We start from the raw sequence: 221,850 nt of genomic DNA on the forward strand, positions 1-221,850 counted from the left end.
GAGCCCAGTCCTTGGCAATCACGAAAATCCTCGTCGCCAACCGGTCCGAAATCGCCATCCGCGTCTTTCGCGCGGCCAACGAACTAGGCCTCAAAACCGTGGCGATCTGGGCGGAAGAGGACAAATATTCGCTGCACCGCTTCAAGGCCGACGAAAGCTACCAGGTCGGGCGCGGTCCGCATCTCACCAAAGACATGGGTCCGATCGAAAGCTATCTGTCGATCGACGAGGTGATCCGCGTCGCGCGCCTCTCGGGTGCCGATGCGATCCACCCCGGCTACGGCCTGTTGTCGGAAAGCCCCGAATTCGCCGAGGCCTGTGCTGCCGCCGGCATCACCTTCATCGGGCCGAAGCCCGAGACGATGCGCCGGCTCGGCAACAAGGTGGCGGCGCGCAACCTGGCGATCGAGGTCGGCGTGCCGGTCGTGCCCGCCACCGATCCGCTGCCCGACGATATGGACGAGGTGAAAAAGCTCGCTGCGGAAATAGGCTATCCGGTGATGCTCAAGGCCTCGTGGGGTGGCGGCGGCCGCGGCATGCGCGCCATCCGCGCTGAAGCCGACCTCGCGCGCGAAGTCATGGAAGGCAAACGCGAGGCGAAGGCCGCCTTCGGCAAGGACGAGGTCTATCTCGAAAAGCTGATCGAGCGCGCCCGCCATGTCGAGGTGCAGGTGCTGGGCGATACCCAGGGCAATGCCGTGCATCTGTTCGAGCGCGACTGCTCGATCCAGCGCCGCAACCAGAAGGTCGTCGAACGTGCGCCGGCTCCCTACCTCGGCGAGAAACTGCGCGAGGAACTCTGCGGCTACGCGCTGAAGATCGCGCGCGAGACCAGCTACATCGGAGCCGGCACCGTCGAGTTCCTGCAGGACGCCGACACCGGCAAGTTCTATTTCATCGAGGTCAACCCGCGCATCCAGGTCGAGCATACCGTCACCGAGATGGTGACCGGCATCGATATCGTGAAGGCGCAAATCCACATCCTCGACGGCTTCGCCATCGGCACGCCGGAGTCCGGCGTGCCGGCGCAGAAGGACATCAAGCTCAACGGCCACGCCCTGCAGTGCCGCATTACCACCGAGGACCCGGAACACAATTTCATCCCCGATTACGGGCGCATCACCGCATATCGCGGCGCCACCGGCTTCGGCATCCGGCTCGACGGCGGCACCGCCTATTCGGGCGCGGTCATCACCCGGTTCTACGATCCGCTGCTCGAAAAGGTGACGGCCTGGGCGCCGACGCCGGCCGAGACGATCGCGCGCATGAACCGGGCATTGCGCGAGTTCCGCATCCGCGGCGTCGCCACCAATCTCACCTTCCTCGAAGCGATCATCAACCACCCGAGCTTCGCCGACAATTCCTACACCACCAAGTTCATCGACACGACGCCGGAGCTGTTCGAGCAGGTCAAGCGGCAGGACCGCGCCACCAAGCTGCTCAACTATCTCGCCGACGTCAGCGTCAACGGCCATCCCGAGACGCGCGGACGGCCGGTGCCGAAGGCGGATGCGGCGGCACCTGTGGTGCCCTATCTCAACGGCAAGGTGCCGGACGGCAGCAAGCAGCGGCTCGACGCGCTTGGGCCTCAGAAGTTCGCGGCATGGATGCGCGAGCAAGCCCAGGTGCTCGTTACCGACACGACGATGCGCGACGGACACCAGTCGCTGCTCGCCACCCGCATGCGCACCTGCGACATCGCTGGCATCGCCGGCACCTATGCGCGGGCGCTGCCGCAACTGCTCTCACTGGAATGCTGGGGCGGCGCCACCTTCGACGTCGCCATGCGCTTCCTCACCGAGGATCCATGGGAGCGTCTGAGCAGAGTGCGCGAGGCAGCCCCCAATCTTCTGCTGCAGATGCTTCTGCGCGGTGCTAACGGCGTCGGCTACACCAACTATCCCGACAATGTCGTGCAGCATTTCGTTAGACAGGCAGCCGCCGGCGGCGTCGACCTGTTCCGCGTCTTCGACTGCTTGAACTGGGTCGAGAACATGCGCGTCGCCATGGACGCGGTGGGCGCCGAGGGCAAGCTGATCGAAGCGGCGATGTGCTACACCGGCGACATACTCGATCCGGAGCGCGCCAAATACGACCTGAAATATTATGTCGGGCTGGCGAAGGAACTGGAAGCGGCCGGCGCGCATATCATCGCCGTCAAGGACATGGCGGGCCTGTTGAAGCCCTCGGCGGCGCGCGTGCTGTTCAAGGCGCTGCGCGAAGAGACCGACCTGCCGATCCATTTCCACACGCACGACACCTCCGGCCTGTCGGCGGCGACGGTTCTGGCGGCGGTCGAGACCGGCGTCGACGCCATCGACGCGGCGATGGATTCGTTCTCCGGCAACACCTCGCAGCCTTGTCTCGGCTCGATCGTCGAGGCGCTCAAGGGTACCGAGCGCGACCCCGGCCTCGACCCCCAGTGGATCCGCCACATCTCGTTCTACTGGGAAGCGGTTCGCAACCAATACGCCGCCTTTGAAAGCGACCTCAAGGGACCGGCCTCGGAAGTCTATCTGCACGAGATGCCGGGCGGCCAGTTCACCAATCTCAAGGAACAGGCGCGCTCGCTTGGGCTCGAAACGCGCTGGCACGAGGTGGCGCAGGCCTATCACGACGTCAACCTGATGTTCGGCGACATCGTCAAGGTGACGCCGTCGTCGAAAGTGGTCGGCGACATGGCGCTGATGATGGTGAGCCAGGACCTCACAGTCGCCGATGTCGAGAACCCGGCGAAGGACATCGCCTTCCCGGATTCGGTCGTCTCGATGCTGCGCGGCGATCTCGGCCAGTCGCCCGGCGGTTGGCCGCAAGCTCTGCAGAAGAAGGCGCTGAAGGGCGAAAAGCCGATCACCGTCCGGCCCGGCTCGCTGCTGAAGCCCGCGAACCTCAAGGCCAGCCGCAAGGAGATCGAGGAGAAGCTCGAGCGCAAGCTCACCGAGTTCGAATTCGCCTCCTGGCTGATGTATCCGAAAGTCTTCACCGACTTCGCCGCCGCTCAGGAGACCTATGGCCCGGTCAGCGTGCTGCCGACGCCGACCTATTTCTACGGCATGAAGTCGGAAGACGAGATCTTCGTCGACATCGAGAAGGGCAAGACCCTGGTGATACGCTGCCAGGCGTTCGGCGACGTCGACGAAAAAGGCATGGTCACCGTCTTCTTCGAGCTCAACGGCCAGCCGCGTCGCGTGAAGGTGCCGGACCGCGCGCATGGCGCTTCGGCCGCCAAGGCGCGGCGCAAGGCCGAGCCGGGCAACGAGGCGCATGTCGGAGCGCCGATGCCGGGCGTGGTGTCGGCTCTTGCCGTGTCGCCAGGCCAGGCGGTCAAGGCGGGCGACGTGCTGCTCTCGATCGAGGCGATGAAGATGGAGACCGCGTTGCACGCCGAGCGCGACGGCGTGGTGGCAGAGGTGCTGGTCAAGGCCGGCGACCAGATCGATGCGAAGGATTTGCTCATCGCCTTTGGCTGAATGTGCTGATCTTCAGGTGAGGCCGGCCTGCAAAACGCCGGCTTCCTGGGGTTCCGGCCTTCGCCGCCGAAGCACTCACCAGGCACGTCGCAGTTAAGGCTACGGCCAGCTTAGGCCCGTGCCCACGTACTCCAAGCATGCTGGGCTCCGGTTCTCGGAACAACCATTCTCGCCGCTTCGCGTCCGTCTTCGACTCCGGCTCGGCCTGACCAGAATCTCAGCACAGCCTGGGGTGCTCCAACCCTTCATGCCGCATCGATAATGTCTTGACCCGCCGCGCCTGCTCGGGCATCGAACCCGCTCCAATTTTGCCGGGCGGGAATCGCCTGGCGCAAAAAAACGCGGAGAGAAAAAATGGCCGACGAGATCACCGAGACCAGCCAGACTGTAGCCGCCGGCCAGCTGCGCGCCATCATCGAGCGCATCGAGCGGCTCGAGGAAGAAAAGAAGACGATTTCCGACGACATCAAGGACGTCTATGGCGAGGCCAAGGGCACCGGCTTCGACACCAAGGCGATCCGCACCATCGTCCGGCTGCGCAAGAAGGATCAGGCCGAGCGCCAGGAGGAGGAGTCGATCCTCGATCTGTACAAGGCCGCGCTCGGCATGGTCTAAGGCTCGCGGCTAGAGCAGTTCAGCGTTTGATGGAATCGCTGAACTGCTCCAACCATTTGCTTTTGCGCAATTCCGGACGGAAACCGTTACACTTCCTGAAATTGCCTCCAGGGACGGCCATGAGTGAGTTCGACTTCGGCGGCCATCGCGCTTCGGAGTTCCGGCATCGCGGGTTCTGGGCGCTGTTCGCCGAACGGCACCCGGAAGAAAGAGCGCGGCTGGCGCGACGCGGGCCATGGTTCTGGCGGCGCGGAATGCCGGAGTTCGCCCTGGTGCTGTCCATGTATGTCGCGCCAAGCGAGAACGTGGTCGGCGTCTTCTTCGGCCGCAACGAGAAGCTCGGCGCGACGGAGGTCTGGACGCGGCTTATGCCATTCCAACCGGCGATCGAGGCGCGGCTGAAGCTCAGGCCGGAGCAGAGCGCGCAGAATCTCGGCATAAATTCGCAGTGGCGGGTCAACTGCTTTGCCGAGGACAATTGGCCGGCCATGGCCGACTGGCTGGCGACGGAATGCTCGCGCTTCGAGCAAGCCGTCACCCAAGTGCTGAGGCAGGAGTAGAGCACAGATGGTTGCCGGCTTCTTCCGCTCGCGCTGGCAAGGCATTGTGCCGCTCGACCGGCTGTTCTGGCGCGACATGCTGCTCGCCGGCACGGCGATCAACATCGCTTCGTCCGGGCTGGCGCTTGTCCTGCTTGGGCTGAAGCTGCCGCTCTGGCTGGTGCTCACGGTGCATTTCCTTCCCGTCCCCTACAACATCTTTCTCGCCCTTGCCGTCTGGCGAACGGCGGAAACGGCCGGCGGGTTCAAGGCGCAGTTGATGATGCTGGGCTCGGCGCTCTGGCTGATCGCGACGGTCGTTGTCTGAATCGAAAAAGGGCGGCCGAAGCCGCCCTTACAGAGCTACCACGAACTGGCTGTCAGGCCGCCGGCTCGAAGCGCAGCGCCACGCCGTTGATGCAATAGCGCTGGCCGGTCGGCGGCGGACCGTCCTCGAAGACATGGCCGAGATGGCTGCCGCAACGCGAGCAGTGGCACTCGGTGCGGACCATGCCGTAGCTGCGGTCGACGGTGGTCTCGATCGAGCCCGGGACCGGATCGTTGAAGCTCGGCCAGCCGGTTCCGCTCTCGAACTTCAGCTTGGATTCGAACAGCGGCTGGTCGCAGCCGACGCAGAAGAAAGTGCCGGCGCGCTTCTCGTAGAGCAGGGCGCAGCTGCCGGGACGCTCGGTGCCGTGGTTGCGCATGACGGCATACTGCTCCGGCGTCAGCCGGGCGCGCCACTCGGCATCGGTGCGGGTGACGGGATAGGCGTGGGTGTCCATGAAATCTCCTCGGCCTTGGCGGCTCGTTGTTGGTTGGCATGTCATGTTCGCACGAAGATAGGTGTTTGTTACACCACTGACCAGCGCTGGGACTGACAACGCAATCGCCGCTGGTTTCCGCGAATTACTGTCACGCTCGATGCTTCCTCGATAGCTGCTTCGTTGCCGCTTCGAGCCCGGCAAGCGTCAGCGGGAACATGCGGCCGCCGAAGATGTCGCTGATCATCGCAATGGAATGGGTGTAGCGCCAGTTCTTCTCAGCCTCAGGGTTCAACCAGACCGCGTTCGGCCACTGCTGCAGCAGCCGACCGAGCCAGACGCCGCCGGCCTCCGGATTCCAGTGCTCGACCGAGCCGCCGGGATGCGCAATTTCGTAAGGGCTCATCGAGGCGTCGCCGACCACGATCACCTTATAGTCCGGCCCATATTTGTGGATGAGGTCGAAGGTGGGGATCGTCTCGGCCAGGCGGCGGCGATTGTCCTTCCAGACGCGCTCGTAAAGACAGTTGTGGAAGTAGTAATACTCGAGCTGGCGGAATTCGGCCCGCGCGGCGGAGAACAGCTCCTCGACGGTTTTGACGTGACCATCCATCGAGCCGCCGACGTCGAAGAACATCAGGAGCTTCACCGCGTTGCGCCGCTCCGGCCGGGTTCTCACGTCCAGATAGCCGTGCTCGGCGGTGGCGTGGATGGTGCCGGGCAGGTCGAACTCTTCCTCGGCGCCCTCGCGCACCCAGCGCCGCAGCCGCTTCAGCGCCACCTTGATGTTGCGGGTGCCGAGCTCGATCGCGTCGTCGAAGTTCTTGAACTCGCGCTTGTCCCAGACTTTCACTGCGCGACGGTGGCGGCTTTCGTGCTGGCCGATGCGCACGCCTTCCGGATTGTAGCCATAGGCGCCGAAGGGCGAGGTGCCGCCGGTGCCGATCCATTTCGAGCCGCCCTGGTGCCGGCCCTTCTGCTCCTCCAGGCGCTGCTTCAGCGTCTCCATCAGCTTGTCGAAGCCGCCCAGCGCCTCGACCAGCTTCTTCTCCTCGTCGCTCAGGTGCTTTTCGGCGAGCCGGCGCAGCCATTCCTCGGGGATGTTGGCGACGTCGACGGCGTCCGGACCGGCGAGCGCTTCGACGCCCTTGAAGACATGCGCGAACACCTGATCGAAACGGTCGATATGGCCCTCGTCCTTCACCAGGGCCGAGCGCGCGAGGTAGTAAAAACCCTCGACGTCGTAGTCGACCAACCCAGCTTCCAGGCCTTCCAGCAGCGTCAGATACTCCCGGAGCGAAACGGGAACCCGCGCGGCTTTCAGTTCAAGGAAGAAGGGGATGAACATCGCCAGACGGCTATCTCTGCCCCTCGATCTTTTCACGCGCGGCACTCGCAATGAAGGCAGAGCGCGTCAGGCCCCGGCGGCTGGCTTCAGTATCGATCGCCGCAAGCAGACCAGCGTCCAACGACAGGTTTGCCCGGACTGACCGACCGGAGTCGATCAGCAGCGGGATCATGACGGCAGACTCGCCTGCGGCGCTATCGATCTCACCTGATCGTAACAAGTCCGCCACCGTTCGTGCTTCGGGTAACGAGACGTGCTTTGCCAACCGAGTTTCAGCCCATTCGCGTATCGCCGATGTTGCATCGGCAATCGCCTCCTCGGGGCTGGCGCCGCCGCCATGGCAGCCCGGGAGGTCGGGGACCCGGATTCCCCAGACATTATCTGCGCCGTCCAGAACTCCGATATAATGCGTCATGCGATCAGGCCTCAAATCCATCTGGCGAGCTTGGCGATCGAGCGTGCAACGCCCGGAGATTGCTCGCGGTGCCGCGGCACGATGATGGTCACATCCGGTTTTCCCGGGTGCTCGTATTTGTCGTGCTTGCCGCCTCCGACGCTCGACCAGCCGTCGCGCAAAAGCCGCGCTATGATCTTGCGCGTGTTAGTCTCAATCAGCGGCACGGCGGCTTTCCAATGCGCAATATATTGCGCAGCTGGACCGGTTTCAACCGTTTCACAACAGATCGTACTCGATAAAGCCCGTGCGCCGCGCCACATGGTCGTACAGCCGGCGCGCGGTGGCGTTGGTCTCGTGCGTCATCCAGTAGACGTTCTTCACGCCGATCTTGCCCGCCTCGTCCTGCACCGCTTTGATCAACGCCGCGCCGATGCCCTTGCCGCGCACTTCGGGGTCGGCGAACAGATCCTGCAGATAGCAGGTGTTGACCTCAGACCAACAGGAGCGGTGGTAGAGATAGTGGGTCAGGCCGACGGCCTTGCCCTCAAGCGTGGCGATAAAGCCTTTCGGCTCGAACTCGCCCGCCGTGAACAGGCGTTTCCAGGTGACGTCGTAGACCTCGTCCGGCAGCTTGGTCTCGTAGAAGGTGAGGTAGGCGGTCCACAGCCGGCGCCAGTCGGAGCGGTCGGACTGGGCAAGCGGGCGAACGGTGATCTCGGACATGTTTTCCTCCAATGTCTTGGTCGGAAGCTGCGGCAAGCGCCGCCTGTCGGCAACGGTCCACAGACAGACAAAGCGCTATTGCTGCCAAGCCTATTGCTAGCGCCTGGCCATGAAGGCCAAGCGTTCGAAGAGGTGCACGTCCTGCTCGTTCTTGAGCAGCGCGCCATGCAGCTTCGGCAATATATTCTTCGGATCGGCGCGCAGATCCTCCGGCGCGATGTCGTCGGCGACCAGCAGTCGGATCCAGTCGAGCGCTTCGGAGGTAGATGGTTTCTTCTTCAGCCCGGGCACGTCACGGATCTCGTAGAACTGGGTAAGCGCGGCCCGCACGAGATTCTGCTTGATGCCGGGATAATGCACGTCGACGATCCGGTGCAGCGTCTCGATATCGGGGAAGCGGATGTAGTGGAAAAAGCAGCGGCGCAGAAAGGCGTCCGGCAACTCCTTCTCGTTGTTGGAGGTGATGATTACGATCGGCCGAAATTCGGCGCGGATGGTCTCGCCGGTCTCGTAGACGAAAAACTCCATCCGGTCGAGTTCCTGCAGAAGATCGTTGGGGAATTCGATGTCGGCCTTGTCGATCTCGTCGATCAGGAGAACGACCTTTTTCGGTGCCGCGAAGGCGTCCCACAGCTTGCCGCGTTTGATGTAGTTCTTGATGTCGCTGAACCGGTCGTCACCGAGCTGGCTGTCGCGCAGCCGCGAGACGGCGTCATACTCCTAGAGGCCCTGCTGCGCCTTGGTGGTCGATTTGACATTCCATTCGATGAAATCGAGGCCGAGCGCCGCCGCCACTTGACGGGCGAGTTCGGTCTTGCCGGTGCCCGGCTCGCCCTTGACCAGCAACGGTCGCTCCAGAGCGATCGCGGCGTTGACCGCCACCATCAAATCCTTGTCGGCGACGTAAGCCGCGGTGCCTTCGAAACGCATTTCTTCTCCTGATCGTTGGGCCGCGACCCTAAGGACGCTGGCCAGGCTGTGCAAGGCATGACAACGCTGCAAGGCCCATGACGCAGATTTGCGGCCGCTTGGAGCGGTGTCCTTCTGGCGCTCGGTCAACCATGGGCCTATATTGGTTTTGGCGGTCTGCGCTTCCCGGCAGGAGAAACTTATCCCCGGGGCCTTATCGATCCTTAGGGAGCTGTCCCTGGGAAGACCCGTGGGTTTTCTCACACGGCGCCCACCTACTTTGTAGGCACCCGGGATCGACCTCTCCACCGGTTGTGTGGATCGCCACTCTCCCGTTTTTGAATTTGATGCGGTAGAAAGCGTCGCTCCTGCAACTTCGTCCGGATACGACCTTTTCTAACGTCTGCGCATGACCTCATCAAAAGACCTGAAAAAACAGCTTCGCAAGGAAGCTCTGGCGCGGCGGGATGCGCTGGACGAATTCTGGCGGGTCGAGATCGCGCTCGAAATGGCTGAGACGGCGCGTGACCAGATCGCCGTCGAACCGGGCCAGATCGTCTCCGGCTTCTGGCCGATGCGCTCCGAGGTCGATGTGCGGCCGCTGATGTTCGCGCTGCGCGAGAAAGGCGCCAGGCTTTGCCTGCCGGCGATCCTCGACAAGACAACCATCGTCTTCCGCGACCTGGTGCGCGGCGCGCCAATGGTCGAGATGGGTTTCGGCACGGTCGGACCGCACGAGGAGGCCGAAGAGCTCGACCCCTCGCTCATGTTTGTTCCGCTCGCAGCATTCGACGCGCGCGGCCACCGCATCGGCTACGGCGCCGGCTATTACGACCGGGCGATCGCCAGGCTGGCCGACAAAGGGCTGGCGCCGCGGCTGATCGGCATTGCGTTCGACTGCCAGGAGGTGTCGCAAGTGCCGGATGAGAACCATGACGTGATCATCCCGGAAATACTCACCGAGAGCGGGTTACGCCGGTTTACCGCCTCTTAGAATATTCCGACCCGCTTCGCGCGATTCCAATCCCTATCCAACAGTATTCCTGCTATCCAACCAAGTTGAGGTTAGCAAGGGATTTTGTCTTCATGCGATTCATCCTGATGCCGTTTGCTCTGATCGCGGCAGCACTGTTTGCGATGGGATTGCATATCACCGGAACCACCCTGTACCACCAAGCCGCCCGGGGGCAGACGGTCGCTACCGTGACGGATGTCAGTCCTTTCACTGAAATGCACAAAAATGGCCTCGCCATAGAGCGCATCAATGTCGCCCTCGCCTATGTGGTTGACGACGTGCCGATGACCTGGTCCGGAAAGGGAAACCTTGTCGGTCTCCACGAGGCGTCGATCGGCGACAAGGTGAAATTCTACTACGACCCTGGCGATCCATCGACCCTCGATACCGCCGGAATGAAGGGCTGGCGCGGCATGCTGTTGATCCTTGCAGGTACCGGCGGCTTCACCGTCTTCTACGTTTGGTTTTTCTGGCTGCGCGGACGGAGCGCGCGTTAGGACGTCGCCTTCGGCTGCTAGGACGGGGCGGTGGTGCCGTATAAGACCATCATGTGATCATCGCGGAAATACTCACCGGGAGCGGGTTGCGCCGGTTCACGCCGCAATTGTAGAAAAGCGGTTGAGAAACGCATGATCTTTTGCGGAAAGTCATGCAGCTTTTGCTTGGCGGACTTTCGACGCGGGATCGTATGAGACTTCTCTTCCTCGGCGACATGGTCGGAAAAACTGGGCGCACGGCGGTGTGGGAACAGCTGCCGGGCTTGATATCCGACTTCAAGCTCGACTTCGTCATCGTCAATGGCGAGAACGCCGCCGGCGGCTTCGGCATCACCGAGGAGATATTTCGCGAGACGCTCGCGGCGGGCGCGGATGTCGTCACCACCGGCAACCATGTCTGGGACCAGCGCGACGCGCTGGTCTTCGCGCCGCGCGAGGAGCGCTTCCTGCGCCCCTCCAATTTTCCCAAGGGCACGCCGGGGCGTGGTTCCGGCGTCTATATCGCCAGGAACGGCGCGCGGGTGCTGGTCGCCAACATCATGGGGCGCGTCTTCATGCATCCCGAGCTCGACGATCCGTTCCAGGCCGGCGAGCGCGAGCTTGCCGCCTGTCCGCTTGGCGAACAGGCCGACGCGGCGGTGATTGATTTCCATGCCGAGGCGACCTCGGAAAAGATGTGCTTCGCGCATTTCGTCGACGGCCGCGCCAGCCTTGTGGTCGGCACCCACACGCACCAGCCGACCGCCGATCATCAGATACTCAACGGCGGCACCGCCTATATTTCGGACGCCGGCATGTGCGGCGACTATGATTCCTCGCTTGGCATGGACAAGGAAGAGCCGCTCAACCGCTTCCTGTCGAAAGTGCCGAAAGGTCGTTTCGAGGCCGCGAATGGACCGGCGACGCTGTGCGGCGTCGGCGTGGAAATCTCCGACCGCACCGGGCTCGCCGAGAAGATCGCGCCGTTTCGCCGCGGGCCGAAACTCGAGGAAACCGCGCCGTCCTTCTGGTCATGATATTGATATGAGCACCGGTCGTACCTAACTGGCGACGAAACCCGCGAAAACTGCTCTAGATCGTAGAGGGGACGACCTCCATGCAGCTTGTCGAGTTCCTGGCGCCGCACTTTGCCTTTGTCTCCGATCCCACAGCGTGGATCGCGCTGCTGACGCTGGTGGTGCTGGAGGTGGTGCTCGGCATCGACAACCTGATCTTCATCTCGATCCTGACCAATAAGCTGCCGGAAGCGCAGCGCGCCCGCGCCCGCAAACTCGGCATCTCGGCGGCACTGGGCATGCGGCTGGTGCTGCTCGCCACGATCTCGATCATCGTGCAATTGACGACACCGGTGTTCACGGCGTTCGGGCATGGCTTTTCCTGGCGCGACCTGATCCTGATCGCCGGCGGCCTGTTCCTTGTCTGGAAGGCGACCAAGGAAATCCACCACACGGTCGATCCGCAGGATCATCAGGACTCGATGATGGGCGGCACACTGCAGATGAGCCTGGCCGGCGCGATCTTCCAGATCCTGCTGCTTGACCTCGTCTTCTCGATCGATTCCATCATCACCGCCGTCGGGATGACCGACGAGATCGCCATCATGTACATCGCTGTCATCGTGGCGGTGAGCGTGATGATGCTGGCGGCGACGCCGCTCGCCAACTTTATCGCCAAGAACCCCACAATCGTGATGCTGGCGCTCGGCTTCCTGCTGATGATCGGCATGACGCTGATTGCCGACGGCATGGGCTATCACGTGCCCAAGGGCTACATCTACGCCGCCATGGGTTTTTCCGCGCTGGTCGAGGGCCTCAACATGCTGGCGAGGCGTCGAAAGAAGCAGCGGTCCGGCGGCGGGCATTAAACTAGGGCAGGTTGATCTGCCAGGAAACGCCGAAGCGGTCGTTGAGCCAAGCGAAACGGCGGCTGAAGCCGTAATCGTCGGTCGGCATCAGAAACGCGCCGTCCTTGGCCAGCACCCCGACAATGCGATCGAGCTCCTCCTCGGAGGAACAGTCGACGAAGAGCGAGAACGACGGCGTGAAGGAGAAGGCGTGATGCACGGGGCTGTTGAAGACCATGACCTCAGTGCCGCCGATCACGACACGGGCCAGCTTGAGCGCACGTTCGGGCCCGTCCTCACCGGCGCCATAGCGTGTGACGTCGACAACGCGGCTTTCTGGAACGGTGTCGCAATAGAGGGTCATGGCCTTCTCGGCCTGACCTTCGAACATCAGGAACGGCGTTACCTTCACGGCCGGGCCTCCTCGCTCAAAGGGAGTCAAATATTGGTCTCGTTGGCCGGCTCGCCTTTCATCTCGGCGCGATAATAGCCGTCGCGCAAATTGATGCCGTATTCGAGATACGCCTTCATGCAGGCGAGCATCTGCGACCAGCCCTCGCAATTGAGGTAGGATTTCTTCAGTCCGACCTCGCCTTCGTGCCAGCCGGCCTCGGCGATGGTAACGAAGGTGCCGCCGTCGTCCAACGGCTCGAAGTTCATCTCGATGCGTGTCTTGTAGGCCGGCTTGCCGTCAGTGTCGGCCGCGTCCCAGCGCAGCACGATACGCCTATCCTTGATCACCTCGTCGACCTCGACCGGCACCGTCTTCCACCAGGTGACGGTGGTGCCGGCGACCAGCGGAGCAGAGGCGCCGCCAATGGTGGTGAAATAGCCGCTGAGCTTCGTCGGGTTGACCACGGCGTCGAAGACTTCGGCGACCGGCTTGCCGATGCGTCCGGAAATCCTGAATCCAAGAGACATATCCACAGCTCCTTCCTTGCCTCGTGAAACAATATGTTATAAAAACATAACATGTCAAGCCCAACCTCGGACGATCGTGTTTTCAAGGCCTTGGCGCACTCGCGCCGGCGCGAGTTGCTCGACCGGCTCAAGGATCAGCCGCAGACCACCGGGGCGCTCTGCGAGGCTTTCCCGGACATGGATCGCTGCACGGTCATGATGCATCTGAAGGTGCTGGAAGAGGCCGATCTGGTCGTGGCGAGGCGCGAGGGGCGCGAGCGCTGGAACCATCTCAACGCGCTGCCGATCAGGCAGATCCACGACCGCTGGATCGGCCAATATGCGGGCCATGCGATCAGCATCCTCGACCGGCTGAAGTCGGATCTGGAGGGATGATGCCGCGCTGCAAGGGCAATCTCGGTCTGTCCGCCGTCAGGGTCGACGGTCCGGCTGGACGAATTGAGCCGATTTATCTATAAGCCGGCCATTCCGACAGAGAGCCCCGCGGGCCTTCGCAGGCACGCTTGCAGCGTTCTGAAATTTTGAATTCGAGCATTTGCCGGGTGATCGCGCCCGGCCGAGAAATGCTCTAGCCGAACACGACAGGGGTGCCATGGCTGGCCATTCGCAGTTCAAGAACATCATGCACCGGAAAGGCCGCCAGGATGCGGTGCGGTCGAAAATGTTTTCCAAGCTGGCACGCGAAATCACCGTCGCCGCCAAGACCGGCACGCCGGACCCGGCGATGAACCCGCGGCTGCGCCTTGCGGTGCAGAACGCCAAGGCGGTGTCGATGCCGAAGGACAACATCCAGCGCGCCATCAACAAGGCCTCCGCCGGAGATGCCGAGAACTACGAGGCCGTGCGCTATGAGGGCTATGGCCCCGGCGGCGTGGCGCTGATCGTCGAGGTGCTGACCGACAACCGCAACCGCTCGGCGTCCAATGTGCGCGCCGCCTTCACCAAGGCCGGCGGGGCGCTCGGCGAAACCGGCTCGGTGTCGTTCATGTGGAACCGCGTCGGCGAGATCTATTACCCGGCTTCGGCCGGCAGCGCGGACACGGTGATGGAAGCCGCGATCGAGGCCGGTGCTGACGACGTCGAGTCGGACGAGGAAGGCCACACCGTCTATTGCAGCTTCGAAAATCTCGGCGAGGTATCGAAGTCGCTCGAAGCCGCGCTCGGCGAAGCGGAGTCGGTGAAGCCGATCTGGCAGCCGCAGAACAATGTGCCGGTCGATGAAGAACGGGCGCAGTCGCTGATGAAGCTGGTCGCCACTCTCGAGGACGACGACGACGTGCAGAGCGTCTACGCCAATTTCGAGGTCGACGACGAAACAATGGCCAAGCTCAGCGCGGCCTGATCGGCTGATCTATGAGCGGAACTCGATCCGACATGAGCGAGAAGCCGCGGCCCGCCATCCGCATCACCTACTGCACGCAATGCCAGTGGCTGCTCAGAGCCGGCTGGATGGCACAGGAGCTGCTCTCGACCTTCGGTACCGATCTCGGCGAGGTGACGCTGGTGCCGGGCACCGGCGGCATCTTCACGATCTCCTGCAACGACCAGCTTATCTGGGAGCGTAAGCGCGACGGCGGTTTTCCGGAGGCGGCGAAGCTCAAGCAGCTGGTCCGCGATGTCATCGACCCGGAGCGCGATCTGGGACACGCCGACCGCAAGACGCACAAGAAGACGGACCCCGCCTGAGGCGGTGTTTTATCCGCTGGCCGCTCTCTTCAAATCAGCGCCAGGATGAAGCAGGCCATCGCCACGATCGCGGTGATGGTGCGGACGTGGTTCCACATTACCCATTGGCGCAGATGGTTCGCCCACACGGCGGCGCCGTTGCTGCTGGCCGGGTCGACGGCGGCCAGCGCGTCGTTGAGCGGCACGTTGAAGATCATGGTCACGATCGGGTTGCCGACGAGATAGATTACGGCGCCGGCAAGCAGCCAGTACGAGCCCGATTGGCTCCAACCCGCGATGGCGGCGGCAATCAGCACCAGACAAATGAGGCCGGTGCCGAAAAGCGCCGTCATGAAGGCGGGCGTAATTACGGTGATGTTGATCGAATTCATCGCTGCGATGCCGGCTGGGACGGGCAGCCTGGCAAGTGCTGCCATGACGAAATTGGAAAAGGCGAAGAAGACGCCGCCGACCACGCCAGAGCCGATCGCGGCAATGAAGGTGAGGGCGGGAAGAATTTTCATCATCTCAGTTACTCCAGACGCCGCTGGCTGCGGTTTCGGTTGCATAGGCGAAGAAGTCTTTCGGCCGGCGGCCGAGCGCGCGCTGCACGCCGTCGGTCAGCGATTCGTTGCGGCCGTCGAGCACCTCGGTGAAGAGCTCGTTGAGCAGCCAGGCGAATTCCGGCGGCAGGTTGTGCGCAGCCACCGTTTCGGTGAATTGGGCATGCGAGATCCGCCGATAGCGGATGTCGCGGCCAGTGGCTTTGCCGATTTCGGCGACGGCCTGAGCAAAGCTCAGCAGACGCGGGCCGGTGAGTTCGTAAAGCTGGCCGGCATGGCCCGGCTCCGTCAGCACGGCTTCGGCGACATCGGCGATATCGTCGACAGCGACGAAGGGTTCGCCGACAGCGCCGACCGGCAGGGTGACTTCGCCTTCGAGTATGGATTCGATGAGGAAGCCTTCGCTGAAATTCTGCGAGAACCATGAGCAGCGCAGGATCGTCCAATCGGCACCGGAGACCTTGACCATTTCCTCGGCGCGCTGAGCCTCCGTCTCGCCGCGACCGGAGAGCAGCACCAGCCGCTTGTTGCCGCGCTCGACGGCAAGTTTGGCCAACGCCTCGACAGTTTCGGCGGCGCCCGGCACCGCGATGTCAGGATAGTAGCTGATGTAGACGGCGCCGACGCCGTCGAGGGCCGCGCCCCAGGTGTTCTTGTCCGACCAGTCGAAGGGAGGCGTGCCTGCGCGGGAGCCGATCCGCACCGGGATCCTGCGGGCGATCAACCGTTCGGCCAGCCGCCGGCCGGTCTTGCCGGTGCCGCCCAGGATCAAAATCGGTTTCTGTGACGTGTCGGTCATCTCGATCTCCTCGTTTTCTGAATATGAGTAATCCTCATGTTTGTAAAACGTGATAAACCCTCGTATTTTGTGAGTCAAGCCAGTTTCTCGAGGATCTTTCGGAGGAAGCTCATGCAAGGCAGGGTAGCCGCGAAGCTCGACCAGGAAATCGCAATGCCCCGGCGAGCGCCGACGCAGCAGCGCAGCCGCGAGCGGGTCGAGCGGATGCTTGCCGCCGCCGCGGCGCTGATCGCCGAGCAAGGCAGCGATGCCATGCGCATGGGCGAGGTGGCGGAAAGAGCAGGGGTGTCGATCGGCTCGCTCTACCAGTTCTTTCCCGACAAGCGGGCGATCGTCTGGGCGCTGGCCGAGCGCTACACCGCCGAAAGCCAGGCCTGCATCTCGGCGGCGCTGAAGGACGTCAGCGACGCCGAAGGGCTGAAGCAGGCGTTTTCGGAGCTGGTCGACCTCTATTACGGAATGTTCCTGGCCGAACCGGTGATGCGCGACATCTGGTCGGGCACGCAGGCCGACAAGGCCTTGCGCGAACTCGAACTGGCCGACAGCCGGGCCAATGCCCGATTCCTCGTCGCGGTGCTGAAGCGGTTGCGTCCCGGCGCAGATACCGTGGCGATGGAGACGGCGGCGCTGCTAGTCTGGCAGATGGGCGAGGCGGTCATGCGGCTGGCGATCTCCGTCGACCGGGAGGAGGGCGACAGGCTGGTCGCGGCCTATAAGCGCATGGCGCTGCGGGAGCTGGTGGAAGGGTAGGTACAACCTGGTCGGGTTTCCCGCAGCGTCTGTGGCCAACAAAAAACCCGCCTCGGAGGCGGGTTCAGACTGCTGACGAACCCCGTCGATTTTCGGCGGGGTTTTGTTTTGCAGATTGATTGCGCTTGGGAAATTGGTGGCGGGAGCGGATGTCAGGAGGCCGCCGACGCAGATTTGGCCTCAGGCGAGGACCGGTTTGGGCTTTGGCCAGAGGCTGATTGCGATCTTTTTCATGTTCTGGGCGGCGGCTGCGATCAGGCACTGGCAGGCGACGCGGGTTCGCCCTCGGAAGCGGGCGTAGCGATGGCCGAACAGCTGCTTGGCATCGGCGAAGGATCGCTCGACCGTCTCCTTGCGACGCCGGTAGATGGCCTTGCCCCAAGCCGTGAGCCGGTTGGCATCGACGCGCTCGCGTTGATCCTGCCAGACATGGCGTGTGATGGTGCGCTCGGCCTTGGCGTTTGAGGTGCAGGAGGCCAGCAGCGGACAGTCGCGGCAGATGGCCGGATCGCTTCTGTAATGACGATACCCGCCGCGATCGGTGCTGGCGTAGGTGAGCAACTGGCCCTGCGGACAACGATAGCCGTCCCGATCCGGTTCATGGACGAAGGCGCTCTTCCTCATCTTGCCGGGCCTTGGCGGGGTCGGGTTGCGATAGCCGATGACGCCCCGGATGTTCCTGTCCTCCAGCCCCTTGGCGATGCCTGGCGTGGCATAGCCGGCATCCAGCCCCGCCGCCGCCACAACGAAGCCGAAGCGCTCCACCTGGCGGTCGAGCCGGCCAAGATAGACGATCGAGTCATGCATGTTGGCCGGCGTGGCGAAGGTATCGGTGATGATGCCGCAACGACCGTCCACCGTGCGGTGATCGAGATAGAAGAAGCCCTTCGGCTTGCCCTCGCGCACCATGTAGCCGGCCTCCGGATCGGCGCGCGAGACCTTGGTCTGCTTGACCGGCGGCTTGCGCTCTTTCTGCTTCAGCGGCTTCTGACCGTGCAGCGCCCGTTCCGTCTCGATGGCGCGGTCGAGCTCGCCCCAGTAGTCGGCACGCGACTTGGCGACCATGGCAAGGTCGTATTTGCCCTTGTTGGCGTTGGCCTTCAGGTGCGTGCTGTCGGTATACAGCACCGTCCCGTCCACCAGCCCCGCAAGGATCGCCTGCTCCACGATGCGGTCGAAGATCGCCTGCGCGATCGTCTCGTCCTGGTAGCGCCGACGACGGTTCTGCGACAGCGTCGAGGCGTCGAACACCTTGTCGGTCAGCTTCAGCCGCAGGAACCAGCGGTAGGCGACATTGACCTCGATCTCGCGCACCAATTGCCGCTCCGAGCGCACTCCGAACAGGTAGCCGATGAACAGCGCCTTGAACATCAAGGTCGGGTCCAGCGGCGGGCGGCCATTGTCGGCGCAGTACAATGGCGCCGTCAGACCGTGGATGAACGAGAAGTCGATCGATCGATCGATCTTGCGCAACAGATGATCGGCCGGAACCAGCTGATCCAACGTCACCATCTCAAGCGCGGTCTGTTCAGGGGCGGGTCGCTTCAACATGACCCAGTGAATCAAAAACCCCCGGCAAACGCCAGGGGTTTGTCAGCAGTCTGAGCCCGGCTCGGAGGTGGGTTTTGATCTGCGACACGTTTAGAAAGGCTTAGAGGCCGAAACCTTCGAAACGCTTCTTGAACTTCGACAGGCGGCCGCCGCGGTCGAGCAGGGTCTGCTGGCCGCCGGTCCAGGCCGGGTGCGTGGTCGGGTCGATGTCGAGGTTCATCGTGTCGCCTTCCTTGCCCCAGGTCGAGCGGGTCAGGTATTCGGTGCCGTCGGTCATGACGACCTTGATGGTGTGGTAGTCGGGATGGATATCGGCCTTCATTGTCGTGTTCCTGGCTTGCCGGCGCTGGTGACGGGCCGATGGCCTGCGTCGATGCGCCCCTTTTTAAAACTCGAAGCCGCAGCTAATGAAAAGCCACGGCTTCTAAAACGGTCGGCGAGCCTATACATCAGCCGGAATTGAATCACAAGGCCGCGGCAGGCGCATATTGAAGCGCATGACGAACACGCGGCCAGAGGAAACGCTCATGGCGGATATTGGTGTCAGTGGTGACGAGCGCAGGCGCTCGGTCCGGCCGCTCAGGAACCTTTTTCCGTACGTCACGCAGTACCGCAAACTGGCGGTCGGCGCGATCATATCGCTGATCGTTGCGGCAGGGACGACGCTGGCCCTGCCGATGGCCGTGCGGCGCATGATCGATCACGGCTTCCAGGCGGCGGGCACTACCTTCATTGCCGAGTATTTCGCCGCGCTGGTGCTGATGGCGGCCGTGCTGGCGGCGGCGTCCGCCAGCCGCTACTACTTCGTCATCACGCTCGGCGAGCGGGTCGTCGCCGACATCCGCCGCGATGTCTTCTCCCATGTCACGACGCTCTCGCCGGCCTTTTTCGATCGCTCGCAGTCGGGCGAGATCGTGTCGCGGCTTGCCGCGGATACCACGCAGGTGAAGTCGGCGGTCGGCGCCACGGCATCGGTCGCGCTGCGCAATCTCATCCTCGGCGTCGGTGCCGTGGCGATGATGGTCTTCACCAGCCCAAAACTGTCCGGCCTGGTACTGGCCGCCATCCCGCTGATCGTGCTGCCGCTCGTCGCCTTCGGCCGTTCGGTGCGGCGCAAGTCGCGGCTGGCGCAGGATACGCTGGCGGAAGCCACTGCCTATGCCAGCGAGCAGATCGGCGCCGTGCGCACGCTGCAGGCCTTCACCAACGAGAAGCTGGTGACGGGGCGCTTCTCGGCTGCCGTCGAGGCCGCCTTCGAGGCGGCGCGCACGTCGGTCTTCGCCCGCTCCTTTCTCACCTTCTTCGCCATCTTCATGATCTTTTCATCGGTGGTGGCGGTGCTCTGGTTCGGCTCGCGCGACGTGCTTGCCGGCACGATGTCGGCCGGCACGCTCGGCCAGTTCCTGCTCTATTCGGTGTTCGCCGCCGGCGCACTCGGCGCGCTGTCGGAAGTGTGGAGCGAGCTGTCGCAGGCGGCGGGCGCCGCCGAGCGTCTGACCGAGATCCTGACCGAGAAGCCCGCCATTCAGGCGCCCGCAGATCCTCAGCCGCTGCCGGCCAAGGCCAAGGGCGCGATCAGCTTTGACGATGTCTCCTTCTCCTATCCGGCGCGGCCGGACCGGGCCGCCGTGCATGGGCTGAGCTTCCAGGTGAAGCCTGGCGAGACGGTGGCGATCGTCGGTCCTTCGGGCGCGGGAAAAAGCACCGTCTTCTCGCTTATCCTGCGCTTCTACGATCCGGAGAGCGGCCGTGTCGTCATCGACGGCGTCGATCTGCGCCAGGCCGATCCGGCCGCAATCCGCCAGCGCATCGCCATCGTGGCGCAGGACGTCACCATCTTCGCGGCCAGTGCTGCCGACAATATTGGCTTCGGCCGGCCGGGCGCCAGCGATGCCGAGATCGAGGCGGCGGCAAAGGCGGCGCTTGCCGACGAATTCATCGGCAAGCTTGAAAAGGGCTATGACAGCCAGGTCGGCGAGCGCGGTGTGACGCTTTCGGGCGGCCAGCGCCAGCGCGTGGCGATCGCCCGCGCCATTCTGCGCGACGCACCGATCCTGCTGCTCGACGAGGCAACCTCGGCGCTCGACGCCGAAAGCGAAACGCTGGTGCAGACGGCGCTGGAGCGGCTGATGCGCGGCCGCACCACCATCGTGATCGCCCACCGGCTGGCGACGGTGCTCAAGGCCGACCGGATCCTAGTCATGGACGGCGGACGCATCGTCGAGGAAGGCACGCATCAGAGCCTTGTCGCCAAGGGCGGCACCTATGCGCGGCTCGCCAAGCTGCAGTTCGAGACCGGAGCGAGCGCCTTCAAGGGCGCGGCGGAGTAGCGCCCGCCTTCTCGGCAGGAACCGCCGTGCGGCTATCTGCGACGGAAGGCCATCAAAAGCGGCACGCCTATGAAGATCGAGACCAGCAGCACCCCGGTGATCACCTGTTGTTGCGATCTGTCAGGATCACTGCCTAGCGGATCCGCAGGCACATCCTGGTAGGTGAAGTCGTATGTCCAGTCGAGATTGTCGCCGACGTCCTTGACCGAGTTCAGATAATCGCTGATCGCCTTGGCCGGAACCTGCGTAGCCAGCGTCCGGAAATCCCACTGCACCTCGAAAGTGGTCGGCGTATTGCTCCAGGACGACGTCAGCGAAAGGTAAGGCGTGACGACACTCTTCATCCGTCCGCCGGAAAACCTCGCCTTCAGATTGCGCACCGTCACGCTGTGCCTGCGGTAAACGGGCGACCCAAGCGAGACGGGTCCGGCGCGATCCACCGTGGTCGGGGTCGGCAGGTCGGTGCCGAGGTCGGCCGCTTTGATCGAGAAGTTCTTGGCGAGATCGTTGGCGGCCAGCGCTTGAGCCGGCAGCCGATAGCTCTCCCGTATATTGATGATGTCGCCGTCACGATTGTCGAAGATTTCCAGCTTTGCGGCGCTTTCGATGCCGGGGTAGCGCTTGCTGTAATATTGCAGATAGGCGTCGGACAGTTCGCTGACCGACCGGCTGGCGAGCTTGCTGCGCATGTAGTCGGCGTCGGCGCCCTCATGGGTCGACAGCACTGACAGCGTCAGCTGGCCACCAGGCTTGTCGGGAAAGAAAAACTCTTCGGCAACCTTGATGGTCGGGCTTTTAGGCTCCGGACTGGGCATCTTCTCCAACTCGCCACTGCCAAAGACTGGCAGGGCGAAGCCGTAGTCCGGCTGCGGGAAATTGCTTGCGTCGCCGCCCTGCAGGTAATTGGTGGCGTCGAGCCAGTACGCCTTGGTCCCGATCGTCGCCTTGACGATGGCATGGTCGAAGTTGCGCAACGCCGGCAGGTGCTGGTCCAGCGCCCGCCCGTGGTCGAGATCGGCCAGCGCGACCTGGGCAGAAACGCCCAGCCGCGCGAGCGCCGACGTAAGCAGCAGCGCCTTGTCCTTGCAGTCGCCAAAGCCGCTCTGGACGACGGTCGCCGGATCGCGCGGAATATACGACCCGGAGCCCATCGAGAGACTGACATAGCGGATCTCATCCTGGACGAGGCGCATCGCCTGGATCATCCGATCCTCTGGCAAAGGGTGCCTCGCAGCGATCTCGTCGAGCTTGGCGGCAAAGGCCGGCGGGAAGGCGATGGCCGGCTTGTAGTAAGGCTGAACGGCGTCGATCACGCTTTGCCAACTGGCGGTGGACGAGATGTCGATCGATCCCCAGGCCGGGAATTCCGTCGGCACGTTCTCCTCCACCTTGACAGGCTTCGGATTGGCAATCTCCCAGAGATAGACGGAGTCCGTTCCCGACGCGGAGATGGTGGGCTTGATCTCGGTGCCTCGCGGCTTGATCGCGAGCGGCTGCGAGGCCGGCCAGGTGATGCTGGTGCGGATCAGCCCCACCGGGTCTTCCCACTCGGTGGAGAAGCTGTAGAAGAACAGGCCCTTGCCGACGTGCGGTGTGATCTCATAGGTCTCGCCATAGTCGACAATGTCGCCGACACGCACTTCGTCAATGTTGACATGAGCGGTTAGCCAGCCGTCATAGACGCCCTTTTCGGCCTCCTTCTCCTGCCGGAAAATGTCGAACTTAACGTCATCGAGCCGGTCCAGCACGACGCCGTCGCGGATGATGCGCAGATGGTTGAGCGTGACCTTGTGCTTGGACGGATCGAACTGCAGATCGATGCTGGCGCCCCGCTCAAGGCCGGGACGGTCGACTATTCTGTAGACCGTGCGCGAATAGTCGTCATAGCCGTAGTCGCGATGGATGATCTGCTCGTCCGCGAGCAGCCAGGAAATGCCATTCTTGATCTGGTCGGCCCGCGCCGGATCGGCCGCCGGGACATCGACCGACCTGATCCAGGCCGCCTCCGGCCCTTTGCGGACGACCTCATCAGCATCCGCCGGAAGGATCAGACCGGCCAGTACGGCCAAAAACAGAACGAGGCAACGGAACGACCCGACCTCACGAAAACTGCCACCCACCAATGTTCAAGCCCACTGAAGCAAGGAACACTCTTTGTCAGAGTCTTTCCCGCCAAAGTAAAGGCCGGCAATGCATCTTTTGCGCAGCTCGATCTGGTGGGCCAGCGAGGCCGCCTCAGTCGCCGTAGCGCTTGCGCAAATGTTCCGTGAAATAGGCGGCGTTGAGCTTCTCGCCGGTGGCGCGCTCGAGCAGGTCCGGCGTCGACCAGCGCGAGCCCTGCGACCAGATCTTGTCGCGTCGCCACTCATTGATGGCGCTGAAGTCGCCCTTGGCGAGATCCTCGTCCGCGCACGGGTGCTCCCTGGTCAGGGCCGCCCATTGCTGCGCCGCCATCATGGCGCCCAGGGTGTAGGACGGGAAATAGCCGAAGGCGGCGCCCGGCCAGTGCACGTCCTGCATCGGCCCGTCGGCCGGGTTGTCGATGGTCGACAGGCCGAGATAGTCGCGCATCTTGGCATCCCAGGCCTCGGGCAGGTCGGCGGCCTCCAGCCGTCCTGAGACGAGCTCTTGCTCGAGCTCGTAACGCAAGATGACATGCAGCGGATAGGTGACCTCGTCGGCGTCGACGCGGATAAAGCCGCGTTCCACATGATGGACATGCGGCAGGATGTCGTCGATCGACCAGGCTTCGCCGAGATGCTTCTCGACAACCGGCAGCGCCCAGCGCCAGAAGGCGGGGTTGCGGCCGATCTGCTTCTCCACGAACAGGCTCTGGCTCTCATGCACGGCCATGCCGCGCGCCTTGCCGAGCGGCCAGTGCGACCAGGCTTTCGGCAGATTCTGTTCGTAAAGCGCGTGGCCGGTCTCGTGCAGCACTCCCATCAGCGCCGACAGGAAATCGGAAGTCTTGTAGCGGGTGGTGATGCGCACATCGGTCGGCACGCCGCCGCAGAAGGGATGGTGCGACACCGCCAGCGAGCCATGGGTGAGGTCGAAGCCGACCGCCGCCATCATGGCAAGACCAAGCTCGCGCTGCTTCTCTACGGCGTAGCTGCCGGAGAGCGGCTTGAGCGCGTGCTTCGCCAGCCGCGTATCCTGCACGGCCAGCGCATGCGGCAGGAAATCCTTGAGGAAAGCCTTCAGCTCGACAAACACCGGCGTGATGTCGGCGGCGCGATTGCCGGGATCGTACTGCTCCATCAGCGCGTCATAGGGGGCGAGGCCGAGCGCCTCGGCGCGCAGCGCCGCTTCTTCTCGGACCAGCGCCACGACGCCTTCCAGTGCCGGCAGGAAGCCCGCCCAATCATTCTTGGCGCGCAGGTCGCGCCAGAGCTGCTCGGAGCGCATGCGCGCCGTCGTCTGGCGCTCGACAAATTCGACCGGCAGGCAGGTGAGGTTGGTATATTGCCGGCGCAGTTCCCTCACCGCAGCCTGCTGCTCGTCGTTCAGCGGTTCGGCTTCGGCGGCGGCGATCCAGTCGCCGATCTCCGGCGCGGTAGCCTGGGCGTGCAGCATGCCGGCCAAGGCCGACATCGCCTCGGCGCGCTTCTCGCCGCCGCCAACCGCCATGTGGGTCGCCTCATCGGCGCCGAGGATGGCCAGCGCATGTTCCAGCGCTTCGAGCCTATGGCCGAGTAGATCGAGTTTTTGGAAGGACATGGATGGTTTCCGGCTGCAAAGGGGTTGGCGCGAAAAGATACCAAGGCGCGCAGCTTGGCAACCCTGATCCGCCCGTTCCGGATCAGCCCATCTTGCCTTGCAACAGCGCTGCGTGATCAAAAGTTGGGGCCAACGAGCGGAGGGGACAATGATCGGCAATATCCTGACCGGGCTGGTGGCGCTGATCCACTGCTACATCGTCTATCTGGAGATGGTGCTGTGGGACACGCCGCGCGGCCACAAGGCGTTCAACCTCAAGCCGGACTTCGCCAGCGCCTCGAAAGTGCTCGCCGCCAACCAGGGGCTCTATAACGGCTTTCTTGCTACAGGCCTGATCTGGGGGCTCTATCTCGGCACCGGCGGGTTCCAGATCAAGATGTTCTTCCTGCTTTGCGTTGCCGTCGCCGGCCTCTATGGCGGGGCGACCGTCGGCCGCAAGATCCTGTTCGTCCAGACGCTGCCTGCGGTGCTTGCCATTATCGCGCTTTGGCTCGGCCGGTGACTGAAAAAAGGACGCCCTCGGGCCAGGTCCCTCGGGCGCCAGATCGTCCCTTCCTGGTCTCGAAACGGCAGTCGCGGCCCGAAACCGCTCAGCCGTTCGGATAGTGACCGCCGTCGGCGCCGTCGCCCATCAGGAAGCCGCTGCCGGTATCGGTTCTCAGCTTCTGGTCGACATTGTCGAGACGGCGCAGCAGATCGTGATATTGCGCAGCCGGAATCCTGCCGTGATCCGAAGCGGCTACGTGCTCGGCCACCTGGCTGATGTGCGCGGCGCGCATATGCAGTTGCTGCGCTTCCGAGGCCGAGATGTCGTTTGCTTGCCGCGCGTCGGCGATGCCCTGATCCACACCCTGGACCTGCTCGATCAGGCTGGTCACCCGCGGTCCGGTGAAGTCGGTTGGATCGGTTGCGTCGAGAGCGCCCTTGTGATGTCCGGCGGCGTAGGCGCCGGCGAGCGGAGCGGCGATCAGAACCGCGGCGAGAGTTGCAGTCTTGAGAGATGTCAAAGCGCGCATGACGGCGCGTCCTCCTGCTGGGGAAGGAGCGGCCATCCCGCTCTGCTTCCGAGCTAGTGGGCCGTCCGGTTCCGTCGCGTCGCGATGGGAGGCATCGCCGGCGGTTCCCGGCCCTGCGCAGCAAATTAGGGCCGCCAAGTCGCCGAGTGTAATTAAAAAAAGATAATGTTTTCAGGCCTTGCCAGCGGGCTTCTGCGCGCTAGAGTTGAGCCGGCGAACAAATTCGCGTGAGTTCGCGTGATGCCGGATCAACGTTCGGTGAGCTTCAGTTCAATTCGGCGGTTCTTGCTGCGCGCCTCATCCGTGTCGGCCGGATCGAGCGGCTGGAATTCGCCGAAGCCGGCGGCTACCAGCCGGTTCGCCGGCACGCCGTTCTCGATCAGGAACTTCACCACCGAGGTCGCACGAGCCGTCGACAGTTCCCAGTTGTCGCGATAGCGGCCGGTGCCGGACAAGGGCTTGTTGTCGGTGTGGCCGTCGACGCGCAGCACCCAGCTGATCTCGGGCGGGATTTCCCTCTGCAGCTCGATGACGGCATCGGCGAGCTTCTTCATCTCGACCTTGCCGGCATCGTTGATCTCGTCGGAGCCGGTCGGGAACAGCACTTCCGACTGGAAGACGAAGCGGTCGCCGACGATGCGGATGTTCTCGCGGTCGGCGAGGATCTCGCGCAGTCGGCCGAAGAAATCGGAACGGTAGCGGTTGAGCTCCTGGACGCGCTGCGCCAGCGCCACGTTCAGGCGGCGGCCGAGATCGGCAATCTTGGTATTGGACTCGCGGTCGCGCTGCTCGGACACGTTGAGCGCGTCCTCGAGCGCCGCGATCTGCTTGCGCAGTGCCGCGATCTGCTGGTTGAGGATCTCGACCTGGCTCAGCGCTTGCTGGCTGATCTGGCGCTGGTTGCTGAGTTCGCCGGACAGCGCGTCCGCCCGCTTGTTGGCCGCGTCGCCGGCGCCGGCACCCTGCTCCAGCAATTGCTGAAGGCGGCTCTTTTCCGCCTCCGCCGCCGACAGCGAGGCCTGCAGATTGGCGAGCGTATCTTCCTTGTCCTGGCTGTTCGAGCGCTCCAGCGCCAGCAACTGCGTCAGCTCGTTGATCTGCGAGTTGAGGCGGCTGAGCACGGTGTCCTTGCCGGAGATTTCGCGGCTGAGCAGGAATTGCGCCAGCACGAAGACCGTCAGCAGGAACATGATGGCGAGCAGAAGCGTCGACAGCGCGTCGACGAAGCCGGGCCAGTAGTCGATGCGGCGATCGGCGCGCCGCCTTGCCAGCGCCACGTCAGTGCACTCCGGTCTTCTTCAGGGCGTCAGCGATCTTTTCCAGCGTGTTGCGCATCGCCTTCTGTTCGTCCGACTGCGCCTCGACCCAGTCGCGCATGATCTGCTGTTCGGAGCGCATGTTCTTGACCAGTCCGGAAATGCCGTCCGCCAGGTTGGCCATGGCGGTGGCGACGCGCGGGTTGGAGCCGCCGCCATTTTCCTGCAGGCTGCGCAGCCGTTCCGACAGCAGGCGGATCTCCTCCGACGGCTCGGCGCGCGCCGGTTCCGACACGACGATATCGGACGAGAGATCGGTGACCGAGGACAGCCAGTTCTCGAGTTCGGTGTAGAAGCGGGTCTGGGCGCGGCCGGCCTGCAGGTCGAGAAAGCCGAGCACCAGCGAGCCGGACAGGCCGAACAGCGAGGACGAGAAGGCCGTGCCCATGCCGGCGAGCGGCGCCGAGAGGCCCTGCTTGAGCGCGTCGAGCACGGCGGCGGCATCGCCGCTGCCGGGGTCGAGCGCCTCGATCGTCTCGCGGATTGAGGCGATGGTGTTGAGCAGGCCCCAGAAGGTGCCGAGCAGGCCGAGAAACACCAGCAGTCCGACAAGATAGCGCGAGGTGTCGCGGCTTTCATCGAGGCGCGTGGCGATGGAATCGAGCATGGTGCGCATCGAAGAGGTCGAGAAGGCGATCGTCGACGAGCGGCCGATCATCGCCTTCATCGGCGCCAGGAGCACCGGCTCGGTGGTCTCGGAGCCGGCGCGGAAGGAGTTGACCCAGCGCACCTCTCTGAACAGCCGGCCGACCTGGGCGAAGGCGAGCAGGATGCCGACGGCGAGCACGCCGATGATCAGCCCGTTGAGGCCGGGATTGCTGGAGAAGGCGGAGGAGATCTGGCGGGTGAGGATGGCGGCGATGAAGGCGACGATGACCAGGAAGATCACCATCGTGAGCAGGAAGACCTGCGGGCTCGACAGTTTGTGCGGATCGTAGACCAGGACATCCGAGCGCCTGCCGAAGGATCTGAGAAAAGCCATCCGTGCCCCGTTTCCGATGCCACCCGCCGCAGAATTGCCGCGACTCTAAACGGAATTGTGACCAAATTGAATGGTGCTTGACAATATCGCCCCGAGCGGGTCGTTTCAAAAACGGCTGATGACCAGACAGTCGACCATGGCGGCCAGGTGCAGCCCGGCGCCGGTGACGACGAAGCCATGCCAGACGGCATTGTGGAAGCGCAGGCCTTTCCAGGCAAAGAAGATGACGCCCAATGAATAGACGATGCCGCCCGCGACCAGCAGCATGACGGAGGCAGGCGGCAGCGTCGCGGCCAGCGGTCCGGCGAGCACGACGCCGCTCCAGCCGATGGCGAGATAGAAGAGGATCGCCAGCCGGTCGTAGCGCCCGGGCAGGAACATCTTGATGGCGATGCCCATTGCCGCCGCGCTCCACACGATAGCGATCATCGGCATGGCAAGCGCGGACGTGTGGAGCTGGGCCAGGAAAGGCGTGTAGGTGGCGGCGATCAGCAGATAGATCGCGGCATGGTCGAAGCGGCGCAGGATCCACTTCGCCGGCCACGAAATCGGCCACAAATTATAGGCCAGCGATACCGACAGCACGGTGAGCAGCGACACAACGTAGAAGACGGCGGCGACATACTCACCCGGGCCGGAATGGAAGGCGGCTAAAGCCAGGAAGGCAGAGCCGGCGGCGATCGCCAGCACGATGCCCACAGCATGGACGATGCCATCGGCGATCATCTCGGCGCGCGAATAGTGCCAGCGGCCGACAAAGGGGATTTCGATCGTTGTATTTGCGCGAGCGTCGTTCATGAATGATCCTGCAACCATAATCTGGGCAGTCGCGGATCAGTATTTCAAGCTTCGGTTGCGGTTTTGCGACGAGCGCGCTGCGCGTCCTTTCGACGCGCAAAGGAGGCTGCAGCCCTTTGATTTGCGCTTATCCGTTCCGAACCGGAGGTCAGCGAAATCGATTCCCGATTTCGGGGTGATGCGATAGGGCGCTTCAGCGCGCAGCCAGCGGCTTCTTTACCGTCTTCAAGAGGGCGCGTTGGATAAGCTCGTTGCCGGCGACGATGGAGCCGGCCTCCAGCATGTCCTGCCCGCCATCCATATCCGAAACGAAGCCGCCCGCTTCACGGATGAGCAGGGCGCCGGCGGCGATGTCCCAGGCCGAAAGGCCGGTTTCCCAAAACCCGTCCATGCGGCCGGCCGCGACATAGGCGAGATCGAGCGAGGCTGAGCCAAGGCGGCGGACGCCGGAGACCTCGGCCATGACATTGCGCAACTCGATCAGGAAATTGCCGTGCTGGCCGCGCCCAAGATGCGGCACGCCGCAGCCGATCACGGCATCGGTGAGCTTGGCGCGTCCGGCGACGCGCAGCCGGCGGTCGTTCATGAAGGCGCCGCCGCCGCGCTCGGTGGTATAGAGCTCATCCATGGCCGGATTGTAGACGACACCGGCGACGATCTGGCCCTGGCGCTCGAGCGCGATCGAGACCGCGAAGAGCGGGATGCCGTGGAGGAAGTTGGTCGTGCCGTCGAGCGGGTCGACGATCCAGCGATGCTGGCCGTCCTCGCCGTCGACGGCGCCGCGCTCCTCCATCAGGAAGGCGTAGCCCGGCCGCGCCTTCGACAGTTCGGTAAAGACGATCTCTTCGGCCTTGCGGTCGGCCTGGCTGACATAGTCGCCAGGCCCCTTCATCGAGACCTGCAGGTTCTGCACCTCGCCGAAATCGCGCGACAGCGACCGGCCGGCCTTCATCGCGGCCTGGACCATGACATTGAGGAGAGCGGAACGCGCCATTCTTCTTCTTCCTGTGTTGGCCGTTTTATTCTGCGCGACGCACGTAAGTGATCTCGTTGGTGTCGACGATGATGCGCTCGCCGGCCGAGATGAAGGGCGGCACCAGGACGCGGACACCGTTTTCCAGCACTGCAGGCTTGTACGAGGACGCCGCCGTCTGGCCCTTCACCACGGGGTCGGCCTCGGTGATGGTCAGCGTCACCTGGTCGGGCAGCGAGATGCCGATCGGCCGCTCCTCGTAGAGCTGGACCGTGACCATCATGCCGTCCTGCAGGAAGGCGGCGCGCTCGCCGACGAAATCCTTGTTCAGTTCGAGCTGCTCGTAGCTTTCGGTGTCCATGAAAACCAGCGCGTCGCCCTGCTCGTAAAGGAAGGAGAAATCCTTCATCTCCAGCCGGATCTGCTCGACGGTCTCGGCCGAGCGGAAGCGCTCGTTGAGCTTGGTGCCGTTGATCAGGTTCTTCAGCTCGACCTGGTTGTAGGCGCCGCCCTTGCCGGGCTTCACGGTGTTGGTCTTGACCGCGACCCAGAGGCCGCCGTCATGCTCGATGACATAGCCGGGACGGATTTCGCTGCCACTGATCTTGGCCATGTTGAACTGATCCGGAATGAGATTTTTGGCGCGGAGCGCGCTTTGGCGCCTCCAAGACCACAAATCGCATTGAGTGGCAAGGGAGGGCGTCGCGAACGCTCATGGAGATGGCCGCTGCCGTGAGCCGTCTTTTTTCAGGGCAGCCGGTTCGCCCTCTGCAGCGCCTGCTTGGTCTGACCGTCATCGAGGCCCTGCAGGAAATCGTCCATCTGCGGGTCGATCAACCCGGCGCGCCGGGCGACGATATACCAGGCTCCGGCCAGGATCAGATCGGGGTCGGTACCGATGCCGCCCATATAGAGTTTGGCGAGGCGGTTCTGGGCGGCGACATTGCCGCCTTCGGCCGCGCGCCTCATCCAGGCAAAGCCCGATTTCAGGTCGCGATCGCCGCCGCGCCCCTCGATCATCCATGCGGCGAGGTCAAGTTGCGCGGTGTCGTAGTTCTGCCGGGCGGCCTGCGCCAGCAGTGTGCGTGCCTTGGCGTCGTCGCGCGGTTTTCCGCCGGCGCCGTTGGCGTAGATTTGCGCCATCGCGTACTCGGCGTCGGCAAGGCCGGTACTGGCGGCGCGCTCATAATACACAGCCGCCTTGGCGATGCCGGCATCGCCCGGATCCTGCTGGACGAGCAATTGGGCGAAGTTGAACTGGGCCAGGCGGTTGCCCGCCTCGGCGGCGGCCTGCATCAGCGCATAGGCTTCCTTGGCGTCCTTCTTCACATAGCGTCCGTCGAGCAGCATCAGCGCATATTGGAACTGCGCCTCCGGCACGCCCTGCTCGGCAGCGAGCCCATACCATTTCGCGGCCTCTGCCGCGTTGAGCGGCACGCCCAGCCCACGCGACAGGATCTCGGCGACCAGTGTCTGCGCCGCGGGGTCGCCGTTCTTGGCCCGCACCAAGGCAAGGTTGTAGGCGGTCTTATAGAGGCCGCGCTGGAAGGCGCCGTAGGCGGCGTCCGGGAGCTTGGCGCCGAAGCGATCGGGATTGATGGTATCGGCCGATGGCGGTTGAAGCGTTGCCGGCTGCGGCAGCGGTATTTCGATCGGCTTATCGGCATGGGCCGCGCCAGTATTCGGGGCGGCAGCATTCGGGGCGCCGGTATTTGGGGCGCTTAAATTCGGAATGCTTGTATTCGGGGCGCCGCTAGCAGGGGCGCTTGTATCCGGCGCGCTCGTGTCGGGTGTGGTCGTGTCCGGTCTGGGCTGCGGCACCGGCGGGGTCTCGGCGGCGGCCACGGCGGCGGCCGCCTGGATCGTCAAGGCCGCGGCCAACGCCGCGAAGGAAAGCCGGGACCAGCGCACGTCAGTCCTCGAAGCGCGGCGCGATTTGGTCGAGCAGCGCGTTGGCCGCGGCGACCGCCGCGTGCGGATCGAGTCCGTCGGCGAAGACGGCGCTGGAGAGCGCCACGAACTCGGCGCCGGTGGCTGCTACCGTTTCCACCGACGCAAGCTCGGAGCCGGCCATGACGATGCAAGGAATCTGGATCATCTGCGCCCACCATTCACCGAGAGCGAGATTGCGGTGGTGCGGCTCGGGCTTGTTGTCATAGCCGAAGCGGCCGAAGAACATGTAGTCGGGCCGCTCCTCGCCGAGCTCCAGCGCCTCATCGCGGGTCTTGGCGCCGCCCGCCCCGACCATCATCCTGTCGGCCAAGCGCTCGATCGTCTCGGCCAGTTCCTGGCGGTTTGCCTCGACATGGATGCCGTCGGCATGGACGCGGCCGGCGATGCGGCTGTCGCCGGCGACGATGACGGCGACGCCGGCGGCCTGCGCGATCGGCACGATCTTCTCGGCGAAGGCCTGGAAGGCGGCGTCATCCATGCCGTTTTCGGGCAGGATCAGCGAGGCGACGTCGCCGCCGTCGAAGGCGGTGCAGATGTGCTCGGGAGTCACAAGCGGCGGCGCGATCAGCACGATTCGGCAGCGATTGGGCGGGGTTGCTTCATTCATCGGTCTTCGATCCCGGTTTTCGCCTATGCCGGGCGAACATGGTGGCATTGCGGCATAGAGCAAAGCGTCCGGCTTGAACAGGAGGCGGGCGAAGATCGCCGCTGAAAAGCGTCGCGGCAGCAGCGGCTTGCGCCAATCTTCAAGGACTGACAGACGGCCTGTTGAAGCTGCTGATGGACGCTAACGAAGCGACCGCTAGGTTAGCAATTGAAAGCACGGGAAGAGCATGGCGCAAAATATCTACGACAAGGCCGATTTCTTCGAAGGCTACAGCCGTCTGCATCGTTCGGTGGAAGGGTTGGACGGCGCGCCCGAGTGGCCGGTTCTGCGCGCCATGCTGCCGAAGGTGGGTGGTCTAAGCATCGTCGATCTCGGTTGCGGCTTCGGCTGGTTCTGCCGCTGGGCAGGGGCGCACGGAGCCAAGCAGGTTCTGGGCCTCGACCTGTCGGAAAGGATGCTCGCCCGAGCACGCGCCGCCGGCTCCGACGAAGCCATAGCCTATGAGCGCGTCGACCTCGACGAGCTCAGTTTGCCGAAGGCGCGCTTCGACCTCGCCTATAGCTCGCTTGCCCTGCATTATGTCAGCGATGCCGCGCGGCTGTTCGCGACGGTACCAGGCCCTGGTCCCTGGCGGGTTCTTCGTCTTCTCGACGGAGCATCCGATCTTCATGGCTCCAAGCAATCCGGGCTGGTCCGTGGACGCCGCAGGAAGGAACGTCTGGCCCGTCGATCAGTATCTGGTGGAAGGGCCGCGCACGACCGACTGGTTCTCCGAGGGCGTGGTGAAGCACCACCGCACACTCGGCACCACGCTCAACAACCTGATCCAGGCCGGGTTCACCATCGGCCGCGTGGAGGAATTCTGTCCAACTGAAGGGCAGATCGCCGCCAGGCCTGAACTGGCCAAAGAGGTCGAGCGGCCGATGTTTCTTCTGGTTCAGGCGCGGCGATGAGAGGTCGGCGGCATCGCCGGCGCGGGTGCGTCAAAGATCCAGCTTGTAGCCGATGTGGCTCGCCTTGAAGCCGAGCCGTTCGTAGAAGCGGTGCGCGTCGAGCCGGCTCTTGTTGGTCGTCAGTTGCACCACCCTGCAGCCGCGCTCGCGGCATCTTTCGATCGCCCATTCCAGCAGGCTATGCCCGAGCCCCTCTCCGCGCCGGCTCGCCGCGACGCGCACCGCCTCGATCTGGCCGCGCCAAGCGCCCTGCAACGACAGGCCTGGGATAAAACTGATCTGCAAGGTGCCGATGACTTCGGCGCCGTCCGTCATCACCGCCAGGAAATGGTTCGGGTTGCCGTCTATGGCCGCGAAGGCGTCCTGATAGGCTTGCGCCAAAGGCACGCTTGCATTCTCGCGGGCGCGGCCAAGCGCGTCATCGGCAAGCATCGCGACGATCGCCGCAAGATCGGCTTTGTCCGCGCGGCGGATCAGGACTTCGCTCATCGTCAAACCTCATGCTGGGCGGGTGACCTTATGCATGGCCCGCCGCCAGCCGCAAACTCGGCAGGCCGGATTACGGACAGTTGATCGCGCCGACCGGCTGACGGGCGCGCTTGGGCTATCGCGGTCTTTCGCTTTGTGGTCTATTGCAAGTCTCCCGCCATCCTCCAGCCGTTTCTTATCCCCGTATCTCCATGGCAGGCCTGCTCAGCGATCCCTGGTTCTATGCCGCCGCCATTCCGGCGGTCATCCTTGTCGGCCTGTCGAAGGGCGGCTTCGGCGGCGCCGTGGGCTTCGTCGGCGTGCCGCTGATGGCGCTGGCCATCCCGCCGGTGCAAGCGGCGGCCATCCTGCTGCCGATCCTTTGCCTGATGGACATCGTTTCGGTGTGGACATGGTGGGGCGTTTATGACCGCAAGATGCTGGTCGACATGATGCCCGGCGCCGTCATCGGCATCGGCCTCGGCTGGCTGACGGCGGCCCTGGTGACGGAGGAAATGGTGCGGCTGATCGTCGGCGCGGTCGCGCTGGTCTTCGTCCTGCGCTGGATCTATCTGCAGTTTCGCCACGGCGCCGACCACGAGGTGGAGCCGAACCGCATCGCGGCGGCGTTCTGGGGCATCGTTGCGGGCTTCACCAGCTTCGTCGCCCACGTCGGCGGCCCGCCCTTCCAGGTCTACGCGCTGCCGATCCGGCTCGACCCGAAGGTGCTGTCAGGGACGGCGGCGATCTTCTTCGCCGCTACCAACGCGCTGAAGCTCATTCCCTATTTCGCGCTTGGCCAGTTCGACAGCGCCAATCTCACCGCATCGTTTGCGCTGATGCCGCTGGCGCCGCTTTCCACCATCGCCGGCGCCTGGCTGGTGCGCCGCATGCGGCCGGAGGTGTTTTATCCGTTCACATACGCGACGGTGGCGGTGGTGGCGCTCAAGCTGCTCTGGGACGGTATTGCGGGCCTGATGTGATGGGCAGGGCGGCGCACCGGCGCCGCCCGCTACAGAAGGATCAAGCGGCGCTCGGCACCAGCTGGCGGCCGCCGCCAAGCGCAAGCGCTGCGCCGGATGCGATCACCAGCACCATGCCGGCGAGAATGCCGATGTCGTGAAGCGTAGGCTTCAGCACCATGTCGGCGATGATCACCAGCATCACCGCGTAGTCGAAACGCGCCCAGCGCATCATGCGCTGGCCGATGGCGAGAACCGCCGGCGTCACGCCTTCGTTGGCGACCATGGCGCCCATCCGCTCGCCGGTCGGCTTGAAAACGAGCATGCCGATCGAGAAGGTCGTGGCGTAGCCGACAAGGCCGATGATGATCCACAGGTCGGAAAAGCCGACCCAGAAGCCGCACATGATCAGGCCGAAAATCAGGGTGAGCATCGACATCGGCGCGAAGAAGCGGCCGCCAAGCTCGCCGCTCGCCCGCATCGCTTGCAGCTTGTCCTGGATGTTGCCGGCGCGCTCGGCGAGCACGCCGAGCAGGAACAGGACGAAGCCGCCGCCGACCCACAGGATGGCCGAGACGACGTGAAGGAATTTGACGATCGAATACCAGTCCATGGTGTGCTCCTGCATTTCTTGATCGGTGACGGCGTCGACTGCGCCAGCCCAGAGGAGCGGGCGTTTAGCGCGGAGCGTGTTTCGAAACGATGTCGCGGCGGCGGGGCCGATGTTTCGGCGCCACCATATGCATCCAGGGCTTGATGGCGCGGGAGGAGTCGGGCCGTCCCGTTCCGGCACAGGAAAAGTCCGTTCGCTTGAAAATTCCGCGCGGCGTTAAGGCTTCATTAAGCTTTACAGGCGTTTACTAGGACCATCCAGTTTGTCTGGATTCTTACCGAGTGGTTGGAGCCACTTTGTTTGACGCCTCCCTGTTAAACTCCTGAGAGCCGCCTTATCCGCGGCTCTTTTTTTGCCCGTTGGCCGCCGGCGGGCAGCGCGCCTCGGCGTTAACCGTTTGTTAAACATGCGCTTGCCTTCATGGGCATCGAAGCGCATTTTCAAGCCTCAGTCGTTTAAGGGTGCAGGCCGTATCGGCAAGGATGCCGAATCGGCTTGCGGCAGTGCAGGGGCGTATCGATGAACGAGCCTTCGAAGGGCAGCGCGAAAACCATAAAGCTCGCGGAACGCCGGGTTTTCTCCCAATCCTTCAAGCCGCTTTACCAGGAGGGCATGGGCCTGGTCGAACAGGCGGCCGAATATCTTGACGGCAAGGGCAGGCTCGAAGCCAAGAAGCTGTCGCGCACGGCGGCGACGCTCTATGCGGCCGAATCGATGCGTCTTACCACGAGGCTGATGCAGGTCGCCTCCTGGCTGCTTTTGCAGCGCGCGGCCAATTCCGGCGAGATGACCCGCGACCAGGTCGCCTCGGAAAAATCCAAGGTGCGGCTCGATACCGCCTCCGCGCATGACGAGGCGCTGGGCTGGAGCGAATTGCCAAAGGACTTCCTGGACCTGGTGAGCCGGTCGCTGCGCCTGCAGGCGCTGGTGAAGCGCATGGACGAGGAGATCTACGGCGGCGCCATGAACGACACGCCGGCCGCCACCCGCCGCGCCAACCCGGTCTCCGATCAGATCAGCTTGCTGAACACGGCCTTCGCCCGCGGCTAACAGGCTGCTCCGCACGCTCTGATGGCCATCTGGCGCCGTTTTTTGCGCGTCCGGTCCTCGCGTACCAAAGCACGCTCCGCACCGGTTCTTGAAAACGCCGCCATATGACTCATCGGACCGAATTCTGAAGCACCCCGCCCTGCACAGGTTGTTTCTGGTTTGTTCACAATTCACTGGCATCGCCATGCGCCGCGGTTAGACTTGGCGCATGGGGGAAGCGATTCGCATCATCGGCATCGATCCGGGCCTGAGGCGCACCGGCTGGGGCATCGTCGAGAGCCTCGGCAATTCGCTGCGCTTCGTCGCCTCCGGCACCGTGCGTTCCGACGACAAGGCGCCTCTCGCAACGAGGCTCTGCCAATTGCATGATGGGCTCGCCGAAGTGCTGCACCAGGCCATGCCGCACGAGGCCGCGATCGAGCAGACCTTCGTCAACAAGGATGCCACAGCAACGCTGAAGCTCGGCCAGGCGCGCGGCATCGCCATGCTGGTGCCGGCGCGCGCCGGGCTGGCGGTAGCGGAATACGCGCCCAACGCGGTCAAGAAGGCGGTGATCGGCGTCGGCCACGGCGAGAAGAAGCAGATCCATATGATGGTGAAAGTGCTGATGCCGAAAGCGGTGTTCGAGACCGACGATGCCGCCGATGCCCTGGCCATCGCCATATGTCATGCGCATCACCGTCAAAGCGTCGCCTACCGAATGGCGGCGCTGGCCGGGTAGTGTTCTTGACTTGTTCTCATTTGCGCGGTAAGTAATACCTTCGGAGTATTACCATGCGTGTGACCACCAAAGGGCAAGTCACGATCCCCAAACAAATAAGGGACCACTTGGGCATAGGCCCGGGTTCGGAGGTCCAGTTCGTGGCTACGGACGAGGGCGCCCGGCTTGTCGCCGTCAACGAAAACTTTTCGGAGGAGGAAGCTGCCCGCAAATTCAAAGAGGTCCTCGGCAAGATGGAGGGGACGCTGGATTTGGGCGGCATGACGACGGACGAGTACATGGAGTGGTTGAGGGGACCACGTGAAAATCTCGACGTTGATTGACACAAACGTGCTCATTGACGTCTGGGGTCCGGCTGGGCCGCTGACGGAATGGTCTTCGTCCGCGATTATCTCCTGCCGACGCGATGGCGCGTTGGTCATCAACAGCATCGTCTGGTCCGAGCTTGCTCCCCTGGTTGCTTCCGAAGCAATGCTGAGGAAAGCAGCCGAGAGGCTTGAAATGGATCGCGAGTTTTTGCCCTGGGAAGCCGCATTCTTGGCTGGGGTGGCACATTCCCGTTATCGGCGGGCCGGCGGTGTTCGAGAGCGGACCTTGCCGGATTTTTTCATTGGTGCTCATGCGGCCGTTGCTGGTCACCGCCTATTGACGCGCGACGCTCCTCGCTATCGCAGCTATTTTCCCGACCTCGAAATCGTCTCTCCGGAAACGCATCCATGAAGGCCAGGACATGATCGGCAAGCTGAAGGGCACGCTGGATGAGATCGACGAGGATTCCTGCGTCGTGGACGTGCACGGCGTCGGCTATGTCGCCCATTGCTCGGCTCGCACGCTTGCCGCGCTGCCGTCCCCCGGCGAGGCGGTGGTGCTGTTCATCGAGACCTATGTGCGCGAGGACATGATCCGGCTATACGGCTTTCAGACCCCGCTCGAGCGCGAGTGGTTCCGCCTTTTGATGAACAATGTGCAGGGCGTCGGCGCCAAGGTGGCGCTGGCCGTGCTGTCGACGCTGGCGCCGCCCGACCTCGCCAATGCGATCGCGTTGCGCGACATCGCCATGGTGTCGCGCGCACCGGGCGTCGGCAAGAAGGTGGCCGAGCGCATCGTCACCGAATTGCGCACCAAGGCGCCGGCCTATGCGGGTGCCGCCACCGGCACGATCAGCCTCAAGCAGGAGCTTGGCGAAGGCGTGGCGGCAGCACCCATCACCGACGCAGTCTCGGCGCTGGTCAATCTCGGCTATTCGCGCGACATCGCCGCCAATGCGGTGGCCGCGGCCCTAAAGTCGGCCGGCGAAGGGGCGGATGCCTCGAAGCTGATCCGCTTCGGCCTGAAGGAACTGGCGCGGTGAGGCGGCGCTTGTCCCGGTCCTTGCCGTATGCAAGGAAGACCGCATGAGCCTTTCGCCCCGTCTCATTGCCCCCGACAAGCGCGGCGAGGATGCCGACCAGAGCTTGCGGCCGCAGTCGCTTGACGAGTTCGTCGGCCAGGCTGCGGCGCGTGCCAATCTCAAGGTCTTCGTCGATGCCGCCAAGAGCCGCGGCGAGGCGCTCGACCATGTGCTGTTCGTCGGCCCGCCGGGGCTCGGCAAGACGACGCTGGCGCAGATCATGGCGCGTGAGCTCGGCGTCAATTTCCGCTCGACGTCGGGGCCGGTCATCGCCAAGGCCGGCGACCTTGCGGCGCTGCTCACCAATCTCGAGGAGCGCGACGTGCTCTTCATCGACGAGATCCACCGGCTCAATCCGGCGGTGGAAGAAATCCTCTACCCGGCGATGGAGGATTTCCAGCTTGACCTCATCATCGGCGAGGGGCCGGCGGCGCGCTCGGTCAAGATCGATCTTGCCCGCTTCACGCTGGTTGCGGCGACAACCCGGCTCGGACTTTTGACGAATCCTCTGCGCGACCGTTTCGGCATCCCGGTCAGGCTCAATTTCTACACGGTCGAGGAGCTGGAGCAGATCGTGCGCCGCGGCGCCCGCATCCTCTCGATGCCGCTCGGTGACGACGGCGCGCTGGAGATCGCGCGCCGCGCTCGCGGCACGCCGCGCATTGCCGGACGTCTGTTGCGCCGGGTGCGAGACTTCGCCTCCGTCGCCGGAAACGGCCATGTCGATAAACGCATTGCCGACGAGGCGCTGACCAGGCTGGAAGTCGACGGGCTCGGCCTCGACGCGCTCGACCGCCGGTATCTCTCGATGATCGCCCGCAACTTCGGCGGCGGACCGGTCGGCATCGAGACGATCGCGGCTGGGCTGTCGGAACCGCGCGACGCCATCGAGGACATCATCGAACCCTATCTGATCCAGCAGGGCTTCATCCAGCGCACGCCGCGCGGCCGCGTGCTGACGGCCAATGCCTGGCGGCATCTCGGCCTTGAAGCACCGAAAGACCTCGCGCAGCAGCAGATCAGCCTGTTCCAGGAAGAGTAACGGACATTTGTTCGTCGGACGCGCCTTGAAGGGCTTCCTGCGCGAAATCTCCCCAGCTCCGCCAAGCTGAAGGCACAATTGCAGCCTCTAAGGCAGCTGACGCATTTGCAGGGGTCGGGGCTGACCGATGATCACCAGACGTGGCTTTCTGCGCCTCATCGGCGGATCGTTCCTGTCCATGGTGTCGTTGAGCGCCTATGCGGTCGGCATTGAGCCGATGCTGCTCGCCCATGTCAAACGCTATTCGCTGACGCCGCCGCACTGGCCCGCAGGCCTCAAGCTGCGCGTCGCAGCACTGGCCGACATTCATGCCTGTCATCCCTGGATGACCTCGGAGCGGATCGCCTCGCTCGTCGAAAGGACGAATGCCCTGCAGCCAGACCTGATCGTGCTGCTCGGCGACTATGTCGATGGAATGCGGCTGGTCACGGCCGAAGTGTCTGCACCGGAGTGGGCCGCCGCTTTGTCAGGGCTGAAGGCGCCGCTCGGCATGCTCTCGATCCTCGGCAATCACGACTGGTGGCACGATCATGCGGCGCAACTGGCCATGACCGGGCCAACGGCCGCGCGCAAGGCACTGGAGAGCGTCGGCATCCCGGTGCTGGAAAACGACGTGATGCGGCTGGAGAAGGACGGGCAGGGCTTCTGGATCGCTGGACTCGCGGACCAACTGGCAATCCGGCCGAGCAAAGCCCTGGGCCGCCACGGCTTCAAGGGCCTGGACGACCTCGGCGGGACGCTTGCCAAGGTGCAAGGCGACGAGCCGATCATCCTGCTAGCGCATGAGCCGGACATCTTTCCGAAAGTGCCTTGGCGAGTTTCGCTAACGCTTTCGGGCCACACCCATGGCGGGCAGGTGCGGCTGTTCGGCTATTCGCCGGTCGTGCCGTCCGACTTCGGCAACCGCTACGCCTATGGCCATGTCGTCGAGAACGATCGCAACCTGATCGTTTCCGGCGGGCTCGGCTTCAGCATCATGCCGGTCCGGTTCGGCATGCCACCAGAGATCCTGCAGATCGACCTCGGGTAGCTCCGGTATTTTCACGCGGACGGAAAACCGCGCAGGCGCCAAGCGCCAGAACCCCCGCCATCAAGGCTTGATCATCGCGCCCAACAGTGCCATCCGGTTCTCGCGCCAAACACCTGCCTGTTCGGGCCTGAATAAGGAAAGCGCGATGGACGATCATGGTGAATCCGCAGCGCTCAGCGCCGGGCTCTCGGGGGCGCTGACGCAATCCGGCCATCGCCTGATGGCCCGCGTCTACTATGCCGACACCGATTTCTCCGGCGTCGTCTACCATGCGCGCTATCTCGAATTCTTCGAACGCGGGCGCTCGGACTATCTCAGGCTCGCCGGCGTCCATCACACCGAGCTTGCCGATGGCAAGCATGGCGAGCGCATCGTCTGGGTGGTGCGGCGCATGGAGATCGACTTCCGTTCGCCGGCCCGCATGGACGACATCCTCACCATCGACACGCGCACCGAGGACATTTCGGGCGCCCGCATCTTCATGGCGCAGCAGTTGAAGCGTGGCGGCGAGGTGCTGGTCGAAGCGAAGGTCGAGGCGGCGATCATCGGCGAGAACGGCCGGCCGCGCAGATTTCCGAAGGAATGGATCGCGGCCTTTATGCCGAGGGCGAGCGACTGATCACCGCGAACCGGCTTCGGCCGAATCCCTGTCACGCAGGAGTTGCCCGTTCTGGGACAACGACATGCACCAAAACACCTAAAGCGCATCGCCTGGACCTGCTTCAGCGCGATGTGCACTGATCGGCCGCATCCAGCATGGCGCCGGCCCGGTGGGCGCGGCAATGCGCCACGCTTCATATCCTAACCCATCCTTAACCATAACGGTTCATGAAGGAATTGGTGAAGATTGGCGCAATTCGTGTGCCTTCCTTTCACCAAGATTTGCCCCGAAAACGCCGCGAAACGGTGCATTCGGGGCTTGTCCCGCGAGCTTCAGGCTTCGCGCGATCGGACCAAAGGGATGCCATGGGCCAGCCGCCAGCGATGCCCGGAAAAATCTTAAGGACGTAGTCATGGAAAACATCGCACTCGCCGACCCGGGCGCGCATTTGTCGATATGGGCCTTGTTCATGCAGGCCGGCTGGGTGGTCAAATTGGTCATGATCGGCTTGCTCTGCGCCTCGATCTGGACCTGGGCGATCATCATCGACAAGCTTGTCGCCTATAGCCGCATGCGGATGGCGCTCAACCGCTTCGAGCAGGTGTTTTGGTCGGGACAGTCGCTCGAGGAGCTCTACCGCACGCTCGCCGACCGCAAGACCACCGGCATGGGCGCGATCTTCGTCGCCGCCATGCGCGAATGGAAGAAGAGCTTCGAGAAGGGCGCCAAATCGGCGCTGGCATTGCAGACCCGCATTGACAAGGCGATGGATCTCGCGCTGACCCGCGAGATGGAAAGGCTGGAGGGTCGGCTCGGCTTCCTCGCCACCACGGGTTCGGCCGCGCCATTCATCGGCTTGTTCGGCACCGTCATCGGTATCATGACCTCCTTCCAGGCGATCGCCGCCTCGAAGAACACCAGCCTCTCGGTCGTGGCGCCCGGCATCGCAGAAGCGCTGCTGGCGACGGCCATCGGCCTGCTCGCGGCCATTCCGGCCGTCATCGCCTACAACAAGCTGTCGTCGGATGCGAACAAGCTCGCCGTGCGCATGGAAGGGTTTGCGGATGAGTTCTCCGCCATACTCTCGCGCCAAATCGATGAAAAAGTCGCGCAGAAGGCCTGAGGTACGATCATGGGTATGTCTGCTGCTAGCGCAGGTGGCATAGGGCGAGGCGGACGCGGCCACCGGCGGCGCGGTCGTCATCATGGCCTGATGTCGGAAATCAACGTCACGCCGATGGTCGACGTGATGCTGGTGCTGCTGATCATCTTCATGGTCGCGGCGCCGTTGCTCACCGTCGGCGTTCCGATCGACCTGCCCGACACGAAAGCCAAGGCGATGAATGTCGACACGCAGCCGATCACGGTGTCGATCAACGCGGCCGGCCAAATCTATCTGCAGGAAACCGAGATCCCGATCGATGAGCTGGTAGCGAAGCTGCAGGCAATCTCGAAGACCGGCTATGACGAGCGCATCTTCATTCGCGGCGACAAGTCGACGGATTATGGCACCGCCATGAAGGTCATGGCCCGCATTTCGGCGGCCGGCTACAAGAACATCGGCCTGGTTTCGCTGCAGGAACAGGATCAGTAAACGCCAAATGCGGACCGGCCTCACCTCATCGGTCATCTTGCATGCGGTGGCGCTGGCCTTCGGGCTGTTCACGCTGTCCTCGCCGCCCGCCATGCCGGCTTCCGACGTGGAGTCCGTCGCGGTCGACATCGTGCCGATGGAAGCGATCGCGCAGACGCTGCAGGGCGACAAGAAAGCGGTCATGCATGACAAGCCGGCGCCGTTGCCGACCAGGCGCCCGGATATCGTCCCCGACGCGCAGAAGGTCGGCGAGAACAGCGTCGACACCGACAAGCCGGTAACCGACGAGGCCAAGCCGAAGCCGGTCGAGAAGACATCCGCGCCGCCCCCGGCGCCGACGCCGACCGAGAAGCCGGCGGTCGAGGACGTGCCGAAGCCGCAGGAAAAGCCGAAGCCGACCCCGGCGACCGAAGTCGCGCCGACGCCGACACCTAAGGAAGAGGTCAAGCCCGAGCCGGTCAAGCAGGCGGAGCCGAAGCCGACACCCGCCAAGGAGCCGACGCCAGCGCCGCCGAAGGACACGACCGCCGCCATCCAGAAAGAAGAGGTCAAGCCGGACGCCGTCGCCGAGGCGATCGCCAAGGAGCAGCCGACCGAGGAGGCTAAGCTTCCGGACTCGGCACCCGCCCCTGCAGCGCGGCCAAAGCCGCAGCCCGCTCCCGCCGAGAGCGCCAAGGCGCCGGAACGCAAGGACGCGGAAAAGCCGGTCAAGGAAGCTTCCTCGAAGCCGAAGTCGGATGAAAAGCAGTTCAACGCCGACGAGATTTCAGCACTTCTGGACAAGCAGAAGCCGTCCGGTGGCGGCGCCAAGCGCTCCACCCAGCAGTCGTCGCTCGGCGGCGAGAAGGATCAGGGCCAGAAGCTGTCCAAATCCGAGCAAGGCGCGCTCGAAGCTCAGCTCGGCGGCTGCTGGACCTTGCCCGTTGGACTGGAAGGTTCGGAGAACTTCGTCGTCGTGGTCCGGTTCAATCTCGATACCAACGGCAAGCTCGACGGCCGCCCTTCGATCGAGCAGTCGAGCGGCAACCGGCAGTTCGACGAAAGCGCAGTGCGCGCGGTTCAAAAATGCGACGTGGCCGGCCTGCAGGTTCCAGCCGGCAAGCAGGATATTTGGAACGACATCCGGGTCACCTTCGACCCAAGGGAGATGCTTGGCCTATAGGCCTTGCGTCCGAACCACCAAAGAAGAGAAGCGAGAAGACATGAGATCTTTCCTCAAGCCGCTCCTGACGATTGCTGCCATGGCGCTGGGCATGACGACCGCCGCCACCTTGCCGGCCTGGGCGCTCGTCGAGCTCAACGTCAACAAGGGCAATGTCGAGCCGCTGCCGATCGCCATCACTGACTTCCAGTCCAATGGTGAGCTTGGCGCCCAGATCACGGAGATCGTCACGGCCGACCTCAAGCGCTCCGGCCTGTTCGCGCCGATCGACAAGAGCGCTTTCATCGAGAAGATCTCCGGCCCGGACGCCACGCCGCGGTTCGACGACTGGAAGGTGATCAATGCGCAGGCGCTGGTCACCGGCAGCGTCGGCAAGGAAGCCGACGGCCGCATCCGCGCCCAGTACCGGCTATGGGACACCTTTGCCGGCCAGCAGATGGCCGGGGAGCAGTTCTTCGCCAATGACGCCAATACCAGGCGCGTCGCCCATATCATCGCCGATGCGATCTACGAGCGGCTGACCGGCGAGAAGGGGTATTTCGATACGCGCGTCGTCTTCGTCGACGAATCCGGCGCCAAGAACGCGCGCAAGAAGCGTCTCGCCATCATGGACCAGGACGGCGCCAACGTCCGCTACCTGTCGGACGGCCGTTCGATCGTGCTCACGCCGCGCTTCTCGCCGAACCGGCAGGAAATCACCTACATGTCCTATGAGAGCGGACAGCCGAAGGTGTATCTGCTGCAGATCGAGACCGGGCAGCGCGAGCTGGTCGGCAATTTCCCCGGCATGACGTTCGCGCCGCGCTTTTCGCCCGATGGCCAGAAGGTGATCATGAGCCTGCTGCGCGATGACGGCAACTCCAACATCTTCGCCATGGATCTGAGAAGCCGTTCGACCACGCGGCTCACCGACTCGACCGCCATCGACACCTCGCCCTCCTATTCGCCCGACGGCTCGCAGATCGTCTTCACCTCCGACCGCGGCGGCGGCAGCGGCCGCTCGCAGATCTACGTCATGGGCGCGGACGGCTCCAACCCGCACCGCATCTCGTTCGGCGACGGCGTCTATTCCACGCCGGTGTGGTCGCCGCGCGGCGACCTCATCGCCTTCACCAAGCAGTCGGGCGGCGAGTTCCAGATCGGCGTCATGAAGACCGACGGTTCGGGCGAGCGCATCCTGTCCTCCGGTTTCCAGCAGGAGGGGCCGACCTGGGCGCCGAACGGTCGCGTGCTCATGTTTTTCCGCGACTCCGCCGGCGGGCCGAAGCTGGTCACGGTCGATCTTACCGGCCGCAACGAGCAGCAGATCCCGACCTCGAACTTCGCCTCGGATCCGGCCTGGTCGCCGCTGCTGGAATAGGCAGAGGAACGGAAGAATTTAAGAACGGGGAACTGAAGAACTGAGGAAAATGGAGGACCCGGGGCGCTGGTAAATTTCAGAGATAAGCTGGCCTAATTTCTTCCTTCAATTCCTCAGTTCTTCAGTTCCTCAATTCCCCCTTTTTTCATGTTTTGGCCGCATTTCCGCCTACGGTCGCCGCGCATTGTGAGCCTAGCTAAATCGGCCGAGGACGGCGGCTCGAAACGAAAAATTAACCGTGTTTCTTGAATGCCGGTTAACCCAAACGTGGTTACTGGGTGATCAACGAAATCACTCGAATGCGAAGGAGAGGCGGCATGGGCCGTATCGCAGCACTTACCAGAAATCCGGCGATGATCGCGCTGGTGGCGGCTCTGGCCATCACCGGCTGCGCCTCGAAGAAGACCCCGAACAGCGCCGCCGATCTCGGCCTCAACGGCGCCGGCTCTGCCACGCCCGGCTCGGCGCAGGACTTCACCGTCAACATCGGCGACCGCATCTTCTTCGACACCGACTCCTCGTCGATCCGCGCCGACGCGCAGACGACGCTGTCGCGCCAGGCGCAGTGGCTCAACCAGTACAGGCAGTATGCCATCGTCATCGAAGGCCATGCCGACGAGCGCGGCACGCGCGAGTACAATCTGGCGCTGGGCGCCCGCCGCGCCGCTGCCACCCGCGACTTCCTGGTTTCGAAGGGCGTCGCGGCCAACCGTCTGAAGACGATCTCCTACGGCAAGGAACGCCCGGTCGCCGTCTGCGACGACATCTCGTGCTGGTCGCAGAACCGCCGCGCCGTCACCACGCTCTCGGGCGCCGGTTCCTGACGCGCCGCGCCGGAAATCGATATCGATTTTCGGAAACGCTCATAAGCGCCACAGCGTCCTTGGCGCGTCTGACGACGCGCGGCGCTGTGGGCGGCAAAAATACAACATCGCTGAACGAAAGGCGGCCTCCGAGCCGCCTTTTTCATATGCGACAGCTTGAAACAAAATTTGGCCGAAGTCTCGCGTCCTGCTAAGAGCGCGAGGGCGCTTTATCCCCCTCCGATTTGGAAAGGCGCATCGGGCCAACAGATTTCACGGCGAGAGACATAATGCATTTCAGAACGGTCCTGAGCGGCACGCTTGCGCTGCTGCTCCTATCAAGCATCGCAGGCGTCGCCGCCCCGGCGGACAGCGGGCAATCCTCGGACAGCGGGTTTACTTTCCATCTGCCGACGTTGGGCATTTTCGGCGACAAAAAGAAGACCGAGCAGGCGCAAGTCGCCCAGCAGGACGGCGCCGGCATGACCGGTCTGGAGGATCAGATCCGGCAGATGAACGGCAAGCTTGAGGAACTCAATTTCCAGATCCTGCAAATGCAGGAGCAGATGCGCAAGCAGCAGGAGGACAACGAGTTCCGCTTCCAGCAACTCGAAGGCGGCTCGCAGGGCGCGAAGCCAACGGGCCAGAAGAAGTCGGAGACCGCGCCGCAGGACGGCAGCAGCGGCAACACGAATATGGGCGATGCTGGCGCCGGCGACAGCGGCACCGACACCAACGTCGCAACGGCTCCGGCGACGCAAGCTGCGCCCGGCACGGCTCCGCAGGACGGCGGCGGCAAGAGCGTCGGCGACGTCATCGTCGAGTCTCAGACCGGCGACCCGGGCAAGTTGATCACCGGCGCGCCGCCGAAGACCTTCGGCACCATTACCGTCGACAAGAACGGCAATGTCGTCAATGCCGACCCCGCCCCGCAGGCGGGCTCGCAGACGGAAGCTCCCGCGGCTACGGCAAACGCGCCTGCCGCCGAGACCGGCGGCAAGCCTGGCAAAGGCAAGTCCGGCGGCACGGTCATGGCCTCGCTGCCCTCGACCAACAATCCGGACGAGCTCTACCGCAACTCCTACCAATTCATCCTGTCGGGCGACTATCCCACCGCCGAGCAGGGTTTCCGCGACCATATCTCGCGCTTTCCCAAGGACGCCAAAGCGGCGGACGCGCATTACTGGCTGGGCGAATCCCTGCTTGGCCAGCAGAAATATCGCGACGCGGCGGAGGTTTTCCTGGCCGCCAGCAAGGATTATCCGAAGGCCAAGAAGGCGCCCGACATGCTGCTCAAGCTCGGCGTATCGCTGGTCGGCCTCAAGCAGAACGACGTGGCCTGCGCCACTTTCAACGAGATCGGCAAGCGCTACCCGGATGTTTCCGGCACGCTGAAGGAACGCATCAAGCAGGAAAAGGCGCTGGCCTCGTGCTAGCTTGCGTGTCGTTGTCCCAGAATCGGGACCGCTTTTGGACGACGCGCAGTGATGTTCGATACCGAGACTGACCTTTCGGATCGCCTTTTCCAAGACTTCGACTTCTCCCACGGCGCCGTTGCGGCCGTGTCCGGCGGCAGCGACTCGACCGCCCTTCTTCTTCTGCTCAAGCACCACCTCGACCGTACCCTGCCCGCGGCAAGGCTGCTTGCGGTGACGATCGATCATGGCCTCAGACCAAGCTCGGCAGCCGAAGCGCAAGCTGTCGCCCGGCTTTGCGCCGAGCACGGCATCGCGCATCGCACGCTCGTCTGGTCCGGCCGCAAGCCATCGACCGGCTTGCCGGCCGCCGCGCGCGAGGCGCGCTACCGGCTGCTGGCCGAGGCAGCCGAAGCGGCAGGCATCGGCGCGGTGGTGACCGGACATACCGCCGACGACCAGGCCGAGACCGTGCTGATGCGGCAAGTTCGTGAAGAGGAGGCCCGCGACGAGGATCCACGCGTCGGCCGCGGGCTCGCCGGCATGGCGCCCGCCACGCTCTACGATTGGCGGGTCTGGATCGCCCGCCCGCTGCTCGCCACGCGCCGCGCGGCATTGCGGGAGATGCTGAAGCGTCGCGGCATCGGCTGGACCGAGGATCCGACCAATGTCGACCGGCGCTTCGAGCGGCCGCGCCTGCGCATCTCGCTTGCAGGCAGAGACGGCGAGGCGCGTTTCAAGGAAGCAATCGCGAAGGCCGGACAGGCAGCCGCCGAGCGCGAGAACCTCGGCCAGCGTGCGGCGGCGCTGATCGGCGCCTTCGCTAGCCAGCCGGCTCCGGGGCTTATCCGCCTCGATCGCGATTTCGCAAGTGGTGAGGATAGCGAAGCCGCCGTCTATGCATTTCGCATCCTGCTCGCCGCGGTTGGCGGCGTCACGTTCCTTGTCGACGAGGCGCGTTGCCGGGCGCTGTTCGAGCATCTGCGGTCGGGGACGCTTTGCGCCACATTGTCGCGGACGGTGGTCGACGCGCGCCGCACCGGCGGCATCTTCCTCCACCGCGAGGCCCGCAATCTGCCCGCCGTTCCGGCTGCTGAGCAGGCCTTGTGGGACGGTCGGCGGAGGATCACATTGAGCGACAGGCCGAGCGGGTTGGTGATCGCGCCAGCAGGTCTCGGCGCCGCCAAGCGATTTACCCCGGAAGGCGACGTTCCGGCGAGCTTGCTGCGCAAGGCGCAGGCCGCCGAGCCCGCGCTGTGGCGCGGCGGCGAACGCCTTGATTTGGCTGGCGGCGATGCCGCGCCGCCGGCGATGGCGATCGTTCCTGCGGTGTCGCCCTTCACCCGCTTCCTGCCGTCCTTCGATCTCCGGCCCGCTGCCGCCGTCGCCGCGCTGATCGGCGCGCCGCCGCTGCCGCCGTCGCCTTTTCGCGGCCATGATCGCGGCGGAGCATGGGCGAAAGCTTAACCGAGGCATGCTGTTCTGCTTGGCAAGGGGAGACGCTCTCCCTATGTTAGGCCCAAGCCTCCAATCATCATCGTGGGTCCGCGCGCGGACGCCAACAGGACAATAGATGAATCCGAATTATCGCAACCTCGCGCTCTGGGCGATCATAGCGGTCCTGCTCATCGCCTTGTTCAATCTTTTCCAGACGCCGCAGACGCGCGGCGCTTCGAGCGAGATTGCCTATTCGCAGTTCCTGCAGGATGTCTCTTCCGGCCGGGTCAAGAGCGTGACGATCGCCGGCGCCCGTATCTCGGGCAACTACACGGACAACGCCAACGGCTTCCAGACCTATTCGCCGGGCGATCCGTCGCTGGTCTCCAGGCTGCAGGACAAGAACGTCACCATCAACGCGCGGCCTGAAAGCGACGGTTCGAACTCGCTGTTCGGCTATCTGATCTCGTGGCTGCCGATGATCCTGATCCTCGGCGTGTGGATATTCTTCATGCGCCAGATGCAGTCCGGCTCCGGCCGCGCCATGGGCTTCGGCAAGTCGAAGGCGAAGTTGCTCACCGAGGCGCATGGCCGCGTCACCTTCCAGGACGTCGCCGGCGTCGACGAGGCCAAGGAGGACCTGGAGGAGATCGTCGAGTTCCTGCGCGATCCGCAGAAGTTCCAGCGGCTCGGCGGCAAGATCCCGCGCGGCGTGCTGCTGGTCGGCCCTCCCGGAACCGGCAAGACGCTGCTCGCCCGCTCCGTCGCAGGCGAGGCCAACGTGCCGTTCTTCACCATCTCCGGCTCGGATTTCGTCGAGATGTTCGTCGGCGTCGGCGCAAGCCGGGTGCGCGACATGTTCGACCAGGCCAAGAAGAACGCCCCCTGCATCATCTTCATCGACGAAATCGACGCCGTCGGCCGCCATCGCGGCGCCGGCCTCGGCGGCGGCAATGACGAGCGCGAGCAGACGCTGAACCAGCTGCTGGTCGAGATGGACGGCTTCGAGTCCAACGAAAGCATCATCCTGATCGCCGCCACCAACCGGCCCGACGTGCTCGACCCGGCGCTGCTCAGGCCGGGCCGCTTCGACCGCCAGGTGGTCGTGCCGAACCCCGACATCGTCGGCCGCGAGAAGATCCTCAAGGTGCATGTGCGCAACGTGCCGCTGGCGCCCAATGTCGACCTCAAGGTCATCGCGCGCGGCACGCCCGGCTTCTCCGGCGCCGACCTGATGAACCTGGTCAACGAATCCGCGCTGATGGCGGCGCGTCGCAACAAGCGGCTCGTCACCATGGCCGAGTTCGAGGACGCCAAGGACAAGATCATGATGGGCGCCGAGCGCCGCTCGTCGGCGATGACGCAGGCCGAGAAGGAGCTGACCGCCTATCACGAGGCAGGCCACGCCATCCTGGCGCTCAACGTGCCGACGGCCGATCCGCTGCACAAGGCGACCATCATCCCGCGCGGCCGCGCGCTCGGCATGGTCATGCAGCTGCCGGAAGGCGACCGCTATTCGATGAGCTACAAATACATGATCTCGAGGCTGGCGATCATGATGGGCGGCCGCGTCGCCGAGGAGTTCAAGTTCGGCAAGGAGAACATCACCTCCGGCGCCTCCTCCGACATCGAGCAGGCGACCAAGCTGGCGCGCGCCATGGTCACGCGCTGGGGCTTCTCCGACAAGCTCGGCCATGTCGCCTATGGCGACAACCAGGAAGAGGTCTTCCTCGGCCATTCGGTGGCGCGCCAGCAGAACATCTCGGAAGAGACCGCGCAGATCATCGACGCCGAGGTGCGCCGGCTGATCGACGATGCCTATTCCACCGCCAAGACCGTGCTGACCAAGAAGAAGAAGGACTGGATCGCGCTGGCCGAAGGGCTGCTCGAATACGAGACCCTGACCGGCGAGGAGATCAAGCAGCTGATCGCTGGCCACAAGCCCGCCCGCGACCTTGGCGACGACACGCCGCCCAGCCGCGGCTCGGCTGTGCCGAAAGCCGGCACCGGCGGCCGTCGCAAGAAGGGCCCCGAGCCCGAAGGCGGCATGGAGCCGCAGCCGCAGGGCTAAGGCTCGATCGAAAACGAAACATAAAAAACGACGCCGCGGCTCAGACCGCGGCGTTGTTGTTTGGGAGGTCACAGACGATTGGCGAGTCGCTCGCGGACCGCACCTGCAAGATCGGCGTCCGGCGCAAGCGCCAATCTTCCTTCTGGCTCATCACGCTTCTGGCCTCGCATGGCACCCCGAACCTCCCGCGCAAAACGCACGAAACTGTTCGCGATGTCTTCGCACACCTGTTCGCGATGTCCTCAGTCCATATAGGGGGAGATTGGTAGCTTCGCCGGCGGGGGTTCTTTTGCGACGCCGATATGCCTCTTTAAGCGCGTCCAACGAAAAAGCCCGCGCATCTCGCGATGCGCGGGCCTTGGTCTTGGAGGTAAGCGCTGAGCGATCAGCTCTTCAGCTTGGCGTTGCAGAGGCTGTAGAAGCCGCCGCCCTTCTGGATCCACCGCAGGCCGTTCAGCGTGTTGGCGTCCTTGTTGGCATAGTACTGCTCGAGGCAAGTGTGCATGCGGGCCTTGGCCGGCGTCTCGTTGGCGAATTTCGGCGAGATGGCGGTCGGGAAGGTCACGCCCTTCGGCGCAGCGACGCTGGGCTTTGCCGGTTCCTTGGTGAAAGTCGCCTCGGTCGGAGCCGGCACGGTGTCGTCGTCGTCGCCGGCGCCGCATTCGGCCTTGCGGAAGTCGTTCCACTTCATGCCGTTGAGCTTGTTGGCGGTCTTGGCAGCCTGGTACTTGCTGCTGCATTCGGCCATGGTCAGGCCCTTGGCCGAACCACCGTCAGCGGCAGCGGTGGAAGTCTTGCTGGCGGCAGGTTTGGCGGTTGCCGCAGCAGTGGCGCCGGGGCCGCATTCAGCCCTGCGGAAATCGTTCCACTTCATGCCGTTCAGCGTGCCGGCCGCCTTAGCGGCCTGATACTTGGTGCTGCATTCCTTTGCGGTCAGGCCCTTGGCCGTGTCGTCCGAGGCAGCTGCCGTCTTTGCCTTCTTGGTGTCAGAAGCCTTGGTCTCGGTCGCAGCCTTGGTCTCAGTCGCCGCCTTGGTGTCGGTCGCCGCCTTGGTGTCGGTCGCGGCGGAAGCGTCGCTGCCGCACTGGGCCTTGCGGAACTGGTTCCAGGTCTGGCCATTGAGCGTTCCGGCGTCCTTGGCCGCGTTGTACTTGGTGCTGCACTCGGCCATGGTCAGCGCGTTGGCCGGCGCCGCCAGGAACAGGGTTGCGACGGCGATGCCCGTCAATGTTGCAAGTCTATGAATAAGCATGGCGTTTTTCTCCCTTGCTGCCGCCAAATGGTGCCTATACCAAATCAATAGCTCTCAACTTCGGGCTGCGCCAGATGCTTCCCGCGCGGATGCCCTCACAAAGTGTGTTCCTGCCGACAAGGTGCTAAATTGCTGGCGCTCGGTTCGAGCAAATAAGGTTTTTCCAACCATGTCGGGCGGAAAAGCTGTCTGGGCTTCTATATTCCCGCTACAACGAGAGGTCGTGGCAGGCTGCCGAATCACTTGACCGGTCCGCGACAATGATTTTCTAAGGAATGGTAATATATAATCACGAAACGTGATGATCGGATGCGGCCCAAATCTGGCAATACGGGCGGCTGAAACCGACGGGGACTTTGGCAGGTATGGCAGGGCAGTATTTCGGCACCGACGGCATTCGCGGACGCGCCAACAAGTTTCCCATGACGGCCGAGGTGGCCATGCGGGTGGGTATGGCCGCCGGCCTTTCTTTCCAGCGGGGCAACCATCGGCACCGCGTCGTGCTCGGCAAGGACACGCGGCTTTCCGGCTACATGATCGAGAACGCGATGGTGTCAGGCCTGTGCGCCGCCGGCATGGACGTGTTCCTGCTCGGGCCGATTCCGACACCGGCGGTCGCCATGCTGGTGCGCTCGCTGCGCGCCGACATCGGGGTGATGATCTCGGCCTCGCATAACCCCTATTACGACAACGGCATCAAGCTGTTCGGCCCCGACGGCTATAAGCTCTCCGACGAGATCGAGGAGCGAATCGAAGGCATGCTCGACAAGGACATCGAGTTGTCGCTTGCCGATTCCGACGGGCTGGGGCGTGCCAAGCGCGTCGACGGCGTCCACGACCGCTATATCGAATTCGCCAAGCGCACGCTGCCGCGCTCGATGTCGCTTTCCGGGCTTCGGATCGTCGTCGATTGCGCGAACGGCGCCTCCTACAAGGTGGCGCCGGAGGCGCTGTGGGAGCTCGGCGCCGAGGTGGTCGCCATCAATGTCGAGCCGAACGGCTTCAACATCAACAAGGAGTGCGGCTCGACCCATCCGGCCGGCCTGCAGAAGAAGGTGCACGAGGTGCGCGCCGATATCGGCATCGCGCTCGACGGCGACGCCGACCGTGTGGTCATCGTCGACGAGAACGGCGCCATCGTCGACGGCGACCAGATCATGGCGCTGATCGCCGAGTCCTGGCACCAGAGCGGACGGCTGGCCGGCGGCGGCGTCGTCTCGACGGTGATGTCCAATCTCGGTCTCGAGCGTTTCCTTGGCGACATGAAGCTGCAGCTGCACCGCACCAAGGTCGGCGACCGCTATGTCGTCGAGCACATGCGCGCGCACGGCCTCAATGTCGGCGGGGAGCAGTCCGGCCATATTGTGCTGTCCGATTTCTCGACCACCGGAGACGGCCTGGTTTCGGCGCTGCAGGTGCTGGCCTGCATCAAGCGGCAGAACCGGCCGGTCAGCGAGCTGTCGAAAAAGTTCGAGCCGGTGCCTCAGCTTCTGAAGAACGTCCGCATCTCCGGCGGCAAGCCGCTGGAGGAGGCGCCGGTCAAGGCAGCCATCGAGGAAGGGCGCAACCGCCTGGGCAAGGCCGGCCGCCTCGTTATCCGACCGTCCGGCACCGAGCCGCTCATCCGCGTCATGGCCGAAGGCGACGATCCGCAGCTGGTCGAGGCCGTCGTCAACGAGATCGTCGGCATCATCTCGGATACCCGCAGCGCCGCCTGATCGCCGCCGCAAAGCGGACGATCGCATCTGCAAGCCCGCCGCCAGGCGGGCTCAGACTGCTGACAAACCCCTGGCGTTTGCCGGGGGTTTTTGATTCACTGGGTCATGTTGAAGCGACCCGCCCCTGAACAGACCGCGCTTGAGATGGTGACGTTGGATCAGCTGGTTCCGGCCGATCATCTGTTGCGCAAGATCGATCGATCGATCGACTTCTCGTTCATCCACGGTCTGACGGCGCCATTGTACTGCGCCGACAATGGCCGCCCGCCGCTGGACCCGACCTTGATGTTCAAGGCGCTGTTCATCGGCTACCTGTTCGGAGTGCGCTCGGAGCGGCAATTGGTGCGCGAGATCGAGGTCAATGTCGCCTACCGCTGGTTCCTGCGGCTGAAGCTGACCGACAAGGTGTTCGACGCCTCGACGCTGTCGCAGAACCGTCGTCGGCGCTACCAGGACGAGACGATCGCGCAGGCGATCTTCGACCGCATCGTGGAGCAGGCGATCCTTGCGGGGCTGGTGGACGGGACGGTGCTGTATACCGACAGCACGCACCTGAAGGCCAACGCCAACAAGGGCAAATACGACCTTGCCATGGTCGCCAAGTCGCGTGCCGACTACTGGGGCGAGCTCGACCGCGCCATCGAGACGGAACGGGCGCTGCACGGTCAGAAGCCGCTGAAGCAGAAAGAGCGCAAGCCGCCGGTCAAGCAGACCAAGGTCTCGCGCGCCGATCCGGAGGCCGGCTACATGGTGCGCGAGGGCAAGCCGAAGGGCTTCTTCTATCTCGATCACCGCACGGTGGACGGTCGTTGCGGCATCATCACCGATACCTTCGCCACGCCGGCCAACATGCATGACTCGATCGTCTATCTTGGCCGGCTCGACCGCCAGGTGGAGCGCTTCGGCTTCGTTGTGGCGGCGGCGGGGCTGGATGCCGGCTATGCCACGCCAGGCATCGCCAAGGGGCTGGAGGACAGGAACATCCGGGGCGTCATCGGCTATCGCAACCCGACCCCGCCAAGGCCCGGCAAGATGAGGAAGAGCGCCTTCGTCCATGAACCGGATCGGGACGGCTATCGTTGTCCGCAGGGCCAGTTGCTCACCTACGCCAGCACCGATCGCGGCGGGTATCGTCATTACAGAAGCGATCCGGCCATCTGCCGCGACTGTCCGCTGCTGGCCTCCTGCACCTCAAACGCCAAGGCCGAGCGCACCATCACACGCCATGTCTGGCAGGATCAACGCGAGCGCGTCGATGCCAACCGGCTCACGGCTTGGGGCAAGGCCATCTACCGGCGTCGCAAGGAGACGGTCGAGCGATCCTTCGCCGATGCCAAGCAGCTGTTCGGCCATCGCTACGCCCGCTTCCGAGGGCGAACCCGCGTCGCCTGCCAGTGCCTGATCGCAGCCGCCGCCCAGAACATGAAAAAGATCGCAATCAGCCTCTGGCCAAAGCCCAAACCGGTCCTCGCCTGAGGCCAAATCTGCGTCGGCGGCCTCCTGACATCCGCTCCCGCCACCAATTTCCCAAGCGCAATCAATCTGCAAAACAAAACCCCGCCGAAAATCGACGGGGTTCGTCAGCAGTCTGAGCCCGCCGCCAGGCGGGCTTTTTCGCGCGCTCACAACACCCCGGACAACGGAATACCCTCTAAAATTGTAGGCATTCGTGGTTAATCGGTACGGTTAAACGGCTTTTAACCTTTGCAATTCATTATCCACGCCGAGGTTCATCTTCGGGCGATGTCGTCCCGAGGCTTCTTAGGGGTGACAGCATGTTCGATACCGCAAGAATGGCACTGTTTGCCGCGCTGTTGGCGGGAGTGGCCGGACCGGCCCTCGCCGCCGACCTCGGGGAACCACCGCCGGTGGAGGAAGCTCCGCCGCCGGTGGTCGAGGCTCAGCCGATCGACGTCGGCGGCTGGTATATTCGCGGCGACATCGACTACCACAAGTCGACCTTGCGCGGCATCGACTACATTACATACGGGCCACCGCCCGGCACCAACGATTTCGATTTCGGCAAGCTGAAGAGCGGCTTCTCGCTCGGCGGCGGCGTCGGCTACAAGATCAACGATTACTTCCGGACCGATCTGACGGCAGACTATTGGTTCAAGTCGGACTTCAACGGTCAGACCTCGGACCTCGTCACGACATCAACCGAGGTGTCGAGGATGAGCGCGCTGCTGCTGTTGGCCAATGCCTATGTCGATATCGGCACCTATCACGGCATCACGCCTTACGTCGGCGCCGGCATCGGCGGCGCCCACGTCAAGTGGGACACGGTCCACGATCCGAACACCACCGAAACCAACCCGGGTTCGTCCAACTGGCGCTTCGCCTATGCGCTCATGGCCGGCGCTTCCTACTGCCTGACCGACAGGGTGATCCTCGACGCTGGCTACCGCTTCACTCACATCCAGGGCGGGCGCATGTTCGAGTTCGATTCGACGAGTTCCGGGCCGGGGTTCGACCACGGCATCAACACGCATGAGGTGCGCGGCGGTCTGCGCTACCAGTTTGGCGGCAACAATGGGTGCGCTACACCGGTGGCCTACCAGCCTGAGCCGGAGCCGATCTACACCAAGTAGCCGCTTCGAGATCCTGAAATTCTGCCGATCGCCCGGCGCCAGCCGGGCGATTTTCTTTTGTGGGTGGCCGGTAAAACAGCATCGAAATCAATTCGGTAACTCCCTGTTATCCTTAACCGGCACTTAACCACTATGGTTAACAATGCTCCTGAAACGGCAGCTGTGCTCGCGTTCGCGACTGGTGCCAATCTCAGGAGCCGGGGACCATGACATCAAAATCGCGTATCGCACTGGCGCTCGCCGCAATCGTGCTGATGCCGGCGACACAGGCGGTGTCAGCCGACTACGATCCGCCGATCTATGTCGACCAGGCGCCGGACTATCAGCCGGTCGAGGTAGGCTCCGGCTGGTACCTCCGCGGCGACGTCGGCTACGCTTTCAGCCACCCGTTCAAGCATGAGGAAACCTCGTCGGGACCGCTCAACAGCTTCAGCGATGAGTCCAGCTTGTTCAGCGGCAGCATCGGCATGGGCTATCACGTCAACGACTACCTGCGGGTCGAGTTGAACGGTGGAATCCTGCCGACCGACAAGTTCGCCGCCCATGACAGACTGGGAGCCACCTGCGACGGGCACACGCTTGTGGACGACGGTTTCGGAACGATCAATTCCGTTGCGACCAGCCAGGCCTGCGACCTTTCCGACAACGCTTCCAACAAGGGCTACAGCATCATGGCCAATGGCTATGTAGACCTGGGCACCTATGTCGGGCTCACGCCCTATATCGGCGGCGGCATCGGGCTCGCCTACAACAAATACTACAGAAGCATCGGCGCGCGCGACTGCGTGGAGGTTCCTACGAACAGCGCCGGCACCGGCGGATTTTTCTGCGACGATCCGGCCGGCTATGAAGGGCAGACCGATACTGCGGCAAAGTTCAATCTGGCCTATTCCATCGGCGCAGGGCTCTCTTACCAGGTCACGAAGAACGTTTCGGTCGATCTCGGCTACGAATACTTGTCCGTCCCAGCGGCGAAATACGTCGCCTATGATGGTGGCGCTTTCAATATCCGCAAGGGCATTGACTATCAGACGGTCAAGCTCGGGCTGCGCTACGATCTTTGGTGAGCGAGAGAACTCGGAAATTGCCGCCGGCGGATCGAGCGGTCCGCCGTTCTTTTTCGTTTCCGGCGCGTGGTGCCGTGAAACAAATATCCCGACAGCGACAAAAACTTTGCTCTTGACGCCGAAAGCCTGAAAGCATATCGCCGTCCGTGGGCCACCCCTCCCCAACGAGGGGCCACTATCTGGAAGGATAGACCACGATGACGACGTTTACCAAGCCCGGACTCCGTCCGGCAAACCCCAATTTCTCCTCAGGTCCCTGTGCAAAACGCCCCGGCTGGTCGGTTGAGGCGCTGGAAGCTGCTGCGCTCGGACGCTCCCACCGCGCCAAGATCGGCAAGGGCAAGCTCGAACAGGCGATCGAGCTGACGCGCGAAATCCTCAAGGTCCCGGCCGGCTACCGGATCGGCATCGTGCCGGCATCCGATACCGGCGCGGTCGAGATGGCACTGTGGTCGCTGCTTGGCGAGCGCGGCGTCGACATGGTCGCCTGGGAAAGTTTCGGTTCCGGCTGGGTGACCGATGTCGTCAAGCAGCTCAAGCTCGCCGATGTGCGCAAGTTCGAGGCCGACTACGGCGTATTGCCGGATCTGACGCAGATCGATTTCGAGCGCGACGTGGTCTTCACCTGGAACGGCACGACCTCCGGCGTGCGCGTGCCGGACGGCGATTTCATTCCGACCGACCGCAAGGGTCTCACCATCTGCGACGCCACCTCGGCGGCGTTCGCGCAGCGGCTCGACTTCGATAAACTCGACGTCGTCACCTTCTCCTGGCAGAAGGTGCTGGGCGGCGAGGGCGCGCACGGCATGCTGATCCTCAGCCCGCGCGCCGTCGAGCGGCTGGAAACCTACAAGCCGGCCTGGCCGCTGCCGAAGATCTTCCGCCTGACTTCCGGCGGCAAGCTGATCGAGGGCATCTTTAAGGGCGAGACCATCAACACGCCGTCGATGCTGTGCGTCGAGGACTATCTCGATGCGCTTCAATGGGCGAAGTCGATCGGCGGCCTGGAAGCGCTGATCGCCCGCGCCGACGCCAACGCCGCGGTGCTGGACCGGTTCGTGGCCAGGTCGTCGTGGCTCGGCCATCTGGCCGTCGATCCGGCGACGCGCTCAAACACTTCCGTGTGCCTGTCCTTCACCGATCCGGACGTGGCGGCGCTCGATGCCGACGGTCAGGCGGCTTTCGCCAAAGGTATCGTCTCGACGCTCGACAAGGAAGATGTCGCCTACGACATCGGCTCCTACCGCGACGCGCCGCCCGGCCTTCGCATCTGGTGCGGCGCGACCGTCGAGACCTCCGATCTCGAAGCACTGCTGCCCTGGCTCGACTGGGCCTTCGCCATGCAGAAGGCGTCGCTGAAAGCGGCCGCCTGAGTCAATTCGCGGCGGCCTTCGGGCCGCCGATCCCAAACGGATCAATCCCATTCTTCAAGGAGGCCGCCATGGCGCCCCGCGTTCTCGTCTCGGATAAACTTTCAACCACCGCCGTGCAGATCTTCAAGGACCGCGGCATCGAGGTCGACTACCTGCCCGATCTCGGCAAGGACAAGGAAAAGCTTCTCGAAGTGATCGGCCAGTATGACGGCCTCGCCATCCGCTCGGCGACCAAGGTCACCGAGAAGCTGATCAATGCCGCCACCAGGCTCAAGGTCGTCGGCCGCGCCGGCATCGGCGTCGACAATGTCGACATTCCGGCGGCGAGCCGCAAGGGCATCATCGTGATGAACACGCCCTTCGGCAACTCGATCACCACGGCCGAGCATGCCGTTGCGATGATCTTCGCGCTGGCGCGCCAAATCCCGGAGGCCAACGCCTCGACCCATGCGGGAAAATGGGAGAAGAACCGCTTCATGGGCGTCGAGATCACCGGCAAGACGCTGGGCGTGATCGGCTGCGGCAATATCGGCTCGATCGTCGCGACGCGCGGCGTCGGCCTGAAGATGCATGTCGTGGCTTTCGATCCGTTCCTGTCGGACAGCCGCGCTGAAGAGCTCGGCGTCGAGAAGGTCGAGCTCGACGAGCTTTTCGCGCGCGCCGACTTCATAACCTTGCACACGCCGCTGACCGACAAGACGCGCAACATCATCGATGCGGCCGCGATCGCCAAGATGAAGGACGGCGTGCGCATCATCAATTGCGCGCGCGGCGGGCTGGTCGTCGAGGCCGACCTGGTCGCGGCACTGAAGAGCGGCAAGGTGGCCGGCGCCGGCGTCGATGTTTTCGAGGCCGAGCCGGCGGAGAACAATCCGCTGTTCGGCATGCAGAATGTCGTGGCAACCCCGCATCTCGGCGCCTCGACCACCGAGGCGCAGGAGAACGTTGCGCTGCAAGTGGCCGAGCAGATGGCCGATTACCTGATCAAGGGCGCCGTTTCCAACGCCATCAACATGCCCTCGATCACCGCCGAGGAAGCGCCCCGACTGAAACCCTTCGTCAAGCTGGCCGAGGTGCTCGGCGCCTTTGTCGGCCAGGTCACCGAAGATCCGATCAAGGAGGTGGAGATACTGTTCGACGGCTCGACCGCGACGATGAACACGCGCGCGCTGGTGAGCGCCACTCTTGCCGGCCTGATCCGGCCGCAGGTCTCCGACGTCAACATGGTGTCGGCGCCGATCATGGTGAAGGAGCGCGGCATTATCGTCGCCGAGGTCAAGCGCGACAAATCTGGCGTCTTCGACGGCTACATCAAGCTCACCGTCAAGACCGAGCATATGACGCGCTCGATCGCCGGGACCTGCTTCTCGGACGGCAAGCCGCGCTTCATCCAGATCAAGGGCATCAACCTCGATGCCGAGGTCGGCCAGCACATGCTCTACACGACCAATGCCGACGCGCCCGGCATCATCGGCCTGCTCGGCACCGTCTGCGGTGAGAACGGCGTCAACATCGCCAACTTCCAGCTCGGCCGCAACCGGCCGGGCGGCGATGCGATCGCGCTGCTCTATCTCGACGCACCCTTCCCGGAAAGGGTGCTCGATCAACTGCGGGCGCACCAATCGATCGATTCGGCCAAACCGCTGCACTTCGATGTCGGCGCCGCCTGAAAGATCATGCCCCGCATGCTTCGGCATGCGGGGCATTTCCCCTACAGAACGGCCCTGCTGCCACTGTATTCGGCCAGCGCGATGCCTCCGAGCACGAGCGCAAGCGCAAGACCCTGATAGAATTGGAACTGCTCGCCGACGATCAGCACCGAAAGCAGGGTGCCGAAGATTGGCACCAGATTGATGAACAGTCCGGCGCGATTGGCGCCGATCAGCTCGTTGCCCTTGATGTAGAAGATCTGCGAGACGACGGACGCGCCGAGCGCGGTGTAGAACGCGACCGCCCATCCTCGCGCGTCCGGGACGATGACGCGGCCCGCCGCCACTTCCCAGACAAAGAACGGCACCGAGGTCAAAAGCGCGGCGAGCGACAGAGCCAGCATGAAGCTTTGCCAGCGAACGGCCGGCTTCAGGCGCAGCCCCACCGAATAGAGGCTGTAGCAGAGGACCGCGACCAGCATGATGGCGTCGCCGAAATTGAGCTCGAGCTTCAGCAGCTGACCGAGGTCGCCATGGCTCGCGGTCAGGGCGACGCCGAGGATGGTGAGCGCGACGCCGACGATCTGCAGGCGCTGCACGTGCAGCCTAAACAGCACGAAGTTGGCGAGGATGATGACGATCGGTATGGCGGCCTGCTCGATCGAGACATTGATGGCGGTCGTATAGTTCAGCGCCGTGTAGAAGATGACGTTGAACACCGTGAAGCCGCAGGCGCCGAGGCCGGCGACCAGCAGCCAATGCCGGCGCAGTTCAGGCCAATCCTCGCGAAACGTCCGCCAGCCGACGGGCAGCATGATCAGCACCGCCAGCACCCAGCGCAGGAAAACCAACGTCATCGGCGACACATGGCCGACGGCAAGCTTGCCGGCCACGGAATTGCCGCCCCACAGCAGCATGGTGGAGAGCAGGAACAGATAGGCGGCTCGATGCATCGCTTAATCCTGGACCGGCAGGCGCGGTGGAAGAAGGATGCCGGCCTATTGCGATGGCGAGGCCAAGTAAATGATGCGAAAGCCGGAATTTGTTGTGCCTGGTTTGTTGTGCCCTGGGTGGTTTCGGGGACAAAGAAGGGGTCGCATCGGCCTGCACATGAGGCTATAGAGGCCTGTCGTTTCAAGCCGCCAAGGCGGCATCTCAAGGGAAAAGAACATGGCCAATGTGGTGGTCGTCGGCTCGCAGTGGGGCGACGAAGGCAAGGGCAAGATCGTCGACTGGCTGTCGGAGCGCGCCGACGTGGTCGTGCGCTTCCAGGGCGGCCACAATGCAGGTCATACCCTGGTCGTCGACGGCAAGGTCTACAAGCTTTCGCTCTTGCCGTCCGGCGTGGTCAGAGAGGGCAAGCTGTCGATCATCGGCAACGGGGTGGTCTTCGATCCGCACGCCTTCGTCGCGGAAACAAAGAAGCTCAAGGAGCAGGGCGTGGAGGTGACGCCCGAACGCCTGAAAATCGCCGAAAACACCGCGCTTATCCTGTCGCTGCACCGGGAGCTGGACGGGTTCCGCGAAGACGCCGCCTCGAATTCCGGAACCAAGATTGGCACGACCCGCCGCGGCATCGGCCCCGCATATGAGGACAAGGTGGGCCGGCGTGCGGTGCGGGTGATGGATCTGGCGGATTTGGAAACGCTTCCCCTGAAGGTCGACAGGCTGCTCACGCATCATAATGCGCTGCGCCGCGGGCTCGGCCATCCGGAAGCGACCCAGGAGGCGATCATGCAGGAGCTGACCTCGGTGGCCGGCGAGATCCTGCCTTACATGGACCGCGTCTGGAAGGTGCTCGACGACAAGCGCCGCGCGGGTGCGCGCATCCTGTTCGAGGGCGCGCAAGGCACGCTGCTCGATATCGACCACGGCACCTATCCCTTCGTCACCTCATCCAACACCGTGGCAGGGCAAGCGGCCGCCGGCTCCGGCACCGGCCCCAGCGCGATCGGCTATGTGCTCGGCATCACCAAGGCCTATACGACGCGCGTCGGCGAAGGGCCGTTCCCGACCGAGCAGAAGAATGAGGTCGGCGAGTTCCTCGGCACGCGCGGCCACGAATTCGGCGTCGTCACCGGCCGCAAGCGCCGCTGCGGCTGGTTCGACGCCGTGCTGGTGCGCCAGGCGGTGGCCGTCAACGGCATCAAGGGCATCGCGCTCACCAAACTCGACGTGCTCGACGGGCTGGACGAGATCAAGGTCTGCACCGGCTATCGCCTCGATGGCGAGTTGATCGACTATCTGCCGGCCAGCCAGGGCGCCCAGTCGCGCGTCGAGCCGGTCTATGAGACGCTCGAAGGCTGGAAGGGAACGACGGCCGGCGCCAGGAGCTGGAACGATCTGCCGGCGCAAGCCGTCAAATATGTCCGCCACATCGAGGAGCTGATCGGCGCCCCGGTTGCACTGCTTTCCACCAGCCCGGAGCGGGACGACACGATACTTGTGACCGATCCGTTTCAAGACTAGTTTCACAGCGCTTCCAGGCGCTACGGCTGATTTGCGGCCGGCCCGGGAAAGAATTGCAGGTCGACTGACGCATGGCAGATTTCGTTGGTGTTCTGAAAAAACAGCTTGCGAAGCACAGCGAGCCCTCGCCCGAGTTGCGCAAGCGGATTTACGAGAATGCTCGTGAGATGCTGGCGAAGAAACTCGCGAACTATTCTCCGCCGTTGTCGGCCGAGGTCATCAGCAAGCAGAAACGTTCGCTCGAAGATGCCGTCGCCAGCGTCGAGCGCGAGTATGCCAAGCCTGCTCCGGCGCCCAAGCCGGCTCCAGCGGAAGATCCCCTGGCGGAGCTGGAACATATTTTTTCCTCGATCGACCGCAACAAGAACCAGCCGAGCCACGTCCGGCAGCCGTCGGTGGCGAAGCCCGAACCTGCCAAGCCGGAGCCCTTCAAGCCGGAGCCCTTCAAGACGGCGCCCGCACCGGCGCCGGTGAAGGCGGAACCGAGCTGGCAAGGCGCAGCAAAGACGGAACCAAGCTGGCAAGGGGCAACGAAGACTGAGCCCGGCGGCTGGCACAAGGTGCCCGCGGCACCGCCGCCCATGCCCTCGCCGCGCGAGGACGATGTCGGCCTGCCCGGGATGAACGCCGCCGAACCGGACGAGGACAGCGATGTCTTTGCCAATGACGAGCAGCCGGCCGATACTTTCCAGCGGCTGCGGCCTGCGCCGCGCAAGCGCAGCTATGGCGGGTTGATTGCTGCCGTTGTCGCATTGCTGGTGCTGGCCGGCGGCGGGTTCGGCGTTTGGCTGAACAAAGATGCGTTCAGCTCCATGCTCGGCTTAAAGGGCGGCAGCAGCCAGACCGTCTCGACCGAGCCTCTGGTCAAGCCTGCCCCCCCGACAAAGCCGACCGCCGAGACGGCGGCCGCGCCGCCGGCTGCGGGCAATAACGCGGCTGCAGCCAATGAGCCGGCCGAAACGGCGAAATTCACCCAGCGGCTGACGCCCGAGGGCAAGGAAGTAGATCCTGGTCCGGCCGGCGGCCAGAGCACCATCGGCGAGGGCGAATCCGTCGCCGCGCTGACCACGCCGCCGCCAGCCGCGCCTGGGATGACGCCGGCGCCCGCCGCCGGCACGCCGCCCGCCGCGCCAACTCCGGCCGCGACCCCGCCCGCCGCCGACACTCCGCCGGCTGCGCAAACCCCGCCAGCGAGCCCGCCTGCCGGGACCACGCCGTCGGCGCCCGCCGGTGCCGCCGCCAATCCGCCCGCGCCGGCCGCCGGAACCACGCCTCCGGCCGCGGCGGCCACTCCGCCTGCCGCTGGCACGACTCCGCCACCCGCGTCCGGGACTGCGCCTGCGACGGCCCAAGCGACCGTGCCGGTCGGCCAGAAAGCGATCTTCTATGAGGAGCGCACCAGCACCCAGCAGGGAACCGCCGAGCCCGGCAGCATCGTCTGGTCGTTGGTGCAGGAATCGCCGGGCGGCGACCTGCCGCCGGAGCCGGCGATCCGCGCCGAGGCGACGATACCCGGCAAGGACATCCAGCTGCGCATGACCATCCGGCGCAATACCGACCAGACGCTGCCGGCCAGCCACATCATCGAGATGATCTTCCTGACGCCGGAAGGGTTTGACGGCGGCGGCGTCGACAACATCCTGCGCATCGCCATGAAGAGCTCGGAACAGGACGCCGGCAGCCCGCTGATCGGCATCCCGGCCAAGATCGCCGACGGCTTCTTCCTCGTCGCCCTCAACGACACCAAGGCCGACGAGGACGCCAACCTGACGCTGCTCAGGGGGCAGGCCTGGATCGACGTGCCGGTGGTCTACAAGACCGGACGCCGTGCCCTGCTCACCATGGAAAAGGGCATTCCGGGCGAGAAGGTTTTTGATGAGGCGCTGAAGGCCTGGGCGACGAAGACGTCCGGTTGAGGCCGAGCGGCTCAGAAGCCCTGAAACAGCATGTCGAGCGCTGCAACGATCTCGTCGTGATGCTTCGCGAGGTTGAAACGGTTTTCCCCGAGTTCCGTCGCAGCCCCCGTAGCGATCAGATGGGTGGCCATGACCAGCTTGCGTCCATTGATTTCGAAGACCGGATGCAGCTTCCGCATTGGCGGCGGCGCCGACGCGAGGGGCAAAAGCGGAACGACGACGCGCGTCTTGAAATTGTCGAGCAGGTCGGATTGAACCTCGAGGACGTAGCCGCCTTCGATGCCGCTGGCGGCAAAGGCGTCATAGCGCGCCATCAGAACGCCTATGCTCCTTGAGCGGAACGCCGTACGTGTCGACATACTCGTTCCAGGCATCCATGGTGGCGCGGTTTTCGAGCTTCCACAGCCGCGTTTTCTCGGCTGCCACGGCTTCTGCGATCCCGGCTTCGGCGGCACGAGATACATTCACGTTGAGCCCCTTGGCTTCCTTCATGAGCTGTGAATCGATCGATAGATTTGCCGGCTGGCGGACCGCATTTGCGGCAATCTTGCGCATGATAGCCTCCGCAACATGCGTATAGAATATGCGCATCACGCGAGTGCTGCAATGGATAGCTTGGACCAGCGCGACCTTCGCGACCGAACCGGCATGGCAAATTCGCCCTCAAATGCTATAGTCGCGCAAGCGGCAGGTCTGACCGGAGACGGCGATGACCAGTGCGAAGATCGACGTTCGTGAGCTGGGTGAAGCCGTTTTCCTGACCGATGGCGGCCTCGAGACCTCGCTTGTTTTTCTGGAAGGCCTCGATCTGCCCTCCTTCGCCGCCTTTCCGCTTCTTGGCGAGGAGGAGGGGCGGACGACGTTGGCCCGCTATTTCCGCCAGTATCTCGACATCGCCGACAAACACGGGGTCGGCTTCGTGCTCGATACTCCGACGTGGCGCGCCAATCCGGACTGGGGCGAAAAGCTCGGCTATTCGAAAGTCGCATTGTCGGGCATAGACATGCAGGCAGTGTCATGGGCGCGGGCGCTGGCTGCGCCCTATGTTGCGCGTGGCATGACCGTGCTGGTCAATGGGGTGGTCGGGCCCCGTGGCGACGGCTACCGCATTGACACAGTCATGACGCCCGCCGAGGCCGAGACCTATCACGGCGATCAGGTCAAGGCGTTCCGCGATGCCAGCGCCGATATGGTCAGCGCCATCACGATGACCTATGCGCAGGAGGCTGCCGGAATAGCCTGTGCCGCGATGGCGGTGGGGCTCCCGTCGGTGATTTCGTTTACCGTCGAGACGGACGGACGCCTGCCTTCGGGGGAGAGCTTGAGAGACGCCATCGAGACCGTTGACGACGAAACGGACGGCGCTCCCGCATATTTCATGATCAACTGCGCACATCCGAGCCATTTCGACGCCGTCCTTGCCGGCGACGGACGCTGGATCAGGCGCATTCGCGGCGTGCGGGCCAACGCCTCAGCCAAAAGCCATGCCGAGCTGGATGCGGCGACCGAACTCGATCCAGGCGATCCTGTCGACCTCGGCCGGCGCTACCGCGCCATGCGCGACCGCTTCGGCCAGATAGCCGTGCTTGGCGGCTGCTGCGGCACCGACAGACGCCATATCGCTGCGATCTGCGAGGCCTGCCTCTGAGCCTTGCCGATAGCGGCTAGCCTTCCATCTCCTCGCGTAGCATCTCCAACTCCAGCCACTCTTCCTCAAGTGAGGCCAGCGTGGTGCGCTCCTTGTCGAGCGCGGCGATGGTCTTCTGGAACGATGCGGGATCGCGCTCGTAGAAGGACGGGTCGGCGATACTGTTCTCCAGCCTTGAGATGGACGCGCTCACCGCCTCGATCTTCTTCGGCAGGGATTCCAGCGCGAACTTCTGCTTGAAGGAGAGCTTCTTGGCCGGGCTTTTAGCGCTGGTCTGTTCGGCCCTGGCCGTCGCTTCGTTCGCTTCAGCCTTCGGCCTTGCCTTGCGCTCCTCCAGCTTCGAGCCGCCGCGTTGCGCCAGCATGTCGGAATAGCCGCCGGCATATTCGATCCAGCGTCCGGCGCCGTTGGGCGCGATCACGCTGGTGACTGTGCGGTCAAGGAAATCGCGATCATGGCTGACCAGGACGACCGTTCCGGCAAAGCCGGCGACCAGTTCCTGCAGCAGCTCCAGCGTCTCCATGTCGAGGTCGTTGGTCGGCTCGTCGAGCACCAAAAGGTTCGCCGGCCGCGCCAGCACCCGGGCCAGCAGCAGTCGCGCCCGCTCGCCGCCTGAAAGCTCGCGCACCGGCGTGCGCGCCTGCTCCGGCTTGAAAAGAAAATCCTTCATATAGGAGACGACGTGGCGCTGCTCGCCATTGACCACAAGGTTCTCGCCGCGCCCGTCGGTCAGGTAATTCGCCAGCGTCTCCTGCGGGTCGACGGCCTCGCGCTTCTGGTCGAGTGTTGCGATTTCCAGATTGACGCCGAGCCGCACGGTGCCGGCATCCGGCGGCAGCTCGCCGGTCAGCATCTTGAGAAGCGTCGTCTTGCCGACGCCGTTCGGCCCGACAAGGCCGACGCGATCGCCGCGCTGAATACGGGTCGAAAAGCCCTTGACCACGGTGAGGTCGCCAAAACTCTTCTCGATGCCCTTGGCTTCGATCACCAGCTTGCCGGATTCAGCGGCGTCGCTTGCCACCATCGTCGCCGAACCCTCGGCGCCGCGATGGCTGCGAAAACGCTGGCGCATGGCCTGCAGCTCGCCGAGCCGGCGCATGTTGCGCTTGCGCCTGGCGGTCACGCCATAGCGCAGCCAATGCTCCTCGCGCACGATCTGGCGGCCGAGCTTGTGCTGTTCGCGCTCTTCCTCTTCAAGCACCTGGTCGCGCCATTCCTCAAAGTGCGCGAACCCCTTGTCCAGCCGGCGCGTCTGGCCGCGGTCGAGCCAGACGGTGGCGCGCGAGACGCGCTCGAGAAAGCGGCGGTCGTGCGAGATCAGGATCACGGCCGACGAGGTGCGGGCAAGCTCTTCTTCCAGCCATTCGATGACCGACAGGTCGAGATGATTGGTCGGCTCGTCGAGGAGCAGGATATCGGGCTCCGGCGCCATGACGCGGGCGAGTGCTGCGCGGCGCGCCTCGCCGCCGGAAAGGTCGTTCGGCCGCTCCTCGCCGGTCAGGCCGAGATGCTCCATCAGATAAGTGGCGCGATGCGGGTCGTCGGCCGGCCCGAGGCCGGCTTCGACATAGGCGCGCACGCTGGCGAAGCCATCCATATCGGGCATTTGCGGCAGGTAGCGCACCGTTGCCGAGGGCTGGCGGAATACTTCGCCGTCCTGCGGTTCGATCAGCCCCGCGACGATCTTGAGCAGCGTCGACTTGCCCGAACCGTTGCGGCCTACAAGCGCGATCTTCTCGCCGGCGGAGGCGCTCAGTGCCGCGCCGTCGAGCAGCGGCGTGCCGCCAAAAGTCAGTTTTATGCCATCCAGATTGAGAAGAGGCGGGGCCATGTCAGCTTTCGGGAAGAGGATAGGGGTGGGCGAGCAGCAGCGCCCGGCCACGCTCGAGCGCGATCTCGAGCCGATCCTTGATCTCATTTGATATGGTAAGCGATGAGCCGAACGCCACCTCGACACCGTCCAGCGGCCATTTGGCGCCTGAGACCGTCAGGCCGGCGAGGTCGGAGAAGCCGAGCACCGAGAACAGCGTGCCCTCGGCGTAGTCGAAGCCGGCTTTGCCCGGCAGGATGGGCACGCCCTCCTGGGCGCCGCTGGTCAGCAGCACGGTCGTGCCCGCCTCGGCCAGCCGCACGCTTAGAGCCAAATGCAGAAAGGCATGATCGGCGCGCTTGCCGCCGAAGGCGCCGGCCAGCACCAGGCTGGTGGCGCCGCGCGCCAGCGCCGCGGCAATGGCGAGCTCGCCGTCGGTCATATCCTTCTCGGTCGGGAAAATCTTGCGCGGCACGGCGGCCAGATTCTCCGGCAGGCTCGCCGGCACCGAGTCGAAATCTCCGACCCAGAGCTCCGGCAGCAGGCCAAGCATATCGGCATGGCCGATACCGGCATCGGCGGCGATGATGCGGGAGCCTTCGATCTGGCGATCGAGCCGAGGCGTGCGGACGAGATCGCCGCCAAGCAGGATGGTGAATGTGCCCATGGCCGTCGCCCTTACCAGCCCGGCCAACGAAACGGAAGCGGGCGCGTCCAAACGGAATCGCACTTCGCTACCGCGGTGAACCCTGATGGATGCCCAGGAAACTTCCGCTTGCGCGCCGCATCGGCCGGGCCTATGTCTCGAAATGCTCTAACGGGGTGCCGGACGCTGATTTTGCGAACCGGCTGAGAGGCACAAAGCCAACCCGCTGAACCTGATCCGGTTTGTACCGGCGGAGGGATTAGACGTTTCGGACCATCCGACGCCTCAATTCCTTTAACGCGAACGAAGGAGGCGCCGATGCGCTCGCTATTGTCCAACCTTGTTCTTGCAGTCGGCCTTGTTTCGCTTTTGGCAGGCGGACCTGCCGAGGCTAAAGACAAGCTTACCGTCTACACCTACGAAAGCTTCACCGCCGACTGGGGTCCCGGGCCCGCGGTGAGGAAGGAATTCGAGGCCGAATGCGGCTGCGATCTTGAATTCGTCTCGGTTGCCGACGGCGTGGCACTGCTCAACCGCGTCAAGCTGGAGGGCCCCGGCACCAAGGCTGATGTCGTGCTCGGCCTCGATACCAACCTGACCGCGGATGCCAAGGCGAGCGGCCTATTCGCGCGGCATGGCGCGGTGGCCGATTTGAATGTGCCCGGCGGCTGGAAAGACGACACTTTCGTGCCTTTCGACTACGGCTATTTCGCCGTCGTCTACGACACCGAAAAGCTGAAGACGCCGCCGAAGAGCTTGAAGGAACTGGTCGAGGGCGCCGGCCCCGACAAGATCATCATCCAGGATCCGCGCACTTCGACGCCGGGCCTCGGGCTGCTGCTGTGGGTCAAGTCGGTCTATGGCGACAAGGCGCCGGAAGCCTGGGCCAAGCTGAAGCCGAAGGTGCTGACCGTGACGCCGGGCTGGAGCGAGGCCTATGGTCTGTTCACCAAGGGCGAGGCGCCGATGGTTCTCTCCTATACCACCTCGCCGGCCTACCACATGGTGGCCGAGAACACCGAGCGCTATCAGGCGGCGTCCTTCGAGGAGGGCGAATATCTGCAGATCGAGGTCGCCGGCATCACCAAAACCGGCGCGAAGAACCCGCTGGCGGAAAAATTCATAGCCTTCATGACCGGGCCCAAGTTCCAGGACATCATCCCGGAGACCAACTGGATGTTCCCGGCCGGCAAGACCGACAAGCCGCTCAACCCGGCCTTCGAAAAGCTGGTGAAGCCGACCAAAACCCTGCTGTTCAGCCCGGACGAGGTGGCGGCCAACCGCAAGGCCTGGGTGGATGAATGGCTGGCGGCGATGAGCAAGTAGGACGCAGGATGGCGCTTGAGCACCCCCCTCTGTCCGGCCGGCCATCTCCCCCGCAAAGGGGGAAATTCGCGGTCATCGGTGATTTCGCTAGCCGCCGACGGTGTAGGAAGAGCGGCAAAGCTGCCAATCTCCCTCCTAGAGTGGGAGATGTCCGGCAGGACAGAGGGGGGTGCGACGGAACGTGGCGTTCGCTAGCTCGAGCCAACGTGGTGCAGCGTGCAATCCACGCCGCGCCCTGACCCTCGCATCACCGCCGGCATCATCGCCCTTGTCGCCATCACTTTGCTCATCGGCGGCGCCTTCGCCGGCCTGATCCTCGAAGGCGCGAGCGGTCCGTCCAGCGCTGCCGCGGCCTTCGACAGCTATCTGCTCCGCGTCGCCCGCTTCACGCTTTGGCAGGCGCTGCTGTCGACATTGCTTTCGGTCTTGCCGGCAGTGTTCGTCGGCCGCGCCCTGTCCAGGCAAACGAACTTTCCCGGACGTCGCCTGATCCTGCAGTTGTTCACGGTGCCGCTGGCGCTGCCGGCCATCGTCGCCGCGCTCGGCGTGTTGGCGCTCTACGGCCGTGCCGGTTATTTTGCCGGCATCCTCGGCACGTTCGGCGGTGGGGAATGGCCGGGCATTTACGGCCTTTCCGGCATCCTGGTCGCGCATGTCTTCTTCAACCTGCCATTGGCCACGCGGCTGTTCCTCGAGGCGCTCGGCACCGTGCCGGCCGACCAGTGGCGGCTGGCGAGCCAGCTCGGTATGGACGCTCGGTCGGCCTTCCGGCTGATCGAATGGCCGGCGCTGCGCACGGTGCTGCCGGGGGTCGCCGGGCTGGTCTTCATGCTGTGCATCACCTCCTTCACAATCGTACTGACGCTGGGTGGCGGGCCGGCGGCGACGACGCTAGAGGTCGCGATCTACCAGGCGCTGCGCTTCGATTTCGATCCCGCGCGGGCCGTGACACTAACGTTTCTGCAGATCGTGCTGACCTTCGTCGTGGTCGCCATGCTGACGCGACTCGGCGCCAACACGGTCGGCGATGCGAATCTGCCGGTAGCGCCACGCCGCTATCTTGCGACCAGCACCACCGAGGCGGTGTTGAATGCCGGCCTCATCGTGCTTGCGCTGCTGTTCGTCGCCGCACCGATGGCGGCGACCGTGCTCGCCGGGCTGGAGGCGGATCTCGGCCGGCTGGCCGGCGAGGACGCCGTGCGCCGCGCGACGCTCACCAGCGCCGGGCTCTCCTTTCTCTCGGCGCTGCTTTGCGTGATGCTGTCGCTGTCGCTGGTTGCCGCCCGACGCGCACTGGCCCTGCGGCGCCGCGCGGGCGGCGCCATGTCGCTGCTCGAACACGCCGCCGACACCGGCGCCGGTTTCGTGCTGGTCGTGCCGCCCATCGTGATCGGCGCCGGCTGGTTCCTGGCTCTGCGCAACATCACCGATGTGTTCGCCATCGCACCTGTCATGGTCGTCGCGGTCAATGCGGTGATGGCGATGCCATTTGCCATTCGCGCCGTCCGCCCTGCCTATGACGCGGCGAGCGAGCGCCACGAGCGACTCTGCCTGGCGCTCGGCATTTCCGGCTGGAACCGGCTGCGGCTGGTCGACTGGCCGTCGCTCCGGCGGCCCTTGGCCACCGGCTTTGCGTTCGCCATGGCGCTGTCGCTCGGCGATCTCGGCGTGATCGCGCTGTTCGGCAGCGATTCCGTCCAGACCTTGCCCTATCTTCTACTCGCGCGCATGGGCAGCTACCGGACCGCCGACGCCGCGGGGCTGGCCTTGCTGCTCGGCCTCGTCTGCCTGATGCTGGTTGTCGCCGCCGACTGGCTGGGGCGGGAGGCAAAGGCATGACGAGGGATAATAATGGCATCGCAGCCACGAAGGGCCTGGCCGTCACGTTGGACGGCGTATCCTTCAGCTATGGCGAGGCATCCTTCCGGTTCGATGTCGAATTCGCCGCCGGCAGGATCACCGCCATCATGGGGCCGAGCGGTTCAGGCAAGTCGACGCTGCTCAATCTGGTGGCCGGCTTCGAATCACCCAATGCTGGCAAGGTGCTGATCGGCGGGATCGATGTCGACAATGCGCCGCCCTCGGCGCGGCCGGTGTCGATGGTGTTGCAGGAAAACAACCTGTTCGCCCATCTTTCGGTCGAGGGCAACGTCGGGCTTGGCCGCTCGCCATCGCTCAAGCTCACGGCCGACGACCACCGCGCGGTCGCGGACGCGCTGGGGCGTGTCGGTCTCGCCGGCAAGGAAAAGCGGCTGCCGCGCGAGCTTTCCGGCGGCGAGCGGCAGCGCGTCGCGCTGGCGCGGGTGCTCATACGGGACCGTCCGGTGCTTCTGCTCGACGAGCCTTTCGCCTCGCTCGGCCCGGCGCTGCGCGAAGACATGCTCGATCTCGTGGCCGGCATCCACGCCGAGCGACAGATGACCGTGCTTTTCGTCACGCATCAGCCGCAGGACGCGCGCCGCATCGGCCAACGGATCGCGTTCGTCGACGAGGGCAGGGTCGCGGCAACAGGGTCGGCCGCCGATTTCTTCGACGGTGCTGGACCGGAGGCCTTCCGGCGCTATATCGGCGATCGAGGCGGCAGCGTTGCCGGATGACAACACATTGCCCGGAAGCGGACATAATTTACGGCCAAACCGGCTGCGGGTGATCAGGCGTTTGCTTGCCTTGTCCGGGGGAGTGTGGCTAGGTCCGGCCATGCTGGTCCGGGTGGGCCGTGATTTGCCGCAAGATTACGAAAGGAAGCCGATCTGACAGCCGGCATCGAGAGGGTATGGACTAAGCCGCTGGCGCGATTTTTCGCGATGGCCGGCTTTGCCGTGGCGCTGGCGAGCTGCCAGATGTTCACGCCGCCGGACGTGCAGGAGTCCGGCTTCCAGCCCTCCGACAAGCCGATCACCGTCGACAATGTCGTCGCCAATGCCAGGCTGGCCGAAATGGCCAAAGCGCAGCATCCGCGGATTCTCGCCACCTATGGCGGCGAATATTCCGATCCGAAGCTCGAGCGCATGGTGGCCAAGGTCGTCGGCAACCTGACGGTGGTCTCGGCCAATCCGACCCAGACCTATCGCATCACCATCCTCAACTCGCCCAACGTCAACGCCTTCGCGCTGCCGGGCGGCTATCTCTATGTCACGCGCGGGCTTTTGGCGCTGGCCAACGACTCCTCCGAGCTTGCGGCCGTCATCGCGCATGAGATGGGCCACGTCACCGCCAATCACGGGTTGCAGCGGCAGCAGCTCGAGGCCGAGGAAGGCTTGGCGACCAAGGTCGTCTCCGATGTGCTCGGCGACAGCCCGACCGCCAAGGCCGCTCTCATCCGCGGCAAGCTGAGGCTTGCGCAGTTTTCGCGCAACCAGGAACTGCAGGCCGACGCGATCGGCATCAAATCGATCGGCGAGGCGGGCTATGACCCCTATGCGGCCGGCCGCTTCCTGCAGTCGATGTCGGCCTATGCCGATTTCCGTTCGGTCAGCGGCGCCACGGATGCCAGCCTCGACTTCCTGGCCACGCATCCCAACACGCCGCAGCGCATTGAGCTGGCGCAGCGGCTCGCCCGCAACTTCGGACCGCCCGGCGTCGGCACGCGCGACCGCGATGCCTTCCTCGCCGGCATAGACGGGCTGCTCTACGGCGACACGCCGGAAGAGGGCTATGTGCGCGGCCAGACCTTCCTGCATCCCGGCCTTGGCGTGTCGTTCTCGGTGCCCGAGGGTTTCGTCATCGACAATTCGGCGGCCGCGGTGACCGCGACCGGTCCGGGCGACATCGCCATCCGCTTCGATGGCGTGGCGATCGACAAGTCTGTGTCGCTCACCGACTATATCCGCAGCGGCTGGGTCGCCGGACTGGACGATGCCAGCGTGCGCCAGGAAACGGTCAACGGCAACGAGGCGGCGATGGCGCATGCCAGCGCGCAAGGGTGGCAGTTCGATATCGCGGTCATCCGGGCCGGCGGACAGGTCTACCGGCTGCTGACTGCGGCACCCTCGGCCAGCACCGCGCTGGAGCCGGTCGCGCGCTCCGTCAGCAGCTCCTTCCGCACGTTGAGCGCGGCCGAGAAGGCGGCGCTGAAGCCGCTGCATATCCGGGTGGTCACTGTGCAGCCCGGCCAGAACATGGGCACGCTTGCCGCTCAGATGGTCGGCGTCGACCGAAAGCTCGACCTGTTCCGGGTGCTCAACGCAATGTCGCCGGGCGCGAGCGTGTCGGCCGGCGACAGGGTCAAGATCGTCACCGACAAGTAGGGTCGGCATCCGCGCAAGTGCTTCCGCAACGAATCAGCCGCGCGCTTCTATTCGGTCAAGCCGGGCGCGCGGCTGCCGCAGCAATCAGAGCCCGCCACTGCTGCCGCCTTCAGGGCTGGTCTGGCCGCCGGTGCTGCCTCCGCTGCCCTCACCACTTTGGCCGCCGCCGCCGGACCCTGAATGATCGCCGCTACTGCCGCGCCAGGGCGCCGGTCCGGTATCGGTCTGAGGTGGTTTGACCACTGTCGGGACTGTCACCGTCGGCGTCTTCGGCGCGGGTGTGCGGACAACCTTTACCTTGGTGACTATTTTCGTCACGACCTTCGGCTTGCACACTGCGACCGTTAAGGTGCTGCGCGCGGGAAGGCCGAGAATGCTCATGGAATATGCCTCTTGCCGCGCGATGCCGGCTTTGAGGAAAGCCAAGGCGCGGGCCTCGTCGGCGGGCACGCCGTTGCGGCCATCCTTGAAGATCACGGCGAGATCGTTCATCGCATTGACGTGCCCCATGGCCGCCGCCTTGAGCAGCAGGTCCAATCCCTTGCCGGTATTCTGCTCGACGTCGACACCATTGAACAAGGCTCGCCCCCAAGCGGCCATCGCATAGGGGTCTCCCTTGTCGGATGCTTCTGAATAGAAGCTGATCGCTTTCGCGGAATCCGCGGCCGCTCCTATTCCGGACGAAGCGATATGGCCGAGCTCGAACATGGCGCGGACGTGCCCCCTGTCGGCAGCTTCCTGGATAGCTTTCCTGGCCTCGTCGACCTTGCCGGACGCCAGCAGCGCCCGCCCAAGCTCGTAGCGAAACCGAGCGACGTCGGGGTAGGCCTTCACCGCCGCCCGGCAGGCCTCAGCGGCCTCGCCGGCGATCTCGTTCTGCAAACGGCCGGGCGCGACGCCCTGCAGGTCGAGCGGTGCGCCCGCCGCTTGGTCGCAGGGGTCGACGCTTGGCGACAGCTTCATCATCGCTGCCTTGGACGCGTTGCCGCCGCGGATTTGGAAGCCAATCTGGACCGGAGCAGCCGAGCCGATCTGCGGCTCGTAACGCAAATTATCGACTTCACCGGCCATCAGGCTGGAATCCGGAGACAGGGTCCGGTCCGGCAGCGACAGAGTTCCCGTTGCCGGATAGCTTGCAAGCTTCAGGCTGAGTGCGGGGTCGTTGCTGGGGAAATCGAGCTTCAGCGGAACCGGACCGACGCCAACCGGGATGCTGATATCGCGATTTTCGATCGCCTCGGCGGCGCCGGTGATCTGGCTGCCGCTCTCCGGATCCGGCTGCTTCTGCTTGGCCGTGACCTCCTGACCCTCGGCGTCATCGTGGCGCATCAGCACCACCTCGTCGACCAGCGAGGAATTCTCCCACGGAACCTGCTTGCCGTTGGTGGCTTTGACCACGTCGCGGCGAACCGCCGCCATCACCGTGCGGATTTCCTGGTTGGGCGCCAACGCGTGGCGCGAAAAGGCAGATGAGAACGGGCTGAGGGCACCGCGCCCGTCATAGGCGACCGCGCCTGGCTCGGTGGCGAAGGCAATCAGCGTGTTCAGTGAGCTCTTCACCTGCGCAAGGCCGGCGTCGCCCGCGACGATCAGCTGGTCCCTCAGCCAGTAATCCTGGCGGGGGAAAGGATTGTTCCGGCAGGCGTCGAGGATGATCACCTGGATCTTCGCTTTCGAGCGCAATTGCTCCAGCACGTCGTCAAGCTTGATCGCCTGGACCTCGATGTCGGCGGCATCCTTCAGCGACGCGTCGACGGGGATCAGGAAATTCTCGCCCCCGATCTGAAAACCGTGGCCGGAATAGTAGACGACGGCCAGATCCGCACCGTCCGCCGCGGCGAGATAGTTGCGGAACCGCTCCTCGAACTGAAGCTTGGTCAAGTCCTTTGCGACGAACACGTCGAAGCCGGCCAGCCGGAACGTGTTCGCGACGTCCTGAGCATCCTTGTCCGGGTTTTTGAGAGCCGGAATATTTCGGTATTCGGCATTGCCGATGACCAAGGCAACCCTTCGATCGGCGTGAGCCTCGAACGCGGTGAAGCACACGAGAACCAGGGCTGCAAGGAACGCGCAGCATCGCAGCATGGCAAACCCCCATCCGCTAAAGTTGGTGCAGTCAGGAAGACAGTTTACGCCGCGAGGGTCTGTTAAAGAATTCACAATCCATGGCTACGGATGCAGAAAGCCGCCGGGATGGCTGACTGATAGTCTCCTGGCGACTTCGAGTCGCTGCCTTGGCTTTCAGGCGGCTTCCGCCAGGAATTCGGGGTTCTGCTTCACCAGCGCCGCCCGCAGCTTTTCCATGGCGCGGGCTTCGATCTGGCGGACGCGTTCCTTGGAGATGCCGAGCGCCTCGCCAAGCGATTCCAGGGTGGCGCCGTCGTCGCTCAGGCGGCGCTCCTCGATGATGCGCAGCTCGCGCGCATTGAGCGCGCCGAGCGCGCTCTTCAGCCAGACCGCGCGGCGCTCGACGTCTATCGTTTCGCCGACGACCTCGTCGGGAAGGGGATCCTCCGAGACCAGGAAATCCATCCGCTCGGCGGCGCCGTTCTCATCGGCAAGCGGGGTGTTGAGGGAGCTGTCGGGGGCCGAAAGACGCGAATCCATCATCGCCACGTCGGCTTCCGGCACGCCGAGCGCGGCCGAAACCTCGCGGTAAAGCGAGGCATTGGAGAGCGGCTCGGCGCCGTTGGCAAGCCGCGCGCGCAGCCGCCTCAGATTGAAGAACAGCGCCTTCTGCGCGGAGCTGGTGCCGCCGCGCACGATCGACCAGTTGCGCAGGATATAATCCTGCATCGAGGCGCGGATCCACCAGGTGGCATAGGTCGAGAAACGCACTTCGCGGGCGGGCTCGAAGCGGGCAGCCGCTTCCAGCAGGCCGACATGGCCTTCCTGAATGAGGTCGCCGAGCGGCAAACCGTAGTGGCGGAATTTGGAAGCCATCGAAATCACCAGCCGCATATGGGCGACGGTGATCAGATGCAGCGCGTCCTGGTCCTTTTTTTCCCTCCAGCGTATGGCCAGGAGATGCTCCTCGTCGCGCTCGAGATAGGGAGCCTTCATTGCCGCCCGGACCAGTGTCCGTCCTGCCACATCCTCGATCATGCCGGCTCCTTTTGGCGGTCGTTGCACTGGATGACGGTTGAAATGACGTCGCAGCGCCCTACAACAGCCAGCAACGTGCCAGAAGCGCGAATGGTTCCGTAGTGCCGGCGGATGCATATGCCTGCCGAAAACGTTTCTGTTATCGATCCGTGAGGCTTGGCTTGGCGGATTTTTCGCTGGTTTTGAGAACTGGATTTCTGGAACGGTCGATTTTTGAAATCTGGTTCCTTATTTCTTGAGCTTCCATCTGCCAGTTTGCGGCTCTCACCATGCGCCGGCGCACCGGTCAAAACGGGATCACAGAAAAATGAAATGGCTCAAATCGCTTCTCGTCGCCGGAACGCTGCAGGTTCTGGCAGTCACAGCCGGTCATGCCGGCGCCAATCTCGACCAGATCAAGCAGGCGGGCGTGATCAAGGTCGGCACGGAGGGCACCTACGCGCCCTTCACCTATCATGACGAATCCGGCGCCCTGGTCGGCTTCGACGTGGAGATCGCCAAGGCGATCGCCGAGAAGCTCGGCGTCAAGGTGCAGTTTCTCGAGGGCAAGTGGGACGGCCTTATCGCGGGGCTCGACGCCAACCGCTACGACGCCGTCATCAACGAGGTCGGCATCACCGACGCGCGCAAGGCCAAGTATGATTTCTCAGATCCCTACATCGCCTCCAAGGCGGTGCTGATCGTGCGCGGCGACAACAGCGACATCAAGACATTCGCGGATCTCAAGGGCAAGAAGGCGGCGCAGTCGCTGACCTCGAATTTCGGCAAGCTCGCCGAGAAGAACGGCGCCGAATTGGTCGGCACCGACGGATTCGACCAGTCGATCCAGCTGCTGCTCACCGGTCGCGCCGACGCCACCATCAACGATAGCCTGTCCTTCCTCGATTTCAAGAAGCACAAGCCCGACGCCAATGTGAAGATCGCCGCGCAGGAAGAGAATGCCGATTATTCCGGTGTCATCGTGCGCAAGGGCGATCCGGAACTGGTGGCGGCGATCAACAAGGCGCTGGCCGACATCAAGGCCGACGGCACCTACAAGAAGATTGCCGACACATATTTCGGCCAGGACGTCTCGCAGTAAGCCCAATCATCCCTTTTGCTTGAGTTCCGGCGGGCCGTCAAAGACGGCCCGCCGATTTTTACCTGATAGTCGCTCGGCATGCGGCCAGAGGGTCGCAGCGTCCGGAAAGGAGAAGGGCTCCGTGCCGCACTGGTTGCAATTGATGCTGGAGTCGCTGCCGACGCTGCTATGGGCGGCACTGATCTTTACCGTGCCGCTGACGCTGCTGTCCTTCGCCTTGGGGCTTATGGCCGGGCTGGTGACGGCGCTGATCAGGCTGTTCGGCCCGAAACCGCTGGTCGCGCTTGTGCGCTTCTATGTCTGGATCTTTCGCGGCACGCCGCTTCTGGTGCAGCTCTTCCTGATCTTCTACGGCCTGCCGTCGGTGGGCATCCTGCTCGATGCCTTTCCCGCAGCGTTGATCGGCTTCACGCTCAATATCGGCGCCTACACGTCGGAGATCATCCGCGCCGTCATCGGCTCGGTGCCGAAAGGGCAGTGGGAGGCCTCCTATTCGATCGGCATGACCTGGAGCCAGGCGATGCGGCGGACGATCCTTCCGCAAGCGGGCCGCGTCGCGGTGCCGCCGCTCTCCAATACGTTCATATCGCTGGTCAAGGACACCTCGCTCGCGGCGGCAATAACGGTGCCCGAAATGTTCCAGGCTGCGCAGCGCATCGTCGCCACCACCTACGAGCCGCTGATCCTCTATGTCGAGGCGGCGGCGCTCTATCTGGCGATGAGCTCGGTGCTGTCGGCTCTGCAGGCGCGGCTGGAGGTGCGGCTCAACCGCTATGGCGGCTTCCTGGAGGCCAATGCATGATCGGCCTTACCAACATCGAGAAGCGCTTCGGCGACAATCTTGTCCTGAAAGGTGTCACCGTCAGCATCGACGAAGGCAGTGTCACGGCGCTGGTCGGGCCTTCGGGCGGCGGAAAAAGCACGCTCTTGCGCTGCATCAACCTCTTGGAAATTCCGACCTCGGGCACTTTGCGCATCGGCGACGAGACGCTGGAATTTCGGCCGGGCGCCAAGGTACCGGCGGCGGACATTCAGCGCGTGCGGCTGCAGACCGGCATGGTGTTTCAGAATTTTCAGCTCTTTCCGCATCGCACCGCGATCGAGAACGTCATGGAAGGGCTGGTGACGGTGCTGAAATGGCCGCAGGCGCGGGCGCGCGAGCGGGCGATGGCGCTGCTCGAGAAGGTCGGCATGGCGCATAAGGCCGATGCCTGGCCGGCGACTCTGTCAGGCGGCCAGCAGCAGCGCGTTGCGATCGCCCGGGCGCTGGCGCCGTCGCCGCGCGTGCTGCTTTGCGACGAGCCGACCTCGGCGCTCGATCCGGAGCTGGCGCAGGAAGTGGTCGACGTGCTGGGTCAACTGGCCCGCGAGGGCACCACCATGGTGATGGCCACGCATGATCTGAGACTCGCCTCCAAGATCGCGCAGGAGGTGGTGTTCCTCGATGCCGGCTCGATCGTCGAGAAGGGCCCGGCTTCGATCGTGTTCGACAACCCCGAGCGCGAGCGGACCAAGCGCTTCATCGCCTCGCTGCGGCAGGAGGAGGCGCGGAAGGAAGGCGGGGCGGGGGATCAGGTATGATTCCTTCATAAGTTGGCGCTGCCCCTCATTGCCCTGCCGGGCATTTCTCCCCGTATAGTGACGGGAGAAAGGACGCTTTCATCAGAGAGTTCGCCAATCGCCAACGTTTCAGAATGGGCGCCAACGACGCCGTCATCTCGCTTCTCCCCGTTCACTATACGGGAGAAGGTGCCGGCAGGCGGATGAGGGCAGCGCCGACCTTCCGATATTGCGCGCAACAAAAAACCCGGCGCCAGGCCGGGTTCTTCGTTGTTCGGCAGGCGAATGCTCAGGCAGCTTCTTCCTGCTCGGCTTCCTCGTTGTCGGCCTTGGCGCCGCGCTTCGGACCCTTGTTGAGGTTGACCTCGATGAGGCGAACCGCCTCGGTCTCCGACATGCGGTTGACGGCGGCGATCTCGCGAGCCATGCGGTCGAGCGCGGCTTCGTAAAGCTGGCGCTCGGAATAGGACTGCTCCGGCTGGTTGTCGGCGCGATAGAGGTCGCGCACCACTTCCGAGATCGAGATCAGGTCGCCGGAATTGATCTTGGCATCATATTCCTGCGCGCGACGCGACCACATCGTGCGCTTGATGCGGGCGCGGCCCTGCACGACCTTCAGCGCGCGATCGACATAATCCTCTTCCGAGAGCTTGCGCATGCCGATAGAGGTCGCCTTGGCGACCGGCACCTTAAGCCTCATCTTGTCCTTCTGGAAATCGATGACGAACAGCTCCAGCTTGTGACCCGCGACTTCCTGCTCGTCGATGGCCACGATCTGGCCGACGCCATGCGCCGGGTAAACGATAAACTCACCGGTCTTGAACCCGTGACGGGCCGCGGTGGACTTCTTCTGCGGGGTGATCGTTGCCATTACGCCCTGAACTCCTTAGTTGTAGCGCCGGCATGGCGGCGCCGGCTGAACTCAGACGATCGGCGGAAGCCGATCTTTAGCCGCACAACAAGTGAACTCACCGGAATAAGCCGGGGCCGACAAACCGCACGAATGCGATTGCCTGCCCCAGATCGCTCTGGTCCGGATTTGAAAAGTTCACCTTTCAGTGATTTGGGGCGTTAGCGCCATAAATCGACGTTGTGTCACCGGCATGTTTCGCGGATATAACACAAAAAGTCGGAAGAATCAAGGTTTTGCTGCATTCGCTAACGCCATGCGCCATCGCTGGCTGTCAAGACAGCAATTGTATCGGCTCGCTTACGTGGCGTCATGCCGGCTTGCCCGGTCCAGCCTTCAGTCGCCTTCGCCGGGCTCCGGCGAGAAATACTTCTCGAACTTCCCGGCCTCGCCGTCGAAGTTCTTGGCGTCGGCCGGCGGCTCTTTCTTGGCAGTGATGTTGGGCCATTTCTCCGCGTATTCGGAATTGACCTGCAACCATTTGTCGAGCCCGGACTCGGTGTCCGGCTTGATCGCGTCGGCCGGGCATTCCGGCTCGCACACGCCGCAGTCGATGCACTCGTCAGGATGGATGACGAGCATGTTCTCGCCTTCGTAGAAACAGTCGACCGGACAGACCTCGATGCAGTCCATGTATTTGCATTTTATGCAATTATCGGTCACGACATAGGTCATCGCAGGCTCCGGGACGTCCCGTATTTGCTGGGCTTTTTTGGTGAGGTAACGCCTTTGCCCGCCGCTTGCAAGGGCAGGACTTCCCGCCTGAGCCGGCATCGCGGAAAGGAATTCCGCGCGCCTGCCGCGACGAGGTTCCGTCGAATCTTCTAGTCCTCGCCGAGCAGCCGGTCCGTCTGCCGCCGCTGCCGCTTGGTCGGACGGCCGGTGCCGGCTTCGCGCAGCGCCGGAATGGCGTCAGGAACCGCCTCGCCCTTGGGCGTCGGCGGCGGCGACATATCCTCGTAAAGCAGCCGCGCCTCGTCGGCAGGACCACGCCGGGCGCCGGGCCCAAGCACCTTCCAGACAAGGATTCGGCGGTCGAGCGTGATGGTCAGCACATCGCCGGCCTTGACCAGATCGGAGGCCTGCGCTGCTTTGTCGCGATTGATGCGGACGCGCCCGGCAACGACGAGCTTCGCCGCCAGCGACCGGGATTTCACCGCACGCGAGAAGAACAGCCATTTGTCGATGCGCTGGCGGCCTTCTCCAACCATCGGGACCGGCCGAGGCTATTTCTTCAGCTGGTCGCGCAAGGCGGCGAGCTTGGCAAAGGGTGAATCCGGATCAAAGCGCTGCGGACGCTCCTCGCGCGGTTTGCCCTGGAAGGCCGGCTTGCTGCCGCCTGCGACATTGCCTTTGCCGTCCTGCCTGTTGCCTTTCCAGTCCGGCTGGCCCTCGCGGCGGCCCCCTCGTGGCGATCGGCACGCTCGCCCTGCGGCCTGCCTTCGCGCCGTTCGCCGCCTTCGCGTTCCGGTCTCGGCTTGAACTTCGAGCGGTCGAAGCGCGGCTTGCCGGCCCCGTCGCGCTGGTCGCGGCGGCCCTCACGGGCTGGCCGATCGCCGGCCTGGCCACCCGTGGCAGCCGCCTGGCCATCGCCTGCAGCCTGGCCGTTGCGCGGACGATTGTCGCGGCGATTGTCATAGCGGTGGCGCGGGCGCGAATGGTCGAAGCGCGCCTGCCGCCACAGCAGGATCGGCTTCGGCTCTTCCAGCTCGGCGGGGGGCTCTGCGCCTTCACCGCTTTCGCCCTCGTGGAGAGCGCCGGCGTCGGCGGTGTTGGTGCCGTCTGCATCGTCGGCGCCGTCAGCCCCACCCGCGTCGCTTCCCGCCGCGACCTCCCCCATCGAGGTGGAGGCGTCGCCGCTTTCAGCCGACCCAAACGCTGCTGCAGCGTCCACCGCTGCAGCGGTCTCCACAGGCGGAGTCTCTTCCGCGACCGCAGCCGAAGCTTCCGCCGGATCTTTCGCGTCAGGCTCCGTCGCGGCTTCCGCGATGGCGTCGGCAGGAACTTCAGCGGCAGCCGGCTCGGATCCCTCGATCGTTGCCTCTACAACCGTGTCTGTTGCCACGGCGTGCGCCTCTGCCGCCTGTGCAGCACGCGCAGCCTCTTCCGCCGCAAGCTTCGCAGCCGCGGCCTCGCGGGCGGCATTGTCCAGCGCGTCGAGCTTGGCCTTCACCTCCGCCGCCGGCTTCGGTTCGGCGCGATAGCCAAGGCCTTTGAGGATCTCTTCCATGTCGTCGGCGGTGGCGCCGAGGATCGACATCATGGGCGGCGTCACCATGAAGGCGTGGCCGTCATAGGCGCCGTCCGGTCGCTGGCCGAGGCCGGGCTTCCAGTTTGTCGCGGGGCGAATGAGATCGGCCAGCCGCTCTAGGATATCGACGCGTACGGCGCGGCGGCCGAGATTGCGATAGCCGGCGAGCTTGTAGAACGTCTTGTCGAAAGCAGGATCGATCACCACCGAGGTGCGGCCCGATGCCAGCGCATGCACCACGTCGCCGAAGCCTGGCTTGTCCTTGCCGTCGCTCTTAAGCGCCCAGAGCAGCGTCACCAGCCCGGCCGGCGCCGGCTTGATCAGCGCCGGCACGAAGACGTGGTAGGCACCGAAGCGCACGCCAAGGCGCCGCAGGGCCGCCCGGCCTTCCTGGTCGAGCGACTTCATTTCCTCGGCGATGTCGCGGCGGTTGATGAGACCGAAATGCTCGACGAGCTGGAAGGCGATGCCGCGCGCGATGCCGGTGAGCTGCTCGGCGTTCTTCAAATCGACCAGCGGCTTCAAGAGCGACTCGATCTGAAAATTGACGAAACGCTCGGCGCGCGCCGCGACCTTGTCGCGGGCAGGGCCGGTGAGCTGCTCGTCGGCAAGCAGCACAAGGCGCGGCTTCAAAGCCTCGTCGCCGGCAACCAGGGTGCCGATCGGCGCGCCGATCCAGCGCAGGACACCGTCCGAGCCCAATGCCAGATCGCCGTTGGCGCAGGCGGCGAAGCGCTCGGCGCGCGCCTCGAACTCAGCCGCGAGCGCCTTCTGGGCAGCCGTGCGCACCGCCTTGGCGTCCTCGCCGCCGGCGCTCTGGTCGGCGGTGAAGCGGAATCCCTGCAGCTCGCCGACGTGATGGCTTTCGACGAGCACGGTTCCGGTTGGGCTGATTTCAGCTTCAGGCATGGTATTTTCTCTAAGGCGCCGCATGAGGACGGAAGTCCTGCGGTCTACGAAGCGTTTCGTCAACCGCTCATGCAGCGCATCCGACAATCTGTCTTCGATTTCGCGCGTCTTTTCCTGCCAGTGTAGCTGATCGGCCAGCCAACCCGGTCGGTTGGAGACGAAGGTCCAGGTGCGGATCTGGGCGATCCGGTGCGACAGCGTGTCGATATCACCATCCGTGGTGTCGGCCCGCCGCACCTGCTCGGCCATGTAATTCTCATCGACATGGCCATGGCGTACAAGGTCCATATAGATCGAGGCGATGAGGTCGGCATGCTGGGCGGGCGCGATCTTGCGGTAGTCCGGCAGCGCGCAGGCCTCCCACAGCAGCGCCACGCGCTCCCTGCCGGTGGCTAGCGTCCTGATGTCGGCGTCGCGCGACAAATGTTCCAGCGCCTGGGCGTCGACCGCCGGCAATGCCCGGGTTAGCCCTTCGACCGGCGCGTTGGTCTCGATCGAGCGTTTCAGGGCATCGAGGCTGGCAAAATCGAAATCGGCGGTGCGCCACTGCAGCACCTTCACCGGGTCGAAATCGTGCCCCTCGATCTTCTTGACCAGATCCTCGTCGAACGGATCGACCTGGCCGGTGACGCCGAAGGTGCCGTCGCGCAGGTGTCGGCCGGCACGCCCCGCGATCTGGCCTAGCTCGGCGGCGGTCAGGTTGCGGTATTGGTAGCCGTCGAACTTGCGGTTCTGGGCGAAGGCGACGTGCTCGAGGTCGAGGTTCAGGCCCATGCCGATGGCATCGGTGGCGACCAGATAGTCGACGTCGCCCGACTGGAAGATCTCCACCTGGGCATTGCGGGTGCGGGGACTGAGCGCGCCGAGAACGACGGCAGCACCGCCCTGCTGGCGGCGGATCAATTCGGCGATGGCATAGACCTCGTCGGCGGAGAAGGCGACGATCGCCGTGCGCCGCGGCAGGCGGGTGAGCTTCTTCGAGCCGGCATAGGCAAGATGCGACAGCCGCGGCCGCGTCACCACCGAGACGCCCTTCAGCAGGCGTTGCAGGATGCCGTGCATGGTGGCGGCGCCCAGAAGCAGCGTCTCCTGGCGGCCGCGCAGATGCAAGATGCGGTCGGTGAAGATGTGGCCGCGTTCGAGGTCGCCGGCGAGCTGCACCTCGTCGATGGCGACGAAGGCGGCATCGGTCTCTCGCGGCATCGCCTCCACGGTGCAGACGGAATATCTCGCGCTCGCCGGCACGATCTTCTCTTCGCCGGTGATCAGCGCCACCTTGCTGGCGCCGACCTTCTCGCAGACGCGTGTATAGACCTCGCGGGCAAGGAGCCTCAGCGGCAGACCGATGATGCCGGTGTCGTGCGCCACCATGCGCTCGATGGCGAGATGGGTCTTGCCGGTGTTGGTGGGGCCGAGCACGGCCGTCACGTCGCGGCCGGAAAGGATCAGCGGCTGGGAGGGTTTCGGCTGGATATTCATCGGCTCGGAAATGAGGCTTTCTGCCGCTCGTTGTCGGGGACGCGGCGGTGCCGCCGCGTGTGACAGGGCACACATAGGGATTTCAGACGCGAAGCGAAAGCGGAATGTTCTCATCAACAGATGGCGCGACGACAGGCAAGGTCAAAATCCGCGGTCCATTAACCGTTGGAACGAGTCTGGAACGAATCGGCGACGAATCACTGACTCACTCTGATTCAGGTTTTGTTCACGGCTATATGTGGATTTTTTGGCCATGAGTCTCACCACATGCTGAATCTGTGAACTGGCCCGTTTCGTGCTTGGCTCGCGCTGGTTCCGGAGCGTCGTTAACCTTTGCGGGGGAGCGACCGCGACGGACTCGAGCGCGGCCGCGAACATTATGAAATGGTTGATCTTTCCTAATCGTCGTTAATCTTTTTCGCGCTGTTTCCGGCATGGCCCGTTAACCTTTTGGCCAAAGCCGGAACGAATCGGCGACGAATCAGCGATCTGCAAAAATTCCCGGTTTGTTCACCCCTAGATATGGTGTTGTCCAAAGCTTGTGCACCGAAAAATTCACAGCATGTGAACCGGGTTTCCACAGGGCGCGGGGAGGCCGTTAAGTATTGCGTGCCAAATTGAGGCATGCCCACCCGGTGCCGCCGGAGCGCAGACAAAAACAGGCGGCCCGTTTGCGGCGGGCCGCCTGCCATCGGTGTCAGAAGAGTTCAGCCGAATAAGATCTCAGGCGAAATACTGGCCGCCATTGGCGCTTATCGTCGAGCCGGTGATGAAGCCTGCGTCTTCCGAGGCGAGGAAGACGACGCAGCGCGCAATCTCCTCCGGCTCGCCGAGACGGCCGACCGGGATCTGAGCGATGATCGATTCCCGCACTTTTTCCGGCACGGCCATGACCATGTCGGTGGCGATGTAGCCGGGGCAAACAACGTTGACGGTGATGCCGGCGCGGGCGCCTTCCTGGGCAAGCGCCTTGGTGAAGCCGATGTCGCCGGCTTTCGAGGCCGAATAATTGACCTGGCCCATCTGGCCTTTCTGGCCGTTGATCGAGGAGATGGTGATGACGCGGCCGAACTTCCTATCGCGCATGCCGTTCCATAGCGGATGCGTCATGTTGAAGACGCCGGAAAGGTTGGTGTCGATGACCTCCTTCCACTGCTCGCGGGTCATCTTGTGGAACATGGTGTCGCGGGTGATGCCGGCATTGTTGACCAGCACCGAGACCGGACCGAGATCAGCCTCGACTTGGGCGATGCCGGCGGCGCAAGCGTCATAATCGGCGACCGACCATTTGTAGACGGGGATGCCGGTCTCGGCCTTGAATTTCTGGGCCGCCTCGTCATTGCCGGCATAGTTCGCGGCGACCGAATAGCCGGCATTCTTCAGGGCCACCGATATCGCCGCACCGATGCCGCGCGATCCGCCCGTGACGATTGCTACCTTGCTCATGCATTTCCTCCCTTTGGTCGGAAGAGCGAATAGGGAGTGGCGAACAGCGAGTAGGGATCCGATAGCCCGTCGTGCAAACGCCCCTATTCGCTACTCCCCATTCGCTATTCGCTCAGTTCGCCATTCGCTCAGTTCAAGGCTTCCACACACATCGCAACGCCCATGCCGCCGCCGATGCAAAGCGTCGCGAGGCCCTTCTTTGCGCCGCGGCGGCGCATCTCGTAGACCAGCGTGTTGAACACGCGGGCGCCCGAGGCGCCGATCGGATGGCCGATGGCGATGGCGCCGCCATTGACGTTGACGATCGAGGGATCCCAGCCCATGCCCTTGTTGACGGCGCAGGCCTGCGCGGCGAAGGCCTCGTTGGCCTCGACGAGATCGAGGTCCTTGGCCGACCAGCCGGCCTTCTCCAGCGCCCGCTTCGACGCCGGGATCGGGCCGGTACCCATGATCGCCGGATCGACGCCGGCGGTCGCCCAGGAGGCGATGCGGACCAGTGGGGTGATGCCGCGCCTGGCAGCCTCGGCCTCGCTCATCAGCAGCGCGCCGGCGGCTCCGTCATTGATGCCCGAAGCATTGGCGGCGGTGACGGTGCCGTCCTTGTCGAAGGCCGGCTTCAGCTTGGTCATGGCATCCAGCGTAGCGCCGTGGCGGATGTATTCGTCCTGGTCGACGATGGTGTCGCCCTTCTTGCCCTTGATGGTGACGGCGACGATCTCGTCCTTGAACTTACCGGCCTTCTGTGCCGCCTCGGCCTTGTTTTGCGAGGCCAGCGCGAACTCGTCCTGGACTTCGCGGGTGATCTGGAACTGACGAGCGACGTTCTCGGCGGTGTTGCCCATATGGTAGCCGTTGAAGGCATCCCATAGGCCGTCCTTGATCATGGTATCGATCATCTTGTAGTCGCCCATCTTGACGCCGGCGCGCAGGTGCTGGGCGTGCGGCGACAGCGACATCGATTCCTGGCCGCCGGCGACGATCACCTTGGCGTCGCCGGTGGCGATCTGCTGCATGCCGAGCGCAATGGCCCTCAAGCCCGAGCCGCAAACCTGGTTGAGGCCCCAAGCAGTCGTCTCCTTGGGCAGACCGGCATTGACGGAAGCCTGGCGGGCCGGGTTCTGGCCCTGAGCGGCGGTCAGCACCTGACCGAGGATGACTTCGTCCACCTCCGCCGGGTCGACCTTGGCACGCGCGAGCAATTCCTTGATGACGACCGCGCCGAGCTCGTGCGCGGGGGTGGTGGCGAAACTGCCGTTGAAGGAGCCGACTGCTGTGCGGGCTGCGCTGGCGACGACGATTGAATTGGAAGCGGACATTTTCTTCTCCAGGCTTCGAGGTGTCGTTAGGCTATCCTTGGAGACTTTCTTGCCCGTTCAAGCACCTGAGTCAAACCGGAAATCGGCATGGCCGCCATGCGCGGCAAGCAAGTCGAGCGCTTATCGTGACGGCGTAGCCATCGCGCTGCAGCACAATTTGGCCCGCCCTTTCGGCATTAATTGATGCCGCACTGCACAAACCGCTTGGAATTGTGACGCTTTTGCGCATATCCTCGACAAATGGCGCAATCGTTACCGGCCGCTTACTGTGAACGCGCCGGTATCCTGGGGAGGATACGGATGGCCGCAAAAGACGACCCGATCGTCATCAAGAAGTACGCCAACCGCCGGCTCTACAACACCGGCACCAGCACCTATGTGACGCTCGAAGATCTGGCCGAGATGGTCAAGAAGGGCGAAGAATTCACCGTGCAGGACGCCAAGACCGGCGACGACATCACGCATCCGGTGCTGACCCAGATCATCTTCGAGCTGGAGAACAAGGACGGGCAGAACATGCTGCCGATCCCGTTTCTGCGCCAGCTGATCTCCTTCTACGGCGACCAGATGCAGATGATCGTGCCGAGCTTCCTCGAACAGTCGATGATCGCCTTCTCCAAGGAGCAGGAGCGTTTCCGCGAGCAGCTGAAGGGCGCCTTCGGCAAGACGCCGATCGACATGATGAAGACGCCGATGAAGGCGCTGGAGGAACAGACGCGGCGCAACGTCGAGATGTTCCAGAACGCGATGCGCATGTTCACGCCGTTCCCGTCCGGCGGCCCCAATTCCGCTGCGCCCGCCGAGCCGCCGAAGAAGGACGAGAAATCCGACGACCTGCAGGAATTGAAGGCGCAGATCGCCGCCATGCAGCGCAAGCTCGACACCATGTCGTGACGGCTAGCCGTCAGGTGTTCCTGCAGGGCCGTCATAGCGGGCTCGCGGCCTGATCGGCCTGTTGCTCGTCACCTGCTCGATGGCATGCGCCGTCCAGCCGATGCTGCGACCGAGCGCGAACAGGCGAAAGGGCGCGTCGGCGGGGAGATTGAGGCTGCGCGTCAGCGCGGCCAGCGCGAAGTCGACATTCGGGCGCATGCCTGTCGCGGCAAGGACGGCGTCGCGCAGATGCAGCAGACCGTCAGCGATGTCGAGGTCGGGCAGCAGAGCCTCCGCGCGCGGATCGCCTTCGGGATAGAGCTGATGGCCGAAGCCGGGCAGTGGCCGGTCGTGGGCCAGCCAGCGCGCGATCGTCTCGTCCGGCCCGAGCCGCTCGGCATCCTCGACCAGCGCGATCGCCGCGGCGCCGGCGCCGCCATGACGCGGGCCGGTAAGGGCAGCGAGCCCGGCAAGCAGGCAGGCCACGATCGGCGCGCCGGTCGAAGCGGCGACGCGTGCGGCGAAGGTCGAGGCGTTGAGCTCGTGATCGGCCAAAAGCACCAGCGCCTTGCGGATGAGATCGGCACCGGCAGCGTCGACCGACCAGCCGCGCGCCAGCCTTTCATGCACCGGCTCCGCCCCCGGGCTTGCACCGAGTGACGTCGCGAGCACGCTGGTGGCGCTGGCGCCATCCTGCTGCAGCATGCCCGGCCTGCGGCCGAGCGAAGGCCGGCCAGCCGCGGCAAGCGCCGACAATCTTGCAAAGGCCGTCGGGGTGCCGCTCTCGCGAACGATCGAAGGCGTCAGCGATGCGAAGGATATCGCGGCGCCGGATGCCCAAAGCAGGCTTGCTGCCTCCTCCAGCGTCGCTGTCGCGGCAAGCGCAACGGCATCCTTGCCGCGATAAACGAGGCGGCCGTGCAGCACGGTCGAGATGGCAGTGGTGATCGCTGGCTCGCCCCAGGCGATGGCGCTTTCGGCGATCGCCTGGGGGCTGCGCCCGCGCGCCCGACGGGTGGCGAGCGCGGCTATGTCGTCGGCTCGATACTGGCTGCGGCGCGGATCGGCCCCGTCAGGCCGCATGCCGATGCGGCCGCGGCTGACATAGGCGTAAAGGGTCTGCGGCCGGACCTTGAGCCGCGCCAGCGCTTCCTCCCGCGTCAGCCATTCGGACAAGTTCGCACCGCCTCATATTGATTCAGTTGATCAAGATTGATGCGTTGATTGTAGAGCATTAACTGCAGTGCACAAAGGGTCAAGGAGACAGTCATGGCAAATGGGCTCGATGATGTTGTGGCGGCGGAGACGGTTCTTTCCGATGTCGACGGCGCGGGCGGCCATCTCACCATCCGAGGCCATTCGTTGACGGAACTCGCCGGGCACTGGCGCTACGGCCAGGTGGTCCGCCTCTTGTTCGACGGGTTCTTTGACGAGCTTCCCGGCGACGACGAGTTGGAGAAGGCGATCGGCAATGCGCGTGTCGAGGTTTGCGAACGGCTGCAGCCGATGCTCGCTGAACTTCCAGCGCTCGATGTCTACAGCGGCATGCGCACCGGCATCGCTCTTCTGCCCGACGGCGACTCGCTCGCCGACGCGCTCCGGCTGATCGCGGCGCCGGCGGTGCTAACGCCGGCCCTGCTGCGGCTCGGACGCGGCGAGAAGCCTGTTCCTCCGGACGCACGCGCCGATCATGCCAACGACATGCTGCGAATGCTCTCCGGTACGGCCTCGCCGGCGCTTGCCAAGGCGCTCGATACGTATCTGGTGACGGTCTGCGACCATGGGCTCAATGCCTCGACCTTCGCAACGCGGGTGGTGGCGTCGACGCAGGCGGGCTTGACCTCGGCGATCCTGGCCGGGCTCGGCGCGCTCAAAGGCCCGCTGCATGGCGGCGCGCCGGGGCCGGTGATCGAGATGCTCGACGCGATCGAGGCGAGCGGCGACGCGGCCGCCTGGCTGCGAAACGAGATCGCGCGCGGCGAGCGCATCATGGGCTTCGGCCATCGCATCTACCGCGTGCGCGACCCACGTGCCGACGTGCTGAAAGCCGTCGTGCGGCGGCTGGGCACACGTTATGAGACCGGCAGCCGGCTGGCCTTCGCCGAGACGGTGGAACAGGCGGCACTCGACGTGCTCAGGGTCGCCAAGCCGCAACGCTCGATCCAGACCAATGTCGAATTCTATACCGCGCTCCTGCTCGAAGCCGCGGGCTTCCCGAAGGAGGCGTTCTCCAACGTCTTTGCCGCCGGCCGCGTCGCCGGCTGGATTGCGCATGCGCGCGAGCAGCAGGCGACCGGACGCCTGATCCGGCCGCAGTCGCGCTATGTCGGGCCGGTGCCCGATCTCGTCGCCTGACGCCGCGAGCAAACCCTAATGCAATACTCCGCGTCCGGCAGCGGACAGTTTTTTCATGAGCGAAATTTCACCCGATCACGCTTGTGTGCTCGTGTTCTTGCCTTGGTCCGTCCTTATATGCTGCGCTGCAACATAGGCTGACGGCAGCGGTCCTGCTCCAATGACGCAGGGGCAGGCCGGCACATCGAGACAAGGAACGCCATGGCGAAGAACGGCAAGGCGGGGGACAAGAAGAAGATCAACATCGCGCTTCAGGGCGGCGGCTCGCACGGAGCCTTCTCCTGGGGCGTGCTCGATCGTCTGCTCGAAGACGGGCGGCTTGAGATCGCTGCCGTGTCAGGCACCAGCGCCGGCGCGATGAACGCGGTGGCGCTGGCCGACGGCTTCGTACGCGGCGGCGTCGAGGGCGCGCGCAAGAAGCTCGACGATTTCTGGCGTGCTGTGGCCTCGAAGGGGCGGTTCAGCCCGGTGCAACGCATGCCGTGGGACGTCGTCTGGGGGAACTGGTCGATCGAGAACACGCCCGGCTATTTCTTCTTCGACACCATGTCGCGGGTCTTCTCGCCTTACGTCGCCAATCCGCTCGGCCTCAACCCGCTGCGCGATGTGGTCAAGAAGGAGATCGACTTCGGCAATGTGCACGCCTGCAAGTCGATGGAGCTCTTCATTTCGGCGACCAATGTCGAGACCGGGCAGCTGCGCGTCTTCTCGGATGGCGAGATCGACCTCGACACGGTGATGGCGTCGGCCTGCCTGCCGCAATTGTTCCGTGCCGTCGAGATCAAGGGCGTGCCCTATTGGGATGGCGGCTATGGCGGCAATCCGGCGCTCTATCCCTTCTTCAAGACCGCGGCGACCGAGGACGTGCTGCTCGTGCAGATCAATCCGGTGGTGCGCGAAGGCACGCCGAAGAGTGCCAACGAGATCCAGAACCGCATCGACGAGATCACCTTCAATGCCGGGCTGCTGCGCGAATTCCGCTCGATCGCCTTCGTCAAGGAACTGATCGCGGCGGGACGCCTGCCGCATGGCGAATACCGCGACATCCGCATGCACCGCATCGATGCCGACGAGGCCTTCAAGGATCTGTCGGCCTCGTCCAAGGTCAACGCCGAATGGGCCTTCCTCGCCTATCTGCGGGACCTTGGCCGCAGTGCGGCCAGCGATTGGCTGGAGGAGAATTACGACGCGGTCGGCAGCCGAGCGACGCTCGACCTCTCGGGCGAGCTCGACGACGGCTTCAAGCCGATGCGCGGCCCGGCCCCGGGCCGGCGGGTCAAGGAATTCCTCGCCGCGCGCATCAAGCCAGAGTCAGCGCGCCGGCGAGCCTAGTTGCCCAACCCTGTCGCACGTTTCAGCAGGCGCCGAGGTTTCCCTTGCGGAACCGGCGATATGCTGGATTCACCTCCGTCGCGCGAGTAGTTTACCTCGACGTAAACGGGAGGTAGCGATGCTGCAGACCAGACAGAACTCTCTCGGGGTCAAGTTTGAGGCGCAGTGCAGGGCCTTCGAGAAGGACCCCTTTCCTGGCCTCGCAGTGCGCAAGGATCGGCTGAAGCGGCTGCTGGCGCTGACCGAAAAGCATGAAGCCGAGATCTGCACGGCGATCGACAGCGATTTCACTGGACGGGCGGCGCAGGAAACGCGGCTTGCGGAACTGTTCGTCGTTCGCGCCGGCATCAAGCACGCCATCCGGCATCTGCGCGGCTGGATGCGCGAGCGCCGCGTCGCCACCAGCCTGCCGTTCCTGCCGGGGCGCAACCGCCTTCTGCCGCAGCCGCTCGGGGTCGTCGGCATCGTCTCGCCCTGGAACTATCCGTTCCAGCTTGCCATCGCGCCGGCGACTGCCGCTCTAGCCGCCGGCAACCGGGTGCTGCTCAAGCCGTCCGAGCTGACGCCGAACTTTTCGGACCTGCTCGCCCGGTTGGTCGAAGAGCATTTTTCTTCCGACGAGATGAGCGTTGTGGTCGGCGATGCCGAAGTCGGCAAGACATTCGTGTCCATGCCTTTCGATCATCTCCTGTTCACCGGCTCCACCGCGGTCGGCCGGCAGGTGGCGCTAGCCGCGGCCGCCAATCTGACGCCGGTGACGCTCGAACTTGGCGGCAAGTCGCCGGCGATCTTCGATGCGTCGTGCGATCTCGACGCTGCGGTTGCGAGCGTCGCCTACGGCAAGCTCTTGAATGCCGGCCAGACCTGCATCGCACCAGACTATCTGATGGTCCCGCAAGGGCAAGGCGCGGCGATCGCCGCAAAACTTGCCGGCGCGATGGCGCGGCTCTATCCGCGCCTGGGCGACAATCCCGACTACACGGCCATCGTCAGCGAACGGCACCAGCGGCGGCTGAGCGACATGGTCGCCGAGGCGCGCGAAAGCGGTGCCGATGTCACCGAGGTCAACCCGGCAAATGAAAAGCTCGGCTGGTGCGACCGCAAGATGGCGCCTGTCCTGGTCAGGAACGCCGGCGAGAGTTTGCGGCTGATGCGCGAGGAAATCTTCGGGCCGGTGCTGCCGATCCTCGAATACGGCACGATCGATGAGGCGATCGGTCACGTGAACCGCGGCGAGCGTCCGCTCGCCCTCTATTGGTTCGGCAAGAACAGCGCCAATCGCCAAAGGATCATGCAAGAAACCGTTGCCGGCGGCGTGACGGTCAACGACTGCATGATGCATCTGGTGCAGGAACGGCAGCCATTCGGCGGCGCTGGCGAGAGCGGCATGGGCGCCTATCACGGCGAATGGGGTTTCCGCACCTTCAGCAAGGAAAAGCCGATCTTCGTCCAATCCAGGCTGAGTGCCGGGGCCCTGCTCAGGCCGCCTTATGGCCGCACATTCGAGCGGCTGTTCCGCTTGCTTAACCTGATCACCTGATCGGATATATTTTCGGATTGGGCGCGTCCTCTGACTGCCCCATGCCAATGCGACATGTCATTTCGCAAAAAAATTCTTCATCATACTGACGCCTGCTGCCATTGAGTGTCCGATCGGCTGAAAAGCCGGCCCCGATTGAGAAAAGCCAAGCAGTCCAGCATGTAAAACGCGGAAAAAACCAGCGCCTCAAGCTCGGCGGCGCAGTAATCCATCAAAGTTTCTGACTGTTTTGCGCAACGGCTTTGCGGTAGAAGCGCGCTTCGCCGATCACGGCAAATTGAAGATGGCTCTGCGCGCCCCCATATCGGCCGCGCGCCCGGGGATCGAAACCGTCGACCTCGCCCAAGCCTGCAACGGAAAAAATGACGATGCCGAAAATCAGGTTTCACAAGCTTGCAGCCATTGCTGTGCTCATCGGATTCGCTGCCTGGATGGCAACGGGCGAGTTCTCGTCCGTGGGCAGCGCCGCCGATCACCAGAAGGAGGGAGAAGCAGGCAAAGCCGCGCAGTCCGGCGCCGAAAAGCCGAAGACGGCGGAGGCCGAGCCGAAGGCAGCATTGCGCACCGTCGCGGTGGTGACGCCGCCGCGCAAAACCTTCGCGCGGGCGATACGGATCTCGGGCCTGACCGAAGCCGACAAGCGCGCTGTGCTTGCTGTGCGCGTCGCCGGTGTCATCGATAAGCTCCCGGTCAAGCAGGGCGATCACGTCAAGACCGGCGACCTCGTGCTGATGCTTGCCGCCGAGGAGAAGCTCTCGAATGTCGACAATGCCAGGCAGCTGCTGGCGCAGCGCAAGGCCGAGCTCGACGCAGCCGAGCGGCTGGCCAAGACCGGCAACCTGCCCAAGCTGCAGCTCGACACTGCCCGCTCGAACCTGACGGCGGCGCAGTCCATGCTGGAGACGGCGCAGGCCGAACTCGACCGCAACGAAGTGAAGGCGCCCTTCGACGGCGTCATCGACCGCGTGCCGGTCGAGCTCGGCAGCTCGGTGATGCAGGGCGGCGAGGTGGCCACCATCCTCAAGCTCGACCCGGTGATCGCGCGCGGCGAGATCAGCGAGCGCGACCTGCGCTACATCAAGATCGGCGACCATGCCAACGTGCGCCTTGTCAACGACCAGAAAGTCACCGGCACGGTGCGCTACATCAGCCGTGACGCCTCCTCGCAGACCCGCACCTTCCGTGTCGAGGTGGCCATCCGCAATGCCGACGGCTCCATCCCCGCCGGCATGACGGCCGAGATCACGCTCAGCGCCCAGCCGACCGATGCGGTCATGCTGCCGCGCTCGGTGGTGACGCTGGGCGACAAGGGCGACCTCGGCATCCGCGCCGTCGGCAAGGACGACAAGGTGGCGTTCTTCCCGATCGACCTCGTCGACGACACGCCGAAGGGCTTGGTGCTTGGCGGCATCCCGCAGGACGCGCGCATCATCGTCGCCGGCCAGGAACTGGTGAAGGAAGGCGATCTGGTGAAGCCGGTCGAGGCCGACCAGGCAACCATCAACAAGCTGATCAGCGAAGCCTCCGCCGGCACGCAATAGCGCGGCCGCCGTGCCGGCTCGACCGGCGCCGCTGGCCAATGTCGCGGCTTCCAGGGAAACAGCAGGCATAAGTCATGGACATCGTCAGACTCGCCATTCACAACGCCCGCCTCACAATATCGGCGCTGATGTTCCTGCTCGTCGCGGGCTGGGTCGCCTATCAGTCGACGCCGAAGGAAGCGGAGCCGGACGTTCCAATTCCGATGATGTATGTCAGCCTGATCTACCAGGGCATATCGCCGGAGGACTCCGAACGGCTGCTGCTCAGGCCGATGGAAAGCAAGCTCAAGAGCCTGAAGGGGCTCAAGGAGATGCGCTCGGCCGCCTTCCAGGGCGGCGGCTACGTGCTGGTCGAGTTCCAACCGCAGACCAACCTGGCCACCGCGCTGCAGGACACCCGCAGCAAGGTGCAGGACGCCAAGGCCGACCTGCCGCAGGCGGCGGAGGAGCCGACCGTCACTGAAGTCAACGTCTCGGAGTTCCCGGTTCTCGTCGTCACCCTTTCCGGCGACGTGCCGGAGCGCGTGCTGACGTCGGCGGCGCGCGAATTGCGCGACCGCATCGAGGAGGTGCCGGGCGTGCTCGAAGGCTCGCTGCAGGGCGCACGCGACGATCTGGTTGAAGTCGTCATCGATCCGGTGAAGCTCTCCTCCTACGGACTCCAGCTCGATCAAGTGATCCAGGGCGTCGGCGCCTCCAACAGCCTGGTCGCGGCCGGCAATCTCGAAGGCTCCGAGGGCAAATACGCGGTCAAGGTGCCGTCGCTGATCGAGACGCCCGAGGACGTCGCCAAACTGCCGGTCGTCGCCACGCCCAATGCCGTGGTGCAGGCCAAGGACGTCGCCACCATCCGCTCCACCTTCAAGGACGCCGAGACGGTGACCCGCCTCGACGGCAAGCCGGCGATCGCCATCGAGGTGAAGAAGCGCATCGGCGCCAACCTGATCGACACGCTGAACCATGTCCGGGAGGTGTCGGACACCTTCATCAAGACGATGCCGGAAGGCATGCACGTCACCTACACGCAGGACAAGTCGGTCTTCGTCAACCAGCTTTTGGGCGACCTGCAGAACCATGTGATGATCGCGGTCATCCTGGTGTTCATCGTCATCCTCTACGCGCTGTCGGGACGCGCCTCGCTGCTCATCGGCCTCGCCATTCCGTCATCCTTCCTGATCGGCATCCTGCTGCTTGCGATGATGGGCTACACGATCAACATGATCGTGCTGTTCAGCCTCATCCTGGCGGTCGGCATGCTGGTCGACGATGCCATCATCGTCACGGAATTCGCCGAGCGGCGCATGAGCGAGGGCATGCCGAAGGCCGATGCCTTCGCGCTAGCCGCCAAGCGCATGGCCGGCCCCGTCATCGCAGCGACGATGACGCGCATCGCCGCCTTCTCGCCGCTGCTCTTCTGGCCCGGCATCATCGGCGACTTCATGAAGTACATGCCGATCACGCTGATCGTGACGCTGTCGGCCTCGATGCTCTATGCGCTGGTCTTCGCGCCGACGCTCGGCGCCATCTTCGCCAAGGCGCCGGCGCATCACGAGGACAGCGATCGCGACGGCTGGTATATGGCTCTGGTCAAGCAGGCGGTGCGTTTCCCGATGACCGTCATCCTGCTCACCGTAGGCCTGCTGGTCGGCGTCGGTTTCGCCTATTCGAAATACGGCGCCGGCGTCGAGTTCTTCCCCAGCGTCGAGCCGGATTACGGCCTGCTCTATGTGCATGCCCGCGGCAACCTTTCGCTGGCCGAAATGGACGCCGCAACCAAGACGGCGGAAAGCCGCCTGCTCGGCTGGCCGGGCGTGAAATCGGTCTACACGCGCGTCGGCAAGACGCAAGGCGGCGGCCAGGACATCCCGGAAGACGTGGTCGGGGTGATCCAGTACGAATTCGTCGACTGGCGCGAGCGCAAATCCGCCAACCAAATCCTCGATGATTTGCGTGGCGTCATGGCCGGCATTCCCGGGGTCGATGTCGAAGTGCGCGTGCCCGAGGCCGGCCCGCCGACCGGCAAGCCGATCCAGATCAGGCTTTCGGCCGCCGACCCGGCCGGGCTCGACGACAAGGCGCGCGCCGTCGCCGCGCGCATCGCCAAGATCCCCAACGTGATCGATGTTTCCGACGGCCTGCCGCCGCCCGGCGTCGACTGGGCACTTGAGGTTGATCGCGCCAAGGCGGCGCAATACGGCATCAGCCCGACCTCGGTGGGCACTGTGGTGCAGCTGGTGACGAACGGTCTCAAGCTGTCGGAGTACCGGCCGGCCGGCGCCGACGACGCCGTCGACATTCGCCTGCGTCTGCCGGAAGACCGGCGCACGCTCTCGACGCTCGACGAGCTCAGGGTGCAGACCTCGCAAGGCTCGGTGCCGATCTCGAACTTCGTGGTCAGGAAGCCCGAGCCGACAGTCGGCGTCCTCAACCGCATCGATGGCGCGCGCACCGTGGTGGTGCAAGCCAATGTCAGCGCCGGCGCGCAAGTGGCAGCGGTGCAGGCGGAAGTCACCAAGGCCGTGGCCGACATGGATCTTGGCAGCGGCATACGCTGGAAGCTCGCTGGCTCCAACGAGGACAGCGCGGAAGCCAGCGCCTTCCTCAGCAAGGCTTTCGGCGCCGCGATCTTCCTGATCTTCCTGGTGCTGCTCGCGCAGTTCAACAAGTTCACCAGCGTGTGGCTTGTTCTCTCCTGCGTCGTCATGGCGACGATCGGCGTGTTCCTCGGGCTGCTTCTGACAGGGGAGGCCTTCGGCATCGTCATGTCGGGCATCGGCGTCATTGCGCTTGCCGGCGTGGTGGTGAACAACAACATCGTGCTCATCGACACCTATGACCGGCTGCGCGAGGAAGGCTGGGACAAGATGGATGCCGTGCTGCAGACCTGCCGCGAACGCGCCAGGCCCGTGGTGTTGACGGCGGTCTCGGCGATCCTCGGCGTGCTGCCGATCGCCTTCGGCCTCGGTCTCGAAATCTTCCATCACGAGACGACGATCAACGCGCCATCGACGCAATGGTGGATTTCGCTGTCGTCGGCGATCGTCTTCGGCCTGTCCTTCGCCACCTTGCTGACGCTGGTGGTGACGCCCTCGATGCTGATGGTGTTCACCCGCGCCAAGGTGAAGCCGGGCGCCCGGCGTGGCTGGTTCGGCCGCCTGTTCCGCCGCGGCAAGGGCGAGCTCTCGACAGGCGAGCCGGTAGCGGAAGCCAATGCCGAGCCGGCGGTCGCCTTCCCGAAAGCCGCCGAGTAGGGCGACTTCGCAACTCAGGTACATGGAAGCCGCTCGGGAACTACCGGGCGGCTTTTTGCATTGTTCCCTCGAAGTTCAACCAGACGGCGAGGGTTTTCAATGACGATCGGTACAATTCTCGTAATAATCCTGATCCTGATCCTAATCGGCGCCGTGCCGGCATGGCCGCACTCGCGGTCTTGGGGCTATGGGCCTTCGGGGATTGTGGGAGTCATTCTGGTAGTGTTGCTGATCCTGCTTTTGATGGGCAGGATCTGAACCGACGACCATTTGCGGCCGGGCCTTGAAGTCCGGCCGTTTTCATCTTGAGGTTGTTCTTTGCTCAGGCGGCCTGACGCATGGGCGCGACGGCTATGCCGATGTCTTGCATGGCTTCCGCCACTGCTCGGGCGAGCGGGGTGTGCGGGATTTCGCCGATGACCTCTTCCAGGCGCGCTGACGCCAGCCGGTGCGGCTCGAAGCGCAGGTAGGACATCGAGACGATCTCGCGCCACATGGTTACGAACGGGCTGCCGGCGCGCAGCACCCACCAGGGCATGAAGGTGAGTTTCAGCTTGCGGCCGAGCGCCTTTTCGGCGGCAGCCTTGATGTCGAGATCGGTGACGGCGTGGCCGGGGAAATTGATGGCCTCGTAAAAGCCGAGCTTATCGAGATTGCGCGCCAGTGCGACAAAAGCCACCGCGAAGTCGGGCAGATAGGCCCATTCGTGCACGAGCTTGGCCGGGCCGGCGGCGGTGTAGACCCCCTTTTCCATCTTGGCGGCGACGACGAGATCGAACCAGCCGCCGCTGCCGGTGCCGCCGAAGAAGTCGCCGGCCCTAAGCAGAATGGTGCGCACGCGGCCCGCATCGGCTTCGCGACGGAAAAGCTCCTCCATGGCGACGCGGATGCGGCCCTTGTCGGTGGTAGGATGGAAAGTCGTTTCCTCGGTGATCACCTGCGGCATCGGCGAGCCGTAATTATAGACAGTGCCCGGGAAAAGATGCAGCGCGCCGTTCGCCCGACAGGCTGCCATGACGTTCTCGGCCATCGGCAGGCATTTGCCCCAGTCGGTATAGATCGGGTTCAAGCCATTGAAGATGATGTCGACGCCTTGCGTGGCCCGGATCAGCGACTGGCGGTCCAAAGCGTCGCCAGCGACGGCAATAGCGCCCTTGAGCTCGGGCGGCACCTTGCCGGTGCGGGTGACAGCGCGGACGTCGAAACCGGCGTCGATGAAGGCCTTGGCAACCACGCGTCCGAGCCGGCCATTGGCGCCCAGAATTGCGATCTTGGTCATTGTTCGTCTCCGTTGTTTGCGCTTGCCCGCTTAATCTGACGTCTTCAAAGCCGAATGGAAATTGACTAAGGTCGGCACTCTGTTATTCAAAAACGAATGAATGAATTCGACTGGAATCTGATCAAGAGCTTCGTCGCGGTGGCCGAGACCGGCAGCCTTTCGGCCGCCGCGCGCAAGCTCGCATCAAGCCAGCCGACGCTCGGCCGCCACATCGCCGAGCTGGAGCAGGCGCTCGGCGTCACGCTGTTCCGGCGCGGGCGGCGCGGCTACGAACTCACGGAGGCAGGCAGCGCACTCTACGAGCGCGGAAAGGCAGTCAGCGAGCAGGCCAATGCGTTCTCATTGCTTGCGCTGGGCTCGGTCGAGGCGATCGAGGGCACGGTGCGCATCGCTGCCTCGGAGGTGGTTGCGGCCTGCGTGCTGCCGCAGATCACGGCGCGCCTTGGCGAGGAAGAGCCGGGCATCGAGGTCGAGATCGTCGCTTCCAACCAGGTCGAGAACCTGCTGCGGCGCGACGCCGACATCGCCATCCGCATGGTCAGGCCGGCGCAGAACGAGCTGATGGCGCGCAAGGTCACCGATATCGCGCTCTGCATATGTGCTGCGAAATCCTATCTCGACCGGCATGGACGCCCGCAGAAGCCGAGCGATCTCGCCAACCATCCTTTGGTCGGATTCGACCGCAGCGATGAGATCGTTCGCGGCCTCACCGCGTTTGGCATCCCGGTCAGCCGCAGCAACTTCCGCTTCAGGACCGACAACCAGATCGTGCTGTGGGAAGCGGTGCGGGCCGGCAATGGCATCGGCATCGGCCAGGAGCCGCTCGCTAGTCGCGACCCTCGACTGGAGAAGCTGTTGCCGGAGGTTCCCTTGCCCGTGCTGCCGGTGTGGCTTGCAATGCACCGTGACGTGCGCACCAGCATGCGCATCCGCCGCGTGGCGGATTTCCTGCATGAAGAGCTGAAGCGCTACTCCGCCGGCGCAGGCTCGGCGGCGAATTCGGCGCGGTGAGCCAGTTTGCCATCAACAGCACGATGACCAGCAGGCCGGAAAGCGCGACGAAGATCGGGCCGAAGCTCGAATGCTCGGCGACGAAGCCGATCGCCGACGGCGCCACCAGGATTCCTGAATACCCCATCGTGGTCACGACGCTCATGCCGGTGCCGGAAGACAAGCCTTCCTGGTTGCCGCCGGCCGAAAACAGGATCGGCACCATATTGGCGATGCCGAAACCGCAGAAGGCGAAAGCGGCAATGGCAAGATAAGGCGAGGGGGAGAGGCCGGCCACCAACATGCCGGCGGCAGCGACAAGCGCCGAGCCGCGCAGCGTCGCCACCGCGCCGAAGCGGTTGCGCACGCCGTCGCCGAGAAAGCGCATAAGCGCCGTGACGCCGGAGAAGGCAGCATAGGCGAGGCCGGCAATCGCAAGGTCGGCGCCGAGCTCCTGCTGGAGGTAGAGCGCGGCCCAGTCAAGTACGGCGCCCTCTGAGACCATGGTGAGCAGCGCCATCAACCCGACCAGATAGACAATTGTGTGCCGCGGCAGCGTAAATTTCTGATGCCCGGCGGCCTGCGGCCTGTCGTCGGCGATGAGGTAGCGAACAGCAAAGGCGATGACCAAAAAGGCGAGCGCCGTCACCGCAATCGCATGCGCGAGATAGCCGTAGTTCTGAATGGAATAGCCACCAAGCGCGCCGCCGGCGAAGCCGCCGAGGCTCCAGAAGCCATGCGAGGACGACATGATGGCGCGGGAGAGCCGTCGTTCGACGATCACCGCGTTGGAATTCATGGCGACGTCCATGCCGCCGATCGAGCCGCCGAAGACGAGCATCGCGAGGGCCGCGAGCGGCACGTTGGGCGCAAGTGCCACGACCAGCAGGCCGAAACTGCCGCAGATGCCGAACCAGCGCAGCACGGGGCGCGAGCCGTGCCTGGAAATGAGATGGCCGCACCAGGTCATCGCCATCACCGCGCCGACACCAAACAACAGGATCAGCAGGCCGAGGGTGAATTTCGAGATGTCCAGCCGGGTCAGAAACACCGGGATCTGCGGCGCCCAGCTGCCGGTGAGAAAGCCATTGGCCAGGAAAATGCCGGCAACGGCCCAGCGGCCGCGCGTCGCGGCTTGCCTTGTGGTTTGCACGCTCATGGTTTGAAGTCCGAATGGCTTTGCGCGGCAAATTAGATCGATTCAATTTGTAGTCAAGAAGCGCTATGGCAGAAGCGTTGGACCAAGAGGCGCGGACCTGTGAGGAATGGCCCTACTTTGGAGATTTGGCCGAAACGCCTCCTTTGACATCCATGGGCGAAGCAGGAGCGAAGCGACGCGCGCAGACCTTGGGATGACAAAGCAGCAGCGGCGAGCCAAATAGGACGGTTCAATGATCCTTCGGCCGCCTGGCCTCGAACTCAGCCTTCGTGGCCTCGGAGGCTTCGGTCTGGTTGAGCGCCTGCCATTCGGCATAGGGCATGCCGTAGATGATCTCGCGCGATTCGTCCTTTGTCAGGGCAATGCCGTCAGCCTCGGCCGCCTCGCGATACCAGTTCGACAGGCAGTTGCGGCAGAAGCCGGCCAGGTTCATCAGGTCGATGTTCTGGACGTCGCCGCGTGCGCGCAGATGCTCGACCAGCCGGCGGAAGGCGGCGGCCTCGAAATCGCGTTTCCGTTCTTCGCTGAGTTCGGTCATTTCGTGGTCCCCGGCCTCTCGGCCGTTTTTTAGGCCGGCCCGGTGCGCGAGCCGAACATCTTCACCTCGTGTATATCGGCACGGCGGTCGACGGCGTCAACGATCGGAGCCAATCGCTCCGCCCATTGAACAGCGCCAGCGCGGTCGGCGATCAGGTCCTGACGGATCTCGAGCAGGGCATGGGCATAGCCGTTGACAATGGCATGGCGGAACATGGTGTCGCCGCGCAGCGCGCCGTCATAGGGCTCGTTGTCGCCGACGATCAGCGCCTTGTCTTCGGCCAGCATGTCGATCAGCGGCCGCGCAACGCGGTCGTCGCGGTCCCACAAGATGCCGACATGCCAGGGGCGGATGAAGCCTTGCATGCGAGGGGTGAAGGAATGCACCGAGAAGATGAACGGCGCTTTGCCGGAGGCCTGCGCCACCGAGGAAATCATCGCCCCGACCGCGTCGTGATAGGGGCGGTAGAAGCGGTCGAGCCGTCTCTCCCGCTCCTCGGCGGCCATGGGATAGTTTCCCGGCACGACGGTACCGTCATAGAGCTGGCGGATCAGCGTCGGGTCGTCCTCGCCCCGGTTGGGGTCGATCAGAAGGCGGGAGAAGCCGGCCAGCACGGCCGGCGCATTGAGCGCCGCCGCCAACTCGCGCGTCACCGTCTCGACGCCGATGTCATAGGCGATGTGGCGCTCGAACTCGGCAGCCGGCAGGCCGAGGCTGCCATACTCTTCCGGCAGGTCGCGACGGGCGTGATCGGCCAGAAGCACGATGCCCTTCTTGCGGTCGCCCTCGACGATGTCGAAGGGCGCGAAAGCTGTGGATCGGGTCATCGGCTGAAAACGGTCTGTTCGCTGGCGTCCGGGCGGGGTGGTATCGTCATTCCACGAAGAGGACTGAGGCGCAATGCCGTTGTTTGGCCACGGTTTCTGCAAAGAATCCCGGATGGGACGCCAAATCGTTCACCGGACCCTTCTAAATCGATTGGAATTGAATAAAACGGCGCGTTGACATGCGCCCGGAGTTTGCTGAAAAGGTGCTTCGACGATGCAGATGTGGTTCGCCAAGGGTTTTGGATTGGGTTGCGCCGGCAGGCTGCGCAAGCGCCTGAGCCTGCCGCTCCTGATCTTTGGCGCGGGCCTGTGCGCGCTCGCCGCGACCTCGCCGGCGCGCGCCGACTTCCGCGTCTGCAACGCGACGCAGAACCTGGTCGGCGTCGGCATCGGCTATCGGGCGAAGGCCGGCTGGATCACAGAGGGCTGGTGGCACATCGAGGGGTCGACCTGCAAGACGCTGATCGAGGGGCCGCTGTCATCAAGGTTTTACTATCTTTATGCAGAAGACGCCGAGCGCGGCGGGCGTTGGGACGGCCCGATCAACATGTGCGTCGCCGAAAAAGAGTTCAAGATTGCCGGCGTGAATGATTGCGTCGCCCGGGGCTTTCAGCGCGCCGGATTTCAGGAATATGACACGGGCGAGCAGGCAAGCTGGATGGTCCAGCTGACTGACGAGCCCGCAACGGGCGGCGCGCCAGCGGCCCCCGCTCCGGGAACGAACAATCAATGAGACGTAACCGCAAGGTCAAGATCCTCGCCACCATCGGTCCGGCTTCCTCCTCCGAGGAGATGCTGCGAAAGCTCTTCGAGGCAGGCGCCGACGTCTTCCGCATCAATATGAGCCATACCGACCACGAGCTGATGCGCACGCTTGTCGGCCGCATCCGGGCCGTCGAGGCGGCGGTCGGGCGGCCGATCGGCATTCTCGCCGATCTTCAGGGGCCAAAGCTCAGGGTCGGCAAGTTCGCCAATGGCAAGGAAGCACTGACCGTCGGCCAGACCTTCACGCTTGATGACAGTCCGGAACCCGGCACGTCGAAGCGCGTCTACCTGCCGCATCCGGAAATCCTGAACTCGGTCGAGGCCGGTCACCGTCTTTTGATCGATGACGGCAAGCTGGAGCTCAAGGCGGTCAAGAGCGACGGCAAGTCGATCGCCTGCACGGTGGTCGCCGGCACCGGCATCTCCGACAAGAAGGGCGTCAGCCTGCCCGACACCGATCTGCCGGTCGGCGCGCTGACCGAGAAGGACCGCGCCGATCTCGACGCGGTGCTGGCGGCAAGCGTCGACTGGGTGGCGCTGTCGTTCGTGCAGCGGCCGGAGGATCTGGCCGAAGCGCGCAAGATCGCGCGCGGCCGGGCCCTCATCATGGCCAAGATCGAAAAGCCGCAGGCGGTGGCGCGCCTGGCCGAGATCATCGAACTCTCCGACGCGCTGATGGTCGCGCGCGGCGATCTCGGCGTCGAGATGCCGCTCGAGGCCGTGCCCGGCATCCAGAAGCAGATCACGCGCGCCGCCCGCCGCGCCGGCAAGCCGGTGGTGATCGCGACCCAGATGCTGGAATCGATGATCACCGCACCCGTGCCGACCCGCGCGGAGGTCTCGGATGTGTCGATCGCCGTCTTCGAAGGCGCGGACGCGATCATGCTTTCGGCCGAATCCGCCGCCGGCGCCTACCCGGTCGAGGCGGTCGCGATGATGAACCGCATCGCCACCAAGGTCGAAGCCGACCCGACTTATGCCGGCATCATCAACGCCCAGCGCTCGGAACCGGAAGCGACCGGGGCCGACGCCATTTCGCTCGCTGCGCGCGAGATCGCGGAGACGCTGAAACTGTCGGCGATCATTTCCTACACCGCCTCTGGAACAACTGGTCTGCGCGCCGCGCGCGAACGGCCGCAAGTGCCGATCGTGGCGCTGTCGCCGATCGTCAACACGGCGCGCCGGCTCTCGCTTCTGTGGGGTACGCATTGCGTGGTCTCGGAGGACGCTATCGACCTCGACGATATGGTCGACCGCGCCTGCCGCATTGCCCTCGAGGAAGGCTTCGGCAAGCCGGGCGACCGCGTCATCATCACGGCGGGCGTGCCGCTGAGGACGCCCGGCTCGACCAACATGCTGCGCATCGCCTATGTCGGCTCAGAGACGCACTAAGCTATTGCCCGTATTCAGGTGGGACCGGCCTGTGAAGCGCGCCTCCCTGCGCTTCCGGGGCTCATGTGGTTAAGTCGCTCCGCTCCGGTTCTCGGAATCCGCTCTGCTCGGCTCGGCCTAATCTGAATCTCGACAGCCTTCCGGTCCCGAGCTTAGCCCGGCGCCAGCTCGGCGTCCGGCACCTTCAGTTCCGGGTACCTGTCAGCGCCTTGCGCGTCGCCGGCGATGCGGCTTTCCACAACGCTCGCCATCGACTGCAGGTCGACCGGCGCGCCGGCCGCCCTTTCGATGGCGCCGACGACGAGGTCCGGGGCGATCCAGTCGGGCTTGTGGCCGAGATTCGCGACCCAGACCAGCTCGGCGCCGGGAATGTCGCGTTCGAGGCCGACGGAATGGACCGTGGCATAGACCACCTTGTCGCGATCGCCGGAGATGACCAAGGTCGGCGCCTTGATCTCACGGTAGCCAGGCGAGGCAGCGCGCACATAATCGTAAAGTTGGGCCACATCGCGGGCGCTGGCGCGGAAGGCAGGCGGCCTCAGAACAAGCGGAATGGAAGCCTTGCCGATATAGCCCTTCGGCACATTGTTCGGTGAAAACACGCAGGCCGTGGCATTGCCGATCCGCAGCATGCCCGCCGCGTAAGCAATGGTCTCGGAAAACAGCCAGCCGACCACCGGAACAGCCGTCAATTTGTAATACCAGGCGGTCGCGCCGCCCGGCCACGGATGGCTCACGGGCGCCAGGAAGACGAGGCCGAGCGTCTTTTGCGGATGCTGGCGCGCGAAGGCGGTTGTGACCGCGCCGCCGAAGGAATGGCCTATGATGATCGCCCTTGCGATGCCGAGCCGATCCATCAACGCGGCGACAGTGTCGGCCTGCGCCGCCAGCGTTTCGTTGTCGCCGCGCTCCGACCAGCCGAAGCCCGGTCGGTCGAGGAACAGCAGCTCGGCGCGGCCCTCGAGCAAAGGCCTCAGCGGCAGCATCTGGTCCTTGAGATTGGCACTGGCGCCATGGATGAAGACGACAGGCGGCAGATCGGCGCCGGCGGCGGGGACGTGGACATAATGGATGCGGGCACCATCGATGTCGGCGAATGCGCCGATCGGCGGATTGCGGCGCTCGATCAGCCAGACGCCGGCGCGGGTAATGCCGGCAAGGGCGATGAGGAAGGCAACGAGGGGGAGGAGCGCGAGGCAGATGAGGTCCATGCGGAAAGTACGGGCGAGTGGATCTAATTTAGGAGCGCGATGAGTTTGGCGAGCTGGCGGCCTGCTGCCAGGCCAAATTATTGCCCGCTTCGGTGGAGTATCGCAAACGTTCGGCTTGGCCGGGCTTGTCAAGGTCGTCGTCACCTTGCGCGAAGGCTGCAGCGGAGCAGAGTTCTGCACCACCGTCGCGGCGCGGAAAAGTCACGGCATGGGTCGTTGGCTCAAGCCCGAGGATGACGAAAAGCTGCCCCTCAAATGCCCTCGCCGGCCAGGTCTTCCGACAGCGTCGAGACCTGGCCCTGGGCGCTGCGCATCATCGGATAGATGGTGAGCACCTTCTGCCAGGCTTCCAGCGCCGACTGCTTGTGGCCGGTCTCGGCCATGATCTGCGCGAGACCCGACAGCGCGCCGAAATGGCGCGGTTCGAGCCGCAGCGTGTGGTCGATGTCCGACATCGACTTTCCATAGTTCTTCATCAGGAAATGCACGGTAGCGCGGCGGTTCCAGCCTTCGGCATAATCGGGCTGCAAGGTCACCACCTGATCGAGGAAATCGAGCGCGACGTCGAATTTCTGGTCTTCCGCCGCCCTTTGCGCCCATCGCATCATCAGGTCGATCGAGGCGCTGCCGGACTGGTTCCACTCATTCCAGATGCGGCCGGCGATGCGTTCGGCGGCCTTCTCGTTGCGCTCGCGTCTGAGATCGGCAAAGAGCTGGTCGAGCCGCCCCTGCCTCGTCGAGGCGACCGGCGGCGGCGTGATGGCGGCCGGCGGCGAAGCGGCGGGCGGCGTGGCCTCATGCTGCGCCGAAGCGGGCAAGGTCGTTCCGGAAAGGACCAGGGCAGTGAAGAACGCAAAAAGAATCCGCATGTCCGGAATCTAGTCCCGGACGGCGGATCGTCAAAATGATTTTAGCGTGAGAGGGCCGGCGAACCGGCAGTCGACATCAGCGGGCGCGGCGCTTAGCGCCGCGCGCAAGTCTCAGCCCTGGCGCGCCTTGTAGCGCGGAGCGGTCTTGTTGATGATGTAGATGCGTCCCTTGCGGCGAACCAGCCGGTTGTCGCGGTGACGCGCCTTGAGCGCCTTGAGCGAATTCTTGATCTTCATGGTCTTGCCTGTTCGGTCGGGGGCCCGGTCCCGGGCCGAATTTTAAAGGCGCGCCCGAAAAAAGCGCGCCTTGAACTTGCGTGGCTCATAAACGAGGAGCCTTGCCCGTGTCAACCGCAAGCGGGCGGCTCTTATGCCGCAAATGGTGCGCTGATCAAATATTCGCCATAGGGAACGCGCGGCATTGCGCGACTCAGAGGCGGCTGGAATGTTGCGGGCCACGCCAGAGCGGGACATAGGTCCCCTCCGGTTATGTCTATTTGTTTAGCCGCATTTCTGCGACGCCAAGCGATCCTCTAGGTTGCAGATGCTCTCAGCGAAACGGAGTCTTATCATGCGCCGTCTCTTTCTGCCCGCATGCCTTGTCCTCATCGCGACGGTTCCGGCTGCATGGGCCGAGGACTGCGATCGCAGCGACGACAGCCAGTGGATGATGAATATCTGCGCCAATGCCGATTATCAGGCGGCCGATGCCAAGCTCAACGCCGCCTACAAGGATATTGTCGGCCGCAATGACGAGAAGGCCAACAAGTTGCTGCAGACCGCACAGCGCGCCTGGATCACCTTCCGCGACGCCGAATGCGCCTATTCGACCGCCGACAGCGAGGGCGGTTCCATCCACCCGATGGAGGTTTCGCAATGCCTGACGGAACTGACCACCGAGCGCACCAAGCAACTCACCTCCGGCCCCAACTGCCAGGAAGGCGATCCGAGCTGCGCCAGCCCGGACGAGGACGAAGACGTGCAGTAGCCGGCGTTAGCGCCGACGCTCAATGCGCGTGAAATGGCCCATCTTGCGGCCGGGCCGCGACTCGGCCTTGCCGTAGAGATGCAGCATCAGGCCGGGCTCGGCGAGCAGCGCCGGAACCTTCAGCATGTCATCGCCGATCAGGTTTTCCATGACACAGTCGGAATGCCGTGCAGGCGAGCCCAGCGGCAGGCCGGCGACGGCGCGGATATGCTGTTCGAACTGCGAAACGATGCAGGCGGCCTCCGTCCAGTGGCCGGAATTGTGGACACGCGGCGCGAGCTCATTGGCTAAAAGCGAACCGTCGGCGAGGACGAAGAACTCGACGCCGATGACGCCGACATAGTCGAGCGCCGCAAGGATTTTTGCTGCCGCTTGCTTCGCCGCCGATGCGGTGTCCGGTGCGATGGCGGCCGGCAATGTCGACGTTCGCAATATGCCTTCGCGATGGATATTCTCGGCCGGATCGTAGGCTGCAACCGAGCCGTCCTGCCCGCGCGCGGCAATCACCGAAATCTCGCGCTCGAAAGCGACCAGCGATTCGAGGATCAGCGGCACATTGCCCATCGCCTCGCAGGTGCCGGCAAAGCCGCCGGTCTCCATGTTGCGGAAGACGCGCTGGCCTTTGCCGTCATAGCCCATGCGGCGCGTCTTCAGCACGCCGCTGCCGCTGAATTTCTTCAGCGCGGCCGTCAGCTGCTCGTCATTGTCCACTGGGCAGAATTCGGCTGTGGGAACGCCGATGCCGTTCAGGAAGCTTTTTTCGGTCACGCGATCCTGCGCGATTTCCAGCGCGCGGGCCGGCGGACAGACGGGAACGCGCGCCGCGAGTGTCTGCGCCGCTTGAACCGGGACGTTCTCGAATTCGTAAGTGACGACAGCGCTGGCGCCGGCCAGTTCGGCAAGGGCCGCCGGATCGTCATAGGCGGCGACGATCTGACGGTTAGCGACCTGCGCCGCCGGGCTGTCGGCCTGTGGCTCCAGGACGATGGTGCGATAGCCGAGGCGGGCGGCGGCCATCGCCAGCATGCGGCCGAGCTGGCCGCCGCCGATGATGCCGATGGTCGATCCCGGGGCTAGGCTCACGGGGTATCCGCCGGCTCGGTGGCGACCTTGGCGGTCTGTGCGGTGCGCCAGGCATCGAGGCGGGCGGCGAGTTTTTCATCGCTCAGCGCCAGGACGGCCGCGGCCAGAAGGGCGGCGTTGGCGGCACCGGCCTTGCCGATCGCTAACGTGCCGACCGGAATGCCGGCCGGCATCTGCACGATGGAGAGCAGCGAATCCTGGCCGGACAACGCCTTGGATTCCACCGGCACGCCGAAGACGGGCAGCGGCGTCATCGCCGCCGTCATGCCGGGCAGGTGCGCCGCGCCGCCGGCGCCGGCGATAATCACCTTGTAGCCGGCTGCCTTGGCGCCCTTGGCGAATTCATAGAGGCGGTCCGGCGTGCGGTGTGCCGAGACGATCAGTTTTTTGTGCGGGATGCCCAGCGCATCCAGCGTTTCCGCCGCCTGGCGCATCGTCGCCCAGTCGGACTGGCTGCCCATGATGATGGCGACTTCGGCACGCTGATCGGTCAAGGTTTTCGCTCCCGGCGGCAAAGGCGCGCCTTAGCGGAATTCGCCGGCAGCCGCAAGGATTGTCGCGGCTGTGGGCCGACGGTGGGGAGGTCTAGTCCGGCCAGCGCAGCGCCCCGGATGAATCCTTGCGCGCCGCTTTCATCGCATCCGCGGGACGCTCCTTCGCGGTCAGCACGGCGCGCAGCCGCTCGGCGACGATCTCGGCCTCGCCGGGATGCAGGTTGCACGGGTCGAGGAAGAAGTGTCCGCGCTCGACCTCATGGTTGCGCACGATGACGGGCGGTGAGCCGGCGGCCAAAGCCGAGGTTAGGCCCGCGGCGGTGAAGCGGCTCTCCGGACGGACGAAGACCTGCAGGCGGTCGAGCGGGTTGGCGGTTGGGTCGGGCACGATCTCAGCGCCAATGCCCGGAATGCCTTGCAGCGCATCCTTCCACAGATCGAGCGCCGCCTCTTCGCGCCGGCGGATGCCGGCATGGTCGCGCTTTTCCCAGGCGTCGAGCGCCGCCATGGTGCCGGCGATGCTTTCCTTGCCGACCTTCATGGCCCGGGCGACGCCGCGATTCTGCAGATAGGCGGCGCGCACCAGATCCTTGCGGCCGGTGACGATGCCGCTGGTCGGGCCACTCAGGAATTTGTGGCCGCTGTAGACGACGATGTCGGCGCCTTGCGCGAGAAATGTCCGCAGATCGTATTCCGAAGCGGCATCGACGATCACCGGCACATTCTTGGCGTGGCAGATCTCGCAGAACTCCTCCAGCGAAAGCATGCCGTACTGCACCGTGTGGTGGGCGACGACGTAAAGCGCGGCCGCCGTGCGCTCGTTGATCGCCTCGCGCACGTGGTAATCCTGCGTGACGCTGACGGTGCCCGCCGGAATGACCTTGGCGCCGGCCACGCGGATCGACTGATCGATCGGCGCGCCGTAATTGACGATATGGCCGAGCTGGATGACGACCTCCGATTTTAGCCCTTCGGTGTCGTCGGGCAGCCGTTCGATGGCCAGCAGGTTGGTGCCGGTCATCGCGCCGGCGATCGCCATGGTGATGCCTGAGACGCAGCAGGCGGTGATGAAGCCGGCCTCGCCGCCGGTGAGACGGGCGACGACTGCGCTCGCGGCGCGCTGCAAATCGTCCATCTCCACCCATTGCGAGGCGATCTCGGCCATGGCGCTGATCGCTTCCGGGACGATGATGGAAGCGCCGAGTGTCGTCATCGTGCCCGAGACGTTGATGATCGGACGCAGTCCCAGCCGCTCGCGGATCGTGGTGTTGGAGCCGGTCTCGGAATAGGTTTTCATGGCAGCAGATCCCAGTGTCAGGCGGCGATCTCGACGACCGCTTCGATTTCGACGGTGATGTTTCCAGGCAGCGAGCCGACGCCGATCGCCGAACGCGCGTGGCCGCCGATCTTGTCAAAGACATCGGCGAAGAGATCGGAGCAGCCGTTGACCACCTTCGGGTGATCGCTGAAGGTCGGCGTCGCATTGACGAAGCCGAGCAGCTTGACGACGCGCACGATGCGCCCGAGGTCGCCCGCCGCCGCGTGCATGACGGCAAGCAGGTTGAGGCCGGTGAGCCGGGCATGCTCATAGGCCTGTTCGACGGTGACGTCCTCGCCGACCTTGCCGGTGCAAAGCGTGCCATCGGCGCGCAGCGGCCCTGGCCCGAGAGGAAGATCAGCCGGCCGCTCTCGGCATGAGTGACGAAGTTGGCGATGGGCGTTGGCGGCTCGGGCAGCGTCAGGCCGAGTTCGGCGAGCCGGGTGTAAGGCGTCATGGAAGAATGCTCCTTGGATGGCATTTGCCATCCGATGTCAGAATTGCGAGGCGCGGAAGCGCGCCAAAAAAGTCCGCAGGCGCTCGTTCGTGGTCTCCGCGGCAAGCACCTCCTTCGGCGGCCCGACGGCACTGACGCCGCCGTCGGCCATGAAGACGATGCGGGTTGAGGCGTCGCGGGCGAAAGCCATCTCATGCGTCACCATCACCATGGTCATGCCGTCCTCGGCGAGGCTTTTCACCACGGCCAGAACCTCGCCGACGAGTTCCGGATCGAGGGCCGAGGTGATCTCGTCGAGCAGCAGGATCTTCGGCTCCATGGCGACGGCGCGGGCGATGCCGACACGCTGCTGCTGGCCGCCGGAAAGCTCGGCGGGCAGGCTGTCGGCCTTGTGGGCGAGACCGACACGACCCAACCAGTGCTCGGCGATCGAGCGCGCCTCGGCGCTGCTCTTGCCGCGTACCTTGGTGAGGCCGAGCATGATGTTGCCGGCCGCCGTCAGATGCGGGAACAGGTTGAAGCCCTGGAACACCATGCCGGTCTCGGCGCGCATGGCGGCCAAGTCGCGCTCGCTGCGGCGCTGGCGCGCGCCGCCGTCGCGAAAACCGACCTCCTTGCCGTCGATGCGGATCGAGCCGCTGTCGTAGCTTTCGAGGAAGTTGACGCAGCGCAGCAGCGTGGTCTTGCCGCTGCCGGACGGTCCGATGATGGCGACCACCTCGCCCTTCGCTACCTTGAGGCTGACCGAGCGCAGTACCTCGACCGAGCCAAAGGATTTCGAGACCTCGGCGATATCGAGAAGCGCAGGGCTGTTATCGGAAGTGGTGGCCATCGTGCTATTCCCGGATGAAGGCAAAGCGCTGCTCCAGCCGTCGGCTGGCAAGCGAAAGCGCGTAGTTGACGCCGAAATAGAGAAGGGCGCCGAGGATATAGAGCGGCATCGCCTCATAGGTGCGGCCAATGACCTGGTTGATGGCCTGCATCAGATCGGTGATGCCGAGCAGCGAGACCAGCGCGCTGCCCTTGACCGCGTCGGTGACGCCGTTGATCCAAGGCGGCAGGAAGCGGCGGAAGGCCTGCGGGAAAATCACGTAGGTAAGGCGCTGGCGAAAGGTCAGGCCAATCGCCATCGCCGCTTCCGACTGGCCTTTCGGGATCGAGGCGACGGCACCGCGCAGATATTCGACGACCTGCGCGGTCTTGAACAAGGTCAACGCCAGCACCGCCGCCCAGAAGGACTGGAGATGCACGCCGACGGCCGGCAGGCCGTAATAGACGAAGAAGATCAGCACCAGGATCGGGATGCCGCGGACGGTGTCGCTGAAGATCCGCACCGCCCAGCGTAAGGGTGCGGGCCCGTAGACGAGGCCAACGCCGAGGACAACGCCGGCGATCAGCGACAGCACCACGACGAGCAGCGATACCCAAAGCGTCAGCGCGAAGCCTTCGGCGAGGAACGGCAGGGCGTAAGCGATCTGGCCAAGCATCAGCGCGCCGTCCTATACCAGCGCTCGACCAGCCGGAGCGCGAAGAGCAGGGCGTAACCCGTCACCAGATACATCGCCGTCACCACCAGATAGACCTCGACGATGCGGAAGGTGTTGAAGTTGATCCACTGCGCGCCGTAGGTCAGTTCGGGCACGGAGATGACGGAAGCGACAGACGTGTCCTTGAACAGCGAGATGAACGTGTTCGAAAGCGCCGGCAGGGTGATGCGCATCATCGTCGGCAGCCGCACATGGACAAGCCGCTGCCATGGCGTAAGGCCGATTGCCTTGCCGGCATCGATCTGGCCGCGCGGCACGGCTTCGAGGCCGGATCGGAACACTTCGACGAGATAGGCGCCGCTGTATACGGCAAGCGTGGCGACGAAGGACGTCTGCGCGCTGTAGGCCAGGTCGATGACGGTCGGCAGACCGTAGAACACCAGATAGACCAGCAGGATCAGCGGCACGTTGCGGATGAATTCGACGTAAGAGGCGATAATGCCGCGCACGACACGCCCGGCCGAGACATACCAGACGGCCAGTACCAGTCCGATGACAATGCCGATGGCGATCGAGATCACGGCAAGCTCGAGGCTGAGCAGCAGTCCGCCCCAGAGCTTGTCGAAATGGCGCCAGATCAGGTTGAAATTGAGCGTATAGCCCATGCGTCCGTCTCAATGGCCTGTTGTGACGATGAAGAATTCGTCACTGCAGGAGCCCGTGTCGAGGAGAACAGGCGGAAGGGCGCTTGTTGCCTCCCTCCGCCGGCTAAAGTCAGAAGGCTTCGTCAGATGACCGGGAAGCCCGGGTGGCGCGGCGGCGGCTCCTGGCCGAAATATTCCTTGAAGGCAGCGTCGTAGAGCGCCGTCTCGTGGCCGAACATGGCGATGGTGAAGGTCTGGTTGACGTAGGTCAGCCAGTCGAGGTCGCCCTGCCTGATGGCCGCGCCGTAAAGCATCGAATACCAGCTCTTGCCGGCGTCGAAGTATTTGTCCGGGTTGCGCGAGGCGAGCCAGCGCACGGTGGAGAGGTCGACCGCGGCGGCGTCGACACGCTTGGATTCCAGCGCCTGCAGCACGTTGGCCTGGGTGTCGATCTGCATGACCTGCGCCTGGGGCAGGGCAAAGTGCACCGAGTTTTCGGCATCGACATTCTGCAGGATCGAGATGCGCGTGGCGGAGCCGTTCGCCAGCAGCTTGTCGAAAGTCTTGTTCTCGGACCCCGGCAGCGTCAGCAGCGCGACGCCTTCGACATAGTAGGGGCGCGAGAAGTGGATCAGCTGCGAGCGCTGCCCCGTCATGGTCATGAACTGGATGGTGATATCGACCTTATTGGTGGTCACGTTCGGAATGCGCTGCGCCGGATCCTGCATGACGAATTCGACCTTGGTAGGGTCATCGAAAAGGCCCTTGGCGAGGATGCGCCCCATGGTGATGTCCATGCCGACCAGCTCGCCGGCATCGTTCTCGAAATGCCACGGCGCGTTGGTGCTGCCGGTGCCGACGATCAGCTTGCCACGATCGAGCGCGGTCCGCAGTACGCTGTCGGACGCGGCTTGCGCGGCGGCCTTCTCGGCGCTGACCGCGGTGAGCGCGCCGGCGGTGGCAAGTCCGGCCATTCCCAATTTTAGAAAATCACGTCTTCCGGATGTGTCGTTCACGGCGACCTCCTTTGGTGGTGTGTTCCCCATGAATACACGCGTCAGCAATCGATATACGATTGTCTCTTACAAGAGACGTATGTATCCTGTACAAGACAGATACTAACACCGGGAATCGACAATGCAAGATGGCGAAACACTGACCGAGTGGCAGGCCGGAAGTTCGGACGAAGAGAGGCCCGCGAACTCTCGCGAAAAGGGTCTCAACCGCGCGCTGCACATTCTGGAGTTCCTGCATGCCACGCAGCGCGCGATCGGCATCGGCGAACTGGCCAAGGGGCTCAACGCCCCCCGCTCGACGACCTACACGCTGGTTCGCGAGTTGGTCGGCGCCGGTCTGCTGGAGATGGCCGGCGACGGCAACCGCGTCTATTTCGGCAAGAAGCTTTACCTCTACGGAATGGCCTATATGCGTGGCAACGACCTGCTCAGACGCGGGCGGCAGGAGGTCGACACGCTGTCGCGCGAGACGGGCGAGACCTCGGAGCTGTGCATGCTGCAGAGCGGCCGCTACACGATCGTCCATTCGAGCCCGGGCACCAGGCCGTTCCGCATCAGCTCGGCGACCGGTCTGCAGATCCCGCTGCCTTGGACCGCGTCGGGCCGGCTGCTGCTCGCCGGCCTGGAACGCAGCCGGATCGAGGCGATGATCTCGCGGGACGACCTCGTGCTGCCGGATGGCCGCAAGATCGAGCTCGACGACTTCATCGACGACATCGCAAAAGCCCGCGTCACCGGCTACTGCGTGACGTCGGGCCTTGTCGACGCCTATACCAAATGCTTGGCGGCGCCGGTCTTTTCAGCGCCCGGGAAGATCGAGGCGACGATGTGCCTGGTGGTTCCGATCGACACGTCGGAAGATCGGACAGGCGAGCTGGTCGCGCTGCTGCGTGACCGCGCCGCGCGGCTTTCGATCTCTTAGCCGTCGAGCGTAAGAAGCTGCCGGTCAGGCGATGATGTCGGGGATGATGCGGTCTTCCAGCGCCATCAGCCGGTCCTTCAGCATCAGCTTCTTCTTCTTCATGCGCTGGATCTGCAGCGGGTCGCAACCCATGGCGATCATCGCATTGATGGCGGCGTCGAAATCGGCGTGTTCCTGTTTGAGCCGGGAATATTCGAGGCGTATCTCAGCCTGTTCCTGTTCGGACATTATCTACCGTCTGCGTATGCGTCGCCCAGGGATGGGCCTTTGGGCGGGGCCGGTGGGTTTGTGACCGGCGCGCCGCTGATATCACATTTCACATTGTCGTGGAATGCTACCACGCGGCATTCGACATCGAGATTGGTTGGTGGCAAACTGTCATCGTGCCGTCACAGTTGCGACCTGCGGTGGACGTGCCTGAGACGGCTGCAATCGAGGAATCCATGAAAGGGAGAACCAATCATGTCTCTTGCATCCCATCTTGATGAGCTGCAGCGGAAGCACGGCGACATCGAGCGCGAGCTTATCGACGCGATGAATCATCCTTCGGTAGACGACCTCGAGATCGCCACTCTCAAGCGGCGCAAGCTGGCAATCAAGGACGAGATTGAAAAGCTGAAGGCGAAACCGACGGCACACTGAAACTCCTCTAGGCAACATAACCGCACCCGTCGGGTGCAACCCAACCGGTGGCAAGAATGCCGCCGGTCTGGCGAGTTTACGCTGAATTTCCTGACTCTTCCTTGGAATGCAACCGCAGCCCGATGTGGGCTGCTGAACCGCACGGCCGCCAACCAAGCGCAGCCGATTTGCGGACCGTGGCTGTCACCGGCCATTGACAAGCCATCTTTGCTCCGCCACCTCATGCCCGGAACTTCCAGATGAAGGCGGCCGGCATGACCGGATATTTTTCTTCTCCTTTCCCGCGGCGCGCATCGGTCGGCGTCGATGTCGGCGGCGTGATGGTCGGCGGCGGCGCGCCGGTCGTCGTGCAGTCGATGACCAACACCGATACCGCCGACATCGATCAAACCGTTGCCCAGGTGGCGGCGCTGCATCGCGCCGGCTCGGAGATCGTGCGCATCACTGTCGACCGCGACGAGAGCGCCGCCGCCGTGCCGCGCATCCGTGATCGGCTGGCATGGCTCGGCGTCAACGTGCCGCTGGTCGGCGACTTCCACTATATCGGTCACAAACTGCTCGCCGATCACCCGGCCTGCGCCGAGGCGCTGGCGAAATACCGCATCAACCCCGGCAATGTCGGCTTCAAGGAAAAGAAGGACCGCCAGTTCGCCGCGATCGTCGAGATGGCGATCAGATACGACAAGCCGGTGCGCATCGGCGTCAACTGGGGCTCGCTCGACCAGGAGCTCTTGACCCGGCTGATGGATGACAACCAGGGCCGGGGCTCGCCGCTCACCGCCCAGGAAGTCACCCGCGAGGCGATCGTGCAGTCGGCGATCCTGTCGGCGGAGATGGCGGAAGAGATCGGGCTCGGCCGCGACAAGATCATCCTGTCGGCCAAGGTGAGCGGCGTCCAGGATCTGATCGCCGTCTATACCGAGCTTGCGACCCGCTCCAACCATGCGCTGCATCTCGGGCTGACCGAGGCTGGCATGGGCACCAAGGGCATCGTCGCTTCCTCGGCTGCCATGGGTATCCTCCTGCAGCAGGGCATCGGCGACACGATCCGCATCTCGCTGACGCCGGAGCCGAACGGCGACCGCACGCGCGAGGTGCAGGTGTCGCAGGAACTTTTGCAGACGATGGGCTTCCGGCAGTTCGTGCCGATCGTCGCGGCCTGCCCCGGCTGCGGCCGCACGACCTCCACCGTCTTCCAGGAGCTGGCCCAGAGCATCCAGGCCGACATCCGCAAGAACATGCCGGTGTGGCGCGAGAAATATCCGGGCGTCGAGAACCTCAAGGTCGCGGTGATGGGCTGTATCGTCAACGGCCCCGGCGAATCCAAGCACGCCGATATCGGCATATCTTTGCCCGGAACCGGCGAGACGCCGACGGCGCCGGTGTTCATCGACGGCAAGAAGGCGGCGACGCTGCGTGGCCCCTCGATCGCGCAGGATTTCGAAAAGATGGTCGCCGACTATATCGAGCAGCGGTACGGACACGGCAAAGCCGCCGCGGAATGAGCCATGCAGCGCTTGCTCAGGACGGCACTGATCCTGATTTGCGCGCTGATCCCTGCCGGTCAGGCATTCGCCGATCCGCCGCAGTCGCGATCGGCCGCAAAGCGGCTGATCAATCGCGTCTGTGACCTGATCGAGACCCAGGCCGAGCAAAATGGCCTACCCAAGGATTTCTTCGCCCGGCTGATCTGGAAGGAGAGCCGCTTCGATCCCAATGCAGTGAGCCCCGTGGGCGCCGAGGGCATCGCCCAGTTCATGCCGGGCACCGCCAAGCTGCGCGGGCTTGCCGATCCGTTCGACATCGGACAGGCGATCCCCGCCTCGGCCAAGTATCTTGCCGAGATGAAGGCGGGCTACGGCAATCTCGGCCTCGCGGCTGCCGCCTACAATGCGGGCGAGAATCGCGTGTCACGCTGGCTCTCCTCCGGCGGCTTCCTGCCGATGGAGACCGAAAGCTATGTCTTCGACATCATGGGCGAGCCGGTCGACAAGTTCTCGGACACCGCCTATGCCGGCACGATCCGGCCGCTCGATCCGAAGATGAGCTTCGCGGTCGCCTGCCGCAGGCTGCCGGTGATCATGTCGCGGACCGTCGCCATGGCCTCGATCAACGTCAAGCCGTGGGGCGTCCAGGTGGCCGGCAATTTCCGCCGCTCCGCCGCAATCAGCCAGTGGTTGCGGGTTCGCGGCCGATTCCCTTCCCTGCTTGGCAGCCATGATCCTGTGGTCAGCCGCGTGCGCACGCCGATCGGCCGGCGCGGCATCTATGCGGTCAGGATCGGTGCCGACTCGCGCGCCGAGGCCAACGGCATCTGCAATAAGCTGCAAAGCGTCGGCGGGGCGTGCCTGGTTATGCGAAATCGGTAGCTCAAGCCGTCTTCGCCGCCACCGTCTCGCTGAGCCAGGTGCCGATCTTGGCGCCGAGGCGGTCGGGAGAGACCGGCTTCGGCAGGTAGTCGTCCATGCCGGCTTCCATGCATTTTTCGCGGTCGCCCTTCAGCGCATGCGCGGTGACGCCTATGATCGGCGTATGGCTGCCGCTCTGCCCTTCGATGGCGCGGATGGCGCGCGTCGCCTCGTAACCGTTCATCTCAGGCATGGAGACGTCCATCAGCACCAGCCTCGGGCGCAGCGAGCGGTACATCTCAACCGCGGTGCGGCCATTGCCGGCAATGCGATAGCTGAGGCCGAGGCCGTTGAGGATCTGGCCGAAGACCAATTGGTTCACGTCATTGTCCTCGGCGATCAGGATATCGATCGGACCGCTCGGCGCCGCCGCCGGTTCGGGCGAGAGGACCGGAACGGCTGGACCACGGATGACGGTGAAGGGCGGCGGAGCCGACTGGACGACGACCGGCTCGCGCACGAAATGCGCCTTGCCGCCTTGCGTGCGCGCCTTCTGGATGGCGGAGATCACGGTGCCGAGCAGCACCGCCGAACGCGCCGGCTTGGTGAGATGCGCGACGATGCCGAAATCGATCACCAGTCGGCCGAAATCGACCTGGTCGACCGAAGTGAGCAGCACGACCGGAATGGAAGACAGGCGGCTGTCGGCGGCGATCGCCTTGGCGACATCGGCGCCGTTCATGCCGGGCATCTGGTAGTCAAGGATGATGCAGTCGACCGAAGCGCCGAGCTGGCAGGCGCGGTCGAGAAAGGCGAGGCCGACGGCGCCGCTTTCGGCCGCGGCGCAGTCGAAGCTCCAGCTGCGCAGTTGCTCGAGCAGGATCTCGCGATTGACCGGGTTGTCGTCGATGACCAGGACGCGGGCGCCGGTTACGTCGACCGGCACGATCTCGTCGCGCGCTTGCTGTTTGTGTGCCGGCAGCGGTACGGCGAACCAGAAGACCGAGCCGCGGCCGATCTCGCTTTCAACGCCGATCTTGCCGCCCATCAGGTCGACGAGGCGGGCGGAGATGGCAAGGCCGAGCCCGGTGCCTTCGTGACGACGGGTGGACGAGCCGTCGACCTGGGCGAATTTCTCGAACACGCTCTGCAGCTTTTCGGCGGGGATTCCGATGCCGGTGTCCTCGACGCGGACCTTGAGCTGGACGGTCCCATCGACCACATCGCCGCCGACATCGATCAGCACATGCCCCTTCTCGGTGAACTTCACCGCATTGCCGAGCAGGTTGGTAACGATCTGGCGGAAACGGCCGGCGTCGCCGACGACGAAGCCAGGCAGGCGCGGGTCGACGCGCACGATGAGCTCGAGGTTCTTTTCGGCAACGCGGGCCGAGACCAGCGTGGCCACGTCCTCGACCGCTTCGGCCAGGCGGAACGGGGCGGGGTCGAGCGTCAGCTGGCCGGCATTGATCTTCGAGAAATCGAGAATGTCGTTGATGATGGTGAGCAGCGCGTTGCCGGATTTGACGATGACGTCGGTGAAGGTCTTCTGGCGCGGCGTCAGCTCGGTCTTGGCGAGAAGCTCGGCCATGCCGAGCACGCCGTTCATCGGCGTGCGGATCTCATGGCTCATATTGGCGAGGAATTCCGATTTCGCCCGGTCGGCCGCCTCGGCCTTGAACAACGATGCGGCGGTTTCGGCGAAGGCGCGGCGGATCGCGTTCTCCATCGGCCGGAAGATCAGAACCGCGGCGATGGCGATGACGGCGATCAGCAGACCGCTCGCCCATAGGAGCAGCCGGTCGCTGGCGGCATCGGCGAGGCGCCGCTCGTCATCGAGCGCGGTGCGCACGCGAACCAGCATCGGCTGGGCGAAAAGATCGTTCTGGTTGCGGATCTCGCGGTAGCTCCATTCGTCGACTGTCTGGGCCACCGACATCAGGTTGAAATTGCGCACCATGTCGCGCGCCGACCAGAACAGATCGTCGTTCACCGAAGCGGATTCGAGCGCATTGAGCGTATTCTTCGACAGCCGCGGCCTGATCGCCGCGAGCTGCGCGTTCAGGATTTCGATCTCGCCCATCAGCCGTTCGGAATGGCCGCGCGCGGCTGCGATCAGCCCATCGCGGGTCTCAGCCCGCCACACGGTTCCGGTCGTCTCGGCGAAATTGGTGGCGTTGCGCAGGTCGCGCGAGAAGATGACGAAATTGGCGCTCAAGGCATCGACTTCGTGGCGGTATGAGTTCACGCGGTTGAGCGCGAACATGACGGCCGCCGAGGCCAGCGCAAAGACGAGCAATCCCGAAATATAGCGGACCCGGATCGACCGGATGAAGGAGGAATACTCCGGCATGCGCAACCCCAACCCAAACGCACAATTTTAACGGTCGGGATTACGCTTGATTTACATTAAGATTTCGTTGGTGCGGCTGCCTGTCTTGCCTGCGCATTTAGGGCTCAGGGGCAGATTTAAGCACGTCAATCCGTCGACAGGGAAAACTCGTTGGCGATGGTGACGTGGTGGTGAATGCGTCCCTCGAAATACTTGGCCAACACCGCCTCGGTCGCGGCGCGAGATTCCGCGCGGGCGGGGCTCGCGAGCGCGGCCTCGACCGCGGCCATGTCGCGATAGTTGATTGCCAGGATCATCGGGAATTCCGGCGCGCCATCGTCGCGTTTCTCGGCAAAGCTGACGCGGACGTCTAGCGCGCCCGGGAAAGCCTTCCACTTCGGCAGGACGGTTCTGATCACATCCTCGCGGAAGGCTTCGGTCTGGCCGTCTTTCACCTTGCCTTCAAACAGCGCATAGCGTGTGATCATGCTGCGGGCTCCTCATCCTTGCGTCGGAAAAATTCCATCAAAGCGGCCTGGTCCTCGCCACCCAGTCCGGCGGCCGTCAACAGCCGGTGCACTTCGGCGCAGACGGCCGTCAGCGGCATTGCAGTGTGCGTGCGCCGCGCCAGGTCCTGCGCGGCGTTGAGGTCCTTGACCATGTTGTCGATGCGGCCGGTGCGCCGGTAGTCGAAGGTCGCAAAACGCGGCAGGTATTCCTGCAGAATGGCGCTGTCGGCGCGGCCGCCTTTCAGCGCCTGCGGGATCTTGAGCGCGTCGACGCCGGCATCGAGCGCAAGCCGGGTCGCTTCCGCCACAGCCATGAAATTCAGGGCGCAGAGCACCTGGTTGATCAGCTTCGTCGTCTGCCCCGCACCGGCCGGACCCATATGCGTATAGTTGCTGGCGACGTGGTGGAGCACCTTGTGCGCGTCCGCCACATCTTCCGCCTTGCCGCCGGCCATCAGCGTCAGCTCGCCGACGAGGGCTTTCGGCGCCCCGCCCGAGAGCGGAGAGTCGACCCAGCGCAGACTCCTTTCGCCGGCGTCCGCCGCCAGCTGGCGCGTCGCGTCGGGGTCGATGGACGACATGTCGATGATCAGCGTGCCGGGCTTCGCGCCGGCGGCGACGCCGCCATCGCCGAACACGGCGCGGCGCACGATCGCAGCGGAATTGAGGCTGAGGATGACGAAGTCGGCCGCTGCGGCGGCCGCGGCCGCGCTGGCCGCGGCGCTGGCGCCCTTCGCAACCAGCGTTTCCACCTTGACCGTGTCGAGATCAAACACGAAGAGCCGGTTGCCGGTAGCGAGCAGGCGTTCGCCGATCGCTCCGCCCATGGCACCGGCACCGATTAGCGCGACTATGTTGGTCATGACGGTCGCTCCTCAAATCTGGACGTTATATCCGCGACAATCTTTTCTAGCGGTGCGTCGATCGTAACCGCGATGGCATTCTCGTCCTTGCCTGGCACTTCCAACGTCGCGAACTGGCTGTCGAGCAGGCTGGTCGGCATGAAATGGCCGGTGCGCTCGCTCATGCGCCGGGAAATCAGTTCACGCGAACCATCGAGATAGATGAACAGCACCGGCGCGCGGGCCTGCTCGGTGATGAAATCGCGATAGGCGCGCTTCAGCGCCGAACAACCGACGATGACCGGTGCGGGCTGCCGCCTCAGCGTTCCGCCGACTTTCGCCAGCCATGGCCACCTGTCGGCGTCGTCAAGCGGAATGCCTGCGCTCATCTTGGCGGTGTTGGCTTCAGGGTGCAGCTTGTCGCCATCCACATACGTCGCGTGGATCGCACGGGCCAGCGCCTCGCCAACCGTCGTCTTGCCCGAACCGGTGACGCCCATGACGACCATGCGCGGCGGCAGGTCAGATCGAAGCTGTGATGCCGCCATCGACATAGAGGACATGTCCGTTGACAAAGGAAGAGGCGTCCGAAGCCAGGAAGACGCAGGCGCCGACCAGTTCTTCGACCTTGCCCCAGCGGCCAGCCGGCGTGCGCTTTTCAAGCCAGGTGCTGAAGGCCGGGTCGGCGACAAGGGCCGCATTGAGCGGCGTGTCGAAATAACCGGGCGCGATGGCGTTGCATTGCAGGCCGTGCCTGGCCCAGTCGGTCGCCATGCCCTTGGTGAGATTGCCGACCGCGCCCTTGGTCGCCGTGTAGGGCGCGATACCCGGCCGGGCGAGCGCGGTCTGCACGCTGGCGATATTGATGATCTTGCCGCGGCCACGCCGGATCATGTGGCGCGCCACGGCCTGGCCGACATGGAAGACGCTGGCGACGTTGGTCTGCAGCAGGCGCTCGAAGGCGTCGGCGGGAAAGTCCTCGAGCGGCGTACGGAACTGCATGCCGGCATTGTTGACCAGAATGTCTATCGCTCCGTGAGCCTGCTCGAACGCATCGATGGCGGCGCGTACCGCATCATGGTCGGTTGCATCGAAGGCCAGCGTCACAGCGCCGGGGATTTGCGCGGCCGCAACGGCGAGTTTTGCCTCGTCGCGGCCGTTGAGGACCACTTTGGCCCCGGCACCGGCGAGCCCTTTTGCCAAGGCAAGGCCGATGCCTTGCGAGGAGCCGGTGACGAGCGCGGTGCGCCCGGTGAGATCGAACAAGGTGGACGACATTTTCTCGATTGCCTCTCGTCGCTGTCCGTTTTATGTTATCGATAACATCAGCTGTCAAGTCAAGTGGAGCGAAAACCGATGCAGCGGCCCCATATCCTTCAGGTTGGACCTTATCCCGCGTGGGACGAGGTGCCGCTCAACGAAGCCTTCGTGGTGCATCGTTATTTCGCGGCCGAGGACAAGCCGTCCTTCCTCGCCGACGTCGGGCCGCAGGTCCGCGCCATCGCCACCCGCGGCGAACTCGGCGCGAACCGCGCCATGATCGAGGCGTGCCCGGCACTCGAGGTCGTCTCCGTCTACGGCGTCGGCTTCGACGCGGTCGATCTGTCGGCATGCCGAGAGCGCGGCGTGCGGGTCACCAATACGCCTGATGTGTTGACCAACGACGTCGCCGATCTCGGCATCGCCATGATGCTGTGCCTGTCGCGCGGCATGATCGGCGCCGAGCGCTGGGTGCGCGACGGCAGCTGGGCCTCTAAGGGCCTTTACACGCTGAAGCGCCGAGTCTGGGGCCGGCGGGCCGGCGTGCTCGGCCTCGGCCGCATCGGCTATGAGGTGGCCAAGCGTCTGGCCGGCTTCGGCATGGACATCGCCTACAGCGACGTCGCGCCCAAGGATTTCGCCGCGGACTGGGAGTTCGTCGCCGATCCCGTCGCCCTGGCCAGCCGTTCCGATTTCCTGTTCGTGACGCTCGCGGCGTCGGCCGCGACGCGCCACATCGTCAATGGCGAGGTGATCGCGGCGCTTGGCGAGGACGGCATGCTGATCAACATTTCGCGCGCCTCCAATATCGACGAGGATGCGCTGCTCGATGCGCTCGAGAAGAAGGCGCTGGGGTCTGCCGCGCTCGACGTTTTCGAGGGCGAGCCGAAGCTCAATCCGCGGTTCCTGGCGCTCGACAACGTCCTTTTGCAGCCGCACCATGCGTCGGGCACTATCGAGACACGCAAGGCGATGGGCAAGCTGGTACGCGACAACCTTGCCGCCCATTTTGCTGGCCAGCCGTTGCTGACGCCGGTGCTGTGAAATTGTTTTACGCAAGTTTTCACGCAAAGCCTGCCTGCACAGTCCGAGGAGTTCGCCTGTCATGAAGTCGATCGTCATCCACGCCGCCAAAGACCTGCGCATCGAGGACCGTCCGGTCGAGGAACCGGGGCCGGGCCAGGTGCTGTTGCGTCTCGCCGCCGGCGGCATCTGCGGCAGCGACCTGCACTACTACAATCACGGCGGCTTCGGAACGGTGCGCCTGAAGGAGCCGATGATCCTCGGCCACGAAGTCTCCGGCGTGATCGAGAGCCTCGGGCCGGGAGTGAGTGGACTGCAGACGGGACAGCTCGTCGCCGTGTCTCCGTCGCGGCCCTGCTATAGCTGCCGCTATTGCCGCGAGGGCATGCACAACCAGTGCCTCAACATGCGCTTCTACGGCAGCGCCATGCCGTTCCCGCATATCCAGGGCGCGTTTCGTGAAATGCTGGTGGCGGACGCGATTCAGTGCGTCCCGGCGGACGGGCTGACCGCCGGCGAGGCGGCGATGGCCGAACCGCTGGCCGTCTGTCTGCACGCGACGCGCCGGGCCGGAGAGATGCTGGGCAAGCGCGTGCTGGTCACAGGCTGCGGGCCGATCGGCCTGCTGTCGATCATCAGCGCGCGCCGCGCGGGTGCGGCCGAGATCGTCGCCGTCGACATCGCCGATTTCACGCTGTCGATGGCCATGCGCGCCGGCGCCGACAAGACCATCAACACCCGAACCGAGCCGGAAGGTTTGGCGCCCTACCTTGCCGACAAGGGGACCTTCGACATCCTCTACGAATGTTCGGGCGCGGCGTCGGCGCTGGCGCAAGGCATCGCTGCGCTGCGTCCGCGCGGCACCATCGTCCAGCTCGGCCTCGGCGGCGCCGAGATGGCACTGCCGATGTCGACGGTGACCGCCAAGGAACTGTCGATCAACGGCTCGTTCCGCTTCCATCCCGAATTCGCCGTCGGCGTCGAGCTGATGCGCAAGGGGCTGATCGACGTGAAGCCGCTGATCACCCACTCGGTGCCGGTCGACGAGGCGCTTTCCGGCTTCGAGCTCGCCAACGACCGCAGTCAGGCGATGAAGGTCCAGATCGCGTTTGCGTGAGCCGCAACGGCGCGTTGCATTCCGCCGTGATATCGATAACGTACGGCCATGCAATCTTCGCCCAAACGGCCGACCATGGCCGATGTCGCGCATCGCGCCAACGTCTCGACGATGACCGTGTCGCGCGCTTTCAAGCGCGACGCTTCGGTCAGCGCCGATACGCGCGACCGCATTCTGAAGGCGGCTGAAGAGCTCGGCTATGTCTTCGACAGCATCGCCGCCAATCTGTCGTCGCGGCGCTCCGGCTTCGTCGCCGCGACGATCCCCTCGATCAACAACGCCAATTTCGCCGACACGGTGCGCGGCATGACCGAGGGCCTGCGTGACAGCGGGCTGGAGATCCTGCTCGGCTTCACCGACTATAATGTCGAGGAGGAGGAACGCCTGGTCGGGCAATTGCTTCAGCGTCGCCCGGAGGCGATCATCGTGACCGGCGGCCGGCACACGTCGCGCTGCCGCAAGTTGCTGGCCAATGCCGGCGTTCCGGTCGTGGAGACCTGGGATTTGCCGGCCGACCCCATCGGCCACGTCGTCGGCTTTTCCAATGCCGATGCCGGGCGGCTGATGGTCGATCATTTCGTTCAGCGCGGCTATTCGAGGCTGGGCTTTATCGGCGGCGACACCTCGCGGGACACCCGTGGTCTGGACCGCCGACGCGGCTTCGTCGCGGCGCTGGAGGACCGCGGCCTCGACGCTTCGCGCGTGATTGCCTCCGGCGTGCCGCCGATCTCGATGCGCGAGGGCGCGACCGCCATGGTCGAGATGATCTCGCGCTGGCCGGACACACAGGCGGTGATGTGCGTGTCCGACCTCTCCGCCTTCGGCGCCCTGATGGAATGCGTTCGACGCGGCATCCGCGTGCCGGACGACGTGGCGATTGCCGGCTTCGGCGCCTATGATCTCGCCGAGCAGTCGGTGCCTTCGATCACCACGATCGACGTCGGCGCGCATGAGATCGGCATCCGCGTCGCCGAGCTGGTGCTCGACCTGCTCAACGGGCGGCGAGCGCTCGATGACCGCGTCGTAGTCGGCATGACGCCCAAGGTTGTTGTGCGACACACGGCCTGAAGCGTCGGAAAAAACGAACGGCCGGCGGATGATCGCCGACCGCTCGCTGATCGTTCTGGATGGCGTCTATTTGCCCCAGATCTTCTTGTATTGGTCGCGGTAGCCGTTGCCCGGGTCGAAACGGTTGTCCGGGCCGCCGTCGAACTCGACATTGTCGGAAGTCACCACATGCAGCGGCGAGATGTAGCCCGACCATTTCTCGCCGGCCATGGCGCGGTTGAGCTCGTCGACAAGCTGCCAGCCCTGCAGGTTCAGCGGCTCGGCCACCGTCACCTTCTGGAACTGGCCGGAGCGGATGCGCTGGTAGGCCGATTCCGAACCGTCGCCCGCCGCGACGTTGATCGGCGCATCGGTGCCGGACTTGCCGGCCGCCGCGAGCGACGGCCCCATAAAGTCGAAATAGAGGTCGTTGATCGCCAGCGAATGGGTCCATTGATCGCCGTATTTCTGCAGCAGCGAGGTGGTGAGCTGCGGCATGCGCTGCGAGGTCTCGGCGATCGGCGTGTCGACATATTCGAGCACCTTCCCGCCGAGATCCTCGATCTCCTTCTTCATCCGGTCCGCCTTGGCGATAGCGATCTGGTAGGTGGAATCGGTGAAGATGATGACGCCGGGCTTGCCCTTGGCGTCGACAAAGGCCCAGTCGGCCGCCGCCTTCGAAACTTGCATTGGATCGGTCGAGACGTTGGCGACGATGCCGAGATCGTCGATCGGGCCGACGGTCGGCGCGGCGTGCCAGGCCACCATCGGGATCTTGGCCGCCTTGGCCTGCTCCATCGCCGGCTTCTGCTCGACGGCGTCGAAGCCGTTGATGATGATGCCATCGGGATTGAGCGCCAGCGCCTGGCCGAAGGCAGCGGTGCGGCCGCCGATGGAGCCGGCCCCGTCAAGCGTCTTGACCGTCCACCCCAGGGCGGCAGCGGCTTCCTCGACACCCTTGGTGACGCCGAGGATGCCGCCGTTCTTCATGTCGGCGCCGAGCACGACGATGGTCTTGCCGGCAGCCCCTTTCGGTCCCGTGGTCGGTCCGTCCCACTTCTCGACCTTGCTGGCATATTTATCGACCACCGCTTTGGCGTCGGCCATCGGGTCGGCCAGCGCCGGCGAGGCGATGCCAAGCGCCAGGCAGGCAATTCCGAGCTGTAGGACTGTTCTGCGCTGCATATCGTTTCTCCCATTAAGCATTGTCGGTTGTATTTGTTGATTGGCTGGTGGCTGGTCGGCTGGTGGGCGCGGATGCCGGCACCACCGCGCCGCGGCGCCGCTGCGCGTAGCCGGCAATGCCGATCGCGACGAGCAGGGTGACGCCGTTGAACAACGGCTCTACCCAGAACGACCCGCCGAACTGCTGGATGCCGGAAATGCCTACGGCGAGGATAACGACGCCGACGATCGTGCCCCAGACATTGACGCGGCCCGGCTTGATGGTGGTCGATCCGAGGAATGCGCCGACCAGGGCCGGCAGCAGGTATTCGAGGCCAACACTGGCCTGGCCGATCCTGAGCTTCGAGGCCAGCAGCACGCCGCCCAAGGCGGTGAGCGCGCCGGAGGCGACGAAGGCCCCCATGACGAATTTCTGCACCGGAATGCCGTTGAGCGCGGCCGCCTTCGGATTGGCGCCGATGGCGTAGAGGTAGCGGCCAAGCGGCATATATTCGAGCACCAGCCACATCACCAGCGCCAGCACGACCACGTAGTAGCCGGTGATCGGCAGGCCGAACAGCATGGTGCCGTTGAGGGAAAGGAAACCGTCGGGAAGCACGCCGACGACCTGGCGGCCGCCCGTGTACCACATTGCCAAAGCGTAGAGCACCGTGCCGGTGCCGAGTGTGGCGATGAAGGAATCGATGCGCGCCACCTCGACCAGCAGGCCGTTGATGAAGCCGGTGAGCACGCCGAGCAGGATGACGATGAGCACCGCGAGCGGCCAGGGCATGCCGAATGCGGTTTGCAGGCTGATGGCAAGGATGTGCCAGAGCACGATGCCGTAGCCGACGGTGAGGTCGATGCGGCCCGAAGTCATCGGAATCATCGCCGCCAGCGACAAGAGCGCGATGATCGCCTTGTCGGAAACGATCGAGCGCAAATTGAGCAGCGTCGGGAACGTCCGCGGCAGGAGCAGCGAGAAGAGCAGGATCAGGAGCAGCGTCAGGATCGGCAGGCCGTAGACCGGCAGATAGCGCGCCGCCTTCTGGCCGTAGCTCAGTCCGGGGAGCTCCGAACGGGTCGGCTCCAGCGCCGTCGATTTGATCGAGTTCATGGATCCTCCTCAGGCGGCTTCGGACACGGAAGCGGCGCTGATGAGCGCCGCCGTCGTCAAGGCATCGCCGGCGAGCTCGCGCACGATGCGATTGTGCGAGAAGACGAGCGCGCGGTGACAGATGTGGGCGACTTCCTCGAAATCGGTGGAGACGACGATCACTGCCAGCCCGGCTTCGACCGCGGCGGCGATCAGCCGATAGATCTCGGCCTTGGCGCCGACATCGACGCCCGCAGTCGGATCCTCGGCGATCAGAAGCTTACGGCCCGTCGCCAGCCAGCGGCCGACGACCACCTTCTGCTGGTTGCCGCCGGAGAGCGCCTCGATCGGCAGGTGCGGGTCATTGGGCCGCAGCCCCAGCCGTGCGCCGAGCTCCCGCGTCAGCTCGCTTTCCCGGGCCGGCTTCATGAAGGAGAAGAGCCCGCGGCCGACGGCCGAGGGGTTGAGATACATGTTCTCGCGCACCGAGAGCGACAGCGCCACGGATTCCTCGGTGCGGTCACGCGCAATCAGTCCGACACCGGCGGCAAGAGCGGCGCCGACCGAGGACAGGTCGAGGCGCTTGCCGTCGAGCCAGACCAAGCCGTCGAAAGCTTCAGTCCCAAACAGCGCACGGCCGACAGCTTCCTGCCCGGCGCCGCGCAGGCCGACCAGGCCAAGCAACTCGCCGGACCGTGCCTCGAAGCGAACCGGACCGACACTGCCGCAAGTCAGGTTTTCCACCCTGAGCCGTTCCGGCCCGTCCCGCCAATGCGACTTGGCAAACATCTGGTGCGCCGGCCGGCCGACGATGAGATCGACCAGTTCCTGCGGCGTGGTCTCGGCCACCGGCTTGACCGCGACCATGCGGCCGTCGCGCATGACGGCGACGCGGTCGGCGATGCGGAACACCTCGTCCAGCCGGTGCGAGACATAGATCATGCCGACGCCGCGCTCGCGCAGCGGCCGGAGCGCCTCGAACAGGCGCTCGACCTCGTCCGCCGGCAGGCTCGCCGTCGGCTCGTCGAGGACCAAGACGTCGGCCTCGGTGGCCAAAGCCCGGGCAATCGCCACCAGAGACTTTTCGGTGCGGGAGAGGTCCTGCACGCGCGTCGCCGGATCGAAGGCACAGCCGACCAGCGCCAGCGCGCGCTCGGCGCGGCGCTCGGTGTCTTGCCAGTCGATCAGGCTGATGCGGCGCGAAAAACCCTGCGCCATGCCGACATTCTCGGCCACGGTCATCCATTCGATCAAGCCGAGGTCCTGATGGATGAAGGCGACCTTCTGCGGCTGATTGGGGCGGGGCGGGCGATGGTGATAATCCTCGCCGCGAAAGCGGATCGTGCCCTGGTCGCGCTTGTGGATGCCGGCGAGCGTCTTGATCAGCGTGGATTTGCCGGCGCCGTTCTCGCCGAGCAGCGCGACGATCTCGCCCTCATGGATGTCGAGCGAGACCGACTTCAGCGCCAGGGTGCCGCCGAAGCGCTTGGAGATGTCGATGAATTCGATGAGCCTGGGCCGCATTTTTTGGCCTCCTCCCAAGCCAAGCAAATGACTGAATTGCGACGGATGTTATCGCTAACATTTGTGCAGGTCAAGTCTTGAAAATGGGTCAACGCGCCGGCTATCGATGAGGCGGTTTTCGCGGAGAAGTACCATGTTCGGAGACATTGAAGGCGCCGGGTTCGAAGTTCTCGACGAGCGGTTCGAGCGGTGTTTCGTCGGTCACGTTGCGGTCGAGCGGCTGTGGACCGGCGGGCGCTGGCTCGAGGGCCCGGCGTGGTTCGCCGCCGGCCGGTATCTTCTTTTCTCCGACATCCCGAATGACCGCATCATGCGCTACGACGACACCAGCGGCGCGGTCTCGGTCTTCCGCTCGCCCTCAAACAACGCCAACGGCAACACTGTCGATACGCAGGGGCGGCTGGTCACCTGCGAGCATCAAGCGCGGCGCGTCACCCGCACCGAGCATGACGGCTCGATCACGGTGATCGCCGACCGCTTCGAAGGCAGGCGCTTGAACTCGCCCAACGATGTGGTGGTGCGCTCGGATGGCACGGTGTGGCTTTCCGACCCGCCCTACGGTATCGCCACCGACTACGAGGGCGACCGCGCCGAGCAAGAGATCGAGGGATGTCATGTCTATCGTGCCGATCCTGCAACCGGTGAGGTAACGCGAGTTGTCTCGACCATGGCAAAACCCAACGGCCTCGCCTTCTCCCCAGACGAGACGATCCTCTATGTCGGCGACACAGGCGTCACGCATCAGAAGGACGGGCCAAGGCACATCCGCAAGTTCGCTGTCGAGGGCAACAATCTGCGCGAACTCGGCGTTTTCACCACCTGCACGGCCGGTCTGTTCGACGGGTTCAGGGTGGACACGACCGGCCGCGTCTGGGCAGGGGCCGGCGACGGCGTCCACTGCTTCGATCCAGACGGCACGCTGATCGGCAAGATCCTCATCCCGGAGACGGTGGCCAACCTGACTTTCGGCGGTCCCAAGCGCAATCGCTTGTTCATCACGGCGCGGCAGTCGCTTTACGCGGCTTTCGTGGTGGCGAACGCCGCGGGGCGGGGGTGAAAGCCGCGACCTGAGCTCCGCGACGTCGGCTGCGGTCTCAGCTGCTCCGCGTGGCGACAAACGTTGCCGCCGCCTTCAGCAAATCCGCCTGCTCGCCATAGGGCTCCAGCAGTGCATGAGCCTGGTCGATGAGGCCGTGAAGCTGCTCGCGTGCCCAATCGGCGCCGTGCAGCGCGGCAAGTGTGGCCTTGCCGGCAGCGGCGTCCTTCTTGGTCGCCTTGCCCATCTGCTTTGCGTCGGCGGTGAGATCGAGCAGGTCGTCGGCTAGCTGGAAGGCAAGACCGATCGCCGAGCCGAACTCCGCCAGCCTTTCACGGTCGACGGCGGATGCGCCGGCGATGATGGCGCCTGCTTCGCAGGCAAAACGGATCAGCGCGCCTGTCTTCATCGCCTGCAGACGGATGATGCCGGCCTCGTCCGGCCGCTTGCGCTCGGCCTCGAGGTCGAGCGTCTGGCCGCCGACCATGCCGCCGGTTCCGGCGGCGCGGGCGAGCGCCAGCACCAGCGCCGCCCGCCGCTCGGCCGGCAACGCGGTCGCCTCGTCGGCGATGATGTCGAAGGCCAAAGTCAAGAGCGCGTCGCCGGCAAGGATCGCGGTTGCCTCGTCGAAAGCTTTGTGCACCGTCGGCTGGCCGCGGCGCAGATCGTCGTCGTCCATGGCAGGAAGATCGTCATGGATCAGCGAATAGCAATGCACGCATTCGAGCGCGGCGGCGACGCGCAGCGCCGCCTCGTCATTTGCCGAAAACAGCGCCGCGCTTTCCACCACCAGAAAAGGTCGGAGCCGCTTGCCGCCGTTGAGCACGCCGTGGCGCATCGCCGCCATCAGGCGTTCCGGCCGTGCGATCTCGCCGGAGAGCAGAGGCGCGTCGAAGACCTGCCGCAGCAGGACCTCGACTGCTGCGGCGCGCGTAAAAAGCGCGGATTCGAAGGCCACCTGGTCGTCTTTCAACATGGCCGGGACCGGTAGCCGACACTCAGACGTTGCGCAAGCAGCCTCGCGCCATTATGCCGAAGTAGCGGGTGGCACGGGTGGGGCGACTTGACGGAACCGATCGTCGAACATGAAAGCGAAGGGCTGGACATGGCACGGCCGCGGCGCCTGAACCGCGCCGGTCTCAAGCGCCTTGGCCGGCGCTGCCTGGTCGCGGCGATCGTGCTGGCCGCGATGCCGGTCGCGCTCACCTTCCTCTATCTGCCGCCCGTCGTGCATCCGGTTTCGACGCTGATGCTGAAGGATCTTGTCACCTTCTCCGGCTACGACCGGCGCTGGGTTTCGATCGACGATGTGGCGCCGGTGCTCATGCATTCGGTGATCATGTCGGAAGACGGGCAGTTCTGCTTCCATCGCGGCGTCGACCTCGGCGAATTGCGCGGCGTGGTCGACGATGCGCTTGCCGGCGAGGCGACGCGCGGCGCCTCCACCATCACCATGCAGACGGTGAAGAACCTGTTTTTGTGGTCGCGGCCGCTGGGCAGCGTGCGCAAGGTGGTCGAGTTGCCACTGGCCGTCTATTTCGATGCGGTGATGTCGAAGCGCCGCATCATGGAGATCTATCTTAACATCGCGGAATGGGGGCCAGGCATATACGGCATCGAGGCGGCCGCGCAGCATCATTTCGGCGTCTCGGCCAGGCAATTGTCGCGCCGGCAGGCAGCGTTGCTTGCCGTCAGCCTGCCCAACCCGATCGCACGCAATCCGGCCAGGCCAGGCCCGGGGTTGAGGCGCCTCGCCAATCTGATCGAGCGGCGCGCCGGGCGCTCGGGCGCTTATGTCGGTTGCCTCGATTAAGGTGACCCGGCGCCGGCTCAAAAAAATTCGCGCCAGTGCTGGCCAAAACGGCGCAAGGCGTGTATAGGCACCCGACTTTCTCAGATTATGGCCTCGATGCGGCCCTTTCGCGAGGGTTGCCGGGGCATTTTGACCATGTAGTGGAGCATATCCATGGCCGTTCCAAAAAGAAAAACCTCTCCGTCGAAGCGCGGCATGCGCCGCTCGGCCGACGCCCTCAAGGCCCCGACCTATGTCGAGGACAAGAATTCCGGCGAAATGCGCCGGCCGCACCACATCGACCTGAAGACCGGCATGTATCGCGGCCGCCAGGTGCTGGAGCCGAAGGAAAGCTGAGAAGCTTGCACGGGAAAGCTGAGAAGCTTCCATGGTTGTGACGTTTTCAGAGGACCGGCCGCTGGCCGGTCTTTTTGATTCTGGCGACCGGATGAAGGTCCTCGCGCTGGCTGGGCACGAGCCGCCGAAAAGGCAGCGGGAAAACGGCTGACATCGTTATTTCATTAGGATTTAGAGCGTGTTCGGCGCCATCGCCGAAAAGCCTTGACGGCGTGCCCGCCGCGCCTTTTACAAAAGGGTGCCTCATTGGAGACGCCCAGATGTTCGGTGCCATCCCGCTGCTGATCGTGCCCTTCGTCCTCTACAACCTCGGACTGCTCGGCCTGTTCGGCGGCGGCGACGATCCGTGGACGATCGAAATGTTCTCGTTCCGGATGATGTCGGGCGGCGTCTTCTCGATGACGCTCGGCGACCTGATGGTGCTAATCGGGCTGATCTTCCTCTTCGTCGAGATATCGAAATCGGTGCGCACCACCAATGCGTCGATCCTGGATCATCTGTTGTCGACGCTGGTCTTCATCGCCTTCCTGGTCGAGTTCCTGCTGGTGAAGGGCGCCGCGCATTCGGTCTTCTTTTCGCTGATGATCATCGCGCTGTTCGATGTGCTGGCCGGCTTCTCCGTGTCGATGCGGTCGGCAAGCCGGGATATCAACTTAAACTAGGATTGCACCCGGCGACCCGCGGTCCAAAAAGCCGTCAACCTGCGGCGGCCTGAGGCTTGCGGGCGACAACCGCCTCATAGGCGGTCTGCAACTGCCGGCGCACGGTCGGCGTGCCGGGCGGCGTCTTCACCGGCGCTCCAAGATGTTCGTGGCGCAATTCGTCCATGAACCGATCCCACAACGGCGGGCCGCCTTTTTCGAGCAGCTCGGCTCGGATCGACAGCTCCTCGCTGACCGGCAGCCAGACGCGGCCCCAGGCGCCGAGATGCGCCATGATCGGCACAAGGGCAATTGCCATCTCGGTCAGGCTGTAGATCGCCTTCTGCTTGTGGCTGGGATCGTCCGCCTTGGTCAGGAGGCCGAGCTCCATCAGCCGCTTCAGGCGATCGGCCAGGATGTTGGAGGCAATGCCTTCGATCGAGCCGTTGAGCAATTCCCGAAAATGTCGCCTGGCGCCGAAGATAATGTCGCGCAGGATGATCAGGCTCCAGCGGTCGCCGAAAACTTCCAGCGACAGATTGATCGGGCAGCCGGAGCGGTGCTCGGTGTTCATGCCAGTCTCCAAAAACCGGTTGCAATATGATATCAGCCTGCTTATCGTGCAACTGATTGCAATATGCAAGCAGATTGGGAGATGGAGGAGAGAAGGATGACCATCTTGCCTCGCCCTGAGATCCATTCGGAAAGCTTCGGCGATCCGGCCGACCCGGCGATCCTTCTGATCATGGGCGCCATGGCCTCGATGCTCTGGTGGCCGGAAGCCTTTTGCCGGGCGCTTGCCGAGCGCGGCCGTTTCGTCATCCGCTACGACAATCGCGACACTGGTCTCTCGACCAAGTACACGCCGGGCGCGCCGCCTTACGGGTTCGAGGACATGGTCGATGATGCCGTCCGTGTGCTCGACGATCACAATATCGCCAAGGCGCAGGTCGTCGGCATGTCGATGGGCGGCATGATCGCGCAGATCGTGGCGCTGAAATATCCCGAACGGGTCAGCGCGCTGACCGTGGTCTCCAGCTCACCGCTCGGTGTCGATACGTCCGGTTTGCCGGGGACGAGCGAGGCCTACCGAGAGCATTCCGCCGAAGGTGCCGATGTCGATTGGTCGAACCGGCAACAGGTGATCGACTTCATGGTCAGGGACGCTCGCGCAATCGCCAGCACCCTGCATTCGTTCGACAGCGAACGGACACGTGCGATGATCGAGGAGGACTACGATCGGTCCGGCGGTCTCGCCAGCGCCACCAACCACTTCCTGCTGAAGAGCGGCGGCCCGGAGCGGCGAATAAGGGATTTGACCGTGCCGCTGCTCGTCATCCACGGCACTACCGATCCGCTCTTCCCGATCGAGCACGGCGAGGCGCTCACCGCCGCGGTTGCCGGCGGCAGGCTGGTGCGGATCGAAGGCGGCGGCCACGAACTGCACCGCAACGATTGGCCGCACATCGTCGAAGCAATCGCCGCATTTGGCTAGCCCGGCGGGATTAGGATTGACACCAGCGGTCTGCGAAAATAGTTAAGTGATCACTTCAGTATTGCCTCGACCTCCGCCGACAGGAGAAAAAATGTCCCTGACGCTGTATTTCCATCCGCTCGCTTCCTTCTGCTGGAAGCCGCTGATCGCGGTCTACGAAAACAACACGCCGTTTGCGCCGCAGATCGTCGATCTCGGCGATGCGCCGTCGCGCGCGGCTTTCCTGAAGGTTTCGCCGACGGGCAAGATGCCGGCCCTGCGCGATGACGCGCGGGGCCGCACGGTTATGGAATCGACCATCGTAATCGAATATCTCACCGCCTACTATCCCGGGCCGGTCGAGCTCATTCCCGCCGACGTCGACCTCGCCATCAAGGTGCGCCAGGCAGACCGCTTCTACGACTTCTACGTGCAGGAGCCGATGCAGAAGATCGTCGGCGACCGGCTGCGGCCGCAAAACAAGACCGATCCGTTCGGAGTCGAGCAGGCGCGCGAGCAGCTGCGCAATTCCTACGCCATCATCGAACGGGAGATGCAGTCAAAAACGTGGGCGGTCGGCGACCATTTCACTTTGGCCGACTGCGCCGCCTCGCCGGCGCTGTTTTACGCCAACAAGGTCGAGCCGTTCGGCGACAAATTCCCCGCCGTGAAGCGCTATCACGACCGTCTGCTCGAACGGCCCAGCTTCGCCCGCGTGATCGAGGAGGCGCAGCCCTATTTCAAGTTCTTCCCCTACAATAATGGCTAGGCCTCGATGCTGCATGATCCCGCCCAGCTCGACCTGATGTTCCAGGCGCTTGCCGATCCCGCCCGGCGCCAGATGGTGGAACGTCTGTCGCGCGGACCGGCATCGGTCAGTCAGCTGGCCGAGCCGCTGGCGATGTCGCTGTCGGCCGTCGTCCAGCATCTCGCCGTTCTCGAGACGAGCGGGTTGGTGAGCACCGAGAAGCTTGGCCGGGTGCGAACCTGCCGGATCGAGCCAAACGCATTGCGGGCAGCCGAGCATTGGATCAACGAGCGGCGACTGGCCTGGGAACGCCGGCTCGACCGGCTCGGCGATTTTCTCACGGACATCACCGACCAAACCTGAAGGGGCCCGTCATGACCGAACGATCCGTCGTCCATTCCACCTTCGTCATCGAACGCCACTATCCGGCGCCGCCCGAAAAGGTCTATTTCGCGCTCAGCGATCCGGCGGCCAAGAAGCGCTGGTTCTTCGATCCCGACAACCCGATGCCGAGCCGGCATGAAATGGACTTTCGCATCGGCGGCAAGGAGGTGAATGCCGGCTGCCCGAGCGACGGGCAGACGCATTTCTTCAACGCCGTCTACCAGGACATCGTGCCGAACAAACGCATCGTCTACAGCTATGAGCTGCTGTTCGGCGAAACCCGAGTTTCGGTTTCGCTGGCGACGATCGAGCTCATCGCGGAAGGCAAGGGAACGCGACTTATTCTTACGGAGCAAGGGGCCTTCTTCGACGGCATCGACTCGCCGGCCACGCGCCAGCATGGAACGGGCGAACTGCTCGACGCGCTTGGCGCGGCGCTGCAGGCAGCGAACTGAGGCCTCCGGCTGGTGGCCAGCGGTCACTCTCCAGGGGAGAGTTCCCAAAATTGATCCAGCCAAACATTCAGCCTGAGGAAGCCGGCGGTGCTGACGGCGTAGACGCGTCTGGTGCCCTCGGCCCTGGCTTTGACCAGACCGGCGTCGAGCAGGACTTTCAGATGCTGGGAAACGGCCGGGCGCGAAACCGGCAAACCGGCGGCCAACTCATTCACCGTCTTGGGACCGCGCCGGAGCTCTTCCAAGAGATAGCGCCGGTTGGGATCGGCTATCGCCACGAAAGCGTCGGAAAACATCATGCCTCATTTGTGGGGCAAAGTTCCCCAAATCTCAACCATCGGTTTCAACCTTTGTGCGCGGGTCGAGCCGCAAGGCTTCCGGCGTGACGGCGCGGTCGGCCGGCTGCGTCTTGAAGGCATCGCGGTTCTCGATCGGAACCGGCGCGCGGGCGCGGATGCGGAGCAGGGTGTAACCGGCAAGGCAGAGATGCGCGAGCGCGGTCGCAAGGAAGAGCGCTTCGGGGCGCAGCCAGCCCATCAAAGCGGCGGCCAGCAGCGGTCCGATCATGGTGCCGAAGCCATAGAGCAACAGCAGGCCGCCGGAAACCTTGACGAAATCCTCCGCCCGCGCGTGGTCGTTGGCATGCGCGACGGCGATCGAATAGAGCGTGTATGCGAAGGCGCCGTAGGCGGCCGTCAGCAAGATGACGAAAACGCCGGAACGCGGCTCGACCAGAAAGACCAGCACGGCAAACAGTGCCGCGCCGAAGGCTGCGCCCGCCAGCACGAAACGGCGGTCCGTGGTGTCGGATAGCCGGCCCGCGGGAAGCTGCATGGCCGCGCCGGCGATGACCACCAGGCTCATCATGAGCGCGATCTCGGCGGTAGAGATGCCGATGCGGGCGCCATAGACGGCGCCGAGCGTGCCCCAGGCGCCATTGGCTATGCCGATCAGAAGGCAGGCAACCGCCGACACGGGCGAATTGGCGTAGAGGCCTTTGACGTCGAGCTTGACATCCTGCAGCGGCTTCGGATGCGACTGGGTCGACACCGCAGTCGGAAGGAGCGACAGGCAGAACAGGATGCCGGTGATCATGAACAGCGAGGCCGATTTCACATCGCCGCCGGCGACGATCATCTGGCCGCCCATGATCGAAGCATAGGTGACCATCATATAGAGGCCGAAGACGGTGCCGCGATTCTCGTTGGTGGCCTTCTCATTCAGCCAGCTTTCGATGACCATGAAGGCGCCGGCCATGGTGAAGCCGGTGAAGGCGCGCAGCAGGATCCAGAAATACTCGTCGATGATGAGGCCGGTGAGGAGCGCAATGATTGCGCCGGAGGCGGCGAAGGCGCCGAACGCCCTGACATGACCGGCACGGCGCACCAGCCGCGGCGCGAAGAAACAGCCAGTGACGAAGCCGCCCGCCCATGCCGTGCCCATCAGGCCGAGCGAGGCGGTCGAGAACCCCTCAAGCTGGCCGCGCAGCGGCAAAAGCAGGCCATGCAGGCCGGAGGCCGCCAGCAGGAACGCGGTGCCGCGCAGCAGCGAGAGGATCGGTCGGTAGGTTGCGAACATAGGCTGATCCGGCTGGTAATTTCGAAGCGCAGGTCTGTTTGAGGGTGCAGCTCTGGCAGTCGCTTTCAGGCTTTTCCGGGGCGGCTGGCCATGCAGCCAGGATTATCCGCGGCGAAACAGTGCCTCGGCGGCGGATTTGGTGGCGCCCCTGGCGGCCCGCTCGGCTTCCAGCCTCGCGATCTCTTCGCGCAGCAGGTCAATGCGCTCGGACAAATCATCGACAGACAGCAGCGACAGATCCTGTCCGATCTCGTGTGGGCGGGGCTTCTTCCTGGGTTCGTCGTCGAAGATCGCCATCGTCGCTTCTCCCTGATTTCACCATTTGCCTGATTTGGTAATGAGCATACATAGGGCAGGGATGCCGATGCAAACAGCCGGCCAGCGGCATGAGGAAACGGGACAATTCATGGCAAGCGGACAGCATATTCCGGCAAAGATGACGGCGATCGCAATCTCGCAGCCTGGCGGTCCCAGGGTGCTGAAGCCGGAGACGCGCGACGTGCCCACGCCCGGCCCCGGCGAGGTCCTCATCCGCGTGCACGCGGCCGGCGTCAACAGGCCCGACGTGCAGCAGCGCAAAGGCGCCTATCCGCCGCCGCCCGGCGCCTCGGACCTGCCCGGGCTCGAGGCGGCCGGTGAGATCGCGGCGCTCGGCGACGCGATATCGCGCTGGCGCACCGGCGACCGGGTCTGCGCGCTGACGCCGGGCGGCGGCTATGCCGAATATGTCAAGGTCCATGCCGGCAGCGTGCTGCCGATCCCGGCGGGCTTCACCTATTCCGAGGCCGCCGCCGTGCCGGAGAACTACTTCACCGTCTGGCACAACGTGTTCGAGCGCGGCGGGCTGAAGAAAGGCGAGACGTTGCTTGTCCATGGCGGCTCGTCCGGCATCGGCACCACGGCCATACAGCTCGCCTCGGCATTCGGTGCCTATGTCGTCACCACGGCCGGCAGCAAGGAGAAGTGCGACGCCTGTCTTAGGCTCGGCGCCGACCGGGCGATCAATTATCGCCAGCAGGACTTCGTTGCCGAGGTCAAGGACGCAACCGGCGGCCGAGGCGCCGACGTCATCCTCGACATGGTGGGCGGCGACTATGTGGCGCGCAACTACGATGCGGCGGCGGTCGAAGGACGCATCGTCCAGATCGCCGTACAGGCCGGTGCGGTCGCCAGCACCGACTTCGCAAAGCTCATGGTCAAGCGCCTTGTCCATACCGGCTCGACGCTTCGGCCGCGCACCGTCGAATTCAAGGCAGCCATCGCGGCGGCGCTCGAGGCTCAGGTCTGGCCGCTGCTCGGCACCCGCAAGGTCGCTCCGGTCATGGACATGATCTTCCCACTGACGGAGGCCTGGCGGGCGCATGAGCGGATGGAGGAGGGCGAGCATATCGGCAAGATCGTCCTCGACGTCGGCTAGGATGTCGCCCTATAGGTGAGGCCGGCCTGCAAACAATTGTGTCCTGCGCTTCCGCTGCTCACGTACTTTAAGTACGTTCCGCTCCGGTTTGCGGACCAACCGTTTTGGGCTTGGCCTGACCTGAATCCTCGACGCATCCTGGGCGTTCGGATCCCTGACGAGAGACTGAACAAAGGCCTAATGCTGCAATGCACAAAATGCATTGCCGCCATGCAAAAGAGTCCGTTCAATTCGTAAGCAAGGGTGCCTATTTACGCGCCATCGAACAACTGATCCCGTGAATGGAGGACTGAAATGAACCCGATCCGCGCTTTCCGCAACTGGCGCCTCTACAATGAGACGGTGCGTGAGCTGAACAAGCTGAACGCCCGCCAGCTGAACGACCTCGGCATCAACCGCGGCGACATCGAGCGTATCGCTCGCCAGGCTCTTTGATTTGAAGCACGACCCGGCCGCAAGGCCGGGCCGCAGTCTCGAAGCCAGAGCCGTCGCAGACGCTTGCTCGTCTCCGGTTCCGAACCCGCTGGACTCCGTCCGGCGGGTTTTGTCTTTTTGGGTCCCGGCTGCTCGCCTCCCAAAAACATTGCGAAATCGTGACGGAGCGTTTATACAGGCCGCGAATTTCCCATTTTGGTGGCTCTAAAACCACCGCCCGCGCGGGAACGCGGGCGAACGAGAAGGATTTTTGACATGGCCAATACGCTGCTGATGCCCAAGGCCACCGCCGTCTGGCTGGTCGACAACACCGCGCTCTCCTTCGAGCAGATCGCGCAGTTCTGCGGGCTGCATCCGCTGGAGGTCAAGGCGATCGCGGACGGCGAGTCGGCGCAGGGCATCAAGGGCATGGACCCGATCATGACCGGCCAGCTCACCCGCGACGAGATCGCGCGCGGCGAGAAGGATCCGAACCATCGGCTGAAACTCTCGGACCCCAAGGTGCGGGTGCCGGAATCGAAGCGCAAAGGCCCGCGCTACACGCCGCTGTCGAAACGCCAGGACCGGCCGAACGCCATTCTCTGGCTGGTACGCAACCATCCCGAACTCAAGGATGCGCAGATCGCGCGGCTGGTCGGCACGACCAAGTCGACGATCGAGCAGATTCGGGAGCGCCGGCATTGGAACTCGGCCAATCTGCAGCCGATGGATCCGGTGACGCTGGGCCTGACCTCGCAGATCGACCTCGACATGGAAGTCAACCGCGCCTCGCGCGGCCGCGAGCAGGCACAGCCGGCTGCCGGCGACACGCTGCTGCCGGCGGCGCTGACCGAAAGGCTGACGCCGGCTCCGGAGAAGCCGAAGGACGAGGATCAGGAGCTCGACGCCAACGCCGTGTTCGCCAAGCTTTCGGCGCTGAAGTCGAAGGACAAGAAAGAAGACGGGGAAGAGGAGTAAGGTCTCCCAGCCCGACAAAAAAGCCCGCTTCGCGCGTGCTTTTTTGTCGGCCGTGCCTGGGGAGGTCAGGTCCGCGCCGCTCGATCGGGCGCCATGCCGTAATCCTCGCTGCGTTCCACGGCGCGGTAGAAGTCGGCGAGCTGCTTGCCGCGCTCCGGCTTGTAGATACGCCCGGCAATCACCACCGAGGCGATGCGGTCGATGCGGAAGGCGCGAAAATCGTCGCGCATCTCGCACCAAGCGACCAGGGTCCAGACCTTGCCCCAGAACCAGAGGCCCAGCGGCCGGATGTCGCGCGCCGTGCCCCGCCCGGCTTCGTCCGAGTAGTCGATGGTGAGCACCTGGCGCTTCTCGATGGCGCGCTCGATGAGGTCGATCGCCTCGCGCGCGGCATCGCTCACCACCCACATCGGCGTGTGGATCTCGGTGCGCGCGATGCGATCCTTTTCCGTGTCGGGCAGCACCGCGCCGATCTTGACGAGCGCCTCGTCGGCGGCCCTTGCCATCGCCGCGCCGCCAAAGGCGCGCACCATGCGGGCGCCGGCAACCAGCGCCACGATCTCGTCACGCGTGAACATCAGCGGCGGAAGGTCGAAACCTTCCCTCATCATGTAGCCGACACCCGCCTCGCCGTCGATCGGCACGCCGGTCGACTGCAAGTCGGCTATATCGCGGTAGATGGTCCGCTCGGACACCTCGAGCCACGTCCCGAGCTTCTGCGCGGTGACCAGTCTGCCTCCGCGCAGATGCTGCACGATCTGGAAAAGCCTGTCGGCGCGGCGCATCGTTTGACCCCTTGGCTTCGGTTCTACGCATGCCGCGGTCCCAAAACCGGTTCCCGCAGGTTCGAGGCTGCTTCAATAACGCAAGCCTCCTGACAACATAGTGTCAGGAGGCTGCAGCCACTCCACCACCGGACAACGGCGTGTTTCCTGAAACCCAGCGTTTCAACCGACATTACATCTGGGCGCGCCATGGCCGCTATCCAAGTCATGCGCCGAAAATTTCAGTTCTCACGCACGCGGCCGTTATAAAGGTCCGGCCAACCGATGTCCTTGCGAATGTCCGCCGGCAAAGTGTTCAGGAAACGCTGGGTCCGGATCTCGTTCCGCACGGTGCGGATCTTGCCGACATAGTGCTGCACGCTACGCAGGATGGTAAAACCGTTCATGACCGAGCTCCTCTTTTTTACGAGAGGAGTATCTCACACCCCTGCTGACAGCAGTCTGTCAGCAGGGGTGCGAGGTAGCCGAAGCCGGCGCCAGAACGATCAGCGCGGTCCCAGGGCGCCCCTTTGTTTGTCAGGAGCGATACGATGGCGAAAGCGCCCAAGAACCGCTTTGACAGCCGCCGAAGATGCTGGTCAAAGACGGCATGACGAAACTGCTCGCCCTTGTCATCATCGGCATCATGCTCATCCAGATCATCAAGCCGCTCGGCTGGCCGGGGCTTGAGCGCCGCAGCGATTTCTGGAAGCTGGCGCTGCTTGCAATGGCCGCAATCTCGCTGGCGGCCATGCTTGGGCATTGGACTTGAGGCACGTCGATTTGAGGTGAGGACGGCCTGCGAAGGGCGGCGCTGGCCCCCGCTGGTTCGACGCCTCAGCTGGGAGTGCGGCCGGCAAAGATAAACCCGGGCCTTGGCCGCCCGGGTTCTCAGGGCTTTAGGGAAAGCTCAAAGCGCGTCGACGCGCTTCAAGTCGTTGTTGATGCATGTCGTTGCCCCAGAATCGCTGCACACTTCTGGGCGAGATGCATTGGTATCAGGCGGCCTTTTCCAGCGCCGGCTGCCATTGTCCGAGCGCCGCCAGATGATTCATGTGGGCGCGATGGATGAAGGCAGCCTGGCCGGCGGCGACGTTCGACGCCTTGCCGCTCCAGGCCTTCTGCGCGGCCGCCTGCAGGGCGCGGCCGTAGGAGAAGGAGAGCTTCCACGGATGTGGGCCGATGACGTTGATGGCGTTAAGGTTGGCCGTCGCTTCCTCGTCGTCCTGGCCGCCCGACAGGAAGGCAATGCCGGGCACCGCCACGGGCACGGTTTCGCGAAACAGCTTGATCGTCTTCTGGGCGACCGCTTCGGGACTGTCCTTCTTGCCCGATTTCTTGCCGGAGATGACCATGTTCGGCTTGAGGATGGTGCCTTCGAGCACCACGCGTGCGGCATAAAGCTCGCCATAGAGCTTCAGCAGGGTCGCCTTGCTCACCTCGTAGCAGGTGTCGATCGAGTGGGCGCCGTCCATCAGCACTTCCGGCTCGACGATCGGCACGATGCCTGCCTCTTGGCAGAGCGCGGCGTAGCGTGCCAGCGCATGCGCGTTGGAGGCGATCGAGGTGGCTGACGGCACGCCCTTGGCGGTGTCGATGTCGATCACCGCGCGCCATTTGGCGAACCGGGCGCCGAGCTTATAGTAGTCCGCCAGCCGCTCGCGCAGGCCATCGAGACCCTCGGTGATGGTATCGCCGGGAAAGCCGGCGAGAGGCTTGGCGCCGACATCGACCTTGATGCCCGGAATGGCGCCGGCGGCCTTGATGATGTCGACCAGCGGCGTGCCGTCGGCAGCCTTCTGGCGAATGGTCTCGTCATAGAGGATGACGCCGGAAATATACTTGGTCATCGCCTCCTTGGCGCGGAACATCATCTCGCGATAGTCGCGCCGATTGTCGGCGGTCGATTCGACGCCGATGACGTCGAAGCGCTTCTTGATGGTGCCGGAGCTCTCATCGGCGGCCAAAAGGCCCTTGCCATCCGCCACGATCGCGGCGGCAATGTCTTCGAGACGTTCGCTCATGGTGCTCTCCTAAGGTGCGTTTCATTCCGCGCTAGCAGAACACTACCGCCAAAGGAATGACGCCGAAAAGCTCGAATCGATTGAAAGTCTCGATAGCTGCGTCCGCTCGGAGAGTCTTGAATTGACTCAGCGCTTCAGCACCTCGACGCCCGGCAGCGGCTTGCCTTCCATCCATTCGAGGAAGGCGCCGCCGGCGGTGGAGACATAGGTGAAATCGTCGGCGACGCCGGCATGGTTGAGCGCGGCTACCGTGTCGCCGCCGCCGGCGACCGAAACCAGCTTGCCTTCCTTTGTGCGGGCTGCCGCATGCTTTGCCGCAGCCACCGTGGCGCGGTCGAAGGGTTCGATCTCGAATGCACCGAGCGGGCCGTTCCAGACCAGCGTGGCAGCGCGGTCGATCCAATCGGTGACGCTCTTCACGGTTTTCTCGCCGACATCGAGGATCATGCCGTCTGCGGGCACGTCGGAGATGGCGACGGTTTGGCTGGCGGCACCCGCCTTGAATTCCTTCGCCACGACGCCGTCGGCGGGCAGAATGATGGCGCAGCCGGCTTCGGCCGCCTCGATCATGATCTGCTTGGCGGTGGAGGCCAGGTCATGCTCGCAGAGCGATTTGCCGACATCGGTACCGCGCGCGGCGAGGAAGGTGTTGGCCATGCCGCCGCCGATGATCAGCGCGTCGACCTTCTTCACCAGGTTCATCAAAAGATCGATCTTGGTCGAGACCTTGGCGCCGCCGACGATGGCCACGACGGGCCGCACCGGATTGCCGAGACCTTGTTCCAACGCGTCGAGCTCGGCCTGCATGGTGCGGCCGGCATAGGCCGGCAGGCGGTGCGCCAGGCCTTCGGTCGACGCATGCGCGCGGTGCGCGGCGGAAAAGGCGTCGTTGACGTAGATGTCGCCATTGGCGGCGAGCTTTTCGGTGAAGGCCTGATCGTTCTTCTCCTCGGCCTTGTGGAAGCGGGTGTTTTCCAAAAGCAGGACGTCGCCATCCTTCATGGCGGCAACCGCGTCGGCGGCCTTGTCGCCGATGCAGTCGGAGGCGAAGCCGACCGGGCGGCCGAGCACTTCCGCCGTGGCGCGAGCGATCGGCTCCAGCGAGAATTCGGCCGACGGACCGTCCTTCGGGCGACCGAAATGCGCGAGCAGGATCACCCTGGCGCCTTTGCCGGAGAGCTCGGAAATGGTCGGCGCGATGCGCTCGATGCGGGTGGCGTCCGTCACCTTGCCGTCGGCGACGGGAACGTTGAGGTCGACGCGCACCAGGATGCGCTTGCCGCCAACGGCGCCGATATCGTCGAGTGTCTTGAAGCCGGCCATGGTCGTCCTTTCCGCCAAAAACGCGGCGACCTTACCCGCCACCGGGCACGATGCAAGGCCTGGGCCGCACAGCGCGTGCAAAAATGATGTCGTTGTGTGACGTCAGCTCTCGCTGGCTGATTTTGGCGCTATGGGCTTGGACGTCGTCATTTCGTCCGGCTCGCTTTGAGGAACCTTGCTTGGCGCTGGTTTGCGCCAGCCGCGGATAAAGGCGGCGATGCGGTCGGCGATCTCGCCGGCGCTCAGGAAAACCGGCACGCGCGCCACCGGCGCGGTCGGCTCGAAGGACAGGCCAAGCCCGGTGATCCGGCCCTTCTCGTCGACATCGCGTACGATCAGCTCGATCGGGCCGATCATCACGCGGTCGGCATATTCGGCCTGGCCGCCGAGCCGCTCGGTGACCAGCGCCGCGACGGTGAGCTTCTGTTCGGCCTCGGTGAGGCCGGGCCCATAGGCGGCTTCGAGCTCGGCGGCGGAGCGGGCCGGATCGACGGCAAAGGCGCCAAAGAAGTCGGCATCCTCGGGGTCGACGACGGCGCGGCTGGCGAAGAGCTTGTCGAGCAAGCGCGGATAGCGGTCCGGCACGAAGATGTAGACCTGATCGCCGGCGGCGAGCCGGCCCATGTCCTGGAACCGCATGGAGCGGCCATCGCGCAGCACCAGCGAAGGCCTCGCCCAGCGCGGGATGCGTTCGCCGCGCGCCACCGGACTACCGGGGGCGACGCGATAGGCGAGCAGCTCGTGGTGAGCCGAGCCCGGCAGCTCGAGCTCGACCTTGTCGAGAGGTCCAAGCCTTGCCGGCACGATGAGGCCGAGGCGGCGCGCCAGCGGACCGACGGTCCAACCTTGCACCACCAGCGAGACCAGCACGATGATGAAGGCGACATTGAAGATGAGGCGACCGTTGGCGAGGCCGCCGAGCAGTGGCGTGATGGCAAGCAGGATCGAAACGGCGCCTCGCAACCCAACCCAAGAGACGAAAGCGACCTCCGGACGCGGCAGGCGGAACGGCATCAGGCAGAGCCAGACGGCCAAGGGCCGCGCCACGAAGATCAGGAACAGCCCGAGTAGGATCGCCGGCAGCAGGATCGCAGGGAACTGCGAGGGCGTGGCAAACAGGCCGAGGATCAAAAACATGATGATCTGCGCGAGCCACGACATGCCGTCCTGGAAGCGCTTCAGGATGGTGACGGCGCGAATGTCGGAATTGCCGGCGACGAGGCCGGCGAGATACACCGCAAGGAAGCCCGAGCCGCCGACGGCGCCGGCCGCGGCGAACACCATCAGCGACAGCGTCAGCACGAAGATCGGCAGCAGGCCATGGTCGAGGTTCAGTCGCTCGACGAGGCGCACGATCGCCAAGCCGCCGAGCACGCCGATGATGGCGCCGAGTCCCATGTTGATGACGAAGCCGATCACCAAACTGGTGGCGAGAACGTTTGCCTCGGGGTTGGCATGCGCGGCGATGATCTCGACCAAAGAGATGGTGAGGAAGATGGCGATCGGATCATTGGTGCCGGATTCAACCTCGAGCGTCGAGCGGACGCGCTCGCGCAAATGGATCTCCCCGGCGCGCAGTAGGAAGAACACCGCCGCTGCGTCGGTCGAAGCGACGGCGGCGCCGAGCAGCGAGGATTCCAGCCAGCTGAGATTGAGGAGGTAGTAGGCGGCGACGCCGAAGATGCCGGTGGTCAGGAGGACGCCGACGGTGGCCAGCGACAGCGCCGGCCCGGCCGCCTGGCGCAAGGCGTTGAGCGGCGTGCCGAAACCGGAATCGAACAGGATAATGGCCAAAGCCAACGAGCCGGCGAAATAAGCCAGCCGCGCATTGTCGAATTCGATGCCAAGGCCGTCGACGCCGGTGGCAAGGCCAATGCAGAGGAAGAGGAGCAGCAGGGGTGCGCCGAAGCGAAAGGCGATCAGGCTCGAAAAGGCGGCGGCGACAACAAGCGCTGTGCCGACCAGCGTCACGAGATAGATCGCATGCTCCATCCGGAATTGCCCCTCAAATCCGCGTCCCTCCCGCTTTACGGCAGAGTGGGGCGAAGACATGACCAGTGCAAGGCGGCAGCGTGGCTTTTTTGCCCCATGCCGCTGCGTCGAACGAAAAACGCCCGGCCGAAGCCGGGGCCCGGCCGAAGCCGGGCGTTTCACACGATCAAAAAGGAAGCCTGAGGTCAGGCGATGGTCTTGCCGAAGGCGACAGCCGTGTCGCCCATGCGGTTCGAGAAGCCCCATTCGTTGTCGTACCAGGAGAGTACCGAGACGAAGTTGCCGTCCATGACCTTGGTCTGGTCGAGCGCCGCGATCGAGGAGTGCGGATCGTGGTTGAAATCGATCGAGACGTTCGGGTGATGGGTGACCGAGAGCACGCCCTTCAGCTTGCCCTTGGAGGCGGCGATCAGCGCTTCGTTGATCTCCTGCGCGGTGGTCGAGCGCTTGGCGATGAATTTGAAATCGACGACCGAGACGTTCGGGGTCGGCACGCGGATGGAGATGCCGTCGAGCTTGCCCTTGAGGTCGGGCAGCACCAGACCGATCGCCTTGGCGGCACCGGTCGAGGTCGGGATCTGCGACAGCGCCGCGGCGCGGGCCCGGTAAAGGTCCTTGTGCATGGTGTCCAGCGTCGGCTGGTCGCCGGTGTAGGAATGGATCGTCGTCATCATGCCCTTCTCGATGCCGACGGTCTCGTGCAGCACGGCGGCAAGCGGGGCCAGGCAGTTGGTGGTGCAGGACGCGTTGGAGATGACGACGTGGTCCTTGGTCAGCTTGTCGTGGTTGATGCCGTAGACGACCGTGAGATCGGCGCCTTCGGCCGGGGCCGAGACGATGACGCGCTTGGCGCCGGCGGTCAGATGCGCGGCAGCCTTGTCGCGCGCGGTGAAGATACCGGTGCATTCGAGCGCGATGTCGATGCCGAGATCTTTCCAGGGCAGCTGGGTCGGATCCTTGATGGCGGTGACCTTGAACTTCTCCTTGCCGACGGAGATCTGGTCGCCGTCGACCGTCACTTCATGCGGGAAGCGGCCATGCACGCTGTCGTAGCGGAGCAGATGCGCGTTGGTCTCTACCGGCCCGAGGTCGTTGACGGCGACGACATCGATGTCCTTGCGGCCGGATTCATGAATGGCGCGCAGGATGTTGCGGCCGATGCGGCCAAATCCGTTGATGGCAACTCTGACGGTCATGTTTCTCTCCCTGGGCACTGGAAAGTGGATGGGTCCGCTGCTTCATAGCGGCGGGCGTGCGAAGAATCCAGCCGCAGAAGCCGGAATTTAAATCGATTAGGTTGGTCCAGTCCGGCGACATCCTTTGAAGGGCTTCGCCGGACGGGGCGTTGCTTTTTGTGCATGCCGCTCGAGATCGCTGCGCGCTTTTGAGCGACATGCGATGGCTCACTTGCCGTGCAGGCGTGCCTCCACGGCCTTCGCCGCGGCCTCGGCGGTGATGCCGAAATGCGGATAGAGCTGCTCGATCGAGCCGGAGGCGCCGAAGCCGGTCATGCCGACGAAGATGCCGTCGATACCGATCAGGTGGTCCCAGCCCCGGCGGATGCCGGCCTCGATAGCGACCTTCACCTTGGCGTTGCCGATGGTCTTCCTGCGATAGTCCTCGTCCTGCTGGTCGAACAGCTCGAAGCAGGGCACCGATACGACGCGGGTCGGATGGCCGTGTTTTTCGAGCAACTCGCGGGCGCCGAGGGCGACCTCGACCTCCGAGCCCGTGGCGAAGATCGTCACGGCCGCCTCGCCGTTTGCCGCGGCAAGCTCATAAGCGCCCGAGGCGCTGAGGTTCTTCTCGCTGTGTTCGCTGCGCACGGTCGGCAGGTTCTGGCGGGTCAGCGCGAGCGTCGAAGGCGTCTTTTCGGACTCCAACGCCAGCTGCCAACATTCCGCCGTCTCGACCGCGTCGGCCGGGCGGAAGACGTTGTGGTTCGGAATGGCGCGCAGTGCGGCCAGATGCTCGACCGGCTGGTGGGTCGGGCCGTCCTCGCCGAGGCCGATCGAGTCATGGGTCATGACGAAGATCGAGCGGATGCCCATCAGCGAGGCAAGGCGCATCGAGGGCCGGGCATAGTCGGAGAAACACAAGAAGGTGCCGCCATAGGCGATCAGGCCGCCATGCAGCGTCAACCCGTTGATGGCCGCCGCCATGCCGTGCTCGCGGATGCCGTAATGAACATAGCGCTGGCCGTAGTCGTCCGGAGTGATGTTCTTGGTCTGGCTGGTCTTGGTGTTGTTGGAGCCGGTGAGGTCGGCCGAGCCGCCGATGGTTTCGGGAACAGCGCCGTTGATCACTTCCAGCGCCATTTCCGAGGACTTACGGGTGGCCACCTTCGGCTTGTCGGCCGAGAGCTTCTTCTTGTACTCGGCGATGACGGCGTCGAAATTGTCCGGCAGCTTGCCGGCGAGGCGGCGCTCGAATTCGCCCTTCAGCTTGGCGTCGGCCTTGGCAAGGCGGCCTTCCCAATCGGCGCGCGCCTTGGCGCCGGCGGTGCCGACGCCGCGCCAGGCGTCGAGGATGTCGGCCGGAATCTCGAAGGGCGGCGATTCCCAGTTGAAGAATTTGCGGGCGCCGGCGATTTCGTCGGCGCCGAGCGGCGAGCCATGCGCCTTGTTGGTGCCGGCCTTGGTCGGGGCGCCGAAGCCGATGGTCGTCTTGCAGGCGATCATCGTCGGCTTGTCGGAATGGCGGGCGGCTTCGATGGCATAGGCGATGGCTTCCGGATCGGTGCCGTCGATGTGGCTGGCGTTCCAGCCGCTGGCCTGGAAGCGGGCGACCTGGTCGGTGTTGTCGGCGAGCGAGACCGGGCCGTCGATCGAGATGTTGTTGTTGTCCCAGAAGACGATCAGCTTGTTGAGCTTGAGATGGCCCGCGAGCGCGATGGCTTCCTGGGAGACGCCTTCCATCAAGCAGCCGTCACCGGCCAGCACATAGGTGTAGTGGTCGACAAGGTCGTTGCCGAAGGCGGCATTCATGATGCGCTCGCCGAGCGCGAAGCCGACCGAGTTGGCGAGGCCCTGGCCGAGCGGACCGGTGGTGGTCTCGATGCCGGCGGCATGGCCGTATTCGGGATGGCCGGCGGTCCTAGATCCGAGTTGGCGGAAATTCTTGATCTGGTCGATCGTCATGTCCTCGTAGCCGGTGAGGTACAGGAGCGAATAGAGCAGCATCGAGCCGTGGCCGGCCGACAGGATGAAACGGTCGCGGTCTGCCCAGTGGGGGGCCTTGGCGTCGAATTTCAGGAAGCGGGTGAACAGCACCGTAGCGATGTCGGCGCAGCCCATGGGCAGGCCGGGGTGGCCGGAATTGGCCTTCTCGACGGCGTCCATGGAAAGAAAACGGATCGCATTGGCCATCCGATCATGTTGTTCACGCGAGGTCATGCTTCCTCCGGAATAGGGGTTGGAGCCTTGGGAGAGCCCGTGGAAAGGGTGCGCGACACATAGCAGGCGCGGCCTTTGAGTCAACAAATCGGTGCTTTTTTGCCGGCCTTGTGAAGGCGCCGGCGACGCTACATTAGCGTTAGCGGGGGACAGTCGCGAGAGCTTTATTGACGCGCGCTTCACCCGGCGCCTAATCTTTCCGAGATAACGCGTTCTGAACGTGAGCGATTCGGTGACGGGCAGGGCATAGGACGAAGGCCATGACCGGGGAAACGACCCTCAAGGAAGTCATCGCCAGGCTCGGCAAAGCCATGGAGGGACTGGAAAACGCCGTGGCGGCGCGGCTCGAGCATGAGCGCGACTATTCCGAAGCCGAGGCCGAGGTGCAGCGCATGAACGCCGACCGCTCGCGGCTGGCGCAGGAGCTCGACAATTCCGAGGCCCGCGCCGAACGGCTGGAAGATGCCAACAAGGAAGTGTCGCGCCGGCTGGTGACCGCCATGGAAACCATTCGCGCGGTACTGGACAGGTAAGCCAATGGCACAGGTCACCGTTTCCATCGACGGCAAGCAGTACCGGATGGCTTGCGACGAGGGCCAGGAAGAGCATCTGATCGACCTCGCCGAGCGCTTCGACCGGTATGTCATGCATTTGAAGGATTCGTTCGGCGAGATCGGCGACCAGCGGCTGACCGTCATGGCCGGCATCATGGTGATGGATGAGCTTTCGGAGCTCAACAAGCGGGTCAAGGGCATGGAGAGCGAGGTGCTGACGCTGCGCAAGACGCGCGACGAGGCGCTGACCAAGGCCGACAAGAGCGACAGCGTGCTGACGACCGCGCTCGCGGCACTTGCGCAGCGCATGGAAGACCTTGCGACGACGCTGGCGGTGAAGAAGGCTTAAGCCGCCAATCCCCTGCGTCCGCTATGGAAATTCTGGCGTCTTTTCCAGGAAAAGCAGAAATTTTTCCATCGTTCCGATCACGCTTGCAGACACAAGCCTTTTGAACCGTTCCTTCCGGCGGTATAGAAGCTGACACGCGCCGATGGGGTTAGCCCATGCCGGCGCCATGTCACAGGGTAGGGAGCACGCGATGAGCCTTCGTATCAACGATATCGCGCCGGATTTCACGGCCGAGACCACGCAAGGGACGATCAATTTCCATCAATGGATCGGTGACGGCTGGGCAGTGCTCTTCAGCCATCCGAAGAACTTCACGCCGGTTTGCACGACCGAGCTCGGCACGATGGCCGGGCTCGAGGGCGAATTCAAAAAGCGAAACGTCAAGATCATCGGCATTTCCGTCGATCCGGTGTCGAGCCACGACAAATGGCAGGCCGACATTAAGACAGCTACCGGCCAGACGGTGAACTATCCGCTGATCGGCGACAAGGATCTCGCCGTCGCCAAGCTTTACGAGATGCTGCCGGCGGGCGCCGGCGAGAGCTCTGAAGGGCGCACGCCAGCCGACAACGCCACGGTGCGCTCGGTCTACGTCATCGGCCCGGACAAGAAGATCAAGCTGGTGCTGACCTATCCGATGACCACCGGCCGCAACTTCGATGAGATCCTGCGCGTCATCGATTCCATCCAGCTGACGGCCAAGCACCAGGTGGCGACGCCGGCAAACTGGAAGCAGGGCGAGGACGTGATCATCACCGCCGCCGTCTCCAACGAGGACGCGATCAAGCGCTTCGGCGCCTACGAGACGGTGTTGCCGTATCTGCGCAAGACCAAGCAGCCGACAGCATGAGCTTTCCTTCTCCCCGTTCCACGGGGAGAAGGTGCCCGAAAGGCGGATGAGGGGCGGCGCGGCGTTCGGTGATTACCGCGTCAACGGACGTTGTCCTGACGTGATAAGCTCGTAATCTCGGCGCTGCCCCTTATTGTCCTGGCGGACATTAGGGGCGCGCCACAGCTTTCGCCAATCGCGGGCGTGCAGGTGCCAAAAAGAAACGGCGGCGCCAGATCCCGGCTCCGCCGTTTTGTCTTTGCGTAATGCCTCGAGCTTTTACGCCGCCGGCTGCGCTTCGATGGTGCGCAGCGCCTGGTTTTGACGCTTGGCCGCGGCCTTGACCGCGTCCTGCACCTTCTCGAAGGCGCGCACCTCGATCTGGCGCACGCGCTCGCGGCTGATGTCGAACTCGGCCGACAGCTCTTCCAGCGTTAGCGGCTCTTCGGCCAGACGACGCGCCTCGAAGATGCGCCGCTCGCGGTCGTTGAGCACCGACAGCGCGCCCGACAGCATCGAGCGCCGGTTTTCCAGCTCGTCCTGCTCGATCAGCATCTCTTCCTGGCTTTCGTGATCGTCGACCAGCCAGTCCTGCCATTCACCGGACTCACCTTCGCTCGCCCTGATCGGGGCGTTGAGCGAAGCGTCGCCCGACAGGCGACGGTTCATCGACACCACTTCGGCCTCGGAAACGTTGAGACGCGTGGCGATCTCGGCAATCTGGTCGGGCTTGAGGTCGCCGTCGTCGAGCGCCTGGATCCGGCCCTTCACCTTGCGCAGGTTGAAGAACAGGCGCTTCTGGTTGGCGGTGGTGCCCATCTTGACCAGGCTCCACGAGCGCAGGATGTATTCCTGGATCGAGGCCTTGATCCACCACATAGCGTAGGTGGCGAGCCGGAAGCCGCGCTCCGGTTCGAATTTCTTGACAGCCTGCATGAGGCCGACATTGCCTTCCGAGATCACCTCGCCGATCGGCAGGCCGTAGCCGCGATAGCCCATGGCGATCTTGGCGACGAGCCGCAAATGGCTGGTGACGAGCTTGTGCGCGGCGGAAGTGTCCTGATGCTCGGCATAACGCTTGGCGAGCATGTACTCTTCCTGGGGCTGAAGCATCGGAAAGCGACGGATTTCTTCCAGGTAGCGGGCGAGACCGCCTTCACCGGAAACGATACTGGGTAGTGACTGGGCCATGATAGCGCCCCCTCTCTATTGGAGTGATGCCCCCGTAACGCGGCGGGCATATGACGCGAATGCCAATCGGCTCACTCGCGGCAACTGCTGTATATAGGAACAAAACCAGAAAGGACAGGCATTTGTTCAACACGAAACAGTGTGTCACGTTGAAGTGAACAACGCCAGTCAGGTTTTTTGATGGCTGGTTTGAAGCGTCTTGATGGCGGTTTAGAGCATTCGAAAGCCGCCGACAAGTTCCTCCATGTCCCTCGGCATCGGCGCCTCGAACCGCATCGGTAGATGGGTGGTCGGGTGTCGGAATTCAAGGAGCCAGGCATGGAGCGCCTGTCTGGAAAATGCCTTGACCTCGCCTTTCAGCGGTTCCGGCAGCCGGTTGGCCTTCGTGCGGAAGGCCTGGCCGTACTCCGGATCGCCGACCACCGGATGACCGATATGCGCCATATGCACCCTGATCTGGTGCGTCCGGCCGGTCTCGAGGCGGCATTCGATCAGACTTGCGGTGGTGAATTCCTTCTGCCGCCCGCCGAAACGCTCGACGACGGTGAAATGGGTAACGGCATGCCGGGCGTCGTCCCGGTCTTCGGGAACCACCGCGCGCCGTACCCGATCGGCGGCGCGGCCGAGCGCGGCCTCGACGGTGCCGGTCGGCCGCTGCGGAATGCCCCAGACCAGCGCCAGATAGGCGCGTTCGAGGTCGCCCGTCCGGCCATGATCGGCGAAGGCCTCAGACAGTGCCTTGTGGGCGCGGTCGGTCTTGGCCACCACCATGACGCCGCTGGTTTCCTTGTCCAGCCGGTGGACGATGCCCGGTCGCCTGACGCCGCCGATGCCGGAAAGACTGTCGCCGCAATGGTGGATCAGCGCGTTGACCAGTGTGCCGGTCCAGTTGCCGGCGCCGGGATGCACAACCAGCCCCGCCGGCTTGTTGACGACGATCAGCTCGTCGTCCTCGTAAAGGATGTCGAGAGGAATGGCCTCGCCTTGTGGCTCGGCAGGCTCCGGCTCCGGCATGATGACCGTGACACGCTCGCCCGGCGCCATCTTGCGCTTTGCCTCCTCGGCCGGCTTGCCGGCGATCGTAACCGCACCCTGCTTGATGAGGGCCTGCACGCGGCTGCGTGAGATCTCCGGGCCGAGCTGGGCGGTGAGCCACTGGTCGAGGCGCTTGCCTGCGGCATCGGCGCCGGCTTCCAGCTCCACCGCTCCATCCAACTCATCGCCCGGCAATTCATCCTGTCTCAAAATCGGGGCCCTATCAAAATCGAGGTCTCTTCGCTATGAGCGCTCATCGAAACCGTTGCGGATTGTTTAGTCATGGCCCGGCCGATCGCCGAAGAAGATGAGGAGAAGCCGCTCGACCCTGCGGCCGAAAAAGTGCGCCGGAAGCTCATCCGCTTCATGATTGTCAATCTCGGTCTTCTGTTCCTCGCCCTTATGGTGGTGATCGGAGCCCTTGTCTACAAAGCCCGCAATGCGCCCGGCGCCGGATCGGTGCATGCCGGCGATGTCCAGGCTCCGGCCGGCGCGCCCCTCTCCGGCGATATCGTGCTGCCGGTCGGCGCCAAGGTCGTCAGCCAGGCACTGTCCGGCAACCGCCTGTCGATCGATGCCGAGCTCGCCGACGGCAGCCGTTCCATCTTTCTCTACGACATTGCCGAGCGCCGCGTGATCGGCCAGTTCGCGATTCGCAACAAATGAGCGGCTTTGCCGATAACCGCAGCATTGCGACCGTGGCGCTCGTCGTCGAAAACTATGACGAGGCGATAGCCTGGTATGTCGATCGGCTTGGCTTTGTGCTGAGCGAGGACGTCGACCTCGGCGGCGGCAAGCGCTGGGTGACGGTCACGCCGGCAAACAGGCAGGGCGCGCGGCTGCTCTTGGCGGCAGCCTCCGGCGAGAGGCAGGCAAGCCGCATCGGTGACCAGACCGGCGGCCGGGTGTTTCTTTTTCTCGAAACGGACGACTTCGCCCGCGACCATCAGGCGATGCTTGGCAGGGGCGTCGAATTCCGCGAGGCGCCGCGCTTCGAGCCCTATGGCACGGTGGCGGTGTTTGCCGATCTCTACGGCAATCTCTGGGATCTGATCGAGCCGAAACGGCAGGGTTGACGAGGGCAGTCCGCAAAGTCCGCGAACAGTCCGAAACCCCAGTTGCTTTTTTCCGGCCTTCATCCTATGTAGCCGGTTCTTGAGCGCGCCCATCGTCTAGCGGTCAGGACACCGCCCTCTCACGGCGGGAACAGGGGTTCGATTCCCCTTGGGCGTACCATTGATTCCAATAATTTAGCTGCTTTGAACGACGACGCGTCGAATAGCGATCGAGAAGCCTTAGCCAGGCAATGCGCGAAGGAACACACAGCACCGTCGGCCGTTTGCCTTTCTTTCAGTGAAAGGATGAGACATGCCGACACCCGCTGAGCTCGAAGCGAAATTCTGGAAAGCACTGAAATCTGACATGACGATGATGATCGGCCTCGACGGCTCCAACATCATCCCTCGGCCCATGACGGCACAACTGGAGAAGGACGATACCGGTCCGATCTGGTTTTTCACGGCGAAAGATACGGAGCTTCCGATGGGCCTTTCCGGCGGCGACCAGGCAACGGCCACGTTCGTCTCCAAGGGACATGACCTCTTCGCAACGGTGCAGGGCAAGCTTCGCGTCGACAATGATCGGGCTGTGATCGATCGGCTCTGGAGCCCCTATGTCGAAGCCTGGTTCGAGGGCGGCAAAGACGATCCGAAACTCACGCTGTTGCGCTTCGATCCGGACCGAGCCGAAATCTGGCTCGATGCGTCGAGCGTGGTTTCGGGCATCAAGATGCTGCTCGGATATGACCCGAAGCAGGAATACAAGGATAATGTCGCCAAGGTCGACCTTTAGGGGCCGGTCGCGACAGGCTGTCGGCCGCGTAATTTCTGCTTGATTCTCGGTTGATGCGGCAAAGGCCTCCAGCCTGGAATGCAACCACGCATCCACTCTATGGGCTCGCGACCAGAATGAACCGCGCCAGTTTGCGGCGGCAATGCGTTACGCGCCGGGATGGAAGATAGGCGCACGAATCCGCCACTGGCGCGCGCCTGGCGTTATACTCGACGTTATCGGAGCGGCGCTTTTTGCCCCTGGGCTTTGAAGCCCCTGTTTCCGCGCTGTCCCATGAGAGGAAGGCGCTGCGCTATTTCCCGGTAAGAAACGGCGTGGCTCAGTCATGCGATAGCGTCTAGGCACCGATTCGGCCTTGGCTACCATCCCAATTGGATTATCTGGGAAAGATCGGCGATGTCGCCATAGATCATCGAGCCTTTGATGAGAAAACACTTGCCATGCAAGACCTCGGACAGTGAGCTCGACGCGGTGCAAACCGGCAAAACTTTATGGCCATTGGCTTCGGTCGGGCCGATGCTGATGACGAGGAAAGCAATCGCAACGAGAGTCGTTCTGCTCATATCCAACCCCTCAAGCCTACTAGCTGCCAGGGCTGCAAAACCGGTTGCCTCCTCAAAGTAGCATCGGGCAATGATGGGATTCATCGTATCGATTGGAGAAGCGGCTCATTCATCTGCCGTAGGCGCAAAGACGGATTAGCCCCCGCCTGTTCAGTGGCCTCCACCATGCAGGCTAACGCTTCTTTGTTTCCCAGCCGAACTACAACGCCTCGAATTGCCCACCACCAAGGCGCTTGAATTGCGAACTTCTTCAAAGCGTTCAGGAGCTTCACGACGTGCATCTATCGCGCTTGCTGAAAAAGGCGGCGCGGAACAGTGCAGCCTAAAGATGGGGGCGCCCGGCCTGTGGCATATCGGGGGACCTAGGGCAGACAGGCCGGGCCTTTTACCCCATGTGGGCAAGGGGCAAGTCTGTACTATGCGCCACCTTTCGACGGCTGACATCAGAACTTTAGGCGTAGCTAATAAACTCCGTCGCGATTAATGAGCGCAAGCGAGGGACCTTTGGTTGCCTCTGCGGCTACACCCCTGATGGGATTGACCGCTCATAGTCAGCACGCTCCCAAACGGAAGCGGCAAACCGCTCACCTGCGAAAGCGGGATGAGTTGCGCCATGACCGTTGCAAGTCCTCGCGCTTCTCAAGACAGGCTTTTCGCAAACGCTGACGGACTTGGAGTGTGACCTTGCCGCGCCATCAACGCTGTGGTGGCACCGGATCGAGCAGGGTGACATCGTCGGGCCGCGCGGGTGGCAGTTCGCCATTGGGCGTCAGCTTGTTGACCGCCTCGGGCAAGTCCCTGGTTATCCTGGCTATCAGCTCATCGCGGGACAAGCCGGTCTGCATTGAAAGAGAAGCGAGCGTTTCGTCGTCTATTGCCGCCTCGACCTCTTTCGGCTCGATCGGCTGGTTGGGTCCGCTACTAACCCAAGAATCCACCTTGGAACCGGCTCCCGCATTTCTGAAGCGGTCGACAATATCCCCAAGCGCCGTCCCCGATACGCCTTTGGACAGCTGATCCAAGATCCCTCCCTGCAGACTGTTTGGATCGCGATTTCCCGCGCCACGGAGCAGCTCTCCGATCTTGTCGCGATTTTGGTAGGCGAGAATGCCCAATATGGCGACAGCCAATCTTCCCAGGTTTGCCATTGATTGCCTCCCAGCAATTACAAGGGAAGAGCCGGTGATCACAAAGGTTCCGTCTAACGTGAAAAGTTTGCCGAGAGGCCAGCAAGCGAGGTCATCTTGCAATCAACAGTCTGGATCACGAGCCGCTTGATTTAGACGCATAAAGTCCTGGACGAAGGCCGCTCGGAAAGCCGCAAAAATCTCCGGTGGCACCCCCTTCAACCTGCTTGCCACTGGCGGCAAGCCATACTGAAAGAATCCTGCTGGCCGCGATCCTATTGGCTTTTGTTCAGGAGCGTGGCGGGACCGAAAACCCGGCAGCCGGGTCCTAGGGAAAAGAATGCCGGTACTCCTCGGCTAAATCAAACCGCGCTCGGAACAAAGATGTCGGACGCTTGTTGGGTTTGCAGCACGATCTGTGCCCAACCAGGAACCTCTCCATGAAAAATCGCCATCTATTGGTTGCGCTGACCACAGCCGCCGCCATCACATTTGCAGTGCCTGTCCTTGCCGCCGACGATGCCCAGGGGTTCGTCGACAAGGCTGCCAATGGGGGCATGTTCGAGGTCGAGTCGAGTAAGATCGCCCAAGCCAAAGCCCAGGATCAGGCGGTCAAAGACTTCGCCCAAAAGATGATCGACGATCATGGGGCGGCCAATGCAAAACTCGAAACGATTGCCGGCGAGCAGAAGCTCAAAGTGCCCGCCGAGACGGATGCCAAGCACAAGAGCGACCTCGACGCCCTTCAGAACGGCAAGGATCAGGTCGAAAAGACCTATGTGCAGATGCAGAGTGATGCGCACGCGGATGCCGTGGAGCTGTTCGAGAACTACGCCAAGGATGGCGACAATCCCCAGCTCAAGGCGTTCGCTTCGGAGACCTTGCCCACACTCAAAATGCATAAGGAAATGATCGAGAAGATCGCTTCCACCATGGACGATGAGACCGGCACGACGACGAGTTCGACAACTCCCGCCGTCACCACGACCGACACAAAAAATCCGGCTGCTCCGGTGCCAGGCGCCAATAGCTTCACCGAAGACCAGGCCAAGAGCCGGATCCAGGATGCCGGCTTCTCGGATGTCTCAGCGCTGACCAAGGACGATCAAGGCATCTGGCGCGGTCAGGCCACCAAGGACGGAAAGAAGACAACCGTGGCGCTCGATTATCAAGGCAACGTCGTTGCCGGCAGCAACTGAGAACGGATTGGAGTTCAACCATGAGAACCGTGACCGGACTATTTGACAATTATGACGACGCTTCCGATGCCGTCGGTGAACTCGAAGCAATCGGCGTTCCGCATTCCGACATCAGCATCGTCGCCAATAATTCGACCGGCTGGTACCAAGATGATCGCTCGAATGCCGCCGAAGATGCGGCTGGCGGTGCCGGTGTGGGTGCCCTCATTGGCGGCGCCGGCGGGTTGCTGACGGGGCTAGGGATCATGGCTATCCCAGGCGTGGGCCCTGTTGTCGCCGCAGGGTGGCTCGCCGCTACCGCTGCAGGCGCATTGGGAGGCGCAGTTGTCGGCGGGGCTGCCGGTGGCATCGTCGGAGCCCTTACCGACTCCGGGGTCCCGGAAAGGGATGCTCATGTCTACGCCGAAGGTGTGCGCCGCGGCGGGACGTTGGTCACGGCCAAGGCTAGCGACGCGTTGGCCGGCGAAGCCGAGAGCATCCTCGGTCAATCAAGATCGGTGAACTTGGAAGATCGCCGCAGTGCCTACGAAGCGGACGGTTGGACGAGTTTTGACGCTGGCGCCGAAAACTACACCGCCGACGAGATCGAACGCGATCGGGCGCGCTACGCAAATCGCGTTTGACCATATCGCCCCCAGGCGAAGGGCTTGGGGGCTTCACGCTCTGGCGCGTAGACAGCGCCTCCATGCCCGGAGCAACGCAGCTCGGTCCATCCGCTCAATAAAGTTCTCTGCGGCCTCGACGCGCGAGCCAGCTGTGATGCGGGGAGTGAAAAGTGATTTTGCGGCGCGCAACGCGCGGGTTACGCTATGTCACTTGCCAAAAGGAGGATGATGATGAAAGCCTTCCTCGGAACGATCTTAGCGCTGGGCCTGTCCGTCTCTGCAGCATCAGCCAATTGCCCGGCACACGCGAAGGATCAAGCCTCAGTCGACGCGCAGCAGACGGCGAGTGTTGACAAGTCCGACACGTCAACATCGACGGAAATCAAGAAAGAAACCCCGGCGAAGTCGGAGTAGTGCTTCTTCTTCGAAGGTAGATTGAGAGAGTGTCCGCGCTGCGGGTAGTAACACCCGAGAGCGGGCTACCATGAGGAGCCATGCGGCGCGAGGACGGCGTGAGTGTCGCCGCTATCGCTGAGAAGCTTCGCTGATCGGCGACGTGAAAGCGTAGCGGTGGCGCCATTTCGGGCGCCCTCAAGGACGGTCTACAAATAAGGCTTCCGCAGGCTGCCGACACTGAACCAAGCGGCCAAGTCTAAAATGCCGGCTCGGGTCCGTTCGCGAGACGCTCTCTCCAACAACAGCGACAGATGATGCAGGTGCATCAATTGGGCGTCTTCAAGCAACTGCAAAAAGCTGGACGCCTTGCATCGCGGCAACCGGCGGCGCTTTAGCGCAGCGATGCGCGCGCGCTGGCGCTTGATGTGCTGCTCGGCCTACAGAATATGGCGTTCCGCCATTTGGATGTCGTCAGCCAATGCCATCGTTGCAAACGGCGGTGTCGGGCAGGCGGTTCCGCTGGCCCGGCCGGCCCTCGAGCATGGCGCAGCAGAGCCTTGCGCATCCTCCTTGCGGCCGGCGATGACCTGCTGGTGCGATGCCGTGTCGCCGCTTCTGGCGCAACGCGTCGGATTGAATTAGCATCCGATCAAAGTTTCGGCCGCGATCCAGCAGGATGCGGATTGCGGAACCAAGGGGGAAGCCGTGCGGCGGTCGCCTGCCGGGCGCCGATTTAAAGGCTGCCTGGCCACATCGTCCGGCGGCAGGCGCGGCGGCGCCGGGAGGAGCCAATGCAAAAACTGCAGTCGCAAGGCGTCCATCACATCACGCTGGTCGGCGCCGATCGCCAGACCTCCATCGATTTCTGGGAAGGCGTGCTCGGCATGCCATTCATCTTCGAGCAGCCCAATCTCGACAAAGCGAGCGAAAGCCACCTCTATTTCGACCCGGGCGATGGCCGGCTGATCACGGTCTTCACCGACGAGAGCCGCAGCCCGGTCAAGCGGCGCACGCCGACCGATACCGGCTGTGTCCACCACATCGCGTTCTCGGTGTCGCGCGTGACGTTCCTGCAGGCAGTCGGCCGGCTCGACGAGCGCGCCATCAAGCACAGCGGCGTCAAGGATCGCGGCTTCATGGATTCGATCTATTTCGAGGATCCGCTTGGGCTGCTGATCGAGCTTGCCTCCTACCGGTTCGAGCCGCCCGCGGGCTTCAGCCATGCCGACGTGCTGATGGCGGCGCACAAGATCCGCGTTGCGCGCGGCGACTACAATATCGCCGAGGCGCACCTTGCCGACGCCATCCAGGCGCTGGTCGAGCGATCGCGCGAAACATTGTCCGAGAACCGGGCGGCGAAAAATCCATACTGAACAGGTCAGAGGGAGGACCAGATGGCAAAGGCTGCAACGAAGGGAACGAAGAAAGCCGCCGCCAAGCCGGCAGCGAAGATGGCAAAGCCGGCGGCAAAGGTGACTGCCGCCAAGATGTCGGCCAAAGCAGTCAGGCCGGCCGCAAAAGCCGCGCCTAAAGCGACGGCAAAAGCCGCGCTTAAGGCGACGGCAAAGGCAGCGCTTAAAGCTAAGGCGCAGCCGGCGAAGAAGCCCGCGGTCAAGCTCAGCATGCTAAGGCCCAGCGTCAACAACATGACGGTCCGGGTGTTCACGCGAGCGGCCGGGCTCGACCATGCCGAGACCGACGCCTGGGGCCTGACGCGCACGCCGGAATTCCTGGCGCGGAACCCGGCGCATCTGACTCCGATGATCGAGGACAAAGGACTTCCCAGAGGCGTGCTTTGGGAAAGCTGCGCCATCATGCAGTACCTCGCCAACAAGCATGGGCTGGACAAGTTCTATCCGAAGGCGCCAGCCAAGCGGGCGATGGTCGACAGCGCCATGTTCTACCTGGTCGGAACGCTCTATCCCTATGTGGCCAGGGCCACTTATCCGGCACTTGGCTTTCCGCAATATGCCGGCGAGGTCGGCCACAGCGATGCCCATCCCGACAAGAAATCGGAGGCGCAAAAGGCTGCCATCGCCGCAATCGCCGAGCCGCTGGAGGTCTTTCATAGCTTCTTCAGGGACGGCAAGCCTTTCATCGGCGGCAACAACCCGTCGATCGCCGACATCCGTCTGGCGGCGACACTGGAGTTCCTGGCGGTCATCGACTATGCGCTGCCCAGCTGGGCGAAGGACTATATGGCTGCGATCGAGAAGAAGCTCGGCAAGGCCTATGCTGAGCCGGCCGGCGACGTGCGCGGCTACATCGCCCATGTGAAGGCCCAGGCCACGGCTTAAGAAATGCGCGAGGTTTAGGGTTTCGTTAACCAAACCCTTGTCTAGTGTCTCGGTCCTCGCTGCGACCACGGATGTACTGGCGCGATTGCCGAGGAGAAGGAAAGGTCGGCTCAGCGCCGGCCTTTTTGCTTTTCCGCCGGCGCGCCAGCGTCACGGCAGCATGATTTTATCGGGTGCCGGCGCGGTTGAAATTCTATTGTCATCCGCGTCGTTGATCGTACCATGCGAACGGGCGAAAGCGGCGAGGACAAAGCCATGAGAAGCACGGCTAGACTTTCAGCGATCGCAGGCGCGCTGCTGGCGATGCCTTTTCCGGCAGATGCCGCATCGCTCAACACGATGAACGAGGTCGGCGCGGCGCTGCAGGCGTGCTGGACGCCGCCGGCCGAAGCCGGAACTGCCTCGGTCACCTTGAGCTTCAGCTTCAAGCGCGACGGCACGCTGATCGGCCCGCCGAAGCCAACGGCCATCAAGGTCAACGGGGATGACAAGGCGCGTCAGGCCTATGTCGACGCGGCGACCGCCGCCCTGCGAAATTGCCTGCCGCTCAGCTTTTCGCCGGACCTCGCAAAAGGAATTCCCGGGAAGATCTTTACGCTTCAATTCAATTCGCCGAAGGACAACGCCAAAGCAATACAGCAGTAGAACTGCCAAGTTGCTCAGTTTCGCCTTCGCCGATTTCCAACAGAAAACGGCTATGCTTTCTAGGTGGCGCTTTGTTGCTGGACAGCGCTACGCCGGATTGCGCCTGCGGCGGGCATTGGCGTGTTTTTCCAGTTGCGGCATTTCGAAGACGTAGTCGCTCCAGGCCGATTCCGGAATTTGGCCGGCCAGATAGCATTCCAACAATAGATTTTGCTCGGGTGTCAGACGCCTCGGAGCCCGCTCGTGATCCAGTCCAAGCGAATGGATCAGGTTTCTGGTCAGGCCTGAGACGGTGAAATGAACAGACATCTTCGCTCCCCTTCGTGCTGCGCCGATAACGCCAGACGCCACACAAAGGTTTCACGCGCAGTGAGGAAACACGCGATCTTATCGTAGCCGCGACGCTACTCGCAGACCACGCGATAGCGCTTGCCGGGTTCGCTGACATTCCGGCAGGCGAGCGCCTTCTGTGGCTGGGAGGACGCATCAGCCAAATCCGGCTGAAAGGAAGGGGCCGTCGAAACACGTCTTCGACTGGGGGAACTCACCGGGGCGCTCGGCGGCTGAGGAAATACGTCCGTCGCGATCTGCCGCGAAGCTGTTGTTCCTGGCGGGGCCTTGTCCCAAATGCGCCTGACGTCCATCCGGCTTGGAATGATGACGGTTCCGTCGTCGCTGCGCGTGCAGCCGCTTGCCGCGAGCAGCGCCGGACAGAGAACAAAAGTCAGCATTCGACCAAGCATCAGCTATACCCCCACCGATTTTATAGCCCGGCAGCGGTGGGTTCGCCAACGGACGGATTACCGCAGCGAGGTCGGACCGGCGTCCGCCTAAAACCCGTTAACGGCATCGGGCGTGTTCGGTTGCGAATCGTTAAGGTTAGCCGATCGTTAATGCTTGTCGGGCACATTCCGCCGACGAACCGGGAGGGTTCGGCCTGGGGGTAGGGATGGCGGATAGGGACGGTACTTTCGAGATGGGCGCCGCCCGTTCTTTCGAAGGCGCGGTCGAGCGCGGCGAGGCGGCGGTCCCCCGCGCCCCCGATCAGCATGCGGCCGCGACCTCGGAAGCGCTTGCCAATCTTCGCCTGATGGTCGATTCGATGCCGATCGGCGTCATTGTCCTCGATGCCGACCTCAGGGCGGAGATCATCAACCGCGCCTTCTACGACTTCTGGAAGATCGATCCGCTTCGCGCCACTGCCGGCTGCGGCTTCCGCGAGCTGATGGAGGCCAGCCGCGACGCCGACCCCTATGGTGCCGACGAGGTGGGCTGGCAACGCCACATCGCCGAGCGCGAGGCCGAAATCCGGGCGGGCGTTGCCGGTTCCAGGCAGTTGCCGCGCAATGACGGCCGCGTGCTGATCGCCTCGCTGGCACCGCTTGCCGGCGGCAAGCGTCTGATCTCCTATGTCGACATCACCGACATGAAGCATCGCGAGACCGAGGCAGAGGATGCGCGCAAGAATCTCGCCACGGTGCTGGAGTCGCTGCCGGCCGGCGTCATCATCTATGACCGCCACGATGAATTCGTCTTCGCCAACCGCAAGCTGCATGACAGTTTGCCGGCGCTGAAGCCGGCCTGGCAGCCGGGCCGCACCTTACGCGAGGCGCTCGCTCTCGGTCATTCCGCCGGCTATTTCCGGTCGAGCGGCGACGTCGAGATCGACAATGTCTACGGTGTCGACAAAGAACGCTGGCTCGACGCGATGCTGAAGCGTTACCACCTGCCCAATTCGTCCTATGAGCGGCTCAATCCCGACGGTCGCTGGTCCCAGGTCTACGACATGAGAGCGGACGACGGCACATTCATAGGGGTGCGCGTCGACATTTCCGATCTCAAGGCCCGCGAGAAGGCGCTGCGCGAGTCGATGCGGCAGATCGACCTTTACCGGCATGTCATGGACGAATTGCCGGTGGCGGCGTTCATCAAGGCCGAGGATCTTACGATCGAGTTCGTCAACAAGGCCTGGTGCGCGCTGACCGGCATTGCCAAGGAAGACGTCATCGGCAAGACGGACCGGCAGCTTTTCGGCGCCGAGGACGCCGAAAGCTACAGCCATGACGATGCCGAGGTCATCGCGACCGGCAAGGGGCGCGAAGTCGAGGAGCCTGTCAGCCATCGCGACGGCACGGTGCGGCAGCTGATGACGCGCAAGAGCCGCCTCGTCGCGACCGACGGATCGGTGCATCTGGTCGGTTCCAGCACCGACATCACCGAGGTCAAGGCGCGCGAGCGGGCGCTCAAGGAAAGCATGAGCGAGAACGAGGTGTTCCGCAACCTGATCGACAACGTGCCGGTGTCGATCTACGCGAAGCGTTCGGATCTAAGGCAATTCTACGTCAACAAGGGCTGGTGCGATCTCACCGGCTTCAGCAAGGAAGAGGCGATCGGCAAGACCGACGTCGAGATCTTCGGCGCGGACGGCGAAGCTTTCGTCGCCGGCGACCTGGCGGTGCTGCGCACCGGCGAGACGCAGGAGATCGAAGAACAGGTGACGCTGCCGGACGGCAGCGTGCGTCACCAGTTCGCGCGCAAGGGCGCGATGATCGCGTCCGACGGTTCGCTCTATCTGATCGGGTCGACCACGGACATTACGGAACTGAAACAGCGCGAGGCCGAGCTCAGCGAGGCGCGCCGGCGTGCCGTGCTTGCCGACCGCGCCAAGTCGGAGTTCCTCGCCAATATGAGCCACGAGATCCGTACGCCGATGAACGGCGTGCTCGGCATGGCCGAGTTGCTCGCAAAGTCGGACCTCGACCCAAAGCAGAGGACGTTCACCGACATCATCGTCAAATCGGGCAACGCGTTGCTCACCATCATCAACGACATCCTCGACTTCTCCAAGATCGACGCCGGCCAGCTCGTGCTCGACCCGGCGCCCTTCAACCTTGCCGAGGCGATCGAGGATGTGGCGACGCTGGTGTCGACCCGCGCCAAGGAAAAGGACCTCGAGCTCATCGTTCGCGTCCAGCCCGGGCTCGACGGGCAGTTCGTCGGCGACGTCGGCCGGATCCGACAGATCGTCACCAACCTGCTCGGCAATGCGGTGAAGTTCACCGACAAGGGCCATGTGCTGGTCGACGTGACCGGCGAGCGCGTTCCGTCGGGGACGAAGCTCGCCATCTCGGTCACCGATACCGGCATCGGCATTCCCGAAGACAAGCTGAAGCTGGTGTTCGAGAAATTCAGCCAGGTCGACACCTCCTCGACAAGACGGCACGAGGGCACCGGGCTCGGCCTTGCCATCACCTCGCGGCTGGTCGAGCTGATGGGCGGCGAGATCGGCGTCGACAGCGCCGAGGGCAAGGGCTCGACCTTCTGGTTCACCGTCACGCTGCCGCGGGCCGAGCGAGGCGGGCAGCGGATCATGCCGGTCGACGTGACCGGCGCGCGCGTGCTGATCGTCGACGACAATGCCGTCAACCGCGCGATCCTCAGCGAGCAGATGGCTTCGTGGACCTTCGATTCCTGCGCGGCCGAAAGCGGCGCCGAGGGACTGAAGGTGCTGATTGCGGCTGCCGCCTACGGCGTGCCTGTCGACTGCGTCGTGCTCGACTACCAGATGCCGGGCATGACCGGCGCCGAAATGGCGCGCATCGTGCGCAACACCGCCGGCCTCGCGCACACGCCGATCATCATGCTGACCTCGGTCGACCAGTCGCTCGCCAGCGCCGCCTACCGCGATCTCGGCATCGATGCGCAGCTGATCAAGCCGGCGCGTTCCTCGATCTTGCTGGAGACGCTGGTCGCCACCATCCAGCGTCATCGCCACAGCACGGCGGCCATCCATCCGGCCTTGACCGGCGACGTCGAGACCGGGGCCGGCGCGCCGCAGGCGTCCACGGCGCAGGCGACGGCGGCGGATCGCGTCCTGCTGCAGCCGCCGCCGGCGCGTGCCCGTCCACGCCTGGCCGGCGCGGAGGCCGGGCTCGACATTCTCGTCGCCGAGGACAACGAGGTGAACCAGATGGTGTTCACGCAAATCCTGGGCGAGACTGGATACCAGTTCGAAATCGTCGGCAACGGCCGCAAGGCGCTGGACGCCTTCGGCAGGCTGAACCCGCGCATGATCCTGATGGATGTGTCGATGCCCGAGATGAGCGGCCTGGAGGCGACCGCGGCCATCCGCCGGCTCGAAGCCGAGATGGGCACGCATGTGCCGATCGTCGGCGTCACCGCGCATGCGTTGAAGGGCGACCGCGAGCGCTGCCTGGAAGCCGGCATGGACGATTACCTGCCGAAGCCGATCAGCCCGAAGGCACTGCTCGAGAAGCTTGAAAGATGGCTCGGGTCGGACGCGGAAGTCCGCCGCAGCGCCGGATAACAGCCTTTCTGCGCGGCCGTTCACGGCGTCGTCGATGAGGTCCGTCGGCGGGCGTCCAACGCAGACATATGGTGTGATCGCACCATACAAAACGAAGGCCAGGTCAGGACAATGGCTGCTGTCGATTCCGCCCTTCGGTTACGGGCGGGAGCAGCGACCGCCGACAAGGAACAGCGTCGACTCTACCCCAACGGACCTGTTTTCGGCGATGGCCAGGCCATGATCCGCTCTGGCGCACAGGCAACGCGCTCTCGTCCGGATTTTATTTCCCGGCGGCCGGAGATCCGGCCGCCGGGATAATTTTTGATTCAAAAGTCGGACAAGCTACTGATTCCCGCGGCAAACTTCGGCTGGGTCCGCAAATGGCAGCCGCAGGCCCCCCAAGGCATCCCCGTTCAGGCGTTACCGGGCTGACACGAAACTGTCATGCGACTGTAATAATCGAAGTCTATTGCGCTCGTCAGGCGCCGATAGGAAGGGTGCCGAAAGACCACATTCCGAACAGGAGCAGGCCACATGAGATATTTCATCCGCTCGGCGGCCGTTGCGATCGCAATGGCTGCGGCATCCACGCTTTCCCTCTCCGCCGCTATGGCGGCCGACATCTCCGGTGCCGGCGCTACCTTCCCCTATCCGATCTATGCCAAGTGGGCCGACGCCTACAAAAAGGAGACCGGCATCGGTCTCAACTATCAGTCGATCGGCTCCGGCGGCGGCATCAAGCAGATCAAGGCCAAGACCGTGACCTTCGGCGCCTCGGACGCGCCGCTCAAGGGCGAGGATCTCAAGTCGACCGGGCTCGCGCAGTTCCCGATGGTGATGGGCGGCATCGTTCCGGTTGTCAACCTCGAAGGTGTCAAGCCAGGCGAACTGGTGCTCGACGGCCCGACGCTGGCCGACATCTTCGTCGGCGAGATCACCAACTGGAACGACGAGGCGATCAAGAAGCTCAACCCCGACGTCAAGCTGCCCGACCAGGCGATCGCGGTCGTCCACCGTTCGGACGGCTCGGGCACCACGTTCAACTTCAGCTACTATCTGGCCGAAGTCAGCGCCGACTGGAAGTCGAAGGTCGGCGTCAATACCGCGCTCGAGTGGCCGGTGGGCATCGGCGCCAAGGGCAACGAAGGCGTCGCCAATAACGTAGCGCAGACCGGTGGCGCGATCGGCTATGTCGAGTATGCCTATGCCAAGCAGAACAAGCTCACCTCTACCGACCTGATCAATAAGGACGGCAAGAAGGTAGAGCCGACCGCTGCCGCGTTCTCGGCCGCTGCGGCCAATGCCGACTGGAGCTCCAAGCCTGGCTACGGCGTCATCCTGGCCAACCAGGCTGGTGCTGCAAGCTGGCCGATGACCTCCGCGACCTGGATCCTCGTCTACCAGAAGCCCGACGATGCTGCGGCCACCACCGAAGCGCTCAAGTTCTTCGCCTGGTCCTACGCCAAGGGTGACGACATGGCCGCCGAGCTGGACTATGTTCCGATGCCCGACGCGGTCGTGAAGAGCGTCGAGGAAATGTGGAGCAAGGACATCGTCGACAGCAACGGCAAGCCGCTCTACTCCGGCATGTAATTCCTCCGGAGTAAGGAGGGCGCCTCGGGCGCCCTCCTGTCTCTTTCGAAATGCGAGGGGCAAATGACAGCCGTTTCCGAAGCCGTGACATCGTCCGCCATACGGACCAGGGAAGCGACGGTGCGCCGCTTCGCCCTGACCGACACGATCTTCCGAACGGTCACGCGCCTCTCCGCCATACTCGTGCTGCTTCTTCTCGGCGGCGTCGCGGTCTCGCTGATCGCCGGCTCGTGGGAGGCGCTGTCGAAGTTCGGCTTCTCCTTCCTCACCACTGAATCCTGGAATCCGGTCACCGAGAATTTCGGCGCGCTCGCGCCCATCTACGGCACCGTCGTCACCTCGGCCATCGCCATCCTCATTGCCGTGCCGATCGGCATCGGCATCGCCGTCTTCCTGACCGAGCTCTGCCCGCGCCCGCTCAGGCGCCCGATCGGCATCGCGGTCGAGCTGCTCGCCGGCATTCCCTCGATCATTTACGGCATCTGGGGCCTGTTCGTCTTCGCGCCATTCCTGCAGACGACGGTACAGCCATTCATCATCAATCTTTTCCACGGCATACCGGGTCTCGCCAGCCTGTTTGCCGGTCCGCCCTACGGCATCGGCCTCCTGACGTCGTCGCTGATCCTCGCCATCATGGTGCTGCCCTTCATCACCTCGATCACCAAGGACGTGTTCGACACGGTGCCAGCGGTGCTGAAGGAATCGGCCTACGGCATCGGCTGCACGACCTGGGAAGTGACCCGGCGTGTGGTCATTCCCTATACGCGGGTCGGCATCATGGGCGGCGTCATGCTCGGTCTTGGCCGCGCGCTCGGCGAGACGATGGCCGTCACCTTCGTCATCGGCAATGCGCACCGCATCAGCGCCTCGCTTTTTGCGCCCGGCACGACGATCTCGGCGACCATCGCCAACGAATTCACCGAAGCCGACGGCGAGCTTTACACGTCCTCACTGGTGGCGCTCGGACTGATCCTGTTCATCATCACCTTCATCATCCTCGCGCTCGCACGCTACATGCTGTTGCGCATCGATAGCCGCACGGGAGCCTGACCGATGTCGACAGCCGCATCGCTCCACCGAAGCCGGAAGCGCAAGAACGCCGTGATGATGGCGCTCTGCACCATAGCGGCGGGCATCGGCCTCGTCTGGCTGGCGCTGATCCTCGGCGCCCTTCTCTATAAGGGGCTCTCGGGTGTCTCGCTTTCGGTGTTCACGGAAATGACGCCGCCGCCCGGCGACGCCGGCGGCCTGCTCAACGCCATTTACGGCAGCATCGTGATGACCGTGATCGGCATCGTCGTCGGCACGCCGATCGGCGTGCTCGCCGGAACCTATATGGCCGAGTACGGGCGCTTCTCGCGCCTCACGACGGTGGTGCGCTTCATCAACGACATCCTGTTGTCGGCGCCATCGATCATTGTCGGCCTGTTCGTCTACGAGCTGATGGTGCGGCCGTTGGGTCATTTCTCGGCGATCGCCGGCGCGGTGGCGCTGTCGATCCTGGTGATCCCCGTCGTCGTGCGCACCACCGAGGACATGCTGAACCTTGTGCCCAACGCGCTGCGCGAGGCCGGCACCGCCATCGGCGCGCCGCGCTGGGTGGTGATCCGCTCGGTCGCCTATCGCGCCGCACTGTCCGGCATCGTCACCGGTATATTGCTGGCGATCGCCCGGATTTCGGGCGAGACGGCGCCGCTGCTCTTCACCGCGCTCAACAACCAGTTCTGGTCGAGCAATCTCAACGCGCCGATGGCCAGCCTGCCGGTGACCATCTTCCAGTTTGCGCTGAGCCCTTATGAGGAATGGCAGCAACTGGCCTGGACGGGCGCACTGATAATCACCCTGACGGTTCTCGGGCTGAGCATCTTCGCCCGCAGCCTTACCGGACGCAGAGAGGACAGATGAAACCGATGTTGTCCACCGACCTGAACGTAGCCGAGACGACCGCCGAGAAGGCCAAGATCGAAGTCAAGAACCTCAACTTCTACTATGGCCAGTCGAAGGCGCTGAAGGACATCAACCTGTCGCTGCCCGAGCGCAGCGTCACCGCCTTCATCGGACCTTCGGGCTGCGGAAAGTCGACGCTGCTGCGCGTGCTCAACCGCATCTACGAGCTCTACCCGAAGCAGAGCGCCGAAGGCCAGGTGCTGCTCGACGGCAAGAACATCCTCGACCGTTCGCAGGACCTCAACCTGCTCAGGACCAAGATCGGCATGGTGTTCCAGAAGCCGACGCCGTTCCCGATGTCGATCTACGAGAACATCGCCTTCGGCGTCAGGCTGTATGAGAAGATCAGCAAGGCCGAGATGGACAATCGCGTCGAACAGGCGCTGAAGCGCGCCGCGCTGTGGAACGAGGTCAAGGACAAGCTCAACGCCAGTGGCCAGAGCCTTTCGGGCGGCCAGCAGCAGCGGCTCTGCATCGCCCGCACGGTGGCGGTGAAGCCGGAGGTCATCCTGCTCGACGAGCCGGCATCGGCGCTCGATCCGCTCTCGACCGCCAAGATCGAGGAGCTGATCGACGAGCTGCAGGCCGACTACACGATCGTGATCGTCACCCACAACATGCAGCAGGCGGCGCGCGTCTCGCGGCAGACGGCGTTCATGTATCTCGGCGAGCTGATCGAATTCGACCGGACCGAAAAGATTTTCACCTCGCCCCGCGAGAAGCGCACGCAGGACTACATCACCGGCCGCTTCGGCTGAGTTCATACGAGGACATAACCATGGCCCATACGGTCGCTTCCTTCGACGAGGATCTGAGGCAGATCAGCCAGCTCATCCGCGACATGGGCGATCTTGCCGGCTCGATGGTCGGCGCGTCGACCAAGGCTCTGCTGAATTCCGACAACGCGCTGGCGCAGCGCGTGGTCTCCGACGATGCCATCATGGACGCGCGCCAACGCGAGCTCGACGATCGCGCCATCACGCTGATTGCCAAACGCCAGCCGATGGCCGACGACCTGCGCAGCGTCGTTGGCGCCATCCGCATGGCCGGCGATCTCGAGCGCATTGGCGACCTTGCCAAGAACATCGCTAAGCGCGTCGGCTCGGTCGGCGTCAGCGCCGCGCCGCGCGACCTTTCGCACTCCATCGATTCGATGGCGCAGCTGGTGCTGATCCAGGTGCAGGGCGTGATCGAGGAATACGCGGCCGGCGACGCCACGGCGCTCGCCAAGCTCCGCAACGACGACGAGCGCATCGACGTCAAATACACCGCCGTCTTCCGCGAGCTCCTGACCTACATGATGGAGGATCCGCGCAACATCACGGCTTGCACGCATCTGTTGTTCTGCGCCAAGAATCTGGAGCGCATAGGCGACCACGTCACCAACATCGCCGAGAACGCCTACTATGTGCTGACCGGCGCGCAATTGCCCGCGAATCGTCCTAAGCAGGACGAGACGGCGATGTCGGCGCCGGCGGCCTGACAGCGAAGGTGCCTGCTAAATGATCGCGCCACGCATCATGGTGGTGGAGGACGAGGAGCCGCTGGGGGTGCTGCTCCGCTACAACCTCGAATCCGAGGGCTATCAGGTCGAGGTGGTGACGCGCGGCGACGAGGCCGAGATCCGCCTGCAGGAGAATGTGCCCGACCTTCTGGTGCTCGACTGGATGGTGCCGGCGGTGTCCGGCATCGAGCTTTGCCGGCGCCTCAGGATGCGGCCCGAGACCGAACGCCTGCCGATCATCATGCTGACCGCGCGCGGCGAGGAAAGCGACAGGGTGCGCGGCCTCTCGACCGGCGCCGACGACTATCTGGTCAAGCCGTTCTCGACGCCGGAATTCATGGCCAGGGTCAAGGCGCTGCTGCGCCGCGCCAAGCCGGAGGTGCTGTCCAGCGTGCTCAAGGTCGGCGACATCGTGCTCGATCGCGAATCGCATCGCGTCTACCGCAAGAAGAGCGAGATCCGGCTCGGCCCGACCGAGTTCAGGCTGCTGGAATTCATGATGCGGCATCCCGGCCGGGTGTTCTCGCGCAGCCAGCTGCTCGACAATGTCTGGGGCGAGACGATCTATATCGACGAGCGCACCGTGGACGTGCATGTCGGCCGCCTGCGCAAGGCGGTCAACAACGGCCGCATGCCGGACGTCATACGTACCATCCGTGGGGCGGGCTACGCGATCAGGGAAGATTAGATCCAGGGCACCGAAGGTCTGACGGGTTCTATCTGCGCTGGCGGGTTATCGAGACGCTGGTGCTTCGCCGTCCACGGGCGGAGCACGAAGCGTCGCGACGCGGCGCAGACCCGACGATCCACGCGACTTCCACGCGCCGCGGCGGTGCAGAAATTCTGCTCCGCTCATCCGACGATTGAGGTAATGGCATGGATTCCAGGGTCTCCGCGACGGAGCTTCGCTCCTGCTCCGCCCTGGAATGACGAAGCTGCGGGGCCTTCGCTAATCTCCGGCGTCTGCAGGACGCACAGAAGACAACGATCGCTATCGAAGCTGCTCAGGCCACGTTCTTGCCCGCTCTTGCCTGCACGCCCGGGGCGAAAATCTCCTGGTCGACGAAGGTCAGCGCGCGCACGGCGCAGCCTTCGCGGATCAGCGGCAATTCGTTCGGCTCGGTATCGAAGGAGATCGAGTTTGAATGCTGGCCTCCGGCGGTCTGGCCGATCGCCTCGCGCAGCGCCGGCTCGATCAGGTCAAAGGCGGCGGCGCTGACGCCGACCATGGCGACCGGCGCCGGGTCGATCAGCGCGAACAGGCTGCCAAGGCCGAAGCCCAGCGCCTCGCCGGCCCGGCGATAGGCCTCGCGCTCCGGGCCATCCGTCTCGCGCGCCTTGGCGGCGAGCGCCCGCATGTCGGCGTCGCCGACATCGACCGGCTCGGCGTCCTCGCTCATCTTCATGGCGCTGCGCCAGATGGCGTAGTTGCCGGCATAGGCCTCGACGCAGCCGCGGCGTCCGCAACGGCAAAGCGCGCCGCCCGGGCGATGGATCATGTGGCCGAACTCGCCGCCGGAAGAATGTGTGCCGGTGAACAGCTCGCCCTTCAGAACCAGGCCCATGCCGATGCCGTGGGAGAGCAGAATGGCGATGAAATTGTCGCGATAGCGGTGGGGATCGCGCCACTGCAGCGCCACAGCCATCATGTTGCAGTCGTTCTCCATGGTGGCCGGAATGCCGAATTCCTTTTCAAGAATGTCGGCGAAGGGAATGTCGGTCAGCGGCGTGATCGGCGACCACAGCATGGCGCGGGCATGGGAATCGGTGATGCCCTGGATGCCCATGGCGATGCGGGCGACGCTGCCGACGTCGAGGTCCGGATCGTCCAGCCGGCGCCGCACGATCGCCAAGCATTCGCCGATCAGCTCGTTGCGCGGCATGGTGAGCGTATCGAGGCGGCGCTGCTCCTCGGCGATGACCTGGCCCGCATAATCAATAACGGCGACCGAGAGGAAATTGAGCGACAGCACCACCGTTACCACCGCCGCCGCCTCCGGCTTGAGCGCGAGGCCCACCTGTGGCCGGCCGCGCTTCAGAGACGCGGTCTCGCTCGGCTTGCTCTCGGCCAGGATGCCTTCCTGGATCAGATCGGAAGAGATCGCCGAAATGGTCGAATGGCTGAGCCCGGTGGTCGCGGCGATTTCCGTGCGCGACGGCTGGCCGGCCCGGCGCACGGCCGAGAGCACCATGGCGCGGTTGCGCCGGCGCAGATCGTCGTGGCGGATTCCGACCGACATTTTTGTCTCCTCCCAGTCAGCGCGGCCTCTCGATCATGCACAGGACTCGGCGACGCGCCAGATCGGTTCAGTCCCGCACGCCGGCACCCGAACCGTCCTGGTCTTACAAGTTTCGGTGGACCGGGCTGCGCCTCCTCCGAACTGTTGCGCGATAGTGGCAGAAGCGGTCGGCACTGTCATTATTTATTGCGGGTCTCGAAAAAAGTACGTGACCACCTCAAAAACCGTCAGAATTGCAGTTGACAGCGCTTTAGCGTTAGATCAGTATTTTTTCGAGGCTCGAAAAAAAGCCTCATCGCCTTCGGGCCAGTCTGGGTCGCGCCGCGAGGGGCGCAGGGAGGATATCATGAAGAGATTCGCAGCCGCCATTCTGGCGGGCGTCGCCATGTCGTTGACGTTGGTGTCGGTCGCGCAGGCGAAGGACAAGGTGATCGGCGTTTCGTGGTCCAATTTCCAGGAAGAGCGCTGGAAGACCGACGAAGCGGCGATGAAGAAGGCGATCGAGGCCGCCGGCGACAAGTACATATCCGCCGACGCACAGTCCAATCCAGGCAAGCAGCTGACCGACGTCGAAAGCCTGATCTCGCAGGGCGCGAATGCGTTGATAATCCTGGCGCAGGACGCCTCCGCCATCGGGCCGGCGGTGCAGAAGGCACTCGACGAAGGCATTCCGGTCGTCGGCTACGACCGCCTGATCGAGAACAAGGACGTGTTTTATCTGACCTTCGACAACAAGGAAGTCGGCCGCATGCAGGCCCGCGAGGTGTTCAAGGCCAAGCCCGAGGGCAATTACGTCTTCATCAAGGGCTCGGGCGCCGACCCGAACGCCGATTTCCTGTTCTCCGGCTCGATGGAAGTGCTGAAGGAAGCCATCGACAGCGGCAAGATCAAGAATGTCGGCGAGGCCTATACCGATGGCTGGCTTCCCGCCAATGCGCAGAAGAACATGGAGCAGTTCCTGACCGCCAACGACAACAAGGTCGACGCGGTGGTGGCGGCCAATGACGGCACCGCCGGCGGCGTCGTCGCGGCTCTGACGGCGCAAGGGCTGGCCGGCACCGTTCCGGTCTCGGGCCAGGACGGCGACCATGCCGCGCTCAACCGCATCGCGCTCGGCACCCAGACGGTGTCGGTGTGGAAGGACGCGCGCGAGCTCGGCAAGCACGCCGCCGAGATCGCCTCGCAGCTCGCCGACGGCAAGAAGATGACCGACATCGCGGGCGCCAAGGACTTCACGACGCCTGGCGGCAACACCGTCAAGTCGCTGTTCCTGACCCCGGTCGCGATCACCAAGGATAATCTCAACCTCGTCATCGACGCGGGTTGGATCAAGAAGGATGAAGTCTGCGCGGGCGTTGCCGCCGGCAGCGTCGCGGTCTGCAACTAAGCTGGCCGTCAGGTTCAAACGCAGCGCCGCGGCCCGACAGCCGCGGCGTTTCTCCAAAGGCTTTCGGGCGTACTGAAGCCGGAGACCATTGGGGCAGTTCACTGTCCGGCAGGATCGCCGAACTGCTCCAGCCGTTTGTTTCCGCGCAATTCCAGGCGGCCACGCACTTTTCCTGGAATTGCTCTAGCATCGTGGTCCGGCATCCGCGCCAGACGGCAAGCCGGTGGGAGGAGATCATGACCGATACGACCTCTGATACGCCGGCCAACCCGCCGGCGGATCGCGCGCGGGCTTCCGAACTGAGCACCGTCGGGCGCTTCCTCAAGGCGACCGAGCTCGACACCCGCATGCTCGGCATGGTCGGCGCGCTGCTGATCATCTGGATCGGCCTGCATGTCATCTCGAGCCTGCGGCTCGGCGTCAATCCGCTCGATTTCGACAGCCGAACGTTCCTGACGCCGCGCAACCTGTGGAACCTGTCGGTGCAGACCTCGGCCGTGGCCATCATGGCTTCCGGCATGGTGCTGGTCATCGTCATGCGCAACATCGACCTCTCCGTCGGATCGGCCGAGGGTTTGATCGGCATGGTGATGGGCTTTGCCCAAGTGCATTTCCTGGTGCGAATGGTTGGGCTCGAGCTTGGCAATCCCTGGATCTGGGTGCTGGCACTGTTGATCGGCCTGGCGCTCGGCCTGCTGATCGGCGCCTTCCAGGGCTTCGTCATCGCCTATCTCGAAGTGCCGGCCTTCATCGTGACGCTTGGCGGGCTGCTGGTCTGGCGCGGTGCTGCCTGGTGGGTCACCAGCGGCCAGACGGTGGCGCCGCTCGACGCCACCTTCCAACTGATGGGCGGCGGACCGGCCGGCTCGATCGGCGCCAAATGGAGCTGGATCGTCGGCGCCGTCGCCTGTGTTGCCGTGGTGTTTGCGCTGTTCAACGGCAGGGTGCAGCGCAAGCGCTTCCGTTTTCCGCTGCGTCCGATCTGGGCCGAGACGCTGCTCGGCGCGGTCACCTGCGCTGTCATCATGGGCGCGGTGTGGCTGGCCAATTCCTATCCCTGGCCGGTCGGCATCGTGAACCGCTACGCCGCCGCCAACAACCTCACGGTCCCCGAAGGCGGCCTGTTCATCGCCCACGGCATCGCCATTCCGGTGCTGATGGCGATCGCCGTCGGTCTCGTCATGACCTTCATTACCAAGCGCACTCGCTTCGGCCGCTATGTCTTTGCCATCGGCGGCAATCCGGAGGCGGCCAACCTTGCCGGCATCAACACGCGCTGGATCACCATGAAGGTGTTCATGATCATGGGTGTGCTGGCGACGATCGCCGCGGCGATATCGTCGGCGCGGCAGAATTCATCGACCAATGCGCTCGGCACGCTGGACGAGCTCCTGGTCATCGCCGCGGCGGTCATCGGCGGCACCTCTCTCGCCGGCGGCTCGGGAACCGTGCTCGGCGCTATGCTTGGGGCGCTGCTGATGCAGTCGCTGCAGTCCGGCATGGTGCTCCTCGGAGTCGATTCGCCGCTGCAAAGCATCGTCGTCGGCGCCGTGCTGGTCATCGCGGTCTGGCTCGACACCATCTACCGCAAGCGGGTGTGAAGGAGGCAGCATCATGGCAGACAAGAACGCTCCCGCCGGCGCCCCGCTGGTCGACATGCGCAACATCTCGATCGCCTTCGGCGGCATTCGCGCCGTCGACGACGCCTCCATCGATCTCTTCCCCGGCGAAGTGGTGGCGCTGCTCGGCCATAACGGCGCCGGCAAGTCGACGCTGATCAAGATACTGTCCGGCGCCTACAAGCGCGATGCCGGGCAGATCTTCGTCAACGGCGAGGAGGCAGCAATCTCCAACCCGCGCGACGCCAAGAAATACGGTATCGAGACGATCTATCAGACGCTGGCGCTTGCCGACAACGTCGACGCCGCCGCCAATCTTTTCCTCGGCCGCGAGCTGATGACCGCCTGGGGCACGCTGGACGACGTCGCCATGGAGGCCGAAGCGCGCAAGGTGATGGGCCGGCTCAATCCGCGCTTCCAGCGCTTCAAGGAGCCGGTGATCAAGCTGTCCGGCGGACAGAGACAGTCGGTGGCGATCGCGCGCGCGATCCTGTTCAACGCGCGAATCCTGATCATGGACGAGCCGACGGCAGCGCTCGGCCCCCAGGAGACGGCCCAGGTCGGCGAACTGGTGCGGCAACTCAAGGCCGACGGCATCGGCATCTTCCTGATCAGCCACGACATCCATGACGTGTTCGAGCTGGCGGACAGGGTCTGCGTCATGAAGAACGGCCAGGTCGTCGGTACGGCGCGCACCAGCGACGTGACCCAGGACGAGGTGCTCGGCATGATCATTCTGGGCAAGTGCCCGCCAGGCGCCATGCCAGGCCCGGGAGCGCTGAAAATCGCGGCCTAAGACTATAAATTGGTTGGCTAATTTGCGACTTGTTTGATGAGCCAATCGCGGCGTTGGGTTGGCCTTGCCATTGTATTGGCGCGGAGACTTGCCCATAAAGGTGGCCAACCATCCATGGGCCGCATCCTGCATTGAAAAAGCTTTTCCCGATCGTCGCCTTCATCGCCGTCGCGCTGATCAGCCTGACGATGGCGGGGTTCGCCTATTTCGCGACCCAGGAGGCGGCACGCATCAAGTTCGAGGGAACCGCCGACGATGCGCTCAACCGCATCGAGAGCCGCATCGACCTGCATCTGTCGCTGCTGCGCTCGACCCAGGCGCTGTTCGATGCTCGTAACGGCGATATCACGCGCGGCGAGTTCAAGGCCTTCCTCACCGCGCTCGACATCGACGACAATTTCGCCGGACTGCGCGGCATCGGCTTCCTGAGGCTGGCCAAGGCCGGCGACGAGGCCACGCTCGAGCGCGACATCCTGCGCGCTCGCGGTTCGGCCCACCCGGTCTATCCGGCAATCACGCAGCAGCAATGGCGCACGCCCATCGTGCTTTTCGAGCCGCTCGATACCTCCAACCAGTCGATCATCGGCTTCGACATGTTCAGCGACCCGGCACGGCGGGCGGCAATCGAGAAGGCCATGGCCGACGACCAGCAGCATGCCAGCGGGCTCGTTCAACTTGGCCAGGGACAAGGGCTGGAGCAGACCTTCCCCGGATTTCTGGTCTTCGTGCGGCTGAACGTGGAAACGGCCCCGGACGTCATCGATGCCAGCCGCTCCTCGACCGCCGGCTTCCTCTACGCCTCCTTCCGCGCACGCGATCTGTTCCAGGTGGCGCTCAGCAAGGCTCCGCTGCTGCCGGTCAACGTCGAAATCTTCGACGGCCAGCCGGGTGCCGACAATCTCCTGTTCCGATCGGAGGCGCCGCCGGCCGAATCGCTCGGCGGAAAGCTGCTGGCGCGCCGGGATATCGTCGTGGCCGGCCGGCCCTGGACCGTCCTGTTTCGGCCGACGAGCGCTTTCGCGCTGCCGTCCTCGCGCGCCATCCCGGTGATGCTCGGGCTGTTCGGCCTGCTGCTCGCCGGGGCGATTGCCTTGGTGGCCCGCTATCAGGAGCGCGCCTACGAGGCGAAGTCGCTGCTGCATGAGGCCACGGAGAAGAGCCTGCTGGAAAAGGAGCTGATCCTGCAGGAGATGAAGCACCGCATCAAGAACTCGATCACCAGGGTGCTGGCGATCGCACGGCAGACTGCTTCGCAGGCCACCGACGTCAAGGAGTTCTCGGCATCATTCTCGGCGCGGCTGCAGGCGATGGCCGCGTCGCAGGACATGCTGACACGCTCGCGCTGGCAGAAGGCGGACCTCGGCGACCTGCTGCGCACGGAGCTTGGGCAGGTGTTCGGCAAAGAGCTTTCCGAAGGCATATTGTCGGGGCCGGAAGTGCTGCTTGACGAGACGACGACGCAGGCGCTCGGCCTGACCTTCCACGAGCTTGCCACCAACGCGCTGAAATATGGCGAGGCCGGCAACTCGGTGGGCGCCCTGAAGGTCGAGTGGCGGGTCGAAGGACGTGGCCGGGAGCGGACGCTGGTGCTCGATTGGCGCGAGGCCGGGCAGAAGAAACTGGAGCCGCCGGCAAAGACCGGTTTCGGCACCAAGCTGATCGATCTCAATGTCACGCGCGAATTGCGCGGTACGATCAAGCGCGACTACCGGGCCGACGGGCTTAAGGTGGAGATCCGAATACCTCTGCCAGGCTGAGCGCCCGTCAGTCAGGGTCCAACGAGGATCTACCCGGGGACCGCTGGTCGGGCCCCCGGGTAGATGACTGTGTCTCGCGGAAAATCAGTTGCAGCGGGCCTTGTATCTCGTGCCGTCAGAGCGGCGATACACGCAATAGCCATTGCGCAGGTTGCGAACCAACAGGCCGGACCCGGCGCCCACAGCCGCGCCGATCAGCGCGCCCCTGCCGCCGCCGACCAGGCCGCCGACGCCGGCGCCGATCAGGCCGCCCCCGACGACGTCCTGCTCGGTCGTGGTGCAGCCGCTGACGGCGACCACGGCAACCATGGCAATGATCATTTTCCGCATAAATAGCTCCTCGCTTTTGTCCTCACTTTCGGCAGTGCCAACCGCCGTTTAGCACGAAAAAACGGGCTTTGCCTGCCCGATCTTGTTATTGCTGAAGAGAGTGTCTTACGGGCGTGCGCCGTTTGACGCGACAAGCGCGCCGGAAGTTTCCAGCGACGCGACGAGCCTGCCGTCGGGACGCACGGTCCACAGCAGTTGATCGTAGTCGTCTTCAAGTGCCGGATCGACGGCAAGGCACTCGCCCATGACACGCGGCGTGCGCCCCTGCATGTCGCCCAGCGCAAACGGCCGTTCGGCGATGCAGGCCTCGAAAGTCTCGAAGACGCTGACCGGCACCGACAATTCGCGGCAATCGGTCATGGTGTCCGAGCAGCCAATGACGAGGAGCAAGGCGGCGATGTGTTCCACGGGTCGAATCCTCCCGCCGCAAAGAACGATTGTTGCCGCTCAAAAGTTCCTGCTCGGCGGCGTCGGCGCGCAATGGCGCGTGCCCTTGGCGCCGGCCGGCTGCTCGATTGGAAAGATCAGGCCAGTTGCCAGGCCGCCGCCAGCACGAGAGCAGCAACAAGCGCGACGGCGCCGAGGCGAAGCGATGGATGGGAGGAACGGGGCGAGGGCCGTGCTTCGGTGTCCTGGAAGCCGCTCATCGAGACGCGGGCGGCCTGCTCCAGCCTGTTCATATCGGCAATCATCATTCGGTTCCTCCCAAATCGCGGTGTGATTGCGCGGCTGGGTTTGCTGTGTCGCGAGCTGGTTCAGCGCCTGACGGGATCGCCGATCCGCTCCAAGGTTTTACGCAACTCGGAAGGGCATTGCGCGCTATCCTGGAGTTGCTTCTGCCGGGGAAACACAATCGGATTTTATGGTGAATGGCAGGTTAACGCCTCTCCGGCGGCTGTCTGTTGCCCAAGACGTGGTTGTTCATTCTATCTCGAAATTGCCGCGCGGGATGGTCAGGCGATATTCGAGACGATCGTCGTCGATATCGAGACTGGCGGAGCCATTCAGCGACGTCGGCACGACGCGTTCGAGGGCGACGCTGCCAAAACGATTTTCGGTGCGCCGACCGGCGCCGATCCTTTCTGTCCAAATCAGCAAAAGGCCAGGCGAAGTCTCGCTGCCGGCCGCGATCCTGGCGCTTACCCTGATCCGCCCGTCAGGCTGCGACAGGGCGCCGTAGCTTACCGAATTCACGGCCAGCTCGTGCATGGCCAGTCCGATATGAAGGGCAGCGTTCGGATTGAGGTAAGGGTTCTCCCCATCGAAACGCAGGCTGCGACTTGGATCGGCGCTATAGCGGCCGACCTGGCCGGACACGAGCTCACGAAGCGCCGCTCCCCGCCAGTTGGAGGATGTCACCAGATCCTGAGACGAGGCGAGCGACTGGATACGGCCGCGAAAGTGCGTCAGAAAATCGCCGAGCGTCTCCGAGTAGCGTCCGGTCTGGGTGGCTATGCTCTGGATGATGGCCAGAAGATTCTTCGAGCGATGGCTGACCTCTCGCAGCAGCGTTTTCAGCGTCTGCTCGCGGCGCTTCTGCTCCGTCGTCTCGACCATGGTGGTGACGACGCCCTGAACCTCGCCGGAGTCGCTGCGATCGGCATCGATCCAGACATGGAACCAGCGCACGCCGTCACTGTCGGAAATGCCGAGCTCGAGGCGATCCGGGTTGCCGGTTTCAATCACCTTGCGCTTGGCTGCGCCTATGCGCTCGGACTGCGCGGGGGAAAGCGCATCCTTGCCCTCGGCCGTCTCGCAGGCCCACGGGGCCCGCATGTTGCGCGCCCAGACGGTCTTCATTTCACGATCCTGGTAGAGGACCGAAATTCCAGCATTGTGGAGCGCGTGGAGTAGCGCGCGACCCACCTGCATCCCGCTTTCCGCCGGATGCATCGCGATCACTTCGTCGCTGTGCTCTTGCGTATAGTCCTTCTCTGAGGCCTTGGAACGCATTCGATACTTCCCGCATCCAGGCGCGAACGGCTTACGAGGATTGCTGCCCCGGTCTTGACCTACTGATGCTTATGCTGCCCAAAAGCGGTCCGCCGGACGACATCCTTTTGGGGACATCGCCCGGCGGTGGCTGGAAACCGTTTGAGGGGTGCGGCTTCCAGTGTTCGGCACTCCCCCTGGTCAGGTTCTCCTGACGAGGCCGGCGATGAGTGAGATCACCAGGAAAGCAAGGAAGACGAAGAACAATATCTGCGCGATGCCAGCCGACGTGCCGGCGATGCCGCCGAACCCAAGCGCGCCGGCGATGATCGCGACCACAAGAAAAACGAGCGCCCAGTACAGCATGATATCTCTCCTTCTAACGTCCTGGAAAAAACGTGGCTGGATGGCGTTTGTTCCACCATTTGCGGAAAAAGACGATCCCCTGAAAATGCGTCACGGATGGGACTCCGCGCCGCATCATGCGAGGCGCTGGCGCCTCGCATGAGAGCTCAATGATCGGACATTGCCGCAGTTAGGCCGCGGCTTTCGCCTGGCGGTCGAAGAACAGCGCCTGACTGATCAGCGCCTTGACCATGTCTGGATTGAACGGCTTGGTCACCAGAAACGCAGGTTCGGGACGCTCGCCGGTCAACAGGCGCTCAGGGAAAGCGGTGATGAAGATCACCGGCACCGGCGTCGAGGACAAGATCTCATTTACCGCCTCTATGCCCGAGCTGCCATCGGCGAGCTGGATGTCGGCCAGCACCATTTTCGGACGCGTCTTGCCGAAAACGGCGACCGCCTCGGCGTGCGTGCGGGCGGTGCCGACAACGCGATGGCCGAGGCTTTCGACCATCTCCTCGATGTCCATGGCGATCAGCGGCTCGTCCTCGATGATCAGCACGTCGGTCGCGACCTGGCGGGAAATCTCGCTGCTTGCCTGGGCAAGCAATTCGGAGAACTCCTGTTCGTCCGCATCGAGGATTTCCGCGGCTTCATCCTCGCTGAAACCCTCTACGGCGACCAGCAGGAAAGCTTGCCTCGGCCGCGGCGCGATTGCGTTGAGATTGGCGGCCGCCCGCTGCTCCCAAGCTGTCTGCGCATGCTCTTGCGGCACGCGGATCGCAATCGAAGTGAACAGCCTGGCAAAGACCTTGTACAGCGCAATGCGATCGCTCGATGCCTTAGGGAAAACTTCGGTGTCGGCGATGATGGCCTCCAGCATCGCAGCAACCAGGGCGTCACCGCTTTCCTGCGATCCCGACACGGCGCGCGAGAAACGGCGGAGGAAAGGCAGGTGAGGAGCGATGGTTGCGGACAGGCTCATATTTGACGTCTCCCTCAGATGACGTTGTTGCAAAGGCTAGACTCACTGGAAGTCCCGGCAAAACCAACGTCGGCTTTCTGAAAAAGTTCCGCCGGGCAGGGAACTAAATTAGGAAGCGGGCGTTTCCGGCTTCGGGATGGGCAACCAGACAAGGGTGCCGCTTGCGTCGTGATCTATGGTTTTAAAGCGGTTTCAGGTGCTGGGACTTAGGGCAAACATGAAAGAAATGTCAAAGAATTCAATAACTGGCGCCCCGAGCAGGCACCGGAACGGGGGTAGCAGTCCGCTCGGACCGAACTCCGAAATCGCCCGCAAACTCAAGCAATATTACGACGAGCTGGTCTCCGATCAGGTGCCGGATCGATTCGCTCAGTTGCTCAGCCAGCTGGAAAAGGCCGAACCCGCCGAGAAAAAGGACTGAGACATGGCGGCGGTCTCCCAGAGCTTCAAGACCGAGCTGCTCGGCGCGATCCCAAGCCTGCGCGCCTTTGCGGTGTCGCTGACGCAGAATGCCGACAAGGCGGACGACCTCGTCCAGGAAACCCTGGTGAAGGCGTGGGACAAACATGAGAGTTTCCAGCCGGGCACCAACCTCAAGGCCTGGCTGTTCACCATCCTGCGCAATGAATTCTATTCGCAGATGCGCAAGCGCGGCCGCGAGGTGCAGGACAGCGACGGCATCATGACCGCCAGGCTCGCCGTCCACCCGGCCCAGCATGGCCAGCTCGACCTCAAGGATTTCCGCGGCGCGCTGGAGCAGCTGCCGGAGGATCAGCGCGAAGCCATTATCCTGATCGGCGCGTCCGGCTTTTCCTACGAAGAGGCGGCGGAAATCTGCGGCTGCGCGGTGGGCACGATCAAGAGCCGGGTCAGCCGCGCGCGCGCCCGGCTGCAGGACATCCTGAAGATTTCGGGCGAGGACGAATACGGCCCCGACGCGATCTCGGCGCAGGTGACAGGATCAAACGCCGCCTGACACCGACCTCCGGCTCTTCGACGCTACGTCGTCACGCCGCTTTCGCGCGCCTGCAGGCGCGCGCCAGGGCCTGGATCAGATCGTCGCCCGAGTAGGGCTTGGTGACCAGCTTAATCTCGGGAAAAGAGCCCTCGAGATCCTCGGCGTCGGAGTAGCCCGACGCGAAGACGAATGGAATGCGGGCGCTGCGCAGCCGCTCGGCGAAGTCGAGTGTCGAGGTGCCGCCGAGCATCAGGTCGACGATAGCGGCGTCGAACAACGAAAACCCATCCCGCAGGTCGATTTCAGCCAGGTCCCCAACAATCGTGACCTCGGCTGCCCCTTGGTCGCGGCATAGTTGCTCGACATCCATCGCTATCAGGAATTCGTCTTCCAAGACCAGGATGCGCAATCCGTCTAGCAATGGGGGCACGTGGCGGCGACTCCTATAAGGCTGCAGTCATGCGCGGTATTTGGCGCTCTGTCATTTAAAAAAGACATGACCGGCGACGCATTGCGTGAGCGGCGGAACCTCGGTCCGGGTGAAGCGTTTGTATTCGCCCGATCGGGGCAGGGGTTTCGAAGAGGGGTCGAAATGTCCGGCCAGAGCGCATATTCCCTTGCCAACCGCCAATATCCTTGCGGCAAATGCCCGTTGCGGCCGTTGCCAGTCTTTCGCGAATTCGAGAGCCAGGAGCTGTTGTTCGTCAGCGGGTTCAAGAAAGGAGAGCTTGCGGTCGACAAGGGGGCGACCGTGCTGGTCGAAGGCAGCCACAGCGCGCATCTCTACACCATACTTTCAGGCTGGGCATTCCGCTACAAGCTGTTGCCCGACGGGCGGCGGCAAATCCTCAATTATTCCATGCCCGGCGATCTCATCGGCCTGCAAGGCAGCCTGATGGGCGAGATGCAGCATTCCGTCGAGGCCTTGTCGCCGATGCTGCTGTGCGTCTTCGAGCGCGACCAATTGCACGAGCTTTACCGTAACTACCCGGGCCTGGCCTATGACAACACCTGGATGGCGTCGCGCGAGGAGCGCATGCTCGATGAAAACCTGCTGAGCATCGGTCGCCGTTCCGCGCTTGAGCGCACCGCCTATCTTGTCGCCTTCATCTCCAGCCGTGCCCGGGGGCGGGCCTGAACGGCAAGCGGCCGGTGCAGATCCCGATCACGCAGCAGCATATCGCCGATACGCTCGGCCTTTCGCTGGTGCATACCAACAAGACGATCCGCAAGCTGATGGACCGTAAGCTGATCATTTGGCGTGACGGTGGTTGCGAGGTTCTCAGCCATGAGGGGCTGACGGAGTTGGCCGGCTGGCAAGGTTTGGGTGAGGAGCGCAGACCGCTGATCTGACGACGAGCCGGACCGGCAGAACGGAACCCCGGTCTCGGCCAAGCGTTGAAATGGAAGCAAACATAAGGAGTTACGCAATGGCGACCGCCGCAGGCAGATCCGCAACAGACACTCCCCCAGCGCCGACCTCGAAGCCGACATCCGGCAGTTGAAGGCCGATATCGAAGAGCTCACCAGGCAATTGGCCAAGACCCGGGACGACAGTTACGGGGCAGCGCGCCGCGCGGCCGCCGAAGGCGTCGAGCAGCTGCGCGCGCACGGCGAGGCAGCGTTCGAAAGCATGCGCGGAAGCGCTCAGGATTTGGAAGCGCAGTTGATAGCCAGCGTTCGCGAAAAGCCGGTGACGTCGCTGGCGATTGCGGCGGGAGTAGGTTTCCTGTTCGCGCTGCTGTCGCGCCGCTAGCAGCCCTCATATGGGGACGCTGGTTTCGCTTATTTCCGGCCTTGCTTCCGGCGAGGCGGTGGCGGCCTTGCAAAGAGCGCGGCTGACCGCAATCCTCTACGGACTTGCCGGTGTTTTTGCCCTGTGCGGCGTCGGTTTCCTCATCGGCGCGGCCTATATCTGGCTGGCGGCGCGCTACGGGCCGCTAGCGACCAGCCTCGGCTTCGGCATCGGCTTCCTGGTGATCGCCGGGCTGATTGTCGTGATCCACAAGTTGACAACCAGCATGCGGGCGCGGCGGCGCGCGCGAAGGCGAAAGGCCGACATGACGGCGGTTGGCGTAACCGCGGCGCTCGCGTTGCTCCCGGCGCTCGCGAAAAGCAAGGGCGGCCTGGGCACGCTTCTCGCGCCCGCGATCGCGCTCGCCGCCTACGCCATCTACCGCGAGAACGTGAAGGCTGGGCCTCGAGAAAAGGATCGCAGCGAAACGCCATAGGCGCGGCAAGCCGGTCGAGGCGGCCGACCGTTGCCGGATGATTGGGAACTTTCGCGGAAAGGGTCCGTTACCCGACCATGCCGTGCTCGGCGTGCCCGCCCCCACACCTGGAGACCGACCATGCCCAAGACCGTTCCTGAAAACGAAGCCCGCCAGGGGCATTGGGGCTGGCATGCGCTCAGGATTCTCGTCGCCGGGCTGCTGCTGGTATTCATCGCTTGGGGCGTAGCCGAGATTTATGGCGTGTTGATCAAAGAGCCGAGCACTGAGCAGCAGCACGTCCCACAACCTCCAGGGACCGAGCAGGCGCCTGCTCCCAGTGGTCAAACACAGTAGTTTGAAGTCTTCGGCCCATTCAGGCTGCCTTTGCCTGCGCGCTGCTTCTAGGGACCAGCACGTTAAGGGTCGCTGGATGGATTTCGACCGTGGTTTCGCGTTCCAGCTTGACCAACTCTCCGTCCATCACCGCCTTGAACTTGGTCGGCGACGAATGAATTTTCAGCACGGCCTTGTCAGCCTGGTGGATCTCGACATGTTCGCTTTGGCGCCACCGGCCGCGCAGCATGGCAAGCAGCAATTTTACCAAGTCACGGCGCCGGCGCGCAACGCTGACATAGATGCCAAGCATGCCGCCGGCCGGATTGTCCGCATAAGGCAGATGGCCCTCGCCGAACAGATTGTTGCTGATGCCAATCCCGGTCGCGCGGGTGATGATGTCGGTCTTGCCGATGGTCAAAGTCACCTTGAGGGTGCGCGGGTTCTTGATCGTTGCCCATGCGGCGCGAACCGACGCCCGCATCTTTCCCAGCCGCGAGCCAAAATCCATCTTCTCGCGGAGCTGGACCATTCTGGCATGCATACCGATTGAAAACTGATGCACGAAGGGACGGCCATTCGCGGTCGCCATATCGACCGCCTTGACCTCGGCGTCGGTAAAGGCCTTCAAGGCGGCTTCCAGTGTTTGGGGAATGCCAAGGCTGCGCGCGAAAAGGTTCATCGTACCGGCCGGCAATATGGCCAACGCCTTCTTCTTGTTCATCAGAAGCGAGGCGGCGGTGGACACCGTTCCGTCGCCGCCTCCGGCCAGCACGACATCGACGTTGCGCATGGCTATGGCCTTTTCCAAAGCCGTGGCGATTTCGCCGCCCGCAACGATGTCGATCTGAACCGAATGGCCAGCCGCTTCCAGAAGCTCGCGGACCCGGTCGGCAAAGGCTGCAACATCGGTCGTGCGCAGGGTGCCCCCGTCCTTGTTCAGCACCGCAGCAAACCGCATGCCCCTCTCCGTCCTGCTATTGTTAGGCCAAAAACGAGCTCTCAGCCGGAGGCTGAAACGGAAAGGGGCCGCCGAAGGTTCCGCGTCAGGGAGCAAGTCAAGCGCCGTGGACGGGCGCCGTTTGGAACAAGGCTCCCCTCACGACGTTGTGAAATCGTGGAATATTGCCGCGCTCGCCCTTGCCTTGTGCGAGGCCGCGAACGCGGCGCGTAGGAAATCAGGCACGAGGAGAGACGATCATGATCCGCACTCTTTTTGCAACGACCGCGCTTGCAACCCTCCTAGCAACCGGGGCCTTTGCGCAGAACACAACGCCTGCACCGGCGCAGGCGCCCGCCACCGAAACCCCCGCGCCCGCCGCCGAGACCCAAGCTCCAGTAGTACGTGCAGACGGGGCGCTGATGACCAATATCATCGGTGAATCCGTCTATAATGGGACCGGCGACGATGCCGAAGACATCGGCAAGGTCGACGACGTCGTTTTCGATGCAAGCGGCAACGTAAAATCCGTCATCATCGGCGTCGGCGGCTTTCTTGGCGTCGGCACCAAGGATGTCGCCTTCGATTACAACAAGCTGGAATGGGCCGAGAAGAACGGCGACCGCTGGCTCGTAGCGAAGACGACCAAAGACGAGCTGAACGCGCAGGCGGCCTTCGATCGCAAGGCCTATGATCCGGCCCCGGCGCAAACGACCGATGCCACGCAGCCAGCGACCACCGACAGCGGAACGGCGCAAGCGCCCGCTCAGCCGGCCCAGCCGGTAGAGAAGGCTGAAGGCAATCTCGCCACCAACATCATGGGCGAGTCAGTCTATAACGGCACCGCCGACGACGCCCAAAAGATCGGCGACGTCAACGACATCGTTCTTGCCAAGGACGGCAAGGCCGAATCCCTCGTGATCGGCGTCGGCGGCTTCCTGGGCATTGGCGAGAAGAACGTTACCTTCGACTTCGCCAAGGCCAAATGGGCAGAGAAGAATGGCGATCGCTGGTTGATCGCCGAGACGACGAAGGAAGAGCTGGAGGCTCAGCCGGACTTCAACCGCAAGGCCTATGATCCGGCGCCGGCCGCAGCCACCACGGCTTCGAACACTGCTCCGGCAACGACCACCCCTGCCGTGACCTCGTCCGACACCACGGCCGACAAGGAGGCCAAACCGGCTCAGCCGGCCCAGACGACGGCTGAGACCAAGCCCGCGGCGCCGGCTGCGAATACGACGGCTGAGAACAAGCCAGCCGATACCGGCACAGCCGCCACCGACACGACCAAGACAGCCTCGATCGACAAATCGACGTTGAACGAAATGCCGATGGGCAACATCAGAGTCGACGATCTGAAGGGCACCACGGTATACGGCGCCAACGATGTCGAGATCGGCGAGATTGGCGATGTCGTGCTGACGCCCGACAACAAGCCGGATGCGGTGGTTATCGATGTCGGCGGTTTCCTCGGCATCGGCGAGAAGGAAGTCGCCCTCGGCATGGATAAGCTGAAGTTCATGACCGACAAGGACGGCAACAAGTATCTCTACACCAACTTCACCAAGGAGCAGTTGGAGGCGCAGGCAGCCTACGACAAGAGCTCCTATGCCGCAAACCGCGACAAGCAGAGGATGGTCCTGCAGTAAGGGACCAGGCAGCGGGCAGCGGGCAGCAGGGAATACGCGTTTCGCTATTCCCTGCTGCCTGCTGTCTTGCTCACGTGGCCGGCCACTCCGTCCTTTGTCAGCTCCGCCAGCGCGAGTGATTGGTCGAGATGGTTGGCGCGCCAGGTGAGCATCTTCTCGGCGAGTTCCACGCGCACCGGCAGATAGGCGGGGTCGTGCGCGAGGTTGCTCAACTCGTCCGGATCGCTAGCCAGGTCGAAGAGAAGCGGCGGCAGGCCGCCGCCGAAATGGACATATTTGAAAGCCTCGGTGCGAAGGACGGCAAGGTTGCAGTCGCGTGAGCCGATGCCGAAATGCCGCTCGGCTTCGCCGTCGGCGACCGAGCGGAAATCGAATTCCCAGTGCGCCGCGTCGCGCCAGTCGGCCGGCTCCTCGCCGTCGAGCCAGGACGCCAGCGACCTGCCGTCGAGGTGCGGTTCGGGTGCTGCGCCGATCAGGTCGAGCAAGGTCGGGAAGACGTCCACCGCCTCGGTGAAACGATCGATGGAAGCGCCGGCCGCTTCTGTCCGGCGCGGATCGCGCACGATCAGCGGAATGTGGTAGCTGGCGTCGAAGAAGCCGCCTTTGCCAAGCATGAAGTGGTCGCCCATCATCTCGGCATGGTCGGAGGTGAGCACAACCACAGTGTCATCCCAACTGCCGGCCGCCTTCAGCGCTTCCCAGATGCGGCCGAGCTGCGCGTCGAGCTCGGAGATCATGCCGTAGTAAAGCGCACGGATCCGGCGGAAATTCTCCTCGCTCCAATCCCGCACCTTGCCCTCGGCGCCGGGAACGAACTTCGTCCGCTTCTGCAGGCCAAGATCGTATGCGAGGTAGGGGTGGCTTTGCGCCTCGGCCTGCCAGTTCGCCGCGCGCCGGAAAGCGGGGCCGTCGGCCGGGTCGTACATGGTGTTGTAGGGCTGCGGCACGATGAAAGGCGGGTGCGGGCTGATGAAGGAGATGTGCCCGAACCACGGCGCCGCCTGCTCCTGTTCGCCAAGCCAGCGGATGAATTCGCCGGCCAGGAAAGCCGCCGGCGTCTGGTCCTTCGAATAGACCGGCGGCGCGTTGCTTACATCATCGCCGACCTTGCCCTGCTTGCCAGCCGGACGATGGATGCCCGGTATCCCGGCGCTCGTGTCGATGCCTTGCGTCCGCAGCCAGGACAGCCACTGCTTCTGATGTTCGGGCAGCAACTGCCGGACGCTGAAGCCGGGCAGCACGCCTTCATAACTCCTCAGCCGCGGATCGCCGGCCGCAAGCCGGCGCGGGTCCGGCGCCACATCGGTATAACCGAACAACGTGGGGTCATAACCCACCGCGCGTGCGGAAAGCGCGATGTTACTGTGGCGGGCGTCGAGCGGCGAGCCGTTGCGGCAGACCCGGTTGTTCATCTGATAGAGGCCGGTGTAGAGGCAGGCGCGCGCCGGCGAGCAGGGCGCCGCTCCACCGTAGTGGCGCTGGAACAGCACGCCCTCGGCCGCGAGCGCATCCACATGCGGCGTTTTCACTACCGGATGTCCCGCCGCCGACAGACAATCGCCGCGCCACTGGTCGCAGGTGATGAGAAGAACATTCGGGCGGCTCACTCGGTTCTCCAAACTCTTCTCCTCAAGATGGTGCGCCCGCTCATGGAGCCGAAATTTCCCGATCGGCGCAAGGAGGCAGTTCATCAATTGGTGAACATCGGTCTTATGGCCGTTCACTTTTGTGATACAGTCCATTCTGAGTTTGGTCGCTTTGCCGGGCCCGGCGCTATCCTCATATTGCGGTGGACAGCGGCAAGGGCCGCAGCAAGGATAGGGAAGGAGCAAGACCATGCTCAATCAGATCAAGGGCCTGCATCACGTTACCTCGATGGCAAGCGATGCGCGCCGCAACAATGAATTCTTTACCAAGAAGCTCGGCCTGCGTCGGGTGAAGAAGACCGTCAATTTCGACGCACCGGACGTCTATCACCTCTACTATGCCGACGAGTTCGGCACGCCGGGCTCGGTGATGACCTATTTCCCGTTCCCCGACATCGGCAAGGGCCGGCATGGGGTGGGTGAGGTCGGCACCACCGTCTTCTCGGTGCCGGAAGGCACGCTCGGCTATTGGGAAAAGCGCTTCGCCGACGAGGGCGTCAGCGGTGTTGGCCGCAGCGAAAGCTTTGGCGAGAAGCGGCTTGCCTTCACCGGCCCCGACGGCGACAGTTTTGCGCTGGTTGAAGACAAGGCCGACGGCAGAGCGCCCTGGGTGAAGGGCGGCGTCCCCGCCGATGAGGCGATTCGCGGCTTCCACTCGGTCGCGCTGAGACTGAAGGACGGCGGCGCCACCGAGGAGCTGCTGAAGTTCATGGGCTATGAAGAGGTCGACAAGTCCGGCAACGTCCGCCGGATGGCGATCAAGAACGGCAACGGCGCCGACGTCGTCGACATCGAATCGCTGCCGGGCGCCGGCTTTGCCAATCTCGGCGCCGGCTCGGTGCACCATGTCGCCTTCGCGGTCGAGAATCGCGCGCGGCAGCTCGAAGTGCGCAAGGCACTTGTCGACACGGGTTACGGCGTGACGCCGGTCATCGATCGCGACTATTTCTGGGCGATCTATTTCCGCACGCCGGGCGGCGTGCTGTTCGAGGTGTCAACCAACGAGCCGGGCTTCAACCGCGACGAGGACACCGCGCATCTCGGCGAGGCGCTGAAGCTGCCGACGCAGCATCAGCATCTGAGACCCTATCTCGAACAGCATCTGCAGAAGCTGGAAGACTGACGCCATGAGCAAGGACGCCTACATCCACAAAGTGCTGCCCGGTTGGCCGGGCAGCGCGCTGCTGTTCGTCTTCCACGGCACCGGAGCCGACGAGAACCAGCTTCTGTCCTTCGGTCGCGAGCTCGCGCCTTCGGCGACGTTAGTCTCGCCGCGCGGCGATGTGTCGGAGCAAGGTGCCGCCCGTTTCTTCCGCCGCACCGGCGAAGGCGTCTACGACATGGACGACCTCGCGCGGGCGACGGCCAAGATGGCCGGCTTCGTCAAGGCGCATGTCGAAGCGGCAAAGCCATCGGCGGTGTTCGGCCTCGGCTATTCCAACGGCGCCAACATCCTGGCCTCGGCGGTGTTCGCCGAGCCAGGACTGTTCGATGCCGCGGCGCTGATGCATCCGCTGATTCCGTTCGAGCCGCAGGTGCAGGGCAGCCTTGCCGGGCTCCGCATCCTGATCACGGCCGGCAGGCGCGACCCGATCTGCCCGCCGAACCTGACAACGCGGCTGGAGGCCTATTTGCGCGCCGACGGGGCCGATGTCACAGTGGAATGGCACGACGGCGGGCACGAGGTGCGGCCGAATGAAATCGAAGCGGCGCGGCGGCTGTTCGCCCTCTCGCCCGCCAGCGAAGGAGGCGCAAAAAATGGCTGACCAGCTGCCCGAGATCGAACTGGAAGATCGCGGCTCCAAGGGTCGCTACCTGCTGCGCGGACCGGGCGGCGCCGAGGCCGAAATGACCTTCACCAAGGTCGGCGAGCACCAGCTCATCATCGATCACACCGAGGTGCCGGATGTCTTTCGCGGCCAGGGCGCCGGGCTTCGCCTGGTAGCCCGCGCCGTCGAGGACGCGCGCGCGGCGGGCAAGAAGATAATCCCGCTCTGCCCCTTCGCCAACGCCCAGTTCCGCCGCCATCCGGAATGGGCCGACGTGCTGAAATAGTAGCACTTGTCTTCCCCTTCTCCCCCGGGGAGAAGGGGGCCGCGAAGCGGCCGGCTGAGGGGAGTTCCAGGGAAAACCGACGTCTCACTCCGCTGCAGCGCCCCGAACCGTCTCGGCGCTGCGCGCCGATCCATCGCCGCCGGGGGCGAGCGACGCGTCTCGCCCAGCCATAAATGCGAACACGCGTCTGGCATTTGCGCAGTTCGGCCATCTTGCCTAATTAGACAGATCACCTGGGATTCTCCCGCCCCGATCCGCCACCTCAAAAAAGCGAATGGCCTGATGACCGAATCCGACCTCATTCCCGTTTTCGACGGCCACAACGACACGCTGCTGAGGCTCTACCAGTCGAACGAAGCGGATGTCGAAAAGCTGTTCATCGAGGGCACGCCGGGCGGTCACATCGACATGCCGCGCGCCAAAAAGGGCGGTTTTGCCGGCGGCATGTTCGCCATCTTTCCGCCGCCGAACGAAAAGACCAAGCGCAGCGCCGTGCCGCCGGCGCCGAGCGACAACGAACCACTGCCGCCGGAACTGCCGCGCGCCGAGGCGGTCACGTCGACCATCGGCATGGCCTCGATCCTGTTCAGGCTGGAGCGCGCCGGCGCGCTCACCGTCTGCCGCAGCGCCGGTGATGTGCGCGAGGCGATGGCGAATGGCTCGATCGCCGCGGTGTTCCATATCGAAGGCGTCGAGGCGATCGATCCCGAACTTGCCATGCTCGACGTGCTCCATGCCGCCGGGCTCCGCTCGCTGGGAATCGTCTGGAGCCGGCCGAACGCCTTCGGCAACGGCGTCCCGTTCCGCTTTCCCTCGTCGCCCGATACCGGGCCGGGCCTGACCGACGCCGGCAAGGCGCTGGTCAAGGCATGCAACCAGCTCAGGATCATGATCGACCTCTCGCATCTCAACGAGAAGGGTTTTCGCGATGTCGCCGCGCTCAGCGATGCGCCGCTGGTCGCGACCCACTCCAACGTGCATGCGATCTGCGGCCATTCGCGCAACCTCACCGACTGGCAGCTCGGCGCGATCCGCGAAACGGGCGGCATGGTGGGCCTGAACTTCGCCACCGGCTTCCTGCGCGAGGACGGCCGCATGAATGCCGACACCAGCCTCGACATCATGCTGCGCCACATCGAGTCGCTGTTGCAGGCGCTGGGCGAGGACGGTGTCGGTCTCGGATCCGATTTCGACGGTGCCATGATCCCGGCGGTGATCGGCGACGTGGCAGGCCTGCCGAAGCTCCTCGACGCGCTCGCCGCTCGCGGCTTCGGGCGCGCGCTGATCGAGAAGATCGCTTATCGGAACTGGCTGCGTGTCCTTGAAAGGACGATCGGATAAAGTGACAATCTTGGACGTTCGGAATTGGGCCAGAACGCTCCCCCAACGTCGTCATCCTAGGGCGAAGCAGGAGAGCAGCTCCGTCGCGCTGCGGGCTTACGCACCCAAGCGCTTAAGCCATTCCTTGCCGACACCGCGGTCGCGGATGATCGGCAAGGGGTCTTCATGGTCGAGCCGAGCGCAGATGCGGTAGACTTCCAGCGTGTCGGCATCCATCTCGCCGCGCTTGAAGAAGAACATCGCCGCCGCATAGCGGGTGCGGCCGGACCACATCTCGCCGAGCGGCGTGTTGACCAACTGCCACTGCTCGGCCGCTTCCGCCTCCGCGTCCAGCCTGTCCGCATCCCCTTCCACGTCAAAAATCCGTCGGCGGGTCGGCGGTGCGGCGGTCGAGCTTGATGAACGGTCGCGGCACCACTTTCGCGCGCTTCATCAGCTTCTGGTACCGCAGCTCGCGCAAGGCGTAGATCTCGACCCAGAGGTCGTCGACGACCCTATCGCCGTAAGGCCGTTGCAAGGAGGCGATGGCGATGTTGCGCTTGGCCATGGGCGACCACATCGCCGCGCTGACGAGCCCGACCTCCCGGCTCTTCTTGCAGTAGACGATGGCGTGCTCGGCCGGGATGTTGCCTTCGATCTCCAGCCCGACCAGCACATGGCGCAGCTGCTTCTTCGCCCGCGCTTCGAAGATGGGGCGGCGGCCGTTGAAGTGGCCTTTGTCCGGATCGACCATGAAGCCGAGGCCGATCTCGTCCGGCATGCGCAGGCGGTCGGCACGGATGGCGTGCCCGGCGGTGGTGAAGTCGGCATTGGCGACGATCAGCCCGGCTTCTAGCCGGGCGCGATTGAGCGCCGTGTAGCCGATGGCGCGGATGCCGCGCAGCCCGCCCGCCGCCATCAGCCGGTCCCATAGGCTCAACGCCTTGTCCGCCGGCACGAACAGCTCGTAGCCGAGATCGCCGGTGAAGCCGGTGCGCGAGACGGTGACGGCAGCGCCGTCATGCGCGAAGTCGGCGAGGTCGAAAACCTTCAGCCGCTCGATGCCGGCAAAGCCGGCGTCGCGCAGGATGGCGAAGGAGGTTGGGCCTTGCAGCGCGAGCCCGGCGATCGCTTCGGTTTCTTCCTCGACGCTGACCTCGTAGCCGATGGCGCTGTCAAGCAGCCAGGGCAGATGCCGCTCCTGCGAGCACAGCCGAAAGCGCGTCGGCGACAGCCGGAACAGCGTGCCGTCATCGAGGACGAAACCTTCGTCGTCGCACCAGGCGGTGTAGTGGACGCGGCCCGGCTTCAACCTAGTCACGTCGCGCAGCGTGACACGGTCGAGATAGGCTTCAGCGTCCGGACCCTCGATCCGGTATTTCGTCATCGGCGAGATGTCGAGGAGTGCCGCCTGGCTGCGAATGGCAAAATATTCCAGCTCCTCGTCCCAGAGCGAATGCGGCGCGCGGTAGCCGGCCCAATTGTACCAGTCGTTTGTCAGCGCCAGCGCGTCGATGCGCGGCTGGAAAGGTGTGCCGAGCCGAAGCGTGCGGAAGTGGGATTGCGCAAGGGTGCGGGCGGAATTGATTTTCACATGACGATTCATGTCGGCATCGTAGAGCGCTGCGTTTGTGAATGGCGAAATCATCTCATGCCCTTATCGCGATGATGCGGCGTGCGGCGTTGAGGCCGGGGGCGCCGGAGATGCCGCCGCCGGGATGCGAACCGGCGCCGGCAAGGAACAGCCCTTCGAGCGGCGTGTCGTAGCCCGACCAACCGGAGACCGGCCGCGACATCAGCATCTGGTCGGCCTGCAACTCGCCGTGGTGCCAGTGACCGCCGGGCATGCGGTAGCGTCCCTCGATGTCGGCCGGAGTCAGCAACTCGGGATGACGCACCGTGGCGCCGATGCCAGGCGCATAGGCTTCGAGCTGCGCCATGATCGCCTTGAGGAATTGCGGCTTGCCGGCGGTCCAGCCCTGTTTCAATGCATAAGGTGCGTATTGCACCACCGCGGAGAGCACGCAGGCGCCGGAGGGTGCCAGCGAAGGATCGACCAGGCTGGGCAGCGTGATCTCCATCACCGGCTCGGGCGAAAACTCGCCATATTTCGACGGGTTGAAGGCGCCCTCGACATGGTCCGGCGAAGGCGCGATGACGAGTCGGCCCTTGTGGCCAGCGGCGTCGACGCCGGCAAATTGCGGCGGCCGGTCGAGCGCGAGATGAAGCTTCGCCGCATCGCCCTTCATGCGGATGTTCTTCATCTTGCGCACGAAACCGGTGTCGACCTCGCGCGGCCCGGCCAGATCGAGGATCGTGGTTGCGGGATTGATGGCCGAGACGACGGCTTTTGCGCGCAGCGCTTCGCCGCCCTGCGTGACGACACCGACGGCGCGGCCCTTCTCGACGACGACCTTGGCGACCGGCGAAGCCAGACGGATCGAAACCCCCGCTTGCTCGGCCGCCGAGCGGATGGCGGCAACGACCGCGCCCATGCCACCCTTGGGCTGTATCTGCGCGCCGGCGAGCCCGCCGATCTCGCCAGCGAGCCGATAGTAGAGGCCGAGCAGCGATGTCGGCGAGCGCGGACCGAGATGGCTGCCCAGTGTCGCGTCGAAAGCGAGCAGGCCTTTCAGCCTGTCGTCGGAAAGCTGCTCGTCGAGCAAGTCGTAGACGTTCATCAAGAGCACGCGCAGGAAGTCGCGCATGTCCTCCTTGCCGAGCTTCTTCAGCGCCAGCGCCGTCTGGCCGAGCCCGGTCATTTCGGCGAGCGACATGCCGGCAAGGTCCGGCGGACGGCGCGACAGGAAGGGTTTCAGCACGCCGGCGTAGCGCAACAGCTGCGCGCGCAGGTCGCGCCAAGCCGACTGCTCCGACGGGCTGGCGCCCGTCAGCGTCTCGCCATAGGCGCCGTGCAGCACCAGCGGGCCGTCTTTCGACAATGCGATCGACGGCACCAAATCGCCGCGCTCGATCTTCAGCCCGTGGCGCTCGAGCTCCAGCGTCTTCACCACATCGGGATGCAGGCGGTTGAGCAGATGAGCGACCGAGGAGACGCGAAACCCCGGCGCGAATTCCTCGGTGCGCGCCGCGCCGCCGACCTCCTTGCCGGCCTCGAGCAGCAGCACCTTGCGTCCCGATTTCGCCAGCGTGGCGGCGGCGACCAGGCCGTTGTGGCCGCCGCCGATGACGATCGCGTCCCAATTCGCTTCAGATGACGTCATGGGCCGGGCTCATATGCAGGGTTGGCTTGGCGAGATCGCGCAGGATCTCGGCGGCGGCGTTGCGTCCGGGCGCGCCCATGACGCCGCCGCCCGGATGCGTGGAGGAACCGCACATATAGAGGCCGCCGACCGGCGAACGATATTGCGCGTAGCCCGGCACCGGGCGATTGAACAGCAGCTGGTCGAAGGTCAGTTCGCCTTGGAAGATGTTGCCTTCGGTGAGGCCGACCTCGGCCTCGATCTCGCGCGGCGTGCGCACCTCCATATGGACGATGCGGTCGCGGAAGCCGGGCGAATATTCGGCGATCTGCGCAACCACGCTCTCGGCGAAGCCGTCGCGGTCGGCGTCCGTCCAGTCTCGGCCGCCAATTTTGGGCGGCGCGTATTGCACGAAGCAGCTCATGAAATGTTTTCCCGGCGGCGCCATGGTCGGGTCGAGCGTGGTCGGGATCACCATGTCGAGGAAGGGATCGGCCGACCAGCGCCCGGCCTTCCAGTCGTCATAGGCGCGCTCCATGCGCTCGATTGAATCGGTGAAGTGCATGTCGGCGCGGTAGACCGGCGAATCCTTCGGCAGAGCCGGGAATTGGGGAAGCGAATCCAGCGCGATGTTGACCTTGCCGGACGAGCCGCGGATCTTGAAGTTCCTGACCCGCCGAAGGAAGATGTCGGGCAGCTCCTTCTCCTCGACCAGCTTCAGGAAGGTGCGCTTCACGTCGGCGTTTGAGACGACGAGCTTGCCATAGACCTCTTCGCCGCCGGCCAGTACGACGCCCTTGGCCCTGCCGTTCCTAATCAGCACGCGCTCGACCTCGGCGCCGGTGCGGATCGTGCCGCCGGAGGCCTTGAACGAGGCGGCGAGCGCCTTGGTCACGGCACCCATACCGCCACGCGCATAGCCCCAGGCGCCCACCGAGCCATCGACCTCACCCATATAGTGGTGGAGCAGGACATAGGCCGTGCCGGGCGACATGGGCCCAAGCGCCGTGCCTATGATGCCGGAGAGCGCAAAGTTCGCCTTGATGACGTCGGTCTCGAAATACTCGTCGAGGAAGTCGGAGATCGACATCGTCCAGAAGCGCAAGGTCAGCGCCATTTCCTCAGCGGTGAGACCGGCGAATTTCCTGCCGAGATAGAGCAGCTCGCCAAGATCGCGCGGCTTGAAGCTCGTGGGATCGGGCGCGGTGCGCATCAACAGCGGCTGGATGAAGCGGCACTGCCTTGTGACGTCGCGCGAATAGCGGTCGTAGGCCTCGGCGTCGCGCTTGGAGAAGCGGGCGAATTCGCGGCGATGCGCATCGTGGTCGCGGTAGTTGGCGAGATAGTCGCCGTCGCGCGTGAACACCGCGCCGCCTTCATAGGAGATCACCTGCAGGCCGAAGCGCGGCAGCTCCAGATCGCGCATGATCTCGGGCCGGAACAGCGAGCAGACATAGGAGCAGTTGGAGTAGAGAAAGCCCGGCGTCAGCTCGCGGCTGGTCGCCGCACCGCCGACCCAGTCGTTCTTCTCGACCACCAGCACGTCGAGCCCGGCGCGCTGCAGATAGCCGGCGTTGACCAGCCCGTTGTGGCCGCCGCCGATGACGATCGCGTCCCATGCCTTCATGTGCGCTCAACCTCCCTCCGGCCGCCCGTTTTTGGGTGCGATTTGTTCCCCGATCAGCCGAATTTGGCACGGGTCACGGTTTTTTGTCCAGCCATTTTGAATGAATGTTCAACAAATGGTGTTGCGTTTCTGCGTTGATGCGCTAGGCTTTGCCCCGCATTTCTGGTGTCCACTAGCGCGAAGGCGACTTCGGCATTTGAGGCCTCAGTCCGATGATCGAAACGGCTAACGCCAAGCCGGAATATGACGACGCGGCCATTCGCTTCCTCGAGGCGCTCTGGGGCGATGGCTACCTCTCCCCGGGCGGCCCGGACGAAGTGGACCGCGTGGTCGAAGGCCTCTCGCTCAAGGGCAAGACGATCCTCGATCTCGGCTGCGGCGCCGGCGGCGTCACGCTGGATCTGGTCGCGCGCCATGGTGCGGCGCATGCGACCGGTTTCGATGTCGAGAGGCCGGTGATCGAGACGGCAAAGCGAAAGGCGGCTGCGCAGGGTCTCCAGGACCGCGTGAGCTTCGTCCAGGGGCCGCCGGGACCGCTGCCTTTCACCGATGCTTCCTTCGACGTCGTCTTCTCCAAGGACGCACTGCTGCATGTCCGGGACAAGGATGCGCTGTTCGCCGAGATCTTCCGCGTGCTGAAGCCCGGCGGCGTCTTCGCCGCGTCGAACTGGATGATCTCGCACGACGGCGAGCCGTCTGCGGACATGAAGACCTATCTCGCGGCGGAAGGCTTGTCCTTTGCCATGGCTTCGCCGGCGCGCTACGCTGAGGCGATGCGTCGTGCTGGCTTCCGCGACATCAGCGTCCGCGACCGCAACGCATGGTACAGCGAGGTGGCGCGGGAGGAACTGGCGCGCCTGAAGGGGCCACTCTATCAAGCGCTCGCCGCCGCGGTCGGCGGGGCCTATGTCGACAAGAACATCCGGAACTGGGAGGCGATGCAGAAGGTGCTTGACAGTGGTGAGCACCGCCCCACTCATCTGCGCGGTTGGAAGCCGGTCGGATAGCCGGCAATGCTGGAGACCGTCACGCTCATGAAGAATGCAGAGGCCAGGGATGCCTTGCCCGAACCGGCACGAAAAGGAGACGCCGAGAAGCGCGGCCGCAAGGCTTCGAAAGAAGTCAGGCAACTCCAGTTGATCGAGGCGACGATCGATTCACTGGCCAAGCGCGGCTATGCGGAAACGACGATGGCCGATGTGGCCGACGGCGCGGGCCTGTCCCGCGGCATCGTCAACTTCCATTTCGAAAGCAAGGAGAAGCTGCTCGTCGCCACGCTGCAATATATGTATGACGAGTATTCGGCGCATTGGCGCGCGGCCTTGCAGAAGGCAGGCGACGATCCGGCGCGGCAGCTGCAGGCGCTGGTGTGGGCCGACTTCGATCGCTCGATCTGCAACAAGCGCAAGCTCGCCGCCTGGTGCGCCTTCTGGGGCGAGGCCAAATCGCGGCCGACCTACCAGGCGCTGAGCAGCTCGCGCGACGCTTACTACCAGCAGGTGTTCATCGATCTCTGCGCGACGCTCAAGCAAAGCGGCGGCTATGCCTATGAGCCGCAGGTCATGGCGCTGGCGCTATCGGCCATGCTCGAGGGCCTGTGGCTGCGGTTGATGATGGGCACCCAGGACACCACGCGCGAGACCGCGCTGCAGGCGGCCAACGCGTTCCTGGCCGCCGCCTTTCCGAAACACTACGATTAACGTCAGCCCGGGGTTAGCAACAGCCGGCCAGCAAGACCGGCAAGACCAAAGAGGATGGAACAGCATGAAGAAACTCAGCCGACGCCTGACACTTACTTTGGCGCTCGCCGGCGCGCTGGCGTCTTCGGCGGCAGCGTTCGCCGTTGCCGCCGACAAGGACCTCATCGTGTTCGACTGGTCCGGCTATGAGGACCCCAGCTTCCACGGCAAATATGTCGAGAAGGACGGCGACTCGCCGACCTTCGCCTTTTTCGGCGATGAGGACGAGGCATTTGAGAAGATCCGCTCCGGCTTCAAGGCCGACCTCGGCCATCCGTGTTCGCAAAGCGTGGTGAAGTGGCGCGAGGCGGGGCTGTTGCAGCCGCTCGACACTTCCAAGATCGCCGGCTGGAAGGATCTCAACCCCGGCATCATGGCGATGAAGGACCTTGCCACCACCCCGACGGCAAAGCCTGGTTCATGCCTTGGGACTGGGGTGACACGCAGCTCACCTTCAACTCCGACAAGATCGCCGAGAAGGACGTGCAGTCGCTGAAGGCCTTCGCCGATCCCAAGTATAAGGGACGCGTCTCGATCGGCGACAATGTCGACGACGCCTATGCGCTGGCCAGCCTCGCCATCGGGCTGAAGGACTGGACAAAGATGACGGACGAGCAGTTCAAGCAGGCGTCCGATTTCCTGCGCCAGGTGCACAAGAACGTGCGCTCCTACTGGACCGACACCACCGACATCGTGCAGCTGCTCTCAGGCGGCGAGGTCGATCTCGCCTGGGCCTGGAACGACGCGGCGGTGCAATCGCAGGCCGCCGGCGTGCCGATCAAGTCCAAGAAGGATACCGACGAGGGCATCTCGACCTGGGTGTGCGGCTATGTGCTGTTCAAGGACGCGCCCGGCAACATTGACAAGGCCTATGACTATCTCAATGCCGTCAACGATCCGGAAGTCGCCAAGGTGCTGGTCAAGGACTGGGGCTACGGCCAAGCCAACGCCAAGGGCATGGCCGGTGTCGACCAGGCGGTGCTCAAGGAAAAGGGCTACGACAACGTGGAAAAATGGGTCGACAAGACGCTGTTCCAGCAGCCGCTGCCTTCCGAGCTCAAGCTGAAGATGATCGCCGAGTTCGAGAAGATCAAGGCCGGCTATTGAACAGCAAGACCGAAAGCACCGACGTTGCAATCGTCGGCGCCGGCTTCACCGGCCTGTCGGCCGCGCTCGAATTGAAGCGCGCCGGCATCGATTTCCTTGTCCTGGAAGCGCGCGGCCGCGTCGGCGGTCGTGTGGAAGGTGCGCGAAACGGGCTCGGCGAGCTGATCGACAGCGGCGGCCAGTTCCTGTGCGAGGACATGCCGGAGTTGATGGCGCTGGCCAGGGCGCGCGGCAAGACCTTCGTCAAAACCTTTGTCGATGGCGATTTCATCACCCATCCACCGATGTCGGTCGACCAGGCCGGACAGACCTATGTGACCGCGATGGCGATCCGCGACCGCATGAACTGGACCGAGCCTGACGATCCCGCGATCGCCGGGCTGACCGTCGCCTCCTGGCTCGAACGCCAGACCGATCCGGTAGATGCCAAAGCCGCCTTCCGCTCGATGATCGAAGGACTGTGGTGCCTGGCGCTGGAAAAGGTGCCGCTCTGGTACCTGATCGACAATGATCGCCGCATCACCAACGAAGTGCCGGAACTGCAATATTCTCTGCGCGAGACCATGCAGTCGCTGGCCGCGGACCTGGCGGGCGATCTCGGTGACCGGCTGCGGCTGAACGAGCCGGTCATTCGCGTCGAGCGCGGGCCGTCCGGCGTTCGTGTCGTTGCAGGCGGCGGCGCCGTCGAGGCGCGCGAGGTCCTGCTCGCCCTGCCGCCTGCGACGGCCAACAGGCTCGACTTTCGGCCTGCCTTGTCAACGGCCTTGAAGAAGGCGCTTGGCGTCTGGGAAAGCGGCGCGGTGGTCAAGATCCTCGTCCGCTATGCCAGGCCGTTCTGGCGCGAGCGCGATCTGAGCGGAATGGTTATGTGGCGCGACATGCCGGGCCTGTTTGCCTGCGATGCCAGCAGGGATGCCGAGCATGCAGCGCTCGTCGTCTTCATCGGTGGACCGCTGGCGCTGCGCTGCCGCAAGCTGGGTGCTGCGGCGTTGCGCGCCGAGGTCATTGCGAAGCTCGCGGATGCGCTCGGTCCGGACGCGGCCGATATTCTCGATTTCAGCCAGCGCGACTGGACGCATGACCGCTGGAGCGGCGGCGCCTATAGCGATCTCATCGTCGACGTGACGGCAAGAGATGCCGAGCGCACGATCCTTGCCGGCGCGCCGCCGATCCATTTTGCGTCGTCGGAAGTGTCGCCGTCCTTCCCCGCCTATGTCGAGGGCGCGATCGTGGCCGGACGCATCGCCGCCGGGAAGATTTTGGCGCGGCTTCAGTCCGCCATCGCCACCAGGGCCTCTGGGTCGTAGGCGAGACGGATCGGCGCGCCGACCGGAATGTCGTCGGCGCCGAAATCATTGGTCTCGGTCACCGAGAGCGGCTTTTCCAGCCCCGGGATCTCGACGATCAGATGCGTGATCTCGCCGAAATAGTGGCGCTCGACCACCGTGCCGGCGACCTCGAACTTGGCCGTCGCATTGTCCCAGAGCACGCGCAGCCGCTCCGGCCGGATGCCGAGCGTCGCCGCGCCGCCGTTGCGCACGAAGGCCTTCGGCTTGTCGGTCCTCACACGCCCGAAGCCAAGCGTGTCGACAACCAAGGACACGCCGTTCTCCTCGACGATCTCGGCCTTGACGAAATTCATGCCGCCGAGGAAGTCGGCGACCTGGCGGTTGACCGGGCGCTGGTAGATTTCCTTGGGCGAGGCGACCTGCGCGATACGGCCGCCGAACATGACGGCGATGCGGTCCGACATGGCCAAAGCCTCGTACTGGTCGTGCGTGACCAGCACGAAGGTGATGCCGACCGCCTGCTGCAGCCGGCGCAACTCGACCTGCATCTGCTCGCGCAGCTTCTTGTCGAGAGCCGATAGCGGCTCGTCGAGCAGCAGCACCTTGGGACGCATGACCAGCGCGCGGGCCAGCGCCACGCGCTGACGCTGGCCGCCGGAGAGTTCGGTGGCGCGGCGCTTGCCAAGGCCGGTCAGCGACACCTGCGCCAGCGCCTCCTCGACGCGGCGCTGTTCTTCGCCGCCCTGCAGTTTCAGCCGCTTCAGCCCGTAGGCGACGTTCTGCTCGACATTGAGATGCGGAAAGATCGCGTAGCTCTGGAAGACCATGTTGGTCGGACGCCGGTTGGCGGGAATGCCGTCCATCGGCTGGCCGTCGACGGCGATCGAGCCGCTGGTCGGCGTATCGAAGCCGGCGATCATGCGCAAAAGCGTGGTCTTGCCGCAGCCGGACGGCCCGAGCAGCGAGAAGAACTCGCCCTCCCTGATCACGAGCGATGCATTGTCCAACGCCTTGAACGCGCCGTAGCTGCGCGTGACGTCGCGGATCTCGATCATGGCGCGATCGGACATCGTTCGCTCGGATTGGACCCGCTCAAGCATAGAGGCCTCTCTCGTTCTGGGTGCGTCTCGCCGCGCGGCGGCGCAGGATCTCGGCAACGGTCATCAGCACGAAGGACGCCGCCAACAACAAGGTACCGAGCGCCAGCACGCCGGGGAGCTTGGCCGCGAAGCGCAGCTGTCCCCAGATGTAGATCGGCAGCGTCGCCTCGGTGCCGGTGAGGAAGAAGGCGATGATGAACTCGTCGAGCGAGATGGTGAAGCAGACCAGCAGGCTGGAGATGATCGCCGGCGCCACCATCGGCAGCGTCACCCGCCGGAAGGTGCCGAAGGCGCTTTCGCCGAGATCGGCGGAGGCTTCCTCGAGGCTGCGGTCGAAACCTTCGAAGCCGGAGGTCAGCACCGTCATCGAATAGGGAATGCAGACCAGCACATGCCCAAGCACGACCGTGAACAGCGACAGGCTCAAGCCCAGTTGCAGCATCACCAGGAGCATCGAGATGGCAACGATGACCTCGGGCAGCACCAGCGGGGCCATGATCAGCCCGTTGACGGTGCGGCGGCCGGGATAGCGGTAGCGGGTGATCGAACGGGCAGCGAGAATGCCGAACACGGTCGACAGGATAGCGGCCGAGGCGCCGACAACCAAGCTGTTCCAGGTGGCGTCGATCAGTGCCGGCGTGCGCGGCAGGTCCTGGTACCAATGCAGCGTGACGCCTGAGAGCGGGAATTTCGGCGTCGCCGCGGTGTTGATCGAGAAGATCGGCAGGAAGATCACCGGCAGATAGAGGAAGAGGATGTAGAGCGCGGCGTAGCTCGACAGCCAGCTTGGCAGGTAACGTCTGATCGCCGTCATCGCGCCAGCCTCTGCAGCGCGCGGATGACCAGCACCGCGGCGCCGGCCATCAGCGAGACGATGACCATGGTGGTGACGGAGAGTGCTGCGCCGAGCGGCCAGTTCGACGCCTTGCCGAATTGCGCCTGGATCGCGTTGGCGATCATGACGCCGTCTTTGCCGCCGACCAGCTTCGGCGTGACGTAGTCGCCGACGGTCGGGATCATGACGATCAGCGCCGCTGAGATGACGCCTGGCGCCGACAGCGGCAAGGTCACGCGCAGAAGGGAGCGCAGCGGCCCGTCGCCGAGATCGGTCGCCGCTTCGACCAGGGTGCGGTCGACCTTCTCCAGCGAAACGAAGATCGGCAGGATGGCGAAGGTCGCCCAGGCGTGGGTCAGCGTGATGATGACCGCGTTGGAATTGTAGAGCAGCGCAGTCGACGGCTCGTCGATGAGACCGAGGCCCATCAGGCCGGAATTGAGCACGCCGTTGTAGCCGAGGATCACCTTCCACGACATCACGCGCAGCAGGTAGCTGGTCCAGAACGGGATGGTGATGAGGAACAGCCAGAGGCTCTTCTGGCGGCCGCCATGGAAGGAAATGAAATAGGCGATCGGATAGGCGAGCAGCACGGTGAGCAGGCTGACCGTCAGCGAGATGTAGAGCGAGCGCCAGAGCAGGTCGCGGTAGATCGGCTCGGTCAGCGCGATCCGATAATTCTCCAGCGTGAATGTGTGGTCGATGGTCAGGTAGTCCTGCGTCCAGAAGGAATGGGCTATAACAACCAGGATCGGCAGGACGAGAAGGATGAGCGCGTAAAGGAAGGTCGGGCTGATCAGCGCAATGCCCTGGACGGCTTCCGACTGCAGAAGGGGACTTCGTCTGGCTCTCGCCATGCGCAGCGGGGGCGACCCTTCCGCGGCGGCCGTCATTGCAGCGCTCCGGGCGTGATTGCAGTTGCCGGCTCGGACTGTCCCGCCATACGGCCTTCCCATTGATCAGCGCCGACTGCCTAGTCCCAATTTATGTGCCCGGAGCGATCACTCCAGACTTGCCGGCTTTCTTTCATCATGAGCGCATCCGCCGATTGAAATCAAGCGCTATTTCTGCAATATTGATTGAATGGACATTCAAAATGAAGTGACGAAAAGCCGAATTTCCATGGCTTCCCGCTTCGTTTCATGTCTCTGGAAATCACCGCAACGGACCATGCGAGGCTAAGATGGCGGCTGCACGAGAGATCAAGGCGAGGGAAGTTGTCGAGCCCGGGGACGACGATGCGGTCGAGCTGGCCAAGCGCCATCTGGTCCAGCCCTGGCCCTATGCCGGTTCGGTCGGCGCCGAGGCACGGGCGCTGATCGGCGAGGGCGAGGGCATCTACATCACCGACGCATCCGGCAAGCGGCTGATCGACGGTCCGGCCGGCATGTGGTGCATCAATGTCGGGCATCGCCGCGAGGAACTGGCAAGGGTGATGTACGACCAGGCGATGGCGCTGTCCTACAACACGCCTTGGTATACAATGAATGCGCCCTCAGCCGAGCTTGCGAGACGCATCGCCGATGCCGCTCCCGGCGATCTCAGTCACACCTTCTTCACCACCGGCGGCTCGTCGGCGGTGGAGACCGCGCTGCGCTTCATGCAATTCTACAACAATGTGCGCGGCAGGCCGGAGAAGAAGCTGATCCTCAGCCGCGGCGGCGCCTATCACGGCTCGACCTACCTGTCGGCTTCGCTCAACGGCCGCCCGCGCGACCGGCACTGGATGGATGGTGCCGACGAGCTGGTGATCAAGCTCTCCTCGCCCGATCCGTTCCGACGGCCGAAGGAGATGAGCATCGACGCCTTCACCGATTTCCTCGTCGACCAATTCCGCGACACGGTCGCGCGCGTCGGCGCCGGTCGCATCGGCGCCTTTGTCGGCGAACCGGTGCAAGCTTCGGGCGGCGTCGTCGTGCCGCCGGACGGATACCTGAAGCGCATCCGTGAGATCTGCCGCGAGAACGACATCCTCTATGTCTCGGACGAGGTGGTGACCGGCTTCGGACGGCTCGGCCATGTCTTTGCCTCGGGCGAGGTGTTCGGCCTCGACCCGGACATGATCACCTTCGCCAAGGGGGTTACCTCGGGGTATTTCCCGCTTGGCGGCGTGATCATCTCGGAGCGGCTGCTGGAGGAACTGCGCCGCTCCAACCATCCCGATGCGCTGTTTGGCCATGGCCTCACCTACACCAGCCATCCGATCGGCTGCGCCGTCGCGCTGAAGAACCTCGATCTTTTGGAAGAGGGCGTGCTTCAGCATGCGCGCGAGATCGCGCCCTATTTCCAGGCGCGCCTGAAAACGCTCGAGGAACTGCCGCTGGTCGGCGAGGTACGCGGCGCCGGCCTGATGGCTTGCGTCGAATGCGTCGCCGACCGCGAGAGCAAGGATCCGCTGCAGCTCGACAAGGATGTGGGAAAGCGTATCGACGCGCATTGCCATGAGCTCGGTCTCTTGGTGCGGCCGCTGATCAACATGTGCGTGATGTCGCCGCCGCTCATCATCAGCCGCGAGCAGATCGACGACATGGTCGCGATCCTGCGCGAAGGCATCTCGCGCACGATGGATGATCTGAGGAAGGAAGGCGTCTGGCGGGGGTGAGAGAGCGCCCCTCTCCCCGTTCTACGGGGAGTGTAGCCGGCGGGTGAGGGGCAGCGCCAGCTTGCGAGATTTAGTTCAGACGCTCCCTGAGGTTCGGGAGCCAGAGCCAATTGTGAGGCGCTTGCACTGCCCCGCCCTTCGGGCACCTTCTCCCCGTGTAACAGGGAGAAGGGAAGACGCTCACCCCTTCGACCGCAGCGCGTCGTTCAATCCCCACATGTCCTTTTCCTCCGGTGCGGTCTCCAAGTTCAGCACCGGCACCTGCCTGCGCAGATGGTCGTGGTGGGTGCGCACGCCATATTCGAGGTCGGAGAGGTAGAAGCCCCCGAACGCCTCGGAGAGCATGGATTCGTTCGACCAGACGGAGAGCTGGACATCCTCGTTCATGGTGTCGCGGTCGATGCGGTAGGCAAGGTAGCGCGCCGCCGCCTGCTCCCGCGTCTCGTCCTTGTAGCGATAGATCGCGCCGCGCAGCAGCGTCTCGCCGGTGGACAGCGGGAACTCCTGATAGAACTGCACCGATTCCGGCATGATCGACAGCGCGTTGTTGGGGAAGATGCCGTAATAGATCCAGGCTTTGCGCAGATGCTCCGGCAGGTGCGTCGGCTCGGGCGCTATTTTGATGTACTGGCTGACGCTCCAGCGCCGCCCGGCATGCGGGTTGTAGGTGGCGAAGGACCGCGACACGCCGTTGACGAAGGGTTCGTCGAAATAGGTCGCGCCGTAGAGGTCCTGCAGCGCCGGATGCGCCATGGCGACGTGATAGCCCTCATTGTCGACGTCGCGCACCGATTTCCAGTTGACCGGTGATTTCTGGGTCCAGATGCCCAAGCACGGCACCATGTCGGCAACATTGTAATGGGCGATCTCCGCCTCGATCGGCTTCAAGAGTTCAGCCACGGAAGGCTGCGGGCCACCGTTGCGGAAGCGGATGAAGATGAAGCCCATCCAGACTTCGAGATCGAGCGGCATCAGCCCGAACTCGGTCTTGTCGAGTTCCGGGAAGGAGCGCGGACGGGCAGCCCCCCGCAGCGTGCCGTCGAGATTGTAGACCCAGCCGTGGAACGGGCAGATCAGCGCGTTCTTGCAGGTGCCCTGGCTGTCGGCGACGACGCGGCTGCCCCGATGACGGCACATGTTGTTGAAGGCACGCACGACGCCGTCCTTGCCGCGCACGATCAGCGCCCGCTCGCCGATGACGTCCATCGTCAGATAGTCGCCCGGATTTGGCACGTCGGAGACATGGCCGGCGATCTGCCAGTGATTGCGGAAGACGTATTCCTTCTCAAGCTCGAGAAGGGCGTTGGAGTGGTAACTCCACCCCGGCAAACCCCGCCGGTCCCAATCGTTGGGGATCGCCACGTCACGCAGGTGCGGGTTCATGAAAATGCTCTCGTTTTGTTGAATGCTCGTTCAATAAAAACACATTTTCCGTTAAAATGCAATGGCTTGTGAAAGTATGGAAATTTCATGCCGACCGGCTTGCAGTCATCCGAGCCGAGAAAATCCCGGAAAATCCGAGCCTTAACCAGGAGTGCAAAACGGCGGTTCCAGCTTCGGATCCGCAGTTTGTGAGGGCACCGTTTCGACGCGCTTCGCGCATCGGACGATCGCGACAGCCATGCCAATTCTGCGCCTGTGTGAGGTCGCTTACAGTCCGCCGCATCCGACAGGAGCAAAAGGAACAGAAGCGATCCCCGTTTCAGTCCTGTTACATGGGCCATCCCGCCCTATCATCCGGCTGTTACGTGGTGCGGTTAAGTTCGTTTCAAGGAAAAAAGAAAGATAACGAAGGGAACAGCCGATGTTTGCCAAAGTCCGGATCGCCGATGCCAGCCGCCGCTCTTATGGTCCCGAGCGCAATGATCGCCGTCCGAAGCTGGCGTTGCGCCAGCGCGCCAGCGACCATCCGATGACGATGTTCATGCTGCTGAGCGTTGCCGCCTTCGCCAGCATGGTGCTTGCGCCAGCCGCGGGTCCCGCTTTCGCCTCGATCAATCCTCCGGCCAATGTCGTGGAGGGCGCGCCGACGACGCTCAAAACCGCGCGCCTGCCGCAGTCGCAAGTCGAATTCGCCTGCAAAGGGCAGAGCTGGGGCGCCGAGAACGCCGAATGCCTGCGTGCCATTGCCGAGCAGTCCGGTCAGCACCGGGCCCGAGCTGTCCGTATGATCGCCAATGCCGCGCCGCTGACCGACACCCCGAACGTGTTTTAGGCTCCCCTGAGCGCAGCCTCCGCGCTCCAGTCAGGCTCCCGCCGCAAAGTCGGTCGGGAGCCTCTTTTTTCGAATCCGACGATATCCAGGTGAAGCCGCAGAGGGAGCAATTTCAGATGTCGGCGCCGTTGTCGGCCGCCGCGACATCGGCAACGGTCGCAAGGATGCCGCGGACGTCGAGCGTCGAGAAGGGCTTCTCCAGGATCTGCGGCCGCTGCTGCGGCGGCAGTGCCTCAATCTCGGCCTTGGCGCCGATGAGGTCGCCGGTGACCAGCACGAAACGCTGCGCCAGCCCCGGCCGTTCGGCCAGCAATTCACGGTAGATCGAGATGCCGCTGGTGCCCGGCATGCGCAGGTCGGAAAACACGATGTCCGGCGGCATGTGCCCGCTCAGAACCTCGCCGGCGCACGTCCAGCTTGGCACGAGACGCGACTTGAGCCCCATGAGCTCCAATATGTCGGACAGCGAAGCGGCGACGTCGGGCTCGTCGTCGATGATCAGCGCATGGCGCAGCCCGCTCGACCGCGCCGGACCCTCGCCGGCCTTTGCCGCATTGCCGACAATCGCCGGCAACTGGACGACGAAGCGCGCGCCGTGCGGCTGCACCTCTTCGAACCAGATGTTGCCGTTGTGGCGCTCGACGATCGATTTCGAGATCGACAGGCCGATGCCGGTACCGACGCCGACCGGCTTGGTGGTGAAGTAGGATTCGAAGATGCGTGAGCGGATCGCATCGGGAATGCCGGGTCCGTTGTCCTCGACCGAGAAGCCCGGATTGCCGCGCTCGCTGCGAAAGGTCCGCACCTTGATGCGCCGCTCGCCGGTGAAGCCGGCAAGCGCATGCTGGCTGTTGATGAGGAAGTTGGCCGCGACCTGCGTGACATGGTCGGCGTCGGCCATGGCGAGCAGCGGGCCGTTGGCGAAGTCGGTGTCGATGATGATGCCGCTGGAGCGCGCACCATAGGCGGTCACTTCGAGCGCCGAGCGCATCACCTGGTTGAGGTCGGTTTCGGCCTGCTCGGTCGGATGCAGGCGCACCATCGACAGGAAGCTCTTGACGATGCGCCCGCAGCGTTCGGCGGCCGCGCGCACCTTTTCGGCGCGCACCTTGGTCTGCGGGTCGGCCGCGAATTCATGCAGCAGCGTCGATTGTGCGACCACAACCGCCAGCGGGTTGTTGAGCTCATGCGAGACGCCGGCGAGCAGCGAGCCCATTGCCGCCATCTTCTCATTCTGGTGCAGCTTCTCGCGCTGGCGGTTGATCTCTTCTTCGGCGTGCAGCTTCTCGCGCAGGTCGCGGATCGAGCCGAAGATGAGCCGGCGGTCGGCAACCCTCATCTCCGTCGCGGTCAGCTCGATCGGAAAGATCTCGCCGGCCGCGTTCTGGGTCACTGTCTCCAGCCGCTGGCCAACCATCGGCGCGCCCCGTCCGGCCATGTACTCGGCGCCCGACGAATAACCCTTGCGGTAATAATGCGGCACGATCGTGTCGATCAGATCCTTGCCGAGGATGTCGCTGCGCTTGAAGCCGAACATCTTCTCGGCGGCCGGATTGAATTCGATGATGGAGCCGGCCTCGTCGATGACGATGATGGCGTCGAGCGAAGCCTGCAGCATGGTGCGGCGGATAACCTCGCTCGCATGCGCCTCTGAGGGCGAGCGCTCGATGGCGTCGCCGATGGCGAGCGCGATGATGTGAAGCGTCGCCTCCTCTTCATCCGTCCATTCGCGTTCGGCCGCGCAGTCATTGACCGCCAGAGTGCCCCAGAGATGGCCGTGGGCGAAGACCGACACCGAAATGAAGGATTTTATGTTCTGCTTCTCGAAGTCGGCCCGCAGGAAACCATCGAGGTCGCGCGTGTGGCCGGCGAAGACCTTGCCCTGGCGCTCATCCTCCTGCAACTGCTCCAGCAGCGGATCGGAGTTGATGATCGACTGCATGATCACGGTAGGCGATGCGAGCTCGCCGCCAAAAGCAGGGTCGATCCAATAGGAGGCCACGGACTGGGCGAAGCCCTCGCCCGGCAACTCGCGCAAACGGAAGAGAATGCCGCGCTGGCAGTCCAACGAACGGCACAGTGCCTCCAGTATGCTGTCCATCTCGCGCTGCCAGTCGCCTGCTTCGCGCAAGCGGCGAACGACATGGACGGCCGCCATCGCGGCGCCCTGGCGGGAGCCGTGCATTTCTGTCCGTGCGGCCTCAGCTGTCATCGTCGAACGTCATCTCCGGGGCCATATCGGTAAACCATGAAATCCAGCACACAAGCCCGAAAATCGACAACGGTTTTCTGGGGGCATGCCGCCGGACCGGAATGCTACAGCGTCGATTGCGTATCCGGAAGGTGCGCGGCGCCGGAGTCAGTTGCCGTCGCCAGCCGGCAGCGAGAAGATGTAGCCTTCCCCGCGAACCGTGCGCAGGAATTTCGGATTGGCGGGGTCCGCCTCGATCTTCTTCCTCAGACGCATGATGCGGATGTCGACAGCGCGCGACGATTCCGGGTCTTCCACGAAGCCGATCGCCTCCGAGATCGCCGCCCGCGTCAGAAGCCGGTTGGCGCGGGTGAGGAAAACTTCCAGCACGTCGAACTCGCTCTTGGCCATCTCGATGACCGCGCCATTGGCGCCGGTCACCAGCCTGCCGTCGAAATCGGCCTGGAAGCTGCCGAAATTCATGAAGCGGCGCGTGCCGGCCTCGGTCTTCGCGGCCTGGGGGGCAACCGGCTGCGGCACGCGGCGCAGCACACTGCGGACCCTCGCCAGCACTTCGCGCAACTCATAGGGCTTGACGATGTAGTCGTCGGCGCCGAGCTCCAGGCCGACGATGCGGTCGAGCGCGGTGCCGGCGGCGGTGGCGTAGATGATGCCGATCTGCGTCTTGGAACGCAGCCAGCGGCCGAGCGACAGGCCGTCCTCGCCGGGCATGGCGATGTCGAGGATGGCGAGGTGGAAGGGTTGCGCCTCGAGCAGGCTGCGCGCCGCCGCGGCATTCTCGGCCGTGGCAACGTCATAGCCGCTGGCGCCGAGATACTCGGCCACCGCTTCCCTCAGATCCGGCTCGTCCTCGACGACAATGATGCGCGCCTTCACAATGGTCTCGCTCCCGCTTTCAGCGGAAAGTAGATTGGGTATAAACATGATGTCCAGCGCTCATCTCGAGTTGTCTGTGGCGGAGTGGAGAAAATGGCAGCACGATCCGTCGTCGCGCTTGTGTCCGTTGCCGAAGTGGTGGCCGGCGACCTGGCCGACCATCTCGAGCGTCGGGGGCACGACGTGCGTCAGGCGCGCCAGCCCTGGGAGGCGGAGTCGCTGCTTTCGGCAGGCGGCATCGACGTCGTGGTCGTCGGTGACGACGTGACCCAGGCGGAGGGGCGCGAACTGCTCAAGCGCTATAGTAGCCAAGGCGGGGGCGGCGAGGGTGGCTGCGACTTCATCCTGATCTGCCGGCCCGCCGATCTCGTCGACAAGGTGCTGGCGCTGGAGCTCGGCGCTGCCGACGTGATCGAAAGCCCGCTCAATGTGCGCGAGCTGGCGGCGCGCATCGGCCGCCTGCTGACGCGGCGCGGCCGCAACCCCCAGGAACTGATCGTGCTGGAGAATGCGACCGTCGACTTGAGGTCGGCCATGGTCATGCATCGTTCCGGCGCCGAGGATCAGCTGTCGCCGGGGCAGGTGGCGCTGTTGAGATTGTTTCTGGCGAGCCCGCGAAAGGTGCTGACGCGCGACGACATCATTGCTGCTGCGCCCGCCGAGAATGCCGACGCTTTCGACCGCTCGATCGATTCGCGCATCGTGAGGCTGCGCCGTAAGCTCGATACGGAGACCATCACCACGATCAGGGGTGCCGGTTACCGGTTCGATCCGCCGACGCCGCGCACCGACTGAGGCGAGGGCCGCCAGGTCTTTTGCTCGATCTTGCATCGGATTTCCAAAACCGCTTCGCACTTTTGGATCCGACGCCGGCGCCTAGCGCACCACCAGGACCGAGGGGCCGGACGGCATTTCGGCGCTGGCAGCGATCTCGGCGTGGGCGCGCTCCTTGAGCAGCACCGTTGCAAGCGCGGCAAAGCCAAGCAGCCCTTGGGCATAAAGCAGTGCGGACAGCACCGAAGCGGCAAATTTCGTCTTCATAACTCAATCCCCAATTCGATAGTCGTCGATGCTTCAGGAAACTCCCGAAGCGCCCGCGCCGCCTACGGAGCCCCCCGCTGCGGCGCGGGCCTTCGGTCCTCTCGGCAGCAAGTAGCCGGAGGGGCCGCGCATCCCTATCAGCCGAAGACCGACCCGCCAGAGGGCCCTCAGCCGGTTGACGCGCAGGCTGGAGATGATCCAGACCGTGGCGATGAACAGTGCGGTGTGCAGTGTCGAAACCTCGCCGGAATTCATGGCGCCAAGCGCCGTCACAGGGTTCCCGGCGACAGAGCCGACAGCACCGAGGATGATTGCCGAGACGCCGACCCTGAGAAACCAGGTGCGAACTTTCGATTTCCTGCCCATTTTCGTTTGCTGATGTCTGTTCCCGTGACCTCGACATTGCTGCGGGCCTGTATCCGCATCATGCCGCGCAAGTCGCGTTTTGTTGCAATTCGGTTTCGAGATTAGGAGAAAGGCATTCATATCAAGGCGATATACGCTTTGCCCGCCGGTTTCGGCCTGCTTGGTATTGCCGGCAGCCGGCCTAAGGGAGCGTGTTCTCTGGAATTAGGCCGTCAACTTAGAGAAACGAATTCGAAACATTAACGCACATTAAGCGAAATAGGCCTGAAACAGGCGATCCCGATAAGACGATCCATCGAAATTGCAGCCGGCCCGACCGGCAAAAGAGAGAGGGATCGTCATGCATACCGCCATTTCAGCCAAGCTCATCCACGTCACCGCCGCCGCGCTCACCGGCGCGGCTTTGCTCTTCGGCAGCAACGCCGCTCATGCCAACCAGCTCGTCGCCCGGGTTTCGCTGTCGCAGCAGATCATGGAAGTCACGGTCGACGGCCGGCCGACCTTCACCTGGAAAGTGTCGACGGGCGACAGGGGGCACATCACGCCGACAGGGTCATTCAAGCCGACCCGCATGCATGAGATGTGGTATTCGAAGAAATACGACAATGCGCCGATGCCGCATTCGGTCTTCTTCAGCGGCGGCTATGCGGTGCATGCGACCTATGCCATCAAGCATCTTGGCAGGCCAGCCTCGCATGGCTGCGTGCGTTTGCATCCCGATGCCGCGGCCGACTTCTATCAGCTCGTGGAGGCCTTCGGCCCGGGCAACACCAGCATCCTCATCGTAAAGTAACGGGTCAAGTAGCGGGCGGATTGCCGCCTTCAAGCCAGGTTCGACGCAATTCCGGACGGAAGGCCACGGCGAAGTCGCCGAGCAACCGTTCCACACTTTGTCCTGGAATTGCTCTGGCGCCGAAGCCGTGGGGCGACCGCCTAAGAAAGAGGCCGGGGTTTTCCGGCCTCTTTTTTGTTTTTGGAGCAGTCCTGGATTGCTTCAGGTGGGCAGCGCCGGCATCAGCTTCGGATCGGGCTTCTCGGCGAGATGCGGCAGGTCCTTGCTGGCGATGAAGGTGTAGAACATCGGCACGACGAACAGCGTGAACATCGTGCCGACCAGAATGCCGGTGAAGATGACGAGGCCCATCGAGTAGCGCGCTGCGGCGCCCGCGCCGCTGGAGATGATCAGCGGCACCACGCCGAGCGCCATCGCGGCCGTCGTCATCAGGATCGGCCGCAGGCGCACCTTGGCCGAGGCGATGATGGCATCGCGGCGCCGCATGCCATGGATTTCGCGCTGCTGGTTGGCGAATTCCACCAAAAGGATGCCGTGCTTGGTGATGAGGCCGATCAGGGTGATCAGTCCGACCTGCGTGTAGATGTTGAGCGTTCCGAGGCCGATATTGAGCGGCACGATGGCACCGAAGATCGAAAGCGGCACCGCCATCATGATGATCAGCGGATCGCGGAAGCTCTCGAACTGAGCGGCCAGAACCAAGTAGATCACGATCACGGCGGCCGCGAAGGCGATCAGGATGGTGTTGCCCTGCTCCTTTTCCTGCCGCGATTGGCCAGAATAGTCGATGAAGAAGGTGTCGGGCAGCGTTTCCCTGGCGAGATCCTCCAGCACTTTCAATCCGTCGCCGGTGGTCACGCCGGGCAAGGGCAGGGCGGAGATCGTGGCCGAGTTCAGCTGGTTGAACTGCTCGATCGCTGCCGGCGAGGCGTTGGTGGAGATATGCACCACCGCCGACAGCGGCACCATCTTGCCGTCGACGCTGCGCACGAAATACTCGCCGAGCTTCGCTGGATTGTCGCGGAACTCCTGCGGCACCTGCGGGATGATGTCATAGCTGTTGGAGTCGCGATCGAACTGCGCCACTTCGGCGCCGCCGACCAGCAGCGTCAGCGTGTTGCCGATATCGGCGATGGGCAGGTTCAGCGCCGCCGCGCGCTCGCGGTCGATGGTGACGGTCACCTGCGGGGCGTCATAGGACATCGAGTTCTGCACGACGATGAAGCGGCCGGAAGCCTGCGCCTTGTTCTTGATCTTCTCGGCCTGGTCGAAGACTTCCGAGGGATCGCCGGTCGAGCGAACCACCATCGAGATCGGCAGGCCGCCGCCCGAGCCGGGCAGCGTCGGCGGCGCGAAGACGAAAGCCTCGACGCCAGCGACCTTGGCCAAGCGACCGGTGATGTCGGCCTGGATCTCCTTCGAGCTGCGCTGGCGTTCGGCCCAGTCCTTGAAGGCAAAGCCGACAAAGGCGCCGTTGGTGGCGCCGCCGAAGGCGACCGCCGAGAACTGCGCCCGCGTTTCCGGAATGTCCTTAACAAGACCGAGGATCTGGTTGACGTAGGTCTCGGTGTAGTCCGAGGTCGCGTAGCGCGGGGCGGTTACGATGGAAAGCAGGAAGCCCTGGTCTTCCTCCGGCGCCAGTTCGGTCGAGGTCTTGGTGAACATGAAGCCGGTGAGCGCGACCAGCGCGACGACGATGATAAAGGTAACCGGCCTGTTTCTGAGCGAAGCGGTCACGGCCCGCTCGTAGAGGCGCTCGACACGGCTGAAGGTGCCGTCGACGATGCGCTGGAAGCGGCCGTGCGCGCCGGCCTTCAAGAGGCGAGCCGACATCATCGGCGTGATGGTCACCGCAATCAGGCCGGACAGCACCACGGAGCCGGCCAACGTGACCGCGAACTCGCGGAACAGCGCGCCGGTCAGACCGCCGGTGAAGGCAAGCGGCGCAAACACGGCGGCCAGCGTAATGGTCATGGCGACGATTGCCGAGAAGATCTCGCGCATGCCGTTGAAAGCCGCCTGCATCGGCGACATGCCGTCTTCCTCCATATGGCGGTGGATGTTCTCCACCACGACAATGGCGTCGTCGACGACAAGGCCGATCGCCAGCACCATGGCAAGCAGCGACAGAAGGTTGATCGAATAGCCTACCGCAAACAGAATGAAACAGACGCCGATCAGCGACAGAGGGATGGTCACGATCGGCATCATCACCGAGCGGAAGGATCCGAGGAAGAGCAGGATGACGAGAATGACGATGGCGACAGCCTCACCGATGGTCTTGAACACCTCCTCGATCGAGGCGCTGATCTGCTCGGTGGAATCGTAGACGATCTCGATCGTCATGCCCTTCGGCAACGTATCCTGGATCACCGGCACGATCTTGTGGATCGCCTCGGCAGTCGTCAGCGGATTGGCGGCAGGCGTCGGGAAGATGGCCAGGAAGGTGCCCGGCTTGCCGTTGAAGCTCACCCTCGTGTCGGTGCTGGCGGCGCCAAGCTCGACCCGCGCCACATCGCGCAGCCGCACCACCTGGCCGTCGGTCGAGCGGATGGGGAGCTGCGCGAAGGCTTCCGGCGTCTGCAGGGTCGAGTGAACCGCGATCGAGGAAACCACATACTCGTTCTGTGTGTTGCCGGGCGCGGACAGGAAATTGGAATTGTTGATCGCAGTCAGCACGTCGGCGGCCGTGGCGCCGCGGGCGGCGAGCCTGACCGGGTCGATCCAGACCCGCATCGAATATTCCTCGGCGCCGAAGATCTGGACGTCGGCGACGCCTTCCACGGTCGAGATGCGCGGCCGCACGACGCGCTCGATGTACTCGGTCAACTGCTCCTTGGTCATGTTCGGATTCTGCATCGAGATATACATCATCGCGAACTGCTGGCCGGTGCCCTTGACGATCACCGGATCCTTGGCGGCATCCGGCAAGGTGCCGCGCACGCCTTGAACCTTGGACAGCACCTCGGTCAACGCAACATCGGGGTTGGAGCCGAGCTTCATCTGCACGGTCACCGTGCTCGAAGACGGGCGGCTCGACGAGGTGACGTAGTCGATGTTTTCCGTCGAGGCGACGGCGCGCGCGATCGGCGCAGAGATGAAGCCCTGAATCAGGTCGGCGCTGGCTCCGGGATAGGCCGTGGTGATGGTGATCGCCGTCTCGTCAACCTTCGGATACTGGCGGATCGACAGGTTGAAGATGGCCTGGAAACCCAGGAGCAGGATCATGCAGGCCAGCACCGTCGAGAGGACGGGGCGGCGAATGAAGATATCGGAAAAGCTCATTGCTGAACCTGCTTGTTTGCCGATTTGCTGGGATCAACGGTGTTGTCGACCGCAACGGACATGCCGTTGAAGAGCCGGTTCTGACCGGCGGTCACGACCTGGTCGCCGGCCTTCAGGCCTTCGACGATCTCGACCATGCCGTTGTTGCGGCGGCCGAGCTTGACGAAGACCTGCGATAGAACGAGCGCCGGTTGCTGCCCGGTTTCGGCCGGCTTTTGAGCGTTCTCAGGCGGCTTCGCGGCGCTGTCGGCGGCGTTTGCCGTATCGGAGGCCGGCTTCGAGGCATCGGCTTGCGGCTTGGCTGCATCGCCGGCAGGCTTCTCCGCCCCGGCCTTCTGGTCTTCCGGTTTTGCTGGCGCGGCAGCGCCGGCCTCAGCGGGCTTGGGCGGCACCACCACGAAGACATAGTCGCCGTAGAGGCTCGAGGTCACCGCCGTCTGCGGCACCGAGATGACGTTGCTTTCCTCCGGCAACTCGACGCGGATCTGCACGAACTGGCCCGGGGTCAGCTTGCCCTCCGGGTTGGCGACCTCGCCGCGGATCGACACC

Annotated in this window: 217 protein-coding genes, 1 tRNA gene, 1 other RNA gene, 8 pseudogenes and 1 riboswitch (1 of these 228 cut by a window edge); of the genes and pseudogenes, 122 read left to right on the forward strand and 105 right to left on the reverse strand. The window is 64.0% G+C overall.

Going from position 1 to position 221,850, the window contains the following annotated elements:
• The first annotated feature begins 11 nt into the window (after positions 1-11).
• The 4 genes from pyc (at position 12) to EJ078_RS16765 (ending at position 4,952) form a co-directional block, all read left to right on the forward strand.
• Positions 12-3,470 (forward strand): pyruvate carboxylase, encoded by a 3,459-nt coding sequence (gene pyc / locus EJ078_RS16750; protein ID WP_127404223.1) that lies wholly within the window; start codon positions 12-14, stop codon positions 3,468-3,470.
• A 354-nt stretch (positions 3,471-3,824) separates the two neighbouring features.
• Positions 3,825-4,085, forward strand: coding sequence for a DUF2312 domain-containing protein (locus EJ078_RS16755; protein ID WP_067001689.1), 261 nt, complete (start codon positions 3,825-3,827; stop codon positions 4,083-4,085).
• Positions 4,086-4,204: 119 nt separating this feature from the next.
• Complete coding sequence (locus tag EJ078_RS16760; RefSeq protein WP_127215692.1) at positions 4,205-4,645, forward strand: hypothetical protein; 441 nt, start codon at positions 4,205-4,207, stop codon at positions 4,643-4,645.
• Positions 4,646-4,652: 7 nt separating this feature from the next.
• On the forward strand, positions 4,653-4,952 hold the full coding sequence (locus tag EJ078_RS16765) for a hypothetical protein (protein ID WP_127215693.1): 300 nt from the start codon (positions 4,653-4,655) through the stop codon (positions 4,950-4,952).
• 52 nt (positions 4,953-5,004) lie between these two features.
• Here EJ078_RS16765 and msrB read toward each other — a convergent pair whose 3' ends face one another.
• The 6 genes and pseudogenes from msrB to EJ078_RS16795 all read right to left on the reverse strand — a co-directional run bounded on the left by msrB (position 5,005) and on the right by EJ078_RS16795 (position 8,786).
• Positions 5,005-5,409, reverse strand: coding sequence for a peptide-methionine (R)-S-oxide reductase MsrB (gene msrB, locus EJ078_RS16770; protein ID WP_127215694.1), 405 nt, complete (start codon positions 5,407-5,409; stop codon positions 5,005-5,007).
• Between the two features lie 130 nt (positions 5,410-5,539).
• Complete coding sequence (locus EJ078_RS16775) at positions 5,540-6,736, reverse strand: VWA domain-containing protein (protein WP_127215695.1); 1,197 nt, start codon at positions 6,734-6,736, stop codon at positions 5,540-5,542.
• Between the two features lie 10 nt (positions 6,737-6,746).
• Positions 6,747-7,151 carry a type II toxin-antitoxin system HicB family antitoxin gene (locus EJ078_RS16780; RefSeq protein ID WP_067002185.1) on the reverse strand — a complete coding sequence of 135 codons (405 nt, stop codon included), beginning with the start codon at positions 7,149-7,151 and terminating at the stop codon, positions 6,747-6,749.
• Between the two features lie 11 nt (positions 7,152-7,162).
• On the reverse strand, positions 7,163-7,357 hold the full coding sequence (locus EJ078_RS16785) for a type II toxin-antitoxin system HicA family toxin (RefSeq protein WP_189413832.1): 195 nt from the start codon (positions 7,355-7,357) through the stop codon (positions 7,163-7,165).
• A gap of 52 nt (positions 7,358-7,409) precedes the next feature.
• Entirely contained in the window at positions 7,410-7,856 is a 447-nt protein-coding gene (locus EJ078_RS16790; RefSeq protein WP_067319706.1) for a GNAT family N-acetyltransferase, read from the reverse strand.
• A 96-nt stretch (positions 7,857-7,952) separates the two neighbouring features.
• A pseudogene (locus EJ078_RS16795) lies at positions 7,953-8,786 on the reverse strand (MoxR family ATPase).
• Between the two features lie 150 nt (positions 8,787-8,936).
• Between EJ078_RS16795 and ssrS the strand changes: the two are divergent.
• From ssrS to EJ078_RS16820, 5 genes are all read left to right on the forward strand, one after another.
• A non-coding RNA gene (gene ssrS / locus EJ078_RS16800) (6S RNA) lies at positions 8,937-9,092 on the forward strand.
• An 82-nt stretch (positions 9,093-9,174) separates the two neighbouring features.
• Positions 9,175-9,759: a 5-formyltetrahydrofolate cyclo-ligase gene (locus EJ078_RS16805; RefSeq protein WP_127215698.1), complete on the forward strand. Its 585-nt coding sequence runs from the start codon at positions 9,175-9,177 to the stop codon at positions 9,757-9,759.
• Between the two features lie 92 nt (positions 9,760-9,851).
• On the forward strand, positions 9,852-10,277 hold the full coding sequence (locus EJ078_RS16810; RefSeq protein ID WP_208720748.1) for a DUF3592 domain-containing protein: 426 nt from the start codon (positions 9,852-9,854) through the stop codon (positions 10,275-10,277).
• Positions 10,278-10,468: 191 nt separating this feature from the next.
• Positions 10,469-11,293 carry a YmdB family metallophosphoesterase gene (locus EJ078_RS16815; protein WP_127215700.1) on the forward strand — a complete coding sequence of 275 codons (825 nt, stop codon included), beginning with the start codon at positions 10,469-10,471 and terminating at the stop codon, positions 11,291-11,293.
• Positions 11,294-11,373: 80 nt separating this feature from the next.
• A complete protein-coding gene (locus tag EJ078_RS16820) occupies positions 11,374-12,141 on the forward strand; it encodes a TerC family protein (RefSeq protein WP_067001713.1) in 768 nt (255 codons plus the stop codon).
• A gap of 1 nt (position 12,142) precedes the next feature.
• On the opposite strand, the gene EJ078_RS16825 is transcribed toward EJ078_RS16820, so the two are convergent.
• The gene (locus tag EJ078_RS16825; RefSeq protein WP_281015522.1) at positions 12,143-12,532 is read right to left on the reverse strand and encodes a VOC family protein; all 390 of its coding nucleotides are present in this window, start codon (positions 12,530-12,532) and stop codon (positions 12,143-12,145) included.
• Between the two features lie 26 nt (positions 12,533-12,558).
• Positions 12,559-13,041, reverse strand: a complete 483-nt coding sequence (locus EJ078_RS16830; RefSeq protein ID WP_067001716.1) for an SRPBCC domain-containing protein — start codon at positions 13,039-13,041, stop codon at positions 12,559-12,561.
• Between the two features lie 51 nt (positions 13,042-13,092).
• Here EJ078_RS16830 and EJ078_RS16835 point away from each other — a divergent pair, with 51 nt between their 5' ends.
• The 3 genes from EJ078_RS16835 (at position 13,093) to EJ078_RS16845 (ending at position 14,727) form a co-directional block, all read left to right on the forward strand.
• Positions 13,093-13,416: a helix-turn-helix domain-containing protein gene (locus tag EJ078_RS16835; RefSeq protein WP_067001718.1), complete on the forward strand. Its 324-nt coding sequence runs from the start codon at positions 13,093-13,095 to the stop codon at positions 13,414-13,416.
• Between the two features lie 217 nt (positions 13,417-13,633).
• Entirely contained in the window at positions 13,634-14,383 is a 750-nt protein-coding gene (locus tag EJ078_RS16840) for a YebC/PmpR family DNA-binding transcriptional regulator (protein WP_067319492.1), read from the forward strand.
• 32 nt (positions 14,384-14,415) lie between these two features.
• Positions 14,416-14,727: a SelT/SelW/SelH family protein gene (locus tag EJ078_RS16845; protein ID WP_095799760.1), complete on the forward strand. Its 312-nt coding sequence runs from the start codon at positions 14,416-14,418 to the stop codon at positions 14,725-14,727.
• A gap of 29 nt (positions 14,728-14,756) precedes the next feature.
• Here the strand turns inward: EJ078_RS16845 and EJ078_RS16850 are convergent, their stop codons facing one another.
• Entirely contained in the window at positions 14,757-15,233 is a 477-nt protein-coding gene (locus tag EJ078_RS16850; RefSeq protein ID WP_067319488.1) for a DUF1772 domain-containing protein, read from the reverse strand.
• A gap of 1 nt (position 15,234) precedes the next feature.
• A complete protein-coding gene (locus EJ078_RS16855) occupies positions 15,235-16,068 on the reverse strand; it encodes an NAD(P)H-binding protein (protein ID WP_127404242.1) in 834 nt (277 codons plus the stop codon).
• 111 nt (positions 16,069-16,179) lie between these two features.
• Between EJ078_RS16855 and EJ078_RS16860 the strand changes: the two genes are divergently transcribed.
• Entirely contained in the window at positions 16,180-16,818 is a 639-nt protein-coding gene (locus EJ078_RS16860; RefSeq protein ID WP_127404241.1) for a TetR/AcrR family transcriptional regulator, read from the forward strand.
• A 180-nt stretch (positions 16,819-16,998) separates the two neighbouring features.
• On the opposite strand, the gene EJ078_RS16865 is transcribed toward EJ078_RS16860, so the two are convergent.
• Both EJ078_RS16865 and rpmE read right to left on the reverse strand, forming a co-directional pair.
• Complete coding sequence (locus EJ078_RS16865) at positions 16,999-18,369, reverse strand: IS1182 family transposase (protein WP_127217539.1); 1,371 nt, start codon at positions 18,367-18,369, stop codon at positions 16,999-17,001.
• A gap of 100 nt (positions 18,370-18,469) precedes the next feature.
• Positions 18,470-18,691: a 50S ribosomal protein L31 gene (gene rpmE / locus EJ078_RS16870; protein ID WP_040974396.1), complete on the reverse strand. Its 222-nt coding sequence runs from the start codon at positions 18,689-18,691 to the stop codon at positions 18,470-18,472.
• A gap of 205 nt (positions 18,692-18,896) precedes the next feature.
• Here rpmE and EJ078_RS16875 point away from each other — a divergent pair, with 205 nt between their 5' ends.
• Positions 18,897-20,699, forward strand: coding sequence for an ABC transporter transmembrane domain-containing protein (locus EJ078_RS16875; RefSeq protein ID WP_127217297.1), 1,803 nt, complete (start codon positions 18,897-18,899; stop codon positions 20,697-20,699).
• 32 nt (positions 20,700-20,731) lie between these two features.
• Here the strand turns inward: EJ078_RS16875 and EJ078_RS16880 are convergent, their stop codons facing one another.
• Both EJ078_RS16880 and EJ078_RS16885 read right to left on the reverse strand, forming a co-directional pair.
• Positions 20,732-22,768, reverse strand: a complete 2,037-nt coding sequence (locus tag EJ078_RS16880) for a DUF3857 domain-containing transglutaminase family protein (protein ID WP_164757320.1) — start codon at positions 22,766-22,768, stop codon at positions 20,732-20,734.
• 166 nt (positions 22,769-22,934) lie between these two features.
• Positions 22,935-24,419, reverse strand: a complete 1,485-nt coding sequence (locus EJ078_RS16885; protein ID WP_127216486.1) for a carboxypeptidase M32 — start codon at positions 24,417-24,419, stop codon at positions 22,935-22,937.
• 148 nt (positions 24,420-24,567) lie between these two features.
• Here EJ078_RS16885 and EJ078_RS16890 point away from each other — a divergent pair, with 148 nt between their 5' ends.
• A complete protein-coding gene (locus tag EJ078_RS16890; protein WP_067001740.1) occupies positions 24,568-24,921 on the forward strand; it encodes a DUF1304 domain-containing protein in 354 nt (117 codons plus the stop codon).
• 88 nt (positions 24,922-25,009) lie between these two features.
• Here EJ078_RS16890 and EJ078_RS16895 read toward each other — a convergent pair whose 3' ends face one another.
• The 8 genes from EJ078_RS16895 to EJ078_RS16930 form a co-directional block, all read right to left on the reverse strand.
• A complete protein-coding gene (locus EJ078_RS16895) occupies positions 25,010-25,435 on the reverse strand; it encodes a hypothetical protein (RefSeq protein ID WP_067001742.1) in 426 nt (141 codons plus the stop codon).
• 248 nt (positions 25,436-25,683) lie between these two features.
• Positions 25,684-26,712 (reverse strand): peptidoglycan -binding protein, encoded by a 1,029-nt coding sequence (locus tag EJ078_RS16900; RefSeq protein ID WP_067319478.1) that lies wholly within the window; start codon positions 26,710-26,712, stop codon positions 25,684-25,686.
• 1 nt (position 26,713) lies between these two features.
• On the reverse strand, positions 26,714-27,733 hold the full coding sequence (locus EJ078_RS16905) for a MotA/TolQ/ExbB proton channel family protein (protein ID WP_127216485.1): 1,020 nt from the start codon (positions 27,731-27,733) through the stop codon (positions 26,714-26,716).
• A gap of 105 nt (positions 27,734-27,838) precedes the next feature.
• The gene (locus tag EJ078_RS16910) at positions 27,839-28,531 is read right to left on the reverse strand and encodes a hemolysin III family protein (RefSeq protein ID WP_164750576.1); all 693 of its coding nucleotides are present in this window, start codon (positions 28,529-28,531) and stop codon (positions 27,839-27,841) included.
• A 193-nt stretch (positions 28,532-28,724) separates the two neighbouring features.
• Positions 28,725-29,525, reverse strand: coding sequence for an inositol monophosphatase family protein (locus EJ078_RS16915; protein ID WP_067319472.1), 801 nt, complete (start codon positions 29,523-29,525; stop codon positions 28,725-28,727).
• Positions 29,526-29,550: 25 nt separating this feature from the next.
• Positions 29,551-30,117: an elongation factor P gene (gene efp, locus EJ078_RS16920; protein ID WP_067001754.1), complete on the reverse strand. Its 567-nt coding sequence runs from the start codon at positions 30,115-30,117 to the stop codon at positions 29,551-29,553.
• Between the two features lie 134 nt (positions 30,118-30,251).
• Positions 30,252-31,238 (reverse strand): tetratricopeptide repeat protein, encoded by a 987-nt coding sequence (locus tag EJ078_RS16925; RefSeq protein ID WP_127216488.1) that lies wholly within the window; start codon positions 31,236-31,238, stop codon positions 30,252-30,254.
• Between the two features lie 178 nt (positions 31,239-31,416).
• Complete coding sequence (locus EJ078_RS16930) at positions 31,417-32,064, reverse strand: thiamine phosphate synthase (protein WP_127403725.1); 648 nt, start codon at positions 32,062-32,064, stop codon at positions 31,417-31,419.
• A 226-nt stretch (positions 32,065-32,290) separates the two neighbouring features.
• Between EJ078_RS16930 and EJ078_RS16935 the strand changes: the two are divergent.
• Positions 32,291-33,017 (forward strand): annotated as a pseudogene (locus EJ078_RS16935) (methyltransferase domain-containing protein).
• Between the two features lie 30 nt (positions 33,018-33,047).
• Here the strand turns inward: EJ078_RS16935 and EJ078_RS16940 are convergent.
• On the reverse strand, positions 33,048-33,506 hold the full coding sequence (locus EJ078_RS16940; RefSeq protein ID WP_127216316.1) for a GNAT family N-acetyltransferase: 459 nt from the start codon (positions 33,504-33,506) through the stop codon (positions 33,048-33,050).
• A 191-nt stretch (positions 33,507-33,697) separates the two neighbouring features.
• Here EJ078_RS16940 and EJ078_RS16945 point away from each other — a divergent pair, with 191 nt between their 5' ends.
• Positions 33,698-34,468, forward strand: coding sequence for a sulfite exporter TauE/SafE family protein (locus EJ078_RS16945; protein ID WP_127216317.1), 771 nt, complete (start codon positions 33,698-33,700; stop codon positions 34,466-34,468).
• Positions 34,469-34,508: 40 nt separating this feature from the next.
• Here the strand turns inward: EJ078_RS16945 and EJ078_RS16950 are convergent, their stop codons facing one another.
• Positions 34,509-35,060, reverse strand: coding sequence for a DUF2269 family protein (locus EJ078_RS16950; RefSeq protein WP_067319698.1), 552 nt, complete (start codon positions 35,058-35,060; stop codon positions 34,509-34,511).
• Positions 35,061-35,579: 519 nt separating this feature from the next.
• On the opposite strand from EJ078_RS16950, the gene EJ078_RS16955 reads away from it, so the two are divergent.
• From EJ078_RS16955 to ftsH, 16 genes are all read left to right on the forward strand, one after another.
• The gene (locus tag EJ078_RS16955; RefSeq protein ID WP_095824088.1) at positions 35,580-36,110 is read left to right on the forward strand and encodes a DUF1465 family protein; all 531 of its coding nucleotides are present in this window, start codon (positions 35,580-35,582) and stop codon (positions 36,108-36,110) included.
• A gap of 208 nt (positions 36,111-36,318) precedes the next feature.
• Complete coding sequence (gene ruvC, locus EJ078_RS16960) at positions 36,319-36,831, forward strand: crossover junction endodeoxyribonuclease RuvC (RefSeq protein WP_067001770.1); 513 nt, start codon at positions 36,319-36,321, stop codon at positions 36,829-36,831.
• 53 nt (positions 36,832-36,884) lie between these two features.
• The gene (locus EJ078_RS16965; RefSeq protein ID WP_208720749.1) at positions 36,885-37,154 is read left to right on the forward strand and encodes an AbrB/MazE/SpoVT family DNA-binding domain-containing protein; all 270 of its coding nucleotides are present in this window, start codon (positions 36,885-36,887) and stop codon (positions 37,152-37,154) included.
• Positions 37,132-37,551 (forward strand): type II toxin-antitoxin system VapC family toxin, encoded by a 420-nt coding sequence (locus tag EJ078_RS16970; RefSeq protein WP_082980671.1) that lies wholly within the window; start codon positions 37,132-37,134, stop codon positions 37,549-37,551. Before EJ078_RS16965 ends, EJ078_RS16970 begins: the two co-directional genes overlap by 23 nt.
• 10 nt (positions 37,552-37,561) lie before the next feature.
• Positions 37,562-38,182, forward strand: coding sequence for a Holliday junction branch migration protein RuvA (ruvA, locus tag EJ078_RS16975; RefSeq protein ID WP_095778095.1), 621 nt, complete (start codon positions 37,562-37,564; stop codon positions 38,180-38,182).
• Between the two features lie 43 nt (positions 38,183-38,225).
• Positions 38,226-39,263 (forward strand): Holliday junction branch migration DNA helicase RuvB, encoded by a 1,038-nt coding sequence (gene ruvB, locus EJ078_RS16980; protein ID WP_067002199.1) that lies wholly within the window; start codon positions 38,226-38,228, stop codon positions 39,261-39,263.
• A gap of 127 nt (positions 39,264-39,390) precedes the next feature.
• Positions 39,391-40,293 (forward strand): metallophosphoesterase, encoded by a 903-nt coding sequence (locus EJ078_RS16985; protein WP_127216318.1) that lies wholly within the window; start codon positions 39,391-39,393, stop codon positions 40,291-40,293.
• Between the two features lie 145 nt (positions 40,294-40,438).
• Positions 40,439-40,912: a tol-pal system-associated acyl-CoA thioesterase gene (ybgC, locus tag EJ078_RS16990; protein WP_095830982.1), complete on the forward strand. Its 474-nt coding sequence runs from the start codon at positions 40,439-40,441 to the stop codon at positions 40,910-40,912.
• A gap of 394 nt (positions 40,913-41,306) precedes the next feature.
• Positions 41,307-42,017, forward strand: coding sequence for a protein TolQ (gene tolQ / locus EJ078_RS16995; RefSeq protein ID WP_067001789.1), 711 nt, complete (start codon positions 41,307-41,309; stop codon positions 42,015-42,017).
• A 9-nt stretch (positions 42,018-42,026) separates the two neighbouring features.
• Positions 42,027-42,488: a protein TolR gene (gene tolR, locus EJ078_RS17000; RefSeq protein WP_095782570.1), complete on the forward strand. Its 462-nt coding sequence runs from the start codon at positions 42,027-42,029 to the stop codon at positions 42,486-42,488.
• Between the two features lie 7 nt (positions 42,489-42,495).
• Complete coding sequence (locus EJ078_RS17005) at positions 42,496-43,650, forward strand: cell envelope integrity protein TolA (protein WP_127847952.1); 1,155 nt, start codon at positions 42,496-42,498, stop codon at positions 43,648-43,650.
• 79 nt (positions 43,651-43,729) lie between these two features.
• On the forward strand, positions 43,730-45,010 hold the full coding sequence (gene tolB / locus EJ078_RS17010) for a Tol-Pal system beta propeller repeat protein TolB (RefSeq protein WP_245299761.1): 1,281 nt from the start codon (positions 43,730-43,732) through the stop codon (positions 45,008-45,010).
• 317 nt (positions 45,011-45,327) lie between these two features.
• Entirely contained in the window at positions 45,328-45,834 is a 507-nt protein-coding gene (gene pal, locus EJ078_RS17015) for a peptidoglycan-associated lipoprotein Pal (RefSeq protein ID WP_067001802.1), read from the forward strand.
• A gap of 269 nt (positions 45,835-46,103) precedes the next feature.
• Positions 46,104-47,249: a tol-pal system protein YbgF gene (gene ybgF / locus EJ078_RS17020; protein WP_127216382.1), complete on the forward strand. Its 1,146-nt coding sequence runs from the start codon at positions 46,104-46,106 to the stop codon at positions 47,247-47,249.
• Positions 47,250-47,300: 51 nt separating this feature from the next.
• Entirely contained in the window at positions 47,301-48,695 is a 1,395-nt protein-coding gene (tilS, locus tag EJ078_RS17025; protein ID WP_127404228.1) for a tRNA lysidine(34) synthetase TilS, read from the forward strand.
• A 106-nt stretch (positions 48,696-48,801) separates the two neighbouring features.
• Positions 48,802-50,736 (forward strand): ATP-dependent zinc metalloprotease FtsH, encoded by a 1,935-nt coding sequence (gene ftsH, locus EJ078_RS17030; protein ID WP_067001810.1) that lies wholly within the window; start codon positions 48,802-48,804, stop codon positions 50,734-50,736.
• A 385-nt stretch (positions 50,737-51,121) separates the two neighbouring features.
• Here ftsH and EJ078_RS17035 read toward each other — a convergent pair whose 3' ends face one another.
• Complete coding sequence (locus tag EJ078_RS17035; protein ID WP_127404311.1) at positions 51,122-51,988, reverse strand: hypothetical protein; 867 nt, start codon at positions 51,986-51,988, stop codon at positions 51,122-51,124.
• Between the two features lie 365 nt (positions 51,989-52,353).
• Between EJ078_RS17035 and glmM the strand changes: the two genes are divergently transcribed.
• The 6 genes from glmM (at position 52,354) to serA (ending at position 60,407) form a co-directional block, all read left to right on the forward strand.
• Complete coding sequence (gene glmM / locus EJ078_RS17040) at positions 52,354-53,706, forward strand: phosphoglucosamine mutase (RefSeq protein WP_067001816.1); 1,353 nt, start codon at positions 52,354-52,356, stop codon at positions 53,704-53,706.
• 105 nt (positions 53,707-53,811) lie between these two features.
• A complete protein-coding gene (locus tag EJ078_RS17045) occupies positions 53,812-55,182 on the forward strand; it encodes an IS1182 family transposase (RefSeq protein ID WP_127217539.1) in 1,371 nt (456 codons plus the stop codon).
• Between the two features lie 299 nt (positions 55,183-55,481).
• A complete protein-coding gene (locus EJ078_RS17050) occupies positions 55,482-56,297 on the forward strand; it encodes an outer membrane protein (protein WP_127217357.1) in 816 nt (271 codons plus the stop codon).
• Positions 56,298-56,503: 206 nt separating this feature from the next.
• Positions 56,504-57,364, forward strand: coding sequence for an outer membrane protein (locus tag EJ078_RS17055; RefSeq protein ID WP_127217356.1), 861 nt, complete (start codon positions 56,504-56,506; stop codon positions 57,362-57,364).
• A 197-nt stretch (positions 57,365-57,561) separates the two neighbouring features.
• Complete coding sequence (locus EJ078_RS17060; RefSeq protein ID WP_127847445.1) at positions 57,562-58,737, forward strand: phosphoserine transaminase; 1,176 nt, start codon at positions 57,562-57,564, stop codon at positions 58,735-58,737.
• Positions 58,738-58,805: 68 nt separating this feature from the next.
• Complete coding sequence (gene serA, locus EJ078_RS17065) at positions 58,806-60,407, forward strand: phosphoglycerate dehydrogenase (RefSeq protein WP_067001828.1); 1,602 nt, start codon at positions 58,806-58,808, stop codon at positions 60,405-60,407.
• 41 nt (positions 60,408-60,448) lie between these two features.
• On the opposite strand, the gene EJ078_RS17070 is transcribed toward serA, so the two are convergent.
• Entirely contained in the window at positions 60,449-61,339 is an 891-nt protein-coding gene (locus EJ078_RS17070) for a DMT family transporter (RefSeq protein ID WP_067319440.1), read from the reverse strand.
• A gap of 217 nt (positions 61,340-61,556) precedes the next feature.
• On the opposite strand from EJ078_RS17070, the gene EJ078_RS17075 reads away from it, so the two are divergent.
• Together EJ078_RS17075 and EJ078_RS17080 are read left to right on the forward strand one after the other, a co-directional pair.
• On the forward strand, positions 61,557-62,855 hold the full coding sequence (locus EJ078_RS17075; protein WP_127217072.1) for an adenylosuccinate synthase: 1,299 nt from the start codon (positions 61,557-61,559) through the stop codon (positions 62,853-62,855).
• A 71-nt stretch (positions 62,856-62,926) separates the two neighbouring features.
• Positions 62,927-64,771 carry a hypothetical protein gene (locus EJ078_RS17080; RefSeq protein ID WP_127247208.1) on the forward strand — a complete coding sequence of 615 codons (1,845 nt, stop codon included), beginning with the start codon at positions 62,927-62,929 and terminating at the stop codon, positions 64,769-64,771.
• An 11-nt stretch (positions 64,772-64,782) separates the two neighbouring features.
• Here EJ078_RS17080 and EJ078_RS17085 read toward each other — a convergent pair whose 3' ends face one another.
• Both EJ078_RS17085 and EJ078_RS17090 read right to left on the reverse strand, forming a co-directional pair.
• Positions 64,783-65,085, reverse strand: coding sequence for a CcdB family protein (locus EJ078_RS17085; RefSeq protein WP_127217233.1), 303 nt, complete (start codon positions 65,083-65,085; stop codon positions 64,783-64,785).
• A complete protein-coding gene (locus EJ078_RS17090; protein ID WP_127217234.1) occupies positions 65,072-65,326 on the reverse strand; it encodes a type II toxin-antitoxin system CcdA family antitoxin in 255 nt (84 codons plus the stop codon). Before EJ078_RS17090 ends, EJ078_RS17085 begins: the two co-directional genes overlap by 14 nt.
• A 154-nt stretch (positions 65,327-65,480) precedes the next feature.
• On the opposite strand from EJ078_RS17090, the gene EJ078_RS17095 reads away from it, so the two are divergent.
• Positions 65,481-66,419 carry a homocysteine S-methyltransferase family protein gene (locus EJ078_RS17095; RefSeq protein WP_095824076.1) on the forward strand — a complete coding sequence of 313 codons (939 nt, stop codon included), beginning with the start codon at positions 65,481-65,483 and terminating at the stop codon, positions 66,417-66,419.
• Positions 66,420-66,435: 16 nt separating this feature from the next.
• Here EJ078_RS17095 and EJ078_RS17100 read toward each other — a convergent pair whose 3' ends face one another.
• Together EJ078_RS17100 and EJ078_RS17105 are read right to left on the reverse strand one after the other, a co-directional pair.
• On the reverse strand, positions 66,436-68,250 hold the full coding sequence (locus EJ078_RS17100) for an ABC-F family ATP-binding cassette domain-containing protein (protein WP_127247207.1): 1,815 nt from the start codon (positions 68,248-68,250) through the stop codon (positions 66,436-66,438).
• A gap of 1 nt (position 68,251) precedes the next feature.
• Complete coding sequence (locus EJ078_RS17105; protein ID WP_208720750.1) at positions 68,252-68,896, reverse strand: thiamine diphosphokinase; 645 nt, start codon at positions 68,894-68,896, stop codon at positions 68,252-68,254.
• A gap of 141 nt (positions 68,897-69,037) precedes the next feature.
• Positions 69,038-69,151: riboswitch (TPP riboswitch) on the forward strand.
• Positions 69,152-69,193: 42 nt separating this feature from the next.
• Between EJ078_RS17105 and thiB the strand changes: the two genes are divergently transcribed.
• The 4 genes from thiB to EJ078_RS17125 all read left to right on the forward strand — a co-directional run bounded on the left by thiB (position 69,194) and on the right by EJ078_RS17125 (position 74,448).
• On the forward strand, positions 69,194-70,201 hold the full coding sequence (gene thiB / locus EJ078_RS17110) for a thiamine ABC transporter substrate binding subunit (protein WP_208720751.1): 1,008 nt from the start codon (positions 69,194-69,196) through the stop codon (positions 70,199-70,201).
• Positions 70,202-70,417: 216 nt separating this feature from the next.
• Positions 70,418-72,040, forward strand: a complete 1,623-nt coding sequence (thiP, locus tag EJ078_RS17115; protein WP_208720752.1) for a thiamine/thiamine pyrophosphate ABC transporter permease — start codon at positions 70,418-70,420, stop codon at positions 72,038-72,040.
• Positions 72,037-72,798 (forward strand): thiamine ABC transporter ATP-binding protein, encoded by a 762-nt coding sequence (gene thiQ / locus EJ078_RS17120; RefSeq protein WP_208720753.1) that lies wholly within the window; start codon positions 72,037-72,039, stop codon positions 72,796-72,798. Before thiP ends, thiQ begins: the two co-directional genes overlap by 4 nt.
• A gap of 207 nt (positions 72,799-73,005) precedes the next feature.
• A complete protein-coding gene (locus tag EJ078_RS17125) occupies positions 73,006-74,448 on the forward strand; it encodes a M48 family metalloprotease (RefSeq protein WP_208720754.1) in 1,443 nt (480 codons plus the stop codon).
• An 84-nt stretch (positions 74,449-74,532) separates the two neighbouring features.
• Here the strand turns inward: EJ078_RS17125 and EJ078_RS17130 are convergent, their stop codons facing one another.
• Together EJ078_RS17130 and EJ078_RS17135 are read right to left on the reverse strand one after the other, a co-directional pair.
• Positions 74,533-76,449 (reverse strand): caspase family protein, encoded by a 1,917-nt coding sequence (locus EJ078_RS17130; RefSeq protein ID WP_245458855.1) that lies wholly within the window; start codon positions 76,447-76,449, stop codon positions 74,533-74,535.
• A 240-nt stretch (positions 76,450-76,689) separates the two neighbouring features.
• Positions 76,690-77,553 carry an RNA polymerase factor sigma-32 gene (locus EJ078_RS17135; RefSeq protein WP_067001865.1) on the reverse strand — a complete coding sequence of 288 codons (864 nt, stop codon included), beginning with the start codon at positions 77,551-77,553 and terminating at the stop codon, positions 76,690-76,692.
• A gap of 307 nt (positions 77,554-77,860) precedes the next feature.
• Here EJ078_RS17135 and EJ078_RS17140 point away from each other — a divergent pair, with 307 nt between their 5' ends.
• The 3 genes from EJ078_RS17140 to EJ078_RS17150 all read left to right on the forward strand — a co-directional run bounded on the left by EJ078_RS17140 (position 77,861) and on the right by EJ078_RS17150 (position 80,215).
• The gene (locus EJ078_RS17140; RefSeq protein ID WP_095778113.1) at positions 77,861-78,634 is read left to right on the forward strand and encodes an amino acid ABC transporter substrate-binding protein; all 774 of its coding nucleotides are present in this window, start codon (positions 77,861-77,863) and stop codon (positions 78,632-78,634) included.
• 121 nt (positions 78,635-78,755) lie between these two features.
• A complete protein-coding gene (locus EJ078_RS17145; RefSeq protein WP_067001871.1) occupies positions 78,756-79,436 on the forward strand; it encodes an ABC transporter permease subunit in 681 nt (226 codons plus the stop codon).
• Positions 79,433-80,215, forward strand: a complete 783-nt coding sequence (locus EJ078_RS17150; protein ID WP_208720756.1) for an amino acid ABC transporter ATP-binding protein — start codon at positions 79,433-79,435, stop codon at positions 80,213-80,215. Before EJ078_RS17145 ends, EJ078_RS17150 begins: the two co-directional genes overlap by 4 nt.
• 268 nt (positions 80,216-80,483) lie before the next feature.
• Here the strand turns inward: EJ078_RS17150 and EJ078_RS17155 are convergent, their stop codons facing one another.
• From EJ078_RS17155 to EJ078_RS17180, 6 genes and pseudogenes are all read right to left on the reverse strand, one after another.
• Positions 80,484-81,065 carry a CarD family transcriptional regulator gene (locus EJ078_RS17155; RefSeq protein WP_040974338.1) on the reverse strand — a complete coding sequence of 194 codons (582 nt, stop codon included), beginning with the start codon at positions 81,063-81,065 and terminating at the stop codon, positions 80,484-80,486.
• 375 nt (positions 81,066-81,440) lie between these two features.
• The gene (gene fdxA, locus EJ078_RS17160) at positions 81,441-81,779 is read right to left on the reverse strand and encodes a ferredoxin FdxA (protein WP_067001876.1); all 339 of its coding nucleotides are present in this window, start codon (positions 81,777-81,779) and stop codon (positions 81,441-81,443) included.
• 149 nt (positions 81,780-81,928) lie between these two features.
• Entirely contained in the window at positions 81,929-82,315 is a 387-nt protein-coding gene (locus EJ078_RS17165; protein WP_067001879.1) for an RNA-binding S4 domain-containing protein, read from the reverse strand.
• 15 nt (positions 82,316-82,330) lie between these two features.
• Positions 82,331-85,743: pseudogene (locus EJ078_RS17170) on the reverse strand (helicase-related protein).
• A 723-nt stretch (positions 85,744-86,466) separates the two neighbouring features.
• Positions 86,467-87,189: a beta-ketoacyl-ACP reductase gene (locus EJ078_RS17175; protein ID WP_067319406.1), complete on the reverse strand. Its 723-nt coding sequence runs from the start codon at positions 87,187-87,189 to the stop codon at positions 86,467-86,469.
• 128 nt (positions 87,190-87,317) lie between these two features.
• Positions 87,318-88,505, reverse strand: a complete 1,188-nt coding sequence (locus EJ078_RS17180) for an acetyl-CoA C-acetyltransferase (RefSeq protein ID WP_095799786.1) — start codon at positions 88,503-88,505, stop codon at positions 87,318-87,320.
• A gap of 300 nt (positions 88,506-88,805) precedes the next feature.
• Here EJ078_RS17180 and phaR point away from each other — a divergent pair, with 300 nt between their 5' ends.
• Complete coding sequence (phaR, locus tag EJ078_RS17185; protein ID WP_067319402.1) at positions 88,806-89,399, forward strand: polyhydroxyalkanoate synthesis repressor PhaR; 594 nt, start codon at positions 88,806-88,808, stop codon at positions 89,397-89,399.
• Between the two features lie 3 nt (positions 89,400-89,402).
• On the opposite strand, the gene EJ078_RS17190 is transcribed toward phaR, so the two are convergent.
• On the reverse strand, positions 89,403-90,554 hold the full coding sequence (locus EJ078_RS17190; RefSeq protein ID WP_095782548.1) for a citrate/2-methylcitrate synthase: 1,152 nt from the start codon (positions 90,552-90,554) through the stop codon (positions 89,403-89,405).
• Positions 90,555-90,647: 93 nt separating this feature from the next.
• On the opposite strand from EJ078_RS17190, the gene EJ078_RS17195 reads away from it, so the two are divergent.
• The 6 genes from EJ078_RS17195 to EJ078_RS17220 all read left to right on the forward strand — a co-directional run bounded on the left by EJ078_RS17195 (position 90,648) and on the right by EJ078_RS17220 (position 99,655).
• Positions 90,648-91,733 carry a citrate synthase/methylcitrate synthase gene (locus tag EJ078_RS17195; RefSeq protein WP_127216394.1) on the forward strand — a complete coding sequence of 362 codons (1,086 nt, stop codon included), beginning with the start codon at positions 90,648-90,650 and terminating at the stop codon, positions 91,731-91,733.
• 201 nt (positions 91,734-91,934) lie between these two features.
• A complete protein-coding gene (locus tag EJ078_RS17200) occupies positions 91,935-93,065 on the forward strand; it encodes a patatin-like phospholipase family protein (RefSeq protein WP_127216389.1) in 1,131 nt (376 codons plus the stop codon).
• Between the two features lie 118 nt (positions 93,066-93,183).
• A complete protein-coding gene (locus EJ078_RS17205) occupies positions 93,184-94,605 on the forward strand; it encodes a coniferyl aldehyde dehydrogenase (RefSeq protein ID WP_127216390.1) in 1,422 nt (473 codons plus the stop codon).
• A gap of 368 nt (positions 94,606-94,973) precedes the next feature.
• Entirely contained in the window at positions 94,974-96,146 is a 1,173-nt protein-coding gene (locus EJ078_RS17210) for an efflux RND transporter periplasmic adaptor subunit (RefSeq protein WP_127216391.1), read from the forward strand.
• 74 nt (positions 96,147-96,220) lie between these two features.
• A complete protein-coding gene (locus tag EJ078_RS17215; RefSeq protein WP_127216392.1) occupies positions 96,221-99,397 on the forward strand; it encodes an efflux RND transporter permease subunit in 3,177 nt (1,058 codons plus the stop codon).
• A gap of 99 nt (positions 99,398-99,496) precedes the next feature.
• The gene (locus EJ078_RS17220; protein ID WP_040991775.1) at positions 99,497-99,655 is read left to right on the forward strand and encodes a DUF3309 family protein; all 159 of its coding nucleotides are present in this window, start codon (positions 99,497-99,499) and stop codon (positions 99,653-99,655) included.
• 64 nt (positions 99,656-99,719) lie between these two features.
• On the opposite strand, the gene EJ078_RS17225 is transcribed toward EJ078_RS17220, so the two are convergent.
• The gene (locus EJ078_RS17225) at positions 99,720-100,676 is read right to left on the reverse strand and encodes an SDR family oxidoreductase (RefSeq protein WP_127216393.1); all 957 of its coding nucleotides are present in this window, start codon (positions 100,674-100,676) and stop codon (positions 99,720-99,722) included.
• 96 nt (positions 100,677-100,772) lie between these two features.
• Between EJ078_RS17225 and EJ078_RS17230 the strand changes: the two genes are divergently transcribed.
• Entirely contained in the window at positions 100,773-101,687 is a 915-nt protein-coding gene (locus tag EJ078_RS17230) for a LysR family transcriptional regulator (RefSeq protein ID WP_127404126.1), read from the forward strand.
• Here EJ078_RS17230 and EJ078_RS17235 read toward each other — a convergent pair.
• From EJ078_RS17235 to EJ078_RS17245, 3 genes and pseudogenes are all read right to left on the reverse strand, one after another.
• Positions 101,645-102,825, reverse strand: a pseudogene (locus EJ078_RS17235) (MFS transporter). The gene EJ078_RS17230 and the pseudogene EJ078_RS17235 overlap by 43 nt on opposite strands.
• A gap of 229 nt (positions 102,826-103,054) precedes the next feature.
• Positions 103,055-103,363, reverse strand: a complete 309-nt coding sequence (locus tag EJ078_RS17240) for a DUF1244 domain-containing protein (protein WP_095799795.1) — start codon at positions 103,361-103,363, stop codon at positions 103,055-103,057.
• A 29-nt stretch (positions 103,364-103,392) separates the two neighbouring features.
• On the reverse strand, positions 103,393-104,190 hold the full coding sequence (locus tag EJ078_RS17245; protein ID WP_095799796.1) for an N-formylglutamate amidohydrolase: 798 nt from the start codon (positions 104,188-104,190) through the stop codon (positions 103,393-103,395).
• A 214-nt stretch (positions 104,191-104,404) separates the two neighbouring features.
• Here EJ078_RS17245 and EJ078_RS17250 point away from each other — a divergent pair, with 214 nt between their 5' ends.
• Both EJ078_RS17250 and pyk read left to right on the forward strand, forming a co-directional pair.
• The gene (locus EJ078_RS17250) at positions 104,405-104,923 is read left to right on the forward strand and encodes a DUF1036 domain-containing protein (RefSeq protein WP_170950279.1); all 519 of its coding nucleotides are present in this window, start codon (positions 104,405-104,407) and stop codon (positions 104,921-104,923) included.
• Positions 104,920-106,347, forward strand: coding sequence for a pyruvate kinase (gene pyk, locus EJ078_RS17255; RefSeq protein ID WP_067319379.1), 1,428 nt, complete (start codon positions 104,920-104,922; stop codon positions 106,345-106,347). Before EJ078_RS17250 ends, pyk begins: the two co-directional genes overlap by 4 nt.
• Before the next feature lie 152 nt (positions 106,348-106,499).
• Here pyk and EJ078_RS17260 read toward each other — a convergent pair whose 3' ends face one another.
• The 3 genes from EJ078_RS17260 to ykgO form a co-directional block, all read right to left on the reverse strand.
• Positions 106,500-107,558 (reverse strand): alpha/beta hydrolase, encoded by a 1,059-nt coding sequence (locus EJ078_RS17260; RefSeq protein ID WP_127215234.1) that lies wholly within the window; start codon positions 107,556-107,558, stop codon positions 106,500-106,502.
• A 251-nt stretch (positions 107,559-107,809) separates the two neighbouring features.
• Positions 107,810-108,427, reverse strand: a complete 618-nt coding sequence (locus EJ078_RS17265; protein WP_127215235.1) for a hypothetical protein — start codon at positions 108,425-108,427, stop codon at positions 107,810-107,812.
• Between the two features lie 111 nt (positions 108,428-108,538).
• Entirely contained in the window at positions 108,539-108,664 is a 126-nt protein-coding gene (ykgO, locus tag EJ078_RS17270) for a type B 50S ribosomal protein L36 (protein ID WP_040974291.1), read from the reverse strand.
• A 334-nt stretch (positions 108,665-108,998) separates the two neighbouring features.
• Between ykgO and EJ078_RS17275 the strand changes: the two genes are divergently transcribed.
• On the forward strand, positions 108,999-109,415 hold the full coding sequence (locus tag EJ078_RS17275) for a lysozyme inhibitor LprI family protein (RefSeq protein WP_127215236.1): 417 nt from the start codon (positions 108,999-109,001) through the stop codon (positions 109,413-109,415).
• Between the two features lie 6 nt (positions 109,416-109,421).
• Here the strand turns inward: EJ078_RS17275 and EJ078_RS17280 are convergent, their stop codons facing one another.
• The 8 genes and pseudogenes from EJ078_RS17280 to EJ078_RS17315 all read right to left on the reverse strand — a co-directional run bounded on the left by EJ078_RS17280 (position 109,422) and on the right by EJ078_RS17315 (position 115,872).
• Entirely contained in the window at positions 109,422-110,498 is a 1,077-nt protein-coding gene (locus tag EJ078_RS17280) for a 5-(carboxyamino)imidazole ribonucleotide synthase (protein ID WP_127215237.1), read from the reverse strand.
• The gene (gene purE, locus EJ078_RS17285; RefSeq protein WP_067319690.1) at positions 110,495-110,992 is read right to left on the reverse strand and encodes a 5-(carboxyamino)imidazole ribonucleotide mutase; all 498 of its coding nucleotides are present in this window, start codon (positions 110,990-110,992) and stop codon (positions 110,495-110,497) included. Before purE ends, EJ078_RS17280 begins: the two co-directional genes overlap by 4 nt.
• Positions 110,993-111,083: 91 nt before the next feature.
• Positions 111,084-112,289, reverse strand: a complete 1,206-nt coding sequence (locus tag EJ078_RS17290) for an aminotransferase class V-fold PLP-dependent enzyme (RefSeq protein ID WP_127215238.1) — start codon at positions 112,287-112,289, stop codon at positions 111,084-111,086.
• Positions 112,290-112,306: 17 nt separating this feature from the next.
• Positions 112,307-112,767: pseudogene (locus EJ078_RS17295) on the reverse strand (RidA family protein).
• A gap of 37 nt (positions 112,768-112,804) precedes the next feature.
• Positions 112,805-113,599 carry an amino acid ABC transporter ATP-binding protein gene (locus EJ078_RS17300; protein ID WP_127215239.1) on the reverse strand — a complete coding sequence of 265 codons (795 nt, stop codon included), beginning with the start codon at positions 113,597-113,599 and terminating at the stop codon, positions 112,805-112,807.
• A 4-nt stretch (positions 113,600-113,603) separates the two neighbouring features.
• A complete protein-coding gene (locus EJ078_RS17305) occupies positions 113,604-114,254 on the reverse strand; it encodes an amino acid ABC transporter permease (protein ID WP_067001941.1) in 651 nt (216 codons plus the stop codon).
• Positions 114,254-114,919: an amino acid ABC transporter permease gene (locus tag EJ078_RS17310; RefSeq protein ID WP_067319366.1), complete on the reverse strand. Its 666-nt coding sequence runs from the start codon at positions 114,917-114,919 to the stop codon at positions 114,254-114,256. The genes EJ078_RS17305 and EJ078_RS17310 overlap by 1 nt, the downstream gene beginning before the upstream one ends.
• A gap of 122 nt (positions 114,920-115,041) precedes the next feature.
• Entirely contained in the window at positions 115,042-115,872 is an 831-nt protein-coding gene (locus EJ078_RS17315; protein WP_189413851.1) for a transporter substrate-binding domain-containing protein, read from the reverse strand.
• Positions 115,873-116,035: 163 nt separating this feature from the next.
• On the opposite strand from EJ078_RS17315, the gene EJ078_RS17320 reads away from it, so the two are divergent.
• Positions 116,036-116,836 carry an IclR family transcriptional regulator gene (locus EJ078_RS17320; RefSeq protein WP_127215241.1) on the forward strand — a complete coding sequence of 267 codons (801 nt, stop codon included), beginning with the start codon at positions 116,036-116,038 and terminating at the stop codon, positions 116,834-116,836.
• A gap of 24 nt (positions 116,837-116,860) precedes the next feature.
• Here the strand turns inward: EJ078_RS17320 and EJ078_RS17325 are convergent, their stop codons facing one another.
• On the reverse strand, positions 116,861-117,064 hold the full coding sequence (locus tag EJ078_RS17325; RefSeq protein ID WP_067001951.1) for a DUF465 domain-containing protein: 204 nt from the start codon (positions 117,062-117,064) through the stop codon (positions 116,861-116,863).
• A gap of 234 nt (positions 117,065-117,298) precedes the next feature.
• Between EJ078_RS17325 and EJ078_RS17330 the strand changes: the two genes are divergently transcribed.
• The 3 genes from EJ078_RS17330 (at position 117,299) to EJ078_RS17340 (ending at position 119,847) form a co-directional block, all read left to right on the forward strand.
• Entirely contained in the window at positions 117,299-117,478 is a 180-nt protein-coding gene (locus EJ078_RS17330) for a YdcH family protein (protein ID WP_040998838.1), read from the forward strand.
• Positions 117,479-117,732: 254 nt separating this feature from the next.
• Complete coding sequence (gene ispG / locus EJ078_RS17335) at positions 117,733-118,983, forward strand: flavodoxin-dependent (E)-4-hydroxy-3-methylbut-2-enyl-diphosphate synthase (RefSeq protein ID WP_127215242.1); 1,251 nt, start codon at positions 117,733-117,735, stop codon at positions 118,981-118,983.
• A 3-nt stretch (positions 118,984-118,986) separates the two neighbouring features.
• Positions 118,987-119,847, forward strand: coding sequence for a lytic transglycosylase domain-containing protein (locus EJ078_RS17340; RefSeq protein ID WP_095799807.1), 861 nt, complete (start codon positions 118,987-118,989; stop codon positions 119,845-119,847).
• 1 nt (position 119,848) lies between these two features.
• Here EJ078_RS17340 and EJ078_RS17345 read toward each other — a convergent pair whose 3' ends face one another.
• The 5 genes from EJ078_RS17345 to EJ078_RS17365 form a co-directional block, all read right to left on the reverse strand.
• Positions 119,849-122,179 (reverse strand): response regulator, encoded by a 2,331-nt coding sequence (locus EJ078_RS17345; RefSeq protein WP_127215243.1) that lies wholly within the window; start codon positions 122,177-122,179, stop codon positions 119,849-119,851.
• A 125-nt stretch (positions 122,180-122,304) separates the two neighbouring features.
• Positions 122,305-122,646, reverse strand: coding sequence for a hypothetical protein (locus EJ078_RS17350; protein WP_095828374.1), 342 nt, complete (start codon positions 122,644-122,646; stop codon positions 122,305-122,307).
• Positions 122,643-123,530 (reverse strand): NAD(P)-dependent oxidoreductase, encoded by an 888-nt coding sequence (locus EJ078_RS17355; RefSeq protein ID WP_127403435.1) that lies wholly within the window; start codon positions 123,528-123,530, stop codon positions 122,643-122,645. The genes EJ078_RS17350 and EJ078_RS17355 overlap by 4 nt, the downstream gene beginning before the upstream one ends.
• Positions 123,527-124,063, reverse strand: coding sequence for a gluconokinase (locus tag EJ078_RS17360; protein WP_127215845.1), 537 nt, complete (start codon positions 124,061-124,063; stop codon positions 123,527-123,529). Before EJ078_RS17360 ends, EJ078_RS17355 begins: the two co-directional genes overlap by 4 nt.
• Positions 124,032-124,787 carry an SDR family oxidoreductase gene (locus EJ078_RS17365; protein ID WP_127215844.1) on the reverse strand — a complete coding sequence of 252 codons (756 nt, stop codon included), beginning with the start codon at positions 124,785-124,787 and terminating at the stop codon, positions 124,032-124,034. Before EJ078_RS17365 ends, EJ078_RS17360 begins: the two co-directional genes overlap by 32 nt.
• Before the next feature lie 78 nt (positions 124,788-124,865).
• Here EJ078_RS17365 and EJ078_RS17370 point away from each other — a divergent pair, with 78 nt between their 5' ends.
• From EJ078_RS17370 to EJ078_RS17380, 3 genes are all read left to right on the forward strand, one after another.
• Positions 124,866-125,813 carry a 2-hydroxyacid dehydrogenase gene (locus EJ078_RS17370; protein WP_127215843.1) on the forward strand — a complete coding sequence of 316 codons (948 nt, stop codon included), beginning with the start codon at positions 124,866-124,868 and terminating at the stop codon, positions 125,811-125,813.
• Between the two features lie 61 nt (positions 125,814-125,874).
• A complete protein-coding gene (locus EJ078_RS17375) occupies positions 125,875-126,909 on the forward strand; it encodes an L-idonate 5-dehydrogenase (protein ID WP_127215842.1) in 1,035 nt (344 codons plus the stop codon).
• Between the two features lie 48 nt (positions 126,910-126,957).
• The gene (locus EJ078_RS17380) at positions 126,958-127,977 is read left to right on the forward strand and encodes a LacI family DNA-binding transcriptional regulator (protein ID WP_164746826.1); all 1,020 of its coding nucleotides are present in this window, start codon (positions 126,958-126,960) and stop codon (positions 127,975-127,977) included.
• A gap of 66 nt (positions 127,978-128,043) precedes the next feature.
• Here EJ078_RS17380 and EJ078_RS17385 read toward each other — a convergent pair whose 3' ends face one another.
• The 3 genes from EJ078_RS17385 to EJ078_RS17395 are packed head-to-tail and all read right to left on the reverse strand — an operon-like array spanning position 128,044 to position 131,740.
• Positions 128,044-129,141 carry a substrate-binding domain-containing protein gene (locus tag EJ078_RS17385; RefSeq protein ID WP_127241085.1) on the reverse strand — a complete coding sequence of 366 codons (1,098 nt, stop codon included), beginning with the start codon at positions 129,139-129,141 and terminating at the stop codon, positions 128,044-128,046.
• A 13-nt stretch (positions 129,142-129,154) separates the two neighbouring features.
• Positions 129,155-130,237, reverse strand: coding sequence for an ABC transporter permease (locus EJ078_RS17390; RefSeq protein WP_127215840.1), 1,083 nt, complete (start codon positions 130,235-130,237; stop codon positions 129,155-129,157).
• A gap of 9 nt (positions 130,238-130,246) precedes the next feature.
• On the reverse strand, positions 130,247-131,740 hold the full coding sequence (locus EJ078_RS17395; RefSeq protein WP_127215839.1) for a sugar ABC transporter ATP-binding protein: 1,494 nt from the start codon (positions 131,738-131,740) through the stop codon (positions 130,247-130,249).
• 133 nt (positions 131,741-131,873) lie between these two features.
• Between EJ078_RS17395 and EJ078_RS17400 the strand changes: the two genes are divergently transcribed.
• Positions 131,874-132,797, forward strand: a complete 924-nt coding sequence (locus EJ078_RS17400) for an SMP-30/gluconolactonase/LRE family protein (protein ID WP_127403434.1) — start codon at positions 131,874-131,876, stop codon at positions 132,795-132,797.
• 37 nt (positions 132,798-132,834) lie between these two features.
• On the opposite strand, the gene EJ078_RS17405 is transcribed toward EJ078_RS17400, so the two are convergent.
• On the reverse strand, positions 132,835-133,752 hold the full coding sequence (locus EJ078_RS17405) for a polyprenyl synthetase family protein (protein WP_095799817.1): 918 nt from the start codon (positions 133,750-133,752) through the stop codon (positions 132,835-132,837).
• A gap of 129 nt (positions 133,753-133,881) precedes the next feature.
• Between EJ078_RS17405 and EJ078_RS17410 the strand changes: the two genes are divergently transcribed.
• From EJ078_RS17410 to EJ078_RS17420, 3 genes are all read left to right on the forward strand, one after another.
• Entirely contained in the window at positions 133,882-134,589 is a 708-nt protein-coding gene (locus tag EJ078_RS17410) for a transglycosylase domain-containing protein (protein WP_095799974.1), read from the forward strand.
• Positions 134,590-134,742: 153 nt separating this feature from the next.
• The gene (gene rpmF / locus EJ078_RS17415; protein WP_006203806.1) at positions 134,743-134,925 is read left to right on the forward strand and encodes a 50S ribosomal protein L32; all 183 of its coding nucleotides are present in this window, start codon (positions 134,743-134,745) and stop codon (positions 134,923-134,925) included.
• 260 nt (positions 134,926-135,185) lie between these two features.
• Positions 135,186-135,587, forward strand: a complete 402-nt coding sequence (locus EJ078_RS17420; RefSeq protein ID WP_095782517.1) for a hypothetical protein — start codon at positions 135,186-135,188, stop codon at positions 135,585-135,587.
• Positions 135,588-135,621: 34 nt separating this feature from the next.
• Here EJ078_RS17420 and EJ078_RS17425 read toward each other — a convergent pair whose 3' ends face one another.
• A complete protein-coding gene (locus tag EJ078_RS17425; protein ID WP_208720757.1) occupies positions 135,622-136,140 on the reverse strand; it encodes a helix-turn-helix domain-containing protein in 519 nt (172 codons plus the stop codon).
• A 96-nt stretch (positions 136,141-136,236) separates the two neighbouring features.
• Between EJ078_RS17425 and EJ078_RS17430 the strand changes: the two genes are divergently transcribed.
• The 4 genes from EJ078_RS17430 (at position 136,237) to EJ078_RS17445 (ending at position 138,627) form a co-directional block, all read left to right on the forward strand.
• The gene (locus tag EJ078_RS17430) at positions 136,237-137,061 is read left to right on the forward strand and encodes an alpha/beta hydrolase (protein WP_095799975.1); all 825 of its coding nucleotides are present in this window, start codon (positions 136,237-136,239) and stop codon (positions 137,059-137,061) included.
• A 91-nt stretch (positions 137,062-137,152) separates the two neighbouring features.
• Positions 137,153-137,809 (forward strand): glutathione S-transferase family protein, encoded by a 657-nt coding sequence (locus EJ078_RS17435; protein WP_095799819.1) that lies wholly within the window; start codon positions 137,153-137,155, stop codon positions 137,807-137,809.
• A gap of 6 nt (positions 137,810-137,815) precedes the next feature.
• Positions 137,816-138,151: a metalloregulator ArsR/SmtB family transcription factor gene (locus EJ078_RS17440; protein WP_095799820.1), complete on the forward strand. Its 336-nt coding sequence runs from the start codon at positions 137,816-137,818 to the stop codon at positions 138,149-138,151.
• Between the two features lie 11 nt (positions 138,152-138,162).
• Positions 138,163-138,627, forward strand: a complete 465-nt coding sequence (locus tag EJ078_RS17445) for an SRPBCC family protein (protein WP_095799821.1) — start codon at positions 138,163-138,165, stop codon at positions 138,625-138,627.
• Positions 138,628-138,650: 23 nt separating this feature from the next.
• Here EJ078_RS17445 and EJ078_RS17450 read toward each other — a convergent pair whose 3' ends face one another.
• The 3 genes from EJ078_RS17450 to EJ078_RS17460 all read right to left on the reverse strand — a co-directional run bounded on the left by EJ078_RS17450 (position 138,651) and on the right by EJ078_RS17460 (position 140,502).
• Entirely contained in the window at positions 138,651-138,926 is a 276-nt protein-coding gene (locus EJ078_RS17450; protein ID WP_067319326.1) for a metalloregulator ArsR/SmtB family transcription factor, read from the reverse strand.
• Positions 138,927-138,957: 31 nt separating this feature from the next.
• The gene (locus EJ078_RS17455) at positions 138,958-140,205 is read right to left on the reverse strand and encodes an MFS transporter (RefSeq protein WP_067002026.1); all 1,248 of its coding nucleotides are present in this window, start codon (positions 140,203-140,205) and stop codon (positions 138,958-138,960) included.
• Positions 140,206-140,307: 102 nt separating this feature from the next.
• Positions 140,308-140,502, reverse strand: coding sequence for a DUF1192 domain-containing protein (locus tag EJ078_RS17460; protein WP_067002029.1), 195 nt, complete (start codon positions 140,500-140,502; stop codon positions 140,308-140,310).
• Positions 140,503-140,611: 109 nt separating this feature from the next.
• On the opposite strand from EJ078_RS17460, the gene EJ078_RS17465 reads away from it, so the two are divergent.
• The 3 genes from EJ078_RS17465 to EJ078_RS17475 all read left to right on the forward strand — a co-directional run bounded on the left by EJ078_RS17465 (position 140,612) and on the right by EJ078_RS17475 (position 143,014).
• Positions 140,612-141,622, forward strand: coding sequence for an NAD(P)H-quinone oxidoreductase (locus tag EJ078_RS17465; RefSeq protein WP_095828487.1), 1,011 nt, complete (start codon positions 140,612-140,614; stop codon positions 141,620-141,622).
• A gap of 294 nt (positions 141,623-141,916) precedes the next feature.
• Entirely contained in the window at positions 141,917-142,057 is a 141-nt protein-coding gene (locus tag EJ078_RS17470) for a DUF1127 domain-containing protein (RefSeq protein WP_067002031.1), read from the forward strand.
• Between the two features lie 255 nt (positions 142,058-142,312).
• Positions 142,313-143,014 (forward strand): DUF1013 domain-containing protein, encoded by a 702-nt coding sequence (locus EJ078_RS17475; protein WP_095799823.1) that lies wholly within the window; start codon positions 142,313-142,315, stop codon positions 143,012-143,014.
• 65 nt (positions 143,015-143,079) lie between these two features.
• On the opposite strand, the gene EJ078_RS17480 is transcribed toward EJ078_RS17475, so the two are convergent.
• The gene (locus EJ078_RS17480; RefSeq protein WP_059189944.1) at positions 143,080-143,799 is read right to left on the reverse strand and encodes a YafY family protein; all 720 of its coding nucleotides are present in this window, start codon (positions 143,797-143,799) and stop codon (positions 143,080-143,082) included.
• Between the two features lie 221 nt (positions 143,800-144,020).
• Complete coding sequence (locus tag EJ078_RS17485) at positions 144,021-144,185, reverse strand: hypothetical protein (protein ID WP_082953649.1); 165 nt, start codon at positions 144,183-144,185, stop codon at positions 144,021-144,023.
• 185 nt (positions 144,186-144,370) lie between these two features.
• Between EJ078_RS17485 and EJ078_RS17490 the strand changes: the two genes are divergently transcribed.
• Positions 144,371-144,550, forward strand: coding sequence for a hypothetical protein (locus tag EJ078_RS17490; protein ID WP_164750800.1), 180 nt, complete (start codon positions 144,371-144,373; stop codon positions 144,548-144,550).
• Between the two features lie 226 nt (positions 144,551-144,776).
• Here the strand turns inward: EJ078_RS17490 and EJ078_RS17495 are convergent, their stop codons facing one another.
• The 5 genes from EJ078_RS17495 to tkt all read right to left on the reverse strand — a co-directional run bounded on the left by EJ078_RS17495 (position 144,777) and on the right by tkt (position 152,512).
• Positions 144,777-145,802 carry a class I fructose-bisphosphate aldolase gene (locus EJ078_RS17495; protein WP_095782513.1) on the reverse strand — a complete coding sequence of 342 codons (1,026 nt, stop codon included), beginning with the start codon at positions 145,800-145,802 and terminating at the stop codon, positions 144,777-144,779.
• A 126-nt stretch (positions 145,803-145,928) separates the two neighbouring features.
• Positions 145,929-147,125, reverse strand: coding sequence for a phosphoglycerate kinase (locus EJ078_RS17500; RefSeq protein ID WP_127215037.1), 1,197 nt, complete (start codon positions 147,123-147,125; stop codon positions 145,929-145,931).
• Positions 147,126-147,227: 102 nt separating this feature from the next.
• Positions 147,228-149,117: a potassium/proton antiporter gene (locus EJ078_RS17505; protein WP_067319317.1), complete on the reverse strand. Its 1,890-nt coding sequence runs from the start codon at positions 149,115-149,117 to the stop codon at positions 147,228-147,230.
• A 185-nt stretch (positions 149,118-149,302) separates the two neighbouring features.
• The gene (gap, locus tag EJ078_RS17510) at positions 149,303-150,313 is read right to left on the reverse strand and encodes a type I glyceraldehyde-3-phosphate dehydrogenase (RefSeq protein ID WP_067002042.1); all 1,011 of its coding nucleotides are present in this window, start codon (positions 150,311-150,313) and stop codon (positions 149,303-149,305) included.
• A 207-nt stretch (positions 150,314-150,520) separates the two neighbouring features.
• Entirely contained in the window at positions 150,521-152,512 is a 1,992-nt protein-coding gene (gene tkt / locus EJ078_RS17515) for a transketolase (protein WP_127215035.1), read from the reverse strand.
• 260 nt (positions 152,513-152,772) lie between these two features.
• On the opposite strand from tkt, the gene EJ078_RS17520 reads away from it, so the two are divergent.
• From EJ078_RS17520 to EJ078_RS17530, 3 genes are all read left to right on the forward strand, one after another.
• Positions 152,773-153,045 carry a DUF4164 domain-containing protein gene (locus EJ078_RS17520; protein ID WP_040973690.1) on the forward strand — a complete coding sequence of 91 codons (273 nt, stop codon included), beginning with the start codon at positions 152,773-152,775 and terminating at the stop codon, positions 153,043-153,045.
• A 4-nt stretch (positions 153,046-153,049) separates the two neighbouring features.
• Positions 153,050-153,415 carry a cell division protein ZapA gene (locus tag EJ078_RS17525; RefSeq protein ID WP_067002048.1) on the forward strand — a complete coding sequence of 122 codons (366 nt, stop codon included), beginning with the start codon at positions 153,050-153,052 and terminating at the stop codon, positions 153,413-153,415.
• A gap of 190 nt (positions 153,416-153,605) precedes the next feature.
• Complete coding sequence (locus EJ078_RS17530) at positions 153,606-154,265, forward strand: peroxiredoxin (protein WP_095778154.1); 660 nt, start codon at positions 153,606-153,608, stop codon at positions 154,263-154,265.
• A 258-nt stretch (positions 154,266-154,523) separates the two neighbouring features.
• On the opposite strand, the gene rpoH is transcribed toward EJ078_RS17530, so the two are convergent.
• The gene (gene rpoH, locus EJ078_RS17535) at positions 154,524-155,435 is read right to left on the reverse strand and encodes an RNA polymerase sigma factor RpoH (protein ID WP_067002056.1); all 912 of its coding nucleotides are present in this window, start codon (positions 155,433-155,435) and stop codon (positions 154,524-154,526) included.
• A 210-nt stretch (positions 155,436-155,645) separates the two neighbouring features.
• The gene (locus EJ078_RS17540; RefSeq protein ID WP_245456968.1) at positions 155,646-156,638 is read right to left on the reverse strand and encodes an RluA family pseudouridine synthase; all 993 of its coding nucleotides are present in this window, start codon (positions 156,636-156,638) and stop codon (positions 155,646-155,648) included.
• Positions 156,639-156,752: 114 nt separating this feature from the next.
• Between EJ078_RS17540 and EJ078_RS17545 the strand changes: the two genes are divergently transcribed.
• The 4 genes from EJ078_RS17545 to EJ078_RS17560 all read left to right on the forward strand — a co-directional run bounded on the left by EJ078_RS17545 (position 156,753) and on the right by EJ078_RS17560 (position 158,321).
• Positions 156,753-157,136 carry a fimbrial protein gene (locus tag EJ078_RS17545; protein WP_067002059.1) on the forward strand — a complete coding sequence of 128 codons (384 nt, stop codon included), beginning with the start codon at positions 156,753-156,755 and terminating at the stop codon, positions 157,134-157,136.
• On the forward strand, positions 157,133-157,546 hold the full coding sequence (locus EJ078_RS17550; RefSeq protein WP_127215033.1) for a VOC family protein: 414 nt from the start codon (positions 157,133-157,135) through the stop codon (positions 157,544-157,546). The genes EJ078_RS17545 and EJ078_RS17550 overlap by 4 nt, the downstream gene beginning before the upstream one ends.
• Before the next feature lie 85 nt (positions 157,547-157,631).
• Positions 157,632-157,706: transfer RNA gene (locus EJ078_RS17555), tRNA-Glu, on the forward strand.
• Between the two features lie 132 nt (positions 157,707-157,838).
• Positions 157,839-158,321 (forward strand): pyridoxamine 5'-phosphate oxidase family protein, encoded by a 483-nt coding sequence (locus tag EJ078_RS17560; RefSeq protein WP_127215032.1) that lies wholly within the window; start codon positions 157,839-157,841, stop codon positions 158,319-158,321.
• 359 nt (positions 158,322-158,680) lie between these two features.
• On the opposite strand, the gene EJ078_RS17565 is transcribed toward EJ078_RS17560, so the two are convergent.
• Together EJ078_RS17565 and EJ078_RS17570 are read right to left on the reverse strand one after the other, a co-directional pair.
• Positions 158,681-158,968 carry a hypothetical protein gene (locus EJ078_RS17565; RefSeq protein WP_245456967.1) on the reverse strand — a complete coding sequence of 96 codons (288 nt, stop codon included), beginning with the start codon at positions 158,966-158,968 and terminating at the stop codon, positions 158,681-158,683.
• A gap of 611 nt (positions 158,969-159,579) precedes the next feature.
• Entirely contained in the window at positions 159,580-160,032 is a 453-nt protein-coding gene (locus EJ078_RS17570) for a YidB family protein (RefSeq protein ID WP_208720758.1), read from the reverse strand.
• 419 nt (positions 160,033-160,451) lie between these two features.
• On the opposite strand from EJ078_RS17570, the gene EJ078_RS17575 reads away from it, so the two are divergent.
• From EJ078_RS17575 to EJ078_RS17600, 6 genes are all read left to right on the forward strand, one after another.
• A complete protein-coding gene (locus EJ078_RS17575) occupies positions 160,452-161,210 on the forward strand; it encodes a DUF4142 domain-containing protein (protein ID WP_127215039.1) in 759 nt (252 codons plus the stop codon).
• 20 nt (positions 161,211-161,230) lie between these two features.
• A complete protein-coding gene (locus tag EJ078_RS17580; protein WP_095799832.1) occupies positions 161,231-161,833 on the forward strand; it encodes a hypothetical protein in 603 nt (200 codons plus the stop codon).
• 207 nt (positions 161,834-162,040) lie between these two features.
• On the forward strand, positions 162,041-162,229 hold the full coding sequence (locus EJ078_RS17585; protein ID WP_245458856.1) for a hypothetical protein: 189 nt from the start codon (positions 162,041-162,043) through the stop codon (positions 162,227-162,229).
• Positions 162,230-163,002: 773 nt separating this feature from the next.
• Positions 163,003-163,584, forward strand: a complete 582-nt coding sequence (locus EJ078_RS17590) for a VOC family protein (RefSeq protein WP_067319302.1) — start codon at positions 163,003-163,005, stop codon at positions 163,582-163,584.
• A 21-nt stretch (positions 163,585-163,605) separates the two neighbouring features.
• On the forward strand, positions 163,606-164,508 hold the full coding sequence (locus EJ078_RS17595) for a glutathione S-transferase family protein (RefSeq protein WP_127215031.1): 903 nt from the start codon (positions 163,606-163,608) through the stop codon (positions 164,506-164,508).
• 255 nt (positions 164,509-164,763) lie between these two features.
• Entirely contained in the window at positions 164,764-165,153 is a 390-nt protein-coding gene (locus tag EJ078_RS17600) for a hypothetical protein (RefSeq protein WP_067002225.1), read from the forward strand.
• Positions 165,154-165,240: 87 nt separating this feature from the next.
• On the opposite strand, the gene EJ078_RS17605 is transcribed toward EJ078_RS17600, so the two are convergent.
• Positions 165,241-165,462, reverse strand: coding sequence for a hypothetical protein (locus EJ078_RS17605; RefSeq protein WP_067319298.1), 222 nt, complete (start codon positions 165,460-165,462; stop codon positions 165,241-165,243).
• 95 nt (positions 165,463-165,557) lie between these two features.
• On the reverse strand, positions 165,558-165,884 hold the full coding sequence (locus EJ078_RS17610) for a hypothetical protein (RefSeq protein WP_245456965.1): 327 nt from the start codon (positions 165,882-165,884) through the stop codon (positions 165,558-165,560).
• A 218-nt stretch (positions 165,885-166,102) separates the two neighbouring features.
• Here EJ078_RS17610 and EJ078_RS17615 point away from each other — a divergent pair, with 218 nt between their 5' ends.
• The 7 genes from EJ078_RS17615 to phoB all read left to right on the forward strand — a co-directional run bounded on the left by EJ078_RS17615 (position 166,103) and on the right by phoB (position 175,194).
• Positions 166,103-169,480, forward strand: a complete 3,378-nt coding sequence (locus tag EJ078_RS17615) for a response regulator (protein ID WP_245458858.1) — start codon at positions 166,103-166,105, stop codon at positions 169,478-169,480.
• A gap of 516 nt (positions 169,481-169,996) precedes the next feature.
• Positions 169,997-171,055, forward strand: a complete 1,059-nt coding sequence (gene pstS / locus EJ078_RS17620) for a phosphate ABC transporter substrate-binding protein PstS (protein ID WP_208720759.1) — start codon at positions 169,997-169,999, stop codon at positions 171,053-171,055.
• Positions 171,056-171,118: 63 nt separating this feature from the next.
• Positions 171,119-172,105, forward strand: coding sequence for a phosphate ABC transporter permease subunit PstC (gene pstC, locus EJ078_RS17625; RefSeq protein ID WP_095824035.1), 987 nt, complete (start codon positions 171,119-171,121; stop codon positions 172,103-172,105).
• A gap of 3 nt (positions 172,106-172,108) precedes the next feature.
• The gene (pstA, locus tag EJ078_RS17630; RefSeq protein ID WP_127215255.1) at positions 172,109-172,960 is read left to right on the forward strand and encodes a phosphate ABC transporter permease PstA; all 852 of its coding nucleotides are present in this window, start codon (positions 172,109-172,111) and stop codon (positions 172,958-172,960) included.
• Complete coding sequence (gene pstB / locus EJ078_RS17635; RefSeq protein WP_067002093.1) at positions 172,957-173,760, forward strand: phosphate ABC transporter ATP-binding protein PstB; 804 nt, start codon at positions 172,957-172,959, stop codon at positions 173,758-173,760. Before pstA ends, pstB begins: the two co-directional genes overlap by 4 nt.
• Before the next feature lie 20 nt (positions 173,761-173,780).
• Positions 173,781-174,485 carry a phosphate signaling complex protein PhoU gene (gene phoU / locus EJ078_RS17640; RefSeq protein ID WP_127215256.1) on the forward strand — a complete coding sequence of 235 codons (705 nt, stop codon included), beginning with the start codon at positions 173,781-173,783 and terminating at the stop codon, positions 174,483-174,485.
• A gap of 19 nt (positions 174,486-174,504) precedes the next feature.
• A complete protein-coding gene (phoB, locus tag EJ078_RS17645; RefSeq protein ID WP_010911896.1) occupies positions 174,505-175,194 on the forward strand; it encodes a phosphate regulon transcriptional regulator PhoB in 690 nt (229 codons plus the stop codon).
• 316 nt (positions 175,195-175,510) lie between these two features.
• Here the strand turns inward: phoB and EJ078_RS17650 are convergent, their stop codons facing one another.
• Positions 175,511-176,746, reverse strand: a complete 1,236-nt coding sequence (locus EJ078_RS17650) for an ROK family transcriptional regulator (protein WP_127215257.1) — start codon at positions 176,744-176,746, stop codon at positions 175,511-175,513.
• A 346-nt stretch (positions 176,747-177,092) separates the two neighbouring features.
• On the opposite strand from EJ078_RS17650, the gene xylF reads away from it, so the two are divergent.
• The 4 genes from xylF (at position 177,093) to EJ078_RS17670 (ending at position 182,305) form a co-directional block, all read left to right on the forward strand.
• Positions 177,093-178,133 carry a D-xylose ABC transporter substrate-binding protein gene (gene xylF / locus EJ078_RS17655; RefSeq protein ID WP_067319285.1) on the forward strand — a complete coding sequence of 347 codons (1,041 nt, stop codon included), beginning with the start codon at positions 177,093-177,095 and terminating at the stop codon, positions 178,131-178,133.
• 236 nt (positions 178,134-178,369) lie between these two features.
• Complete coding sequence (locus EJ078_RS17660; protein ID WP_127215258.1) at positions 178,370-179,734, forward strand: sugar ABC transporter permease; 1,365 nt, start codon at positions 178,370-178,372, stop codon at positions 179,732-179,734.
• Between the two features lie 13 nt (positions 179,735-179,747).
• A complete protein-coding gene (locus tag EJ078_RS17665; RefSeq protein ID WP_067002105.1) occupies positions 179,748-180,548 on the forward strand; it encodes an ATP-binding cassette domain-containing protein in 801 nt (266 codons plus the stop codon).
• A 131-nt stretch (positions 180,549-180,679) separates the two neighbouring features.
• Entirely contained in the window at positions 180,680-182,305 is a 1,626-nt protein-coding gene (locus tag EJ078_RS17670) for a CHASE domain-containing protein (RefSeq protein WP_067319280.1), read from the forward strand.
• 84 nt (positions 182,306-182,389) lie between these two features.
• Here the strand turns inward: EJ078_RS17670 and EJ078_RS17675 are convergent, their stop codons facing one another.
• The 6 genes from EJ078_RS17675 to EJ078_RS17700 all read right to left on the reverse strand — a co-directional run bounded on the left by EJ078_RS17675 (position 182,390) and on the right by EJ078_RS17700 (position 185,897).
• The gene (locus EJ078_RS17675; protein WP_067319279.1) at positions 182,390-182,635 is read right to left on the reverse strand and encodes a YMGG-like glycine zipper-containing protein; all 246 of its coding nucleotides are present in this window, start codon (positions 182,633-182,635) and stop codon (positions 182,390-182,392) included.
• Positions 182,636-182,740: 105 nt separating this feature from the next.
• Positions 182,741-183,043, reverse strand: coding sequence for a hypothetical protein (locus EJ078_RS17680; protein ID WP_067319277.1), 303 nt, complete (start codon positions 183,041-183,043; stop codon positions 182,741-182,743).
• Between the two features lie 116 nt (positions 183,044-183,159).
• On the reverse strand, positions 183,160-183,330 hold the full coding sequence (locus EJ078_RS17685) for a hypothetical protein (protein WP_164750429.1): 171 nt from the start codon (positions 183,328-183,330) through the stop codon (positions 183,160-183,162).
• Positions 183,331-183,556: 226 nt separating this feature from the next.
• A complete protein-coding gene (locus tag EJ078_RS17690; protein ID WP_095824028.1) occupies positions 183,557-184,588 on the reverse strand; it encodes a sensor histidine kinase in 1,032 nt (343 codons plus the stop codon).
• A 180-nt stretch (positions 184,589-184,768) separates the two neighbouring features.
• The gene (locus tag EJ078_RS17695; protein WP_067002119.1) at positions 184,769-184,933 is read right to left on the reverse strand and encodes a DUF1328 domain-containing protein; all 165 of its coding nucleotides are present in this window, start codon (positions 184,931-184,933) and stop codon (positions 184,769-184,771) included.
• A 169-nt stretch (positions 184,934-185,102) separates the two neighbouring features.
• Positions 185,103-185,897 (reverse strand): response regulator, encoded by a 795-nt coding sequence (locus EJ078_RS17700; RefSeq protein ID WP_067002122.1) that lies wholly within the window; start codon positions 185,895-185,897, stop codon positions 185,103-185,105.
• A gap of 217 nt (positions 185,898-186,114) precedes the next feature.
• Between EJ078_RS17700 and EJ078_RS17705 the strand changes: the two genes are divergently transcribed.
• Both EJ078_RS17705 and EJ078_RS17710 read left to right on the forward strand, forming a co-directional pair.
• On the forward strand, positions 186,115-186,318 hold the full coding sequence (locus tag EJ078_RS17705) for a NepR family anti-sigma factor (RefSeq protein WP_067002232.1): 204 nt from the start codon (positions 186,115-186,117) through the stop codon (positions 186,316-186,318).
• Between the two features lie 3 nt (positions 186,319-186,321).
• Complete coding sequence (locus tag EJ078_RS17710) at positions 186,322-186,873, forward strand: RNA polymerase sigma factor (protein ID WP_040973662.1); 552 nt, start codon at positions 186,322-186,324, stop codon at positions 186,871-186,873.
• Between the two features lie 31 nt (positions 186,874-186,904).
• Here EJ078_RS17710 and EJ078_RS17715 read toward each other — a convergent pair whose 3' ends face one another.
• On the reverse strand, positions 186,905-187,249 hold the full coding sequence (locus EJ078_RS17715) for a response regulator (protein ID WP_306462694.1): 345 nt from the start codon (positions 187,247-187,249) through the stop codon (positions 186,905-186,907).
• A gap of 198 nt (positions 187,250-187,447) precedes the next feature.
• Here EJ078_RS17715 and EJ078_RS17720 point away from each other — a divergent pair.
• The 4 genes and pseudogenes from EJ078_RS17720 (at position 187,448) to EJ078_RS17735 (ending at position 189,422) form a co-directional block, all read left to right on the forward strand.
• Positions 187,448-188,208, forward strand: a pseudogene (locus EJ078_RS17720) (Crp/Fnr family transcriptional regulator).
• A 77-nt stretch (positions 188,209-188,285) separates the two neighbouring features.
• Positions 188,286-188,611: pseudogene (locus EJ078_RS17725) on the forward strand (hypothetical protein).
• 10 nt (positions 188,612-188,621) lie between these two features.
• The gene (locus EJ078_RS17730) at positions 188,622-189,086 is read left to right on the forward strand and encodes a phage holin family protein (protein WP_095782492.1); all 465 of its coding nucleotides are present in this window, start codon (positions 188,622-188,624) and stop codon (positions 189,084-189,086) included.
• Positions 189,087-189,206: 120 nt separating this feature from the next.
• On the forward strand, positions 189,207-189,422 hold the full coding sequence (locus EJ078_RS17735) for a hypothetical protein (protein ID WP_067002134.1): 216 nt from the start codon (positions 189,207-189,209) through the stop codon (positions 189,420-189,422).
• Positions 189,423-189,441: 19 nt separating this feature from the next.
• Here the strand turns inward: EJ078_RS17735 and EJ078_RS17740 are convergent, their stop codons facing one another.
• Positions 189,442-190,362, reverse strand: coding sequence for a diacylglycerol kinase family protein (locus EJ078_RS17740; RefSeq protein ID WP_127216008.1), 921 nt, complete (start codon positions 190,360-190,362; stop codon positions 189,442-189,444).
• Between the two features lie 239 nt (positions 190,363-190,601).
• Here EJ078_RS17740 and EJ078_RS17745 point away from each other — a divergent pair, with 239 nt between their 5' ends.
• Positions 190,602-191,990 carry a PRC-barrel domain-containing protein gene (locus EJ078_RS17745; RefSeq protein ID WP_127403675.1) on the forward strand — a complete coding sequence of 463 codons (1,389 nt, stop codon included), beginning with the start codon at positions 190,602-190,604 and terminating at the stop codon, positions 191,988-191,990.
• Positions 191,991-192,034: 44 nt separating this feature from the next.
• Here the strand turns inward: EJ078_RS17745 and EJ078_RS17750 are convergent, their stop codons facing one another.
• Positions 192,035-193,597 (reverse strand): alkaline phosphatase family protein, encoded by a 1,563-nt coding sequence (locus EJ078_RS17750; protein WP_245458859.1) that lies wholly within the window; start codon positions 193,595-193,597, stop codon positions 192,035-192,037.
• Between the two features lie 229 nt (positions 193,598-193,826).
• Here EJ078_RS17750 and EJ078_RS17755 point away from each other — a divergent pair, with 229 nt between their 5' ends.
• From EJ078_RS17755 to EJ078_RS17770, 4 genes are all read left to right on the forward strand, one after another.
• The gene (locus EJ078_RS17755; protein ID WP_095799849.1) at positions 193,827-194,759 is read left to right on the forward strand and encodes a VOC family protein; all 933 of its coding nucleotides are present in this window, start codon (positions 193,827-193,829) and stop codon (positions 194,757-194,759) included.
• Between the two features lie 4 nt (positions 194,760-194,763).
• Positions 194,764-195,402, forward strand: coding sequence for an alpha/beta hydrolase (locus EJ078_RS17760; RefSeq protein WP_208720760.1), 639 nt, complete (start codon positions 194,764-194,766; stop codon positions 195,400-195,402).
• Complete coding sequence (locus EJ078_RS17765; protein ID WP_095778179.1) at positions 195,395-195,691, forward strand: GNAT family N-acetyltransferase; 297 nt, start codon at positions 195,395-195,397, stop codon at positions 195,689-195,691. The genes EJ078_RS17760 and EJ078_RS17765 overlap by 8 nt, the downstream gene beginning before the upstream one ends.
• A gap of 282 nt (positions 195,692-195,973) precedes the next feature.
• Positions 195,974-197,032 (forward strand): dipeptidase, encoded by a 1,059-nt coding sequence (locus EJ078_RS17770; protein ID WP_127216005.1) that lies wholly within the window; start codon positions 195,974-195,976, stop codon positions 197,030-197,032.
• Positions 197,033-197,128: 96 nt separating this feature from the next.
• Here EJ078_RS17770 and EJ078_RS17775 read toward each other — a convergent pair whose 3' ends face one another.
• The 4 genes from EJ078_RS17775 to EJ078_RS17790 are packed head-to-tail and all read right to left on the reverse strand — an operon-like array spanning position 197,129 to position 201,841.
• The gene (locus tag EJ078_RS17775; RefSeq protein WP_082953643.1) at positions 197,129-197,386 is read right to left on the reverse strand and encodes a hypothetical protein; all 258 of its coding nucleotides are present in this window, start codon (positions 197,384-197,386) and stop codon (positions 197,129-197,131) included.
• 1 nt (position 197,387) lies between these two features.
• Positions 197,388-198,617: an aminomethyltransferase family protein gene (locus tag EJ078_RS17780; protein ID WP_127216004.1), complete on the reverse strand. Its 1,230-nt coding sequence runs from the start codon at positions 198,615-198,617 to the stop codon at positions 197,388-197,390.
• A 43-nt stretch (positions 198,618-198,660) separates the two neighbouring features.
• Positions 198,661-200,235 (reverse strand): NAD(P)/FAD-dependent oxidoreductase, encoded by a 1,575-nt coding sequence (locus tag EJ078_RS17785; RefSeq protein ID WP_127404043.1) that lies wholly within the window; start codon positions 200,233-200,235, stop codon positions 198,661-198,663.
• Positions 200,222-201,841: an NAD(P)/FAD-dependent oxidoreductase gene (locus tag EJ078_RS17790; RefSeq protein WP_127217292.1), complete on the reverse strand. Its 1,620-nt coding sequence runs from the start codon at positions 201,839-201,841 to the stop codon at positions 200,222-200,224. Before EJ078_RS17790 ends, EJ078_RS17785 begins: the two co-directional genes overlap by 14 nt.
• A gap of 212 nt (positions 201,842-202,053) precedes the next feature.
• Here EJ078_RS17790 and EJ078_RS17795 point away from each other — a divergent pair, with 212 nt between their 5' ends.
• The 4 genes and pseudogenes from EJ078_RS17795 (at position 202,054) to EJ078_RS17810 (ending at position 205,994) form a co-directional block, all read left to right on the forward strand.
• Positions 202,054-202,848, forward strand: coding sequence for a class I SAM-dependent methyltransferase (locus tag EJ078_RS17795; protein ID WP_208720761.1), 795 nt, complete (start codon positions 202,054-202,056; stop codon positions 202,846-202,848).
• 6 nt (positions 202,849-202,854) lie between these two features.
• On the forward strand, positions 202,855-203,541 hold the full coding sequence (gene betI, locus EJ078_RS17800) for a transcriptional regulator BetI (RefSeq protein WP_067319249.1): 687 nt from the start codon (positions 202,855-202,857) through the stop codon (positions 203,539-203,541).
• Between the two features lie 64 nt (positions 203,542-203,605).
• A pseudogene (locus EJ078_RS17805) lies at positions 203,606-204,687 on the forward strand (ABC transporter substrate-binding protein).
• The gene (locus EJ078_RS17810; RefSeq protein WP_164888341.1) at positions 204,684-205,994 is read left to right on the forward strand and encodes a flavin monoamine oxidase family protein; all 1,311 of its coding nucleotides are present in this window, start codon (positions 204,684-204,686) and stop codon (positions 205,992-205,994) included. The pseudogene EJ078_RS17805 and the gene EJ078_RS17810 overlap by 4 nt, the downstream one beginning before the upstream one ends.
• Here the strand turns inward: EJ078_RS17810 and EJ078_RS17815 are convergent.
• From EJ078_RS17815 to EJ078_RS17825, 3 genes are read right to left on the reverse strand one after another with little or no spacing between them, the layout of a single operon-like run.
• Positions 205,958-207,031, reverse strand: coding sequence for an ABC transporter ATP-binding protein (locus tag EJ078_RS17815; RefSeq protein WP_127404045.1), 1,074 nt, complete (start codon positions 207,029-207,031; stop codon positions 205,958-205,960). The two genes, EJ078_RS17810 and EJ078_RS17815, sit on opposite strands and share 37 nt — an antisense overlap.
• A 37-nt stretch (positions 207,032-207,068) precedes the next feature.
• Positions 207,069-207,890: an ABC transporter permease gene (locus EJ078_RS17820; protein ID WP_127216699.1), complete on the reverse strand. Its 822-nt coding sequence runs from the start codon at positions 207,888-207,890 to the stop codon at positions 207,069-207,071.
• Positions 207,887-208,804 (reverse strand): ABC transporter permease, encoded by a 918-nt coding sequence (locus tag EJ078_RS17825; protein WP_127216700.1) that lies wholly within the window; start codon positions 208,802-208,804, stop codon positions 207,887-207,889. Before EJ078_RS17825 ends, EJ078_RS17820 begins: the two co-directional genes overlap by 4 nt.
• Before the next feature lie 290 nt (positions 208,805-209,094).
• On the opposite strand from EJ078_RS17825, the gene EJ078_RS17830 reads away from it, so the two are divergent.
• On the forward strand, positions 209,095-210,513 hold the full coding sequence (locus EJ078_RS17830; protein WP_127216701.1) for an aminotransferase: 1,419 nt from the start codon (positions 209,095-209,097) through the stop codon (positions 210,511-210,513).
• 180 nt (positions 210,514-210,693) lie between these two features.
• Here the strand turns inward: EJ078_RS17830 and EJ078_RS17835 are convergent, their stop codons facing one another.
• The gene (locus EJ078_RS17835; protein ID WP_067319237.1) at positions 210,694-211,896 is read right to left on the reverse strand and encodes an aromatic ring-hydroxylating dioxygenase subunit alpha; all 1,203 of its coding nucleotides are present in this window, start codon (positions 211,894-211,896) and stop codon (positions 210,694-210,696) included.
• 421 nt (positions 211,897-212,317) lie between these two features.
• On the opposite strand from EJ078_RS17835, the gene EJ078_RS17840 reads away from it, so the two are divergent.
• Positions 212,318-212,728, forward strand: coding sequence for a hypothetical protein (locus EJ078_RS17840; RefSeq protein WP_127216702.1), 411 nt, complete (start codon positions 212,318-212,320; stop codon positions 212,726-212,728).
• Between the two features lie 112 nt (positions 212,729-212,840).
• On the opposite strand, the gene EJ078_RS17845 is transcribed toward EJ078_RS17840, so the two are convergent.
• Both EJ078_RS17845 and EJ078_RS17850 read right to left on the reverse strand, forming a co-directional pair.
• Complete coding sequence (locus tag EJ078_RS17845) at positions 212,841-214,940, reverse strand: sensor histidine kinase (protein WP_164888342.1); 2,100 nt, start codon at positions 214,938-214,940, stop codon at positions 212,841-212,843.
• Between the two features lie 147 nt (positions 214,941-215,087).
• The gene (locus EJ078_RS17850) at positions 215,088-215,816 is read right to left on the reverse strand and encodes a response regulator transcription factor (RefSeq protein ID WP_067319230.1); all 729 of its coding nucleotides are present in this window, start codon (positions 215,814-215,816) and stop codon (positions 215,088-215,090) included.
• Positions 215,817-215,909: 93 nt separating this feature from the next.
• Between EJ078_RS17850 and EJ078_RS17855 the strand changes: the two genes are divergently transcribed.
• Entirely contained in the window at positions 215,910-216,611 is a 702-nt protein-coding gene (locus tag EJ078_RS17855) for a response regulator transcription factor (protein WP_066990432.1), read from the forward strand.
• Between the two features lie 81 nt (positions 216,612-216,692).
• On the opposite strand, the gene EJ078_RS17860 is transcribed toward EJ078_RS17855, so the two are convergent.
• The gene (locus EJ078_RS17860; RefSeq protein ID WP_095810084.1) at positions 216,693-216,857 is read right to left on the reverse strand and encodes a hypothetical protein; all 165 of its coding nucleotides are present in this window, start codon (positions 216,855-216,857) and stop codon (positions 216,693-216,695) included.
• A 33-nt stretch (positions 216,858-216,890) separates the two neighbouring features.
• The gene (locus EJ078_RS17865; RefSeq protein WP_095824015.1) at positions 216,891-217,223 is read right to left on the reverse strand and encodes a hypothetical protein; all 333 of its coding nucleotides are present in this window, start codon (positions 217,221-217,223) and stop codon (positions 216,891-216,893) included.
• Positions 217,224-217,563: 340 nt separating this feature from the next.
• Between EJ078_RS17865 and EJ078_RS17870 the strand changes: the two genes are divergently transcribed.
• Positions 217,564-218,016: a L,D-transpeptidase gene (locus EJ078_RS17870; RefSeq protein ID WP_066990426.1), complete on the forward strand. Its 453-nt coding sequence runs from the start codon at positions 217,564-217,566 to the stop codon at positions 218,014-218,016.
• A gap of 201 nt (positions 218,017-218,217) precedes the next feature.
• Here EJ078_RS17870 and EJ078_RS17875 read toward each other — a convergent pair whose 3' ends face one another.
• The gene (locus tag EJ078_RS17875) at positions 218,218-221,301 is read right to left on the reverse strand and encodes an efflux RND transporter permease subunit (RefSeq protein ID WP_095824014.1); all 3,084 of its coding nucleotides are present in this window, start codon (positions 221,299-221,301) and stop codon (positions 218,218-218,220) included.
• Positions 221,298-221,850: the 3' end of an efflux RND transporter periplasmic adaptor subunit gene (locus tag EJ078_RS17880; RefSeq protein WP_095824013.1), read on the reverse strand. The gene runs 749 nt beyond the window's last position; 553 of the gene's 1,302 nt are visible here — the last part of the coding sequence; its start codon lies beyond the right edge, outside the window; it ends in the stop codon at positions 221,298-221,300. The genes EJ078_RS17875 and EJ078_RS17880 overlap by 4 nt, the downstream gene beginning before the upstream one ends.

It is taken from the genome of Mesorhizobium sp. M1A.F.Ca.IN.022.06.1.1 (genome assembly GCF_003952605.1).
GTDB lineage: Bacteria > Pseudomonadota > Alphaproteobacteria > Rhizobiales > Rhizobiaceae > Mesorhizobium.

Coding starts and splice junctions, on each gene's coding strand:
- EJ078_RS16755 (WP_067001689.1), top strand. CDS start 3,825: ATGGCCGACGAGATCACCGAGACCAGCCAGACTGTAGCCGCCGGCCAG.
- EJ078_RS16760 (WP_127215692.1), top strand. CDS start 4,205: ATGAGTGAGTTCGACTTCGGCGGCCATCGCGCTTCGGAGTTCCGGCAT.
- EJ078_RS16765 (WP_127215693.1), top strand. CDS start 4,653: ATGGTTGCCGGCTTCTTCCGCTCGCGCTGGCAAGGCATTGTGCCGCTC.
- msrB (WP_127215694.1), bottom strand. CDS start 5,409: ATGGACACCCACGCCTATCCCGTCACCCGCACCGATGCCGAGTGGCGC.
- EJ078_RS16775 (WP_127215695.1), bottom strand. CDS start 6,736: ATGTTCATCCCCTTCTTCCTTGAACTGAAAGCCGCGCGGGTTCCCGTT.
- EJ078_RS16780 (WP_067002185.1), bottom strand. CDS start 7,151: ATGACGCATTATATCGGAGTTCTGGACGGCGCAGATAATGTCTGGGGA.
- EJ078_RS16790 (WP_067319706.1), bottom strand. CDS start 7,856: ATGTCCGAGATCACCGTTCGCCCGCTTGCCCAGTCCGACCGCTCCGAC.
- EJ078_RS16805 (WP_127215698.1), top strand. CDS start 9,175: ATGACCTCATCAAAAGACCTGAAAAAACAGCTTCGCAAGGAAGCTCTG.
- EJ078_RS16810 (WP_208720748.1), top strand. CDS start 9,852: ATGCGATTCATCCTGATGCCGTTTGCTCTGATCGCGGCAGCACTGTTT.
- EJ078_RS16815 (WP_127215700.1), top strand. CDS start 10,469: ATGAGACTTCTCTTCCTCGGCGACATGGTCGGAAAAACTGGGCGCACG.
- EJ078_RS16820 (WP_067001713.1), top strand. CDS start 11,374: ATGCAGCTTGTCGAGTTCCTGGCGCCGCACTTTGCCTTTGTCTCCGAT.
- EJ078_RS16830 (WP_067001716.1), bottom strand. CDS start 13,041: ATGTCTCTTGGATTCAGGATTTCCGGACGCATCGGCAAGCCGGTCGCC.
- EJ078_RS16835 (WP_067001718.1), top strand. CDS start 13,093: ATGTCAAGCCCAACCTCGGACGATCGTGTTTTCAAGGCCTTGGCGCAC.
- EJ078_RS16840 (WP_067319492.1), top strand. CDS start 13,634: ATGGCTGGCCATTCGCAGTTCAAGAACATCATGCACCGGAAAGGCCGC.
- EJ078_RS16845 (WP_095799760.1), top strand. CDS start 14,416: ATGAGCGAGAAGCCGCGGCCCGCCATCCGCATCACCTACTGCACGCAA.
- EJ078_RS16850 (WP_067319488.1), bottom strand. CDS start 15,233: ATGATGAAAATTCTTCCCGCCCTCACCTTCATTGCCGCGATCGGCTCT.
- EJ078_RS16855 (WP_127404242.1), bottom strand. CDS start 16,068: ATGACCGACACGTCACAGAAACCGATTTTGATCCTGGGCGGCACCGGC.
- EJ078_RS16860 (WP_127404241.1), top strand. CDS start 16,180: ATGCAAGGCAGGGTAGCCGCGAAGCTCGACCAGGAAATCGCAATGCCC.
- EJ078_RS16865 (WP_127217539.1), bottom strand. CDS start 18,369: ATGTTGAAGCGACCCGCCCCTGAACAGACCGCGCTTGAGATGGTGACG.
- rpmE (WP_040974396.1), bottom strand. CDS start 18,691: ATGAAGGCCGATATCCATCCCGACTACCACACCATCAAGGTCGTCATG.
- EJ078_RS16875 (WP_127217297.1), top strand. CDS start 18,897: ATGGCGGATATTGGTGTCAGTGGTGACGAGCGCAGGCGCTCGGTCCGG.
- EJ078_RS16885 (WP_127216486.1), bottom strand. CDS start 24,419: ATGTCCTTCCAAAAACTCGATCTACTCGGCCATAGGCTCGAAGCGCTG.
- EJ078_RS16890 (WP_067001740.1), top strand. CDS start 24,568: ATGATCGGCAATATCCTGACCGGGCTGGTGGCGCTGATCCACTGCTAC.
- EJ078_RS16895 (WP_067001742.1), bottom strand. CDS start 25,435: ATGCGCGCTTTGACATCTCTCAAGACTGCAACTCTCGCCGCGGTTCTG.
- EJ078_RS16905 (WP_127216485.1), bottom strand. CDS start 27,733: ATGGCTTTTCTCAGATCCTTCGGCAGGCGCTCGGATGTCCTGGTCTAC.
- EJ078_RS16910 (WP_164750576.1), bottom strand. CDS start 28,531: ATGAACGACGCTCGCGCAAATACAACGATCGAAATCCCCTTTGTCGGC.
- EJ078_RS16915 (WP_067319472.1), bottom strand. CDS start 29,525: ATGGCGCGTTCCGCTCTCCTCAATGTCATGGTCCAGGCCGCGATGAAG.
- efp (WP_067001754.1), bottom strand. CDS start 30,117: ATGGCCAAGATCAGTGGCAGCGAAATCCGTCCCGGCTATGTCATCGAG.
- EJ078_RS16930 (WP_127403725.1), bottom strand. CDS start 32,064: ATGAATGAAGCAACCCCGCCCAATCGCTGCCGAATCGTGCTGATCGCG.
- EJ078_RS16940 (WP_127216316.1), bottom strand. CDS start 33,506: ATGAGCGAAGTCCTGATCCGCCGCGCGGACAAAGCCGATCTTGCGGCG.
- EJ078_RS16945 (WP_127216317.1), top strand. CDS start 33,698: ATGGCAGGCCTGCTCAGCGATCCCTGGTTCTATGCCGCCGCCATTCCG.
- EJ078_RS16950 (WP_067319698.1), bottom strand. CDS start 35,060: ATGGACTGGTATTCGATCGTCAAATTCCTTCACGTCGTCTCGGCCATC.
- EJ078_RS16955 (WP_095824088.1), top strand. CDS start 35,580: ATGAACGAGCCTTCGAAGGGCAGCGCGAAAACCATAAAGCTCGCGGAA.
- ruvC (WP_067001770.1), top strand. CDS start 36,319: ATGGGGGAAGCGATTCGCATCATCGGCATCGATCCGGGCCTGAGGCGC.
- EJ078_RS16965 (WP_208720749.1), top strand. CDS start 36,885: ATGCGTGTGACCACCAAAGGGCAAGTCACGATCCCCAAACAAATAAGG.
- ruvA (WP_095778095.1), top strand. CDS start 37,562: ATGATCGGCAAGCTGAAGGGCACGCTGGATGAGATCGACGAGGATTCC.
- ruvB (WP_067002199.1), top strand. CDS start 38,226: ATGAGCCTTTCGCCCCGTCTCATTGCCCCCGACAAGCGCGGCGAGGAT.
- EJ078_RS16985 (WP_127216318.1), top strand. CDS start 39,391: ATGATCACCAGACGTGGCTTTCTGCGCCTCATCGGCGGATCGTTCCTG.
- ybgC (WP_095830982.1), top strand. CDS start 40,439: ATGGACGATCATGGTGAATCCGCAGCGCTCAGCGCCGGGCTCTCGGGG.
- tolQ (WP_067001789.1), top strand. CDS start 41,307: ATGGAAAACATCGCACTCGCCGACCCGGGCGCGCATTTGTCGATATGG.
- tolR (WP_095782570.1), top strand. CDS start 42,027: ATGGGTATGTCTGCTGCTAGCGCAGGTGGCATAGGGCGAGGCGGACGC.
- EJ078_RS17005 (WP_127847952.1), top strand. CDS start 42,496: ATGCGGACCGGCCTCACCTCATCGGTCATCTTGCATGCGGTGGCGCTG.
- tolB (WP_245299761.1), top strand. CDS start 43,730: ATGGCGCTGGGCATGACGACCGCCGCCACCTTGCCGGCCTGGGCGCTC.
- pal (WP_067001802.1), top strand. CDS start 45,328: ATGGGCCGTATCGCAGCACTTACCAGAAATCCGGCGATGATCGCGCTG.
- ybgF (WP_127216382.1), top strand. CDS start 46,104: ATGCATTTCAGAACGGTCCTGAGCGGCACGCTTGCGCTGCTGCTCCTA.
- tilS (WP_127404228.1), top strand. CDS start 47,301: ATGTTCGATACCGAGACTGACCTTTCGGATCGCCTTTTCCAAGACTTC.
- ftsH (WP_067001810.1), top strand. CDS start 48,802: ATGAATCCGAATTATCGCAACCTCGCGCTCTGGGCGATCATAGCGGTC.
- EJ078_RS17035 (WP_127404311.1), bottom strand. CDS start 51,988: ATGCTTATTCATAGACTTGCAACATTGACGGGCATCGCCGTCGCAACC.
- glmM (WP_067001816.1), top strand. CDS start 52,354: ATGGCAGGGCAGTATTTCGGCACCGACGGCATTCGCGGACGCGCCAAC.
- EJ078_RS17045 (WP_127217539.1), top strand. CDS start 53,812: ATGTTGAAGCGACCCGCCCCTGAACAGACCGCGCTTGAGATGGTGACG.
- EJ078_RS17050 (WP_127217357.1), top strand. CDS start 55,482: ATGTTCGATACCGCAAGAATGGCACTGTTTGCCGCGCTGTTGGCGGGA.
- EJ078_RS17055 (WP_127217356.1), top strand. CDS start 56,504: ATGACATCAAAATCGCGTATCGCACTGGCGCTCGCCGCAATCGTGCTG.
- EJ078_RS17060 (WP_127847445.1), top strand. CDS start 57,562: ATGACGACGTTTACCAAGCCCGGACTCCGTCCGGCAAACCCCAATTTC.
- serA (WP_067001828.1), top strand. CDS start 58,806: ATGGCGCCCCGCGTTCTCGTCTCGGATAAACTTTCAACCACCGCCGTG.
- EJ078_RS17070 (WP_067319440.1), bottom strand. CDS start 61,339: ATGCATCGAGCCGCCTATCTGTTCCTGCTCTCCACCATGCTGCTGTGG.
- EJ078_RS17075 (WP_127217072.1), top strand. CDS start 61,557: ATGGCCAATGTGGTGGTCGTCGGCTCGCAGTGGGGCGACGAAGGCAAG.
- EJ078_RS17080 (WP_127247208.1), top strand. CDS start 62,927: ATGGCAGATTTCGTTGGTGTTCTGAAAAAACAGCTTGCGAAGCACAGC.
- EJ078_RS17085 (WP_127217233.1), bottom strand. CDS start 65,085: ATGGCGCGCTATGACGCCTTTGCCGCCAGCGGCATCGAAGGCGGCTAC.
- EJ078_RS17090 (WP_127217234.1), bottom strand. CDS start 65,326: ATGCGCAAGATTGCCGCAAATGCGGTCCGCCAGCCGGCAAATCTATCG.
- EJ078_RS17095 (WP_095824076.1), top strand. CDS start 65,481: ATGACCAGTGCGAAGATCGACGTTCGTGAGCTGGGTGAAGCCGTTTTC.
- EJ078_RS17100 (WP_127247207.1), bottom strand. CDS start 68,250: ATGGCCCCGCCTCTTCTCAATCTGGATGGCATAAAACTGACTTTTGGC.
- EJ078_RS17105 (WP_208720750.1), bottom strand. CDS start 68,896: ATGGGCACATTCACCATCCTGCTTGGCGGCGATCTCGTCCGCACGCCT.
- thiB (WP_208720751.1), top strand. CDS start 69,194: ATGCGCTCGCTATTGTCCAACCTTGTTCTTGCAGTCGGCCTTGTTTCG.
- thiQ (WP_208720753.1), top strand. CDS start 72,037: ATGACGAGGGATAATAATGGCATCGCAGCCACGAAGGGCCTGGCCGTC.
- EJ078_RS17125 (WP_208720754.1), top strand. CDS start 73,006: ATGGCCGGCTTTGCCGTGGCGCTGGCGAGCTGCCAGATGTTCACGCCG.
- EJ078_RS17135 (WP_067001865.1), bottom strand. CDS start 77,553: ATGATCGAGGATGTGGCAGGACGGACACTGGTCCGGGCGGCAATGAAG.
- EJ078_RS17140 (WP_095778113.1), top strand. CDS start 77,861: ATGAAATGGCTCAAATCGCTTCTCGTCGCCGGAACGCTGCAGGTTCTG.
- EJ078_RS17150 (WP_208720756.1), top strand. CDS start 79,433: ATGATCGGCCTTACCAACATCGAGAAGCGCTTCGGCGACAATCTTGTC.
- EJ078_RS17155 (WP_040974338.1), bottom strand. CDS start 81,065: ATGGCAACGATCACCCCGCAGAAGAAGTCCACCGCGGCCCGTCACGGG.
- fdxA (WP_067001876.1), bottom strand. CDS start 81,779: ATGACCTATGTCGTGACCGATAATTGCATAAAATGCAAATACATGGAC.
- EJ078_RS17165 (WP_067001879.1), bottom strand. CDS start 82,315: ATGGTTGGAGAAGGCCGCCAGCGCATCGACAAATGGCTGTTCTTCTCG.
- EJ078_RS17175 (WP_067319406.1), bottom strand. CDS start 87,189: ATGAGCAAGGTAGCAATCGTCACGGGCGGATCGCGCGGCATCGGTGCG.
- EJ078_RS17180 (WP_095799786.1), bottom strand. CDS start 88,505: ATGTCCGCTTCCAATTCAATCGTCGTCGCCAGCGCAGCCCGCACAGCA.
- phaR (WP_067319402.1), top strand. CDS start 88,806: ATGGCCGCAAAAGACGACCCGATCGTCATCAAGAAGTACGCCAACCGC.
- EJ078_RS17195 (WP_127216394.1), top strand. CDS start 90,648: ATGGCAAATGGGCTCGATGATGTTGTGGCGGCGGAGACGGTTCTTTCC.
- EJ078_RS17200 (WP_127216389.1), top strand. CDS start 91,935: ATGGCGAAGAACGGCAAGGCGGGGGACAAGAAGAAGATCAACATCGCG.
- EJ078_RS17205 (WP_127216390.1), top strand. CDS start 93,184: ATGCTGCAGACCAGACAGAACTCTCTCGGGGTCAAGTTTGAGGCGCAG.
- EJ078_RS17210 (WP_127216391.1), top strand. CDS start 94,974: ATGCCGAAAATCAGGTTTCACAAGCTTGCAGCCATTGCTGTGCTCATC.
- EJ078_RS17215 (WP_127216392.1), top strand. CDS start 96,221: ATGGACATCGTCAGACTCGCCATTCACAACGCCCGCCTCACAATATCG.
- EJ078_RS17220 (WP_040991775.1), top strand. CDS start 99,497: ATGACGATCGGTACAATTCTCGTAATAATCCTGATCCTGATCCTAATC.
- EJ078_RS17225 (WP_127216393.1), bottom strand. CDS start 100,676: ATGACCAAGATCGCAATTCTGGGCGCCAATGGCCGGCTCGGACGCGTG.
- EJ078_RS17230 (WP_127404126.1), top strand. CDS start 100,773: ATGAATGAATTCGACTGGAATCTGATCAAGAGCTTCGTCGCGGTGGCC.
- EJ078_RS17240 (WP_095799795.1), bottom strand. CDS start 103,363: ATGACCGAACTCAGCGAAGAACGGAAACGCGATTTCGAGGCCGCCGCC.
- EJ078_RS17245 (WP_095799796.1), bottom strand. CDS start 104,190: ATGACCCGATCCACAGCTTTCGCGCCCTTCGACATCGTCGAGGGCGAC.
- EJ078_RS17250 (WP_170950279.1), top strand. CDS start 104,405: ATGCAGATGTGGTTCGCCAAGGGTTTTGGATTGGGTTGCGCCGGCAGG.
- pyk (WP_067319379.1), top strand. CDS start 104,920: ATGAGACGTAACCGCAAGGTCAAGATCCTCGCCACCATCGGTCCGGCT.
- EJ078_RS17260 (WP_127215234.1), bottom strand. CDS start 107,558: ATGGACCTCATCTGCCTCGCGCTCCTCCCCCTCGTTGCCTTCCTCATC.
- EJ078_RS17265 (WP_127215235.1), bottom strand. CDS start 108,427: ATGCGGATTCTTTTTGCGTTCTTCACTGCCCTGGTCCTTTCCGGAACG.
- ykgO (WP_040974291.1), bottom strand. CDS start 108,664: ATGAAGATCAAGAATTCGCTCAAGGCGCTCAAGGCGCGTCACCGCGAC.
- EJ078_RS17275 (WP_127215236.1), top strand. CDS start 108,999: ATGCGCCGTCTCTTTCTGCCCGCATGCCTTGTCCTCATCGCGACGGTT.
- EJ078_RS17290 (WP_127215238.1), bottom strand. CDS start 112,289: ATGAAAACCTATTCCGAGACCGGCTCCAACACCACGATCCGCGAGCGG.
- EJ078_RS17300 (WP_127215239.1), bottom strand. CDS start 113,599: ATGGCCACCACTTCCGATAACAGCCCTGCGCTTCTCGATATCGCCGAG.
- EJ078_RS17305 (WP_067001941.1), bottom strand. CDS start 114,254: ATGCTTGGCCAGATCGCTTACGCCCTGCCGTTCCTCGCCGAAGGCTTC.
- EJ078_RS17310 (WP_067319366.1), bottom strand. CDS start 114,919: ATGGGCTATACGCTCAATTTCAACCTGATCTGGCGCCATTTCGACAAG.
- EJ078_RS17315 (WP_189413851.1), bottom strand. CDS start 115,872: ATGGCCGGACTTGCCACCGCCGGCGCGCTCACCGCGGTCAGCGCCGAG.
- EJ078_RS17320 (WP_127215241.1), top strand. CDS start 116,036: ATGCAAGATGGCGAAACACTGACCGAGTGGCAGGCCGGAAGTTCGGAC.
- EJ078_RS17325 (WP_067001951.1), bottom strand. CDS start 117,064: ATGTCCGAACAGGAACAGGCTGAGATACGCCTCGAATATTCCCGGCTC.
- EJ078_RS17330 (WP_040998838.1), top strand. CDS start 117,299: ATGTCTCTTGCATCCCATCTTGATGAGCTGCAGCGGAAGCACGGCGAC.
- ispG (WP_127215242.1), top strand. CDS start 117,733: ATGACCGGATATTTTTCTTCTCCTTTCCCGCGGCGCGCATCGGTCGGC.
- EJ078_RS17340 (WP_095799807.1), top strand. CDS start 118,987: ATGCAGCGCTTGCTCAGGACGGCACTGATCCTGATTTGCGCGCTGATC.
- EJ078_RS17345 (WP_127215243.1), bottom strand. CDS start 122,179: ATGCCGGAGTATTCCTCCTTCATCCGGTCGATCCGGGTCCGCTATATT.
- EJ078_RS17350 (WP_095828374.1), bottom strand. CDS start 122,646: ATGATCACACGCTATGCGCTGTTTGAAGGCAAGGTGAAAGACGGCCAG.
- EJ078_RS17355 (WP_127403435.1), bottom strand. CDS start 123,530: ATGACCAACATAGTCGCGCTAATCGGTGCCGGTGCCATGGGCGGAGCG.
- EJ078_RS17360 (WP_127215845.1), bottom strand. CDS start 124,063: ATGTCGATGGCGGCATCACAGCTTCGATCTGACCTGCCGCCGCGCATG.
- EJ078_RS17365 (WP_127215844.1), bottom strand. CDS start 124,787: ATGTCGTCCACCTTGTTCGATCTCACCGGGCGCACCGCGCTCGTCACC.
- EJ078_RS17370 (WP_127215843.1), top strand. CDS start 124,866: ATGCAGCGGCCCCATATCCTTCAGGTTGGACCTTATCCCGCGTGGGAC.
- EJ078_RS17375 (WP_127215842.1), top strand. CDS start 125,875: ATGAAGTCGATCGTCATCCACGCCGCCAAAGACCTGCGCATCGAGGAC.
- EJ078_RS17380 (WP_164746826.1), top strand. CDS start 126,958: ATGCAATCTTCGCCCAAACGGCCGACCATGGCCGATGTCGCGCATCGC.
- EJ078_RS17385 (WP_127241085.1), bottom strand. CDS start 129,141: ATGCAGCGCAGAACAGTCCTACAGCTCGGAATTGCCTGCCTGGCGCTT.
- EJ078_RS17390 (WP_127215840.1), bottom strand. CDS start 130,237: ATGAACTCGATCAAATCGACGGCGCTGGAGCCGACCCGTTCGGAGCTC.
- EJ078_RS17395 (WP_127215839.1), bottom strand. CDS start 131,740: ATGCGGCCCAGGCTCATCGAATTCATCGACATCTCCAAGCGCTTCGGC.
- EJ078_RS17400 (WP_127403434.1), top strand. CDS start 131,874: ATGTTCGGAGACATTGAAGGCGCCGGGTTCGAAGTTCTCGACGAGCGG.
- EJ078_RS17405 (WP_095799817.1), bottom strand. CDS start 133,752: ATGTTGAAAGACGACCAGGTGGCCTTCGAATCCGCGCTTTTTACGCGC.
- EJ078_RS17410 (WP_095799974.1), top strand. CDS start 133,882: ATGGCACGGCCGCGGCGCCTGAACCGCGCCGGTCTCAAGCGCCTTGGC.
- rpmF (WP_006203806.1), top strand. CDS start 134,743: ATGGCCGTTCCAAAAAGAAAAACCTCTCCGTCGAAGCGCGGCATGCGC.
- EJ078_RS17420 (WP_095782517.1), top strand. CDS start 135,186: ATGTTCGGTGCCATCCCGCTGCTGATCGTGCCCTTCGTCCTCTACAAC.
- EJ078_RS17425 (WP_208720757.1), bottom strand. CDS start 136,140: ATGAACACCGAGCACCGCTCCGGCTGCCCGATCAATCTGTCGCTGGAA.
- EJ078_RS17430 (WP_095799975.1), top strand. CDS start 136,237: ATGACCATCTTGCCTCGCCCTGAGATCCATTCGGAAAGCTTCGGCGAT.
- EJ078_RS17435 (WP_095799819.1), top strand. CDS start 137,153: ATGTCCCTGACGCTGTATTTCCATCCGCTCGCTTCCTTCTGCTGGAAG.
- EJ078_RS17440 (WP_095799820.1), top strand. CDS start 137,816: ATGCTGCATGATCCCGCCCAGCTCGACCTGATGTTCCAGGCGCTTGCC.
- EJ078_RS17445 (WP_095799821.1), top strand. CDS start 138,163: ATGACCGAACGATCCGTCGTCCATTCCACCTTCGTCATCGAACGCCAC.
- EJ078_RS17450 (WP_067319326.1), bottom strand. CDS start 138,926: ATGATGTTTTCCGACGCTTTCGTGGCGATAGCCGATCCCAACCGGCGC.
- EJ078_RS17455 (WP_067002026.1), bottom strand. CDS start 140,205: ATGTTCGCAACCTACCGACCGATCCTCTCGCTGCTGCGCGGCACCGCG.
- EJ078_RS17460 (WP_067002029.1), bottom strand. CDS start 140,502: ATGGCGATCTTCGACGACGAACCCAGGAAGAAGCCCCGCCCACACGAG.
- EJ078_RS17465 (WP_095828487.1), top strand. CDS start 140,612: ATGGCAAGCGGACAGCATATTCCGGCAAAGATGACGGCGATCGCAATC.
- EJ078_RS17470 (WP_067002031.1), top strand. CDS start 141,917: ATGAACCCGATCCGCGCTTTCCGCAACTGGCGCCTCTACAATGAGACG.
- EJ078_RS17475 (WP_095799823.1), top strand. CDS start 142,313: ATGGCCAATACGCTGCTGATGCCCAAGGCCACCGCCGTCTGGCTGGTC.
- EJ078_RS17480 (WP_059189944.1), bottom strand. CDS start 143,799: ATGCGCCGCGCCGACAGGCTTTTCCAGATCGTGCAGCATCTGCGCGGA.
- EJ078_RS17485 (WP_082953649.1), bottom strand. CDS start 144,185: ATGAACGGTTTTACCATCCTGCGTAGCGTGCAGCACTATGTCGGCAAG.
- EJ078_RS17490 (WP_164750800.1), top strand. CDS start 144,371: ATGCTGGTCAAAGACGGCATGACGAAACTGCTCGCCCTTGTCATCATC.
- EJ078_RS17495 (WP_095782513.1), bottom strand. CDS start 145,802: ATGAGCGAACGTCTCGAAGACATTGCCGCCGCGATCGTGGCGGATGGC.
- EJ078_RS17500 (WP_127215037.1), bottom strand. CDS start 147,125: ATGGCCGGCTTCAAGACACTCGACGATATCGGCGCCGTTGGCGGCAAG.
- EJ078_RS17505 (WP_067319317.1), bottom strand. CDS start 149,117: ATGGAGCATGCGATCTATCTCGTGACGCTGGTCGGCACAGCGCTTGTT.
- gap (WP_067002042.1), bottom strand. CDS start 150,313: ATGACCGTCAGAGTTGCCATCAACGGATTTGGCCGCATCGGCCGCAAC.
- tkt (WP_127215035.1), bottom strand. CDS start 152,512: ATGACCTCGCGTGAACAACATGATCGGATGGCCAATGCGATCCGTTTT.
- EJ078_RS17520 (WP_040973690.1), top strand. CDS start 152,773: ATGACCGGGGAAACGACCCTCAAGGAAGTCATCGCCAGGCTCGGCAAA.
- EJ078_RS17525 (WP_067002048.1), top strand. CDS start 153,050: ATGGCACAGGTCACCGTTTCCATCGACGGCAAGCAGTACCGGATGGCT.
- EJ078_RS17530 (WP_095778154.1), top strand. CDS start 153,606: ATGAGCCTTCGTATCAACGATATCGCGCCGGATTTCACGGCCGAGACC.
- rpoH (WP_067002056.1), bottom strand. CDS start 155,435: ATGGCCCAGTCACTACCCAGTATCGTTTCCGGTGAAGGCGGTCTCGCC.
- EJ078_RS17545 (WP_067002059.1), top strand. CDS start 156,753: ATGGCCCGGCCGATCGCCGAAGAAGATGAGGAGAAGCCGCTCGACCCT.
- EJ078_RS17550 (WP_127215033.1), top strand. CDS start 157,133: ATGAGCGGCTTTGCCGATAACCGCAGCATTGCGACCGTGGCGCTCGTC.
- EJ078_RS17560 (WP_127215032.1), top strand. CDS start 157,839: ATGCCGACACCCGCTGAGCTCGAAGCGAAATTCTGGAAAGCACTGAAA.
- EJ078_RS17565 (WP_245456967.1), bottom strand. CDS start 158,968: ATGAATCCCATCATTGCCCGATGCTACTTTGAGGAGGCAACCGGTTTT.
- EJ078_RS17570 (WP_208720758.1), bottom strand. CDS start 160,032: ATGGCAAACCTGGGAAGATTGGCTGTCGCCATATTGGGCATTCTCGCC.
- EJ078_RS17575 (WP_127215039.1), top strand. CDS start 160,452: ATGAAAAATCGCCATCTATTGGTTGCGCTGACCACAGCCGCCGCCATC.
- EJ078_RS17580 (WP_095799832.1), top strand. CDS start 161,231: ATGAGAACCGTGACCGGACTATTTGACAATTATGACGACGCTTCCGAT.
- EJ078_RS17585 (WP_245458856.1), top strand. CDS start 162,041: ATGATGATGAAAGCCTTCCTCGGAACGATCTTAGCGCTGGGCCTGTCC.
- EJ078_RS17590 (WP_067319302.1), top strand. CDS start 163,003: ATGCAAAAACTGCAGTCGCAAGGCGTCCATCACATCACGCTGGTCGGC.
- EJ078_RS17595 (WP_127215031.1), top strand. CDS start 163,606: ATGGCAAAGGCTGCAACGAAGGGAACGAAGAAAGCCGCCGCCAAGCCG.
- EJ078_RS17600 (WP_067002225.1), top strand. CDS start 164,764: ATGAGAAGCACGGCTAGACTTTCAGCGATCGCAGGCGCGCTGCTGGCG.
- EJ078_RS17605 (WP_067319298.1), bottom strand. CDS start 165,462: ATGTCTGTTCATTTCACCGTCTCAGGCCTGACCAGAAACCTGATCCAT.
- EJ078_RS17610 (WP_245456965.1), bottom strand. CDS start 165,884: ATGCTGACTTTTGTTCTCTGTCCGGCGCTGCTCGCGGCAAGCGGCTGC.
- EJ078_RS17615 (WP_245458858.1), top strand. CDS start 166,103: ATGGCGGATAGGGACGGTACTTTCGAGATGGGCGCCGCCCGTTCTTTC.
- pstS (WP_208720759.1), top strand. CDS start 169,997: ATGAGATATTTCATCCGCTCGGCGGCCGTTGCGATCGCAATGGCTGCG.
- pstC (WP_095824035.1), top strand. CDS start 171,119: ATGACAGCCGTTTCCGAAGCCGTGACATCGTCCGCCATACGGACCAGG.
- pstA (WP_127215255.1), top strand. CDS start 172,109: ATGTCGACAGCCGCATCGCTCCACCGAAGCCGGAAGCGCAAGAACGCC.
- pstB (WP_067002093.1), top strand. CDS start 172,957: ATGAAACCGATGTTGTCCACCGACCTGAACGTAGCCGAGACGACCGCC.
- phoU (WP_127215256.1), top strand. CDS start 173,781: ATGGCCCATACGGTCGCTTCCTTCGACGAGGATCTGAGGCAGATCAGC.
- phoB (WP_010911896.1), top strand. CDS start 174,505: ATGATCGCGCCACGCATCATGGTGGTGGAGGACGAGGAGCCGCTGGGG.
- EJ078_RS17650 (WP_127215257.1), bottom strand. CDS start 176,746: ATGTCGGTCGGAATCCGCCACGACGATCTGCGCCGGCGCAACCGCGCC.
- xylF (WP_067319285.1), top strand. CDS start 177,093: ATGAAGAGATTCGCAGCCGCCATTCTGGCGGGCGTCGCCATGTCGTTG.
- EJ078_RS17660 (WP_127215258.1), top strand. CDS start 178,370: ATGACCGATACGACCTCTGATACGCCGGCCAACCCGCCGGCGGATCGC.
- EJ078_RS17665 (WP_067002105.1), top strand. CDS start 179,748: ATGGCAGACAAGAACGCTCCCGCCGGCGCCCCGCTGGTCGACATGCGC.
- EJ078_RS17675 (WP_067319279.1), bottom strand. CDS start 182,635: ATGCGGAAAATGATCATTGCCATGGTTGCCGTGGTCGCCGTCAGCGGC.
- EJ078_RS17685 (WP_164750429.1), bottom strand. CDS start 183,330: ATGATGATTGCCGATATGAACAGGCTGGAGCAGGCCGCCCGCGTCTCG.
- EJ078_RS17690 (WP_095824028.1), bottom strand. CDS start 184,588: ATGCGTTCCAAGGCCTCAGAGAAGGACTATACGCAAGAGCACAGCGAC.
- EJ078_RS17695 (WP_067002119.1), bottom strand. CDS start 184,933: ATGCTGTACTGGGCGCTCGTTTTTCTTGTGGTCGCGATCATCGCCGGC.
- EJ078_RS17700 (WP_067002122.1), bottom strand. CDS start 185,897: ATGAGCCTGTCCGCAACCATCGCTCCTCACCTGCCTTTCCTCCGCCGT.
- EJ078_RS17705 (WP_067002232.1), top strand. CDS start 186,115: ATGAAAGAAATGTCAAAGAATTCAATAACTGGCGCCCCGAGCAGGCAC.
- EJ078_RS17710 (WP_040973662.1), top strand. CDS start 186,322: ATGGCGGCGGTCTCCCAGAGCTTCAAGACCGAGCTGCTCGGCGCGATC.
- EJ078_RS17730 (WP_095782492.1), top strand. CDS start 188,622: ATGGGGACGCTGGTTTCGCTTATTTCCGGCCTTGCTTCCGGCGAGGCG.
- EJ078_RS17735 (WP_067002134.1), top strand. CDS start 189,207: ATGCCCAAGACCGTTCCTGAAAACGAAGCCCGCCAGGGGCATTGGGGC.
- EJ078_RS17740 (WP_127216008.1), bottom strand. CDS start 190,362: ATGCGGTTTGCTGCGGTGCTGAACAAGGACGGGGGCACCCTGCGCACG.
- EJ078_RS17745 (WP_127403675.1), top strand. CDS start 190,602: ATGATCCGCACTCTTTTTGCAACGACCGCGCTTGCAACCCTCCTAGCA.
- EJ078_RS17755 (WP_095799849.1), top strand. CDS start 193,827: ATGCTCAATCAGATCAAGGGCCTGCATCACGTTACCTCGATGGCAAGC.
- EJ078_RS17760 (WP_208720760.1), top strand. CDS start 194,764: ATGAGCAAGGACGCCTACATCCACAAAGTGCTGCCCGGTTGGCCGGGC.
- EJ078_RS17765 (WP_095778179.1), top strand. CDS start 195,395: ATGGCTGACCAGCTGCCCGAGATCGAACTGGAAGATCGCGGCTCCAAG.
- EJ078_RS17770 (WP_127216005.1), top strand. CDS start 195,974: ATGACCGAATCCGACCTCATTCCCGTTTTCGACGGCCACAACGACACG.
- EJ078_RS17780 (WP_127216004.1), bottom strand. CDS start 198,617: ATGAATCGTCATGTGAAAATCAATTCCGCCCGCACCCTTGCGCAATCC.
- EJ078_RS17785 (WP_127404043.1), bottom strand. CDS start 200,235: ATGACGTCATCTGAAGCGAATTGGGACGCGATCGTCATCGGCGGCGGC.
- EJ078_RS17790 (WP_127217292.1), bottom strand. CDS start 201,841: ATGAAGGCATGGGACGCGATCGTCATCGGCGGCGGCCACAACGGGCTG.
- EJ078_RS17795 (WP_208720761.1), top strand. CDS start 202,054: ATGATCGAAACGGCTAACGCCAAGCCGGAATATGACGACGCGGCCATT.
- betI (WP_067319249.1), top strand. CDS start 202,855: ATGCTGGAGACCGTCACGCTCATGAAGAATGCAGAGGCCAGGGATGCC.
- EJ078_RS17815 (WP_127404045.1), bottom strand. CDS start 207,031: ATGATCGAGATCCGCGACGTCACGCGCAGCTACGGCGCGTTCAAGGCG.
- EJ078_RS17820 (WP_127216699.1), bottom strand. CDS start 207,890: ATGACGGCGATCAGACGTTACCTGCCAAGCTGGCTGTCGAGCTACGCC.
- EJ078_RS17825 (WP_127216700.1), bottom strand. CDS start 208,804: ATGACGGCCGCCGCGGAAGGGTCGCCCCCGCTGCGCATGGCGAGAGCC.
- EJ078_RS17830 (WP_127216701.1), top strand. CDS start 209,095: ATGGCGGCTGCACGAGAGATCAAGGCGAGGGAAGTTGTCGAGCCCGGG.
- EJ078_RS17835 (WP_067319237.1), bottom strand. CDS start 211,896: ATGAACCCGCACCTGCGTGACGTGGCGATCCCCAACGATTGGGACCGG.
- EJ078_RS17840 (WP_127216702.1), top strand. CDS start 212,318: ATGTTTGCCAAAGTCCGGATCGCCGATGCCAGCCGCCGCTCTTATGGT.
- EJ078_RS17845 (WP_164888342.1), bottom strand. CDS start 214,940: ATGACAGCTGAGGCCGCACGGACAGAAATGCACGGCTCCCGCCAGGGC.
- EJ078_RS17855 (WP_066990432.1), top strand. CDS start 215,910: ATGGCAGCACGATCCGTCGTCGCGCTTGTGTCCGTTGCCGAAGTGGTG.
- EJ078_RS17860 (WP_095810084.1), bottom strand. CDS start 216,857: ATGAAGACGAAATTTGCCGCTTCGGTGCTGTCCGCACTGCTTTATGCC.
- EJ078_RS17865 (WP_095824015.1), bottom strand. CDS start 217,223: ATGGGCAGGAAATCGAAAGTTCGCACCTGGTTTCTCAGGGTCGGCGTC.
- EJ078_RS17870 (WP_066990426.1), top strand. CDS start 217,564: ATGCATACCGCCATTTCAGCCAAGCTCATCCACGTCACCGCCGCCGCG.
- EJ078_RS17875 (WP_095824014.1), bottom strand. CDS start 221,301: ATGAGCTTTTCCGATATCTTCATTCGCCGCCCCGTCCTCTCGACGGTG.